The 228718-nt window shown below is 60.2% G+C and carries 207 protein-coding genes and 1 pseudogene (1 of these 208 cut by a window edge); 111 read left to right on the forward strand and 97 right to left on the reverse strand.

The features are described 5' to 3' along the window. Window positions 1-103 precede the first annotated feature (103 nt). Window positions 104-1324 (reverse strand): CaiB/BaiF CoA-transferase family protein, encoded by a 1221-nt coding sequence (locus BMH52_RS07630; RefSeq protein ID WP_014716358.1) that lies wholly within the window; start codon window positions 1322-1324, stop codon window positions 104-106. A 13-nt stretch (window positions 1325-1337) separates the two neighbouring features. Continuing rightward, window positions 1338-2519, reverse strand: coding sequence for an acyl-CoA dehydrogenase (locus BMH52_RS07635; protein WP_072435331.1), 1182 nt, complete (start codon window positions 2517-2519; stop codon window positions 1338-1340). Window positions 2520-2676: 157 nt separating this feature from the next. Between BMH52_RS07635 and BMH52_RS07640 the strand changes: the two genes are divergently transcribed. The 19 genes from BMH52_RS07640 to lptE all read left to right on the forward strand — a co-directional run bounded on the left by BMH52_RS07640 (window position 2677) and on the right by lptE (window position 23116). After that, window positions 2677-3576: a LysR family transcriptional regulator gene (locus BMH52_RS07640; protein ID WP_032903964.1), complete on the forward strand. Its 900-nt coding sequence runs from the start codon at window positions 2677-2679 to the stop codon at window positions 3574-3576. 452 nt (window positions 3577-4028) lie between these two features. Continuing rightward, window positions 4029-5150: a Re/Si-specific NAD(P)(+) transhydrogenase subunit alpha gene (locus tag BMH52_RS07645; RefSeq protein WP_003187419.1), complete on the forward strand. Its 1122-nt coding sequence runs from the start codon at window positions 4029-4031 to the stop codon at window positions 5148-5150. Between the two features lie 15 nt (window positions 5151-5165). Next, window positions 5166-5486 (forward strand): NAD(P) transhydrogenase subunit alpha, encoded by a 321-nt coding sequence (locus tag BMH52_RS07650; protein WP_003187417.1) that lies wholly within the window; start codon window positions 5166-5168, stop codon window positions 5484-5486. Next, window positions 5486-6922 (forward strand): NAD(P)(+) transhydrogenase (Re/Si-specific) subunit beta, encoded by a 1437-nt coding sequence (locus BMH52_RS07655; RefSeq protein ID WP_020301394.1) that lies wholly within the window; start codon window positions 5486-5488, stop codon window positions 6920-6922. The genes BMH52_RS07650 and BMH52_RS07655 overlap by 1 nt, the downstream gene beginning before the upstream one ends. Before the next feature lie 236 nt (window positions 6923-7158). Next, window positions 7159-8652, forward strand: coding sequence for an acetyl-CoA hydrolase/transferase family protein (locus BMH52_RS07660; protein WP_073843314.1), 1494 nt, complete (start codon window positions 7159-7161; stop codon window positions 8650-8652). Between the two features lie 318 nt (window positions 8653-8970). Beyond that, on the forward strand, window positions 8971-9186 hold the full coding sequence (locus BMH52_RS07665; protein WP_003187413.1) for a DUF1127 domain-containing protein: 216 nt from the start codon (window positions 8971-8973) through the stop codon (window positions 9184-9186). Window positions 9187-9517: 331 nt separating this feature from the next. Then, entirely contained in the window at window positions 9518-9838 is a 321-nt protein-coding gene (locus BMH52_RS07670; RefSeq protein WP_056790582.1) for a DUF2388 domain-containing protein, read from the forward strand. Window positions 9839-9944: 106 nt separating this feature from the next. Further along, entirely contained in the window at window positions 9945-10253 is a 309-nt protein-coding gene (locus BMH52_RS07675) for a DUF2388 domain-containing protein (protein ID WP_032894275.1), read from the forward strand. A 39-nt stretch (window positions 10254-10292) separates the two neighbouring features. After that, window positions 10293-10613 carry a DUF2388 domain-containing protein gene (locus BMH52_RS07680; protein ID WP_003187408.1) on the forward strand — a complete coding sequence of 107 codons (321 nt, stop codon included), beginning with the start codon at window positions 10293-10295 and terminating at the stop codon, window positions 10611-10613. Then, the gene (locus BMH52_RS07685) at window positions 10610-12571 is read left to right on the forward strand and encodes a DUF4105 domain-containing protein (protein ID WP_073843316.1); all 1962 of its coding nucleotides are present in this window, start codon (window positions 10610-10612) and stop codon (window positions 12569-12571) included. Before BMH52_RS07680 ends, BMH52_RS07685 begins: the two co-directional genes overlap by 4 nt. Before the next feature lie 379 nt (window positions 12572-12950). After that, window positions 12951-14258 carry a CitMHS family transporter gene (locus BMH52_RS07695; protein ID WP_073843320.1) on the forward strand — a complete coding sequence of 436 codons (1308 nt, stop codon included), beginning with the start codon at window positions 12951-12953 and terminating at the stop codon, window positions 14256-14258. 67 nt (window positions 14259-14325) lie between these two features. Continuing rightward, window positions 14326-15093, forward strand: a complete 768-nt coding sequence (locus BMH52_RS07700) for a TerC family protein (RefSeq protein ID WP_014716354.1) — start codon at window positions 14326-14328, stop codon at window positions 15091-15093. 272 nt (window positions 15094-15365) lie between these two features. Beyond that, window positions 15366-17024 carry a Na/Pi cotransporter family protein gene (locus BMH52_RS07705; protein ID WP_073843322.1) on the forward strand — a complete coding sequence of 553 codons (1659 nt, stop codon included), beginning with the start codon at window positions 15366-15368 and terminating at the stop codon, window positions 17022-17024. A 58-nt stretch (window positions 17025-17082) separates the two neighbouring features. After that, window positions 17083-18465 carry a pitrilysin family protein gene (locus tag BMH52_RS07710; RefSeq protein WP_073843324.1) on the forward strand — a complete coding sequence of 461 codons (1383 nt, stop codon included), beginning with the start codon at window positions 17083-17085 and terminating at the stop codon, window positions 18463-18465. A 68-nt stretch (window positions 18466-18533) separates the two neighbouring features. Further along, the gene (locus tag BMH52_RS07715; protein ID WP_020301398.1) at window positions 18534-19565 is read left to right on the forward strand and encodes a DUF5924 family protein; all 1032 of its coding nucleotides are present in this window, start codon (window positions 18534-18536) and stop codon (window positions 19563-19565) included. Window positions 19566-19619: 54 nt separating this feature from the next. Beyond that, the gene (locus tag BMH52_RS07720) at window positions 19620-20768 is read left to right on the forward strand and encodes an ABC transporter permease (protein ID WP_014716352.1); all 1149 of its coding nucleotides are present in this window, start codon (window positions 19620-19622) and stop codon (window positions 20766-20768) included. Beyond that, entirely contained in the window at window positions 20765-21568 is an 804-nt protein-coding gene (locus tag BMH52_RS07725) for an ABC transporter ATP-binding protein (protein WP_014716351.1), read from the forward strand. Before BMH52_RS07720 ends, BMH52_RS07725 begins: the two co-directional genes overlap by 4 nt. A gap of 1 nt (window position 21569) precedes the next feature. Beyond that, on the forward strand, window positions 21570-22508 hold the full coding sequence (locus tag BMH52_RS07730) for an MlaD family protein (protein WP_003187394.1): 939 nt from the start codon (window positions 21570-21572) through the stop codon (window positions 22506-22508). Next, window positions 22505-23116, forward strand: coding sequence for an LPS assembly lipoprotein LptE (gene lptE, locus BMH52_RS07735; protein ID WP_019816929.1), 612 nt, complete (start codon window positions 22505-22507; stop codon window positions 23114-23116). The genes BMH52_RS07730 and lptE overlap by 4 nt, the downstream gene beginning before the upstream one ends. 91 nt (window positions 23117-23207) lie before the next feature. Here the strand turns inward: lptE and BMH52_RS07740 are convergent, their stop codons facing one another. From BMH52_RS07740 to BMH52_RS07760, 5 genes are all read right to left on the reverse strand, one after another. After that, entirely contained in the window at window positions 23208-24437 is a 1230-nt protein-coding gene (locus tag BMH52_RS07740; RefSeq protein WP_019816928.1) for a nucleoside recognition domain-containing protein, read from the reverse strand. Window positions 24438-24534: 97 nt separating this feature from the next. Then, entirely contained in the window at window positions 24535-25866 is a 1332-nt protein-coding gene (gltP, locus tag BMH52_RS07745; RefSeq protein ID WP_003187390.1) for a glutamate/aspartate:proton symporter GltP, read from the reverse strand. Between the two features lie 712 nt (window positions 25867-26578). Then, a complete protein-coding gene (locus BMH52_RS07750) occupies window positions 26579-27046 on the reverse strand; it encodes an inhibitor of vertebrate lysozyme family protein (RefSeq protein WP_014716348.1) in 468 nt (155 codons plus the stop codon). A gap of 2 nt (window positions 27047-27048) precedes the next feature. Then, window positions 27049-27213: a DUF1328 domain-containing protein gene (locus BMH52_RS07755; protein WP_003187386.1), complete on the reverse strand. Its 165-nt coding sequence runs from the start codon at window positions 27211-27213 to the stop codon at window positions 27049-27051. A 77-nt stretch (window positions 27214-27290) separates the two neighbouring features. Further along, entirely contained in the window at window positions 27291-27575 is a 285-nt protein-coding gene (locus BMH52_RS07760) for a hypothetical protein (protein ID WP_014716347.1), read from the reverse strand. A 389-nt stretch (window positions 27576-27964) separates the two neighbouring features. Between BMH52_RS07760 and algB the strand changes: the two genes are divergently transcribed. Then, window positions 27965-29311: a sigma-54-dependent response regulator transcription factor AlgB gene (gene algB, locus BMH52_RS07765; RefSeq protein WP_014716346.1), complete on the forward strand. Its 1347-nt coding sequence runs from the start codon at window positions 27965-27967 to the stop codon at window positions 29309-29311. A gap of 10 nt (window positions 29312-29321) precedes the next feature. Next, window positions 29322-31109: a KinB sensor domain-containing domain gene (locus BMH52_RS07770; protein ID WP_020301401.1), complete on the forward strand. Its 1788-nt coding sequence runs from the start codon at window positions 29322-29324 to the stop codon at window positions 31107-31109. A gap of 113 nt (window positions 31110-31222) precedes the next feature. Here BMH52_RS07770 and BMH52_RS07775 read toward each other — a convergent pair whose 3' ends face one another. The 6 genes and pseudogenes from BMH52_RS07775 to BMH52_RS29530 form a co-directional block, all read right to left on the reverse strand. After that, window positions 31223-31999: an N-acetylmuramoyl-L-alanine amidase gene (locus tag BMH52_RS07775; RefSeq protein WP_014716344.1), complete on the reverse strand. Its 777-nt coding sequence runs from the start codon at window positions 31997-31999 to the stop codon at window positions 31223-31225. Between the two features lie 89 nt (window positions 32000-32088). After that, a complete protein-coding gene (locus BMH52_RS07780) occupies window positions 32089-34149 on the reverse strand; it encodes a GGDEF domain-containing protein (protein ID WP_032903957.1) in 2061 nt (686 codons plus the stop codon). Continuing rightward, window positions 34146-35024 carry an endonuclease/exonuclease/phosphatase family protein gene (locus tag BMH52_RS07785; protein WP_003187377.1) on the reverse strand — a complete coding sequence of 293 codons (879 nt, stop codon included), beginning with the start codon at window positions 35022-35024 and terminating at the stop codon, window positions 34146-34148. The genes BMH52_RS07780 and BMH52_RS07785 overlap by 4 nt, the downstream gene beginning before the upstream one ends. Window positions 35025-35034: 10 nt before the next feature. After that, window positions 35035-35670: a thiol:disulfide interchange protein DsbA gene (gene dsbA / locus BMH52_RS07790; protein ID WP_014716341.1), complete on the reverse strand. Its 636-nt coding sequence runs from the start codon at window positions 35668-35670 to the stop codon at window positions 35035-35037. Window positions 35671-35837: 167 nt separating this feature from the next. After that, complete coding sequence (locus tag BMH52_RS07795; protein ID WP_014716340.1) at window positions 35838-36464, reverse strand: cytochrome c4; 627 nt, start codon at window positions 36462-36464, stop codon at window positions 35838-35840. A 33-nt stretch (window positions 36465-36497) separates the two neighbouring features. Beyond that, a pseudogene (locus BMH52_RS29530) lies at window positions 36498-36705 on the reverse strand (cytochrome). A gap of 192 nt (window positions 36706-36897) precedes the next feature. On the opposite strand from BMH52_RS29530, the gene yihA reads away from it, so the two are divergent. Continuing rightward, window positions 36898-37539, forward strand: a complete 642-nt coding sequence (gene yihA / locus BMH52_RS07805; RefSeq protein WP_003187369.1) for a ribosome biogenesis GTP-binding protein YihA/YsxC — start codon at window positions 36898-36900, stop codon at window positions 37537-37539. A 271-nt stretch (window positions 37540-37810) separates the two neighbouring features. Here yihA and polA read toward each other — a convergent pair whose 3' ends face one another. Further along, window positions 37811-40606 carry a DNA polymerase I gene (gene polA, locus BMH52_RS07810; RefSeq protein ID WP_014716339.1) on the reverse strand — a complete coding sequence of 932 codons (2796 nt, stop codon included), beginning with the start codon at window positions 40604-40606 and terminating at the stop codon, window positions 37811-37813. A gap of 74 nt (window positions 40607-40680) precedes the next feature. Here polA and BMH52_RS07815 point away from each other — a divergent pair, with 74 nt between their 5' ends. After that, complete coding sequence (locus BMH52_RS07815; RefSeq protein ID WP_014716338.1) at window positions 40681-40971, forward strand: DUF2782 domain-containing protein; 291 nt, start codon at window positions 40681-40683, stop codon at window positions 40969-40971. 56 nt (window positions 40972-41027) lie between these two features. Continuing rightward, a complete protein-coding gene (locus BMH52_RS07820; RefSeq protein ID WP_014716337.1) occupies window positions 41028-41981 on the forward strand; it encodes a homoserine kinase in 954 nt (317 codons plus the stop codon). Window positions 41982-42088: 107 nt separating this feature from the next. Here the strand turns inward: BMH52_RS07820 and BMH52_RS07825 are convergent, their stop codons facing one another. Next, window positions 42089-43018 carry a zinc ABC transporter substrate-binding protein gene (locus BMH52_RS07825; protein WP_072435322.1) on the reverse strand — a complete coding sequence of 310 codons (930 nt, stop codon included), beginning with the start codon at window positions 43016-43018 and terminating at the stop codon, window positions 42089-42091. 58 nt (window positions 43019-43076) lie between these two features. On the opposite strand from BMH52_RS07825, the gene zur reads away from it, so the two are divergent. From zur to BMH52_RS07845, 4 genes are read left to right on the forward strand one after another with little or no spacing between them, the layout of a single operon-like run. Beyond that, window positions 43077-43559 carry a zinc uptake transcriptional repressor Zur gene (gene zur, locus BMH52_RS07830; protein ID WP_014716336.1) on the forward strand — a complete coding sequence of 161 codons (483 nt, stop codon included), beginning with the start codon at window positions 43077-43079 and terminating at the stop codon, window positions 43557-43559. After that, the gene (gene znuC / locus BMH52_RS07835; protein ID WP_003187361.1) at window positions 43559-44329 is read left to right on the forward strand and encodes a zinc ABC transporter ATP-binding protein ZnuC; all 771 of its coding nucleotides are present in this window, start codon (window positions 43559-43561) and stop codon (window positions 44327-44329) included. Before zur ends, znuC begins: the two co-directional genes overlap by 1 nt. Beyond that, window positions 44322-45110, forward strand: a complete 789-nt coding sequence (znuB, locus tag BMH52_RS07840) for a zinc ABC transporter permease subunit ZnuB (protein ID WP_014716335.1) — start codon at window positions 44322-44324, stop codon at window positions 45108-45110. Before znuC ends, znuB begins: the two co-directional genes overlap by 8 nt. Before the next feature lie 37 nt (window positions 45111-45147). Continuing rightward, window positions 45148-45867 carry a PA5502 family lipoprotein gene (locus BMH52_RS07845; protein WP_014716334.1) on the forward strand — a complete coding sequence of 240 codons (720 nt, stop codon included), beginning with the start codon at window positions 45148-45150 and terminating at the stop codon, window positions 45865-45867. An 86-nt stretch (window positions 45868-45953) separates the two neighbouring features. Here the strand turns inward: BMH52_RS07845 and katE are convergent, their stop codons facing one another. Then, entirely contained in the window at window positions 45954-48095 is a 2142-nt protein-coding gene (gene katE, locus BMH52_RS07850; protein ID WP_038448367.1) for a catalase HPII, read from the reverse strand. 265 nt (window positions 48096-48360) lie between these two features. On the opposite strand from katE, the gene BMH52_RS07855 reads away from it, so the two are divergent. From BMH52_RS07855 to BMH52_RS07865, 3 genes are read left to right on the forward strand one after another with little or no spacing between them, the layout of a single operon-like run. Further along, window positions 48361-49368, forward strand: coding sequence for a methionine ABC transporter ATP-binding protein (locus tag BMH52_RS07855; protein ID WP_014716332.1), 1008 nt, complete (start codon window positions 48361-48363; stop codon window positions 49366-49368). Then, on the forward strand, window positions 49368-50042 hold the full coding sequence (locus tag BMH52_RS07860) for a methionine ABC transporter permease (RefSeq protein ID WP_003187354.1): 675 nt from the start codon (window positions 49368-49370) through the stop codon (window positions 50040-50042). The genes BMH52_RS07855 and BMH52_RS07860 overlap by 1 nt, the downstream gene beginning before the upstream one ends. Window positions 50043-50093: 51 nt before the next feature. Further along, entirely contained in the window at window positions 50094-50864 is a 771-nt protein-coding gene (locus BMH52_RS07865) for a MetQ/NlpA family ABC transporter substrate-binding protein (RefSeq protein ID WP_073843326.1), read from the forward strand. A 129-nt stretch (window positions 50865-50993) separates the two neighbouring features. Here BMH52_RS07865 and BMH52_RS07870 read toward each other — a convergent pair whose 3' ends face one another. From BMH52_RS07870 to BMH52_RS07890, 5 genes are read right to left on the reverse strand one after another with little or no spacing between them, the layout of a single operon-like run. Then, window positions 50994-51629: an SCO family protein gene (locus BMH52_RS07870; protein WP_072435320.1), complete on the reverse strand. Its 636-nt coding sequence runs from the start codon at window positions 51627-51629 to the stop codon at window positions 50994-50996. Then, a complete protein-coding gene (gene cyoE, locus BMH52_RS07875) occupies window positions 51626-52525 on the reverse strand; it encodes a heme o synthase (RefSeq protein WP_072435319.1) in 900 nt (299 codons plus the stop codon). Before cyoE ends, BMH52_RS07870 begins: the two co-directional genes overlap by 4 nt. Further along, window positions 52513-53592, reverse strand: coding sequence for a heme A synthase (locus BMH52_RS07880; RefSeq protein WP_014716328.1), 1080 nt, complete (start codon window positions 53590-53592; stop codon window positions 52513-52515). The genes cyoE and BMH52_RS07880 overlap by 13 nt, the downstream gene beginning before the upstream one ends. 10 nt (window positions 53593-53602) lie before the next feature. Continuing rightward, window positions 53603-54187 (reverse strand): hypothetical protein, encoded by a 585-nt coding sequence (locus BMH52_RS07885; protein ID WP_014716327.1) that lies wholly within the window; start codon window positions 54185-54187, stop codon window positions 53603-53605. Further along, the gene (locus tag BMH52_RS07890) at window positions 54153-54917 is read right to left on the reverse strand and encodes an SURF1 family protein (protein ID WP_032872186.1); all 765 of its coding nucleotides are present in this window, start codon (window positions 54915-54917) and stop codon (window positions 54153-54155) included. Before BMH52_RS07890 ends, BMH52_RS07885 begins: the two co-directional genes overlap by 35 nt. A gap of 31 nt (window positions 54918-54948) precedes the next feature. Between BMH52_RS07890 and BMH52_RS07895 the strand changes: the two genes are divergently transcribed. Further along, window positions 54949-55152 carry a twin transmembrane helix small protein gene (locus tag BMH52_RS07895; protein ID WP_003187345.1) on the forward strand — a complete coding sequence of 68 codons (204 nt, stop codon included), beginning with the start codon at window positions 54949-54951 and terminating at the stop codon, window positions 55150-55152. Between the two features lie 6 nt (window positions 55153-55158). Here the strand turns inward: BMH52_RS07895 and BMH52_RS07900 are convergent, their stop codons facing one another. The 4 genes from BMH52_RS07900 to coxB form a co-directional block, all read right to left on the reverse strand. Next, the gene (locus BMH52_RS07900) at window positions 55159-56046 is read right to left on the reverse strand and encodes a cytochrome c oxidase subunit 3 (RefSeq protein WP_003187344.1); all 888 of its coding nucleotides are present in this window, start codon (window positions 56044-56046) and stop codon (window positions 55159-55161) included. Window positions 56047-56081: 35 nt separating this feature from the next. Continuing rightward, window positions 56082-56633 carry a cytochrome c oxidase assembly protein gene (locus tag BMH52_RS07905; RefSeq protein ID WP_003187340.1) on the reverse strand — a complete coding sequence of 184 codons (552 nt, stop codon included), beginning with the start codon at window positions 56631-56633 and terminating at the stop codon, window positions 56082-56084. A gap of 135 nt (window positions 56634-56768) precedes the next feature. After that, on the reverse strand, window positions 56769-58352 hold the full coding sequence (gene ctaD, locus BMH52_RS07910; protein WP_003187339.1) for a cytochrome c oxidase subunit I: 1584 nt from the start codon (window positions 58350-58352) through the stop codon (window positions 56769-56771). 58 nt (window positions 58353-58410) lie between these two features. After that, window positions 58411-59538 (reverse strand): cytochrome c oxidase subunit II, encoded by a 1128-nt coding sequence (coxB, locus tag BMH52_RS07915; protein WP_014716323.1) that lies wholly within the window; start codon window positions 59536-59538, stop codon window positions 58411-58413. Between the two features lie 369 nt (window positions 59539-59907). On the opposite strand from coxB, the gene BMH52_RS07920 reads away from it, so the two are divergent. Further along, the gene (locus BMH52_RS07920; protein ID WP_003187334.1) at window positions 59908-60555 is read left to right on the forward strand and encodes a hypothetical protein; all 648 of its coding nucleotides are present in this window, start codon (window positions 59908-59910) and stop codon (window positions 60553-60555) included. Window positions 60556-60622: 67 nt separating this feature from the next. On the opposite strand, the gene BMH52_RS07925 is transcribed toward BMH52_RS07920, so the two are convergent. The 6 genes from BMH52_RS07925 to BMH52_RS07950 all read right to left on the reverse strand — a co-directional run bounded on the left by BMH52_RS07925 (window position 60623) and on the right by BMH52_RS07950 (window position 68201). Beyond that, complete coding sequence (locus tag BMH52_RS07925) at window positions 60623-62164, reverse strand: SulP family inorganic anion transporter (RefSeq protein WP_014716321.1); 1542 nt, start codon at window positions 62162-62164, stop codon at window positions 60623-60625. 85 nt (window positions 62165-62249) lie between these two features. Beyond that, window positions 62250-62981 (reverse strand): carbonic anhydrase, encoded by a 732-nt coding sequence (locus tag BMH52_RS07930; protein ID WP_073843328.1) that lies wholly within the window; start codon window positions 62979-62981, stop codon window positions 62250-62252. A gap of 228 nt (window positions 62982-63209) precedes the next feature. Further along, window positions 63210-64268, reverse strand: coding sequence for a PA0069 family radical SAM protein (locus BMH52_RS07935; RefSeq protein WP_073843330.1), 1059 nt, complete (start codon window positions 64266-64268; stop codon window positions 63210-63212). 82 nt (window positions 64269-64350) lie between these two features. Continuing rightward, entirely contained in the window at window positions 64351-65649 is a 1299-nt protein-coding gene (locus BMH52_RS07940) for a cytochrome c (RefSeq protein ID WP_014716319.1), read from the reverse strand. A gap of 12 nt (window positions 65650-65661) precedes the next feature. Further along, window positions 65662-67446 carry a GMC family oxidoreductase gene (locus tag BMH52_RS07945; RefSeq protein ID WP_014716318.1) on the reverse strand — a complete coding sequence of 595 codons (1785 nt, stop codon included), beginning with the start codon at window positions 67444-67446 and terminating at the stop codon, window positions 65662-65664. Between the two features lie 2 nt (window positions 67447-67448). Continuing rightward, window positions 67449-68201 carry a gluconate 2-dehydrogenase subunit 3 family protein gene (locus BMH52_RS07950; RefSeq protein ID WP_003187325.1) on the reverse strand — a complete coding sequence of 251 codons (753 nt, stop codon included), beginning with the start codon at window positions 68199-68201 and terminating at the stop codon, window positions 67449-67451. Between the two features lie 275 nt (window positions 68202-68476). Between BMH52_RS07950 and BMH52_RS07955 the strand changes: the two genes are divergently transcribed. Then, a complete protein-coding gene (locus tag BMH52_RS07955; protein ID WP_073843332.1) occupies window positions 68477-69127 on the forward strand; it encodes a dual specificity protein phosphatase family protein in 651 nt (216 codons plus the stop codon). A 108-nt stretch (window positions 69128-69235) separates the two neighbouring features. Here the strand turns inward: BMH52_RS07955 and BMH52_RS07960 are convergent, their stop codons facing one another. Next, the gene (locus BMH52_RS07960; protein ID WP_020301415.1) at window positions 69236-69511 is read right to left on the reverse strand and encodes a YheV family putative zinc ribbon protein; all 276 of its coding nucleotides are present in this window, start codon (window positions 69509-69511) and stop codon (window positions 69236-69238) included. Next, window positions 69508-71559, reverse strand: coding sequence for an oligopeptidase A (prlC, locus tag BMH52_RS07965; RefSeq protein WP_014716314.1), 2052 nt, complete (start codon window positions 71557-71559; stop codon window positions 69508-69510). The genes BMH52_RS07960 and prlC overlap by 4 nt, the downstream gene beginning before the upstream one ends. A gap of 101 nt (window positions 71560-71660) precedes the next feature. Here prlC and BMH52_RS07970 point away from each other — a divergent pair, with 101 nt between their 5' ends. Both BMH52_RS07970 and BMH52_RS07975 read left to right on the forward strand, forming a co-directional pair. Next, a complete protein-coding gene (locus BMH52_RS07970) occupies window positions 71661-72203 on the forward strand; it encodes a gamma carbonic anhydrase family protein (protein WP_072435314.1) in 543 nt (180 codons plus the stop codon). After that, window positions 72200-72859, forward strand: coding sequence for an HAD family hydrolase (locus BMH52_RS07975; protein ID WP_073843334.1), 660 nt, complete (start codon window positions 72200-72202; stop codon window positions 72857-72859). The genes BMH52_RS07970 and BMH52_RS07975 overlap by 4 nt, the downstream gene beginning before the upstream one ends. A 95-nt stretch (window positions 72860-72954) precedes the next feature. On the opposite strand, the gene BMH52_RS07980 is transcribed toward BMH52_RS07975, so the two are convergent. After that, on the reverse strand, window positions 72955-73998 hold the full coding sequence (locus BMH52_RS07980; RefSeq protein ID WP_072435312.1) for an aminopeptidase: 1044 nt from the start codon (window positions 73996-73998) through the stop codon (window positions 72955-72957). Between the two features lie 110 nt (window positions 73999-74108). Here BMH52_RS07980 and BMH52_RS07985 point away from each other — a divergent pair, with 110 nt between their 5' ends. Next, a complete protein-coding gene (locus BMH52_RS07985) occupies window positions 74109-74531 on the forward strand; it encodes a hypothetical protein (protein ID WP_014716310.1) in 423 nt (140 codons plus the stop codon). 1 nt (window position 74532) lies between these two features. Here the strand turns inward: BMH52_RS07985 and BMH52_RS07990 are convergent, their stop codons facing one another. Both BMH52_RS07990 and BMH52_RS07995 read right to left on the reverse strand, forming a co-directional pair. After that, window positions 74533-74772: a DUF1161 domain-containing protein gene (locus BMH52_RS07990; protein ID WP_003187312.1), complete on the reverse strand. Its 240-nt coding sequence runs from the start codon at window positions 74770-74772 to the stop codon at window positions 74533-74535. A 212-nt stretch (window positions 74773-74984) separates the two neighbouring features. Beyond that, the gene (locus BMH52_RS07995) at window positions 74985-75416 is read right to left on the reverse strand and encodes an OsmC family protein (RefSeq protein ID WP_003187311.1); all 432 of its coding nucleotides are present in this window, start codon (window positions 75414-75416) and stop codon (window positions 74985-74987) included. A 218-nt stretch (window positions 75417-75634) separates the two neighbouring features. Here BMH52_RS07995 and BMH52_RS08000 point away from each other — a divergent pair, with 218 nt between their 5' ends. Next, entirely contained in the window at window positions 75635-76636 is a 1002-nt protein-coding gene (locus BMH52_RS08000; RefSeq protein ID WP_014716309.1) for an LLM class flavin-dependent oxidoreductase, read from the forward strand. A 57-nt stretch (window positions 76637-76693) separates the two neighbouring features. On the opposite strand, the gene BMH52_RS08005 is transcribed toward BMH52_RS08000, so the two are convergent. Both BMH52_RS08005 and BMH52_RS08010 read right to left on the reverse strand, forming a co-directional pair. After that, entirely contained in the window at window positions 76694-76921 is a 228-nt protein-coding gene (locus BMH52_RS08005) for a DUF1161 domain-containing protein (RefSeq protein ID WP_014716308.1), read from the reverse strand. A 116-nt stretch (window positions 76922-77037) separates the two neighbouring features. After that, window positions 77038-77253, reverse strand: a complete 216-nt coding sequence (locus tag BMH52_RS08010; RefSeq protein ID WP_005783406.1) for a dodecin — start codon at window positions 77251-77253, stop codon at window positions 77038-77040. A 157-nt stretch (window positions 77254-77410) separates the two neighbouring features. Here BMH52_RS08010 and BMH52_RS08015 point away from each other — a divergent pair, with 157 nt between their 5' ends. Then, window positions 77411-77737: a YqjD family protein gene (locus tag BMH52_RS08015; RefSeq protein WP_003187304.1), complete on the forward strand. Its 327-nt coding sequence runs from the start codon at window positions 77411-77413 to the stop codon at window positions 77735-77737. Window positions 77738-77745: 8 nt separating this feature from the next. Here the strand turns inward: BMH52_RS08015 and BMH52_RS08020 are convergent, their stop codons facing one another. Further along, window positions 77746-78642, reverse strand: a complete 897-nt coding sequence (locus BMH52_RS08020) for a LysR family transcriptional regulator (protein ID WP_073843336.1) — start codon at window positions 78640-78642, stop codon at window positions 77746-77748. Between the two features lie 108 nt (window positions 78643-78750). Here BMH52_RS08020 and trpB point away from each other — a divergent pair, with 108 nt between their 5' ends. From trpB to BMH52_RS08035, 3 genes are all read left to right on the forward strand, one after another. Next, window positions 78751-79977, forward strand: coding sequence for a tryptophan synthase subunit beta (trpB, locus tag BMH52_RS08025; protein ID WP_014716306.1), 1227 nt, complete (start codon window positions 78751-78753; stop codon window positions 79975-79977). Then, entirely contained in the window at window positions 79977-80786 is an 810-nt protein-coding gene (gene trpA, locus BMH52_RS08030) for a tryptophan synthase subunit alpha (RefSeq protein WP_014716305.1), read from the forward strand. The genes trpB and trpA overlap by 1 nt, the downstream gene beginning before the upstream one ends. A gap of 188 nt (window positions 80787-80974) precedes the next feature. Further along, the gene (locus tag BMH52_RS08035) at window positions 80975-82633 is read left to right on the forward strand and encodes a BBE domain-containing protein (protein WP_073843338.1); all 1659 of its coding nucleotides are present in this window, start codon (window positions 80975-80977) and stop codon (window positions 82631-82633) included. A gap of 33 nt (window positions 82634-82666) precedes the next feature. On the opposite strand, the gene BMH52_RS08040 is transcribed toward BMH52_RS08035, so the two are convergent. From BMH52_RS08040 to BMH52_RS08065, 6 genes are all read right to left on the reverse strand, one after another. After that, entirely contained in the window at window positions 82667-83971 is a 1305-nt protein-coding gene (locus BMH52_RS08040) for an MFS transporter (RefSeq protein ID WP_073843340.1), read from the reverse strand. A 161-nt stretch (window positions 83972-84132) separates the two neighbouring features. Beyond that, complete coding sequence (gene dgoD / locus BMH52_RS08045) at window positions 84133-85281, reverse strand: galactonate dehydratase (RefSeq protein ID WP_003187297.1); 1149 nt, start codon at window positions 85279-85281, stop codon at window positions 84133-84135. 48 nt (window positions 85282-85329) lie between these two features. Continuing rightward, window positions 85330-85950 carry a 2-dehydro-3-deoxy-6-phosphogalactonate aldolase gene (locus BMH52_RS08050; protein WP_072435309.1) on the reverse strand — a complete coding sequence of 207 codons (621 nt, stop codon included), beginning with the start codon at window positions 85948-85950 and terminating at the stop codon, window positions 85330-85332. 1 nt (window position 85951) lies between these two features. Next, window positions 85952-86911, reverse strand: a complete 960-nt coding sequence (locus BMH52_RS08055; protein WP_072435308.1) for a 2-dehydro-3-deoxygalactonokinase — start codon at window positions 86909-86911, stop codon at window positions 85952-85954. Between the two features lie 176 nt (window positions 86912-87087). Next, a complete protein-coding gene (locus BMH52_RS08060) occupies window positions 87088-87414 on the reverse strand; it encodes a DOPA 4,5-dioxygenase family protein (RefSeq protein ID WP_014716300.1) in 327 nt (108 codons plus the stop codon). A gap of 30 nt (window positions 87415-87444) precedes the next feature. Beyond that, window positions 87445-88395, reverse strand: coding sequence for a LysR family transcriptional regulator (locus BMH52_RS08065; protein ID WP_073843344.1), 951 nt, complete (start codon window positions 88393-88395; stop codon window positions 87445-87447). 103 nt (window positions 88396-88498) lie between these two features. On the opposite strand from BMH52_RS08065, the gene betC reads away from it, so the two are divergent. The 3 genes from betC (at window position 88499) to BMH52_RS08080 (ending at window position 92738) form a co-directional block, all read left to right on the forward strand. Next, window positions 88499-90013 (forward strand): choline-sulfatase, encoded by a 1515-nt coding sequence (betC, locus tag BMH52_RS08070; protein ID WP_019816917.1) that lies wholly within the window; start codon window positions 88499-88501, stop codon window positions 90011-90013. A gap of 18 nt (window positions 90014-90031) precedes the next feature. Further along, window positions 90032-90946 carry a choline ABC transporter substrate-binding protein gene (choX, locus tag BMH52_RS08075; protein ID WP_073843346.1) on the forward strand — a complete coding sequence of 305 codons (915 nt, stop codon included), beginning with the start codon at window positions 90032-90034 and terminating at the stop codon, window positions 90944-90946. Window positions 90947-91169: 223 nt separating this feature from the next. Next, complete coding sequence (locus BMH52_RS08080; RefSeq protein ID WP_073843348.1) at window positions 91170-92738, forward strand: SulP family inorganic anion transporter; 1569 nt, start codon at window positions 91170-91172, stop codon at window positions 92736-92738. 129 nt (window positions 92739-92867) lie between these two features. Here BMH52_RS08080 and aroE read toward each other — a convergent pair whose 3' ends face one another. Together aroE and hemF are read right to left on the reverse strand one after the other, a co-directional pair. Beyond that, complete coding sequence (aroE, locus tag BMH52_RS08085; protein ID WP_014716295.1) at window positions 92868-93686, reverse strand: shikimate dehydrogenase; 819 nt, start codon at window positions 93684-93686, stop codon at window positions 92868-92870. After that, window positions 93686-94618 carry an oxygen-dependent coproporphyrinogen oxidase gene (hemF, locus tag BMH52_RS08090; protein ID WP_014716294.1) on the reverse strand — a complete coding sequence of 311 codons (933 nt, stop codon included), beginning with the start codon at window positions 94616-94618 and terminating at the stop codon, window positions 93686-93688. The genes aroE and hemF overlap by 1 nt, the downstream gene beginning before the upstream one ends. 178 nt (window positions 94619-94796) lie before the next feature. Between hemF and BMH52_RS08095 the strand changes: the two genes are divergently transcribed. After that, complete coding sequence (locus BMH52_RS08095; RefSeq protein WP_073843350.1) at window positions 94797-95774, forward strand: quinone oxidoreductase; 978 nt, start codon at window positions 94797-94799, stop codon at window positions 95772-95774. Window positions 95775-95884: 110 nt separating this feature from the next. Here BMH52_RS08095 and BMH52_RS08100 read toward each other — a convergent pair whose 3' ends face one another. The 3 genes from BMH52_RS08100 to BMH52_RS08110 all read right to left on the reverse strand — a co-directional run bounded on the left by BMH52_RS08100 (window position 95885) and on the right by BMH52_RS08110 (window position 98459). After that, window positions 95885-96442 carry an L-threonylcarbamoyladenylate synthase gene (locus BMH52_RS08100; RefSeq protein ID WP_014716292.1) on the reverse strand — a complete coding sequence of 186 codons (558 nt, stop codon included), beginning with the start codon at window positions 96440-96442 and terminating at the stop codon, window positions 95885-95887. Between the two features lie 73 nt (window positions 96443-96515). After that, window positions 96516-97619, reverse strand: a complete 1104-nt coding sequence (gene dprA / locus BMH52_RS08105; protein ID WP_072435302.1) for a DNA-processing protein DprA — start codon at window positions 97617-97619, stop codon at window positions 96516-96518. 63 nt (window positions 97620-97682) lie between these two features. Continuing rightward, complete coding sequence (locus BMH52_RS08110) at window positions 97683-98459, reverse strand: hypothetical protein (protein WP_014716290.1); 777 nt, start codon at window positions 98457-98459, stop codon at window positions 97683-97685. Between the two features lie 135 nt (window positions 98460-98594). Here BMH52_RS08110 and def point away from each other — a divergent pair, with 135 nt between their 5' ends. The 5 genes from def (at window position 98595) to BMH52_RS08135 (ending at window position 103274) form a co-directional block, all read left to right on the forward strand. Beyond that, window positions 98595-99101, forward strand: coding sequence for a peptide deformylase (gene def / locus BMH52_RS08115; RefSeq protein ID WP_003187273.1), 507 nt, complete (start codon window positions 98595-98597; stop codon window positions 99099-99101). 69 nt (window positions 99102-99170) lie between these two features. Beyond that, window positions 99171-100124 carry a methionyl-tRNA formyltransferase gene (gene fmt, locus BMH52_RS08120; protein WP_014716289.1) on the forward strand — a complete coding sequence of 318 codons (954 nt, stop codon included), beginning with the start codon at window positions 99171-99173 and terminating at the stop codon, window positions 100122-100124. Beyond that, window positions 100121-101431 carry a 16S rRNA (cytosine(967)-C(5))-methyltransferase RsmB gene (gene rsmB / locus BMH52_RS08125; RefSeq protein WP_073843352.1) on the forward strand — a complete coding sequence of 437 codons (1311 nt, stop codon included), beginning with the start codon at window positions 100121-100123 and terminating at the stop codon, window positions 101429-101431. Before fmt ends, rsmB begins: the two co-directional genes overlap by 4 nt. Window positions 101432-101453: 22 nt before the next feature. After that, window positions 101454-102827, forward strand: coding sequence for a Trk system potassium transporter TrkA (gene trkA / locus BMH52_RS08130; protein ID WP_014716287.1), 1374 nt, complete (start codon window positions 101454-101456; stop codon window positions 102825-102827). A gap of 135 nt (window positions 102828-102962) precedes the next feature. After that, window positions 102963-103274, forward strand: a complete 312-nt coding sequence (locus tag BMH52_RS08135; protein ID WP_014716286.1) for a M48 family metallopeptidase — start codon at window positions 102963-102965, stop codon at window positions 103272-103274. A gap of 131 nt (window positions 103275-103405) precedes the next feature. On the opposite strand, the gene BMH52_RS08140 is transcribed toward BMH52_RS08135, so the two are convergent. Next, window positions 103406-104293: a lysophospholipid acyltransferase gene (locus BMH52_RS08140; RefSeq protein WP_014716285.1), complete on the reverse strand. Its 888-nt coding sequence runs from the start codon at window positions 104291-104293 to the stop codon at window positions 103406-103408. 40 nt (window positions 104294-104333) lie between these two features. Next, window positions 104334-104891 (reverse strand): DNA-3-methyladenine glycosylase I, encoded by a 558-nt coding sequence (locus BMH52_RS08145; protein WP_032901531.1) that lies wholly within the window; start codon window positions 104889-104891, stop codon window positions 104334-104336. Between the two features lie 81 nt (window positions 104892-104972). On the opposite strand from BMH52_RS08145, the gene glyQ reads away from it, so the two are divergent. The 4 genes from glyQ to BMH52_RS08165 all read left to right on the forward strand — a co-directional run bounded on the left by glyQ (window position 104973) and on the right by BMH52_RS08165 (window position 109369). Beyond that, window positions 104973-105926, forward strand: a complete 954-nt coding sequence (gene glyQ / locus BMH52_RS08150; protein WP_003187265.1) for a glycine--tRNA ligase subunit alpha — start codon at window positions 104973-104975, stop codon at window positions 105924-105926. After that, window positions 105923-107977 carry a glycine--tRNA ligase subunit beta gene (glyS, locus tag BMH52_RS08155; RefSeq protein ID WP_014716283.1) on the forward strand — a complete coding sequence of 685 codons (2055 nt, stop codon included), beginning with the start codon at window positions 105923-105925 and terminating at the stop codon, window positions 107975-107977. Before glyQ ends, glyS begins: the two co-directional genes overlap by 4 nt. Further along, entirely contained in the window at window positions 107977-108516 is a 540-nt protein-coding gene (gmhB, locus tag BMH52_RS08160) for a D-glycero-beta-D-manno-heptose 1,7-bisphosphate 7-phosphatase (protein WP_173877514.1), read from the forward strand. Before glyS ends, gmhB begins: the two co-directional genes overlap by 1 nt. A gap of 82 nt (window positions 108517-108598) precedes the next feature. Further along, a complete protein-coding gene (locus BMH52_RS08165) occupies window positions 108599-109369 on the forward strand; it encodes a 1-acyl-sn-glycerol-3-phosphate acyltransferase (protein WP_003187258.1) in 771 nt (256 codons plus the stop codon). Between the two features lie 181 nt (window positions 109370-109550). Here BMH52_RS08165 and BMH52_RS08170 read toward each other — a convergent pair whose 3' ends face one another. Further along, window positions 109551-111830 (reverse strand): CHASE2 domain-containing protein, encoded by a 2280-nt coding sequence (locus BMH52_RS08170; RefSeq protein ID WP_073843354.1) that lies wholly within the window; start codon window positions 111828-111830, stop codon window positions 109551-109553. Window positions 111831-112240: 410 nt separating this feature from the next. Here BMH52_RS08170 and BMH52_RS08175 point away from each other — a divergent pair, with 410 nt between their 5' ends. Next, window positions 112241-112963: a response regulator transcription factor gene (locus BMH52_RS08175; RefSeq protein ID WP_014716281.1), complete on the forward strand. Its 723-nt coding sequence runs from the start codon at window positions 112241-112243 to the stop codon at window positions 112961-112963. A gap of 105 nt (window positions 112964-113068) precedes the next feature. On the opposite strand, the gene gyrB is transcribed toward BMH52_RS08175, so the two are convergent. From gyrB to dnaA, 4 genes are read right to left on the reverse strand one after another with little or no spacing between them, the layout of a single operon-like run. Further along, window positions 113069-115486, reverse strand: coding sequence for a DNA topoisomerase (ATP-hydrolyzing) subunit B (gyrB, locus tag BMH52_RS08180; RefSeq protein WP_003187253.1), 2418 nt, complete (start codon window positions 115484-115486; stop codon window positions 113069-113071). Window positions 115487-115490: 4 nt separating this feature from the next. Next, on the reverse strand, window positions 115491-116594 hold the full coding sequence (gene recF / locus BMH52_RS08185; protein WP_003187251.1) for a DNA replication/repair protein RecF: 1104 nt from the start codon (window positions 116592-116594) through the stop codon (window positions 115491-115493). A 20-nt stretch (window positions 116595-116614) separates the two neighbouring features. Then, window positions 116615-117718 carry a DNA polymerase III subunit beta gene (gene dnaN, locus BMH52_RS08190; protein ID WP_003187250.1) on the reverse strand — a complete coding sequence of 368 codons (1104 nt, stop codon included), beginning with the start codon at window positions 117716-117718 and terminating at the stop codon, window positions 116615-116617. A gap of 38 nt (window positions 117719-117756) precedes the next feature. Beyond that, window positions 117757-119277: a chromosomal replication initiator protein DnaA gene (gene dnaA / locus BMH52_RS08195; protein WP_014716280.1), complete on the reverse strand. Its 1521-nt coding sequence runs from the start codon at window positions 119275-119277 to the stop codon at window positions 117757-117759. A 585-nt stretch (window positions 119278-119862) separates the two neighbouring features. Here dnaA and rpmH point away from each other — a divergent pair. The 5 genes from rpmH (at window position 119863) to mnmE (ending at window position 123791) form a co-directional block, all read left to right on the forward strand. Further along, on the forward strand, window positions 119863-119997 hold the full coding sequence (rpmH, locus tag BMH52_RS08200) for a 50S ribosomal protein L34 (RefSeq protein ID WP_003213577.1): 135 nt from the start codon (window positions 119863-119865) through the stop codon (window positions 119995-119997). A gap of 13 nt (window positions 119998-120010) precedes the next feature. Continuing rightward, complete coding sequence (rnpA, locus tag BMH52_RS08205; RefSeq protein ID WP_020302575.1) at window positions 120011-120418, forward strand: ribonuclease P protein component; 408 nt, start codon at window positions 120011-120013, stop codon at window positions 120416-120418. Then, window positions 120411-120656 carry a membrane protein insertion efficiency factor YidD gene (gene yidD, locus BMH52_RS08210; RefSeq protein ID WP_073843355.1) on the forward strand — a complete coding sequence of 82 codons (246 nt, stop codon included), beginning with the start codon at window positions 120411-120413 and terminating at the stop codon, window positions 120654-120656. Before rnpA ends, yidD begins: the two co-directional genes overlap by 8 nt. A 2-nt stretch (window positions 120657-120658) precedes the next feature. Next, a complete protein-coding gene (gene yidC / locus BMH52_RS08215; protein ID WP_014720596.1) occupies window positions 120659-122341 on the forward strand; it encodes a membrane protein insertase YidC in 1683 nt (560 codons plus the stop codon). A gap of 79 nt (window positions 122342-122420) precedes the next feature. Further along, window positions 122421-123791 (forward strand): tRNA uridine-5-carboxymethylaminomethyl(34) synthesis GTPase MnmE, encoded by a 1371-nt coding sequence (mnmE, locus tag BMH52_RS08220; RefSeq protein ID WP_014720595.1) that lies wholly within the window; start codon window positions 122421-122423, stop codon window positions 123789-123791. Between the two features lie 18 nt (window positions 123792-123809). Here the strand turns inward: mnmE and BMH52_RS08225 are convergent, their stop codons facing one another. The 3 genes from BMH52_RS08225 to BMH52_RS08235 all read right to left on the reverse strand — a co-directional run bounded on the left by BMH52_RS08225 (window position 123810) and on the right by BMH52_RS08235 (window position 127786). Further along, on the reverse strand, window positions 123810-126200 hold the full coding sequence (locus BMH52_RS08225; RefSeq protein ID WP_177345079.1) for a TonB-dependent siderophore receptor: 2391 nt from the start codon (window positions 126198-126200) through the stop codon (window positions 123810-123812). Between the two features lie 135 nt (window positions 126201-126335). Further along, window positions 126336-127280, reverse strand: coding sequence for a FecR domain-containing protein (locus BMH52_RS08230; protein WP_073843359.1), 945 nt, complete (start codon window positions 127278-127280; stop codon window positions 126336-126338). Then, window positions 127280-127786 (reverse strand): sigma-70 family RNA polymerase sigma factor, encoded by a 507-nt coding sequence (locus tag BMH52_RS08235; protein WP_072435293.1) that lies wholly within the window; start codon window positions 127784-127786, stop codon window positions 127280-127282. Before BMH52_RS08235 ends, BMH52_RS08230 begins: the two co-directional genes overlap by 1 nt. A gap of 541 nt (window positions 127787-128327) precedes the next feature. On the opposite strand from BMH52_RS08235, the gene mnmG reads away from it, so the two are divergent. The 17 genes from mnmG (at window position 128328) to BMH52_RS08320 (ending at window position 144586) form a co-directional block, all read left to right on the forward strand. Continuing rightward, complete coding sequence (gene mnmG / locus BMH52_RS08240; RefSeq protein ID WP_014720591.1) at window positions 128328-130220, forward strand: tRNA uridine-5-carboxymethylaminomethyl(34) synthesis enzyme MnmG; 1893 nt, start codon at window positions 128328-128330, stop codon at window positions 130218-130220. Then, on the forward strand, window positions 130217-130861 hold the full coding sequence (rsmG, locus tag BMH52_RS08245) for a 16S rRNA (guanine(527)-N(7))-methyltransferase RsmG (RefSeq protein WP_020302581.1): 645 nt from the start codon (window positions 130217-130219) through the stop codon (window positions 130859-130861). Before mnmG ends, rsmG begins: the two co-directional genes overlap by 4 nt. Before the next feature lie 18 nt (window positions 130862-130879). After that, window positions 130880-131677, forward strand: coding sequence for a ParA family protein (locus tag BMH52_RS08250; protein WP_003195891.1), 798 nt, complete (start codon window positions 130880-130882; stop codon window positions 131675-131677). 9 nt (window positions 131678-131686) lie between these two features. Next, on the forward strand, window positions 131687-132559 hold the full coding sequence (locus BMH52_RS08255) for a ParB/RepB/Spo0J family partition protein (RefSeq protein WP_003195890.1): 873 nt from the start codon (window positions 131687-131689) through the stop codon (window positions 132557-132559). A 148-nt stretch (window positions 132560-132707) separates the two neighbouring features. Then, window positions 132708-133115 (forward strand): F0F1 ATP synthase subunit I, encoded by a 408-nt coding sequence (locus BMH52_RS08260; RefSeq protein ID WP_010565865.1) that lies wholly within the window; start codon window positions 132708-132710, stop codon window positions 133113-133115. A 16-nt stretch (window positions 133116-133131) separates the two neighbouring features. Then, window positions 133132-134001: a F0F1 ATP synthase subunit A gene (gene atpB / locus BMH52_RS08265; protein ID WP_003195886.1), complete on the forward strand. Its 870-nt coding sequence runs from the start codon at window positions 133132-133134 to the stop codon at window positions 133999-134001. Between the two features lie 133 nt (window positions 134002-134134). Next, window positions 134135-134392 (forward strand): F0F1 ATP synthase subunit C, encoded by a 258-nt coding sequence (gene atpE, locus BMH52_RS08270; RefSeq protein WP_002555987.1) that lies wholly within the window; start codon window positions 134135-134137, stop codon window positions 134390-134392. A 55-nt stretch (window positions 134393-134447) separates the two neighbouring features. Next, window positions 134448-134918, forward strand: a complete 471-nt coding sequence (locus BMH52_RS08275) for a F0F1 ATP synthase subunit B (protein ID WP_003195835.1) — start codon at window positions 134448-134450, stop codon at window positions 134916-134918. 12 nt (window positions 134919-134930) lie between these two features. Beyond that, window positions 134931-135467 (forward strand): F0F1 ATP synthase subunit delta, encoded by a 537-nt coding sequence (locus BMH52_RS08280; protein ID WP_003195833.1) that lies wholly within the window; start codon window positions 134931-134933, stop codon window positions 135465-135467. A gap of 21 nt (window positions 135468-135488) precedes the next feature. Further along, on the forward strand, window positions 135489-137033 hold the full coding sequence (gene atpA / locus BMH52_RS08285; protein WP_003195831.1) for a F0F1 ATP synthase subunit alpha: 1545 nt from the start codon (window positions 135489-135491) through the stop codon (window positions 137031-137033). Between the two features lie 50 nt (window positions 137034-137083). After that, entirely contained in the window at window positions 137084-137944 is an 861-nt protein-coding gene (gene atpG / locus BMH52_RS08290) for a F0F1 ATP synthase subunit gamma (protein ID WP_005792602.1), read from the forward strand. A 27-nt stretch (window positions 137945-137971) separates the two neighbouring features. Then, window positions 137972-139348 carry a F0F1 ATP synthase subunit beta gene (gene atpD / locus BMH52_RS08295; protein WP_003195827.1) on the forward strand — a complete coding sequence of 459 codons (1377 nt, stop codon included), beginning with the start codon at window positions 137972-137974 and terminating at the stop codon, window positions 139346-139348. 44 nt (window positions 139349-139392) lie between these two features. Further along, a complete protein-coding gene (locus BMH52_RS08300) occupies window positions 139393-139809 on the forward strand; it encodes a F0F1 ATP synthase subunit epsilon (RefSeq protein WP_003195825.1) in 417 nt (138 codons plus the stop codon). Between the two features lie 122 nt (window positions 139810-139931). Beyond that, window positions 139932-141299, forward strand: a complete 1368-nt coding sequence (glmU, locus tag BMH52_RS08305; RefSeq protein WP_073843361.1) for a bifunctional UDP-N-acetylglucosamine diphosphorylase/glucosamine-1-phosphate N-acetyltransferase GlmU — start codon at window positions 139932-139934, stop codon at window positions 141297-141299. A gap of 226 nt (window positions 141300-141525) precedes the next feature. Further along, window positions 141526-142293, forward strand: a complete 768-nt coding sequence (locus BMH52_RS08310) for a DeoR/GlpR family DNA-binding transcription regulator (protein ID WP_014720586.1) — start codon at window positions 141526-141528, stop codon at window positions 142291-142293. Between the two features lie 10 nt (window positions 142294-142303). Beyond that, on the forward strand, window positions 142304-144136 hold the full coding sequence (gene glmS / locus BMH52_RS08315) for a glutamine--fructose-6-phosphate transaminase (isomerizing) (protein WP_014720585.1): 1833 nt from the start codon (window positions 142304-142306) through the stop codon (window positions 144134-144136). A gap of 84 nt (window positions 144137-144220) precedes the next feature. Beyond that, window positions 144221-144586 carry a hypothetical protein gene (locus tag BMH52_RS08320; protein ID WP_014720584.1) on the forward strand — a complete coding sequence of 122 codons (366 nt, stop codon included), beginning with the start codon at window positions 144221-144223 and terminating at the stop codon, window positions 144584-144586. A 167-nt stretch (window positions 144587-144753) separates the two neighbouring features. Here BMH52_RS08320 and BMH52_RS08325 read toward each other — a convergent pair whose 3' ends face one another. Genes BMH52_RS08325 through BMH52_RS08350 form a run of 6 tightly spaced genes read right to left on the reverse strand, consistent with a single transcriptional unit; the run spans window position 144754 to window position 150431 of the window. Then, window positions 144754-145686, reverse strand: coding sequence for a phosphatidate cytidylyltransferase (locus tag BMH52_RS08325; RefSeq protein WP_014720583.1), 933 nt, complete (start codon window positions 145684-145686; stop codon window positions 144754-144756). Between the two features lies 1 nt (window position 145687). Next, entirely contained in the window at window positions 145688-146308 is a 621-nt protein-coding gene (locus BMH52_RS08330) for a 1-acyl-sn-glycerol-3-phosphate acyltransferase (protein ID WP_032901856.1), read from the reverse strand. 9 nt (window positions 146309-146317) lie between these two features. Beyond that, window positions 146318-146761: a hypothetical protein gene (locus tag BMH52_RS08335; RefSeq protein ID WP_072435291.1), complete on the reverse strand. Its 444-nt coding sequence runs from the start codon at window positions 146759-146761 to the stop codon at window positions 146318-146320. Then, window positions 146751-148049: a phosphatase PAP2/dual specificity phosphatase family protein gene (locus BMH52_RS08340; protein WP_072435290.1), complete on the reverse strand. Its 1299-nt coding sequence runs from the start codon at window positions 148047-148049 to the stop codon at window positions 146751-146753. Before BMH52_RS08340 ends, BMH52_RS08335 begins: the two co-directional genes overlap by 11 nt. A gap of 2 nt (window positions 148050-148051) precedes the next feature. After that, a complete protein-coding gene (locus BMH52_RS08345; RefSeq protein ID WP_038452043.1) occupies window positions 148052-149800 on the reverse strand; it encodes a bifunctional alpha/beta hydrolase/class I SAM-dependent methyltransferase in 1749 nt (582 codons plus the stop codon). Between the two features lie 10 nt (window positions 149801-149810). Further along, a complete protein-coding gene (locus tag BMH52_RS08350; protein WP_073843363.1) occupies window positions 149811-150431 on the reverse strand; it encodes a CDP-alcohol phosphatidyltransferase family protein in 621 nt (206 codons plus the stop codon). A 311-nt stretch (window positions 150432-150742) separates the two neighbouring features. On the opposite strand from BMH52_RS08350, the gene hflK (BMH52_RS08355) reads away from it, so the two are divergent. The 8 genes from hflK (BMH52_RS08355) (at window position 150743) to cfaB (ending at window position 159925) form a co-directional block, all read left to right on the forward strand. Next, window positions 150743-152668 carry a protease modulator HflK gene (gene hflK / locus BMH52_RS08355; RefSeq protein WP_073843365.1) on the forward strand — a complete coding sequence of 642 codons (1926 nt, stop codon included), beginning with the start codon at window positions 150743-150745 and terminating at the stop codon, window positions 152666-152668. A gap of 9 nt (window positions 152669-152677) precedes the next feature. Beyond that, window positions 152678-153679, forward strand: a complete 1002-nt coding sequence (hflC, locus tag BMH52_RS08360) for a protease modulator HflC (RefSeq protein ID WP_177345081.1) — start codon at window positions 152678-152680, stop codon at window positions 153677-153679. Then, complete coding sequence (gene hflK / locus BMH52_RS08365; protein ID WP_003195796.1) at window positions 153676-154710, forward strand: protease modulator HflK; 1035 nt, start codon at window positions 153676-153678, stop codon at window positions 154708-154710. Before hflC ends, hflK (BMH52_RS08365) begins: the two co-directional genes overlap by 4 nt. Beyond that, window positions 154707-156593 (forward strand): cation-translocating P-type ATPase, encoded by a 1887-nt coding sequence (locus tag BMH52_RS08370; protein ID WP_032901860.1) that lies wholly within the window; start codon window positions 154707-154709, stop codon window positions 156591-156593. Before hflK (BMH52_RS08365) ends, BMH52_RS08370 begins: the two co-directional genes overlap by 4 nt. Before the next feature lie 116 nt (window positions 156594-156709). Next, on the forward strand, window positions 156710-156961 hold the full coding sequence (locus BMH52_RS08375; protein ID WP_020302041.1) for a hypothetical protein: 252 nt from the start codon (window positions 156710-156712) through the stop codon (window positions 156959-156961). Window positions 156962-157028: 67 nt separating this feature from the next. Continuing rightward, the gene (locus tag BMH52_RS08380) at window positions 157029-157874 is read left to right on the forward strand and encodes a DUF692 domain-containing protein (protein WP_014720573.1); all 846 of its coding nucleotides are present in this window, start codon (window positions 157029-157031) and stop codon (window positions 157872-157874) included. Beyond that, the gene (locus BMH52_RS08385) at window positions 157865-158653 is read left to right on the forward strand and encodes a DNA-binding domain-containing protein (RefSeq protein WP_014720572.1); all 789 of its coding nucleotides are present in this window, start codon (window positions 157865-157867) and stop codon (window positions 158651-158653) included. Before BMH52_RS08380 ends, BMH52_RS08385 begins: the two co-directional genes overlap by 10 nt. Before the next feature lie 87 nt (window positions 158654-158740). Beyond that, entirely contained in the window at window positions 158741-159925 is a 1185-nt protein-coding gene (gene cfaB / locus BMH52_RS08390; protein WP_014720571.1) for a C17 cyclopropane fatty acid synthase CfaB, read from the forward strand. Between the two features lie 131 nt (window positions 159926-160056). Here cfaB and cls read toward each other — a convergent pair whose 3' ends face one another. Next, window positions 160057-161496 carry a cardiolipin synthase gene (cls, locus tag BMH52_RS08395; RefSeq protein ID WP_014720570.1) on the reverse strand — a complete coding sequence of 480 codons (1440 nt, stop codon included), beginning with the start codon at window positions 161494-161496 and terminating at the stop codon, window positions 160057-160059. A 130-nt stretch (window positions 161497-161626) separates the two neighbouring features. On the opposite strand from cls, the gene BMH52_RS08400 reads away from it, so the two are divergent. Further along, a complete protein-coding gene (locus tag BMH52_RS08400; protein WP_014720569.1) occupies window positions 161627-162148 on the forward strand; it encodes a DUF3617 domain-containing protein in 522 nt (173 codons plus the stop codon). On the opposite strand, the gene BMH52_RS08405 is transcribed toward BMH52_RS08400, so the two are convergent. From BMH52_RS08405 to folE2, 6 genes are read right to left on the reverse strand one after another with little or no spacing between them, the layout of a single operon-like run. Next, complete coding sequence (locus tag BMH52_RS08405) at window positions 162145-163482, reverse strand: dihydroorotase (RefSeq protein ID WP_073843368.1); 1338 nt, start codon at window positions 163480-163482, stop codon at window positions 162145-162147. The two genes, BMH52_RS08400 and BMH52_RS08405, sit on opposite strands and share 4 nt — an antisense overlap. Window positions 163483-163485: 3 nt before the next feature. After that, entirely contained in the window at window positions 163486-164046 is a 561-nt protein-coding gene (locus tag BMH52_RS08410) for a DapH/DapD/GlmU-related protein (protein ID WP_005792581.1), read from the reverse strand. Continuing rightward, window positions 164043-164921: a metal ABC transporter substrate-binding protein gene (locus BMH52_RS08415; protein ID WP_014720566.1), complete on the reverse strand. Its 879-nt coding sequence runs from the start codon at window positions 164919-164921 to the stop codon at window positions 164043-164045. Before BMH52_RS08415 ends, BMH52_RS08410 begins: the two co-directional genes overlap by 4 nt. Before the next feature lie 9 nt (window positions 164922-164930). Further along, on the reverse strand, window positions 164931-165797 hold the full coding sequence (locus BMH52_RS08420) for a metal ABC transporter permease (protein ID WP_014720565.1): 867 nt from the start codon (window positions 165795-165797) through the stop codon (window positions 164931-164933). Continuing rightward, window positions 165798-166466: a metal ABC transporter ATP-binding protein gene (locus BMH52_RS08425; protein ID WP_019818162.1), complete on the reverse strand. Its 669-nt coding sequence runs from the start codon at window positions 166464-166466 to the stop codon at window positions 165798-165800. After that, window positions 166463-167353 (reverse strand): GTP cyclohydrolase FolE2, encoded by an 891-nt coding sequence (gene folE2, locus BMH52_RS08430; RefSeq protein WP_020302044.1) that lies wholly within the window; start codon window positions 167351-167353, stop codon window positions 166463-166465. Before folE2 ends, BMH52_RS08425 begins: the two co-directional genes overlap by 4 nt. Before the next feature lie 128 nt (window positions 167354-167481). Between folE2 and BMH52_RS08435 the strand changes: the two genes are divergently transcribed. Further along, window positions 167482-168693, forward strand: a complete 1212-nt coding sequence (locus BMH52_RS08435) for an N-acetylmuramoyl-L-alanine amidase (RefSeq protein WP_072435281.1) — start codon at window positions 167482-167484, stop codon at window positions 168691-168693. Here the strand turns inward: BMH52_RS08435 and BMH52_RS08440 are convergent. Beyond that, window positions 168690-169058 carry a hypothetical protein gene (locus BMH52_RS08440; RefSeq protein WP_019818159.1) on the reverse strand — a complete coding sequence of 123 codons (369 nt, stop codon included), beginning with the start codon at window positions 169056-169058 and terminating at the stop codon, window positions 168690-168692. The genes BMH52_RS08435 and BMH52_RS08440 overlap by 4 nt on opposite strands. Before the next feature lie 126 nt (window positions 169059-169184). Between BMH52_RS08440 and dksA the strand changes: the two genes are divergently transcribed. From dksA to BMH52_RS08460, 4 genes are read left to right on the forward strand one after another with little or no spacing between them, the layout of a single operon-like run. Then, entirely contained in the window at window positions 169185-169589 is a 405-nt protein-coding gene (dksA, locus tag BMH52_RS08445) for an RNA polymerase-binding protein DksA (RefSeq protein WP_073843370.1), read from the forward strand. 27 nt (window positions 169590-169616) lie between these two features. Further along, window positions 169617-170822: a zinc metallochaperone GTPase ZigA gene (gene zigA / locus BMH52_RS08450; RefSeq protein ID WP_072435280.1), complete on the forward strand. Its 1206-nt coding sequence runs from the start codon at window positions 169617-169619 to the stop codon at window positions 170820-170822. Continuing rightward, the gene (locus tag BMH52_RS08455; RefSeq protein WP_073843372.1) at window positions 170822-171466 is read left to right on the forward strand and encodes a DUF1826 domain-containing protein; all 645 of its coding nucleotides are present in this window, start codon (window positions 170822-170824) and stop codon (window positions 171464-171466) included. Before zigA ends, BMH52_RS08455 begins: the two co-directional genes overlap by 1 nt. Before the next feature lie 44 nt (window positions 171467-171510). After that, the gene (locus BMH52_RS08460; RefSeq protein ID WP_073843374.1) at window positions 171511-172473 is read left to right on the forward strand and encodes a GTP-binding protein; all 963 of its coding nucleotides are present in this window, start codon (window positions 171511-171513) and stop codon (window positions 172471-172473) included. Here the strand turns inward: BMH52_RS08460 and BMH52_RS08465 are convergent. Then, window positions 172467-172862 carry a DUF3301 domain-containing protein gene (locus BMH52_RS08465; protein WP_003195752.1) on the reverse strand — a complete coding sequence of 132 codons (396 nt, stop codon included), beginning with the start codon at window positions 172860-172862 and terminating at the stop codon, window positions 172467-172469. The two genes, BMH52_RS08460 and BMH52_RS08465, sit on opposite strands and share 7 nt — an antisense overlap. 117 nt (window positions 172863-172979) lie before the next feature. Between BMH52_RS08465 and pdxY the strand changes: the two genes are divergently transcribed. Continuing rightward, window positions 172980-173852, forward strand: a complete 873-nt coding sequence (pdxY, locus tag BMH52_RS08470; RefSeq protein ID WP_014720557.1) for a pyridoxal kinase PdxY — start codon at window positions 172980-172982, stop codon at window positions 173850-173852. A 133-nt stretch (window positions 173853-173985) separates the two neighbouring features. Here the strand turns inward: pdxY and BMH52_RS08475 are convergent, their stop codons facing one another. Continuing rightward, window positions 173986-174471, reverse strand: a complete 486-nt coding sequence (locus tag BMH52_RS08475; RefSeq protein WP_003195747.1) for an acyl-CoA thioesterase — start codon at window positions 174469-174471, stop codon at window positions 173986-173988. A 282-nt stretch (window positions 174472-174753) separates the two neighbouring features. On the opposite strand from BMH52_RS08475, the gene BMH52_RS08480 reads away from it, so the two are divergent. Continuing rightward, on the forward strand, window positions 174754-176514 hold the full coding sequence (locus BMH52_RS08480; RefSeq protein WP_073843376.1) for a cation:proton antiporter: 1761 nt from the start codon (window positions 174754-174756) through the stop codon (window positions 176512-176514). Window positions 176515-176583: 69 nt separating this feature from the next. On the opposite strand, the gene BMH52_RS08485 is transcribed toward BMH52_RS08480, so the two are convergent. From BMH52_RS08485 to uvrD, 3 genes are all read right to left on the reverse strand, one after another. Then, window positions 176584-176991, reverse strand: coding sequence for an SMI1/KNR4 family protein (locus tag BMH52_RS08485; RefSeq protein WP_014720555.1), 408 nt, complete (start codon window positions 176989-176991; stop codon window positions 176584-176586). Between the two features lie 135 nt (window positions 176992-177126). Then, window positions 177127-177993, reverse strand: coding sequence for a Tim44 domain-containing protein (locus BMH52_RS08490; protein ID WP_003195740.1), 867 nt, complete (start codon window positions 177991-177993; stop codon window positions 177127-177129). Window positions 177994-178210: 217 nt separating this feature from the next. Further along, the gene (uvrD, locus tag BMH52_RS08495; RefSeq protein ID WP_073843378.1) at window positions 178211-180394 is read right to left on the reverse strand and encodes a DNA helicase II; all 2184 of its coding nucleotides are present in this window, start codon (window positions 180392-180394) and stop codon (window positions 178211-178213) included. 278 nt (window positions 180395-180672) lie between these two features. Here uvrD and BMH52_RS08500 point away from each other — a divergent pair, with 278 nt between their 5' ends. The 3 genes from BMH52_RS08500 to BMH52_RS08510 all read left to right on the forward strand — a co-directional run bounded on the left by BMH52_RS08500 (window position 180673) and on the right by BMH52_RS08510 (window position 184978). After that, a complete protein-coding gene (locus BMH52_RS08500) occupies window positions 180673-183546 on the forward strand; it encodes a bifunctional diguanylate cyclase/phosphodiesterase (protein WP_073843380.1) in 2874 nt (957 codons plus the stop codon). A gap of 162 nt (window positions 183547-183708) precedes the next feature. Next, entirely contained in the window at window positions 183709-184575 is an 867-nt protein-coding gene (gene hexR, locus BMH52_RS08505) for a transcriptional regulator HexR (RefSeq protein WP_003177007.1), read from the forward strand. A gap of 205 nt (window positions 184576-184780) precedes the next feature. Then, window positions 184781-184978 (forward strand): PA3496 family putative envelope integrity protein, encoded by a 198-nt coding sequence (locus BMH52_RS08510; protein ID WP_020302818.1) that lies wholly within the window; start codon window positions 184781-184783, stop codon window positions 184976-184978. Here the strand turns inward: BMH52_RS08510 and BMH52_RS08515 are convergent. Next, entirely contained in the window at window positions 184908-185882 is a 975-nt protein-coding gene (locus BMH52_RS08515; protein ID WP_014720552.1) for a LysR family transcriptional regulator, read from the reverse strand. The two genes, BMH52_RS08510 and BMH52_RS08515, sit on opposite strands and share 71 nt — an antisense overlap. 196 nt (window positions 185883-186078) lie before the next feature. On the opposite strand from BMH52_RS08515, the gene BMH52_RS08520 reads away from it, so the two are divergent. Next, window positions 186079-187494, forward strand: a complete 1416-nt coding sequence (locus BMH52_RS08520; RefSeq protein WP_003195732.1) for an acetyl-CoA carboxylase biotin carboxylase subunit — start codon at window positions 186079-186081, stop codon at window positions 187492-187494. A gap of 11 nt (window positions 187495-187505) precedes the next feature. Next, window positions 187506-189314, forward strand: a complete 1809-nt coding sequence (oadA, locus tag BMH52_RS08525) for a sodium-extruding oxaloacetate decarboxylase subunit alpha (protein WP_003195730.1) — start codon at window positions 187506-187508, stop codon at window positions 189312-189314. A gap of 84 nt (window positions 189315-189398) precedes the next feature. Here the strand turns inward: oadA and BMH52_RS08530 are convergent, their stop codons facing one another. Beyond that, entirely contained in the window at window positions 189399-190700 is a 1302-nt protein-coding gene (locus BMH52_RS08530; RefSeq protein WP_073843382.1) for an autotransporter domain-containing protein, read from the reverse strand. 109 nt (window positions 190701-190809) lie between these two features. Further along, entirely contained in the window at window positions 190810-193776 is a 2967-nt protein-coding gene (locus tag BMH52_RS08535; RefSeq protein WP_073843385.1) for an autotransporter domain-containing protein, read from the reverse strand. Between the two features lie 223 nt (window positions 193777-193999). Here BMH52_RS08535 and BMH52_RS08540 point away from each other — a divergent pair, with 223 nt between their 5' ends. Further along, window positions 194000-195340 (forward strand): type II toxin-antitoxin system HipA family toxin, encoded by a 1341-nt coding sequence (locus tag BMH52_RS08540; protein WP_073843387.1) that lies wholly within the window; start codon window positions 194000-194002, stop codon window positions 195338-195340. Beyond that, on the forward strand, window positions 195337-195615 hold the full coding sequence (locus BMH52_RS08545) for a helix-turn-helix domain-containing protein (RefSeq protein WP_014720548.1): 279 nt from the start codon (window positions 195337-195339) through the stop codon (window positions 195613-195615). The genes BMH52_RS08540 and BMH52_RS08545 overlap by 4 nt, the downstream gene beginning before the upstream one ends. A gap of 3 nt (window positions 195616-195618) precedes the next feature. Here the strand turns inward: BMH52_RS08545 and BMH52_RS08550 are convergent, their stop codons facing one another. Further along, entirely contained in the window at window positions 195619-196389 is a 771-nt protein-coding gene (locus BMH52_RS08550; protein ID WP_014720547.1) for an amino acid ABC transporter permease, read from the reverse strand. Next, entirely contained in the window at window positions 196386-197207 is an 822-nt protein-coding gene (locus BMH52_RS08555; RefSeq protein ID WP_073843390.1) for an ABC transporter substrate-binding protein, read from the reverse strand. Before BMH52_RS08555 ends, BMH52_RS08550 begins: the two co-directional genes overlap by 4 nt. A gap of 114 nt (window positions 197208-197321) precedes the next feature. On the opposite strand from BMH52_RS08555, the gene BMH52_RS08560 reads away from it, so the two are divergent. After that, window positions 197322-198224, forward strand: coding sequence for a homocysteine S-methyltransferase family protein (locus tag BMH52_RS08560; RefSeq protein WP_014720545.1), 903 nt, complete (start codon window positions 197322-197324; stop codon window positions 198222-198224). 115 nt (window positions 198225-198339) lie between these two features. Here BMH52_RS08560 and BMH52_RS08565 read toward each other — a convergent pair whose 3' ends face one another. Genes BMH52_RS08565 through BMH52_RS08575 form a run of 3 tightly spaced genes read right to left on the reverse strand, consistent with a single transcriptional unit; the run spans window position 198340 to window position 200103 of the window. After that, window positions 198340-199011, reverse strand: coding sequence for a GNAT family N-acetyltransferase (locus BMH52_RS08565; RefSeq protein WP_073843392.1), 672 nt, complete (start codon window positions 199009-199011; stop codon window positions 198340-198342). A gap of 10 nt (window positions 199012-199021) precedes the next feature. Next, on the reverse strand, window positions 199022-199468 hold the full coding sequence (locus BMH52_RS08570; RefSeq protein WP_073843394.1) for a GNAT family N-acetyltransferase: 447 nt from the start codon (window positions 199466-199468) through the stop codon (window positions 199022-199024). Then, window positions 199465-200103: an FMN-binding negative transcriptional regulator gene (locus tag BMH52_RS08575; protein WP_019818148.1), complete on the reverse strand. Its 639-nt coding sequence runs from the start codon at window positions 200101-200103 to the stop codon at window positions 199465-199467. The genes BMH52_RS08570 and BMH52_RS08575 overlap by 4 nt, the downstream gene beginning before the upstream one ends. An 87-nt stretch (window positions 200104-200190) precedes the next feature. Here BMH52_RS08575 and BMH52_RS08580 point away from each other — a divergent pair, with 87 nt between their 5' ends. Beyond that, window positions 200191-201729, forward strand: a complete 1539-nt coding sequence (locus BMH52_RS08580; protein WP_019818147.1) for a PLP-dependent aminotransferase family protein — start codon at window positions 200191-200193, stop codon at window positions 201727-201729. A 4-nt stretch (window positions 201730-201733) separates the two neighbouring features. On the opposite strand, the gene BMH52_RS08585 is transcribed toward BMH52_RS08580, so the two are convergent. From BMH52_RS08585 to aspA, 8 genes are all read right to left on the reverse strand, one after another. Continuing rightward, window positions 201734-206356 (reverse strand): dermonecrotic toxin domain-containing protein, encoded by a 4623-nt coding sequence (locus BMH52_RS08585; RefSeq protein ID WP_073843396.1) that lies wholly within the window; start codon window positions 206354-206356, stop codon window positions 201734-201736. Between the two features lie 150 nt (window positions 206357-206506). Continuing rightward, complete coding sequence (locus tag BMH52_RS08590) at window positions 206507-211105, reverse strand: dermonecrotic toxin domain-containing protein (protein WP_072435266.1); 4599 nt, start codon at window positions 211103-211105, stop codon at window positions 206507-206509. A gap of 139 nt (window positions 211106-211244) precedes the next feature. Next, on the reverse strand, window positions 211245-212336 hold the full coding sequence (locus BMH52_RS08595; RefSeq protein WP_019818144.1) for a polyamine ABC transporter substrate-binding protein: 1092 nt from the start codon (window positions 212334-212336) through the stop codon (window positions 211245-211247). Further along, window positions 212333-213367, reverse strand: coding sequence for a histone deacetylase family protein (locus BMH52_RS08600; RefSeq protein WP_019818143.1), 1035 nt, complete (start codon window positions 213365-213367; stop codon window positions 212333-212335). Before BMH52_RS08600 ends, BMH52_RS08595 begins: the two co-directional genes overlap by 4 nt. A gap of 132 nt (window positions 213368-213499) precedes the next feature. Next, the gene (locus tag BMH52_RS08605) at window positions 213500-214492 is read right to left on the reverse strand and encodes an AraC family transcriptional regulator (RefSeq protein ID WP_073843399.1); all 993 of its coding nucleotides are present in this window, start codon (window positions 214490-214492) and stop codon (window positions 213500-213502) included. Window positions 214493-214542: 50 nt separating this feature from the next. Further along, complete coding sequence (locus BMH52_RS08610; protein WP_019818141.1) at window positions 214543-215520, reverse strand: asparaginase; 978 nt, start codon at window positions 215518-215520, stop codon at window positions 214543-214545. A gap of 76 nt (window positions 215521-215596) precedes the next feature. Continuing rightward, window positions 215597-217042 (reverse strand): sodium:alanine symporter family protein, encoded by a 1446-nt coding sequence (locus BMH52_RS08615; protein ID WP_073843401.1) that lies wholly within the window; start codon window positions 217040-217042, stop codon window positions 215597-215599. A 392-nt stretch (window positions 217043-217434) separates the two neighbouring features. Beyond that, on the reverse strand, window positions 217435-218859 hold the full coding sequence (aspA, locus tag BMH52_RS08620; protein WP_003195657.1) for an aspartate ammonia-lyase: 1425 nt from the start codon (window positions 218857-218859) through the stop codon (window positions 217435-217437). 181 nt (window positions 218860-219040) lie between these two features. On the opposite strand from aspA, the gene BMH52_RS08625 reads away from it, so the two are divergent. The 5 genes from BMH52_RS08625 to BMH52_RS08645 all read left to right on the forward strand — a co-directional run bounded on the left by BMH52_RS08625 (window position 219041) and on the right by BMH52_RS08645 (window position 222834). Beyond that, the gene (locus BMH52_RS08625; RefSeq protein WP_019818139.1) at window positions 219041-219949 is read left to right on the forward strand and encodes a LysR substrate-binding domain-containing protein; all 909 of its coding nucleotides are present in this window, start codon (window positions 219041-219043) and stop codon (window positions 219947-219949) included. 331 nt (window positions 219950-220280) lie between these two features. Continuing rightward, window positions 220281-220772, forward strand: coding sequence for a 5-(carboxyamino)imidazole ribonucleotide mutase (purE, locus tag BMH52_RS08630; RefSeq protein ID WP_003195648.1), 492 nt, complete (start codon window positions 220281-220283; stop codon window positions 220770-220772). A gap of 11 nt (window positions 220773-220783) precedes the next feature. Then, a complete protein-coding gene (locus tag BMH52_RS08635) occupies window positions 220784-221869 on the forward strand; it encodes a 5-(carboxyamino)imidazole ribonucleotide synthase (protein WP_020302828.1) in 1086 nt (361 codons plus the stop codon). A 105-nt stretch (window positions 221870-221974) separates the two neighbouring features. Beyond that, on the forward strand, window positions 221975-222220 hold the full coding sequence (locus BMH52_RS08640) for a GlsB/YeaQ/YmgE family stress response membrane protein (protein ID WP_005792540.1): 246 nt from the start codon (window positions 221975-221977) through the stop codon (window positions 222218-222220). Window positions 222221-222297: 77 nt separating this feature from the next. After that, complete coding sequence (locus BMH52_RS08645) at window positions 222298-222834, forward strand: DUF3299 domain-containing protein (RefSeq protein ID WP_014720519.1); 537 nt, start codon at window positions 222298-222300, stop codon at window positions 222832-222834. Between the two features lie 116 nt (window positions 222835-222950). Here the strand turns inward: BMH52_RS08645 and BMH52_RS08650 are convergent, their stop codons facing one another. Together BMH52_RS08650 and BMH52_RS08655 are read right to left on the reverse strand one after the other, a co-directional pair. Then, complete coding sequence (locus tag BMH52_RS08650) at window positions 222951-223850, reverse strand: D-hexose-6-phosphate mutarotase (protein ID WP_073843405.1); 900 nt, start codon at window positions 223848-223850, stop codon at window positions 222951-222953. A 58-nt stretch (window positions 223851-223908) separates the two neighbouring features. After that, window positions 223909-224313, reverse strand: coding sequence for an acyl-CoA thioesterase (locus BMH52_RS08655; protein ID WP_003176975.1), 405 nt, complete (start codon window positions 224311-224313; stop codon window positions 223909-223911). Window positions 224314-224719: 406 nt separating this feature from the next. Between BMH52_RS08655 and BMH52_RS08660 the strand changes: the two genes are divergently transcribed. The 3 genes from BMH52_RS08660 to BMH52_RS08670 form a co-directional block, all read left to right on the forward strand. Next, window positions 224720-226009 (forward strand): MFS transporter, encoded by a 1290-nt coding sequence (locus tag BMH52_RS08660; RefSeq protein ID WP_014720517.1) that lies wholly within the window; start codon window positions 224720-224722, stop codon window positions 226007-226009. 119 nt (window positions 226010-226128) lie between these two features. After that, window positions 226129-227115, forward strand: a complete 987-nt coding sequence (locus BMH52_RS08665) for a phosphate ABC transporter substrate-binding protein PstS (protein ID WP_003195633.1) — start codon at window positions 226129-226131, stop codon at window positions 227113-227115. A 485-nt stretch (window positions 227116-227600) separates the two neighbouring features. Beyond that, window positions 227601-228718, forward strand: partial view of an ABC transporter permease subunit gene (locus BMH52_RS08670; RefSeq protein ID WP_172832677.1) — the 5' portion only. Its footprint extends 916 nt past the window's final position; the window shows 1118 of its 2034 coding nt (coding positions 1-1118); its start codon is at window positions 227601-227603; its stop codon lies off the right edge, out of view.

Consider the following 228718-nt stretch of genomic DNA (forward strand, 5'->3'; position numbering starts at 1 on the left):
AGATATAATTCGCCGTCAACTCTTAATTTTGCTTTTCTATCAATAAGTTAGCTTCGGTTAAAAAACAGCCGGCATCCACTGCGCGTCTATATAGAAGGGAAGTTCAAATAACGCCCGCCTCCTTCAGTGCGGCCACATGAGCAGCTCCCAACCCCAAAACCCCCTGCAGCACCTCAAGCGTATGCTCCCCCAATAGAGGAGGCGCACTCCGGTACTCCACAGGCGTCTTGGATAAGCGTATCGGGCTCGCAACCTGGGGCACCGTCCCCGCCAATGCGTGAGGCAACTCAATCGCCAAACCCCGCGCCTGGACCTGAGGATCGGAGAACACCTGCGCCAGATCATTGATGGGCCCACACGGCACGCCCACTTGCTCCAGCTGCGACACCCACTCAGCGGTCGTCTTGAAGACCGTCGCCTGGCGAATCAAAGGAATCAGCTCCGCACGATTAGCTACCCGTGCGCGATTGGTGGCGAAACGCACGTCATCCGCCCATTGCGGTTGCCCAGCGACTTCAGCGAATTTACGGAACTGCCCGTCATTGCCTACGGTGAGGATGAAATCTCCATCGGCCGTAGGAAAATCCTGATAAGGCACGATATTAGGGTGAGCATTCCCCAGGCGCTTGGGCGGCGCCCCGGTTGTCAGGTAATTCATCGCCTGATTCGCCAGGCAAGCCACCTGCACATCCAGTAACGCCATATCGATATGCTGCCCACCACCATCGTGATCGCGATGAGCTAGCGCAGCCAGGATCGCGACGGTCGAATAAAGCCCGGTCAAGATGTCGGTCAAGGCTACGCCAACCTTTACCGGCCCGGCGCCTTCATCCCCTTCAGGCCGCCCGGTCAGGCTCATGAGCCCGCCCAGACCCTGGATCATGAAATCGTAGCCGGCACGCATCGCATAGGGGCCCGTCTGACCAAACCCCGTGATGGAACAGTAAATCAGCTCCGGGTTGACCTCTTTGAGGGATTCATAGTCCAGCCCATACGCTGCAAGGCCGCCCACCTTGAAGTTTTCGATCAGGATGTCCGACTTGGCGGCCAGATCACGCACCAGCTTCTGGCCTTCCGGCCGCGTAAAGTCGATGGTCACCGACTCTTTATTACGGTTGGCCGACAGGTAATACGCCGCCTCACTGGTATTTTCGCCATCCGCATCCTTAAGGAAGGGCGGCCCCCAAGCGCGCGTGTCATCGCCGCTGCTCGGCCTTTCGACCTTGATCACCTCAGCCCCAAGGTCTGCAAGAATCTGCCCGGACCAGGGGCCCGCGAGTACTCGCGACAAATCCAGCACTCGCAGATGCGAAAGCGCGCCCATGCCCATGCTCCTATTAATAGAACGCTTGAAGACCGGTTTGCGCGCGCCCCAGGATCAAGGCATGCACGTCATGGGTCCCTTCATAGGTGTTGACCACCTCAAGGTTGACCAAGTGGCGCGCCACTCCGAATTCGTCGGAGATACCGTTGCCGCCCAGCATGTCCCGGGCCATGCGCGCGATATCCAATGACTTGCCACACGAGTTACGCTTCATGATCGAAGTGATCTCAACCGCCGCCGTCCCCTCATCCTTCATCCGACCCAGGCGCAGGCAACCTTGCAGGGCCAAGGTAATCTCGGTCTGCATGTCTGCCAGCTTCTTCTGGATCAGCTGAGTGGCAGCCAGTGGGCGACCAAACTGCTGGCGGTCGAGTGTGTACTGGCGTGCGGTATGCCAGCAGAACTCAGCAGCCCCCAGCGCCCCCCAGGAAATCCCGTACCGTGCCGAGTTGAGGCAGGTAAACGGCCCTTTCAAACCCCGTACATCCGGGAAGATATTTTCTTCCGGCACAAATACGTTATCCATGACGATTTCACCGGTGATGGAGGCCCGCAGCCCCACCTTGCCGTGGATTGCCGGAGCACTCAGACCTTTCCAGCCTTTTTCCAGGACAAAGCCACGGATATCCCCAGCATCGTCTTTGCCCCACACCACAAACACATCCGCAATCGGACTGTTGGTGATCCACATCTTCGCGCCGGTCAGGCTGTAGCCGCCATCCACTTTGCGTGCACGAGTAATCATCGCACCTGGGTCGGAACCATGGTTGGGCTCGGTCAGCCCGAAGCAACCGACCCATTCACCAGAGGCCAGTTTGGGCAAGTACTTCTGTTTTTGCGCCTCGGTACCAAACTCATTGATCGGCACCATGACGAGGGAAGACTGCACACTCATCATCGAGCGATAGCCGGAGTCGACACGCTCCACCTCCCGAGCAATCAAACCGTAGCTGACATAGTTCAAGCCACTGCCACCGTACTGCTCAGGGATCATCGCCCCCAGCAAACCGGTCTCGCCCATCTCGCGGAAAATAGCAGGGTCTGTCTTTTCGTGGCGAAAGGCTTCGAGCACGCGGGGAGCCAGCTTGTCCTGAGCAAATTGCTCGGCGCTGTCACGCACCATGCGCTCTTCTTCGGTGAGCTGTTGATCCAGCAGCAGTGGATCGATCCAGTTGAAGCTTGCCTTGCCAGCCATGAATAAGTCCTCGCGGAAAAAATCAGAAGTCGTGGAACCAGACTAGGCGCGGTCAGCGCAGAGGGCAAACGAGGTTTTTGCATAGGCTTGTGCTAATTTCTCACTTCGTAACACTAAAAAAGCCCAGAAATGCGCTTTATCTGTGAGGGCAACGTACATGCGCAGGAAAATCCCCAGTACCACCGCGCTCATCAGCTTTGAGGCAGCAGCCCGGCACGAGAGCTTCACCAAGGCAGCCTTGGAGCTTTCCATCACCCAAGGCGCGATTTGCCGACAGATCGCCAGCCTGGAGGAGTTTTTGAGTGTCGAGCTGTTTCGCCGCTCACGCCGTGGGGTGAAGCTGACGGAGGCGGGGCTGTCTTATAGCCGCAGGGTTGCAACGCAACTGGACGCCGTAGAGCGCGACACCTTGTCGGTGATGGGCCAGCAGGGCGCCAATGTGATCGAACTGGCGGTGGTACCTACCTTCGGCACGCAGTGGCTGATCCCACGCCTGAAAGACTTTCAACATCAGCACCCGGAAGTCACGGTGAACCTGACGAACCGCACACGCCCCTTCCTGTTCGCCGATACTGAGTTCGATGCGGCGATCTACTTCGGGGATGCCGATTGGTCGGGTACGCAATCCCACAGGTTAATGGGCGAAAACCCGGTACCGGTATGCAGCCCGCGCTTACTCGGCGACCGCACGCACTTCACCCCTCAACAGATCGCCGAGCTGCCCCTGTTGCAGCAGACCACACGCCCCTACGCCTGGCGCCAATGGTTCAACGCCCAACACCTGAGCATCCCTCGCGACATGACAGGCCCTCGATACGAGCTATTCTCGATGCTGTCTCAAGCGGCCATGCATGACATGGGCATCGCACTGATTCCTCCCTTCCTCATACAGCGGGAGCTGAAGGAGCAACAACTGGTAATCGCGAGCACCGAAGCACTGACCAGCGAAAAGGCTTATTACCTGATGATTCCTGACAAAAAGGTCGAATCCGCCTCACTGCATGCATTCAGGGACTGGCTGCTCGACCAGTCAAGACGCTACAACCCATGTAAATAAAGGACAAATCGCAATTGCTGACTTTGTAGTCAGATAAATTAAGATCCTACAGATGTACGTATATGTCGCATTTAAACAGACTGTACTTGTCAGCCCAAAATAAGGCTAAAAGGCATGTATCTCATGGCTCGTAGCGACTCTTACCGGCCAATGCACGACTATTCACACTGGCAATGGAAAAACGGAGCGAAAACGCCTGAACACCTTTAAAGACCTGTATTTAAAGAGGTTATTTCAGCTTGTTGCGACAATCAGTCACAGGGTGACTTGTAGTTAATTTTTCGTCACCCGTCATAATCCCTTGATGGCCGTAAAGTTCGCCTGCAAAATGCCGCGCCCCGCTGTCATTTCAGCGGGATCGTGCTGATCGGCCGCCCCAGTTGCGCCACTCGCGGTGCACTGGCCTTTTTACAAAAAGATCAAAAGCAAAAAGATCATGCAGGAGATTTGACGTGCACATTGGTGTTCCTCTCGAAACCCAGACCGGTGAAACGCGGGTGGCTGCCACCCCGGAAACCATCAAGAAGCTGATCGGCCAGGGCCATAAGGTCACTGTACAAAGCGGCGCAGGCATCAATGCCAGCATCGTCGACAGTGCCTATGAAACGGCAGGCGCCACCATTGGCAGTGCCAACGACGCGTTTGGCGCCGAGCTGATTCTCAAAGTGGTTGCCCCAAGCGACAGCGAACTTGCGCTGATCAAAAGTGGCACCGTGTTGGTGGGCATGCTCAACCCGTTCAGCAACGAAACCATCGCCAAGCTCGCCGAGCGCGGCATCACCGCCTTCGCCCTGGAAGCCGCGCCGCGCACTTCACGCGCTCAAAGCCTTGATGTGCTGTCTTCGCAAGCCAACATCGCCGGTTACAAGGCCGTGTTGCTCGCCGCTCATCACTACCCGCGTTTCATGCCGATGCTGATGACTGCTGCCGGCACCGTAAAAGCCGCGCGCGTACTGATCCTCGGCGCCGGTGTGGCGGGCCTGCAAGCCATCGCCACGGCCAAGCGCCTGGGCGCGGTGATCGAAGCGTCCGACGTACGCCCGGCGGTTAAGGAGCAGATCGAATCCCTGGGTGCCAAGTTTGTCGACGTACCGTACGAAACCGATGAAGAGCGTGAATGCGCCGTCGGTGTCGGTGGCTACGCGCGCCCGATGCCCAGCAGTTGGATGCAACGCCAGGCCCTGGCCGTGCACGAACGCGCCAAACAGGCCGATATCGTTATCACCACTGCCCTCATCCCGGGCCGCAAGGCGCCGACCCTGCTCAGCGCCGATACCGTGGCGCAGATGAAACCCGGCTCGGTGGTCATCGACCTCGCTGCAGCCCAAGGTGGCAACTGCCCGCTGACCGTGGCCGACCAGGTCGTGGTGGAAAACGGCGTGATCATCTGCGGCCCGACCAACCTGGCGGGCGCTGTCGCCGCCGATGCGTCGGCCTTGTATGCGCGCAACCTGCTGGACTTCCTGAAGCTGGTTTTCACCAAGGAAGGGCAGTTTGAAATCAACCTCGAAGACGACATCGTCGCCGCGTGCCTGATGTGCCGCGACGGCCAAGTCATCCGCAAAAACGCCTAAGCAGGGATTCAGACGATGGAAGAGCTTATCTCCCCCGGTATCTACAACCTGATCATCTTTGTGCTGGCGATCTATGTCGGTTATCACGTGGTCTGGAACGTAACACCTGCATTGCACACGCCACTGATGGCCGTGACCAACGCCATTTCCGCGATTGTCATCGTCGGCGCCATGCTGGCTGCCGCGCTGACCGTCACCCCGTTGGGCAAGACTATGGGCACACTGGCCGTGGCCCTGGCGGCGGTAAATGTCTTCGGTGGCTTCCTGGTCACCCGCAGAATGCTTGAGATGTTCAAGAAGAAAGCCCCGAAAGTAAAAGAAGAGGCGCCCAAGTAATGAGCATGAATCTCGTGACGACGCTCTACCTGATCGCGTCGATCTGTTTCATCCAGGCCCTTAAAGGCCTCTCGCACCCGACCACTTCGCGGCGCGGCAACCTGTTCGGCATGCTCGGCATGGCGCTGGCGGTGCTCACCACCGTCGGCCTCATTTATAAGCTGGGGGCTGAACTGGCGACTGCCGGTATCGGCTACGTCATCGTTGGCCTACTGGTTGGCGGTACCGCCGGCTCGATCATGGCCAAGCGTGTTGAAATGACCAAGATGCCCGAGCTGGTCGCCTTCATGCACAGCATGATCGGCCTGGCAGCGGTGTTCATCGCCATTGCCGCCGTGGTCGAGCCGCAGTCCCTGGGTATCGTCAAGCACTTGGGCGATTCGATACCGACCGGTAACCGCCTGGAATTGTTCCTCGGTGCCGCTATCGGTGCAATCACCTTCTCCGGCTCGGTGATCGCATTCGGCAAGCTGTCGGGCAAGTACAAGTTCCGCCTGTTCCAGGGCGCACCGGTACAGTTCGGCGGCCAACACAAACTGAACCTGGTGCTCGGTCTCGCAACCCTGGGCCTGGGCCTGGCGTTCATGTTCACCGGCAATCTCAGCGCATTTGCACTGATGCTGGCCCTGGCCTTCGTGCTGGGTGTGCTGATCATCATCCCGATTGGCGGCGCCGACATGCCCGTGGTGGTGTCGATGCTCAATAGCTATTCCGGCTGGGCAGCGGCGGGCATCGGTTTCTCGCTGAACAACTCGATGCTGATCATCGCCGGTTCCCTGGTGGGCTCCAGCGGCGCGATCCTGTCGTACATCATGTGCAAGGCGATGAACCGCTCCTTCTTTAATGTGCTGTTGGGCGGTTTCGGCAACGCGCCGGATGCTGGCGCTGCGGCGGGCTCCAAAGAAGCACGCCCGGTGAAGTCCGGCTCCGCTGATGACGCCACCTTCCTGCTGACCAACGCCGACACCGTAATTATCGTCCCAGGCTACGGCCTTGCGGTCGCGCGGGCACAACACGCGCTCAAGGAGCTGACTGAGAAGCTGACCCACCACGGCGTCACCGTAAAGTACGCGATCCACCCGGTGGCGGGCCGTATGCCGGGGCACATGAACGTATTGCTGGCCGAGGCCGAAGTGCCTTACGACCAGGTGTTCGAGATGGAAGACATCAACTCCGAGTTCGGCCAGGCCGACGTGGTGCTGGTATTGGGCGCCAACGACGTGGTCAACCCGGCCGCCAAGAACGACCCGAACTCACCCATCGCCGGCATGCCGATTCTCGAGGCGTTCAAGGCCAAGACCATCATCGTCAACAAGCGCTCGATGGCCAGCGGCTACGCCGGCCTGGATAACGAGTTGTTCTACCTGGACAAGACCATGATGGTGTTCGGTGATGCCAAGAAGGTCATCGAAGACATGGTCAAGGCCGTCGAATAACACTGCGCCAGCGCAATACCTGAAACCCTGGCCTCACGTAGGCTGGGGTTTTTTTATGGTTCCCCCGCTCCGCGTGGGAACGCATCCAGGGATGCTCTGCGTCCCGCTTTGCACACACATGAAACCCGACCAAAGGCTCTAAATCGCGACCTGGCATTCGACCATGGTAGCGGGCCGAAACTTTTTGAAATCACTACACTGCCCACCTTGCTTTCCGTAGCCAGAGATAACAATTCATGTACCGTGATCGTATCCGCTTGCCTTCGTTGTTGAACAAGGTCATGAGCGCGGCAGACGCCGCTGCACTGATCGAGGACGGCATGACCGTCGGCATGAGCGGCTTCACCCGTGCCGGTGAAGCCAAGGCCGTCCCCCACGCCTTGGCCGAACGCGCCAAGACTTCGCCACTCAAAATCACACTGATGACCGGCGCCAGCCTGGGCAATGACCTGGACAAGCAGTTGACCGAAGCCGGCGTACTGTCACGACGCATGCCCTTTCAAGTCGACAGCACTCTGCGCAAGGCGATCAATGCCGGCGAGGTGATGTTTATCGACCAGCACCTGTCGGAAACCGTCGAGCAACTGCGCAACAATCAGCTCAAATTGCCCGACATCGCCGTGATCGAAGCCGTCGCGATCACCGAGCAGGGCCATATCGTGCCCACCACCTCCGTAGGCAACTCGGCCAGCTTCGCGATTTTTGCCAAACAGGTGATCGTCGAGATCAACCTGGCGCACAACCCGAACCTGGAGGGGTTGCACGACATCTACATCCCGACCTACCGGCCGACGCGCACGCCGATCCCGCTGGTGAAAGTCGACGACCGTATCGGCAGCACCGCGATTCCGATCCCGCCCGAGAAAATCGTCGCCATCGTCATCACCAACCAGGCGGACTCCGCCTCCACGGTAACGCCGCCTGACAGCGACACCCAAGGCATCGCCAATCACCTGATCAACTTCCTCAAGCAAGAAGTCGATGCCGGGCGCATGACCAACAAGCTCGGCCCGCTGCAAGCCGGCATCGGTAATATTGCCAACGCGGTGATGTGCGGATTGATCGAGTCGCCGTTCGAAGACCTGACCATGTACTCGGAAGTGTTGCAGGATTCGACCTTCGACCTGATCGACGCCGGCAAGCTGAGCTTTGCCTCCGGCAGTTCGATTACCTTGTCGGAGCGACGCAATGCCGATGTGTTCGGCAACCTGGAGCACTACAAGGACAAATTGGTGCTGCGCCCGCAGGAAATTTCCAACCACCCTGAAGTGGTACGGCGCCTGGGCATCATCGGTATCAATACCGCGCTGGAGTTCGATATCTACGGCAACGTCAACTCCACCCACGTCTGCGGCACGCGGATGATGAACGGCATCGGCGGCTCCGGGGATTTCGCCCGCAATGCGCACCTGGCGATCTTCGTCACCAAGTCCATTGCCAAGGGCGGCGCAATTTCCAGCGTGGTACCGATGGTCAGCCATGTGGACCACACCGAGCATGACGTGGACATTCTCGTCACCGAAGTAGGCCTTGCCGACCTGCGGGGCCTGGCGCCACGGGAGCGCGCTCGGGTGATCATCGATAACTGCGTGCACCCAGCCTACCGCGATGCCCTCGACACTTACTTCGATGCCGCCTGCGCCATCGGTGGGCATACGCCGCACATCTTGCGCGAAGCACTGAGTTGGCACATTAACCTGGAAGAAACCGGGCACATGCTCAAGGCTTGATGAATACAGATCCGGGCTGATGCAAATACAGTTTCATCAGCTCGGTGAACCCACCCGCACTTATGGAAAAAACTGTACTGCTGTACTGGTCATTTCCTACCGAAATATCCCACACACCAACTCAAAAATGCCTATTTCGCACCTTTTAAGTGCGCACAGGTACAGTTGCCCCAATTTCGTACCGTACAGCCTCGCTAAACAGTTAACTGGCCTCTCACAATACAGGTGAACTGTATCTAGAGAGTCTTGCCTCGGAGGAGGATCATTGGCATCAGTTAAACCACTACCTAATCCCGCCACAAGCGGAAGGATGTCATCATGGAACGTACACTCAGTTCCGAACTGTTCTTCGAAGAAAAAGCTGTAAACACCCAGGCTTCCCTGCCTTTGCGCGTTCTCGCCAACCTGATGTTGTGGCAGCGCCGCATCTCCAGCCGCCACCAGTTGGCTCGCCTGGATTCGCGTCTGCTGGCTGACGCCGGTATCAGCGAAGCTCAACGCTACGAAGAGCTGAGCAAGCCGTTCTGGCGCTAAGTGGCGCCCGCTGGCCCTGACCTGACGGGTCCACTGCCAGCACCCTGATTTGTCAAAGCAAAGCCCGCCCCGGGTAACCGGAGGCGGGCTTTGTTGTATCTGTGATAGCGCATTGGATTGGCTCGATTCAAGCCCACAGATACAGTTTTTAATTTTATAAAATATGACAGGTACAGTTTAATTACAGGCTTCCGAATAGCCCTGCACACGCCTAATATCGGTTCACCACGTGGCGAACCCTGTAGAGCGTGCGTCTGATGCTCGACAGTCCCAGTCCGTTTCATTGTGGCCGTTTCGCGCCACCTTATTATTCGTCTACAGGAGTTACCCCATGTCCCGTCTTCGCCTGCTGTGCACTGCCGCTGTGCTGACTCTGGCTGCCAATGCCAACGCGAGCAGCCTGATCATGACGACTGACTCGATCGTCGGCGCTCTGAAGGCAACCTCCGATGCCACGTCTGATGCCACCTCATCCCTGCGCGACAACAAGGTCGTACAAGCGGCCCGTGACGACGCCGCCAGCTTTGTCGCCAGCCAAGGCGCCATCCGTGGCGTGAAACTGGAAAGCGCCCTGGCCCAGATCCGCCAACAAGCGCCGCAATTGAATACCGCTACCGATGCGCAGCTGGCACAGGCCATCCTGGCTATCTGACCCACGGCAACCAGACGGGAGCGCCTGCCGCTCCCGGATGGCTCGGCGCTGGCTCTCGCCCGGCCGTTGCGCTAGCCTTGGCGCTCGCTTTCAGTTGTCGAGTCCCATGGCTTTTTCATACCGTTTATTGAGTGTTCCTGTACTGTTTTGCGCCTGCTGGTCACCCATGGCTTCAGCGTTGGATGTGTCCACCCAGAGCACGGTTGTCAGCGTGTATGCCACCAGCAAAGTGACCTCTGCGCCGTTCGACAATAAGTTGGTCCTGGCCGCTCGGGATGATGCTGCCGCTTTCATTGCCACTGACGGCCAATGGCGGGGCGCACGCCTGGAGTCCGCGCTGGACTATCTGCGCCGCACCCAGCCAAAACTTCATGCAAGCGACCTTGAACTGGCGCAAGCAATTCTCGTCCAATAATCATCGTTGTATTTCTATCTTTGTCATTGGAGTCACCCCATGCGTAGCCCGCTGATCGTCGCCGCCCTCGGCCTGCTGTTTTTGGCCGATGTCGCCCAGGCGCAAACCTTGAAGGCCACCAGCAACATCGTCGTGCGTGCCTCGGCGCGCACCATTGATTTCACCTCGGACACCACCACCTCCATCCGCGACTCCAAGATCGTGCGCGAAGCCCACGATGACGCCGCCAGTTTCGTCGCCACCAATGGCGAGATCCGTGGCGCCCAGCTGGAAGCCGCGTTCGATACCCTTCGCACCCGCGTGCCAGAAGCCCGTGATGCCAGCGACCAGACCCTCGCAGAAGCTATCCTCGCTCTGTGAGGCGCCTCAAAACCTGGCTCCTGGCCGGGGCCGTGCTGCTGTGCGCGAGTACGGCCCAGGCCGGCCTGCAACTGCGGCTCAAGACCGAAGGCTTGAGCCCGGCCGAACAGCAGGCCAGCCAGGCATTGCTGGATGAAGCGCTGCGCTCCTTGCCGCCGCGCTTTGTCGAGCAATTGGACCGACGTATTGATGTCGGCTGGACCGACAAGATGCCTGACAATGCCTACGGGCAGGCATCCCTGGTGTCCGAGTTGGACCTCAACCAGAACCTGCTCGCCAGCCTGACTGACGGCAGCGCCGCCACCCAGAAAACCAATCGCCCCCACGGTACGGTGCGCCGGGAAATGCTCGCCACCGTGCTGCATGAACTGACCCACATCTATGACCGTGCGCGCCTGTGGTCCCAGGACGAGCGCACGCTGATCCAGCGCTGCAGCCGTCAGAACAACATTACCGGCTTGATCGGCTTGCCCGACCAGTGCCGTGGCCAGAACGACCGCCGCTTTACCCTCAGTGACGACCCACGCCTGTTGGATCTTGCCGGCTGGCCACAATATGTGGGTCGGCGCGGAGAGCGTGAGCAGCACAACCATCAGGTAGTACGCAGCCCGGACATCTACGAAACCACCAGCCCGCTGGAGTTCGTGGCGGTCAACATGGAGTACTTCCTCCTGGACCCCAGCTATGCCTGTCGCCGCCCCGCGCTGTTCCGTTATTACAAGGATCACTTCGGCTGGGCCCCGCCTGAACAGGACACCTGCGCCAGTACCTATGCCTTCCTGAACGCGGGCAACGATTTCGCCAAGACGCCCCTGGGCCAGATCGATCCGGAGCGCGTGTATGAAATCGACTATCTGCTGGCCGAAGCCAACCAGAACCTGGTGAGCCGTTGGGGCCATAGCATGTTGCGCCTGGTGATTTGTGCGCCGGGCCGCCCGCGTGGCCCGGATTGCCGGCTGGACCTGGACCGGCATCTGGTGCTGTCCTACCGCGCCTTCGTCGGTGACGTCCAGCTGTCGAGCTGGGATGGCCTGGTGGGTAAATACCCGTCGCGGCTGTTCGTACTGCCGTTGGCCCAGGTCATTGATGAATACACCAAGACCGAACTGCGTGGCCTGGCGTCGGTGCCGCTGAAGCTCAGCCGTCAGGAAATCAACGACACCGTCGAACAGGCGGCGCAGATGCACTGGAGCTATGACGGCAACTACTTCTTCATCTCCAACAATTGTGCGGTCGAAAGCCTGAAACTGTTGCGCAGCGGTAGCGCCAACCCGCAATTGACCGGCCTGGACAACATCACCCCCAACGGTTTGCTGGAAGTGCTCAGCGCCCGCGGCCTGGCCGATACCAGCGTATTGAATGACAAGCGCGAGGCACTGCGGCTGGGGTATCACTTCGACTCGTTCCGCGAGCGCTACCAGGCCATGTTCGATGTGCTGCGCAAGCAACTGCCGATCAAGCAGACCCAGGTCGAAGACTGGTTGTCCCTGGATGCGCAAGCGCGTCGCCAATGGTTCAGCCAGGCCGACCTGCGCACCAGCGCCGCGCTGTTGCTGCTGGAGCAGGCCAGCTATCGCAAGCAACTGATGCTCGCCCAGGATGAGGTCAAACAACGCTACCTCAATGCCCGCGAGCTGAAATACGGCGGCATGGAGAAAGCCAACAACACGCTGCAGCAAATTCTCGCCAACAGCGGCTTCCTGAGTCGCCCGGCCGAGTTGCTGGACAGCGGGGGTTATGGCCTGCCGCAACCTTCGGAAGCCAAGCGCCTTGAATCAGAAAGCGCCGAACGCCAGAAACAGTTGCAGTCGTTGACCGGCGAGCTGGATAAGGAGGTGAGGGCGCTGCTCGATCCGTCCCGCGCCGCCGAGATCGCCGCGTGTGAAGCCAACCTCAAGCAGGTGGGTGAGCATTTGCGAGCCTTGCACAAAGCTGCCGGCGGCCTGGAGCTACCCTGATAGTCTGGCAGCGACTACTATCCAAATGTGGGAGCTGGCTTGCCTGCGATGGCGGTGTCACAGCCATAAGAGATGTTGGCTGATACACCGCCATCGCAGGCAAGCCAGCTCCCACATTTTGTTCTGCACCAACCTGAAGAATGATGCCTGCCCTTCATCAGCTGTTTTCTCAGCGAAAGCTGGCTGAAAGCTTCCCCGTCTAGGATCGCCCTCACTGCCGGCAACAGACCGGCTGTTAACAACAACAATGGTGATTCCCGATGTCCGCTCGTACCCGCCTGTTCGCTCCGACTCCACCCGTACGCCTCGTGCCTTTCGTTCTGCGCTGACCGCCACTCGGTTCGCCATTCCCTAGCCGCGCTACGCCTGGAGTATTCCTATGCTGACTTTCCTTGGCTTTGCCATGGTCATCACGTTCATGTACCTGATCATGACCAAGCGCCTGTCCGCGCTGATCGCCTTGATCATCGTGCCGATCCTGTTCGCGCTGTTCGGCGGTTTCGCACCGAAGATCGGCCCGATGATGCTCGAAGGCATCACCAAGCTTGCGCCGACCGGCGTGATGCTGATGTTCGCCATCCTCTATTTTGCCTTGATGATCGACTCCGGCCTGTTCGACCCGGCCGTGCGCAAGATCCTCAAGATGGTCAAGGGCGACCCGCTCAAGGTGTCGGTCGGCACCGCCGTGCTGGCCCTGGTGGTGTCCCTGGACGGTGACGGTGCCACCACCTACATGATCTGCGTCGCGGCCATGCTGCCGCTGTACCAGCGCATCGGCATGAGCCCAAGGATCATGGCCGGCCTGATCATTCTCGCCGGTGGCGTGATGAACATGACCCCCTGGGGCGGCCCGACGGCGCGCGCCGCCAGTGCGCTGCATGTAGACCCGTCGGACATCTTCGTACCGATGATCCCGGCCATGGCCGCCGGTGTTGTGGCGATCCTGGTGATTGCCTACATGTACGGCAAGCGCGAACGTGCGCGCCTGGGTGAATTGCACCTGCAGGGCGACGAGATCGACCACAGCGAAATCAGCGTGTCGCAATTCCCCGACGCCCGCCGTCCGAAATTGATCTGGTTCAACGGCGCCCTGACCCTGGCGTTGATGTGCACCCTGATTGCCGGCCTGTTGCCGCTGCCAGTGCTGTTCATGGTGGCGTTCAGTATCGCCATGATCGTCAACTACCCGTGCCTGCAGCAGCAGAAAGACCGCGTCGCGGCTCACGCCGGTAGCGTATTGGCGGTGGTGGGCTTGATCTTCGCCGCCGGTATCTTCACGGGCATCCTGTCGGGCACCGGCATGGTCGACGCCATGTCCAAGAGCCTGTTGGCGGTCATCCCCGAAGCCATGGGCCCTTACCTGGCGGTGATCACCGCGCTGGTGAGCATGCCGTTCACCTTCTTCATGTCCAACGATGCGTTCTACTACGGCGTACTGCCGGTACTGGCCGAAGCTGCCAGCCATTACGGCATCACCGCGGTGGAAATGGCGCGGGCGTCGATCGTCGGGCAGCCCGTGCATTTGCTCAGCCCACTGGTACCCTCGACGTACTTGCTGGTTGCCCTGGCGGGTATCGAATTCGGCGATCACCAGCGCTTCACGCTCAAGTGGGCAGTGCTGGTGTGCCTGTGCATAATGTTCGCCGCACTGCTGATGGGGATTTTTCCGCTGTTCAGCACTCTATAATCGTACCGACTCACTCACCGCGCGGCGCTACAGCTTGCGCGGTTAACACTTGCTCAAAGGAATACACATGGAATGGCTGACCAATCCGGAAATCTGGATTGCCTTCTTCACCCTGACGGCTCTCGAGATCGTCCTGGGCATCGATAACATCATCATGATTTCGATCCTGGTCAGCCGCATGCCCAAGCATATGCAGGCGCGCACCCGGATCTTCGGCCTGGCACTGGCCATGGTCACGCGCATCCTGTTGCTGCTGTCGATCACCTGGGTCATGCAACTGACCGCCGACCTGTTCGTCGTGTTTGGCCAAGGCATCTCCGGTCGTGACCTGATCCTGTTCTTCGGTGGCCTGTTCCTGCTGTGGAAAAGCTCCCAGGAGATGTACCACGCGCTGGAAGGTGAAGATGAAACCCACGACGAGCCCAAAGGCGCCGGTGGCAAGTTCATCTACACCATTATCCAGATCGCCATCATCGACATCGTGTTCTCCCTGGACTCGGTGATTACCGCCGTCGGCATGGTTTCCCACGTGCCTGTGATGGTTGCCGCCATCGTCGTTGCGGTATTGGTGATGATGCTGGCTGCCGGCACCATCAGCGAGTTCATCGACAAGCACCCGTCGCTGAAAATGCTGGCGCTGTCGTTCCTGCTGGTCGTGGGTACCGTACTGATCGCTGAATCCTTCGACGTACACGTGCCAAAAGGCTACGTCTACTTCGCCATGGCGTTCTCGCTGGCGGTGGAAGCGGTGAACATCAAGATGCGTACCGCCATCGCGAAAAAGAAGAAACAGCAGGACCCAGTGAAACTGCGCAAGGACATTCCGGGTCAGTAAATTTGACCCGCGAGTGATCGTTCCCACGCTTCGCGTGGGAATGCCCTCTCGGACGCTCCGCGTCCGCAAAGTGACGCAGAGCGTCACAGGATGCGTTCCCACGCCGAGCGTGGGGAACGATCTTCATGACAGTTTTGTTTCAATCCCAAGTTTAGCTATGCGATGCTGGCGCAGAGCCCATTCGCCAACTACAGCTTAGGTACAAGACGTAGAGCGGCACGCGGTAACTTTCCTTCGCTCCTGCTGGAGCGCACCCACACGGGGGGCCGAGCATGCTGACCTTGCTCAATCTGCTTTCCGCCGTGACCCTGCTTATCTGGGGCACGCATATCGTCCGAACCGGCATCCTGCGGGTCTACGGTTCCAATTTGCGCCAAGTCATCGGGCAGAACATGTCCAAGCGCTGGCTGGCATTTGTCGCCGGTATCCTGGTGACGGCCATGGTGCAAAGCAGTAACGCCACCGCGATGCTGGTGACTTCGTTCGTCGGCCAAGGGCTGATGAGCCTCACGCCGGCCTTGGCCACCATGCTTGGCGCCGACGTCGGTACGGCCTTGATGGCGCGGGTGCTGACGTTCGATTTGTCCTGGCTGTCGCCGCTGCTGATCTTCCTCGGGGTGATTTTCTTCCTGTCGCGCAAGCAGACGCGGGCAGGACAGTTAGGCCGGGTGGGGATCGGCCTGGGCCTGATCATCCTCGCGCTGCAATTGATCGTCGAAGCCGCCGGGCCCATTACCCATGCCCAGGGCGTGAAAGTCATCTTCGCTTCGCTGACCGGCGATATCTTGCTGGACGCCCTGGTGGGCGCGCTGTTCGCCATGATTTCCTACTCCAGCCTCGCTGCGGTGCTGCTCACGGCCACCCTGGCCGGTGCCGGCGTGATCGGCTTGCACGTGGCCATCGGCCTGGTAATCGGCGCCAACATCGGCAGCGGTATACTGGCCTTTCTCAGCACCAGCATGCAAAACACTGCCGGTCGCCAAGTGGCCTTGGGCAGCCTGTTGTACAAATTGATCGGTCTGTTGCTGATCATTCCGGTGCTTGACCCGCTCGTGGGCTGGATGGACGGCCTGGACTACAGCGTTCAGGGCATGGTCATCACCTTTCACCTGCTCTACAACGTCAGCCGTTGCCTGATCCTGTTACCCACCATCGGGCCCATGGCACGCCTGTGCGAATGGCTGCTGCCGGAACGCCCCGAAACCAATGGCAAAGCCAAACCTCGCCATCTGGACCTGGCCTCGTTGAATACCCCAAGCCTGGCCCTGGCGAACGCTGCCCGCGAAACCCTGCGCCTGGGTGACTTGATCGACAATATGCTCACTTCGATGCAGGAAGTGCTGCGCGGCAACCAAACCGCCGTTACCCAAGAAATGCGCAGCCTGAGCGATGACGTCGAAGCGCTCTACAGCGCGATCAAACTCTACCTGGCGCAAATGCCCCGTGAAGACCTGAGTGAACAGGACAACCGCCGCTGGGCCGAGATCATCGAGCTGTCGATCAACTTGAAATTGGCGGGTGACCTGATCGAACGCATGCTGCGTAAGGTCCAGCAACAGAAGACCTCGCAGCGCCGGCAATTTTCCGAAGTGGGCCTGGAGGAACTCAGCGGCCTGCACAGCCAGTTGATCGCCAACCTGCGCCTGGGCCTGTCGGTGTTTCTCAGCGGCGACCCGGAAAGCGCCCGCCAATTACTGCGAGAAAAGCGCCGCTTCCGCGCCCAGGAACGCCGCCTGGCCCACGCCCATGTCAGCCGCTTGCAGCGCAAGATCGTGCAGAGCCTGGAAACCAGCTCCCTGCATCTGGAACTGATTGCCGACATGAAACGCTTGAACTCGTTGTTTTGCAGCAGTGCTTATGTAGTGTTGGAAACGTCCGACACTGGCGCGCTCTCCGCCGAAAGTATTGCCGACATCACCCATTCACCCTGAACGTACGCCCGCGAGCGAAGTCAGTTAACAATGGACCTCATTCGCCAGGAAGCTTGTTATGCGTCGCCTGTTACTCGCCTGCCTGCTCTTGGGCTCGGTACACACCTTTGCCTTTGACCGCCTGCAAGTCGAGGGCTACACCTTGCCCAACGGCCTGCAACTGCTGCTCAAACCGGGTACCGAGCGTGGGCACGTGGCTATTCGCCTGGTGGTTGGGGTGGGCCTGGACGACTTCGGTTGCGAAGAAAAAGAACTGCCGCACTTGTTCGAGCACTTGCTGTTCAGCGGCATCGATGGCGGCGGCGAAGGCGACCTCGAAGACCGCATGCAAGCCCTGGGCGGCGAGTGGAACGCCTACACCAGCAACGCCGACACTACCTTCGTGATCGAGGCGCCCGCGCAGAACCAACGCAAAGTACTGGACTTGCTGCTGGCAATCCTCACGCGCACGCAACTGACCGACGCTCATATCAACGCCGCCAAACAGGTGGTGGAGCGCGAAGACGGCGGCCATTATTCACACTTGCAACGCCTGCTGGATCGCCAAGACCTCGGTCACAGCGCCAGTAACCAATTGGCCGTGGAGTTGGGCCTCAAGTGCGCCGAACGCGCCGAGGTCAGCCACCTCACCCGCGACTCGTTGGAGAAGCTGCGCAAAGCATGGTACGCGCCGAACAACATGACCCTGATCGTCGTCGGCGATCTCGACAAACTGCTGCCCGCCTACCTGGAACGCACCTATGGTCAACTCGACCCAGTGGAGCCGAGCGAACATCGCCCCCTCCCGGAAATCCAGCATACCGCCGCCAGCCACCGCGACCTGATCCGCGGCTGGGTGGGCGATGGCGCCAAGCTGCACTGGCTGTTCCCAGAGCCTGTGCTGGACGACCAGCATGATGAAACCTACAACCTGCTCAAGGACTACCTCGACTGGGCGCTGTACCGGCAACTGCGCCTCAAGCACGGTTTGTCCTACGGCCCGTGGGTAGAACGCGAAGTGCTCGGCGGCGTTGGGTTCCTCAGCCTGAATGCCGACCTTGAGCGAGAAAACCTCGCTGAAGCCGAGCAGGTCTTGCAAGACCTCAAGGCCCAACTGCTCAAGGATGGCCTCGACCCAACAGTATTCACACGCCTGCAACAAGCCGCCATTGCCCGCCAAGCCTGGGCAGTGCAGGGCAACAGCGCGTTGGCCGACTATTACTGGAGTGCGGCCGGCGACTACTCCAATGGACGTTTCAGCGACCCGGTCAAACGCATCAAGGCCGTGAGCCTGGCGCAAACCAACCAGGCCATGCGCGAAGCGTTCCAGCAGCCGGGCTACTGGCGCATCGAAAAACCGCTGTTGAGTTATGACGCCTTGACCTGGATCGGTGCGGGCGTACTGGGCCTGATCATCCTTGGTTTGATCGGCCTGAGGCTTTATCGCAAACCTGTTGAGTAATGAGGCACAGAATATCGGGCCAAGGCGTTATTCTGTCTGAGATTTTTCCCACAACCAGTGAACCGCCCATGCCGAACTTGCCGCCCCTCATCCAGCGCGTTATAGAACTGATCAAGCGCTACCCAGGGGTGATTGCACTCGGCGGTTTCATCTCGGGGGTGGGCAGCTTCATCCTGGTAGACCGCCAGCAGGGCATGGCCAGCTGGATCGCGGTGATCATGCTGGTGAGCTGGTTGTGGCTGATGCTGGAGAACAGCTTTACGCAACTGTTCACCAAAGTCTTCAATCGCGAGATCCCTGAACCGCTGCTGCGCTACGCCACCCAGATGATCCACCAGGAAAGTCTGTTTTTCGTCCTGCCCTTCTTTTTCGTCACCACCGCCTGGAACAGCGGCCAATCGTTGTTCACTGGCCTGCTCGGCGCAGCGGCGCTGGTGTCGATCATCGACCCGCTGTATTACAAATGGCTGGCGCCCAAACGCTCGCTATTCCTGGCCCTGCACACCCTGACCCTATTCGCCGCGTTGCTGACCGCGCTGCCGATCATCATGCACCTGACCACCGCCCAGAGTTACAAACTGGCGTTGGGCGTGGCCATGGTCCTGTCGATCCCGAGCCTGGCCGTCAGCCTGCCGCTGCGTAGCCTCAAGGGCTGGGCGATGCTGCTGGGGGTAACGGCCGCCATCGGCTGCGCCGGCTGGTTCCTGCGCAGCTGGGTACCGCCCGCCACCCTGTGGATGACCGAAGTCGCCATCAGCACCCAACTGCAAGACCGCACGCCGGGCGACGACCTCAAGCAAGTCACCTCCGCCCAATTGCGCAGCGGTGGGCTGTATGCGTACACCGCCATCAACGCACCACGCGGGCTGGATGAGCGGATTTACCATGTGTGGAAATTCAACGGCCAGGAAGTCGACCGCATTGCCCTGGACATCCATGGTGGGCGCAAGGAAGGCTATCGCGCCTGGACCCACAAGCAGAACTTCCCCGGTGACGCCGTAGGGCGCTGGCAGGTGCAGGTGCTCACCGAAGACGGGCAAGTCATCGGCGTTCTGCGCTTCAAGGTGATAGACACAGCACAAGCGGACAACCCAAAGTAAGCCGGATCGTGCTATTACGTAGCAATTGTGGATAGCCAAACAAGCTCGGAGCTTATGACCACTCGCACGACGGCCGGCGCGGCCCATCTAGATACGTCCAGCACCCCGCCTTCGCTACGGATTACCGGCGACTGGACGCTGGCCCACTACGCCGACCTGAAGAAGCTGTCGGCCGCACTCGACGGCCAATACGACGCCGGCGCCCGCATTGACCTCAACGGCCTCGGCGCGCTGGATACCGCCGGCGCCTCGCTGCTGGTAGAGCTGCTGGGCCCTGCACGCATCGAACACTCTGCCGAACAGACCGATTGCACCCTGGCAGCCGCCGACCGTGCACTGCTCAAGACCGTCTACCGCTCCCTGAATGACTTTTGCGTACCGATCAAAGAGCCGGAAGAGGCCGCCGGCATTCAAGTGTTGGCTCGCATCGGCCGTGCAGTAGACACGGTCTGGCAAGACGCAATGAAGCTGTTGGGCTTTATCGGCCTGATCCTCGAAACCTTCGCCCGCGGCATTTGGCGGCCCAAACGCTGGCGCCTGACGCCCATGGTCGCCCACATCGAACAGACCGGCCTGGATGCGGCGCCTATCGTCGCTCTGCTGACCTTTCTGGTCGGCGCCGTCGTGGCCTTCCTCGGCGCCACTGTGCTCAAGAGCTTCGGCGCGACGATCTTTACCGTGGACCTGGTGGCCTTCTCCTTCCTGCGCGAATTCGGCGTGTTGCTTACCGCAATCCTCATCGCCGGCCGTACCGCCAGTGCGTTCACCGCGCAAATCGGTTCAATGAAGGCCAACGAAGAAATCGACGCCATCCGCACATTGGGCCTGGACCCTATGGAGCTGTTGGTATTGCCCCGCGTGTTGGCGCTGCTGGTGGCGTTGCCGATGCTGACCTTCCTGGCGATGCTCTCGGGGATCGTCGGCGGTGGTGTGGTGTGTGCGGTGGCCCTGGATATTTCGCCAGCGATGTTTCTTTCGCTGCTGCAATCGGACATTGGCGTGCAGCACTTTCTGGTGGGCATGGTGAAGGCGCCGATCTTTGCGTTTTTGATCGCGGCCATTGGTTGCCTGGAAGGTTTTAAAGTCAGCGGCAGTGCCGAGTCGGTCGGCGCGCACACCACGTCCAGCGTGGTGCAATCGATCTTTGTGGTGATCGTGCTGGATGCGGTCGCGGCGATGTTCTTCATGGAGATGGGCTGGTGAGTCGTCTACACCGTGCGCCCACTGAGGCGGTGATTGAAGTACGTGGCCTGTGCAACCGTTTCGGCAGCCAAAGCGTGCATGAGAACCTCGACCTGGATTTGTACAAGGGCGAGATCCTGGCGGTGGTGGGGGGCTCTGGCAGCGGTAAATCCGTGTTGTTGCGCAGCATCGTTGGCCTGCGGCGCCCCAGCGAGGGCGAAGTGCGGGTGTTCGGCAAAAACCTGCCGAGCCTGCCTGAACATGAACGCTCACTGGTAGAACGCCGCTTTGGCGTACTGTTCCAGAAGGGCGCGCTGTTTTCCTCGCTGACGGTGACCGAGAACGTGGCTCTGCCATTGATCGAGCACGCCGGCCTCAGCCGCGCCGATGCCGAGCACCTGGCGGCGGTCAAGCTGGCCCTGGCGGGGTTGCCGCTGTCGGCGGCCGACAAATACCCGGCCTCGTTATCCGGCGGCATGATCAAGCGCGCAGCACTGGCCCGCGCACTGGCCTTGGACCCGGACATCCTGTTCCTGGACGAACCCACCGCCGGTCTCGACCCGATTGGCGCGGCGCAGTTCGACCAACTGATCCTCACCCTGCGCGATGCGCTGGGCTTGAGTGTGTTCCTGGTCACCCACGACCTCGACACGCTGTACACCATCACCGACCGTGTGGCGGTGCTGGCGCAGAAGAAAGTGCTGGTGGCCGACGCCATCGATGTCGTTTCGGAAACGGACGACGCCTGGATTCACGAATATTTCCACGGCCCCCGGGGCCGCGCGGCATTGGATGCCGCTCAATCGCTCAACGAGGTATGACATGGAAACCCGAGCCCATCATGTGATGATCGGACTGTTCAGCGTAATTGTGGTGGTCGGCGCGATGCTGTTTGGCCTGTGGCTGGCCAAGTCCAGCGTCGATACCGCCTTCCAGGATTACGAAGTGATCTTCAACGAAGCGGTCAGCGGCCTGTCCCAGGGCAGTGCGGTGCAGTACAGCGGCATCAAGGTGGGCGACGTGATCAGCCTGCGCCTGGACCCCAAAGACCCACGCCGCGTCCTGGCGCGCATCCGCCTGGCCGGGCAAACGCCAATCAAGGAAGACACCCAGGCCAAACTGGCCCTGACCGGTATCACCGGCACCTCGATCATCCAGCTCAGTGGCGGCACCCCGCAGAGCCCGGAGCTCAAGGGCAAGGACGGCAACCTGCCGGAAATCATCGCATCGCCATCGCCTATCGCACGCCTGCTCAATAACAGCAACGACCTGATGACCAGCGTCAACCTGCTGCTGCACAACGCCAACCACCTGTTCTCGCGGGAAAACGTCGAACGCCTGAGCAACACCCTGGACAACCTGCAACAAACCACCGGCGCCATTGCCGAGCAACGCGGCGACATCAAGGTGGTGATGCAGCAATTGATGCAAGTGAGCAAACAGGCGGGCGCGGCGCTGGAGCAAACCACCGTGCTGATGCGCAGCGCCAATGGTTTGCTCAGTGAACAAGGTAAGCAAGCCTTCGGCAGCGCCGAGCAGGCGATGAAATCCCTGGAGCAAAGCACCGCCACCATCAATACCTTGCTGACCAATAACCAGGACTCGGTGAACAGCGGCATGCAGGGCCTCAACGAACTGGCGCCAGCCGTGCGCGAGTTGCGTGAAACCCTCGGCTCGCTGCGCGCCATCTCCCGCCGTCTGGAAGCCAACCCCAGCGGTTACCTGCTGGGCAGCGACAAGAACAAGGAGTTCACGCCATGAAGCGTGCGTATCACATGATCGTCCCCATGGCCCTGGCACTGGTCAGCGCGTGCTCGATCCTACCCAAGCCGGACCCTTCAGACGTGTACCGCCTGGCGTCCACCCAGCCGGCCAGCCAAGGCACGCCGGTGAGTTGGTCGCTGCGCGTGACCAAGCCGCAGACCAGCGAGTTTCTCGACAGCCCGCGCATCGCCGTGGTGCCAGATGGCAACTTGATCAGCAACTACGCGAACTCGCGCTGGAGCGACCCGGCGCCGGTGCTGCTGCGTAATCGCCTGCTGGATGGCTTCCAGCGCGACGGGCGCGTGACATTGTTGAGCACTGACGAGACCAACCTGCAAGCCGACTATGAACTGGGCGGGCAGTTGCAGGCGTTTCAGAGCGAGTATCGGGGCAAGACGGTGGAGGTGGTGATTCGCCTCGACGCGCGATTGGTGCGTGGGCGTGATCAAAGGATTATCGCCAGCCGTCGGTTTGAAGTGAGGCAGCCGGTGAGTGACACCCAGGTGCCAGCGGTGGTGGCTGCTTTTGGCCAGGCTGGGGATCAGTTGAATAAGCAGGTGGTGGATTGGGTGGTGAGTCAGGGCAATACAGCACTGAAACCTTGAGGACCTCATCGCAGGCAAGCCAGCTCCCACAGTCTGATTTGTGAACACAGTCAAAGTGGGAGCTGGCTTGCCTGCGATAGCGATTGTAGCCTTAACCAAAAAACCAGTAGCACACCGAAACAGCCGCGACCACACCAGCAAACTCCGCGAACAACGCACACCCCACCGCATGCCGAGCCCGCTGGATCCCCACCGAACCAAAGTACACCGCCAACACATAGAAAGTGGTTTCCGTACTGCCCTGAATCGTCGCCGCCACCAAGGCCGGGAAGCTGTCCACACCCTGGGTCTGCATGGTCTCGATCAGCATCGCCCGCGCCGCGCTGCCGGAGAACGGCTTGACCATCGCGGTCGGCAGCGCGTCGACAAAGCGCGTATCCAGGCCCGTCCAGGCCACCACATGGCGAATCCCTTCCAGGCCGAACTCCAAGGCGCCCGAGGCACGCAACACGCCAACCGCACACAGCATCGCCACCAGATAGGGCAACAGGTTCTTGGCCACGTCGAAGCCTTCCTTGGCGCCTTCGACAAAGGCCTCGTACACCTTGACCTTGCGCAACGCGCCGATCACCAGGAACAGCATGATCAAGCCAAACAGCGTGAGGTTGCCCAGGATCGACGACAAACCGGCCAGCGCTGTGGCAGACAGGGTCGCCAGCAGCGCCATGAAGCCGCCCAGTACCAGCGCGCCGGGGATCAGATAGGCCAGCACCACCGGGTCCCACAAACGCAGGCGCTGCATCACCGCCACCGACAGCAGGCCCACCAGCGTCGAGGCGCTGGTGGCCAGCAGGATCGGCAGGAACACCAGCGTCGGGTCCGCAGCGCCTTGCTGGGCGCGGTACATGAAGATGGTCACCGGCAACAGCGTCAGCGAGGACGCGTTGAGCACCAGGAACAGGATCTGAGCGTTGGTCGCCGTATTGGGGATGGGGTTGAGCTCTTGCAGCGCCTTCATGGCTTTCAGGCCGATGGGCGTGGCGGCGTTGTCCAGGCCCAGGCCGTTGGCGGCAAAGTTGAGGGTGATCAAACCGATCGCGGGGTGCCCGGCGGGCACTTCGGGCATCAGGCGGCGAAACAGCGGGCCGAGGGCCTTGGCCAGCCAATCGACGATCCCGGCTTTTTCGGCGATCCGCAGAAAGCCCAGCCATAACGTCAGGGTACCGAACAGCAGCACCATGACTTCCACCGATAATTTGGCCATGGCGAAAATGCTTTCGACCATCGCCGCGAAGATCCCGGCGTTACCGCCCACCAGCCATTGCGCCAGCGCTGACACCATTGCCACGACAAAGAAGCCAAGCCACAGGCCATTGAGCATCAGATAAATCCCCCGAAAGATGGGGCGAATGATAACGGGGCTGGCAGAAACGACAAACCCCGGAATTCTCCGGGGTTTGTTTTCGATCAATCTGCAATCAGCTACGGGTGGCTTGTGCCGTAGGCAGGGCTTCCTTGCTGCGCCAGTGCGGCAAGGAATTCCAATAGCGCTCGCCCTTGGCGTCGTCGTACATGCCTTCCCAACGGGAGATAACCAGTACGGCCAAGGCGTTGCCGATCACGTTCAGGGCGGTACGCGCCATGTCCATCACACGGTCGACACCGGCGATAAACGCCAAGCCTTCCAGTGGGATGCCCACGCTGCCCAGCGTCGCCAGCAACACCACGAAGGACACGCCCGGCACGCCGGCGATGCCTTTGGAGGTCACCATCAGGGTCAGTACCAACATCAATTGCTGGCCGATCGACAGGTCGATGCCATACAGCTGGGCAATGAAGATTGCTGCGATGCTCTGGTACAGGGTCGAACCGTCGAGGTTGAACGAATAACCGGTCGGCACCACGAAGCTGCAGATCGCTTTCGGCGCGCCGTAGGCTTCCATCTTTTCGATCACACGCGGCAGCACGGTTTCGGAGCTGGCGGTGGAGTAAGCCAATACCAACTCATCTTTGAAGATGCGGATCAGCTTGAGGATCGAGAAGCCGAACAGGCGGGCGATCAAACCCAGGACCGCGAAGGCGAAGAACAGGATCGCGACGTAAACCAGGATCACCAGCTTGGCCAGCGGCAGCAGCGAGGCGAAGCCGAAGTTGGCGACCGTCACCGCGATCAGCGCGAATACACCGATAGGGGCGTACTTCATGATCATGTGGGTGACTTTGAACATACTCTCGGACACGCCCTGGAACATGGTCACCAGCGGCTCGCGCAGCTCAGGCTTGAGGCTCGACAGCCCCAGGCCGAACAGCACCGAGAAGAAGATGATCGGCAGCATCTCGCCACGGGCAACAGCGGCGAAGATGTTCGAGGGGATCAGGTTGAGGATGGTTTCGATGAACGCATGTTCATGCTGCACTTCGGCGGCAGTCGCCTGGTACTTGGAGATATCCACGGTACCCAGGGTACTCATGTCGATGCCAGCGCCTGGGTGGAACAGGTTGGCGAGCAACAGGCCCACCACGATGGCGATGGTGGTGACGATTTCGAAGTAGAGGATGGTTTTGACGCCGATACGACCGAGCTTTTTCGCGTCGCCTACACCGGCGATACCGACGATCAGCGAAGAAATCACAATCGGGATCACGATCATCTTGATCAGGCGGATAAAGATATCGCCCGCCGGCTGCAACACATTGCTGATCCACCAGGCCTTTTCAGCACTGAAATGGTTGAGTACTGCACCGATTGCAATGCCCAGTACCAAACCGATGAGGATCTGCCAGGCGAGGCTTAGCTTTGCCTTCTTCATGTCATTACCCTTGCTTCAAGTGGACTTACGGCAAATGCGCCAGCTGCAACGCTCGAAAGCGAAAAAGTGTGTGCATCTGCCTCCATGGAAGGTCACCGCAGCGTGGCCGAAATGGCTTACTGGCAGGCGAAAAAAGGCGCAACTATTCCCATGCAAGGGAGCGACGTCTAATGCCGTAAACGCCTACCCCATGCCGAATCGGCATGGCTTTTTTTGAAATAATTTGTCCAAACGGTCAGTTCGTATCTGCCATTCCGGCGGGTGAATATGCCGTTGAGCGGCTAAATCAGGCTCGCGCAGAGATACTGGACGACTCGGATTGATTGGCAGAAATGTCTGAGAAATCCATCACCTAGCGCCAGAAAGATCCTATAGCGCCGATGAAAAATTCTCGATAGATGGTCACACCGACATACCCGGTAATGGTTGGCCAGAGGCAAAAAGCAAAACGGCGGCTATGAGCGGCATGAAACGCGGGGATGAGAGTCGTAAGCCCGCCGCAAGTTCAGCAAGCTTGAGGTCTTGTGAACTTGCGTCGCAGCTTTTCGCCTGACCCGGCCCTTGCGCAGGTACTCCCTGTACCCGTAGGTCACGCCGATCCTGATCGATCAGAGCAACCCGGCCCCCTGGTCATGCATCACTCAAGGAGCGATGCAAACAGAAAGAAGCACAAGGGCTTCCTTCTATGGACGCCAGCTCCGTCAGACGGAACCTAGTACCAATTCGGGTCTTTCTTGAGCTGCTCCATCAGCAGCTTTTGCATACCCTCGTCCGGCTTACCGAGAAAACGGTAATCGGCGTGCCGTGTCGGCGACTTGTCCGCTGGCAAACCAGCCGGGACTTCCACCAACATGGCGTAGGCATCTTCCTTGTCGAGGCTGAAGGCGACGATCAAGCGCTTGTTCAGGCAGGTGTCTGCGGTTTCGCAGAGCGGCCCGACCAAATACTTGTCGCCATCTTCCTCAACGGCATTCATTTGCTCGGCCGTGCCCGACAGGTTCATCACCCATTCGGGCAGGCGTTCCTCTTTCTTCACCACGTCTTGCCAGGTTTCACGGTACTGCGGATCCGCGCTGAGCAATTCGTTAGCCCGGGATTGACCGTCATTGGCGGCCAAGGCAAGGCCACTGCCGCCCAACAGCAGGGCAGCAGCAAGGGCTTTAAAAGGCAGGCTGACCATATTCAACCTCGGCCTTTGCGACCAAAGAAGAACGAAGCGATAAACATCACCAGGAAGACCACAAACAGGATCTTGGCGATGCCGGTGGCGGTGCCCGCGATACCACCGAAGCCCAGGACTGCGGCCACAATGGCGATGATCAGAAATGTGATTGCCCAACTCAACATGGTGATTCTCCTTATGCTTCTATAGGGGTAACAGCGGTGATGCCGTGCAGTCGCTCAACATGAGCGACGTTTTTTGCCTAGAACACCCAACGGTCATGGGCCGGCAGTTCGTCCAGAGTGGAACCCTGATCTACCAGGCTCAATTGCGGGGCAGTCACATCGGCGCTGGCGCTGCCAATGGAACGGAAATGGGTCTGGGTCATGACGGGACGTTCAAATTGCGGGGCTGGCTGCGCACGCTCCTGCCAATGCTGCAACTGCTGGCCGGCAATCAACGTGACCATCAACGCCAGGCTGGCGAACAGGCCCTGCTGCAAGCGCAGCGGCGATACACGCAATTGGCTGAAGCTTTGGCGAGTCATACAGCATTACTCCCGCATTCTGATTATTCGTTCATGACGCTCTTGGGGGAGATATTGCAGAGTGCATGCCAGCTTTATTGCAAAATAAAACCTAATAAAATCAATAAGTTATACTTGATCGATGGAATCATCGCCTAGCATCCTGCACGATGCCTCGGTATAGGCCGTGCGAAATGCACGATGCCCAGTAGACGGAACCAGACACTTGGCGCACACATCGAAGGGTCGAAGAGCAATAAGCCCTGAAAATGTCCGCAAACCACGTCTGTAGGAAGGCGCACAGATAGCTGCACGAAGAAGCCTTTTATGAATCAGAATAAACCATGCAACTTGCCCGATTATTCCGGGACTAAACACCATCACATTTATAGTTAAGGAGTGCGGGACAGATGGATTCAGCCAAGGAACTTCAAGGCCGCATTCTTTTAGTGGATGACGAATCCGCGATCCTGCGCACCTTCCGCTATTGCCTGGAAGATGAGGGCTACACCGTCGCCACCGCGAACAGCGCCGCACAGGCCGATGCCCTGATGCAGCGTCAGGTGTTCGACCTGTGCTTCCTCGACCTGCGGCTGGGCGAGGACAATGGCCTGGACGTGCTGGCCCAGATGCGCGTGCAGGCTCCGTGGATGCGCGTGGTGATTGTGACCGCCCATTCGGCTGTGGATACCGCCGTGGACGCCATCCAGGCTGGCGCCGCCGACTACCTGGTCAAACCTTGCAGCCCAGACCAATTGCGCCTGGCTACCGCCAAGCAACTGGAAGTGCGTCAGCTCTCAGCGCGGTTGGAAGCACTGGAAGGCGAAGTGCGCCAGCCCAAAGACGGCCTCGACTCCCATAGTCCGGCCATGATGGTGGTGTTGGAAACCGCGCGGCAGGTGGCCGGAACGGACGCCAACATCTTGATCCTCGGCGAGTCCGGCACCGGTAAAGGTGAGTTGGCCCGGGCGATACACGGCTGGAGCAAACGCTCGAAGAAGTCCTGCGTGACCATCAACTGCCCCTCACTGACCGCCGAACTAATGGAAAGCGAACTGTTCGGCCACAGCCGCGGCGCGTTCACCGGCGCCAGTGAAAGCACCTTGGGCCGAGTGAATCAGGCGGACGGCGGCACGCTGTTTCTCGACGAGATCGGCGATTTCCCCCTCACGTTGCAACCCAAGTTGCTGCGGTTTATCCAGGACAAAGAGTATGAGCGCGTGGGCGACCCGGTCACTCGCCGCGCCGACGTGCGCATCCTCGCAGCCACCAACCTGAACCTGGAAGACATGGTGCGCGATGGCCGGTTCCGTGAAGACTTGCTCTACCGCCTGAATGTCATCACCTTGCACTTGCCGCCGCTGCGCGAACGCAGTGAAGACATCCTGACCCTGGCTGACCGCTTCCTTGCCCGCTTCGTCAAGGAATACGCACGCCCGGCACGCGGCTTCAGTGATAATGCCCGCGAAGCGCTACTCAACTATCGCTGGCCCGGCAACATCCGCGAACTGCGTAACGTGGTGGAACGCGCCAGCATCATCTGCCCTCAGGAAAAGGTGGAGATCAGCCACCTGGGGATGGCCGAGCAACCGGCCAACAATGCACCGCGTATCGGAGCGGCTTTGAGCCTGGACGAGCTGGAAAAAGCTCATATCGGCGCCGTACTTGCGACCAGCGACACGCTGGACCAAGCGGCCCGCACACTCGGCATCGATGCGTCGACGCTGTACCGCAAACGCAAGCAGTACAACCTTTGAACAGGACTTTATGAAGCTCGCGATGAAACTGCGCACCCGGTTATTCCTGAGCATCTCAGCGTTGATTACCGTGGCTTTGCTGGGGTTGATCCTGGGCTTGGTCAGCGTCATGCAAATGGCCAAGACCCAGGAATCGTTGATCCGCAGTAATTTCATCACCCTGGACCTGGGGCTCAAGTTGCGTCAGAGCCTGGGCGACCAGTTGATCATGATGCTGGAGAAGCGTCCCGACCCAGACGCCCTGCAAGCCTCAAAGCAGCATTATTTCGATCTTTTGGACCAGGGCATCGCCCATGAACAGGCCGACGGCAAAAACCATGGTTTCAGCCAGGCACGCTCGGATTACCAGAATCTGCTCAATGCGTTTGACCAATCCCAACAGGCATCACCGCCTGCGGGCAGCAAGGAAAAGCTCACCGAAACCTTCAACATACTGCGCAACGGCTTGATTGCCGAACACAAGCGGGCGCTGGAAAATATCAGTACCAGTGAGCATAAATCCCGTGAGCGCGCGTTGTTGATAGCGGGCCTGCTCGGGCTGGTGGGGCTCGCGGTGCTGATCATCGGTTTCGTCACGGCCCATGGCATCGCCCGGCGTTTCGGTGGTCCCATCGAGGCCCTGGCCAAGGCCGCCGACAAGATCGGGCAGGGCGACTTTGAAGTCACGCTGCCGATCTCCTCCGCAGCGGAAATGAACCTGCTGACCCGCCGTTTCGGCATCATGGCCGAAGCGTTGCGCCAACATCAGGCCACTAACATCGATGAGCTGCTGGCCGGCCAGCAGCGCCTGCAAGCGGTGCTCGACAGTATCGATGACGGCCTGTTGATGATTGATCGCCAAGGCTGCCTGGAGCACCTCAACCCTGTGGCGCAGCGCCAATTGGGCTGGGATGAGGAGCGGCTGGGTCAAGGGCTTGGCGAAGCCATGGGTCGCGCGGAAATGGATGAACAGCTGCAACTGGTGCTACGCGGCGGCAACCTGGAGCGGGCCCCGGATGATCTGGAGGTGGAAGTCGAGGGTGAGTTACGCCTGCTGACCTACAGCCTGACCCCGGTTAGCCATACACAGGGGCACATTCTCGGGGCCGTGATGGTGCTGCATGATGTGACAGAACAGCGCGCCTTCGAACGGGTGCGCAGCGAGTTCGTGTTGCGCGCCTCCCATGAGCTGCGCACCCCGGTTACCGGCATGCACATGGCCTTCGGGTTGTTCCGTGAGCGGGCCAAGTTCCCACCGGACTCCCGCGAGGCGGACCTGCTGGATACGGTCAATGAAGAGATGCAGCGCCTGATGCAGTTGATCAATGACCTGCTCAACTTCTCGCGTTACCAGAACGGCCTGCAAAAACTCACCTTGGGCACGTGCGATGTCACCGACTTGCTGGAGCACGCACGGGCCCGATTTGCTGAGCCTGCGAACGCCCAGCACATTGAGTTGCTGGTAGAAGCTCAACCTGAATTGCCACGGCTGTATGCCGACCAAGTGCAACTGGAGCGGGTGCTCGACAACCTGCTGGGTAATGCCCTGCGCCACACCGCCGAAGGCGGGCAGATTCGTCTGCAGGCACGACGGCATGGTGAGCGGGTGATTATCAGCGTCGAGGATAACGGCGAAGGCATTGCCTACGGCCAGCAAGGGCGGATCTTCGAGCCCTTTGTGCAGGTGGGCCGCAAGAAAGGCGGTGCGGGCCTGGGTTTGGCACTGTGCAAGGAAATCGTGCAATTGCACGGCGGCCGCATGGGTGTGTACTCGCGGCCGGGGCAGGGTACGCAGTTCTATATGGCATTACCCCTGTAGGAGCGAGCTTGCTCGCGAAAAACGTCAACGATAACGCTGTGCTGTCAGGCAGCCCGCGTCGTCTATGCGTTCTTCGCGAGCAAGCTCGCTCCTACATTATTATTTTTACACCATCAGCGGTGATTCAAGGCCCGCAGGATCGCGGCGCTTTCAGCATCCGGGGTGCCATCAAACAATGACGGGCGAAAGCGCATCTGGAACGCAGCGATGACATGCCGCGTGGCCACATCCAGCTCGCCAGTCTGCGGCGTCTGGTAGCCCAGGCGCGCCAGCTCTTCCTGGAACCAGGTAATGCTTGGTAACTGCGCGGCGTACTGCACCTGGAACCGGGCCACTGCCTGGGCATCCGGCCACACGGCCAGACCTTCTGCCGCCAAGCGTTTCCAAGGGAACAACGGGCCTGGGTCCAGCTTGCGCAGTGGGGCGATGTCGCTGTGCCCGATGATGTTCTTGGGGTCGATGCCATTGCGCTTGCTGATGTCCTTGAGCAGCACGATCAGCGACTGCACCTGCGCTTCGGAATACGGGTACCACACACGCCCCGTCGGGGTATCGCTGAACCCTGGGTTGACGATCTCGATACCGATGGAGCTGGAATTGAGCCAGGTGCGCCCCATCCACTCGCTTTCCCCCGCGTGCCAGGCGCGCTGGCTTTCATCCACCAGCTTGTAGATGGTGCCGGAGGCGTCGTCGCCGATCAGGTAATGACTGCTGACCTGGCCATGGGTCAACAGCGCCAGGGAACGTTCAAGGTTGGTCGAGGTGTAATGCACCACAACGAACTGCACGCGGTTGTCGTGGTTAACCGAAGGATGGCTGGTGTTCAGGCGCGGGCCACTGGCGCAGCCGGCGAGCAGAAGAAACGCTAAAGCGATATACAAGGATTTCATGGCGAGAGGCATTACACTGAAAGACGATAATGCAACAGTGTAACGTACGGCTCACGGCCAAGCGGTCAAATTACAAAATGGAACATCTTTTATGCCGCCTGCACCTGATTACGTCCCGCAGCTTTTGCCCTGTAGAGCGCTTCATCGGCACGCTTGAGCGCCAGGTCACTGCGCTCGCCGGGTTGAAACTGCGCCACGCCCATGGACACCGTGATCGTTACCGGCTCACCCTTGAAGTGGAACGGGCACGCTGCAATAGCCTCACGCAATACTTCACCTACGGCCAAGGCATCCGCCAAGGCCGAGTCGGGCATTAGCAGCACAAACTCTTCACCCCCGAAACGCGCGATGAAGTCCGTCGGCCGCAGGCGCTTGCTCAGCACATTGGCGATGATCTTCAAGACTTTGTCCCCTGCCAGGTGACCGTAGCCGTCGTTGATGCGTTTGAAGTGGTCCAGGTCGAGCATGGCCAGCGACAGGCTGTTACCCCGCTGATGCCAGGCGTTGACTTCGTAATCGAGGCGTTCGCTCCACGCCGCACGGTTGGGCAACCCTGTGAGCGGATCGAGCAAGGCCTTCTGGCGTTGTACCTCCAGGTGCTCGCGGTAGCCCTGGGCCTCCTGCTCCATATGGGCCACGCGTTCAGCCAGACCTTTGAGGCGTGCGGCCACTTCCTGTTCGCGCAGGTCACGCTGTTGCTGGTGTTCATCCATGGTGCCGAGCAAGCCTTCAAGATGGCTTTCGAGCACCTGCTTGAGGCTGTCCAGGTCGGCAGCGTCCTGCACGCTGCTTTGCAGGCCGTCGACCTGCTCGCGAATCTGCGTGTCCAACTCCCGCGCGGCCAGGCTGCTGTCGGCGTGGCCCTCGCTGGCGACCTGCAGATGACCCTGGAATGCCTCGAGACGCTCGTTGAGCTGCTTGAGATAAGCCTCGAACTCATGCTGGCCACTGTCGGTGACCGCCAGCATCAGCACGGCCAGGTCATCCAGGATCGGGAGCAGTTCGTACCAATTCAAACCATGGGCGAGACGTTCACGCATCGCCTCGGCCTGGGGCTGGTGACGTTCAGGCAGGGAAAGGTCTTCCAGCAGGCCGAGCAAAGTGCCTTCAATGTGCTTGGCCACCGAACTATAGGACGGTTCAGGCGAATCAGGCAGGGCGTAGGTGCCGTCCGGTTGCAGTTCGTCGGGCTCGGGACCTTCCAGCACAGGGGGCAGCGACAGGCTGCCGATGGTGGTTTCATCCGGCGTTTCGACTGGAACCGGCGGCGGTTCGATAAAGGCGGCGAGTGCGCTTTCTTGAGCAGGCTCCGCAACCGGAGGCGCCTGCACGTCGGGTTCAGATAATTGCGCAGGCGCCGCAATCGACGGCAGCTCTGGAGCGTCGAATAACGGCGTGTCGCTGGCGACCTCTTGCCCTCCGGCCGCTGCAACAGGCGCAGGCTTCAAGGCCACGGGCGTAGGTGACAGCGGTGCAAAGGCACGCAAGGCTTGGGTCAATTCTTCCGATTGCGCAGGTTCTTCCGGTTCGGGCGCGGGTGTGGGCGCTGCAGGCTTTGGCGGTGCCAATTGCGCTGCCGGCAGTGGCTCCGCGTCAACCGGGAGCGCTTCACCGGCGGCCTCTTTACTACCGAACAGGCGTTGCAACAGACCCGGGCCTGGGCGTGCGGGTTCGCCTTCAGGCTCCAGATTATTCAGCGCCTGCCCCTGCAGGCTGCTCAGCTCACTGAGCAGCAGCGGTATCTCCCGCGCTTGCGCCACGCGACCATCGAGTTGCTTGGCGAAGGTTTTCAGCGGACGAGCCACCTCGCGGGGCAGCGGCAGCTTTTGCAACTGGGTGACCAAGGCGGTGAGCGCGGCGCTGATCTGGTCGACGCGGGTTTCGCGGCGCTGCTCCGAATCCAGCACGGCCTTTTCCAGGCGTGGCAGTAAAGCGGCGAGGGCAGCATCCATGTCGTCCGTGCGCACGACATCGCGCATTTCCTTCATGCATTGGTCGACAGCTCGGTCGGTGCCTTCGGCGGCCAGCGTGCTGCGCACCAGCCCGCGGCGCAGCAAATCGAGGCGGGCAGCCCAGCGGCGTTCGAGTTTGTCTTGTTGCTCGATGCTCTGGAGGTATTTCTCTTTCCAGCGCTGGGCGTCGTCGCTCATGCAAGGGGTCCGCGAGGGCCTGGGCTCAACGCGGGTAATGCATCAGCCGTGAGCGAACCCGGCAGACGAATCTCTACCGCGACCGGCAGGTGATCGGAAATGGGCTGCGCCAGCACTTGCACACTTTCCAGTGTGAGGCTTGGGCTGAGCAGGATATGGTCAAGACAGCGCTGCGGGCGCCAGCTGGGAAACGTGGCTTCGACTTGCGGCGCCAATAACCCAAGGTCGCGCAGCGGAGAATTCTGCAGCAGGTCGTTGGCATGGGTGTTCATGTCACCCATGAGCACCTGGTGCTTGTAGTTACCAATCAATTCACGCACATAGGCCAGTTGCAGGTTGCGCGTACGCCCCCCTAGGGCCAGGTGCATCATCACCACCACCAAGGCTTCCGGGCCTTCGCCAAAACGCACAAGGATCGCCCCGCGCCCTTTGGGGCCTGGCAAGGGGTGATCTTCAATAGCCGTGGGTTTGAGGCGGCTGAGTACGCCATTGCTGTGCTGCGCCAGGCGCCCCAGGTTGCGGTTGAGTTGCTGATACCAGTACGGGAAGGCGCCCAGCTGAGCCAGGTGTTCCACCTGGTTGATATAGCCGGAGCGCAGGCTGCCGCCGTCGGCTTCCTGCAGCGCGACCAAGTCGAAGTCGCTGAGCAGGTCGCCGATTTTCTGCAGGTTACCGGTACGCCCCTTGTGGGGCAGCAGGTGCTGCCAGCCACGCGTGAGGTAATGCCGATACTTCTCGGTACTGTTGCCCACCTGGATATTGAAACTGAGCAGGCGCAAGCGGCTATCTGCCGGCAGGCCTGTGGACTCCAGGTGATGCTCGTTGACCTGCGGTTCATGCAGGCCAACGACACGCTCGGTACCCCAGCGGCGCATGGCGAGCCCCTTACTTGGCAGCGCGTTCTTTGGCAATCAGTTGGTCAGCAACGTTGAGGGTCGCTTCAGGACCACCGGTGCTGCCCAGGTCGAAACGGTATTTGCCGTTGACGATCAGCGTGGGAACGCCTTGCACGCCGTACTTCTGCGCGAGTTCCTTGGCCTGTTTGATCTGGCCCTGGATAGCGAAAGAGTTGAAGGTCGCCAGGAACTTGTCCTTGTCGACACCTTGAGTAGCAACGAAGTCAGCCATTTCGTCCGGTTTGGTCAGGCGCTTGCCCTGTTTCTGGATCGCTTCGAAGACGGCGTTGTGGACCTTGTGCTCAACACCCATGGCTTCCAGGGTCAGGAACAGTTGGCCGTGGGCGTCCCATGGGCCACCGAACATGGCGGGAATGCGACGGAAGTTAACGTCCTTGGGCAGCTTTTCAGCCCATGGGTTGATAGTCGGCTCGAACGCGTAGCAATGCGGGCAACCGTACCAGAACAGCTCCACCACCTCGATCTTGCCGGGTACCGCAACCGGAACCGGATTAGACAGCTCAACATAGGTTTTACCGGCTTCAAGCGGCACATCGGCAGCTTGTGCGGTCATGCCGAAGAGGCTGGCAGTGACGAGAGCGGCGCTGAGGATCAGATTACGCATGCTTTACTCCTGGACAAATAAAGTCGCCTCACGCGACCTTTGTTGTGACAGGTCTACGCGGACATGAGTTCGTTAGTGTAACGGCAGCGGCCACAAAAAAGGGCGGCCTAAGCCACCCTTTTTATGCTTGCATCGCGGGATTAATCGAGCGTTAACGCCCAGCCCCGTCAGTGCAGGCCCTGGATATAACTGGAGAGGGCTGCGATGTCTTCGTCGCTCAGCTTGCGAGCGATGGTGCGCATAGTCATGGCGTCCCCATCGTTGGCCCGGCCGGCTTCTTCTTTGCGAAAGTCGGTCAACTGCTTGGCGATGTAGGTGGCGTGCTGGCCGCTCAGGTGCGGGAAGCCTGCGGCAGCGTTGCCTGCGCCATTGGGCGAGTGGCAACCGGTGCAGGCAGGCAAGCCTTTTTCCAGGTTACCGCCACGGAACAACTGCTCTCCGCGGGCGACCAGTTTAGGATCGGCAGCTCCCACGCTGCCCTTCTGGCTGGCAAAATACGCCGCGAGGTCCGCCAGGTCCTGATCGTTGAGATTGGTCAGCAGGCCGGTCATTTCCAGCACCGTGCGCTTGCCGTCCTTGATGTCGTGCATCTGCTTGCTCAGGTAACGTTCACCCTGGCCGGCCAGTTTGGGGAAGTTCGGCGCCGGGCTGTTACCATCCGGCCCGTGGCAGGCACCACACACGGCGGCCTTCGCTTGACCGGCAGTGGCATCACCTTTGACGGGGCCCTCTGCAGCGACGGCAGCGCCTGTGATGCCCAAGGTCAACAGCAGACTCACGATCAGTTTGTTCATCAGCTAATCCAACTACGGCTAAGGGTTTAAGAGTTATCTACCGGGTTTACTCACCATCAAATCAATGACGGCCTGGTAATCCTCAGTACTGCAGTCCATGCACAAACCACGCGGCGGCATTGCCTTGAAACCCTGGGTCACGCACTGCGTCAGCCTGACCATGCAAACTCGGTTGATCCTGTGTAGCCTGAGCGCCGTAAAGCGGAATCAGGGCAGCAGAAGCGAGCAACCGTCGGTCCATACATCGACCTATTCAGGGTTTGAGAGCGTTTTGCGTTCTAATGCGCAATAAAGGTCTTTCGCTCCCGTGAACCTCATCCTTCGCTGGGACAAAGCACACACAAAATCTGCGGCATTATATACTGGCGCTACTGAAACGGAAACGACACCGCTTGCCGCACCCTTTCTCGGCACCGCCCACATCGGAAATCTCATGCAACTCAAGAACCCCATCCTCGGCCTGTGCCAACAGTCCACCTTCATGCTCAGCGCCGCCAAAGTGGACCAATGCCCCGATGACGAGGGCTTTGAAGTCGCCTTTGCCGGCCGTTCCAACGCCGGTAAATCCAGCGCACTGAACACCCTGACTCACGCCAGCCTGGCGCGCACCTCGAAAACCCCGGGCCGCACGCAACTACTCAATTTCTTCAAGCTAGACGATGATCGGCGTCTGGTCGACCTGCCGGGCTACGGTTATGCAAAAGTACCTATCCCGCTGAAGCTGCACTGGCAGCGTCACCTTGAGGCTTACCTGGGTGGTCGCGAGAGTTTGAAGGGTTTGATTCTGATGATGGATATCCGTCATCCAATGACCGACTTCGACTTGCTGATGCTCGACTGGGCTGTCGCCAGCGGCATGCCGATGCACATTTTGCTGACCAAGGCCGACAAGCTCACCTACGGCGCAGCCAAGAACACCCTGCTCAAAGTTCAGTCCGAAATCCGTAAGGGCTGGGGCGATACCATTACGATTCAACTGTTCTCCGCCCCCAAGCGCATGGGCCTGGAAGAAGCCTACACCGTACTGGCCGGCTGGATGGAGTTGGCGGACAAGGGCGCAGAAATCGCCGAATAACTTTTCTGCGGGCAAAAAAAACCCCGGACTTCTTTTGGGGAGGGGAAGTTCGGGGTTCAAGTTCCGGACCGCTAGGGCGGGGTCCGGAATTATCTGCCAACACTTAACACAACATAGGAGCATTGAAGGGCTTCACCACCCATTCAGTAACTCTGAGTGGCAGTTCACAGGTTAAGTTCCGACAGGCTCAAAAAACTATTGGAAATAACTGACCCCCGTTTGCGCTCTAAACCGCTTCGCCACCACTCGCGATGATGGCAAAGCCGCAGAATCAGTGCGCCTCGTCCCAGTTATCGCCTACGCCTACGTCCACCACCAAAGGCACGTCCAACTGCGCCGCCGCGCTCATATGCTCGCGAATCTTCTCGCTGACCTGCGCGACCAAGTCTTCACGCACCTCCAGCACCAATTCGTCGTGCACTTGAAGGATAACCTTGGCATCCAGGCCCGACTCGGTCAGCCAGTTATCCACCTGCACCATGGCTTTCTTGATGATGTCCGCCGCCGTGCCCTGCATCGGCGCGTTGATCGCTGTGCGCTCGGCCGCCGCGCGCTCCTGGGGCTTGTTGGAGTTGATATCCGGCAAGTACAGCCGTCGTCCGAAGAAGGTTTCGACATACCCCTGATCCGCCGCCTGGGCGCGGGTGCGCTCCATGTATTCGCGCACCCCTGGGTAGCGGGCGAAGTACACATCGATGTAAGCCTTGGCGGTCTTGGTATCGACGCCGATGTCCTTACCCAGCTTCTGGGCGCCCATGCCGTAAATCAGGCCGAAGTTGATCGCCTTGGCGCTGCGGCGCTGGTTGGACGTGACCTCATTCAACTCGACCTTGAACACTTCGGCCGCCGTGGCCGTATGCACGTCCAGGTCATTGCGGAAGGCGTTCATCAAGCCTTCGTCCTTGGACAAATGCGCCATGATCCGCAGCTCGATCTGCGAATAGTCCGCCGCTAGTAGCTTGTAACCCTTGGGCGCGACAAACGCCTGGCGAATGCGCCGCCCCTCGGCGGTGCGCACCGGGATGTTCTGCAGGTTCGGATCGCTGGAGGACAAGCGCCCGGTCGCCGCGACGGCCTGATGGTAGGACGTATGAATACGCCCGGTACGCGGGTTGATCTGTTCCGGCAGGCGGTCGGTATAGGTACTTTTGAGCTTGCTCATGCTGCGGTACTGCATCAGTACCTTGGGCAGCGGGAAATCATCCTCGGCCAGTTTGGCCAGTACTTCCTCAGCCGTGGATGCCTGGCCCTTGCCGGTTTTCTTCAGCACCGGCATGCCGAGCTTCTCGTACAGGATCGCCCCGAGCTGCTTGGGCGAACCCAGGTTGAATTCTTCACCGGCGATCTCGTACGCCTGGCGCTCCAGCTCGACCATCTTGTTACCCAACTCGATGCTCTGGATGCCGAGCAGGTCCTTGTCTACCAGTGCGCCCTGGCGCTCGATGCGTGCCAGCACCGGCACCAGCGGGATCTCGATGTCCGTCAGCACACTGGCCAGGGTCGGGATCGCGGCCAGTTGCGCGTACAAGTGCTGATGCAGGCGCAAGGTCACGTCGGCATCTTCGGCCGCGTAGGGGCCGGCTTGCTCAAGGGCGATCTGGTCGAACGTGAGTTGCTTTGCACCTTTGCCGGCGATGTCTTGGAAGCTGACCGTGTCGTGGTCCAGGTACTTCTTCGCCAGACTGTCCATATCGTGCCGCGTCGCGGTGGAATTGAGCACGTAGGATTCAAGCATGGTGTCGAAGGCGATGCCGCGCACGGTAATGCCCTGGGCAGGGTCGCCGCCAATGGCGCAGTTGGCCAGGATGTTCATATCGAACTTGGCGTGCTGGCCCACCTTGAGTTTGGTCGGGTCTTCCAGCAGCGGTTTCAGGGCCAGCAGCACGGTGTCGCGGTCCAATTGATCCGGCGCGCCGATATAGGAATGGGTCAGCGGGATGTAGGCGGCTTCATGGGGCTGCACAGCAAACGAGACCCCGACCAATTGCGCCTGCTGGGCGTCGATGCCGGTGGTTTCGGTGTCGAAAGCAAACAACGGCGCATCGTGGAGTTTTTTCAGCCACACGTCGAAGGTGGCCTGGTCCAGAATGGTGGTGTAAACGGCCTCTACCGGTACCGATATAACAGCCTCGACCGGCATTTCGGCGGCAGGCGCAACTTCGCTCGCCGATTTGAGCTCGACACGCTTGGCATCGCGCTGGATCTCGTCGTACCAGCTTTTGAACTCAAGCAGCGTGTACAGCTCCAGCAGCTTTTCGCGATCCGGTTCGATCAGGTGCAAATCATCCAACCCGATATCCAGCGGCACATCGATCTTGATCGTCGCCAACTGATAAGACAGGAATGCCATCTCCTTATGCTCTTCCAGCTTGGCCGGCAGGGTCTTGGCCCCACGGATGGGCAGGGTCGGCACAATATCCAGCTGCTCATAAAGCTCTTTGAGGCCGCCATTGACCCCTACCAGCAAGCCAGAGGCGGTCTTGGGGCCAATGCCCGGGACGCCGGGAATGTTGTCGGACGAATCCCCCATCAACGCCAGATAGTCGATGATCTGCTCCGGAGCGACACCGAATTTCTCCTTAACGCCCTCGATGTCCATCGAGCTACCGGTCATGGTGTTGACCAAGGTAATGTGGCCGTCCACCAACTGCGCCATGTCTTTGTCACCGGTCGAGATCACTACCGGGCGGCTGGCGGCCGCGCTGCTGCGGGCCAGAGTGCCGATCACGTCATCGGCCTCAACGCCCTCGACGCACAGCAACGGGAAGCCAAGAGCGATCACGCTTTGATGCAGCGGCTCGATCTGCAGGCGCATGTCATCGGGCATGCTCGGGCGGTTGGCTTTGTATTCGGCGTACATCTCATCGCGAAACGTCCCACCCTTGGCGTCGAAAACCACGGCAAATGGGCTGTCCGGGTACTGCTTGCGCAGGCTTTTGAGCATGTTCAACACGCCCTTGACCGCACCGGTGGGCAGGCCTTTGGAGGTGGTCAGCGGTGGCAGCGCGTGGAAGGCGCGGTACAGATAAGAAGAACCGTCCACCAGGACGAGGGGCGCTTGGCTCATGAGCAGGATCAACCTTTTCGGCGGGTCAGGCGCTAGAATAGCCGGACCAATGAAAACAAAGGGACAAGGTTATCATGCGTACATTCAATCGCCTGCTGTTGACCGGTTTGATTGCACTCGCTCCGATGGCTGCCACGGCGGCAGACAGTGCCCCTGGAGGTGATCCGGAAGTTACCATTCGCACGGAAGGCGACAAAACCATCCAGGAATACCGCCAAAACGGCTTTCTGTACGCAATCAAAGTCACCCCGAAGGGCGCACCACCGTACTTTCTGGTACGTGCGGACGGCACCGACGCGAACTTCATCCGCTCTGACCAGCCGGATATGCTGATCCCGTCATGGAAGATCTTCGAATGGAAATGATTTCTTAATTTTAACCGGCGCTGCCCACCGCAGCGCCCGTAACGGCAGTTTTAACCATGTCTGTGTTCACCCCCCTGGCTCGGCCCGAGCTGGAAACCTTTCTCGCCCCTTACGGGCTCGGCCGCCTGCTTGATTTCCAAGGGATTGCCGCCGGCAGCGAAAACACCAATTTCTTTATCAGCCTGGAACAGGGTGAATTCGTCCTGACCCTGGTTGAGCGTGGCCCGGTGGCAGAAATGCCGTTCTTCATCGAACTGCTTGACGTGCTCCACGACGCCGATCTGCCTGTGCCGTACGCCCTGCGTACCACCGACGGTATCGCTTTGCGCGAACTCAAGGGCAAACCGGCCTTGCTGCAACCGCGCCTGGCGGGCAAGCACATCAAGGAGGCCAATGCGCAGCATTGCGCCCAGGTTGGCGAACTGCTCGGCCACCTGCACTTGGCCACCCAGGGCGAAAAGGTACTTGAACGCAAGACCGACCGCGGCCTGGCGTGGATGCTCAGCGAGGGCGCGCAGCTTATTTCGCACCTCAACGAGGCCCAGCAACGCCTGTTGCGCGATGCGCTGGCCGAGATCGACGCTCACAAGGCTGACATCCTCGGCCTGCCACGAGCGAATGTGCACGCCGATCTGTTTCGCGATAACGCGATGTTTGAAGGCACGCACCTGACGGGCCTGATCGACTTCTACAACGCCTGTTCGGGGCCGATGCTCTACGACGTGGCAATCGCCTTGAATGACTGGTGCTCGGATGCCGATGGCGTGATTGACGGTCACCGTGCCCGGGCGCTGCTGGGCGCTTACGCGGGGCTACGAGCGTTTACCGCGAAGGAAGCCGAGCTATGGCCGACCATGCTGCGCGTGGCGTGCGTACGGTTCTGGCTGTCCCGGCTGATCGCGGCCGAGTCATTTGCCGGGCAGGATGTGTTGATTCACGACCCGGCTGAGTTCGAGCATCGCCTGGCGCAGCGTCAGCAGGTCACGCTCCACCTACCGTTCGCGCTTTAAAAGACCGACTCGGTCAATGTGGGAGCTGGCTTGCCTGCGATAGCGGTATCGACTGACACACCGCTATCGCGGGCAAGCCCGCTCCCACAGGGGTTTTGTATTGCCTGTCAGAGCGACTCCAGGCAACCGGCCAGATCATTGCCGAGTTTTTCCAGCACCTGCTCATAACCCTGCGCGGTAGCCGGCGTATAGCCACCCAACGCATCCAATTCCGCCAACTTCACCGGCAACCCGGCCACCAGGGTTTCGGCCAAGCGAGGTCGCAACGGCGGCTCGCTGAACACGCAAGTCTTGCCCACGTCCTGCAAACGCGCGCGCATCGCCGCTACGTGCTGCGCGCCCGGCTGCACTTCGGCGGCCACGCTGAACACGCCAGCATGCTTCAAACCGTACGCCTCTTCGAAGTAATCAAAGGCTTCGTGGAACACGAAATAAGGTTTGCCATCAACGCCCGCCAAACGCTGCTTCAGGCGCTCATCCAGCGCGTTCAGGCGTTCTTCGAAGGCCTTCGCATTGCTCTGATAACGCTCGGCATTGGCTGGGTCGGCAGCGCTCAGATCGGCCGCCATCCGAGCGGCGATCACACGTGCATTGACCGTGGACAGCCACAGGTGCGCATCCACACTGCCTGGGCGGTGATCATGGTCATGTTCGTCGGCTTCATCGGCATGTGAATGGCTATCTTCGCCGAAGATGCGCAGTTTCATGCCTGGCAGGTCCTGCACGGCCACCGTTGGCGCCGTACGGCCTTTGAGCACACGCGGCAAAAACGTTTCCATGTCCGGCCCGATCCAGTACAGCAGGTCCACCGACTGCACACGCCGTACGTCGGATGGGCGTAAAGCGAAGTTGTGCGGCGACGCCCCCGGCGGCAGCAATACCTCTGGAACAGCCACGCCGTCCTGCACGGCAGCGGCAATCAGTTGCAACGGCTTGATGCTCGTCAGTACCTTGACCTCGGCCTGAGCGGCACCCGCAACGAACAAACTGGTGACAAATACGACAAAAACGGGAAAAAGTCGGGACACGATGACCACTCGATGGCGTAGGAACGGGTAACATAATAACGTCTCTATCAAATATCTGTCGCCGCTCATGCCTAAAACACCGCTTGCCAGCCGTCCCCACGACCACTCTCACTGCGTGCACACCGCATTGTCAGAGGCCGACACCCTGTGCGCAAAGAAAGGCTTGCGCCTGACTGCCTTGCGTCGCCGGGTGCTGGAGCTGGTGTGGCAGAGCCACAAGCCTTTGGGCGCGTACGACATTCTGGGCGTCCTCAGCGAGCAGGACGGCCGCCGCGCCGCGCCGCCCACCGTTTACCGTGCGTTGGATTTCCTGCTGGAAAACGGCCTGGTGCACCGTATCGCCTCGCTTAACGCCTTCGTCGGTTGCAACCACCCGGAGCACGCGCATCAGGGCCAGTTCTTGATCTGCCGCGAGTGCCACGCCGCCATTGAGCTTGAACAAAAAAGCATCAGCGACGCCATTATCAAAAGCTCTGCCGACGTCGGCTTCAAGGTCGAAGGGCAAACGGTCGAAGTGGTCGGCCTGTGCGCAGGCTGCCAGGGGGTTTGATGAGCAATGCGTTAATCCGCCTGGAGCAGGTCGGGGTCACGTTCGCCGGGCAAAACGTGCTGGAGAACATCGCACTGAGCGTGGAACCGGGGCAAATCGTCACCTTGATCGGCCCCAACGGCGCTGGCAAGACCACCTTGGTGCGCGCCGTACTCGGGCTGCTCAAGCCCCACAGCGGCACGGTTTGGCGCAAGCCCAAGCTGCGCGTGGGCTATATGCCGCAAAAGCTGCATGTGGACCCGACATTGCCGCTCTCCGTATTGCGCTTCCTGCGCCTGGTGCCTGGCGTAGACCGCGCCCGCGCCCAGGCTGCGCTTAAGGAAGTCGGCGCCGAACACGTCATCGACAACCCGGTGCAAAGCATCTCCGGTGGCGAAATGCAGCGCGTGCTGCTGGCCCGCGCCCTGCTGCGCGAGCCCGAGCTGCTGGTACTCGATGAACCCGTGCAAGGTGTCGATGTCGCCGGCCAGGCCGAGCTGTACAGCCTGATCACCCGCCTGCGCGACCGCCATGGTTGCGGCGTACTGATGGTCTCCCACGACTTGCACCTGGTCATGAGCACCACCGACCAAGTGGTCTGCCTCAACCGCCACGTGTGCTGCTCCGGCCACCCGGAACAGGTCAGTGGCGACCCGGCGTTCGTGGAGCTGTTCGGCAAGAACGCCCAGAGCCTGGCGATCTACCATCACCACCATGACCACGCCCATGACCTGCATGGCGCCGTCGTCGATACCCCCCACGTTCATGGAGATAGCTGCAAGCATGGCTGATTTTCTGCTCTACGCCCTGCTGGCAGGCTTGGCTTTGGCACTGGTGGCGGGCCCATTGGGCTCGTTCGTGGTGTGGCGACGCATGGCCTATTTCGGCGACACCTTATCCCATGCTGCCTTGCTGGGCGTGGCCATGGGCTTTCTGCTGGATGTAAGCCCGGCCATCGCCGTGACCGTCGGCTGCCTGCTGCTAGCCGTGCTGCTGGTGACCCTGCAGCAACGCCAGCCACTGGCCTCCGACACACTGCTGGGCATCCTTGCGCCCAGTACCTTGTCTCTGGGCCTGGTGGTGCTGAGCTTCATGCATGAAGTGCGCATCGACCTGATGGCCTACCTGTTCGGCGACCTGCTGGCGATCAGCCCGACCGACCTGGCCTGGATCCTCGGCGGCAGCGCTGCGGTGCTGGCGTTGCTGGTGGCCCTGTGGCGCCCGTTGCTGGCGATCACCGTGCATGAAGAACTGGCCAAGGTAGAAGGCTTGCCCGTCGCAGGCCTGCGTATGGCCTTGATGCTACTCATCGCCGTGGTGATTGCTGTCGCGATGAAGATTGTCGGCGTATTGTTGATCACGTCGCTGCTGATCATTCCAGCCGCCGCCGCCCAGCGCCACGCTCGCTCTCCGGAGCAGATGGCGATTGGCGCCAGCCTCCTGGGGATGCTTGCAGTGTGTGGTGGCCTGGCGCTGTCCTGGTTCAAGGACACACCGGCCGGGCCGTCGATTGTGGTTACGGCGGCCGCCCTGTTTCTGCTGAGTTTTGTCCTGCCCCGTCGAGGGGTGTAGACTTGCTCGCTTTTTGCGCAAATAGAGAGTCGCAGGAATGAAGCCGTTCACCTCCCGTTATCTGCTCCTTGCCGCATTTTCACTGCTGCTGGGCGCCTGCCAAAGTACGCCGCCCGCTGCCCCCCAGGCTCCGGATCCGCGGGCTGCGGCCATCGCGCAGCTGGAACAAAACCTGGCCAGCAGCGAATTGGCCACCGCCGAAGACCAGCTGGCTGCATTGCAGGCCCAATCGCCCAATGACCCGGCACTTGAGGCCTACCAGCGTCAATTGGCCGAAGCCTACCTGCAACGCAGCCAGATCGTGCTGCAAAAAGGCGACGTCAACGCTGCCGCCACGGCCCTGAGCCGCGCCCGCGCTTTGATGCCCAAGGCCCCTGCGCTGACCGGTGGCGTCAACAGCGCCATCAGCCATGCGCGCAAAGCCGAATTGGACCAGGCAGAAGCTGCGTTGAAAGCCGCTGAGGCCAAGCCTGCCGCCAAGGTCATCGACCCGGCAGCGCCGAGCACCACCGTGGCGCTGAACCTTGCGGATGTTGAAGACATGCGCCATCAGTTGGACGCCATCGCCACCGATGTGGTGAATTACCAGTGCGACGTCAGCATCCAGGTGCCACGCACCCAGGATTACCCGTGGCTGGCCACGTTACTGACCAAGCGGGTCAAGCGGATTGATTCGGGGTATGACCTGAAGATTCACCGGCAAATCCTGAAACATATTCCGGCGCAGGTTGTGCTGATTCCGCGCAAGGCGGACTAAAAGCATCGCAGGCAAGCCAGCTCCCACATTTGAACAGTGTGAGAGCTGGCTTGCCTACGATGACGATCTAACAAACAACCGATAAGTTAAGCCGGAATCGCCTTGGATTTCGGCTCACGCTCCCACACTCGATGCTGGGCAATGGCCGCAAAGAAGGCCTTGAACGCCTTGGCATCCGCGCCCACGATCAACCCCGCATCCTCCTCCAGTTTCAGCAGGTCCAGCAACGGCTTCACATCGCTGGCTACCGCAATCGCCTTCAGGTGTTTGTAGGCTTCCAGTACGTAATGCAACGCCACGCCATCACCGCTCAGCGCCTTCACGGACTCTTTGCCACCCGGGATAAACACTGCGTCGAAGGCAATGGACGGCATGCCTTCCATCGAGGCGTCGACCGGCAGCGTCTTGCCCTGCGCGGTGGTTACCGGCGCCGAAGTAGGCCCCAGCAACTTGGCATGGGCGCCTTCAGCTTCAAGCGCGGCTTTTAACGCGTCAATGGCCGCACCATCAACGCCGTTGGCTGCCAGAATCGCCACTTTGCGCGTTTTGATATCGCCCGACAGCAAATTCACCTGGCTCAAGGCTGGCGATTCTTTCAACGACGTTTCACGGGCAGGCACGGTGCCCTTGGTCGGCGCCGGCAAGCCGAGGTTTTGCGCAACGCGCTTGGCCAGCTCCAGGTCGATATTGGCCAGGATCTCGTTGACCTGGCGCGCACGGATGAACTCGCGCTCCACCTTGCCCAGCTCAAAACTGTAGGCCGCGATAATGTGCTCTTTCTCGTGGTGGCTCATGCTGTTGTAGAACAGCGTCGCCTGGGAGAAATGGTCACCGAAGGATTCGCTGCGCTCACGTACTTTGTTGGCATCGACGCGCTCGTAGTAGGACTCAAAGCCACCATCGGTAGGACCAGCAGGGGTTTCTTTCGGCCAACCACCATCAATAGAGTTTGGCTCGTAGGACGCACGACCCTTATCAATCACGGTGCGATGCTGAGCGTCGCGCTGGCCGTTATGGAAAGGCACGACAGGCCGGTTGATTGGAATCTCATGAAAGTTCGGCCCGCCCAGTCGGCTGATCTGGGTATCGGTGTAGGAAAACAGACGGCCCTGCAGCAATGGGTCGTTGGTGAAGTCGATGCCCGGCACGATGTGGCCCGGGCAGAACGCAACCTGCTCGACTTCAGCGAAGAAGTTGTCCGGGTTACGGTTGAGCACCATTTTGCCCAGCGGCGTGATCGGTACCAGTTCTTCTGGAATGATCTTGGTCGGGTCGAGCAAGTCGAAATCAAACGTGTGCTCGTCTTCTTCGGCCACGATCTGTACGCCCAGCTCCCACTCGGGGTAATCGCCGCTTTCAATCGCTTCCCACAGGTCACGACGGTGGTAGTCCGTATCTTTACCGGCCAGCTTTTGCGCCTCATCCCATACCAGCGAGCAGGTGCCGACTTTTGGACGCCAGTGGAACTTCACGAAGCTGGACTTACCTTCGGTATTGATCAAACGGAAGGTGTGTACCCCAAAGCCCTGCATGGCGCGCAGGCTTTTTGGAATGGCGCGGTCGGACATGGCCCAGATCACCATGTGCGCGGATTCCGGTTGCAGCGAAACAAAGTCCCAGAACGTATCGTGGGCCGAACCGCCGGTAGGAATCTCGTTATGAGGCTCGGGTTTCACCGCGTGGACGAAGTCAGGAAATTTGATCGCATCCTGGATGAAGAACACCGGCATGTTGTTGCCCACCAGGTCGAAGTTGCCTTCGTCGGTGAAGAACTTCACGGCAAAACCGCGAACGTCACGCACGGTGTCGCCGGAGCCACGCGGGCCCTGCACCGTGGAAAAACGCGCGAACACCGGGGTTTTATGCTCAGGCGTGCGCAGGAAACCTGCCTTGGTCAGCGCCGAATGGTCGCCGTAACTCTGGAAATAGCCATGGGCCCCCGTACCACGGGCATGCACGATGCGCTCAGGGATGCGTTCATGGTCGAAGTGCGTGATCTTTTCACGCATGATGAAGTCTTCCAGCAGCGACGGGCCGCGAGCGCCGACTTTCAGGCTGTTCTGGTTATCGGAAATTTTCACGCCCTGGTTGGTGCGCAGGGCCTGGCCGGTTGCATCGGAACGGAATTCTTCCAACGCCTGCAGCTTGGCGTTGGTGTTGCCACGGTCCAGGGTATCAGTGCCCGCGAGTTCACTCTTCGGCGGGGTGGCTGGCTTCTTGGTACTCATCAGTCAAAACTCCTTATTCAAAGTGGCCAGAGCGGTCCCCGGCTCGTTTGAGCAAAACCCCAGGCACGGCACCTGGGAAATCGAGTTGCTTAAGTAGTGACTGACGCGGTTTTGCACCGTTCCTTTTTTATGACCTTTGATCGCGTTATTGCCAAATGACTGGATGAATACGAAATAAATGCTAAGAAACGCTATACGGACAGGCTAAAATGCGCGCCCGGCTAACCGCTGATCCCTTTTCAATGCGCCCCACAAGGTTCGCTACGTGATCGAGTTTCAAAACGTCCATAAAACCTACCGCGTCGCCGGTAAGGATATCCCCGCCCTGCACCCCACCAGCCTGCGCGTCGCCAACGGCCAGGTGTTCGGCCTGATTGGCCACTCGGGTGCGGGTAAAAGCACACTGCTGCGCCTGATCAACCGCCTGGAAGAACCCAGCGGCGGGCAGATCACGGTCGACGGTGAAGAAGTCACCGCCCTGGATGCCAACGGCCTGCGCCGCTTCCGTCAGCAGGTCGGGATGATCTTCCAGCACTTCAACTTGCTGGCGTCCAAGACCGTGGCCGACAACGTCGCGCTGCCGCTGACGCTCGCCGGTGAACTGTCGCGCAAGGAAATCGACCAACGTGTGGCTGAGCTGCTCGCCCGCGTCGGCTTGTCGGACCACGCCAAGAAGTACCCGGCGCAGTTGTCCGGCGGCCAGAAACAGCGCGTCGGCATCGCCCGAGCCCTGGCGACCAAGCCAAAAATCCTGCTTTGTGACGAAGCCACCAGCGCCCTCGACCCGCAAACCACGGCGTCGGTCCTGCAACTGCTGGCCGAGATCAACCGCGAGTTGAACCTGACCATCGTGTTGATCACCCATGAAATGGACGTGATCCGCCGCGTATGCGACCAGGTCGCCGTCATGGACGCCGGGGTGATCGTCGAGCAAGGCTCGGTGGCCGACGTGTTCCTGCACCCCAAGCACCCGACCACCAAGCGCTTCGTACAAGAAGCCGAACAGGTGGACGAAGGCGAGCAGCGCGACGACTTTGCCCATGTGCCAGGCCGTATCGTGCGCCTGACGTTCCAAGGGGACGCGACCTACGCGCCACTGTTGGGTACCGTCGCACGGGAAACCGGTGTGGACTACAGCATTCTTGCCGGTCGTATCGACCGCATCAAAGACATCCCTTACGGGCAACTGACCCTCGCCGTCACCGGCGGTGACATGGAAGCTGCGTTTGCACGCTTCACCGCCGCAGACGTTCACATGGAGGTGCTGCGCTGATGGACGTGTTCCTGAGTTTCTTCGCCAATATCGACTGGTCTGAAATCTGGCTCGCCACCGGCGACACTATGACCATGCTGTTCGGCTCGCTGTTCTTCACCGTGCTGCTGGGCCTGCCTCTGGGCGTGCTGTTGTTCCTGACCAGCCCGCGCCAGCTGTTCGAACAAAAAGGCCTGTACGCGCTGTTGTCGCTGATCGTGAATATCTTGCGCTCGCTGCCGTTCATCATTCTGTTGATCGTGATGATTCCGTTCACGGTACTGATCACCGGCACGTCGCTGGGTGTTGCCGGTGCGATCCCACCGTTGGTCGTCGGCGCTACGCCATTCTTTGCGCGCCTGGTGGAAACCGCACTGCGCGAAGTGGACCGTGGCATCATCGAAGCCACCCAGGCCATGGGCGCCACCACCCGCCAGATCATCACCAATGCCCTATTGCCCGAGGCCCGCCCTGGCATCTTCGCGGCGATTACGGTGACGGCTATTACACTGGTTTCCTACACCGCGATGGCTGGCGTGGTCGGTGCTGGCGGCCTGGGCGACCTGGCAATCCGTTTTGGCTACCAGCGCTTCCAGACCGATGTGATGGTGGTCACTGTGGTGATGCTGTTGATTCTGGTGCAAATTCTGCAAACCGTCGGCGACCGGCTGGTGGTGCACTTTTCTCGTAAATAACGGCCATTGCCGGCGCGCAGCCGGCAGATGCCCGAACAAGGAGCTTGCTGGATGAAAAAACTACTGGTTGCCTTCGCCGCCGTGGCTGCGTTTTCCGCCCACGCCGAGACCATTACGGTCGCTGCTTCGCCGGTGCCTCACGCCGAAATCCTCGAATTCGTGAAGCCTGCCCTGGCCAAAGAAGGCGTGGACCTGAACGTCAAAGTCTTCACCGACTACGTGCAGCCGAACGTACAGGTGGCTGAAAAGCGCCTGGATGCCAACTTCTTCCAGCACCAGCCGTACCTGGATGAATTCAACAAGGCCAAAGGCACTCACCTGGTGAGCGTCGGCGCCGTGCACCTGGAACCCCTGGGCGCTTACTCCAGCAAGTACAAGAAGCTCGAAGACCTGCCAAGCGGCGCCAACGTGGTGATCCCGAACGACGCCACCAACGGCGGCCGTGCGCTGTTGCTGCTGGCCAAGAACGGCCTGATCACCCTGAAGGACCCGACCAACATCCTGTCGACCATCAAGGACATCACCGGCAACGATAAAAACCTGAAATTCCGTGAACTGGAAGCCGCTACCTTGCCGCGCGTGCTGACCCAGGTCGATCTGGCGCTGATCAACACCAACTACGCCCTGGAAGCCAAGCTGGACCCATCCAAGGATGCCCTGGTGATCGAAGGCAACGACTCGCCTTACGTGAACATCCTGGTGACCCGCGAAGACAACAAGGATGCAGACGCGGTGAAGAAGCTGGTTGCAGCCTTGCACACGCCTGAAGTGAAGAAATTCATCGAAGAGAAGTACAAAGGCGCGATCAAGCCAGCGTTCTGATCTCTCCTGATCTGATCGTTCCCACGCTCTGCGTGGGAACGCCTCTTGTGACGCTCTGGGTCACGCTTGGGGACGCAGAGCGCCCCTAACTGCATTCCCACGCTCAGCGTTGGAACGATCATCAGGTGCTCACTTGCGCTGTAGCAACCCCGGCAACTGCGCCACCAGCTTCTGGTTGTTCAACGGCGCACGAATAAACCCACGCTGGGTACCATCCGGGCCGATCAGTGCGAGGTTACCGCTGTGGTCGACGGTGTAGTTCGGCTTGTTGGTATCCGCCGGAATGAAGGGAATGCTCACCGCATTCGAAACCTTCTGTACATCCTCCACATTCGCGCCAGTCAGGCCTTGGAACTGTGGGTCGAAGTAACCCAGGTACTGCTTGAGCTGCGCCGGGGTATCGCGGTTCGGATCGACGCTCACCAGGATCACCTGCAACTTATCCACAGCCTCTTTGGGCAGTTCGCTCTTGATCTGGCGAAGCTGGGCGAGGGTGGTCGGGCAGATATCCGGGCAGAAGGTGTAACCGAAAAACAGCAGGCTCCACTTGTCCTTCAACTCATTGACCACCACCGGCTGACCTTCCTGGTCAGTCATGGTCACCGCTGGCAACTGGCGGCTTTGCGGCAGCAGAATGATGCCGGCGTCGATCAGCGCAGTGGGGTCGCCCTGGCCTTTGCCCGAGAGCACTTTGTTGACGGTCAGGCCCATGATCAACGCCACCAGGGCCACGAGGATGAAGACGGTTTTTTGAGTTCGAGTCATAGGTTCAACAATAAGTAGTGGTCTACGAGCAGGGCGATAAACAGCAGCAGCAAGTACCAGATAGAGTACTTGAACGTGTTGATCGCCGCGTGCGGCTGGCTGCCACGGTACAACACCCAGGCCCATTGCAGAAAGCGCGCCCCCAATACCAGCGCAAAGCCCAAGTAGAGCAGCCCGCTCATGTGGATAACGTAGGGCATCAGGCTTACCGCCAGCAGGGCGAAGGTGTACAGCAGGATATGCACCTTGGTGTAGTGCTCGCCATGGGTGACCGGCAGCATCGGGATGTCGGCCTTGGCGTATTCCTCTTTGCGGTGAATAGCCAGGGCCCAGAAGTGTGGCGGAGTCCAGGCGAAGATGATCAGCACCAGCAGCAAGGGTTCGGCACTCACATGCCCAGTGACAGCCACCCAACCCAGCAGCGGTGGCGCCGCACCGGCCAGACCGCCGATGACAATATTCTGCGGCGTCGCTCGCTTGAGAAAGCCGGTGTAGATCACCGCATAACCCAGCAGCGAAGCCAAGGTCAGCCAGGCCGCCAGCGGGTTGGTAAACGCCAATAGCAGAGCCAATCCTGCAATCGCCAGGAACAACGCAAACGCTAACGCCGCCATCGGCGAGACACGCCCCTCAGCCATCGGCCGCTTGTGCGTGCGCGCCATCACGGCATCAATCCGTCGATCCACTACATGATTGACCGCCGCCGCGCCGCCGGCACACAGGGCAATGCCGAGGTTGCCGAACACCAGCACTGTCCAGGGCACACCGGCGCGGGTGGCAAGGAACATGCCCACCAGCGAAGTGATCAGCATCAGCACCACCACTTTGGGCTTGGTCAGCTCCAAATAGTCACGCCAGATCGCCCGGTCGCGACGTGCGCCGATCACGGTCGCCATGGCAGTTCTCCTTTAAGGGTGATCAGACCTGACACCTGCTTGCGCGGGATAAAACGCCAGCCAAACAGGCGCGGGTGTCGCACCCGAACCAGGCTGGTGCGCGCGTGATAATTGACCAGCACCAGCGTCATCAACAACGTTGCCCCGCCAGCGTTGTGCGCGACCGCCACCGGCAGCGGCAGGCCGAACGCCACATTGCTCACCCCCAGGCAGATCTGCGCGGCCAGGGCGATCAACAACAAGCCGGCCAGGCGCGTCATCCCCACTGCCCGCAGTTGCCAGGCCAAACCGAGCAGCACCAGCGTGACCAGCACGGCGCCGATGCGATGCGTCAGGTGGATGGCGGTGCGCGCTTCGCTGTCGAGCTGGCCCCCCAGGTAATTGGGGCCGATGTGCTGGGTCAGGTGAAAACCATTGGCGAAGTCCGCTGCCGGCCACCATTGGCCGTGGCAGGTGGGCAAATCGACACAGGCCACCGCGGCGTAGTTGGAACTGACCCAGCCGCCCAGGGCGATCTGCCCGATCACCAGCACCAGGCCCGCCGTCGCCCAATATTGTAGGCGCTTGGGCACGACCAGCGCCGGTAGTACGCCGGACAGCCGCAGGGTCAGCAGAAACAGCAGGCTCAAGGTCGCAAAGCCGCCCAAAAGATGCCCTGTGACCACTTGCGGCCAGAGCTTCAAGGTCACGGTCCACATGCCAAACGCCGCTTGGGCGAACACCACCGTCAGCAGGAACAGCGGCAGCTTCACCGGCTGGCCCGGATCGCGTCGATGACGCCACGAACGCGCCGCCAGCAGCGCGATCAACAGGCCCAGGCTGCCCGCGAAGTAGCGATGGGTCATCTCGGCCCAGCCTTTGTCGGCCTCCACCGGCGTGTCGGGAAAGTGCAACTCGGCATGAGCCAGTTGGGCTTCGCTTTGCGGCACGCTGATAAAGCCATAGCAGCCCGGCCAGTCCGGACAGCCGAGGCCGGCGTGGGTCAGGCGGGTATAAGCACCGAGCAGCACGACAAACAACGCCAGTAACGTGGCAAACAGCGCGAGGCGAAATCCAGGCTTGGCCATGAGGGTGCCCTTATCCGATGTTCGACAGTTTCAGCAGCAGGCGCAGATCGTTGAGCAAGTCCTTGCCCTTGACCTTGGCGTCGTAGCGCAGCACCAGATTGCCGTGGGGGTCGACGATCCACAATTGCGCATCGCCAGGCGCGGCAGCGTTCCTGGTAAAGGTCGACACATCCAGCGGGTAGCGCTGCAGCTGTGGATATTCGGCTTTGAGCTTGGCCTCGTATTCGCCGCTCAACGGTTGCGCACCCGCCAGGGCATGGCTGGCACGGGATGCATCACGGCCAAGGCTGATCTGCAGCTGACGCGCCAGGTAGACCAGTTGCTGGCAATTGGCAGCACAGGCGGTGGGGGCGGTGACCAGCAGTTGCCAGCGCTGTTCATCGGCCTGCACGCCGATGTCGGCGCGGGTCTGGCCGTTGCCAATCAGTTCGCCGTGATAGCTGCGGCTGTCCGGCACCCAGAACTGCAATTTGTACATGAAGGTGGCCAGCACCATCGGGCCGATCACCATCATCAGGATCAAAATCAGCTGCCAGCGCCCCTTGCGCCGATCAGGCGTGTCAGATGTGCTGGGTGGATTCATGACCGCTCCCATGGGGCTTCTCCTTTTTGTTATGCCATCCGAGGTAGAGGTAAAGCGCCAGCAACGCCATGGCCATGGCGAACCATTGCACAGCGTAGGCCAGGTGTTTTTCCGGGCCCATGGCGACCACAGGCCAGCTGGTTTCGTAGGTACCGGGGCCCGCTTCGGCACGCAGCTCATAGGCAAAGCCACTGCGCCCCAGTTCGCCCCACAGGGCGGCAGGGTGCAGCGCGGTCAGCAGGCGCGGCCATTGCGTGCTGGCCGGGTCGGCATGCAGTTGGAAGGTCTCGCCGGGGGCGACGTACACCCAGGCGTCGAGGTTCAGCGTCTGTTCAGGGGTTGTAAAGGCGGGCGCGATACGCCGGTCCGGCCAGGGCAGCCAGCCGCGATTGAGCAACAGCCACAGGCCGCTGGCCTGGTCATGAAAGGGTTGCAGCAACTCGACACCGGCCTTGCCGTCACGCATGCGGTTATCCAGCAATACGCTGTGTGCACCATCCAGTTGCCCGCGAAGGTGAACGCGACGGAAGGCTGGATCAGCCATGTCATTGAGCTGAGCACTGCTGACCGGCTCGGCGGCGCGGCGCTCGGCATAACGGTCTACCAACAGTTGCTTTTCGTGCCCGCGGGACAATTGCCAAAACCCCAGGCCCACCATCAACGGCAGCAACACCAGTACCACCAGCGTCGGCGCGATGCCCGGGCGAAAGCGTTGCATGGCACTGGCTATACTCGATCTCATCGCCCCTCCCCAATTAGCCCGGAGCCAGACCATGCTCAAAGCCGCCATTGCCCTGATGCTGATCGCGACCGTCGTGAGCCTGTTCAGTGGCTTGTTCTTCTTGGTCAAGGACGAGGGCAACTCCAACCGCCTCGTCACTGCCTTGACCGTGCGTGTCACCCTGGCCGTGATCACCGTGGGCTTGATCGCCTGGGGCTTTTTCAGCGGCCAATTGGTCTCTCATGCGCCGTGGTAAGCCGCGTCAGAGCACATAGACAAAGAAAAACAGCCCGATCCACACCACGTCCACAAAGTGCCAATACCAACTGGCCGCCTCAAAACCGAACTGGTGCTCGGCATTGAAATGCCCGCGCAGGATACGCATCAGCATCACAAACAGAATGATGGTGCCGATGGTCACGTGGGCGCCGTGAAAGCCCGTGAGCATGAAGAACGTCGCGCCGTACACCCCCGAACCCAAGGTAAGGCCCAACTCTTTGTAGGCGTGGATGTATTCCTCGGCCTGGAACCCGAGAAAGGCCAAGCCCAGCAGCACGGTGATCGCCAGCCAGAGTTTCAGCGCACCACGATGGCCTTTGCGCAGGGCATGGTGGGCAATGGTGATGGTTACGCTGGAACTCACCAGCAGGATGGTGTTCACCAATGGCAGGCCCCAGGGGCTGATGGTGCCTTTGGGCGCAGGGTAGAGCTTGGGGTCGGGGTTGTTCAGCAGGGGCCAGGCAAACTCAAAGTTCGGCCACAGCATGTGCGCAATGCCCTTGGGCCCCTCGCCCGCCAACCAAGGCCCGGCCCAGACACGCACGTAGAACAGCGCACCAAAAAAGGCGATGAAGAACATCACCTCCGAAAAGATGAACCAGGTCATGCCCCAGCGGAACGAGCGGTCCATCTGCGCGCTGTACAGCCCGGCGCGACTTTCCTTGATCACCGCGCCAAACCAGCCAAACAGCATATAGGCCAGCAACAAACCGCCGACGAAAAAGATCCACGGCCCGTGGGATTCGGGCCGCGCGGCCTTCAAGTCGTTGAACCACACGGCCAGGCCATACACGGTGACCAGCAGGCCAATCGTGGCAATTATTGGCCATTTGCTTTGCGCTGGTACGTAGTACGTATCATGAGTCGACATGTATTCGCTCTCCTGATTGAGGGGGCAAACAGTAGCTAGCCCCCGGTCCTGACGGCCACGGGCGGCTGGCGCGCAGTGATATCGAACAGCGTGTACGCCAGGGTCAAATGCTTCACATCCTTGGGCATCGCGCGGTCGACGATGAAACGTACGGGCATCTCAATGCGCTCACCGGGCTGCAACACTTGCTGGGTGAAGCAGAAGCATTCGGTCTTGTGGAAGTACATCGCCGCTTCGGCCGGGGAAATGCTGGGTATCGCCTGGGCTGTCATCGGCTTATCGGTGGGGTTGTAGGCCACGAACAGCATCTCGTTGACTGCACCGGGGTTGACCACAATCTCATCGGCCTTGGAGTGGAATTCCCAGACCATGTCGATGGCGTTGGTGGACAGAAACTGCACCCGCACCTGGCGCGAGGGGTCAACCATTTGCTCACCCTCGTACTGCCCGGCGGTCTTGCCGTTGATGCCGAACGCCTTGCACATCACGTCGTAGATCGGCACCAGGGCGAAGCCAAAGGCGAACATCGCCAGCACCAGGATCAGCAGGCGGGTGACCAGGCGCTTGAGCGGGACGGAGTCAGCCATGGCGCCCACCTGGCTTTGGACTTTCTGTGGGAGCTGGCTTGCCTGCGATGAGGGCCTGGGGGTTGGTAGATTCAGCGCCTGACCTACCGCCATCGCGGGCAAGCCCGCTCCCACAGGGGGAGTATAGGGAGGGCTTCATTTGACCTCCGGCGGCGTGGTGAAGGTGTGATACGGCGCGGGTGAGGGCACGCTCCATTCCAGGCCCTCGGCGCCATCCCACGGCTTGGCCGGCGCAGGCGGGCCGCCACGGATGCACTTGATGACAATGAACAGGAAGAAGATCTGCGTGGCGCCAAACATGAAGGCACCAATGGACGAGACCATATTGAAGTCAGCGAACTGCAGGTTGTAGTCCGGCACTCGGCGCGGCATACCGGCCAGCCCCACAAAGTGCATGGGGAAGAACGCCATGTTCATGCCCACGAAAGACAACCAGAAGTGCAGCTTGCCCAAGGTTTCGTCGTACATATGGCCGGTCCATTTCGGCAGCCAGTAGTAGGCAGAAGCGAAGATCCCGAAGATCGCGCCGGGCACCAGTACGTAATGGAAATGCGCCACCACAAAGTAGGTGTCGTGGTACTGGAAGTCCGCCGGCGCAATCGCCAGCATCAGCCCGGAGAAGCCGCCGATGGTGAACAGGATCACAAAGGCCACCGCAAACAACATCGGCGTCTCGAACGTCAGTGAGCCTTGCCACATGGTGCTGACCCAGTTGAACACCTTTACGCCCGTGGGCACGGCAATCAGCAGGGTGGCGTACATGAAGAACAGCTCACCCACCAGCGGAATGCCCACCACGAACATGTGGTGCGCCCACACGATGAACGACAGGAACGCGATGCTCGCGGTGGCGTAGACCATCGAGGTGTAACCGAACAGCGGCTTGCGCGAGAAGGTAGGGATGATCGAGCTGACGGCGCCAAAGGCCGGCAGGATCATGATGTACACCTCGGGATGCCCGAAGAACCAGAACACGTGCTGGAACAGCACCGGATCACCACCACCGGCCGCACTGAAGAAGCTGGTGCCAAAGTGAATGTCCATCAGCATCATGGTCACGCAGCCCGCCAATACCGGCATCACCGCGATCAGCAGGAATGCGGTGATCAGCCAGGTCCACACGAACAGCGGCATTTTCATCAGGGTCATGCCCGGCGCACGCAGGTTGAGGATGGTGGCGACCACGTTGATCGCGCCCATGATCGAACTGATGCCCATCAGGTGGATGGCAAAGATAAAGAACGTCACGCTTTCCGGCGCATAAGTGGTAGAGAGCGGGGCGTAGAAGGTCCAGCCGAAATTCGGCCCGCCGCCGGGCGTGAACAAGGTGGACACCAGCAACAGGAACGCCGCCGGCAACAGCCAGAAGCTGAAATTGTTCATGCGCGGCAGGGCCATGTCCGGCGCGCCGATCATCAACGGGATCATCCAGTTGGCCAGGCCAACAAACGCCGGCATCACCGCGCCGAATACCATGATCAACCCGTGCATGGTGGTCATCTGGTTGAAGAACGCCGGCTGCACGATCTGAAGGCCCGGCTGGAACAACTCGGCGCGGATCACCATGGCGAACGAGCCGCCGAGCAGGAACATGGTGAAGGCGAACCACAGGTACATGGTGCCGATGTCTTTGTGGTTGGTGGTCAGCACCCAGCGCATCAAGCCTTTGGCGGGGCCGTGGGCGTGGTCGGCATGACCGTGGTCGATCACAGTGCTCATGGCCGTTCTCCTGCAAGCGAGTGAGCGGGACGATTCAGGGCATTGGCAATGAAAGTCGTCATTTGCTTTGGGCCTGTTTCAGAGCCAGCACGTCTTTGGGCGTGACCATGTCGCCTTTGTTATTGCCCCAGGCGTTACGCTCATAGGTCACCACAGCGGCGATATCCACTTCAGAGAGCTGCTTGCCGAAGGCTGCCATCGCGGTGCCGGGCTTGCCGTGATACACGATGCTCAGATGGTCTTTGGCCGGCCCGGTGGCGATTTTCGAGCCCTTGAGCGCTGGGAACATCGGTGGCAAGCCTTGGCCCTCGGCCTGGTGACAGGCCACGCAAGTGGTGTGATAGACCTTGTCGCCACGTGCCACCAGTTCGTCCAGTGTCCATTCCTTGGAGGTCAACTCCTTGAGCTTGGCGGCCTCCTCCTTACGCTCGCCCAGCCAGGTGTCGTAGTCAGCCTTGGACTTGACCTCCACCACGATGGGCATGAAGCCATGGTCCTTGCCACACAGTTCGGCGCACTGGCCACGGTAGATGCCGGGCTTCTCGACGCGGGTCCAGGCCTCGTTGACGAAGCCGGGGATGGCGTCGCGCTTGACCGCAAAGGCCGGCACCCACCAGGAATGGATCACATCGGCGGCGGTCACTAGAAAGCGCACCTTGGCGCCCACCGGCAATACCAGCGGCTGGTCGACTTCCAACAGGTAGTGCTCACCCTTGGTGGCCTGGTTATGGATCTGCTCGGCGGGGGTGGCCAGGTTGCTGAAGAACTCCACATCCTGACCCAGGTATTTGTAGTGCCACTTCCACTGATAGCCGGTGACCTGGATATCGATATCCGACTCACTGCTGTCGTAGATGTTGATCAGGGTCTTGGTGGCCGGAATAGCCATGGCCACCAGGATCAGCAAGGGCACCACGGTCCAGAGGATTTCCACGGTGGTGCTTTCGTGAAACTTGGCCGCTACCTGGCCCGTGGACCGACGGTGCAGGATCATCGACCAGAACATCGCGCCAAACACGACGATGCCGATCACCACACAGATCCAGAAAATGGTCATGTGCAGGTCAAACACAGCGTGGCTGACTTCAGTAGCCCCTGGCGCCATATTCGTAGTCCAGGCGGCGTGCGCCTGGCCGAATACCGACCACAACAGGAGGCCCATCCAAACGTGTGGATGTCGCGTCATTGCGGGTTCCCCTTTATGTTTCTTGTTATCCCGCCGGTTTGCACCTGCGGCGAAGGGAGCGGCTTCCATACTGCTTACAACCGCCAAGCCTTGCCTGCGTCATGCAGTTGGGCGTCATCAGCTAATTGCGTACAAAATCGAGTATAGACAGCCGTAGCAACCCCGCAATGTGTGGGGGCAAATGAATAGAAACAGACAGACGGAGCCCGTAAAATAGGCAGCGGAATCGTTTATCCGACGAACGATGGCATTTCGATATAACCCCTGCCTATAACCATGAAATAATTATGACAAATGCGTCTTAGGCGCTCGTATAAACGAACTACCTTATCTTCTCCCTTTTCCTACGCCTGCTTCACTGGAGCCCTCATGAACACCGCCGCATTGCGCGAGCAGATTTCCCGTGCCCATCAACACGAAGCCAGCACCGGCCAGCTCGTCAGCCAGCTGAAAAAACAAGTGCCGCACCTGCATTCGTCCATCGCCCTGGCTGACGGTGATCGCAACATGGTCATGACCCGTTTTGTGACCGCTTACATCGACCTGGTTCCTGATTTGCTCGACGCCGCCAATGACGTGGCCCGTGAGGCCGGGATTGAAAGCCAGATCAAACCGGTACTGAAAATCGCTGAACATTTCTTCCTGCAGCCGCCAGCGATTCTGGCCGGCCACGACGGCCTTGATGGCCTGCTGGATGAGGCCTACCTGGCGCATCGCCTGGTCGAAGAAGTAAACGATCTGTATATCAAGCATTTTGGCCAGCCGTTGATTCCAGCGGATACCACCGTGGCCAACGTGATCGCCCATCAACTGATCGGTGAAGACTTCGCCAATCAATTGGATGAAGCCGTGCACCTGGCGGTGGATGAGATGCTTAACGAGGAAAGCTTTGCGCTGGAGTCGGTCGAGGCCTATCGCGAACAGCTCAAGAGCCCGCAGACCGAAGCGTCCTGGAAGCGCTGGCCATGCCTGTCGCGCCAGCTTGGGGTTGAGCTGTCGCTGGATCAGCCTGCGTAGACTTCAGATCCGATAGGGATCCAATGTGGGAGCCGGGCAAGCCCGGCTCCCACAGTTTTTTGAGGGGTCAGGCAGGCGCTGAGCCGATCCCCACTGTCGTTCGCACCCGACCTTCCAGCCGACGCTTCAACCCACGCGCCTCGATCACCAACGTCGAGCCCTTGGCCGCGTTGGCCCGGCCCCATTCTTCCAGCAACTCCAGGCAAGAGTGGTCGATGTAACTCAAGTTGCTCAACGGCACATGCAGGGTGGTCCCCGCAGGCACCGCCGACAAAACCTGAGTCAACGCCGGCACCTTCAGAAAGGTCGCCGCCCCCGTCAAACGCAGCTCCATCTCACCTTCCTGGGGCAGGTCGATCAGGCTGACTTTCAGGCGCGAGGCCTTGAAGGCCAACTTGAGCAATGTGAGCCCGAAGCCCACCAGCACGCCGGTCAGCAAATCGGTAAAGATGATTGCAAGCGCGGTGGCCGCATAGGTGAACATCGGCATCCGCCCATAGCGCCCCAGCGCCTTGAACGCCTTGACGTCTACCAGCTTGATCCCGGTGTATACCAGCACACCCGCCAGGCTCGCGACCGGAATGCTCTGCAGCACGCTCGACAGCAAAAGCACGAAACCCAGCAACCACAGGCCATGGAACATCGCCGACAGACGCGTGGTAGCACCAGCCTGGACGTTAGCCGAGCTGCGTACGATCACGCCGGTCATTGGCAATGCACCCACCAGGCCGCAGAGCATGTTGCCCACGCCTTGGGCCGACAATTCCTTGTCGAAATCTGAACGTTGACCACTGTGCATGCGGTCCACCGCTGCGGCAGACAGCAGGGTTTCGGCACTGGCAATAAACGCCACGGCGAATGCCGCGATCAAAAGCTGTGGATCTGCCAGGTTCAGCAGGTCGCTGGGGCGCAGCCAGTCGATAGCGTCCGCCAGGTTTTCCGGGACTTCCACTCGCTTGACCTGCAACGCCAGCACTAGGCTGGCGACAGTGGCCAGGCCCACGCCAAGCAACGCGCCAGGCACAAACCGCAGTTGTTGCGGGCGGAATTTGTCCCACAGGTACATCACCAACATCGTCGACAGGCCGAGTACGCCAGCCTGCCAGCCGAGGCCGCCGCCGAAGGTAGGAATCGCTTCAGCCAGCGCTGCCGGGAAGCCTGCGAGGTTATCCAGCCCTGACGGCTTGGGCGCGCCGTCGAGCATCACATGGATCTGCGACAGCACGATCAACACGCCAATACCGGCCAACATGCCGTAGACCACCGCCGGCGCGGTGACGCGAAACCAGCAGCCCAGGCGTAAACGCCCGGCCACCAATTGCAGGAAGCCGGCCAGCAACAGGATCGGCCCCAGCATCAGCATGCCGTGCTGGCGCACCAGTTCGAACACCAGTACCGCCAGACCCGCCGCCGGGCCGCTGACTTGCAGCGGCGAGCCGGCCAGCCAGCCCACCACCAAGCCGCCGATGATGCCAGTGATCAGGCCTTTGGCCGGCGGCATGCCGGACGCAATCGCGATGCCCATGCACAGTGGCAAGGCGACCAGAAAAACAACCACCGAGGCGAGCAGCTCCCGTGGCAATACAGCTTTCAATTGAGCAGCACGCATGATGACTCTCCCGAGGCATTCGCCGGGCGCGGTAAAGCCTGGCTGCATCCATGGCAGCCACCGCATTACCCGGCAGGGAAGTGTTTTAGAAGCGCGCTTTAGGCGTCGCTGAAGGGATCGGCTCGGTGCCGTTCAGCGGTCGGAACGCCGCTTTTTCCGCATCGTAGGCCCGGATTTCGCTGGTCTCGATGTTGTAGATCCAACCATGGATAAACAAATGACCATTGGCCATGCGCGAAGCCACGGAAGGGTGGGTGCGCAAATGTTGCAGTTGGGCGATAACGTTTTCTTCGGTCAGCACCGCCATGCTCTCGCCTTCGTTGGCGCAGTCGCAGTTGTCATGGACCATTGTCTTGGCGACCTCGGCGTGACGCAACCAGGCCTTGACCGTTGGCATCTTCTCCAGGCTGTCGGGGTTGAGCACCGCACGCATGGCGCCGCAGTCCGAATGCCCGCACACGATGATGTGCTGTACGCCAAGGGCGAGCACCGCGTACTCGATGGCCGTGGAAACACCACCGTTCATCTGGCCGTAAGGCGGCACCACGTTACCGACGTTACGGGTCACGAACAGGTCGCCTGGGGAGCTTTGGGTAATCAGCTCGGGCACGATGCGCGAGTCGGCGCAGGTGATGAACATCGCCCGTGGGCTCTGGGCGGTGGCGAGTTTCTTGAAGAGTTCTTCCTGCTGGGGGAAGACGTCGTGATGGAAATGCAAAAAGCCGTCAACGATATGCTGCAGCGCTGCATCGGCGGATTCCGCCACCTGAGGGGCTGAAGCCGACGCAGCCAACGGCTGTTTATCCTTGTCACTCATGATTCATCCTCTTGATCAATGCAGGGGAGGGTTCAGGTCAGTTCGACGCCATGGCGGTGAAATAGTTGTAAAACAAGCACCGGCCAGGCCGCCGACTCATCAGTCACTCGCTGAACAAGGTAACCGTCGAAACTTAACTCAAACTGAATGAACCGCTCTAGAACGCGGGTTTCAGTGATGTCAAAACGCGACTATTCCTACAGCAAAGGTGCACGTCTCTCCATCAGTCTACAACAAAGTCATCTGCCTGCCCGGTGGGCAAAACACCGTGCAATCGAGGTTGAACCCTTCCCGCCGATTCAGCCCCAGGCGCTTGATTGCCTTGCTGAAACGCTGCGCCAGCAAATCGGCAAACGGCCCCTCACCACGCATGCGCACGCCAAACCGGCTGTCATACACCTCACCCCCGCGCACCTGGCGCACCAGGCTCATCACATGGGCCGCACGCTGGGGGTAATGGGCCGCCAACCACTCCTCGAATAACGGCGCCACCTCCAACGGCAGGCGCAGCATCATATACGCCGCGCTTTGTGCGCCGGCCGCGTGAGCTTCGGTAAGCAGGCTCTCCAGCTCGCTGTCGTTGATCATCGGGATCATTGGCGAGCACAGCACGCCCACCGGGATACCCGCGTCGCGCATTACCCGAATCGCCCGCAGCCGTGCCTTGGGCGCTGCGGTGCGCGGTTCCAAGATGCGCTTGAGCTCATCGTCCAGGCTGGTGAGGCTGATCATCACCGCCACCAGGCGCTGGCGGGCCAACTCGGTCAGCAGGTCGAGGTCGCGCAGGATCAGCGAGCCCTTGGTGATGATCGTCACTGGGTGGCGGTAGCGCAGCAGGACTTGAAGGGTTTGCCGGGTGATCCGGTATTCGCGCTCGATTGGCTGGTACGGATCGGTATTGGAGCCCAGGTTGATCGGCGCACACACGTAGCCCGGCTTCGACAACTGCTGTTCCAGCACATCGGCCGCGTTGCTCTTGGCAATCAATCTGGTTTCAAAGTCCAGCCCGGGCGACATGTCCCAATAGGCGTGGCTTGGCCGTGCATAGCAGTAGATGCAACCATGTTCACAACCGCGATACGGATTGATGGACCGATCAAACGGCAAGTCCGGGGAGGTGTTGCGGGTGATGATGGTCTTGGCCGTTTCGATACGCACTTCGGTGCCTTGGGTCGGCGGCACTTCCTGGTACCAACCGTCGTCCTCGGCCACGCTGACGGTGGGTGCAAAGCGATTGTGCAGGTTAGTGGCCGTACCCCGGCCACGGGGCGGCAGCGCAGTAGACATGAAAACGCCTCGATACTGTTTTTATATACAGTATCGAGGCGCGAAGCTTCTGACCAGTGCCGTTGGGCGGCCAGCGAACTTATCAGTGCTTTTGCGTCACCTGCCCCAGGTCATCGCCCGAGGTGGTGTGCAGATCGTTTTTGCGCAGATCCGCCACATCGCTCGCCTTGACCGGTGCGCCCTGGTTGCCCCAACTGCCACGGATAAAACTGACCACATCCGCCACTTCCTGGTCCGACAGACGCCAGGCAAACGCCGGCATGGTGAAGGTTGACGGCGCCGCATGGGTGGCCGGCAAGGTGCCGCCGTTCAACACAATGTTGATCAACGACGTGGCATCTGCCGTCTGCAGCACCGGGTTGCCCGCCAGCGCCGGGAATACCCGCGTATAGCCATGGCCGTCGGTACGGTGGCAGGCCGCGCAGTTGTCGATATACACCGACGCACCCGGCTTGCTGTCGTCCCCCTTCCACAACGCTTGCGCTACCTGCTTGTCGTACTGGTGCGGCTGATCCTTGGGATCGACCGCCGGCAGGCTCTTGAGGTAACGGGCGATGGCGGTCAGGTCATCTTCCGACATGTACTGCATGCTGTGCACGACCACATCACTCATGCCGCCGAATACCGCGCTGCGGTCGCTGCGACCGGTCTTGAGGAACTGCACCAACTGCTCCTCGCTCCAGCTGCCGAGACCGTCCTTGTGGTCGCCGCGCAGGCTTTTGGCAATCCAGCCTTCCAACGGCGCACTGCCAGAGAGGAAGGCGCTGCCGTCCGTGGCACTCAGGGCTTTTTCCTGCATGGTCAGGGCACGCGGCGTATGGCAGGCGCCGCAATGTCCGAGACCTTCCACCAGGTAGGCACCGCGATCGATCACCGGGTCGGCAGCGGCTTGCGGCTGATGCGCCTCGACTGCCGGGGCAAACATCCAGCGCCAGGCCGCCAACGGCCAACGCATGCTCAGGGGCCAGGGAATATCGCTGTCCTTGTTTTCCTGGGCGACCGGTTCGACCCCCTTCATGAAGTACGCATACAACGCTTGCATATCGCTGTCGCTGACGCGCGCGTAAGACGGGTAGGGCATCGCCGGGTAAAGCGTACTACCGTTCTTGGCGACGCCATGGCGCACGGCCTTGTCGAAATCCTCGAAGCTGTAGTCGCCCAGGCCGGTCTTGTCCGGGGTGATGTTGGTGGAATAGATCACGCCAATCGGTGTTTCCATCGGCAGGCCGCCAGCGAAGGGCTTGCCACCCTTGGCGGTATGGCAGGCAACACAGTCGCCGGCGCGCGCCAGGTATTCACCCTGTTTGATCAGATCGGTTTCGGCAGCGCTGATCGAGCAGCTGCTGAACAGCGCCAGGGAGGCAATAACGAATGCTTTCATGGTCATCGCTCCTTATGCCTGAACCAGTGGGCCGGGGTTTTTGAGGTACTGCTCGCGAATCGCGCGAGCCGACCAATAGGTCAACGCTGCCACCAGGCCGGTAGGGTTGTAGCCCAAGCCTTGTGGGAAAGCGGAAGCACCAGGGACGAAGACGTTGTGCACATCCCAGCTCTGCAAGTAGCGGTTCAACGCACTGGTTTTCGGGTCGGTACCCATGATCGCGCCACCGTTGAGGTGGGTGGTCTGGTAGGAGGCGGTATTGAAATGCTCACCGACCTTTTTACCCAGCACGGCGATGGCCTTGGGGTTCATGGCCTGGGCCACTTTGCCCATTTTTTCCATCATGAAGCGGTTCATCTTGATGTCGTTTTCTTGCCAGTCGAAGGTCATGCGCAGCAGCGGCAGGCCGTAGGCATCGCGGTAAACCGGGTCCAGATCCAGGTAGTTGCTCCGGTAGGACTGATGGGCACCGTGGGAATCCATTGAGACTTGATGGGTGTAGTAATCGGCGGTGGCGCGCTTCCAGGCACTGCCCCACGCCGGCGTGCCCGGCGGGTTGGACGTACCGGCAATCGGCCGGCTGCCCGCCTGGTTGACCCACATCGGCGACCCCCCCACAAAGCCATGGGGGCCATGGTCAAAGTTGTCGGCGTTGAAGTCGTCGATGGCCACGCCATTGCCGCCCGCGCCGATAAAGTTGTTGGTGTGGGTGTCCTTGTCGAAGAACGCCTTGATGGTGCCCATGTTCTGGTAGGCGAAGTTGCGGCCTACCACACCCTCGTTGGTAATCGGGTCGTAGGGCTTGCCGATGCCCGACAGCAGCATCAGGCGCACGTTATGGAACTGGAATGCGCCAAGAATCACCAGGTCGGCCGGTTGTTCACATTCGCGGCCCTGGGCGTCGATGTAGGTCACGCCGGTGGCTTTCTTCTTGGTGCTGTCGAGGTTGACCTTGAGCACGTGGGAATTGGGCCGCAGCTCGAAGTTGGGCACCTGGCGCAAGGCCGGCAGGATGTTCACGTTTGGCGATGCTTTGGAATACATGTAGCACACGTAGCCACTGCAAAAACCGCAGAAGTTGCACGGGCCCATCTGCGCACCGTAGGGGTTGGTGTACGGCCCCGACGTGTTGGCCGAAGGCAGGTTGTAAGGTTTGTAACCTACGTCGGTCGCCGCTTTCTGAAACAGCTGGGCGGAGACGGTATTTTTCTGCGCCGCAAGCGGAAACGGGTTGGATCGATCCGGCGCGTAGGGGTTGCCGCCACGGCCTTCGCCGACCAGTTGGCCCTTGACCGTCCAGGCTTGCCCGGAGGTGCCAAAGACTTTTTCCGCATAATCGAAAAACGGCTCCAGCTCTTCATAGCTGACGCCGAAGTCCTGGATGGTCATGTCCTTGGGAATGAAGTTCTTCCCGTAGCGCTCTTCGTAATGGCTGCGCATGCGCAGCTCAATTGGATCAACGCGAAAATGCACGCCCGACCAGTGCAGCCCCGCACCACCAACGCCATTACCCGGCAAGAACGCGCCCAACTGACGATTGGGCAGGGCGACGTCATTCACGCTGTGGCGAATGGTCACCGTTTCTTTGGAGATGTCCTGGAACAGCTTCTTACGCACGCTGTAGGTCAATTCGTCGATGACCTGGGGATAGTTGCCGTCTGGATAAGTGTCCTGCATCGGGCCGCGCTCCAGCGCTACCACGTTGAGGCCCGCTTCTGTCAGCTCTTTGGCCATGATCGCGCCCGTCCAGCCGAAGCCCACAATCACTGCATCCACTTTCTTCATGATGGTCGCCACGTTTACGCCCTCTCGCCGCGAATGGAAACAGCCGGGAAGGGGTATTGCTCGTTGCGTTCCACCCAATCCATGAAATCGGCGCGGGCGCCGGGGAAGCCGATCATGGTCCAGCCGACCATGCCTTTATTACCGCCGTGGATAGGGTCGCAGAAGAAGCCTTCCTTGGTGTTTTGCAGCAAAAGGTTGAAGAACATCTTGGGCGGCACCGCGTCGAAGTGCGCCGCCACTTCGCTGCCGCCAGCCTCCAGACGCCTAAGCATATCGTCTCGGGTAGCGCTGTCTTGCGCAGCAAAAGCTTTACCGTTGAACGCTTTCGACCAGGCATCCGTCGCAGCAATACCCAGGCGATAGATCTCCTTGGGCACCAATTTGCTCTGCCAGCCCATCTCCGGCGCCGCATCGGCGTTGAACGGGCCTTGCATGAACCACAGGGCGCCACTGGCGTAAGGGGTGTTCATCTGGCGGTCGATGTATTCCGGCGCGCCAGCCTCCAAGGCACCGGGTCCCTGGGCGTCAGCGGGAATCAAGCGCTCGACGGCGGCGTTGATAAACGCCCATTCCTCGGCCGTGAAATAGCTTGGCTCGTAGGCTTTGTCGCTGACCGCGGGTTTGGCCGGCTCGGCCTGGGCCGGTTCCGGAGTGGCCATCAACATCGAACCGCCAAGGCCGGTGCTGGCAACCGTGACCACCGGGATCAAGGTCAAGGATTTGCGTAAAAAGTCACGCCGGGGGTTGTCTTGATCTTGATCAGACATGGGTACACCTCATCATGTGGTCACGGGTTTATCCGCCGCTTCTGGGAGCAGCGTGAAGGCTTTGCCGCTAATTGGATCCAAGCAGACACAGCACAATGGCAAACATTAGTTACAAATGATAGCAGGCTAAGAATTCAGAGGCGTCAATTCGGCGACAAAAACACCGGATCAGATAGCAAGTATCACGATTCTTTGACGCGAACCTCACGCCTTATTGACCCGCCGTGAGTGAGTCTGTGGCCCATCAACCACTTCCTCGCTCGGTCACAACGTTCATGTTCAACACACGCATACTGCTCGCTCTCGGCCTGGCGCTCATGAGCCTGCTCAACACCGTACAAGCCGATGAGGCTGCGTCGATCCGCTCGCCGGAATGGGCCCAGCCGGTGGGTAACCAATACAACCTGCATCAAATGACACCCACGCTCTATCGCAGTGCATTGCCGGACGAGCGTGCGCTGCCGCTGTTGCACACGCTCAAGATCGCTACGGTCATCAACTTCCTGCCGGAATCTGATGCGCAGTGGCTCCAATCATCTGATATCAAACAGGTGCAGTTGAGTTATCGCACCAACCACGTCGACGATGCCGACGTGCTGGCGGCGATCAGGGCGATTCAGGCAGCAGAGGCCGATGGCCCGGTGTTGATGCATTGCAAGCACGGCGCCGACCGCACCGGCCTGATGGCAGCGATGTATCGGGTGGTGGTTCAAGGGTGGAGCAAGGAGGACGCGCTGAACGAAATGACCTTGGGCGGCTTTGGCAGCAGCAATGGTTTCAAGGACGGCGTTCGCTACATGATAAAAGCTGATGTCGACAAGTTGCGTACAGCTTTAGCAAATGGGGATTGCAGCACCAGCGCGTTTGCGTTGTGCTCAATGAAAGACTGGATCACCACAACGGGCCAGGCAGAGAAACAACTGTAGGAGCGAGCTTGCTCGCGAAAAACTCAACAGCGCCGCGCTTATCCAGGATAGCGCGCGTTATCGTTAACGTTTTTCGCGAGCAAGCTCGCTCCTACAGGGGGTGCGGTTTTAGTCTTTTTTCAGCTTCGGGTTCGGGAAGAACTGCACTGCCTGCACTTTAGGATCCGCCGGCGCTTTCAACGCGGTGGTATTGACCCTAGTGCCCAACTCCTTGGGCACCGACAGGCCTTGATCATTCAGCGTATCGGTATACCCGCAGGCCACGCATTCGCGGTGCGGCACGCTGTCTTCGGTCCACATCTTCAACTTGTCCGGCTCGCTGCACGCCGGGCAGACCGCCCCGGCGATAAATTGCTTTTTGGTGATCACAGGCCCTTCACTCATGCTGCTGCGTCCTCACTCAGGCCGCTGTGGCGCAAGAGTGCGTCAATCGACGGCGCGCGTCCGCGGAAGTCGACGAACAGCACCATCGGCGCCTGGGAACCGCCACGCGCCAGGATGGCTTCACGGAAGGCACGCCCGGTCTGGGCGTTGAGCACGCCGTCTTCCTCAAACTTGGAGAACGCATCCGCCGACAGCACTTCGGCCCACTTGTAGCTGTAGTAGCCCGCCGCATAACCGCCGGCGAAAATGTGAGCGAAGCTGTTGGGGAAGCGGTTGTAGGCCGGTGGGCGCATGACCGAGACTTCATCGCGCACGCCTTCAAGCACCTGGGCCACACTGCGACCATCGCCATGGGTGGCGTGCAGTTCAAAGTCGAACAGTGAGAACTCCAGCTGACGCACCATCATCAGGCCGGACTGGAAATTTTTCGCCGCGAGCATTTTCTCCAGCAAGTCCTGGGGCAGGGGCTCGCCGGTTTCGTAGTGGCCGGAGATCAGCGCCAGGCCTTCAGGCTCCCAGCACCAGTTCTCCATGAATTGGCTCGGCAGTTCCACCGCGTCCCACGCCACACCGTTGATACCGGATACGCCGGCATGTTCCACGCGGGTGAGCAGGTGATGCAGGCCATGGCCGAATTCGTGGAACAGGGTGGTGACTTCATCGTGGGTCAGCAGGGCAGGCTTGCCGCTGTCGGCCGGAGTGAAGTTGCACACCAGGTTGGCGACGGGGCTTTGCAGCACGCCATCAACGGTACGGCGGCGGTCACGGGCGCCATCCATCCAGGCACCGCCACGCTTGTTGGCGCGGGCGTACAGGTCGAAGAAGAAACGTCCGACGTGCTCGCCGTTCTCCTTGATCTCGAACAAGCGCACATCCGGGTGCCAGGTGTCGAAGCCTTTAAGCTCGGCGATCTCGATGCCGTACAGGCGCTGCACAATGGCAAACAGGCCGCCCAGCACTTTGTCGATGGGGAAGTAGGCGCGTAGCGCTTCCTGGGACACGCTGTAGCGCTGCTCACGCAGTTTTTCGCCGTAGAAACCGCTGTCCCAGCTTTGCAGATCGGCGCAGCCTTGCTCGGCGGCATAGGCCTTGAGTTGCTGCAGGTCCTGGGCGGCAAACGGCTTGCTGCGCTTGGCCAGGTCACGCAGGAAGCTGAGCACCTGGTCGCTGGATTCGGCCATCTTGGTGGCCAGGCTCAACTCGGAGAACGACGCATAACCCAACAATTGGGCCAGTTCCTGACGCAGGTCGAGGATCTGTTCCATCACCGGGCCGTTATCGTTCTGACCGGCATTCGGGCCTTGGTCCGAGGCACGGGTGCAGTAGGCGGCGTACACCTCTTCACGCAGGGCACGGTCCTGGGCGTAGGTCATGACGGCGTAGTAGCTGGGGAATTCCAAGGTGATCAGCCAGCCGTCGAGGCCCTTGGCCTGAGCGGCGGCGGCCATTTGCGCCTTGGCCGAATCGGTCAGGCCGGCGAGGGTGGCTTCATCGGTGACGTGTTTGGTCCAGGCCTGGGTGGCGTCCAGCAACTGGTTGGAGAATTTGCTGCCCAGCTCGGACAGCTTGCTCTGTACCTCGGCGTAGCGTTTTTGCTGCTCCGGCGGCAAGTCGATACCCGACAGGCGGAAGTCACGCAGGGAGTGCTCCAGAATGGTTTTTTGTGCCACATCGAAACCGGCAGCTTCCGGGCTGTTGGCCAGGGCTTCGAAGGCCTGGAACAGCTCACGGTTCTGGCCCATTTCGGTGGAGTAAGCGCTCAAGGCCGGCAGGCACGCCTCGTAGGCTTCGCGCAGTTCGGCGCTGTTGCACACGGCATTGAGATGGCTGACCGGGCTCCAGGCCGCGCCGAGGCGATCATTGAGTTCATCCATGGCCAGGACCAGGCCGGCCCACGTCGGATTTTTACCCTGGCTTTGCAGGATCTCTGCGATTGCCACGCGGTTGTCGGCGAGGATCTGTTCGATGGCCGGCTGGACGTGCTCGGCACGGATCGCCGAGAACGGCGGCAGGTCGTAGGACTGCAAAAGAGGGTTGTTCGCGCTCACGGTTGGCACCTTGGCTGAAGAAACATGTAGAACAAAGATGGGGCCATCTTAATTACAATCAACACCCACCGCAGCTATCAGCACAACAGAGAGAGGCTATCGTGACCCTTCGCACCTATCAGAACCACACGCCGACCCTCGGCGCCGGGGCGTTTGTCGATATTTCGGCGGTGGTGATCGGCGATGTCGAAATCGGCACTGACAGCTCGGTTTGGCCGCTGACAGTGATTCGCGGCGACATGCACCGCATCCGCATCGGTGCGCGCACCAGCGTGCAAGACGGCTGCGTGCTGCACATCACCCATGCCGGGCCGTTCAATCCGCAGGGTTTCCCGTTGCTGATCGGCGACGATGTGACCATCGCCCATAAGGTCATGCTGCATGGCTGCACCGTAGGTAGCCGCGTCCTGATCGGCATGGGCAGCATCGTGATGGATGGCGCCGTGGTTGAAGACGACGTGATCATCGGTGCCGGCAGCCTGGTGCCGCCAGGCAAGAAACTCGACAGCGGTTTTTTGTATGTGGGCAGCCCGGTTAAGCAGGTTCGCGCATTGACTGACAAAGAGCGCGCCTTTTTCACCTACAGCGCGGCGAACTACGTGAAGCTCAAAGACCTGCACCTGGCCGAAGGATTCGATCAATGACCCTGCATCACCCCACCGTCCTGTTCGACCTGGACGGCACCCTCACCGACCCGCGCGAGGGCATTACCCGTTCGATCCAGTACGCCCTGGCCAAACTGGGCATTGATGAGCCCGACCTGACCAAGCTCGAACACTTCATCGGCCCGCCCTTGTTGCAGGCGTTCATGCAGTTTTACGCCTTCGACGAGGCCAAGGCATGGGAGGCGGTGAATTTCTACCGCGAGCGCTTCAAGGTTACCGGACTGTATGAAAACCGCGTGTTCGACGGGGTCATGCCGTTGTTGGAAGAGTTGAACAGCCAAGGGCGCCAGCTGTACATCGCCACCTCCAAACCGTGGGAATTTGCCCGCGAGATTGCGCGGCATTTCGACTTTGCCAAGCACTTCAAGGTGATCTACGGCAGCGAGTTGGACGGCACGCGTACCAACAAGGTGGAATTGATCGCGCATTTGATGCGTGAGGAACAACTGGACCCGGCCACCACCTTGATGATCGGTGATCGCAAGCATGACCTGATCGGGGCACGCAGTAATGGGCTGGATTCGGTCGCCGTGGGGTATGGGTTTGGTAGTTTTGAAGAGCTGAATGCCGAGGCGCCGACCTGGCATTTCGAGACGTTGGACCAGATGCATCAGGCGTTTTTGCAGCGTCCTTGAGACCGCTTTCGCAGGCAAGCCAGCTCCCACAGTTGACCGCATTCTCATGTTGAAAATCGGTCAACTGTGGGAGCTGGCTTGCCTGCGATAAGGCCCTAACGGCCAACCCTCTCCAACTGCCTCAACGCCGCCTTACGCTGCTCCACCGGCAGCTCACCCAACTTCTCCACCGCCGCATAAAACCTCACCCAATCCCCGCCTTCCCGCGCAAACAACGCCGCAAACGCCGGCACCCATTGGTCATACAACCCAAACGGCAAAAGCCGCGCGTTATTCATCGGCTGGTTGATCCAGGCGTCATAACGCTTGTCACCACCCCATTGGCTATCGCGCAGGCGCCGGTATTCGCTGCGCAACTGCTCGAATTGCGCCGCTTTGGCCCGGCGCATGGCGTCCGCCGCCAACGGCTGCGCGTACAACGCCTCCAGACGTTTGCGGGTATCGAGAATCAGCCGGATAAATTGATCGCGTTGCTTCAACGCCGCATCGCCGACAGGCGCCAGGCCCCGCGCCGCACGCCATTGTCGGGTGCCTTCCTGCTCGACAAAACTGGCATAGGACTCGTTGAACTCGGTGTCGTCTTTCACGTAGAAGCGCTGGTGGGCCAGCTCATGGAAGATCAGCGTGGCGAGGCGCTCATCGCCCCAGCTCATCATCGAACTCATGATCGGGTCGTTGAACCAGCCCAGGGTGGAATAGGCCTCCACGCCACCAATCGACACATCCATGCCCTGCTGCCGCAACAGCGCCGCCTCGCCCCGCGCAGCGCCTTGGTTGTAGTAGCCGCGATAGGCGACGCAACCGGCGATGGGAAAGCAATGGTTCTGTGGTGACAGAGAAAATTCCTGCGTGGCAAAGACATTCCAGACCACATAGGGCCGGCCGATATCGGCATACAGCCGATAACTTTGGTTGTCAGGCAGATGCAGCTGTTCACTGGCAAAGGTTCGGGCTCTCTGCGATTGAGCCAGATGCTCGCGCAGCACTGGCGGGCGAGCAGGGTCGGCGATGACCTCGGCAACCGGCTCCCGGGCCCGCAACAGCTGCCACTGGCCACTCGCCAACTGGCTGTAATAACTGACACTGGAGCAGCCGCTGAGCAGCACAACCATCAGCCCTGGAAGAAAACGCCTGATCATGCCCTGACTGCTCCTGGATGATGGGTTCGCCAGACTATCGCGCTTGCAGGGGATTTTTCCACGGCATGGCGTGTTTATACTCAAGCCTCTCTTCGTGTTGAGTACCTGCCATGCGCCAGCTTGTGCTTCCCCTCGCCGCTGTGTTCCTCAGCGCTTGCGCCTATACCCCCATCCCCCCTGTGGACCCGCAGCAGGCCTGGGTGGATTTCACCACGCCGACACCGGGTTCCAAGTTGGTGATGGCTCAGCGCCTGGACGGGAAAAACCTCGACGACGGGCGCTTTTTTCAAATGCCTCCCGGCCCTCACGAGCTGATGGTGCGCTTTGACTTTGAAGTGCCCGCCGGCGGCGGCCTGGGTGGCCTCAGCCAGATGATGTATCGCACCTGCTTCATGACGCTGCAGTACGACCACTTTCAGGCCGGCCAGCACTATGTGCTGGAAGGGCGATCACTGGCGTTCACGCCCAACATCCGGCTGTACGACTCAACCCGCCAGCTATTGGCCGAAGAGCGCAGCGTGAACTGCATCTAAGTCAGTCGTTGTTCTTTTGATAGATGATGCGCTTGGTGCCGTTTTCGCATGAGCCGACAATCATGGCTTCGTCATGGTTCTTGGCTTCTTCGGCGGTGATGATTTCCAGGGTGTAGGACGGAATCGCCTTGGCCTGGATCTTCACTTCGATTTCTTTCCTGAGCTCTTCACAATCTTTTGGCGCGGCCACGGCCGAAGTGGCCAATACACCGCAGATGATTGCCAAGGCAAAACGTTTCATGTGTGGAGCTCCCTGAATGCGCTGCGCACGAGTGTGCGCCTAGGCTGCATGGGCTATTCGACCACATTTTGCAAACACGAGTTCTAATTTAACGCAGCACCAAAAATGTGAGAGCGGGCTTGCTCGCGAATACGCAGTATCAGGCACCGAAGATATCGGCTGATCCACCGCATTCGCGAGCAAGCCCGCTCCCACACAAGATGACTGCTGTGTCAGTTGACCAGCGTGGCATCCAAGGTGATGGTTGCATTCAGCACCTTGGACACCGGGCACCCTTCCTTGGCCTTTTTGCTCAGTTCATCGAACTGCGCCTGGCTCGCGCCTGGAATTTTGGCCTTCAGGATCAGATGCACTGCTGTAATCGCAAAGCCGCCCTCGACCTGGTCCAGGGTCACTTCGGCCTGGGTGTCGATACTGTCAGCCTTGAGCCCGGCGTCGCCAAGAATCATGGAAAACGCCATGGAGAAACAGCCGGCGTGAGCCGCGCCGATCAATTCTTCAGGGTTGGTACCCTTGCCGCCCTCGAAGCGGGCCTTGAAGCCGTAGGGCGCTTCGCGCAGCACGCCGGTTTCGGTGGAAATGGAGCCCAGGCCAGTCTTCAGGTCACCTTCCCAATGCGCGGATGCCTTTTTAACGATACTCATAGCTTTCTCCTCGAACGGTGGTTTTGCGTCGGTAAGGGTTCTGAGGATAGACGCCGCGGCAAAGTTCACTTGTAAGAAAAACCTAGTGATTAAGTAGGAAATTTGGCGGTTACTATTGAATCTCGGGTATATGCCCTCATTGCATAGGGTATGCACATGCAGCGGCAGGTTTTGGCTCGTTTAAAAAAGCCTGTGCGCCCAATTGGAGAAGCAGGCTTATGAAATCGCTGTCCGACGTAAAATTCTCGACCCTTGACCTCGTGCCCGTGCGCGCCGACGGCAACCCGGCGCAGTCCCTGCGTAATTCCCTGGACCTGGCCCAGCATGTGGAGAAGTTCGGCTACCACCGTTTCTGGGTAGCCGAGCACCACAATATGGACGGTATCGCCAGTTCGGCTACCTCGGTACTGCTCGGTTACCTGGCAGGCGGCACCTCGACCATTCGCGTGGGTTCCGGCGGGGTGATGCTGCCTAACCACGCGCCACTGGTGATCGCCGAGCAGTTCGGCACCCTGGAAAGCCTCTACCCTGGCCGTATCGACCTGGGCCTGGGGCGCGCCCCCGGTTCCGACCAGATGACCGCCCGCGCCCTACGCCGTGAGCGCTCCGGCAGTGCCGATGACTTCCCCGAAGATGTGGCCGAGCTGATGGCCTACTTGGGCCCGCGTACGCCCGACCAACGGGTTATCGCGGTACCGGGCACCGGCACCAATGTGCCAGTGTGGCTGCTGGGTTCAAGCCTGTTCAGCGCGCAATTGGCCGGTGAGCGTGGCTTGCCTTACGCCTTCGCCTCCCATTTCGCGCCGCGCCTGATGCACGAAGCAATTCGCGTGTACCGCAATCACTTCAAGCCTTCGGCGGTGCTGGACAAGCCCTACGTGATGCTCGGCATTCCGCTGGTGGCCGCGGACACCGATGAGCAGGCCGATTACCTGGCCACCTCGGTGTACCAGCGTATTCTCGCGTTGATGCGCGGCCAGAGCCTGGTGCAGCGCCCTCCAGTAAAAACCATGGACGGCCTGTGGTTGCCTCACGAAAAAGACGCGGTGGGCAGCTTCCTCGGCCTGGCCATGGTGGGCAGCCCGGCGAAGATTCGCGGCAAGCTGGAGGTGTTGATCGAGCAGACCGGCGCTGATGAGCTGATTTTTACCAGTGACCTGTATGAGCACGCCGACCGGATTCATTCCTACGAGCTGCTCGCACAAGTGATGAAGGGCTGAAATCCAAGCGAAAAAAACCGACGCACTTGCGTCGGTTTTTATGTCCACAACACGAGATTAACCGCGCTTGTAGGCAATTTCCTTGGTGCCACCTTCGCAGGTGCCAACTACTGTGTGGTCACTTGGCGTAGCACCTTTGTCCACCACTTCCAGCGAATACCCCGAAGCACCCTTGGCGTCGATTTTCGCTGCGATTTCGCTTTTCAACTCTTCACAAGGCTTGCCCGCCGCCATAGCGGTACCCGCAATGCTCAACAACCCTACCGCTAACAGAAACTTCTTCATCCGTTACTTTCCTTGCGCTGATCAAAAAGAGCGTGCCGACGCTCATCGCGTCGGCACCCGTTGTTTGTAGCGCAGGTTATGGCAATCGGCCAGCGGGCAAAGTTCAACTCTGCCGATCAACTACTGGCAATGCGGAATCCCACTTTGAGCGTGACCTGGAAGTGTGCAGCCTTGCCATCCTTGATGTGACCACGGGTTTCGGTCACCTCAAACCATTCCAGATGCTTGATGCTCTTGTTGGCTTCGGCCAGGGCATTGTTGATCGCGTCTTCGATGCTGGTGGTGGAAGAGCCTACCAGTTCGACTTTCTTGTATGTGTGATGATCACTCATGGCGTTTCTCCTTTAGGTCGTCAATCAAGACTAGCAGCGAATGTGCGTACTGCTTCAGGCGACCGTTGGGAGGCGAAAGTTCAGAATTACTGCACTTTCTGAAACCGGCGCAGTCGGTATCTACACACGCCACTCAATCACTTCAGGAGATGTCCACATGGCCAACACTTCTTTACGCAAAGCGTCGCTGGAAAGCATGGAAGCCGAGATTTCGAGCCTGCTCAAATCTCTGGAGAGCCTCAAGGACGACGCGTCCGATGAGTCGCGCAAAACGCTGAAGGCCTTGAAGAGCAATGCCGAGAACGCGCTCAAGCACTCTCGCCATCTGATCAGCGACGCCTACGAAGAAAGCAAAGTCAAAATCCGCGAAACCAGCGCTGCCACCCGTGACTACGCACAAGAGCACCCATGGACGACCGCTGGCGTCGCCGTGGGCGCGCTGGGCCTGCTGGCGGCTTACCTGCTGTGCAAGCGCGGTGACTGATTGACCGGTTACACCGGTTGACGCAACAGCTCAGCCTTGAGCCATTGCGCCAACTGCCCGGCGCGCCCGTCTGCGGCGCGCTTGGGTAGCCACAACGCCAGGTGCGCCGGGGTTTCACTGAACCCCCACGGCGCCACCAGGCGACCCGCTCGCAGGTCCTCTGCCACCAGCGGTTCTGGCGCAATTGCCACTCCCAAGCCGGCAACCGCCGCTTCCAGTAAATAATACAAATGCTCAAACCCCTGGCCGAGCTTCAGCGCACCGGGTTCGATGCCGTGTTGCCGTGCCCAACTGGGCCAGGCTTGCGGCCTTGACGTGGTGTGAAGCAAGGGTTGCTCCAGCAGTTCCGACGCTGGGGCCTGACACAGGTGTTCAAAACCGGCGAAGCGGGGGCTCAAGACCGGGCCGATACGCTCGCTGGCCAATTCATACACTTGCATGTCCGCCGGCCAAGGCGGCTCAGCGAATACCAGCAGGGCATCCAGCCCCGGACGGCGCGGGTCCAGATCGCCTTCGCCCGCCGACAGGTGCAGGCGTAAATCCGGCAAGTCGGCATTCAACCGCCCCAGCCGAGGGATAAACCAACGCGCCAGCAAGCTGCCTGAACAGCCAAGAACGAAGGGCGCATCAGCGCCGCGTTGGGTGAGTTCGGCGCACACGTCGCGCAACCGCTCAAAAGCCTCGCTGCTGGCATCTCGTAGCCTGACGCCAGCATCTGTGAGTTTAAGGCCGCGTCCATCCTTGACGAACAGGCTCACGCCCAAATGCTCCTCCAGTACTTTCAACTGCCGGCTGACAGCACCGTGGGTCACGTGCAATAGCTGCGCAGCCTGGCTGACGCTGTTAAGGCGAGCAGTGGCTTCAAAAGCGCGCAGGGCATTAAGGGGCGGGAGATTACGACTCATCTGTGAGTTTTCCTGACAGGTTACGGCGATCTTATCGGTTTTCAGGCCAGGGCGTCACGAGTAGAGTGACCGTCATTGCCTTTAAACACATTTTTCCTGGAGCGTCCCATGACTCAGTCCCAGACCGATCTACGCAACGGCCCCGACGCCAACGGCCTGTTTGGTGCGTTCGGCGGCCGCTACGTCGCTGAAACCCTGATGCCGTTGATTCTCGACCTGGCCCGTGAATACGAAGCGGCGAAGGTAGATCCGGCGTTTAACGAAGAATTGGCCTACTTTCAGCGCGATTATGTCGGACGCCCAAGCCCGCTGTACTTTGCCGAACGCCTCACCGAGTTCTGCGGCGGCGCCAAGATCTACCTCAAGCGCGAAGAGCTCAACCACACCGGCGCGCACAAGATCAACAACTGCATCGGCCAGATCCTGCTGGCCCGGCGCATGGGCAAGAAACGCATCATCGCCGAGACCGGCGCCGGCATGCACGGCGTGGCCACCGCAACTGTGGCGGCGCGCTTTGGCCTGCAATGCGTGATCTACATGGGCACCACCGACATCGAGCGCCAGCAGGCCAACGTGTTTCGCATGAAGCTGCTGGGCGCCGAGGTCATCCCCGTGGTCGCCGGCACCGGCACCCTCAAAGACGCCATGAACGAAGCCCTGCGCGACTGGGTCACCAACGTCGACAGCACCTTCTACCTGATCGGCACCGTGGCCGGCCCACACCCATACCCGGCGATGGTGCGCGACTTCCAGGCCGTGATCGGCAAGGAAACCCGCACCCAGCTGCAAGCCCAGGAAGGCCGCCTGCCGGACAGCCTGGTGGCGTGCATCGGCGGCGGTTCCAACGCCATGGGCCTGTTCCACCCGTTCCTGGATGACACCAGCGTCGAGATCATCGGCGTTGAAGCCGCAGGCCATGGCATCGAAACCGGCAAGCACGCCGCCAGCCTCAACGGCGGCGTCCCGGGCGTGCTGCACGGCAATCGCACCTTCCTGCTGCAGGACGACGACGGCCAGATCATCGACGCCCACTCGATTTCCGCAGGCCTGGACTACCCCGGCATCGGCCCGGAACACGCCTGGTTGCATGACATTGGCCGCGTCCAATACACGTCGGTAACGGACGACGAAGCCCTGGAAGCCTTCCACAAATGCTGCCGCCTGGAAGGGATCATTCCTGCCCTGGAAAGCGCCCACGCCCTGGCTGAAGTATTCAAGCGCGCGCCAAACTTGCCCAAGGATCATCTGATGGTGGTCAATCTCTCGGGCCGTGGCGACAAAGACATGCAGACCGTGATGCACCATATGGAACAGTCCAAGCAGGAGAAACACTGATGAGCCGCCTGCAAACGCGCTTTGCGCAACTTAAAGAACAAAACCGCGCCGCCCTGGTGACCTTCGTCACCGCTGGCGACCCCGGCTATGACACCTCGCTGGCGATCCTCAAGGGCTTGCCGGCCGCTGGCGCCGACGTGATCGAACTGGGCATGCCCTTCACCGACCCGATGGCCGACGGCCCGGCCATTCAACTGGCCAATATCCGCGCGCTGGCCGCCAAACAGAACCTGTTGAAAACCCTGCAGATGGTTCGCGAGTTCCGCCAGGACAACAACGACACGCCGCTGGTGTTGATGGGCTATTTCAACCCGATCCATAAATATGGCGTGTCGCAGTTCATTGCCGATGCCAAGGCAGCTGGCGTCGACGGCCTGATCGTGGTGGACATGCCCCCCGAGCACAACGGCGAGCTGTGCGACCCGGCCCAGGCCGCAGGCATCGACTTTATCCGCCTGACCACGCCGACCACCGATGATGTGCGCCTGCCTACTGTGCTCAACGGCAGCTCCGGGTTTGTGTATTACGTGTCGGTCGCCGGTGTCACCGGGGCGGGCGCCGCCACTCTGGAACACGTCGAAGAAGCCGTGACCCGCCTGCGCCGTCATACCGACCTGCCGATCAGCATCGGCTTTGGTATCCGCACACCGGACCAGGCAGCGGCCATCGCACGCCTGGCAGACGGGGTGGTAGTGGGTTCGGCGCTGATCGATCACATCGCCACGGCCAAGAACGACCAGCAAGCCATTGATGGCGTACTGACCCTGTGCGCGGCGCTGTCGGAAGGTGTTCGCAACGCACGCAAGTAAACTGCACGGCGCAACGACCCAGCTCATACGCTAGGCTTCAAAGGAGGTGGGCATGTCGCCCACCTCCTTTTTTATCGCACTTCGTGCCCTTTGCCGTCTAACCACCTTCGCAAGTCCTGCAGTCCTTGCCCCTCGGTCGTTAAGTTAGCCGCATCAGAAGTCATTCTTGTCTCTTTAAGGAGTACATCATGGCATTTGATCTCGTCACGGTTTCAGACCGTCGTCACTCAGCCCTACAAAAAGGCTTCAACCTGCGCTGGCCCTTGGGAAACGTGCAGGGCCAGTCGTCGGCCAAGGGCGCCAATCTGATTTACCTGTGCCGCAGCCCGCAAGACATCATGGACGCCGCCGCCCAGGCATTGGCCCTGCCCAATGGGCGCATCACCGTACGCAGCGGCGGTCATTGCTACGAAGGGTTTGTCGCCAACAAGATGCCCGACAGCCCGCATGAGGTGCTGTCGATCCTGGATATCAGCGCGCTGAACCGAGTGGTCTACGATGCCAGCGGGCAAATCGGCTCAGAGCTGAGCCCGACGCAGCCCTTTCGCTACCGCTTTCGCCTAGAGGCCGGCAGCCAGGTCTGGGACAGCTATAGCGCGTTGTACAAGCAGGCCAACAAGACCCTGCCCGGCGGCTCATGTTACTCAGTGGGCCTGGGCGGGCACATTTGTGGTGGCGGCTACGGGCTGCTGTCGCGCAAGTATGGACTGGTGTGTGACTGGCTCAGTGGGGTCGATATCCTGGTGCCTGACAGCCAAGGCAAAGGGCTCGAACCGCGCCATGTCAGCCGGGACAGCACCCAACAGGACGAATTGGACCTGTTCGCCGCGTGCTGCGGTGCGGGGGGTGGGCAATTTGGCATTATCACCAGCTATTACTTCAAGGACCTGCCACCGGCCCCCAAAGAAGTACTGTGGCTGGTGTTGGAATGGGATTGGTCAGTACTGACCCAGGATGCACTAAACAATCTGCTGGTGGCTTACCAGCTATGGTTCGCCAGTCATCAGAACAACCGGGACACCTGGGGCCTGGCGACCAAACTGGAAATGCGCCACGAGCACACAGGTAATATCACCTTGGGCATCCATTATGTGGACAAGGATGGTGAGCTGAACGACCGTGCGCCCTTCGATGATTTTGTCGACAAGATGCTCACGGCCATCGGCTTACCTGCCACCGAGTCGCTGGTGCCGTTTCATGTGGTCCATTTGCCGCCTGGCACAGCCGGCGGGCGCCCCGTCGACTCAGTGTCATCTGCCCAGACTGCGGCCCGGCGCCTGGATTGGCTGGCGTGCCAGCAAACATTGAATGGTTCGGGAGACAATCAGCGTGGGCGCTATAAATCGGCCTATCAGAAAGGTGAGTTCAGCCCTCTCGTACTAGGGGCCATCTGGCGGACCTTGACCTGGCCAGACCCTGACAACCACCTGACACAAAGCCTGATCCAGATTCAGTCCTTCGGCGGCCAGATCAACGCCGTCAGTGCGCCCGTACTCAAGGAGTCGTCGGCCGCCCAGCGTTCGTCCTTCCTCAAGTGGCAACCCCAATGTTATTGGCACGGCGACAGCGCCGCCGCGGACCAAGCCCATGCTGACTGGATCCGAGGGCTGTACTTCAACGCGTTTGCCGATGCTCAAGGTGTACCGCTCAACAACGCGTTCGAAGGCTGCTACATCAATTACCCCGACCTCGACATGACTTACAAAGGGGGTAACCCGGCCAACGGCAAAAACCCCCAGTGGTACAAAATCTTCTTTCCCGACCTGATGATCGAAAGCCGCTTGCGCCGTACCAAACAGCGCTGGGATCCGCACAATGTATTTCGCAACGAGATGTCGGTGCCGTAGAACGAAAAAAGGGCGACCCGAAGGTCGCCCTCTTTACAGTTCTATCCGCTCTACTTTGCCGACCAGCAATATGTAGGAAAGCGCGCCGAGCAGCGCCAAGACCGCAATGTAGGTAATGGCCGGCGCAAATGACGAGCCACTGGCCAGAAAGCCAATCACGATAGGTGTGGCAATCGCCGACAGGTTGCCAATGAAGTTGAACACCCCGCCGGTCAACCCCAGCAGACGGGCAGGCGCCAAGGTCGACACCAACGACCAGGTGATCGACGCCAGGCCATTGCCGAAAAACGCCACCGCCAGAAACGCGATGACCCATGCCGTCGAGTCCACATAGTTGGCCCCGATGATCGCCGTGGAAATCAGCAGCCCGCTGATGATCGGCAACTTGCGCGCAAAGCCCACCGACGTCCCACGCCGAATCAGCCAATCGGAAAACACCCCCGAACACAGCACGCCCACAAACGCGGCCAGGAACGGCAAAGAGGCCAGCAAGCCAGACTGGATAAAGTCCATGCCGCGATATTTCACCAGGTACGTCGGGAACCAGGTCAGGAAGAACCACAGCGTGGAGTTCAGGCAAAACTGGCCCAGGTAGATGCCCCACAGCTTGCGTTTACTCAGCACGATGCCGAGGTCGGTCCAACTGAAGGGTGCCTTGACGGTTTTAGCCTGCATGTCCACCAGCCCGCCACCGTCGCGGATCAGTTGGATTTCGGCTTCGTTGGCGCCTTTGAAATCCTTGGGCTCGCGATACACCGCATACCAGATCGCGGCCCACAGGATGCCGACGCCACCGGTTACCACAAACACCATGTGCCAGCCGTACTGGTGCTGCAGCCACGCCAACACCGGGGTGAGGAACGCCAGGCCGACGAATTGCCCGGAGGTATAGACGCCGATAGCCGTGGCACGCTCGCGCTCGGGAAACCAGGTGGTGACCACACGGCTGTTGATGGGATAGGCCGGTGCCTCCACCGCGCCCACGGCCATGCGCAGCACAAACAGCGCGATAAAGCTGGCGGCGAAACCGAGCATCACGGTGGCAATCGACCACAGCAGCAGGGCTGCCGTGTAGAGAATGCGCGGCGGCACTCGATCTACCAGCCAGCCACCCGGGATTTGCATGGCCGCGTACGTCCAGCCGAAGGCAGAGAAAATCAGCCCGACTTGCACCGGGTCGATCCCCAGCTCGCTGGTCAGCGCGGGCGCGGCAATCGACAGATTGCTGCGGTCGAGGTAGTTGATGACCACGGTGATGAACAGCAGCACCATGATGAAAAAGCGCTTTCTGCTAGGCGTGACTAAGGGAGCCTGCCCGGTGGGGGATTCAGGGTGCATGGGGGTGCCTCTTTTTATATTTGTTGAGGAAGGAACGCGCTCAATGTGGGAGCTGGCTTGCCTGCGATGGCGGCATGAATGGCACCGCTGCGGTGACTGGCCCACCGCCATCGCAGGCAAGCCAGCTCCCACATTTTTAGCGCGTTTCAATCAAGTGGAAATCACCACTCGGCAAAACTGCCATCGGCATGGCGCCAGATCGGATTGCGCCAGCGATGGCCGATGGCCGCGCGCTCAACCACATACTCCTCGTTGATCTCAATGCCCAACCCCGGGCCGTTGGGGATCTTCACAAAGCCCTGGTCATAGTCGAATACGCCCGGGTCTCGCACGTAGTCGAGCAGATCATTGCTTTCGTTGTAGTGAATACCCAGGCTCTGCTCCTGGATAAACGCGTTGTAGCAAACCGCATCCAGTTGCAGGCATGCCGCCAAGGCAATCGGGCCCAGCGGGCAGTGCAGGGCCAGGGCCACGTCGTAGGCTTCGGCCATGTTGGCGATCTTGCGGGTTTCGGTAATCCCACCGGCGTGGGAGGCGTCCGGCTGAATGATGTCGACGTAGCCTTCGCTGAGCACCCGCTTGAAATCCCAGCGCGAGAACAGGCGCTCGCCCAGGGCGATCGGCGTACTGGTCAGCGGCGCCAGTTCTTTCAGCGCTTCGTAGTTTTCGCTCAGCACCGGCTCTTCAATGAACATCAGTTTGTATGGGTCGAGCTCTTTCATCAGCACCTTGGCCATCGGCTTGTGCACGCGGCCATGGAAGTCGACGCCGATACCCACGTTAGGGCCGACCGCATCGCGCACGGCAGCGACGTTGGCCAGGGCCAGGTCGACTTTTTCGAAGCTGTCGACGAACTGCAATTCTTCGGTGCCGTTCATTTTTACCGCCGTGAAGCCACGCGCTACGGCCTCTTTGGCAGCACGGGCGGTGTCGGCGGGGCGGTCACCGCCGATCCATGAGTACACGCGAATCTTGTCACGCACCTGGCCGCCCAGCAGATCGCTGACCGACACACCGAGGGCTTTGCCCTTGATGTCCCACAACGCTTGGTCGATACCGGCGAGGGCGCTCATGTGCACCGCGCCGCCTCGGTAGAAGCCGCCGCGATAGAGCACGGTCCAGATATCTTCGATATTGCGTGGGTCTTTGCCGATCAGGTAGTCGGACAGTTCTTCGACGGCGGCGGCCACCGTGTGAGCGCGGCCCTCGACCACCGGCTCGCCCCAGCCGGTCACACCCTGGTCGGTTTCGACCTTGAGGAAGCACCAGCGCGGCGGAACGATAAAGGTCGTCAGTTTGGTGATTTTCATCTCTTGTCTCTCTTATAGATGCAGCGCCTGTGGGCGCGGAATATGCTCTCAGCCGAGGGCTTTCCAGGCGGCGACATAAGCCTGGGCACGGCTCGCAACCTGATCCACTGTCATGCCCGGCTTGAACAGCCCGGAACCCAATCCGAAGCCCTTGGCGCCGGCGTCGGTAAACACCTGCATGTTGTCCGGGGTGATGCCGCCCACCGGCAGCAGCAATGTGCCCGCCGGCAATACCGCCAGCCATGCCTTGATCACTGAAGGGCCCATCTGCTCGGCCGGGAACAGCTTCAACACATCGGCGCCTTCGGCCAGTGCGGCAAAGGCTTCGGTAGGCGTGGCTACCCCAGGCGACAAGTACAGGCCCGCCGCTTTAGCGGCACGCAGCACCTTGGCATCGCTGTGGGGCATGACGATCACCTCGCCTCCGGCGGCCTTGACCTGTTCGACCTGCTCAGGCGTCAACACCGTGCCGGCACCGATCAGGCAATCGGCGGGCAAGCTGTCGCGCAGGATGCGGATGCTGGTGTAAGGGTCTGGCGAGTTGAGCGGCACTTCGATCACGCGAAACCCCGCGTCGTACAGCACCTGGCCGACCGCCTGGGCTTCGTCGGGGCGTAGGCCGCGCAGGATGGCGATCAAACCGTTTTGTGAGAGTGCTTGCTTGAGCATGTCAGGCCTCCAGTACAGGTCGAATGAGCCCGGCGGCTTGCGCCAGTTGCCACAGGCCACGCTCAGTGGCTTCTTGCGCCAGGCTGACGTGGGCAAATCCGCAAAGGGCGAGGGCGCGTTGATAGCGGGCGCAAAGTGCAGCAGCGCCGACCAGGATGATCGGCTGATGTTTGGCCGAATCTGGCAAGCCGGCGAGCTCATGGCCGATGAGCAGGCCAGACAGGTAATCGGGTTGCTGGTCGGGCGCCAGCTGCGCGGTGAGCCCAAGGGTACGGGCACTGAACAGGGTCGAAAGCACGCCACGCTGACCATCGTTGGACAGCGCCACGCGCACGCCTCGATCAAACGCCTCGGCCTGGAACTGCTCGCTCGCCTGTTGGGTACGCCCCAGGATGCTGTGCTTGCTCAACACCGCAAACACTTCGCCAGTCATGAAGGTATCGAAATGGGTAATGCGGCCTTCCACCACCTCGACCCATTTGGAATGGCTGCCGGGCAGGCCGATCAACACCTGGGGCCCTAGCCCTTGCAGTACGCCGAGCACTTGGGTTTCTTCGCCACGCATGACATTAGGCAGACCCACTTGCTCGATCACCCCCGGCACGATATGCACCTGCACCCCGCGCAGGCTGCGTATGCCATGCAACGCCTGGCCGAGACTGGCGACATCCACGGGCGTGCTGCGATAGGCCGCCTCGCTCCAACCCTGTGCGCTGCCGACCATGCCGCAAGCGATCACCGGCAGCTCGGGCTGGGCATCAAGCCAATCGCCGCAGGCGCTATCGAACGCCAGTTCAAAGCCGTCAGTGCACAGCGCACCGGCTATTTCCCGGGGCTCTGTGGGCAAATGCATGATGCCCCAGGCTTGCGAGCGCTGTTCCAGCACAACCCCCGCGGGGCCGAGTTTGTAAGCACGAAGGGAGCTGGTCCCCCAATCGAGCGCGATCAATTGCGCCTGCATCGCTTCACCTGAAATGAGTGGGTGCTGAAAAAAGCAGATGAGCGAATATAAACCTAGGGCGCGGAATATCTCAATATATAAATATCAATCCCATATAATGAGACAAGACAAGATTAATCCTACAACTCATCCTGTTTTTACTTAGGGAAAGACGCAGGATTATCGGGTAGGAAAGGCTAAAAAATAGACAGGTCCAGTTCGCGCATCGCACCCATCCAGATGGCGTAATCGGTGTGGTCCTTGAGGTCGTCACCGGTTTCAGGGTGCAGGAACACCACCAGACCATTGCGATGCAGCGCCAGCCACGGCAACACCACGCCGATATATTCCGGCTCGAACGCCAACTGGCAACTCCAATCCGGGTGCGGGCCCACGGGCCGCTCGTGCACGCGGCCCATGCGCAGCGGGAACAACTTGGCGGCGTCTTCACAGAGCGTGCGCGCCTGCTCAATCGTGCTGGCGTCGAAGTAGATATGGGCGTGGTAGCCCTTGATACGTTGCATGACAGACTCCGGTTCCACTGTGCGCCGATCCTAGACCGCAATCGACGGCAGGGCCAGCCCGGTCAACGAGTGCGCACTGTTGGCCTGTTCCGCCACCAGCCACTCGACAAAGCGGTCCACCAACTGTCCGCGGCGTTTGCGCTGGGGCTGCACCACGTAATAGCCCAAGCGCGACGTCACCGTGTGGCTGATCGGCCGGCACAGCCAATTCTGCTCCAGCAGGTTATCCACCAGGTGGCGCCAGCCGATGGCGACGCCCTGGCCGGCAATCGCGGCCTGGATCAGCAAGGTGTAGTTGTCAAAGCGCAATTGCCGAGGGGTCGGCGCAGCCGTGATACCCAGTTCGCGGAACACGCCGTTCCAGTCGAACCACTGGCTGTTGTTTTCCTGACGCAGGTGCAGCAACGGGCAGTCTTGCAAGGCCTGCACCGTCAGGGGCGCGACCTGCTCCTTGAGCCACTGTGGGCTGCACACCGGGAACACTTCCTCATTGAACAACCACAGGCTCTCGCCCTGCTTGAAACGGCCATCGCCGAACAGCACCGCCACATCAATATCGCTGCGCAGGGTGGCGTGGTTGCGCTCACTGGTGACCAGGCTGACATCCACCTGCGGGTTGGCCTGGTGAAAGCGATGCAAGCGCGGCATCAGCCAATAGGCGGCGAAGGCAAAGTCGGTGGCGACTTGCAGCACTTCATGCTGGCTTTGTTGAGTGATGGCGCCGAGCCCCTGGTTGATATTCTGCAGGCCGCCCTGCACATGCTCGAACAGCAGGGCACCGGCGTCGGTCAGTTCGATGCCGCGGTAAATGCGATCAAACAGGCGGATCGCCAGTTGCTCTTCAAGGCGTTTGATTTGCTGGCTGACCGCCGGTTGGGTGGTACCCAGCTCCATCGCGGCCGCGGTGAAACTGCGATGACGCGCCGCCGCCTCAAAGGCGCGCAGCAAATCGAGAGAGAGGTCACCCAGCGCTTCATACATAAGCTCAACTTATCCTAGTCATTGCTGCGTATGGGCTTTACCCCATAACTTATGGACCGCATGCTCATTGGCATAAACACTGCCTATGGAATGCCGAGAAACCATGAAGCGCAAGAACATTCTTTTTATCATGGCCGATCAGATGGCCGCGCCGATGCTGCCGTTCTACGGGCCTTCCCCGATCAAGCTGCCCAACCTCAGCCGCCTGGCGGCACAAGGCGTGGTGTTCGACGCCGCCTATTGCAACAGCCCGTTGTGCGCACCGTCGCGCTTCACCTTGGTCAGCGGCCAGTTGCCGAGCAAGATCGGCGCCTACGACAACGCCGCCGATTTCCCCGCCGACGTGCCGACCTATGCCCACTACTTGCGCCGCCTGGGCTACCGCACCGCACTGTCGGGCAAGATGCACTTCTGCGGCCCCGACCAGTTGCACGGCTATGAGGAACGCCTGACCAGCGACATCTATCCCGCCGACTACGGCTGGGCGGTGAACTGGGATGAGCCAGACGTACGCCCTACCTGGTATCACAACATGTCCTCGGTGCTGCAAGCCGGTCCGTGTGTACGCACCAACCAGCTGGATTTCGACGAAGAGGTGGTGTTCAAGGCCCAGCAATATCTGTTCGACCACATCCGCGAGCCGGGCGACCAGCCGTTCTGCCTGACCGTGTCGATGACTCATCCCCACGACCCTTACACCATTCCCAAGCCGTTCTGGGACCTCTACGCCGACACCGAGATCCCAATGCCCGCGACGCCGCCCCAGGCCGATCTCGACCCGCATTCCCAGCGGCTGCTCAAGGTTTATGACTTGTGGGACAAACCGCTGCCTGTGGATAAGATCCGCGACGCCCGCCGCGCCTACTTCGGTGCCTGCAGCTACATCGACAGCAACGTCGGCAAGCTGCTGCAGACCCTGGAAGACACCGGCCTGGCCGACGACACCCTGATCATTTTCTCTGGCGACCACGGCGACATGCTTGGCGAGCGCGGCCTCTGGTACAAAATGCACTGGTTTGAAATGGCCGCCCGCGTGCCACTGCTGATCAGTGCGCCGGGGCAGTTCGCCGCTGGCCGCGTCACCCAGGCCGTGTCGACCGCCGACCTGTTGCCGACCCTGGTGGAATTGGCCGGAGGCGAACTGGATCCGCACTTGCCGCTGGACGGCCGCTCGCTGGTCGCGCACTTGCAGGGGCAGGGCGGGCATGACGAAGTGTTTGGCGAATACATGGCCGAAGGCACCGTCAGCCCATTGATGATGATTCGCCGGGGCGCCTACAAATTCATCTACAGCGAGGACGATCCTTGCCTATTGTTCGATGTGCACAACGACCCGAGCGAGCAGGAAAACCTCAGCCAGTCAGCTGAACATCGGCCATTGTTCGAGGCGTTCTTGCGTGAAGCGCGGGCTAAATGGGATATCCCGGCGATCCATCAACAGGTGCTCGCCAGCCAACGCCGTCGCCGCCTGGTGTTTGAAGCGCTGACCCAAGGCAAGCTCAAGAGCTGGGATCACCAGCCACTGGTAGACGCCAGTCAGCAGTACATGCGCAACCATATCGACCTTGATGACCTGGAGCGCAAAGCACGTTTTCCACAACCCTGCCAAAACCAATAAGTAGACAGAGGGAAGGCCATGCAAAAGTTGACCGTGGTACTGAGTTTGGTGGTGCTCAGCAGCGCCCAGGTGTACGCAGACACGCGCTGCGAAACGGTAAAGATGGCCGACCCAGGCTGGAGCGATATTGCCGCCACCAACGCTATCACCAGTTTCCTGCTGACGGGCATGGGCTATCAACCCAAGGTCGACACCCTGGCGGTGCCGATTACCTTCGGCGGGCTCAAGGACGGCCAGGTGGATGTCTTCCTCGGCAACTGGATGCCGGCGCAGCAAGGCTTCTACGACAAGTTCGTGGCCAACGGCGATGTGGTGCAACTGGCGAAGAACCTGGAGGGCACCGAGTTCACCCTCGCCGTGCCGGACTATGTGTGGGACGCCGGGGTGCATGACTTTGCCGACCTGAATAAATTTGCCGACAAGTTCGACAAGAAAATCTACGGCATTGGCTCCGGCGCGCCAGCCAATATCTCGCTGCAGGAGATCATCAAGAAGAATGATTTCGACCTTGGGCAGTGGAAGCTGATCGAGTCAAGCGAACAGGCGATGCTCGCAGAGGTCTCGCGAGCGGTGAAGAAACAGCGTTTTATCACCTTTCTCGGCTGGACCCCGCACCCGATGAACGTGCAACTGAAAATGCGCTACCTCAAGGGCGGCGAGCAGTACTTTGGTGCCACCGGCAGCGTCTATACCTTGACTCGCAAGGGTTACGCACAAGCGTGCCCCAATGTCGGCAAACTGCTGACCAACCTGAGTTTTACCCAGGCCATGGAGAACAGCATCATGGCTGACGTGGCGAACAACAAGGTCAGCAATGCGCAGGCGGCGAAGACGTGGATCAAGGCCAACCCGGCGGTCCTGGACCAGTGGCTGGAGGGGGTGAAAACCCTGGACGGCCAGGAGGCGTTGCCAGCGGTAAAAGCCAAACTCTGACGTTAAAATCGGACGCAGAGCGTCCCGAGCAGCATTCCCACGCAGAGCGTGGGAACGATCAACTCTGACGCTTGCCGCTGACCCCTGTGGGAGCTGGCTTGCCTGCGATAGCATCACCCCGGTATGCCTCTCACACCGAGGCGCCAGCATCGCAGGCAAGCCAGCTCCCACAGGTACCCATGCATATTGATACTCTTGCCAAAACCCTTTATCCGAGCCTGCGATGCCCCGGCCCAACCGCCATACACTCTTGCCTTTCCTGCGCTGGCTGCCGCGCCAAACCCGCGCCAGCGTCGGCCGGGACGCGATCGTCGGCCTCAGCGGCGCTGTGCTTGCGCTGCCGCAGTCGATTGCCTACGCACTGATCGCCGGTCTCCCACCCGAATATGGGCTCTACGCAGCCATCATCCCAGTATTGATCGCCTGCCTGTGGGGCTCGTCCTGGCACCTGATCTGCGGGCCCACGGCCGCCATCTCCATCGTGCTTTACGCCAGCATCAGCCCACTGGCCGTGCCAGGCTCCCAGGACTACATCACCCTCATCCTGTTGCTGACCTTCCTCGCCGGGGTATTCCAATGGTTGCTCGGCCTGCTGCGCTTCGGCGCGTTGGTGAACTTTGTCTCCCATTCGGTGGTGCTGGGTTTCACCCTGGGTGCCGCCGTAGTGATCGCCTTGGGGCAATTGCCCAACCTGCTCGGCTTGGATTTACCGAGCCAGGCCACGGCTATCAATGGCCTGCTGGCGCTGATCGACCATCGTGGCGAGTGGGACCACGCGTCCCTGGCCCTGGGGCTGGGTACATTGCTGGCAGGTATGCTGCTCAAGTACCTCGTGCCACGTTGGCCGACATTGTTGATCGCCTTGGTGTTGGGCAGCCTGGCGGCATGGCTGTTGCCGGCGATGTTCGGGCATGTGGCACGGGTCAGTTCGTTTATTGGCAAACTGCCGCCGTTCAGCCCGTTGCCGATGGATCTGGATCTGGTACTACGCCTGCTGCCCAGTGCCGTGGCGGTGGGAATGCTGGGGTTGGTGACCAGCCTGTCGATTGCCCGTTCGCTGTCCGCCCGCTCGCAACAACTGCTCGACGCCAACCAGGAAGTACGCGCCCAGGGTTTATCCAACATCGTGGGCGGATTTTTTTCCGGATACCTGTCAGCCGGATCGTTCACCCGCTCGGGCCTCAGTTATGAGGCGGGTGCCTGTTCGCCATTGGCGGGGGTTTTTTCGGCTCTGTGGGTGGCGTTATTCGCGTTATTTGGCGCAGCGTTGATTGCGCATATTCCGATCCCGAGCATGGCGGCGAGCATCCTGCTGATCTGCTGGGGCCTGGTGGACCACCGCGGCATTCGTGCGCTGTTCCGGGTCAGCCGCGCCGAATTTGTGGTGATGAGCCTGACCTGTGTCGCCACCTTGTTGCTGGAGCTGCAAACGGCGATCTATGCCGGGGTACTGGCGTCGCTGTTTTTCTACCTCAAACGCACCTCGCAGCCACGGGTGCAACACTGGCGCGACGGTGAAGCGGATGTGTTGCGGGTGGGCGGCTCGATCTTTTTTGGCGCCAGCCATTACCTGCAAGTGCGCCTGCAACGTCTGCAGGGTGAGCGGGTGGTGATCGAGGCGCAGCAGATCAACTTTATCGACTATTCCGGGGTGGAGATGCTGCACCAGGAGGCGCGGCGGTTGGCGGGGTTGGGCCGTAGCTTGACGTTGCGTGGGGCCAGGCCGCAGGTGGTTGAGGAGCTGAAAAAGCTCGACGGGCCCGATAACTGCCCCATCGACTTTGAAAACTGAACGCGATCAAAACTGTGGGAGCTGGCTTGCCTGCGATAGCGGTGGGTCAGCCAGCACATGGGTAACTGACCTATTGCTATCGCAGGCAAGCCAGCTCCCACATTAAGTGTGCCACATCAGCGTGTGGAATCAGGCCAATTGCCGGCGCAGTTCGGCCAGTACGGGGCCCGAATCCGGACGCACGCCGCGCCACAGCAAGAAGGCTTCCGCCGCTTGCTCCACCAGCATGCCCAGGCCATCCATCGCCACCGCCGCGCCTTGCTCGCTCGCCCAGCGGCAGAATGCGGTGGGTTCCTTGGCGTACATCATGTCGTAGCAGAAGGTCTTGCCCGGCTCGATCAGGCTGCCGGCAATCGGCGGTACATCGCCTGACAGGCTGGCCGACGTGGCATTGATGATCACATCCACCGGCTCACGCAACCAGTCGAAACCACTGGCAGACACCGGGCCCAGGTCATCGAACAGCTCAGCCAGCCGCTCGGCCTTTTCCACGGTGCGGTTGGCAATGATCAACGACGAGGGTTGCTGCGCCAGCAACGGCTCCAGCGCACCGCGTACCGCACCACCGGCGCCCAACAACAGGATGCGTTTGCCTTGCAGGCTCAGCCCGGCATTGACCGTCAAGTCGCGCACCAGGCCCGCGCCGTCGGTGTTGTCGCCCAACAACGTGCCGTCAGCCAGTTTGCTCAAGGTGTTCACGGCGCCGGCGCGCTGGGCACGTTCGGTCAGGGTATTGGCCAAGCGATAGGCCTCTTCCTTGAACGGCACCGTCACGTTGGCGCCACGGCCCTGTTGGAAAAACTCACGGGCACAGGCGGTGAAGTCCTCCAACGGCGCGAGCATCGTGCTGTAGTCCAGTTGCTCGCCGGTCTGGGCGGCGAACAGACGATGAATCAGCGGCGACTTGCTATGGCCGATGGGGTTGCCGAACACCACATAACGGTCCATCACACCGCCGCCTTGGGCGCGGCAACGCCGAGCCAGTCACGGTCTTGCAGGAAGTAGTCGGTGAGGCGCGCCTCTTCGCTGCCGGCTTCGGCCTTCCAGTCGTAGCTCCAGCGTACCTGAGGTGGCAGCGACATCAGGATCGACTCCGTACGCCCGCCCGATTGCAGGCCGAACAGGGTGCCACGGTCATAGACCAGGTTGAACTCAACGTAGCGGCCCCGGCGGAACTCCTGGAACTGGCGTTGTTGCTCGGTGTACGCCATGGCCTTGCGACGCTGCACAATCGGCAGATAGGCATCGATGTAGGCATCGCCGATGGCGCGGATGAAGGCGAAGCAGGTGTCAAAGCCCCACTCGTTCAAGTCATCGAAGAACAGCCCACCGATGCCACGGGGCTCGTTGCGGTGCTTGATGTGGAAGTAGGTGTCACACCAGGCCTTGTAGCGGGAGTACACGTCCGGGCCAAACGGTGCACAGGCCTGCTCGGCCACGCGGTGCCAGTGAATGCAGTCTTCTTCATTGCCGTAATACGGGGTGAGATCGAAGCCACCACCGAACCACCACACCGGTTCTTCACCTTCTTTTTCAGCGATGAAAAACCGCACATTGGCGTGGGAAGTCGGTACATGAGGGTTATGCGGATGGATCACCAGCGACACACCCAGGGCCTCAAACCCACGGCCCGCCAGTTCAGGGCGATGGGCACTGGCAGACGGTGGCAGACCGCTGCCGAACACGTGGGAAAAGTTGACACCGCCTTTTTCGATCACCGAACCGTTTTCCATCACACGGGTACGACCGCCACCGCCGGCTGGCCGGGTCCAGGCGTCTTCGATAAAGCGAGTGTCCGTCTCGAAGGTTTCCAGGGCGCTGCAAATGCGGTCTTGCAGGTCAAGCAGGTAGGCTTTAACGGCCTCGGTGCGGGTAGTCATGGCATCACCTTGAATCGGGCAAAGCTACGCGAGGCCCATGGGGCGTCGGCGGCAAATGGGCGCACAGGATACCACTGCGCCTACATGCCACTGCACTTAGGTGCACAGCAGTTGACGAGGATCAAGCTTAGGAGTCCGATAGGGGGCTACGCAGATTCGAACCCAAGGAGAAGTGCAGATGGCCAAACGTATCCAGTTCAGCGCCCATGGCGGCCCCGAAGTACTTGAATATGTGGACTACACGCCAGCGGAGCCTGGCCCACAGCAGGTTCGGGTGCGCAACGAGGCCATCGGCCTGAACTTCATCGACACCTATTTCCGCAGTGGTCTCTACGCGCCGCCCGCCCTGCCATCGGGCCTGGGTGCGGAAGGCGCTGGCGTGGTGGACGCGGTGGGCAGTGAAGTCAGCCAATTCAAAGTTGGCGACCGCGTGGCCTACGGCAGCGGTCCGCTGGGTGCCTACAGCGAGCTGCATGTGTTGCCTGCCGCCAACCTGGTGCACCTGCCGGATGAGATCAGCTTCGAACAGGCCGCCGGTGCCATGCTCAAAGGCCTGACCGTGCAATACCTGTTGCGCCAGACCTATGAGCTCAAAGGCGGTGAAACCATTTTGTTCCACGCCGCCGCCGGTGGCGTGGGTTCCCTGGCCTGCCAATGGGCCAAGGCCCTGGGCGTGAAGTTGATCGGTACGGTCAGCTCCCCGGAAAAGGCCGCTTTGGCCAAATCGCTGGGCGCCTGGGAAACCATCGACTACAGCAAGGAAGATGTCGCACAACGCGTACTGGAATTGACTGACGGCGAGAAGTGCCCGGTGGTATATGACGGCGTCGGCAAAGACACCTGGCTGACCTCGCTCGACAGCGTGTCGCCACGGGGCTTGTTGGTGAGCTTCGGCAATGCGTCGGGTGCAGTGGATGGGGTGAACCTGGGAATTCTGTCGGCGAAAGGATCGCTGTACGTGACCCGGCCTACTTTGGCGACCTACGCGAACAACCCGGCGAACTTGCAGGCGATGGCGGACGATCTGTTTTCGATGATCAAAAGTGGCAAGGTGCGCATTGATATCAACCAGCGCTACTCGCTGGCAGAGGCGGCCAAAGCGCAGACGGAGTTGTCGGGGCGGCGCACGACTGGATCGACCATCCTGCTGCCTTAAGATCGTACCCACGCTCTGCGTGGGAATGCATACCGTGACGCTCTGCGTCACAAGCGGACGCAGAGCGTCCAATGCGGCGTTCCCACGCAGAGCGTGGGAACGAGCTGCACCTAGGAGGGGCGCACCACATCACCCGTCACCAGGTCCCGAATCAGGCTCGGGTTCTTGCGCCCACCCAAGGCGCCGCCCAACACCAGGTCCACTTGCCCGCGAAAATACTGCTCCACGCGAATCCGCGTGCGGGCTGCCGGACGGCCCTGTGGGTTGGCCGAGGTGGAAATCAACGGGCCGACCTCGGCGCACAAATCTCTCACCAACGGATGATCACTGACCCGCAGCGCTACGGTGTCATGCACACCCGTGACCCATTCGGGCAGCAAGTCTTGATGGGGCACCAGCCACGTATTCGGCCCTGGCCAGGTGCTGGCCATGCGTTCGATCCATGTGTCCGGGAAATCTTCAAACAGAAAGTCGAACTGACGAATATTGTCCGCCACCAGGATCAGGCCTTTGTCGACCGAGCGGTTCTTGATCGCCAGCAGCCGATCCACTGCTTCTTCGTTCCACGGGTCGCAGCCCAGGCCCCAGACCGCTTCGGTCGGATAGGCGATCACCGCGCCTGCGCGAATTTCCCGTGCGGCTTCCAGCACACGCCACCTGTTGACCATTGTTTACTCTCCGGACTAAAGCTCTGGGCAGTTTACCGATCTTCGTTACAAAACCTAGCGCCAAAAACGTCCACTACAAAAGCGGACACCGCGCCAGCCAGCGCCCGCTTTCGCAAATCACCTGGCCCTCCAACTCCAGCTCTGTCAGGGTGGCCAGTACTTGGGACAACGGCCGACCGCTGGCAATCGCCAAGGCTTCGCTGCTATGCGGTGCCGCGTGCAGCAGCGCCACCAACGGATGGATCACGGGCACCGGCGCAGCATGGGACAACCGCTGCCAACCGCGCAGGCTTTCAAGAATGTGCTCGATGGTTTCCACAAGCACCGCGCCATCACGGATCAGTTGATGACAGCCCTTGGCGGCGGGGTGGTGGATGGAACCCGGAATCGCGTACACCTCGCGCCCTTGCTCCGCCGCCAGGCGTGCGGTGATCAGCGAGCCGCTGGACATACTGGCCTCCACCACCAGCACGCCTAACGACAACCCGCTGATAATCCGGTTGCGCCGTGGGAAATTACCGGCCTGGGGCGCGGTATCCAGCGGAAACTCGGAAACCACGGCGCTGCCTTGGGCGATCATCGCCGCAGCAAGCTTGCGATGGCGCTGTGGATAAAAATTTTCCAGGCCAGTGCCAAGTACGCCGATGGTATGGCCGCCCACGTCCAATGCCGCCTGGTGCGCCGCGCCGTCAATGCCCACCGCCAGCCCACTGGTGATGACAAAACCGGCGCTCGCCAGGCTGCGGGAAAAGGCCGCTGCCGTGTCCATGCCTGGGCGAGAGGCACGCCGGCTTCCGACCATGGCCAACTGTGGTTTTTCCAGAATACCGGGGTCGCCCGCCACGAATAACAACGGCGGCGCATCGTCGATCTGCGCGAGCAACGCCGGGTACTCTGGTTGGTCCCACATCAGCAAATGCTGGGCCGGGCGCGCCAGCCAGGCTAACGCCTCACTGGCACCGTCACGGACTTTGGGGCTACGTCGGGCCTCGGCACTGATGGCGGGCAAACCGAGGGAACGCCAGGCGCTGGCGGGAGCACTCAGAGCCTTGGAAGCGCAACCAAAGGCTTCGATCAACACGTGAAAACGCTTGGGCCCCAGTTCTGGCAGCCTGTGCAAGCGTAGCCGGGCTTCCAGCTCTGCCGGGGAAATATCGCTACTGTTTATCGGATTCATATGATCATCCTTGACCGGAACAAGCTGTGGATAACTCTGTTGGTAACTTATTTAGCAGGCTATTTATTGCGCTTGTTGAGCCGTCTCGAAACGGTCTTGCACGGCCAACGACCTTGAAGCACTGAGCACCAGGGCATAGCTGAGCTTTTCGTAGGTGCGAAACACCAGCAGGGTGCCCGCTCGCTCATCCGGGAGCGGCGTGGGCGTACCGGTGAGGGCGTCTCGCACGGTGGCGCCAGCCTTGATCACCGTCAGCAGTTGGCCTTCCATCAGGCCATCGCGGCGGCCCTTGTTCAGGGTCACAGCATCGAGCACGCCAATCTGCGTGACGCCCTTGGGGATGTCGATGATGTGCCCTGTAATCAAGGGTGCGGGTTTGCAGGGTTCCAGGCTGGCCAAAGCAACGGGAGGCTCGGCGCGCAACAAACGGTCACCCGGGCGAATTTCCTGGGTCACCCGTTGCACTGCCAAGGTGGTGAGGCTGTCGGCAAGCACAAAGCGCGCAGTGCCGATGTCGTCGGCATTGATGCCGAGTAATTCCTGGGTAACGGGGTCGGTGTAGGCCTTGCCCCGCCGAAAGATCCCGTAGCTGGGCTGGGCCGGGTCCAGATGCCCGCGCGCATGCACACGCTCGTCGTTGGCACCCAGCACGCGCCCGCCTTGAGCCGCAATAATATAAGGCGCGTTGTCCAGGTCGTGGGGGGAGTCAAAAATACGGTTGTGCAGTAAAAAATGCTGAATGGCCTGTTGCGCGGCCTGATCCAGACGCTCAGTGGGTTGCACAATCAATGCCGTGGCGAACGGGGCCCACAGCAGCAAGACGAGTAGCGATTTCCTCATGGGGTGAATCTCCTTTATTATGTGCGTTCGCGTGAAATGCCATAGCCTTCGCGGCTTCCGAGCGTTTCACACCGGCCGTATGGGTCCTTCCCACCGCCGATTTGTCTCTTCCTCACATGTGCAGCAATTACGCTTATGGCTATTTTGAACATCCTCGAATTTCCCGACTCGCGCCTGCGCACGATCGCCAAGCCGGTGGCCGTAGTGGACGACAAGGTTCGTCAGTTGGTCGATGACATGTTTGAAACAATGTATGAAGCCCCGGGCATCGGCCTCGCCGCTACCCAGGTCAACGTGCATCTGCGTGTCGTGGTCATGGACCTGTCGGAAGATCGCAGCGAACCTCGGGTGTACATCAACCCTGAGTTCGAACCGCTGACCGAAGAGATGGGCGAATACCAGGAAGGCTGCCTGTCGGTGCCGGAGTTCTACGAGAACGTTGAACGCCCGCTGCGCGTGAAGATCAAGGCGCTGGACCGTGACGGCAAGCCGTTTGAGCTGATTGCCGAAGGTCTGTTGGCGGTGTGCATCCAGCATGAATGCGACCACCTCAACGGCAAGCTGTTTGTCGATTACCTGTCCACGCTCAAGCGGGACAGGATCAAGAAAAAGCTGGAAAAAAAGCATCGCCAGCAAGCCTGATGCCCTTCTTCCAAAGGCTTGCTGCGGCAAGCCTTTTTCTTTTGTGACTGTTTTTAACCGAGAACTCCCATGACCGAGCCATTGCGCATTGTTTTTGCCGGCACTCCTGAATTTGCCGCCGAACACCTCAAGGCGCTGCTTGCCAGCCCTTATGACATCGTCGCGGTGTACACCCAGCCGGATCGCCCGGCCGGTCGCGGGCAAAAACTGATGCCGAGCCCAGTCAAGCAATTAGCACTGGAGCACAACATTCCGGTGCTGCAACCGCCGACCCTGCGTAACGCCGACGCCCAGGCCGAACTGGCCGCGCTGAAGCCGGACCTGCTGGTGGTGGTGGCTTACGGTTTGATCCTGCCTCAGGCTGTGCTGGATATACCGCGCCTGGGTTGCATCAACAGTCATGCTTCACTGCTGCCCCGCTGGCGCGGTGCGGCGCCGATTCAACGTGCCGTTGAAGCAGGCGACAGCGAGAGCGGCGTGACCGTGATGCGCATGGAAGCCGGCCTGGATACCGGGCCGATGCTGCTCAAAGTCACCACACCGATCACCGCCCAAGACACCGGCGGCAGCCTGCACGACCGCCTCGCTGAACTGGGGCCGCCCGCCGTGATCCAGGCCATCGCCGGCCTGGCTGCCGGCACACTGGAAGGCGAGGTACAGGACGACAGCCTGGCCACCTACGCGCACAAATTGAACAAAGACGAAGCACGCATCGACTGGAGCCGCCCAGCCGTGGAGCTTGAGCGCCTGGTACGTGCCTTCAACCCGTGGCCGATCTGCCACAGCACCCTGAACGGCGAGGCTTTGAAAGTGTTGGCCGCGACCCTGGCCGATGGTGCAGGCGCTCCCGGCGAGATCATCGGCGCCAGCAAAGACGGCCTGTTGGTGGCTTGCGGTGAACAGGCGCTGTGCCTGACGCGTCTGCAATTGCCCGGCGGCAAGGCGCTGAACTTCAGTGATTTGTTCAACAGTCGTCGTGAGAAATTCGCCCTGGGCACCACGCTTGGAGTGGTCACTCAATGAACCCACGTCTGGCCGCCGCCAAGGCTCTCGCCGCCGTGCTCAACGGCAAGGCTTCGCTGAACAGTTCATTGCCCACGCAGTTGGATAAGGTTGAAGACCGCGACCGGGGGTTTACGCAGGACCTGGCCTTTGGCACCGCCCGTTGGCAGCCACGGTTGTCTGCGTTGGCCGCCAAGCTGCTGCAAAAACCGTTCAAAACGGCGGACGCGGATGTCGAGGCGCTGTTGCTGGTGGGTCTCTACCAGTTGCTCTACACCCGCGTGCCCGCCCACGCCGCCATTGGTGAAACCGTCGGCTGCGCCGACAAGCTGAAAAAACCCTGGGCCAAGGCCCTGCTCAATGCCGTGCTGCGCCGCGCCCAGCGTGAAAGCGAAACGCTGTTGGCCGAGCTGGAACATGATCCGGTGGTGCGCACCGCCCACCCGCGCTGGCTGCAAAAATCCCTGAAGGCCTTTTGGCCCGAGCAATGGGAGGCTATCTGCGCGGCCAACAACGCGCACCCGCCGATGATCCTGCGGGTCAACCGTCGCCACCACAGCCGGGATGCATACCTGCAATTACTCGCCGACGCGGCCATCAACGCCACCCCGTGCGTGTACAGCACGGACGGTATCGTGCTGGAAGCCGCCGCCGATGTGCGCAGCCTGCCGGGCTTTGCCGAAGGCTGGATCAGCGTGCAGGACGAGGCCGCGCAATTGGCTGCCGATCTGCTCGATTTGGCCCCCGGCCAGCGCGTACTCGACGCCTGCTGCGCGCCAGGCGGTAAGACGTGTCACATCCTTGAGGTTGAAAAAGACCTGGCCGGTGTGGTGGCTGTGGACCTTGAGGCCAAGCGCCTGGTGCGCGTGCGGGAAAACCTTGCACGCCTGGGCCTCAGCGCCGACCTGATCGCCGCCGACGGCCGCGACACCGCGACGTGGTGGGACGGCAAGCCATTCCAGCGCATCCTGCTGGACGCTCCTTGCTCCGCCACCGGTGTGATCCGTCGGCACCCGGACATCAAGCTGACCCGCCAGCCCGACGACATCGCCGCCCTGGCGGTGTTGCAAGGCGAACTGCTCGACGCGCTGTGGCCAACCCTGGAAGTGGGCGGCATCCTGCTTTACGCCACCTGCTCCACGCTGCCCACCGAAAATACCGAGGTCATCCAAGCCTTCCTCGCCCGCACCAGCGGCGCGCGCGAACTGGACCTCGCCACCAGCGCCGGCATCAAGCAGCCCCACGGCCGCCAACTGCTCGCGCAGGAAGGCGGGCACGATGGCTTCTACTACGCCAAACTGATCAAGATTGCCGCCGCGCGCGGCTGAATGGTTTTAAGGGAGTGACCGGATGAAAATCATCATCCTTGGAGCAGGGCAGGTGGGTGGCACGCTGGCCGAACATTTGGCCGGTGAAGCCAACGACATCACCGTGGTCGACACCGATGCCGAGCGCTTGCGCAACCTGGGCGACCGCCTGGACATTCGTACGGTGCAAGGCCGCGCGTCGTTTCCGACGGTGCTGCGCCAGGCCGGTGCCGACGATGCCGACATGCTGGTGGCTGTGACCAACAGCGACGAGACCAACATGGTCGCCTGCCAGGTCGCCCACACCCTGTTCCACACCCCGACCAAGATCGCTCGGGTGCGCGAAGCGGCTTACCTGACCCGCGCCGGGCTGTTCGACAACGACGCCATCCCGGTAGACGTCCTGATCAGCCCGGAACAGGTGGTGACCCACTACATCAAGCGCCTGATCGAAATTCCAGGTGCGCTACAGGTTATCGACTTCGCTGAAGGCAAAGCGCAACTGGTAGCCGTGAAGGCCTATTACGGCGGGCCGCTGGTTGGCCAGCAATTGCGCCAGCTGCGTGAGCACATGCCGAATGTGGAAACCCGCGTCGCCGCGATTTTCCGCCGTGACCGGCCGATCCTGCCCCAGGGCGATACGGTGATCGAGGCTGACGACGAAGTATTTTTCATCGCCGCCAAGGCGAACATTCGTGCGGTCATGAGCGAAATGCGCAGGCTCGACGAAAGCTACAAACGCATCGTCATCGCCGGCGGTGGGCAGATTGGCGAGCGTTTGGCAGAAGCCATCGAAAGCCGCTACCAGGTGAAGATCATCGAGATGAGCCCGACGCGGTGCCGGCATTTGTCCGACACCCTCGACAGCACTGTTGTACTGCAAGGCAGCGCCTCGGACCGTGACCTGCTGATGGAAGAAAACATCGCCGACGCCGATATCTTCCTGGCCCTGACCAACGATGATGAAGCCAATATCATGTCGTCCTTGCTGGCCAAGCGGCTGGGGGCGAAGAAGGTGATGACCATCATCAATAACCCGGCCTATGTCGACCTGATCCAGGGCGGCGATATCGACATTGCCATCAGCCCGCAGTTGGCGACCATTGGCACCTTGCTCGCCCACGTACGGCGTGGCGACATTGTCAGCGTGCACTCGTTGCGCCGTGGCGCAGCGGAAGCCATCGAGGCGATTGCCCACGGTGACTCCAAGTCCAGCAAAGTGATTGGCAAGGCGATCCGCGATATCGGCCTGCCGCCCGGTACCACCATTGGCGCGATCATTCGCGATGAAGAAGTGATCATTGCCCACGACGACACGGTGATCGCCACCGGAGACCACGTGATTTTGTTCCTTGTGGACAAGAAACATATCCGCGATGTGGAGAAGCTGTTCCACGTGGGGCTGAGTTTTTTCTGATTAAAAAATTGAGTGAGCCTGCCGCCGCCATCGCGGGCAAGCCCGCTCCCACATGTGATCGCGTTCCAAGTGTGGGAGCGGGCTTGGCCGCGATGACGATATCGAAACCGCTATGTAGCTAAAGGATGCACCGCCATGCTCGAATCCCTGGAAAAAATGCTCGCCAAGGGTGTGGATAATTCATTGCTGCGCTTTGGCCTGGGCAAGGGTTATCTGGACCTGAAGGACAACGCAACGGCGGCCGAGCATTTGCAGCGATGCGTCGAGTTCGATCCGAAGTATTCGGCGGCGTGGAAGTTGTTGGGCAAGGCGCGGCTGGGATTGGAAGATCGCGCGGCAGCACACCTGGCATGGGAGAAGGGCATCGAAGCCGCCCAGGCCCATGGCGACAAACAGGCCGAAAAAGAAATGACGGTGTTCCTGAAGAAACTTGATCGCCAAACCTGAGGTGATCACCTGTGGGAGCTGGCTTGCCTGCGATAGCATCACCTCGGTATATCAGGCACTCCGAGGTGATGCTATCGCAGGCAAGCCAGCTCCCACATTTGATCTCCATTGGGCTGGAGGTCAGCGGTGTATCAATACCACCGCGCCTCACCCGGCGGGCGTTTCTTGAAGCGCTTCATGCTCCACATGTACTGGCTTGGGTAAGCGCCTACATAGCGCTCAACTACCTTGCTCATCGCCGCACAGGACGTCGCGGTGTCGGTGCTGTACATGTCCTCCGGCGCCGCTTCCAGGATCACCTTGTAGCCCGAGCCGTCCGGCAGGCGCAGGGCGTGCAGGAATACGCCAACGGCCTTGTGGCCCGCGAGCATGTTCGGCACGAACTTGCTGGTAAGCGCCTGGGTGGCAAAAAACGGTACGAAGATCCCGGCGGACTCAGCCGGCTCCGGGTCGGCAGGAATGCCCACCTGGCCGCCTTTGCGCACTTCCTTGATCACGCTGAGAATGCCTTCCTTGGTGGAAGCCGCCACGCGGTTGCCCAGCTGCACGCGTTGTTTGCGCAGCAGTTCGTCCACCGCCTTGAGCTTGGGCGGGCGATAGAAAATGATCGGTTTGCACTGGCTGCAATAGAAGTGGTTCAACACTTCCCAGTTGCCCAGGTGGCTGGTGATGCCCACCACGCCTTTGCCAGAAGCCAGGGCCTCGTGCAGCACTTCCAAGCCCTCGACTTCGCGGACCAGGTCGATGGAGCGCTGCGCCGGCCAGATCCACGCGCAGGCGCTTTCGGTGAGGGACTTGCCGATGTCCATCAGGCTGCGGCCCACCAGGCGCTCGCGTTCTGCAGGGTCCATGTCCGGGAAGCATTTGGAGAGGTTGATCCGCACGGTATCGCGGGAACGGTTGGGGGTTTTCCACATGATCCAGCCGATCCCCGTGCCGACGGCTTGTACGGCGCGCCAGGGCAGCAGGGCAAACAACCGAAGAGCGCCTACCAGCAAGGCGCCTTTAAACTTTTCCACAGGTCACTCCTGATCGTGTGTGGTGCGCAAAGCCGGCATTCTAACCGGCGTTGGCCAAGTCCGCGTAACGGTCGCAGTCCTGGGTGTGGTCCATGACCATGCCCGAGGCCTGCATGAAGGCGTAGCAGATGGTCGGCCCCACGAAGGTGAAGCCGGCCTTTTTCAAGGCTTTGCTCATGGCTTGGGCTTCGGGCGTGATCGCCGGGACGTCGCTGCGATCCTTGAAGTGATTGACCTTGGGTTTGCCGCCGACAAACGACCACAGCAACCCCACGGGATCTTCCAGCGCCAGCCAGGCCGCGGCGTTGCGCCGGGTAGCGTTGAGCTTCAAGCGATTGCGCACGATGCCCGGGTCCTGCATCAGCACCTCGATTTCGTCATCGCTCAATTGCGCCAGACGCTGCGCGTCAAAGCCGAACAACACCTTTCGATAATGCTCGCGTTTGCGTAAAACGGTGATCCAGGACAGGCCTGCCTGGAACCCTTCGAGCAAAAGCAACTCGAACAAACCCTGCGCATCGCGCAGCGGCGTTCCCCACTCTTGATCGTGATAAGCCATGTACAGCGGATCTTCAGAACACCAAAAGCAGCGTGGCATAAGGCTCCAGGGAGTGGTGGCGGGGCCGAATCGGGTATACTCCCGCTCTTTAAATCGCAGCCCAAGTAACAGGTGAATTTCGTGAGCCAGCCTACGCCAGCCGTGCGTACCTTCCAAGACTTGATCCTCGCCCTCCAGCAATACTGGGCCGAGCAAGGTTGTGTGGTACTTCAGCCCTACGATATGGAAGTAGGCGCCGGCACTTTCCACACCGCTACATTCCTGCGGGCCATCGGCCCGGAAACCTGGAACGCCGCTTATGTGCAGCCCAGTCGCCGCCCGACTGACGGCCGCTACGGCGAAAACCCGAACCGTCTGCAGCACTACTACCAGTTCCAGGTGGTATTGAAGCCCAACCCGGACAACTTCCAGGAGCTGTACCTGGGCTCGCTGAAACATGTCGGCCTGGACCCACTGGTGCACGACATTCGTTTCGTCGAAGACAACTGGGAGTCGCCAACCCTGGGCGCCTGGGGCCTGGGCTGGGAAGTCTGGCTCAATGGCATGGAAGTGACGCAGTTCACTTACTTCCAGCAAGCCGGCGGCATCGAGTGCTACCCGGTCACCGGCGAAATCACCTATGGCCTTGAGCGCCTGGCCATGTACCTGCAAGGCGTGGACTCGGTCTACGACCTGGTATGGGCTGACGGCCCGTTCGGCAAGGTGACTTACGGCGATGTGTTCCACCAGAACGAGGTGGAGCAGTCCACCTACAACTTCGAACACGCCAACGTCGACAAACTGTTCGAACTGTTCGACTTCTATGAAAGCGAAGCCAAGCGCCTGATCGAACTCGACCAGCCGCTGCCGTTGCCAAGCTATGAAATGGTGTTGAAGGCCTCCCATACCTTCAACCTGCTGGACGCCCGCCGTGCCATTTCGGTTACTGCGCGCCAGCAATACATCCTGCGTGTGCGCACGCTGGCGCGTTCCGTCGCCCAAGCCTACCTGCTGGCTCGCGCCAAGCTGGGCTTCCCGATGGCAACCCCGGATTTGCGTGATGAAGTGTTGGCTAAGCTGGAGGCTGCACAATGAGTGCTCAAGATTTCCTGGTTGAACTGGGCACCGAAGAGCTGCCACCCAAGGCCCTCAATACCCTGGCCGATGCATTCCTGGCCGGTATCGAAAAAGGCCTGCAGACCGCTGGCCTGAAGTTTCAAGCCAAGAAGGTCTACGCCGCGCCGCGCCGCCTGGCTGTGCTGCTGACCGCGCTGGAAACCCAGCAGCCGGATCGCAGCATCAACCTGGACGGCCCACCGCGCCAGGCGGCTTTCGACGCCGAAGGCAACCCGACCCAGGCGGCCCTTGGCTTTGCCAAGAAGTGTGGCGTGGAGCTGAGCGAGATCGACCAGAGCGGCCCGAAACTGCGTTTCAGCCAGGTCATCACCGGCAAGCCAACCGCCAGCCTGTTGCCGACCATCGTTGAAGATTCCCTGAACGACCTGCCTATCCCCAAGCGCATGCGCTGGGGTGCGCGCAAGGAAGAGTTCGTGCGCCCAACCCAATGGCTGGTGATGCTGCTCGGTGACCAGGTCATCGATTGCACCATCCTCGCCCAGAAGGCCGGTCGTGACTCCCGTGGTCACCGCTTCCATCATCCAGAAAGCGTGCGCATCACTTCGCCGGCCAACTACCTCAACGACCTGCGCGCTGCTTACGTGCTGGCCGACGCCAATGAGCGTCGCGAGCTGATCAGCAAGCGCACCGAAGAGCTGGCCCGTCTGCAGGAAGGCACCGCCATCGTGCCGCCAAGCCTGCTCGACGAAGTGACCGCCCTGGTGGAATGGCCGGTGCCGCTGGTGTGCTCGTTCGAAGAGCGTTTCCTCGACGTGCCGCAAGAAGCCTTGATCACCACCATGCAGGACAACCAGAAGTACTTCTGCCTGCTGGACGTGGACGGTAAGTTGTTGCCGCGTTTTATCACCGTGGCCAACATCGAAAGCAAAGACCCACAGCAGATCATCGCCGGTAACGAAAAAGTCGTGCGCCCGCGCCTGACCGACGCCGAGTTCTTCTTCAAGCAAGACAAGAAGCAGAAGCTGGAAGACTTCAACCTGCGCCTGCAAAACGTGGTGTTCCAGGAAAAACTCGGCAGCGTCTACGACAAGGCCGTGCGTGTTTCCAAGCTGGCGGCCTACATTGCGCCCCGTATTGGCGGCGATGCCGCGTGGGCAGCGCGTGCTGGCTTGCTGTCCAAGTGCGACCTGGCCACCGAGATGGTCGGCGAGTTCCCAGAGATGCAAGGCGTGGCCGGTTACTACTACGCCCTCAACGACGGCGAGCCGGATGATGTCGCCCTGGCCCTGAACGAGCAGTACATGCCGCGCGGTGCCGGTGCAGAACTGCCGAGCACCCTGACCGGTGCGGCCGTGGCCATTGCCGACAAGCTGGACACCCTCGTGGGTATCTTCGGTATCGGCATGCTGCCCACCGGCAGCAAAGACCCGTATGCCCTGCGCCGTGCGGCCTTGGGCGTGCTGCGTATCCTGATCGACAAAAAGCTGGACCTCGACCTGACCCAGGCCGTGGTATTTGCCGTCGGCCAGTTCGGCACCAAGGTCAAGCAAGCCGGCCTGGCCGAGCAAGTGCTGGAGTTTGTGTTCGATCGCCTGCGTGCGCGTTATGAAGACGAAGGAGTGGACGTTTCCGTCTACCTGTCGGTACGTGCCCTGCAACCGGGCTCGGCACTGGACTTCGACCAGCGTGTACAAGCCGTGCAAGCGTTCCGCAAGCTGCCGGAAGCCGATGCCCTGGCCGCCGTGAACAAGCGCGTGTCGAACCTGTTGAGCAAGGCCGACAACCTCGGCACTGCCGAAGTCGACCCGGGCCTGTTTGCCGATGCCAAGGAGTTCTCGCTGAACTCAGCCATCGCCAAGGCCGAGAACGCCGTGAAGCCGCTGATCGCTGAGCGTAACTACGCTGAAGCGTTGGCGCGCCTGGCGTCCTTGCGTGAGCCGGTGGATGCGTTCTTCGAAGCGGTGATGATCAATGCCGATGATGCTGGCGTGCGCAAAAACCGCTACGCCATGCTGGCGCGCCTGCGTGGCTTGTTCATCAATATCGCCGACATCTCCGTACTGGGCTGATCATGTTGAAACTGCTGATTCTCGATCGGGACGGGGTGATCAACTACGACTCCGACGCTTACATCAAGTCGGTGGAGGAGTGGATCCCGCTGCCCGGTTCGATCGAGGCCATCGCGCAGTTGAGCAAAGCCGGCTGGACGGTGGCCATCGCCACCAACCAGTCCGGCATCGCCCGCGGTTACTACGACATCGCGACCCTGGAGGCCATGCACGCGCGTTTGCGCGCGTTAGTGGCCGAGCAGGGCGGCGAGGTGGGGCTGGTGGTCTACTGCCCCCACGGGCCGGACGAAGGCTGCGATTGCCGCAAGCCCAAGCCTGGCATGTTGAAAATTATTGCAGAACATTACAAGGTGCCCTTGGCTGGGATATGGTTCGTCGGGGACAGCCTCGGTGACCTGGAGGCGGCCAAAGCCGTCGACTCTCAGCCAGTTTTGGTTAAAACCGGAAAAGGCGAAAAGACCCAGGCTAAAAACCTGCCGGTAGGCACCTTGATTTTTGACGATCTGGCGGCCGTTGCCGCAGAACTTATCAACAACTAGCCGCCCTCGACTTCCTGACCAAGGACTGTTCGGGAGTGCGCTTTTAGCAGGCGGGCCGTGTCCCGCAACGGTAAATGCCGCCATGTCGATCTTGCAGGCCATCAGAACCTTTTTCTTTTACCTGCTGCTGGGCACCAGTTCGTTTCTCTGGTGCACCCTGAGCTTTTTTATTGCACCGTTCCTTCCCTTCAAGGCGCGCTATCGCTTTATCAACGTCTACTGGTGCCGCTGCGCGTTGTGGCTGAGCAAGGTGTTCCTGAATATTCGTTTCGAGGTCAAGGGCGCTGAAAACGTTCCTGATCAACCGTGCGTGATTCTCTCGAACCATCAGAGCACCTGGGAGACGTTCTTCCTCTCGGCGTATTTCTCGCCGTTGAGCCAGGTGCTCAAGCGCGAGCTTCTGTATGTGCCATTCTTCGGCTGGGCCATGGCCATGTTGCGTCCGATCGCCATCGACCGGGACAACCCCAAGGCTGCGCTCAAGCATGTCGCGAAGAAGGGCGATGAGTTGCTCAAGGACGGCGTCTGGGTGCTGATCTTTCCCGAGGGCACGCGGGTGCCCTACGGCACCGTGGGTAAGTTCTCACGGGGTGGTACCGCCCTGGCGGTCAACGCCAACCTGCCTGTGCTGCCAATTGCGCATAACGCCGGCAAGTTCTGGCCCAAGACTGGCTGGGCTAAACGCCCAGGCACTATCACCGTAGTGATCGGCGAACCGATGTACGCAGAAGGCGAAGGACCACGTGCCATCGCCGCCCTGAACGACCGCGCTGCGGCGTGGAATGAGGCGCAGCAACGGGCCATGGGCTCCCTGCCTCCGGAACCTGTGGTGGTGGAGACGCCGGCCGTTTGAGCATCTGTGGATAACCTGTGTACGCTTTGTTGGCGAATTGGCTTTTTTGCTTCATAACAAGCTGATTTACTTACATATTTCTGAAGCTCATAAAATTCAGAAAAACGTGCATAAGTTTTTTCTTCATAAAAAAACCGGTCCTTGTGACCGGTTTTTTATGCACAGCAGAAAAGCCGCTTTTTCAGTCCTCCAATAACGGCAGCAGTAGGATAAACGTCGAGCCCTTGCCCAGCTCACTTTCACACACGATGCGCCCACCGTGCCGCTCCAACACTGCTTTAACCATGGTCAGCCCCAGTCCAAGCCCCTCACTGCCTTGAGCCGAATCGAAACGTCGGTATTGGTTAAACAACTCCGGCAGATCCTCAGGCGCAATCCCCGGTCCCTGGTCGCTTATCCTGCATTCCAACCAACCTTGCGCACTGCCATGCCTCAACCTGACGGTGGTACCGGATGGGGAGTATTTGATCGCGTTCTCCAGCACATTGAACAACGCCCGGGTGAGCAGCGATTGGTCGGCGTAGACCATGGCCTCGTCCGCCTCATCCAGGTCGTGAACCAAATGGATGCCCTTCAACTGCGCAATCACCGCCACTTGATCAAAGGCGTCCATCACCAGCATGGCAAACAGGGTGGGCTGGAACTGGTAACCGTCCGCTTCAGCCTTGGCCAATTGCACAAAGGATTCGGTCAGGCTCAAGGCCCGCCGCACCTGCTGTTCGATCTGGGTAAACACCGGGGACTCCCCGTTGTGCACGTCCAACAGGGCAAGGATCGCTGAGTGCGGTGCACGCAGGTCGTGGGAAAGGAAACGCAGCATCGTCTCGCGGTGCTGCTGGGCTTCACGCTCCTTGCTCAGGTCCGTGAGGCTCAACAACCAGCCGAGGGCGAAATCCCCTTCGGCAGGCAGCAAAGGGGCCAGTTCCATGCGCAAACTGCGTTGGTGGATATCGCGAAACTCGACCAGTTCCAGCGCCGACAGGGCAGGGCGTACACCATTGTGCAGCGGGGGATAGCCTAGATCGGCGAGCTGTTCGACGAGGTTTTCGCCGACCAGGTCATTGCCGAATACTTCACGGGCCACGCGGTTGGCCAACAGGATGCTGCCCTGAGGGTCGGTGATCAGCGTTGCTACCGGCAGGCACTCCAGCCCGTCAGCCATAAAGCGCCGCGTATCGCGTGTACGACTGACGGCTTGTTCAAGGGCAAAGATCCGCCCTTGCAGCACATCGCCCTTACTGGCGGGCGCGCGACGACGTTCCGGAAGCACCTTGGGTTCGTTATCCAGACGTGCCAGTTCCCAGCCAAAGTAGGCGAGAATTACGCTCAGACGTCGCCAATTCCAGATCAGGTAACTCAGCAACAAACCGATCAGGCATGCTGCGGGGCTCCACCAGTGGCCCAGGCGCAATAAGCCCCATGAGCCCAGCAAAGCCACGGCCATGCACGCCAAGGTCATCCACAGGGCGTAACGGGGGCGCACAAGCAGAAGGCCCAGCAGCAGGGCCACCAGGGACGTTGCCAGCAACGCCGCGAACCAGCCGGGCAGATCGACGATGCTGCGACCCTGCAATAAACCATTCAGTACTTCAGCCTGGATCTCAACCCCCGCAGTGGTGCCCACGGTGGAAGAGAGCGGCGTCACGAAACGATCGGCCATGCCATAGGCTGAGGCGCCGATCAGAACCAGGCGACCCCGCAGCGACTCGGGAGCTACCTCGCCGCGTAGTACGCTGACGTAGGACAGACTGGGAAAATGGTCTGGTTCCGAAGTGAACGGCACACGAATCTCATGTTCCTGATGCCAGTGCCCTCCAGTAGGCTCTTGTGGCAGGCCCGGCATCGTCTCGGCATGCTCGCTCATGGCGAACGCCAGCCACGCCAACTGAGGAAGCGTGCTCCCCGGCGGGCCTTCACGTAGATACACGCTGCGCACCACACCGTCGTTGTCCGCTTCGACGTTGATGTGACCGACACCCTTGGCGCACTTGAGCAGTGGCGACAACGGCGCTATGGGAGCCTTGGGGCTGACGCTGCTGTCTCCGGCGATGGGCAGCAATACATTGCCGGCTTTGCATACGGCATCGGCCAGGCGCTGCTCGTCATGACTGTGGTCGGTCTCACTGAAGATCACATCCAACAAAATGCCCGCCGGCTGTGCGGCGTTCACGCGTTCAATCAGCTCGGCATGTACGCTGCGCGGCCAAGGCCATGGGCCAAGTGCTTCCAGGCTGGGTGCGTCGATGGTCACCAGGACGATGCGTGGATCTACCGGCAAGGGCGTGAGGCGGCGCAGGCTGTCATAGAGCGGATTATTGAGCGCTAAGCCAGCGCTCAAGGATAAGTAGGCCGTAAAGGGCAGGAGTACCAAACCGATCAACAGCCATTCACGAACCAACCCATGGAACAAAAGCTGGGCCTGGGTAGGTTGGCGTTTCTCGGTTTTGCGCCAGAGCTTCACAGGGCTAGCGCCATGAGGGGGCCAAGGCATTGATGGTCGTTAAGTAAAGATGTCATAAGCCCAGGATCCCTCTCCATGGGGTTGCGATGAAGTGCATGCAGTGTTCTGAAACCAGTGAAGCTTATTTCGGTCTCATTGGAGGACTTCCCACGACCGCGCAATGAACGATACCGCACATTGGAGCGGGCATAACGCCCCGGCGAGGCGATCACACCGACGCTTTTACGGAACGACAGGAGCCGGTATCTTCTTTGAGGATCGTAGTGGATTGAGTTTACGGCGCTTTCAGCGTATCGAGAGATCCAGGCACTGTAGAATCCGTCCATAATTATTCAGATTCATAGGCCGGCATTTGTACAGCATGTGCCCCCCATTCAAGCTCTCGTATTTTTGTAGGAAGGACCCCGCCCATGCGTGTCGCAATACTGGATGACGAACCCGCAGAGTTGCGACGGGTGGAACAGACACTGCGACAGATTCCCGGTCCGGCTGAACAGCCCTGGTCCCTGCATTTTTTTGAACGTGGCGAAGACCTGCTACGCCAGCTACGTCGGGAAACCTTTGACCTGCTGATCCTCGACTGGCAACTGCCGGATATCTCCGGGATCGCGTTATTGCGCTGGACCCGCGAGCACATGGAGTCGCCTCCCGCCGTTATCATGCTCACCAGTCGCGATGCCGAAAGCGATATCGTGACGGCGTTGAACAGCGGGGCGGACGACTATGTCAGCAAGCCGTTTCGGCCCAACGAACTCAAAGCCCGAGTCAGCGCCGTGCTGCGGCGCCACGGTTTGCAAAAGTCGGCTACCCAGGAAGTACAGAGCTTTAACGATCTGACGTTCGACGATGCCGAACTGACCGTCACCCGAGCGGGCAAGCCCATTAACCTGACAGAACGGGAATACCGTTTGGCAAGTTGTCTATTTGCCAACCTGGCCCGGCCGTTGTCTCGCGAGTATCTCTATGAGCGGTTCTGGAGCCACGAAGAAATGGTGTCGTCGCGGCCGTTGGACACGCATATCTACCGCCTGCGCAACAAGCTAGGGCTGACCGCGGATCGCGGTTGGCAGCTGTTGACGATCTATGGGTACGGGTATCGGTTGGAGAGTGTGACACCCGCTGTGGAAAGTTAAATAGCCTGATGTTCCACGTGGAGCATTTAAAAAATGCGCGACTACGAACCAACAAAAAAGGCCAACGCTAAGCGTTGGCCTTTTGTTTTTAGCAGATGTTCCTGATCAGAAGTCCAGGTTAGACACCGCCAAGGCATTGCTCTCGATGAAGTCACGACGAGGCTCGACCGCATCACCCATCAGGGTGTTGAAGATCTGGTCGGCGCCAATGGCGTCTTCGATGGTCACGCGCAGCATGCGACGTTGAGCAGGGTCCATGGTGGTTTCCCACAGCTGATCCGGGTTCATCTCGCCCAGACCTTTATAGCGCTGGATGGTATGACGCTTGGTGCTTTCCGCCATCAACCAGTCCAAGGCTTCCTTGAACTCCTTGACCTGCTTCTTGCGTTCGCCACGCTGAATGTAAGCACCGTCGTCCAGCAGGGTGCTCAATTGCGCGCCGAGGGTAACCACGGTCTTGTAGTCGTTGCTACCGAAGAAGTCGCGGTTGAAGGTGACGTAATTGGACAGGCCGTGGGAGATCAGTTCGACCTCTGGCAGCCATACGTTACGTTCACGGTCCTCACGCAGGCTGGCTTTGTACACCAGACCAGACTTCTCCACAGTACGCAGGCGCACTTCGTATTGGGCCAGCCAATCCTGCATGGCGGCGTGATCGCCCAACTGCTCCAGGCTCACGGCCGGCAGGTAGATGAAGTGCTCGGTCAGCTCCTGAGGGTACAGGCGCGACAAACGCTTGAGTGTCTTCATGACCATGCGGAAGTCGTTGACCAGTCGCTCCAGCGACTCACCGGAGATACCCGGCGCTTCGTCATTCAAGTGCAGGCTGGCATCTTCCAGGGCCGACTGCGTCATGTACTCTTCCATGGCGTCGTCGTCTTTGATGTATTGCTCTTGCTTGCCCTTTTTCACTTTGTACAACGGCGGCTGGGCGATGTAGATGTAGCCACGCTCGATCAGCTCCGGCAACTGACGGAAGAAGAAGGTCAGCAGCAGGGTGCGGATGTGCGAACCGTCGACGTCAGCATCGGTCATGATGATGATGTTGTGGTAACGCAGCTTGTCGATGTTGTACTCATCGCGGCCAATACCGCAGCCCAACGCCGTGATCAAGGTGCCGACTTCCTGGGAGGAAATCATCTTGTCGAAGCGGGCCTTCTCAACGTTGAGGATCTTACCCTTCAACGGCAGGATGGCCTGGGTGCGACGGTTACGACCCTGCTTGGCGGAACCGCCAGCAGAGTCACCTTCCACCAGGTACAGTTCGGAGAGGGCAGGGTCCTTCTCCTGGCAGTCAGCCAGTTTGCCTGGCAGGCCGGCGATATCCAGCGCGCCTTTGCGGCGGGTCATTTCACGGGCCTTCCGCGCGGCTTCACGGGCGCGTGCAGCGTCGATCATCTTGCCGACAACCAGCTTGGCTTCGTTCGGGTTTTCCAACAGGAAGTCGGAGAAGTACTTACCCATTTCCTGTTCAACCGCAGTCTTCACTTCGGAAGACACCAGCTTGTCTTTGGTCTGGGAGCTGAACTTCGGATCCGGTACCTTGACCGAGATGATCGCCGTCAGGCCTTCACGGGCATCGTCACCGGTGGTGGCGACTTTATGTTTCTTCGCCAAGCCTTCCGCTTCGATGTAGGTGTTCAGGTTACGCGTCAGCGCAGAACGGAAACCCACCAGGTGAGTACCGCCATCGCGTTGTGGAATGTTGTTGGTGAAGCACAACAGGTTCTCGTTGAAGCTGTCGTTCCACTGCAGGGCGATTTCCACGCCGATGCCATCTTCACGCTGGATGTTGAAGTGGAACACTTGGTTGACCGCGGTCTTGTTGGTGTTCAGGTATTCAACGAACGCTCGCAGGCCACCTTCATACTTGAACAGCTCTTCCTTGCCGCTGCGCTCATCCTTGAGGACGATGCCGACACCGGAGTTAAGGAAAGACAGTTCGCGAATCCGCTTGGCCAGGATGTCCCAGCTGAAGTGGATGTTTTTGAAGGTTTCTTCCGATGGCTTGAAGTGGATCTGGGTACCGGTGGTTTCACTGTCACCGACAATTTTCATCGGCTCCTGTGGTACGCCGTGGACGTAGGTCTGCTCCCAAATCTTGCCGCTACGGCGGACAGTGAGGATCAGTTCTTCGGACAGGGCGTTCACTACCGACACACCTACACCGTGTAAACCACCGGATACTTTATAGGAGTTGTCGTCGAACTTACCGCCAGCGTGGAGCACGGTCATGATGACCTCTGCCGCCGAAACGCCTTCTTCTTTGTGCACGTCTACCGGGATGCCACGACCGTTGTCACGCACGGTGATGGATTCATCCGGGTGGATGATAATGCTGATGTCGTCGCAGTGACCGGCCAGAGCTTCGTCGATGGAGTTATCGACCACCTCGAACACCATGTGGTGCAGACCGCTACCATCATCGGTGTCGCCAATGTACATACCGGGACGTTTGCGTACGGCATCCAAACCTTTCAGCACTTTAATGCTGGTCGAGTCGTACGTGTTTTCTTCGCTCATGCCTTCACTCCCGATGGTCGTGGGTCTGGGTGATACGGCCTTGTTCCACGTGGAACAAAGCGACTGGCGTTTCCGTCTGCCAGCCTTCCCTCAATAATTCGTGGTCTACACAGGTGATAAACACCTGGCAGCGTAAGTCTTCCAACAAGCGGCATAGCGAGCGGCGGTGCTGCTCGTCGAGCTCTGACGGCAAGTCATCCACCAAATAAATGCACTGACCGCGTCGAGCCTGGCTAACCAGATGGCCCTGCGCGATACGCAACGCACAGACCACCAACTTTTGCTGGCCGCGGGACAAGATGTCCGCAGCATTGTGTGCACCTAATCTAAGGCGCAAATCAGCGCGCTGGGGGCCGGCCTGGGTGTGTCCGATTTGCTGATCCCGTTGCAAGGACGTTGCGAGCACTGCACTCAGCTCACGTTCTTTGTCCCAACCCCGGTAATAACTCAGCGTCAAGCCCTCGAGGTCCAACAACTCGCTCAAGGTCTGCTCAAAGACTGGTTTCAAGGCTTTGATATAGGCGCGGCGGTATTCATCTATTTCGTCGCTGGCCAGGCACAGTTCACGGTCCCAGGCTGCTTGCGAAGCGGCGTCAAGTGTACCATGCCGCAGCCATGAGTTCCGCTGCCGCAGGGCCTTCTGCAGGCGCTGCCAAGTGGCCATGAAGCGTGGTTCCACGTGGAACACGCCCCAGTCGAGGAATTGCCGACGGATTTTCGGGGCACCTTCCAGCAATCGAAAGCTGTCGGGGTTGATCAGTTGCAACGGCAGGATCTCTGCCAGTTGAGCTGCGCTGCGCGCATTTTGCCCGTCGATTCGGATCTGAAATTCCCCACCACGATCACGCGATATCCCCAGGCTGCTATGACCGCCCTCAGCCAGTTCCACTTGGCCAAATACGGTACAGGCCAATTGTTCGTACTGAATCACGGGTAACAAACGGGCACTGCGGAAGGAACGCGCAAGCCCCAGCAGATGGATGGCTTCCAGCACACTGGTTTTGCCACTGCCGTTGGCGCCATGGAGGATATTGATGCGGGGGGAAGGGGAGAAGGTCACCGGGTGCAGATTGCGCACCGCGGTGACCGAGACGCGACTGAGGGACATCTAGCTTCTGCTGAGCATGATTACAGGCGCATCGGCATGACAACGTAAGCCGAGTCGTCGTTGTCGGATTCTTGTACCAGGGCGCTGCTGTTGGAGTCCGACAGGATCAGACGAACCTGTTCGGTTGTCATAACACCCAGCACGTCCAACAGGTAGCTTACGTTAAAGCCGATTTCCAGCGATGCGCCGTTGTAGTCGACACCCACTTCTTCTTCCGCCTCTTCCTGTTCCGGGTTGTTGGCCTGGATTTTCAGTTGGCCGTTGGCCAGCTGCAGGCGAATACCACGGTACTTTTCGTTGGACAGAATCGCAGTACGGCTAAAGGCTTCACGCAGAGCCTGACGATCACCGACCACCAGCTTGTCGCCACCTTTAGGCAACACACGCTCGTAGTCCGGGAACTTACCGTCTACCAACTTGGAGGTGAAGGTGAACTCACCGGTGGTCGCGCGAATGTGGTGCTGGCCCAACACGATGCTGACGTTGCCGTCCGGCTCGGTGAGCAAGCGCGCCAGTTCAAGGATACCTTTGCGTGGAACGATTACCTGGTGACGATCCGGCTGACCGATATCGGCACGCATCGAGCACATTGCCAGACGGTGACCGTCGGTGGCCACGGCGCGGATAATACCTTCCGAGACTTCCAGCAGCATACCGTTGAGGTAGTAACGCACGTCCTGCTGGGCCATTGCGAAGCTGGTGCGCTCGATCAAACGACGCAGCTTGCTTTGCTCCAGGCTGCACGTCAGCGAGCCAGGGCCTTCTTCTACGGTTGGAAAGTCATTGGCCGGCAAGGTCGACAGGGTGAAACGGCTACGGCCTGCCTTGACCACCAACTTCTGCTCATCCACCTTGATGTCGATCAGCGCATCGTTAGGCAGGCTTTTGCAGATATCCATCAGCTTGCGCGCCGGCACGGTGATCTCGCCGGGTTCGGCAGGCTCTTCGAGCTGGACACGACCCACCAGTTCGACTTCCAGGTCGGTACCGGTCAAGGACAACTGTTGCCCCTCGACCACCAGTAATACGTTGGAAAGCACCGGCAAGGTCTGTCGGCGCTCGACGACGCCTGCGACCAGTTGCAGGGGTTTCAACAGGGCTTCGCGTTGAATGGTGAAATGCATGGTCTAGTCCCTTGCCTTAATAAGCTGCGCTGGTGTCATCACGTAGTCAGTGTACGCAGCAGGTTCTTGTAGTCCTCGCGAATATCCGCGTCGGATTCCTTAAGTTCATTGATCTTGCGGCATGCGTGCAAGACCGTGGTGTGGTCGCGTCCGCCAAACACATCACCGATTTCCGGCAGGCTGTGGTTGGTCAACTCCTTGGAGAGGGCCATGGCAACCTGGCGTGGACGTGCCACCGAGCGCGAACGGCGCTTGGACAGCAGGTCGGAAATCTTGATCTTGTAGTACTCGGCCACGGTACGCTGGATGTTATCCACACTCACCAACTTGTCCTGCAAGGCCAACAAGTCTTTCAAGGACTCGCGAATCAGCTCGATGGTGATATCGCGACCCATGAAGTGCGAGTGGGCGATGACCCGCTTGAGCGCGCCTTCCAGCTCACGCACGTTGGAACGGATGCGTTGGGCGATGAAGAACGCAGCATCGTGAGGCAGATCGACTTTAGCCTGGTCGGCCTTCTTCATCAGGATCGCAACGCGGGTTTCCAGCTCCGGTGGCTCGACGGCAACCGTCAGGCCCCAGCCGAAACGAGACTTCAGACGTTCTTCCAGGCCTTCGATTTCCTTCGGGTAACGGTCACTGGTCAAGATGACCTGCTGGCCACCTTCGAGCAGGGCGTTGAAGGTGTGGAAGAACTCCTCTTGGGAACGTTCCTTGCGGGCAAAGAACTGAATGTCATCGATCAACAAGGCATCAACGGAGCGGTAGAAACGCTTGAACTCGTTGATGGCGTTGAGCTGCAAGGCCTTGACCATGTCGGCCACGAAGCGCTCCGAATGCAGGTAAACCACCTTGGCATTCGGGTTCTTCTTTAATAGGTGGTTACCGACGGCGTGCATCAAGTGCGTCTTACCCAAGCCCACGCCGCCATAAAGGAAGAGCGGGTTGTAACCATGCTTGGGGTTATCGGCGACCTGCCAGGCGGCCGCTCGGGCCAGCTGGTTGGACTTGCCTTCGACAAAGTTCTCGAAGGTAAACGTGCGGTTCAGGTAACTGGTGTGCTTGAGCGCGCCTTCTACCTGCACAGTACGTTGCTCGGAGCGCACGGGCGCCTGTTGAGAGCTGGCACCGGCCATCGGGTCGAAGCTGTCGCGGGACGGCTCTTCATTCTCTGGCGCATTATTTTTGCGCGACGACGGCTTGGACGGCGCAGCTGCCGGTGCAGGTGCTGCGGCGACAGGCGCCACTGCAGCTTGGGCTTGCGACGCGGCGGCGGCCAATGGCGCATTCGGCGCGGCGCGAGGAGCTGAGCTGCGCTTGCTGCCTATTAATAAGGAGAGAGCAGGCGCCAGGCCGTTGCCATGTTCGTCGAGCAATTCGAGAACGCGGCCCAGGTACTTCTCGTTGACCCAGTCGAGGACAAAACGATTGGGCGCATAGACACGCAACTCGTCGCCTTCGGCTTCGACCTGTAGCGGACGGATCCAGGTGTTGAATTGCTGGGCAGGCAGCTCATCGCGCAAAAGCTCCACGCACTGCTGCCAAAGTTCCACTGACACGGATATCCCCTAAGTTGAAAGCCGGTGAGGCAAAAACAGCCGCCATTGTAGCGGCCAGCCGTCCACTTATCCACATGTAGGTTGTTCACAGGCCACCCAAAATCAATGCCTTAACCGCAAAAAATGCGACCAGTGGTCTGTGCATAAGCTCTGTGGATAAACCCACCTAAGCTCGTTGTACAAGTGGGGTCGAAAGTCTGTGGGTAACCGGCCTGTGGATAAGTAGCTGTTCCACACACAGCTTATCCGATAGCGCAGCACAGGCAGAGCACCGCTTCTCCCCCGTGTTGTCATTCTCTGTACAACACGTGGAACAAGGGCTCAAGGCAGTTATCCACAGATAATCGCGTCCCTAGCTTTTATAAGCTTTACAGAAAAGCTTTAAATAACTTCCTTCTTTATTTTTATATCTATCGCATGGCAGATGGAAGTCAGACGGGGAGAAGGGCGCCAGGACCCCGTCGACATCTAATTAAAGGAAAAGCTGGTTGGAAATTGACCTAGAGGCTTGCTTTCTCTAGAATCGCCGGTCTCTTAAAACGGGGGCCATTCCGGCCCGTTGTGGACGAACCAGGTAACAACGCCATGAAACGTACTTTCCAACCAAGCACCATCAAACGCGCCCGTACTCACGGCTTCCGTGCTCGCATGGCTACCAAGAACGGCCGTGCTGTCCTGTCGCGTCGCCGCGCCAAAGGTCGTGCGCGTCTGGCAGTTTGATAATCCGGTACTGGTGGTGAGTCAGGACTTCAGTCGGGAAAAGCGTCTGCTAACCCCCCGGCATTTCAAGGCAGTCTTTGACTCCCCCACCGGCAAGGTTCCGGGGAAAAATCTCCTGCTCCTTGCGCGTAACAACGATCTTGATCACCCCCGTCTCGGGTTGGTGATCGGCAAGAAGAGCGTAAAGCTCTCCGTTGAGCGCAATCGCCTCAAGCGTCTGATGCGCGAATCGTTTCGCCTCCACCAGGACACTCTGGTTGGTTGGGATATTGTTATCGTCGCGCGCAAAGGCTTGGGTGATGTAGAAAACCCCGAATTGATTCAGCATTTCGGCAAGCTCTGGAAACGTTTGGCGCGTACCCACAAGCCAGCACCAGCAGTCAGCACCGAAACTGTAGGGGTAGACAGCCTTGATGCGTAAACTGGCAATCGTTCCGATCCAGTTTTATCGCTATGCCATTAGTCCTCTGATGGCCAGCCACTGTCGTTTCTACCCCAGTTGTTCCTGCTACGCGTTAGAGGCCATAGAAAATCATGGTCCTCTGCGCGGTGGCTGGCTGACCTTTCGTCGTTTAGGTCGCTGTCATCCGTGGAATCCCGGTGGTTATGACCCGGTTCCACCTATCCCTACCTCCCGTTCTTCTTCGATGGCCGAGTAATCATGGATATTAAACGCACAATCCTGATCGTCGCCCTGGCAATCGTGTCCTATGTCATGGTCCTTAAATGGAACCAGGACTACGGTCAGGCTGCCCTGCCGACTCAGAATGTTGCTACCAATCAGGCTGCGCCGGCTATTCCGGACACCCCGCTGGGTAACAATGCGTCCGCGAGTGCCGATGTTCCCAGCGCGAATGGCGAGACAAGTGCCCCGTTAGAAACGCCAGTGGTCACCAACAAAGACCTCATCCACGTAAAAACGGATGTGCTCGACCTGGCTATCGACCCACAAGGTGGTGATATCGCACAGCTGAAGCTGCCGCTTTATCCACGTCGCCAAGACCATCCGGATGTGCCGTTCCAACTGTTCGATAACGGCGGTGAACGTACCTATCTGGCGCAAAGCGGCCTGACCGGCACCAATGGTCCGGATGCACGTGCTACCGGTCGTCCGGTTTATTCGACCGAGCAGAAGACTTATCAACTGGCAGACGGCCAGAACCAGTTGAACGTCGACCTGAAATTCAGCCTCGACGGTGTCAACTACATCAAGCGTTTCAGCTTTACCCGCGGTTTGTACGATTTGAAGGTCACTTACCTGATCGACAACACCAGCGACAAAGCCTGGAGCGGCAACCTGTTTGCCCAGCTCAAGCGTGACGCCAGCTCCGATCCGTCTTCCAGCACCGCCACCGGTACCGCCACTTACCTGGGCGCCGCCCTGTGGACAAGTAACGAGCCGTACAAAAAAGTGTCGATGAAAGATATCGACAAGGGCTCGCTGAAAGAAACCGTCCAAGGTGGCTGGGTAGCGTGGCTGCAGCACTATTTCGTGACCGCCTGGATTCCTAACAAGGGTGACGCGAACCTCGTTCAGACCCGCAAGGACAGCCAGGGCAACTACATCATTGGTTTCACTGGCCCGGCGTTGACCGTCGCTCCAGGTGCCAAGGCTGAAACCAGCGCTACCCTGTACGCCGGCCCTAAAAGCCAGGCGGTACTGAAAGAGTTGTCCCCAGGCCTGGAATTGACTGTGGACTACGGCTTCCTGTGGTTCATTGCCCAGCCGATCTTCTGGCTGTTGCAGCATATCCACAGCATCGTCGGTAACTGGGGCTGGTCGATCATCTTCCTGACCATGCTGATCAAAGGGCTTTTCTTCCCTCTGTCGGCAGCCAGCTACAAGTCGATGGCGCGTATGCGCGCCGTGGCCCCGAAACTGGCCGCGCTGAAAGAACAACATGGTGATGACCGGCAGAAAATGTCGCAGGCCATGATGGAGCTGTACAAGAAAGAGAAGATCAACCCGCTGGGTGGATGCTTGCCGATTCTGGTACAGATGCCGGTGTTCCTGTCGCTTTACTGGGTATTGCTGGAAAGCGTTGAAATGCGCCAGGCGCCGTTCATGCTGTGGATAACTGACCTGTCGATCAAAGACCCGTTCTTTATCCTGCCGATCATCATGGGCGCGACCATGTTTATCCAGCAGCGTCTGAACCCAACCCCGCCGGATCCGATGCAGGCCAAGGTAATGAAAATGATGCCAATCATCTTCACCTTCTTCTTCCTGTGGTTCCCTGCTGGCTTGGTACTGTACTGGGTGGTCAACAACGTGTTGTCGATCTCTCAACAGTGGTACATCACACGTAAAATCGAAGCGGCTACCAAAAAAGCCGAGGCGTAATTTACTCTGTGGATAACCACTCAAGACGCCCCCTAGTGGGGCGTTTTGCTTTCCGTTACTTTTGTTCTGGAACCTGCTGATGAGCGCTCCTCGTGAAACCATCGCTGCTGTCGCTACCGCTCAAGGTCGGGGCGGTGTCGGCATCGTTCGAATTTCCGGGCCATTGGCGGGCGTGGCAGCCAAGGCTATCAGCGGCCGGGAGCTGAAACCCCGTTATGCCCATTACGGCCAGTTCCTGGATGCCGACCACAGCGTATTGGACGAGGGGCTGGCCATCTATTTTCCAGGGCCAAACTCGTTCACCGGTGAAGATGTCCTTGAACTACAAGGGCACGGTGGTCCTGTGGTGTTGGACATGCTGCTGCAGCGCTGCTTGCAATTGGGTTGCCGCCTGGCCAGACCCGGGGAATTCAGCGAACGCGCATTCTTGAACGATAAGCTCGACCTGGCCCAGGCCGAAGCTATCGCTGATTTGATCGAAGCCAGTTCTGCACAGGCTGCACGTAACGCGTTGCGCTCATTGCAGGGGGCTTTTTCCCTGCGTGTGCATAATTTGACCGAGCAGTTGATCAGTCTGCGCATCTACGTCGAAGCCGCGATTGATTTTCCGGAAGAAGAAATCGACTTTCTGGCGGATGGCCATGTATTGGCGATGCTGGACAAAGTCCGCGATGAGTTATCCACAGTGCTGCGTGAAGCCGGGCAGGGCGCCTTACTGCGCGATGGTATGACGGTGGTAATTGCCGGCCGGCCCAATGCCGGCAAATCCAGCCTGCTCAATGCTCTTGCAGGGCGCGAGGCGGCCATCGTCACCGAGATCGCCGGCACTACACGGGATATCTTGCGCGAGCATATCCACATCGACGGTATGCCGCTGCACGTGGTCGACACCGCTGGTCTGCGCGACACCGACGACCAGGTGGAAAAAATCGGCGTGGAACGTGCGCTCAAGGCGATCAGCGAAGCCGATCGTGTGTTGCTGGTGGTGGATGCCACTGCACCGGAAGCTGTGGATCCTTTTGCCTTGTGGCCCGAATTCCTTGAACAACGGCCAGACCCGGCCAAAGTCACCTTGATCCGTAACAAGGCCGACCTTACGGGTGAAGCCATCGCCCTGGAAACCAGTGAAGATGGCCACGTCACGATCAGCTTGAGCGCGAAATCGGCCGGTGAGGGTCTGGAATTGCTGCGCGAACACCTTAAAGCCTGCATGGGCTACGAACAGACGTCGGAAAGCAGCTTCAGTGCGCGGCGCAGGCACCTGGAAGCGCTGCGTCATGCCAGCGCGGCCCTGGAGCACGGGCGGGCCCAGCTGACCTTGGCGGGGGCTGGGGAGCTGCTGGCTGAAGATCTGCGTCAGGCGCAGCAGCTGTTGGGTGAAATCACCGGCGCTTTCAGCTCGGATGATTTGCTGGGGCGGATTTTCTCCAGCTTTTGCATTGGCAAGTAACCGAGTTATCCACACCGTCTACCAGTTGTAAGACACCGTACCGAGCAAGGTACGGCTGTCGCCCCAATAGCAACGCCCCGCATCGTTGCAACCGGATACATATTCCTTGTCGAACAGGTTCTTGGCGTTCAGGTCCACCGACCAGTGTGGGTTGATCTGATAACCCAGTGCCGCATCCACCAAGGTGACGCTTCCTGCGTCCAGCTTCCCGTAGAGCGTAGGCGGGGTGTAGGAAAAGGTACTGTCGAAATAGCGCACCCCGCCGCCCACGGAGAAACCCTTGAGTTGGCCGTCGAGAAAGCGATATTTGCCCCACACCGAAGCCTGGTTACGCGGCACGCCCGTCATCTGACGGCCTTCTACCAGCGATGTGGCCGAATCCTTGGTTATCCGAGCGTCAGTGTAGGTATAGGCTGCCGTCACGTTGAAGTTGGAGCTGATGTTACTGTTGACCTCGACTTCCACGCCCTTGGCGCGACTTTCACCGACTTGGCGATAGCTGTTGGTGGTGGCATCAAGGTAGGTATCGTCCTGCTTGCGCAGGTCATACACCGACACGGTCATCGCCGTATCCCAGCCGATCGGTTCGTACTTAACGCCCACTTCGTATTGGCTGCTGGTGATCGGTTTCAACGGCGAGCCGGCGTTGGAGATCTGCTGCACGGGGACAAACGCGGTGGAATAGCTGACATACGGCGTAAGGCCGTTGTCGAACTGGTACATCACCCCGCCCTGGTAAGTGAATTTACGATCCTGTGAGTTGATATTACTCGATGGCTTGACCTTGTCTCGGTAATCGCTGTCGACCCAGTCCTGGCGGCCGCCGAGCAGAAAGAGCCAATGGTCGTATTTGCTTTGGATCTGTGCATAAACCCCTTTCATCTGCTGTTCAAGCAAAGTGTTTTGCACTGCCAGGGGAGTGAGCGGGTCGCGCAGGTACACTGGGTTATACACATCGATGGTGCCGGCGAAACCCGCATCCCAGTCTTGATTGAACGAGGTTCGGTCATAGCTGGCGCCCAATAGCACTGTGTTTTCCACACTGCCCAACTGGAACTTGCCTTCGAGCTGGTTATCCAGGGAATAGACCATCGACTTGTTGTAGCGGTCGTAGGCGTTCATGTTCAGCCGGGTGCCGAAGCCACCGTTATTCAATGAGCCAGGCCAGGTTTCGTGCCGGTTGATACGTGACTGCATATAGCGCGAGTTCTGACGGAACTGCCAGTCATCATTGAAGCTGTGGCTGAACTCATAGCCGGTGCTCCACGCTTCGCGTTCAAAGGTGTTCCAGTCCGGGTTGCCCAGCAAGGTGTGTTTGGACAGCTTGCCGTTGGGATTTGTAAGCAGGGTACCGGCGGCGGGTAGGCCGAGTTCCAGGTTGGTATGGTCTTTCTGATAGTTGGCCAGCAGCGTCAGGGTGTTGTAGTCGTCGAAGTTCAGGGTCAAGGATGGCGCGATATACAGACGATCGTCCGGAACGTGATCGGTCTGCGTGTCGGATTTACGCCCCAGCATCACCACCCGACCCAGGATAGTGTCACTGTCGTTGAGCGGGCCCGAGATATCCACACCCAACTGGCGTCGATTATTCGAACCATAACTCACCTGCACCTCGCCTTGCGGGGTTGCAGTCGGGTGTTTACTCACCAGATTAACCAAGCCACCGGGTGCGTTTTCACCGTAGAGCAGGGAAGAAGGACCGCGGAAAATCTCGACCCGTTCCAGGCCGTAGGGTTCGCTGGTGGTGTCGTATCGATTGCCTTGAACTCGCAGGCCATCTCGCAGCAGGCCGTAGCCGTAATCCGTGGCGTTGAAACCGCGTATGAAAAACAGATCGCCTGCCAAGCCGTCGCCCGCCGCGAACGGTGGGGCGAAGATTCCCGGTACGTAGCCCAGCACTTCTGTCAGGGTCTGGGACTTCTGGTCCTTGATACGCTGGCCAGTGACAACGGACACCGAACGCGGGGTCTCGGACAGCGGTGTGCTGGTCTTCGTGCCGATCCGGCTGTTCTGAGCCTTGTAGCCTACATCCCCGGCGATCTCTTGATTGAAGCCGCCCTGTTGATAAGCGCTCACGGTGGTAGGGGCCAAGGTCAATTGGCCAGCAGGTGCCGCCTGTAATACATAGCTGCCGGGAGCCTGTGCGACCGCCTGCAGGTCCGAGTTCTGCAACAGTAGCGCAAAGCCCTGGTCCACCGAATAGTCACCTTGCAGCCCTGGCGTATTCAAACGCGCCGTTTGCTGTGGCGAGAAGGACAGAATCACATTGGCCTTGGCGGCAAACTGGCTCAAGGCCTTGTCCAGCGGGCCTGCGGCAATGGCAAAGTGTTGCGTTGCGCTGGCGGCCATGACGGTGGTGGATAACAACACACCGGTCGTAGCGGTGATGAACTGCAGACCGTACGTCATGCCATGGCAGGAAAGTCGTTTGCGGAGCGGGGTGGGAAGGCGCATAGGTGAGTAAGCCCTGAAGGTAGCGTCGTGATTACCTGTAGGGCCGCACCAGGTCAAAAAAAGATAACCCCTCTGTGGATTATTTTTCGATTAGCCGATCCGGGTGACCGACACCCAATAGCGCGTAAAGTATTTCACTTGAATCGGCAGGCTCGCTTGCAGGTTAGCGAGGACGGCATCGGTTGAGTCCAGACGGAATGTCCCGGAAACGCGTAGGCCCGCAGAGGCTGGGTCGCAGTGCAATACGCCCGGCCGATAGCGCGCCAACTCATCGATAACTTCTCCTAGCCGAGCATCGAGCACGATCAGTTGGCCATCGACCCAGGCGGCCTGTACACCGCCATATCGCTGGGCAGGGCGCACATTGTGCCGATCAAACTCTGCGCTCTCACCCGCGCCAATAGTGCGGCGAAGTTCGGGTTGGTCGCCGGGGGATATCTCAACCCTTTCTTCCAAGACGCCCACCCGCGTGGCGTCCGGCAGTTGGCGCACAGTAAACCGAGTGCCCAGCGCCTGGACCCGGCCTTGGCGAGTTTCTACATAAAACGGTACGTGCCCACCCCGCGTGCCGGTGTGGATAAGTACTTCACCCTCGCGCAGACGGATCAAACGTTGGTGCCCGTCAAAGGCCACATCGATAGCGGTATGAGTATTGAGATTGATCTGCGTGCCATCCGCCAACTCGATGCGCCGCCTCTGGCCCACCGACGTGCGGTAATCAGCCCATGCGTTACCCAACGACGTATGTTGCTGGACGTTCCAGCCCAGGTAGCCACTGCCGCCAAGCACCAGCATCCACTTGAGTACCTGGCGCCGCTGTTGCGTGGTGGATAACGCGCGGCGTGTGAGATCAGGGGGCAGGCCACCGAGGCTGCGTTGCAACTGCTCCATCTGGTCCCAAGCCGCCTGGTGGGACGGGTCATGATTAAGCCACTGCTGCCACGCTTGATGTTGTGCGGGCGTCGGTGATTGCAACTGGAATTGCACATACCAACTGGCAGCGACCTCGAACGTCTTGCGGTCAGGGCTGACCATTACCGGCTGGCCATGATCAGGGAGCACTCGGTGAGGGCACGGATCATGTGTTTCTTCACCGTGGTCAGCGATACCTGCAGTAGATCGGCGATCTGTTGATAAGTCAGCCCTTCAATCTGTGCCAGCATGAAAATTCGCCGTGCACGCTCACCCAGCCCAGACAGCGCTTTATCCACAGCCACCAGGGTTTCGATGATGATTGCCTTGTCTTCCTCACTGATAGCCGTGGCTTCAGGACGCTCTGCCAGGGTCTGCCTGTAGGCCTGCTCGATGGCATGCCGGCGATACCGATCAATCACCAGGCCCCTGGCGATGGTGGCCAGATAGTCCCGTGGTTCGAGGATCTGCGCCGCATGTCGTCCACCGAGCATGCGCACGAACGTGTCGTGGGCCACATCGGCTGCATCGCTGGCGTTATGCAATTTTCCCTTGAGCCATCCGCGCAACCACGAATGGTGCTGTTCATAGATGTGCTGGACCGCTGCGGTATGTGAGGAGGGAGGCATAGGCGCGACAAGGCAGGTTAATGATAATCGCTATTATTAACTGGCCCAGTGTTTTCCCACAATAGATCTGTTTTTGTCCCACCCGGGATTAATTCCCAGCTTTGCCGTGGACGAAATCGGCCGTTTCTGTGGATTAAGCCCTGTGAATAACCGCTCCTGTGCCCAGTTGATAACAGGGCGTGAAACCTGCGTAAAAACCCATCTGTGGATAACCGGTCGTTTAATCCACAGGCTTAAAGCACTTATCCAAGGGCCTCATTGGCAGATGACCACAACGTTTTGAATCGCTGTACACATTGAAAATAAAGGCCTGTAGAGATCTATCCACAGAAATGTTGCCCAGTATAAATAAACATAAAAACAAAGATTTAATAAATTTCTCTCTTTTAATTTCTATTGTCTGTGATTCATCCACAGCTGGTTAAATTTTGTGCAAAGGGTTCTTTAGGAAGCCCTAAGTCCCTATACTTGCCCGCAAAGCTCTAAAACCCTTTCAACAAACAATTCCTGATTACCTACATAAGCAGGCACGAGGTGCGTGGTGGATTTCCCTTCCCGTTTTGAAGTGATCGTCATCGGCGGCGGTCATGCCGGTACCGAGGCAGCACTGGCGTCAGCACGCATGGGTGTAAAAACCCTGTTGCTGACGCATAACGTGGAAACCCTCGGTGCCATGAGTTGCAACCCCGCAATTGGCGGGATTGGCAAAAGCCATCTGGTCAAGGAAATCGATGCCCTTGGCGGGGTAATGGCGATGGCCACCGACAAGGGTGGTATTCAATTTCGCGTGCTCAACAGCCGTAAAGGCCCGGCCGTACGTGCTACCCGGGCTCAGGCCGACCGCATCCTGTACAAGGCTGCGGTACGCGAAACGCTAGAAAACCAGCCGAACCTGTGGATATTTCAGCAGGCCGCCGATGACTTGATCGTCGAGCAGGACCAGGTACGTGGTGTTGTTACGCAAATGGGTCTGCGTTTTCATGCAGATTCGGTCGTACTGACCACGGGCACGTTCCTGGGCGGACTTATCCACATCGGTATGCAAAATTATTCCGGTGGCCGTGCCGGTGACCCGCCGTCGATTGCTCTGGCAAAACGTCTGCGTGAACTACCGCTGCGCGTCGGCCGCTTGAAAACCGGGACCCCGCCACGCATTGATGGGCGTTCTGTGGATTTCTCGATGATGACCGAGCAAGCCGGCGACACGCCGATCCCGGTCATGTCGTTCATGGGTTCCAAAGAACAGCACCCGAAACAGGTCAGCTGCTGGATTACCCACACCAACGCCCGTACCCACGAAATCATTGCCGCGAACCTTGATCGTTCGCCGATGTATTCCGGGGTGATCGAAGGCATTGGCCCGCGGTATTGCCCGTCGATCGAAGACAAGATCCACCGCTTTGCCGACAAGGAAAGCCACCAGGTCTTTATCGAACCCGAAGGCCTGACCACCCACGAGCTGTACCCCAACGGAATTTCCACTTCGCTGCCGTTCGATGTGCAAATCCAGATCGTGCAGTCGATTCGCGGTATGGAAAACGCGCACATCGTGCGTCCGGGCTACGCCATCGAGTACGACTACTTCGACCCGCGCGACCTGAAATACAGCCTGGAAACCAAAGTGATCGGTGGCCTGTTCTTCGCCGGCCAAATCAACGGCACCACCGGTTATGAAGAAGCCGGGGCCCAAGGTTTGCTGGCCGGGACCAACGCAGCATTGCGTGCACAGGGCAAAGACAGCTGGTGCCCGCGTCGCGATGAAGCCTACATCGGCGTATTGGTCGACGACCTGATTACCCTGGGTACCCAGGAACCGTACCGGATGTTCACATCTCGGGCGGAATACCGTCTGATCCTGCGCGAAGACAACGCCGACCTGCGCTTGACCGAAAAAGGTCGCGAGCTGGGCCTGGTCGATGACGCCCGCTGGGCGGCCTTCTGCAAAAAACGCGAAAGCATTGCGCTCGAAGAACAGCGTCTGAAAAGTACCTGGGTTCGCCCGGGCACGGAGCAGGGCGACGCCATCGCAGAAAAATTCGGCACGCCGTTGACCCATGAGTACAACTTGCTCAACCTGCTTTCCCGTCCGGAAATCGACTACGCTGGTTTGGTCGAAGTGACAGGCCAGGGCGCTGAAGACCCACAAGTTGCTGAACAGGTGGAGATCAAGACCAAGTACGCCGGTTACATTGATCGCCAGCAGGACGAAATTGCTCGCCTGCGCGCCAGTGAAGACACCAAGCTGCCTGTGGATATCGACTACACCGGGATTTCCGGGTTGTCGAAAGAAATCCAAAGCAAGTTGGGGATAACTCGTCCGGAAACCCTCGGGCAGGCTTCACGTATTCCTGGCGTCACCCCGGCAGCCATCTCGCTGTTGATGATTCATTTGAAAAAACGCGGCGCGGGCCGTCAGTTGGAGCAAAGCGCTTGAGTTCGTTGGTCACCTCGCAACACGCCGAAGAGTTATCCACAGGGGCGCGCCAGTTGGGCGTTGCGCTGACCGAAGCCCAGCATGAGCTACTGCTGGGCTACCTGGCCCTGTTGATCAAATGGAACAAGGCTTACAACCTGACCGCAGTGCGTGATCCGGACGAAATGGTCTCGCGCCATCTGCTCGATAGTCTTAGTGTTATGCCATTCATCGAAAATGGTCGCTGGCTGGATGTCGGCAGCGGCGGCGGAATGCCCGGTATTCCGCTGGCGATTCTGTTTCCCGAGTCGCAAGTGACCTGCCTGGACAGCAACGGCAAGAAAACCCGCTTCCTGACCCAGGTCAAACTCGAACTCAAGCTGGACAACCTGCAAGTTATCCACAGCCGCGTCGAAGCCTTCACGCCTGAACAGCCCTTCAACGGAATTGTTTCCCGGGCGTTCAGCAGCATGGAGAACTTCAGCAACTGGACCCGCCACCTTGGCGATCGCGACACGCGCTGGCTGGCAATGAAGGGCGTCCATCCAAGCGACGAGCTGTTAGCATTGCCGGCAGACTTCCACCTCGATAGCGAACACGCCTTGGCCGTACCTGGTTGCCAAGGCCAACGCCATCTGCTGATACTGCGCCGCACGGCATGATTGGGAACACAAGCAAGAATGGCTAAGGTATTCGCGATAGCGAACCAGAAAGGTGGCGTGGGTAAAACCACCACCTGTATCAACCTCGCAGCATCCCTGGTCGCGACCAAGCGTCGGGTGCTGTTGATCGATCTCGATCCACAGGGCAACGCCACCATGGGTAGCGGTGTGGATAAACACGGCCTGGAAAACTCGGTCTACGATTTGCTGATTGGCGAATGCGACCTGGCCCAGGCCATGCATTATTCCGAGCACGGCGGTTACCAACTGCTGCCGGCCAATCGCGATCTGACCGCGGCGGAAGTGGTGCTGCTGGAAATGCAGATGAAAGAAAGCCGTCTGCGCAGCGCCTTGGCGCCCATTCGCGACAACTACGATTACATCTTGATCGACTGCCCACCGTCGCTGTCGATGCTCACGCTTAACGCGCTGGTGGCCGCCGATGGGGTAATTATCCCCATGCAGTGCGAGTACTACGCGTTGGAAGGCCTGAGCGACCTTGTGGATAACATCAAGCGCATTGCCGAGTTGCTCAACCCGAAACTGCAGATCGAAGGCTTGTTGCGGACCATGTTCGACCCGCGCCTGAGCCTGATGAACGATGTGTCGGCGCAGCTCAAGGAACACTTCGGTGACCAGCTGTACGACACCGTGATTCCACGCAACATCCGTCTGGCCGAAGCGCCAAGCTATGGCATGCCGGCGCTGGCGTACGACAAATCCTCGCGTGGCGCCATCGCCTACCTGGCATTGGCTGGCGAGATGGTTCGCCGCCAACGCCGTAATTCACGCACCGCTGCAGCCCAGCCAACTTAAGGAATCCCCATGGCCGTCAAGAAACGAGGTCTCGGACGTGGACTGGATGCACTGTTGAGTGGTCCGACCGTCACATCGCTTGAAGAACAAGCGGTGCAGGCCGACGAACGCGAGCTGCAGCACTTGCCGCTGGACCTGATCCAGCGCGGCAAATACCAGCCACGTCGGGACATGGACCCCCAGGCCCTGGAAGAACTGTCCAACTCGATCAAGGCTCAGGGCGTGATGCAGCCCATCGTGGTGCGCCCCATTGGCGGTGGCCGCTTTGAGATTATCGCCGGGGAGCGCCGCTGGCGTGCCAGCCAGCAGGCCGGCAAGGAGACTATCCCGGCGATGGTGCGCGACGTGCCGGATGAAACCGCGATCGCCATGGCACTGATCGAGAATATTCAGCGTGAAGACCTCAACCCGATCGAAGAAGCGATTGCGTTGCAGCGTTTGCAGCAGGAATTCCAGCTCACCCAGCAACAAGTGGCCGAGGCAGTGGGCAAGTCCCGCGTCACCGTGTCCAACTTGTTGCGTTTGATCGCGCTGCCGGAAGTGATCAAGACCATGTTGTCCCACGGCGACCTGGAAATGGGCCATGCCCGTGCGTTGCTCGGTTTGCCGGAAAATCAACAGGTTGAAGGGGCGCGACACGTTGTCGCACGAGGCCTGACCGTACGTCAGACTGAAGCGCTGGTGCGCCAATGGCTCAGCGGCAAACCTGCACCGGTGGAAACCGCCAAACCTGATCCGGATATCGCGCGACTCGAGCAGCGCCTGGCCGAGCGCCTGGGCTCTGCGGTGCAAATTCGTCACGGCAAGAAGGGCAAAGGGCAATTGGTCATCGGATATAACTCCCTTGACGAGCTTCAAGGCGTCCTTGCCCACATCCGCTGAAACATTTGCTTATGTAGCGCGTGATCGGAAATCACTACCCGACAGTTGAATAGGGGCTGAACCGCCCCTATACTCTGCGCGCATTTTGTCGGCACAAATTATGCCAAGTTATTGATTTCCGGCAGCCGACCATTGAGGAGCAAGAGTGATGGAAACCCGCACGCCAAACACGTTGCCGTTCCATCGCTTGGCTGTTTTTCCGGTTCTACTGGCTCAATTTGTCATTTTGCTGATCGCCGCATTGGCGCTCTGGTATTGGCATGGAGTCGTAGCCGGGTATTCAGGACTCTGCGGAGGCCTGATAGCCTTGCTGCCCAATATGTATTTTGCTCACAGGGCCTTTCGGTTTTCCGGCGCCCGAGCAGCCCAGGCTATCGTCCGGTCTTTTTATGCCGGCGAAGCAGGGAAACTGATTTTGACGGCAGTGCTGTTTGCACTGACCTTTGCAGGTGTGAAGCCATTGGCGCCGCTGGCTGTATTCGGCGTCTTCGTGTTGACCCAACTGGTCAGCTGGTTCGCTCCCCTGCTAATGAAAACAAGACTTTCGAAACCTTAGGGCGTTTGAGGCAACCATGGCAGAAACAACCGCTTCGGGCTATATCCAGCACCACTTGCAGAACCTGACCTTCGGTCAGCTTCCTAATGGCGGCTGGGGCTTTGCCCACACCGCAGCAGAAGCCAAAGAAATGGGTTTCTGGGCTTTCCACCTGGATACTCTGGGTTGGTCGGTCGCATTGGGTCTGATCTTCGTTCTGATTTTCCGCATGGCGGCAAAGAAGGCGACTTCGGGTCAGCCAGGTGCTTTGCAGAACTTCGTTGAAGTATTGGTCGAATTCGTCGATGGCAGCGTGAAAGACAGCTTCCATGGCCGTAGCCCGGTGATTGCACCGCTGGCACTGACCATCTTCGTCTGGGTGTTCCTGATGAACGCCGTCGACCTGATCCCGGTGGACTGGATTCCTCAGTTGGCCATGGCGATCTCCGGCGACCCGCACATTCCATTCCGCGCCGTATCCACCACTGACCCGAACGCCACACTGGGCATGGCTCTGTCGGTATTCGCGCTGATCATTTTCTACAGCATCAAGGTCAAGGGCATCGGCGGCTTCATCGGCGAATTGACCCTGCACCCGTTCGGCAGCAAGAACATCTTCGTTCAAGCCCTGCTGATCCCGGTGAACTTCCTGCTGGAATTCGTCACCCTGATCGCCAAGCCGATTTCCCTGGCTCTGCGACTGTTCGGCAACATGTATGCCGGCGAGTTGGTGTTCATTCTGATCGCTGTGATGTTCGGCAGCGGCCTGCTCTGGCTTAGCGGCCTGGGCGTAGTTCTGCAGTGGGCGTGGGCTGTGTTCCACATCCTGATCATTACCCTGCAGGCCTTCATCTTCATGATGCTGACCATCGTCTACCTGTCGATGGCGCACGAAGAGAACCATTAAGACCAGTCTCGACTAGTCTGATGTCCTTCCCGGTCAAACGGGAAGGTGGCCCAACAGGGCTATGAAACGATTTGTTTTACCGCTTTAAAATCTAAAAAACCTAAACCATACGACGTAAAAGTCGGGAGGAAAGATGGAAACTGTAGTTGGTCTAACCGCTATCGCTGTTGCACTGTTGATCGGCCTGGGCGCCCTGGGTACTGCCATTGGTTTCGGCCTGCTGGGCGGCAAATTCCTGGAAGGCGCAGCGCGTCAGCCAGAAATGGTCCCAATGCTGCAAGTTAAAATGTTCATCGTCGCCGGCCTGCTCGACGCCGTGACCATGATCGGCGTTGGTATCGCACTGTTCTTCACCTTCGCGAACCCCTTCGTTGGTCAACTCGCTGGCTAATCACTCGATTTTCGAGTGATTGGGGTGATGGACAACGAATGAGCGAGGTGTTGGCGTGAACATTAATGCAACCCTGATTGGCCAATCCGTTGCGTTCTTCATTTTTGTAGTGTTTTGCATGAAGTTCGTGTGGCCTCCGGTCATCGCGGCTTTGCACGAACGTCAGAAGAAGATCGCGGATGGTTTGGACGCTGCCAGCCGTGCAGCTCGCGACCTGGAGTTGGCCCACGAGAAAGTGGGTCAGCAACTGCGCGAAGCTAAAGCACAGGCAGCCGAGATCATTGAGCAAGCCAAGAAACGCGGTAACCAGATCGTCGAAGAGGCTGTTGAAAAAGCCCGCGTCGAAGCTGACCGTGTGAAGGCTTCGGCTCATGCCGAGATCGAACAGGAACTGAACGGTGTCAAAGACGCGCTGCGTGCCCAACTGGGTGCTCTGGCCGTTGGCGGTGCCGAGAAGATCCTCGGTGCCACAATCGATCAAAACGCGCACGCGGAGCTGGTTAACAAACTGGCTGCTGAAATTTAAGCGAGGGCGATCATGGCAGAACTGACCACGTTGGCCCGACCTTACGCTAAGGCAGCCTTCGAGCACGCCCAGGCCCACCAGCAACTGGCCTCTTGGTCAGCCATGCTCGGCCTGGCTGCAGCAGTGTCGCAAGACGACACCATGCAGCGCGTGCTCAAGGCCCCGCGCCTGACGAGCGCAGACAAGGCCGCCACTTTTATTGAAGTGTGCGGCGACAAGTTTGATGTGAAGGTGCAGAACTTCATCCACGTCATTGCCGAAAACGACCGTCTCCCGCTATTGCCGGAGATCGCCGCTCTGTTCGACCTGTACAAGGCCGAAGCAGAGAAATCGGTAGACGTTGAAGTGACCAGTGCTTTCGCATTGAACCAAGAACAGCAAGACAAACTCGCCAAGGTTCTCAGTGCACGACTCAATCGGGAAGTGCGCCTGCAAGCTTCGGAGGACGCATCGCTTATTGGTGGTGTTGTTATCCGTGCCGGCGACCTGGTTATCGATGGCTCGATTCGCGGCAAAATCGCGAAACTTGCCGAAGCATTGAAATCTTGAGTTTGAAGGGGCAGCAGAGCAATGCAGCAACTCAATCCTTCCGAAATAAGTGAAATTATCAAGGGCCGCATCGACAAGCTCGATGTGACCTCCCAAGCCCGTAACGAAGGCACTGTCGTCAGCGTATCTGACGGCATCGTGCGGATTCACGGTCTGGCCGACGTCATGTACGGCGAGATGATCGAGTTTCCGGGCGGCGTCTACGGTATGGCCCTCAACCTGGAGCAAGACTCCGTAGGTGCCGTTGTATTGGGCGCGTACACCAGTCTGGCTGAAGGCATGAGCGCCAAGTGCACAGGCCGCATCCTGGAAGTTCCGGTTGGTAAGGAACTGCTGGGTCGCGTAGTCGACGCACTGGGTAACCCTGTTGACGGTAAAGGTCCACTGGGCAACACCGAGACCGACGCGGTCGAGAAAGTTGCTCCAGGCGTGATCTGGCGTAAGTCGGTAGACCAGCCTGTACAGACTGGCTACAAGGCTGTCGATGCCATGATCCCGGTCGGCCGTGGCCAGCGTGAGCTGATCATCGGTGACCGTCAGATCGGTAAAACCGCTCTGGCGATCGACGCGATCATCAACCAGAAAGACAGCGGCATTTTCTGCGTCTACGTAGCCATCGGTCAGAAGCAATCGACCATCGCCAACGTAGTTCGCAAGCTGGAAGAAAACGGCGCCCTGGCCAACACGATCATCGTGGCTGCCAGTGCTTCGGAATCTCCTGCGCTGCAATTCCTGGCACCGTACTCCGGTTGCACCATGGGTGAATTCTTCCGCGACCGCGGTGAAGACGCGCTGATCGTTTATGACGATCTGTCCAAGCAAGCAGTGGCTTATCGCCAGATTTCCCTGCTGCTGCGCCGTCCACCAGGCCGTGAAGCTTACCCAGGCGACGTGTTCTATCTCCACTCCCGTCTGCTGGAGCGCGCATCCCGCGTTTCCGAAGAGTACGTAGAGAAGTTCACCAACGGCGCAGTGACCGGCAAAACCGGTTCCCTGACCGCACTGCCGATCATCGAAACCCAGGCTGGCGACGTTTCCGCGTTCGTTCCGACCAACGTGATTTCCATCACCGACGGTCAGATCTTCCTGGAATCGGCCATGTTCAACTCGGGCATCCGCCCTGCAGTGAACGCCGGTGTTTCGGTATCTCGTGTGGGTGGTGCCGCTCAGACCAAGATCATCAAGAAGCTCTCCGGTGGTATCCGTACCGCTCTGGCTCAGTACCGTGAACTGGCGGCATTCGCCCAGTTCGCTTCTGACCTGGACGAAGCGACCCGTAAGCAACTTGAGCATGGTCAGCGCGTTACCGAGCTGATGAAGCAGAAGCAATACGCCCCAATGTCGATCGCTGACATGGCGTTGTCGCTGTATGCCGCTGAGCGTGGGTTCCTGACCGACGTTGAAATCGCCAAGGTCGGCAGCTTTGAACAAGCGCTGATTGCTTACTTCAACCGCGATCACGCCGAATTGATGGCGAAGATCAACGTGAAGGGTGACTTCAATGACGATATCGACGCTGGCATGAAAGCCGGTATCGAGAAGTTCAAGGCCACCCAAACCTGGTAAGCCGCAGCGGGAGCCGCAAGGCTTCCGCTTGCTAACCTGATAGGTGTTACATGGCAGGCGCAAAAGAGATTCGCAGTAAGATTGCGAGCATCAAAAGCACGCAAAAAATTACCAGCGCCATGGAAAAAGTGGCGGTCAGCAAAATGCGCAAGGCACAAATGCGCATGGCTGCTAGCCGTCCTTATGCGGAGCGTATCCGCCAGGTAATTGGGCATCTGGCCAACGCCAACCCGGAATACCGCCACCCGTTCATGATCGAGCGCGCCGTCAAGCGTGCAGGTTATGTGGTAGTGAGCAGTGACCGTGGTTTGTGCGGTGGTCTGAATACCAACCTGTTCAAGGCCCTGGTCAAGGACATGGCGGTAAACCGCGAAAACGGCGTCGAGATCGATCTGTGTGTTGTTGGTAGCAAGGGTGCGGCCTTTTTCCGCAACTTCGGCGGTAACGTCGTTGCAGCTATCAGCCACCTGGGTGAAGAGCCGTCGATCAATGATTTGATCGGCAGTGTGAAGGTGATGCTGGATGCGTACCTGGAAGGCCGGATTGACCGCCTGTCCGTGGTATCCAACAAGTTCATCAACACCATGACCCAGCAGCCAACCGTGGAGCAATTGATTCCACTGGTGGCAACCCCGGATCAGGAACTCAAGCACCACTGGGACTACCTCTACGAACCAGACGCCAAAGAGCTGCTTGACGGCTTGATGGTGCGCTACGTGGAGTCGCAGGTGTACCAGGCGGTGGTCGAGAACAACGCAGCTGAACAAGCGGCGCGGATGATCGCGATGAAAAACGCTACCGATAACGCCGGTGATCTGATCAGCGATTTGCAGCTGATCTACAACAAGGCGCGTCAGGCTGCGATCACCCAAGAGATCTCGGAAATCGTCGGCGGCGCTGCCGCGGTTTAACGGTTCAAATATTCAGAGGATCCAGCTATGAGTAGCGGACGTATCGTTCAAATCATCGGCGCCGTTATCGACGTGGAATTTCCACGCGACAGCGTACCGAGCATCTACAACGCGCTGAAAGTACAAGGCGCGGAAACTACCCTGGAAGTTCAGCAGCAGCTGGGCGACGGCGTAGTTCGTACCATTGCGATGGGTTCCACCGAAGGCTTGAAGCGCGGTCTGGACGTTGTCGACACTGGCGCTGCCATCTCCGTACCGGTCGGTAAAGCGACCCTGGGCCGGATCATGGACGTACTGGGCAACCCGATCGACGAAGCTGGCCCGATTGCCACCGAAGAGCGCTGGGGCATTCACCGCGCAGCACCTTCGTTCGCAGAACAAGCGGGCGGCAACGACCTGCTGGAAACCGGCATCAAGGTTATCGACCTGGTTTGCCCGTTCGCCAAAGGCGGTAAAGTCGGTCTGTTCGGTGGTGCCGGTGTAGGCAAGACCGTAAACATGATGGAACTGATCCGTAACATCGCCATCGAGCACAGCGGTTATTCCGTGTTCGCAGGTGTGGGTGAGCGTACTCGTGAGGGTAACGACTTCTACCACGAGATGAAGGACTCCAACGTTCTGGACAAAGTGGCACTGGTTTACGGTCAGATGAACGAGCCGCCGGGAAACCGTCTGCGCGTAGCCCTGACTGGCCTGACCATGGCCGAGAAATTCCGTGACGAAGGTAACGACGTTCTGCTGTTCGTCGACAACATCTACCGTTACACCCTGGCCGGTACTGAAGTATCCGCACTGCTGGGCCGTATGCCTTCTGCAGTAGGTTACCAGCCGACCCTGGCTGAAGAGATGGGCGTTCTGCAAGAACGTATCACTTCGACCAAGGAAGGTTCGATCACTTCGATCCAAGCGGTATACGTACCTGCGGATGACTTGACCGACCCGTCGCCAGCTACCACCTTCGCCCACTTGGACGCCACCGTCGTTCTGTCCCGTGACATCGCTTCCCTGGGTATCTACCCAGCGGTCGATCCACTGGACTCGACTTCGCGCCAGCTGGACCCGAACGTGATCGGCCAGGAGCACTACGACACCGCTCGCGGCGTTCAGTACGTGCTGCAGCGTTACAAAGAACTGAAGGACATCATTGCGATCCTGGGTATGGACGAGCTGTCGGAAGCCGACAAGCAGTTGGTAAACCGTGCTCGTAAGATCCAGCGTTTCTTGTCGCAGCCGTTCTTCGTGGCTGAAGTCTTCACCGGTGCTTCGGGTAAATACGTTTCCCTGAAAGACACCATTGCTGGCTTCAAAGGCATCCTCAACGGTGACTACGACCACCTGCCAGAACAAGCGTTCTACATGGTCGGCGGCATCGAAGAAGCGATCGAGAAAGCCAAGAAACTGTAATCCTGGCGCCCGGAAACGGGCGCTCATCAGGTTGAGGCAATCAGATGGCTATGACAGTCCATTGCGATATCGTCAGCGCGGAAGGGGAAATTTTCTCCGGTCTGGTCGAGTTTGTAACAGCGCACGGCGACTTGGGTGATCTTGGTATCGCCATGGGTCACGCCCCGCTGATCACAAGCTTGAAGCCAGGTCCGATCACTCTGACCAAGCAAGGCGGGGAACGTGAGGTGTTTTACATCTCCGGTGGTTTCCTCGAGGTTCAGCCGAACATGGTCAAGGTACTTGCCGACACCGTGCAACGTGCTGGCGACCTAGATGAAGCCTCCGCTCAGGAAGCCGTCAAGGCTGCCGAGAAGGCGCTGAACGAAAAAGGCGCAGACTTCGACTACAGCGCTGCTGCAGTCCGTCTGGCCGAGGCCGCAGCCCAGCTGCGTACTCTCCAGCAGATCCGCAAGAAGTAAGCGGCCACGCCGTTTTGCTTGATGCGTGATTGATTAAAAAGGGTAGCCTCGGCTACCCTTTTTCTTTTTTGCAAAACACTTCTTTGGTCTGAACCCGGACCGCCCAGGATTGGTAGCCATTCATGTCTCTTGAAATCGTCATTCTCGCCGCAGGCCAGGGCACTCGTATGCGTTCGGCCCTGCCCAAGGTGCTGCACCCGGTCGCGGGCAATTCCATGCTGGGTCATGTTATCCACAGCGCCCGGCAACTGGACCCACAACGTATTCATGTGGTGATTGGCCACGGTGCCGATGTGGTCCGTGAGCGTCTGGCCGCGGCCGACCTGAATTTCGTATTGCAAGACAAGCAACTGGGCACCGGCCACGCGACCGCGCAGGCTGTGCCTTTCATCACCGCGGACACGGTATTGATCCTCTACGGCGATGTACCGCTGATTGAAGTGGAAACCTTACAACGCCTGCTCAAGCACGTGGTGCCTGGCCAGATGGGCCTGCTGACCGTGGAGCTGGACGACCCTACGGGCTACGGCCGCATTGTGCGCAACGCCGACGGCAAGGTGGCTGCCATCGTTGAACACAAAGATGCCAGCGAAGCCCAGCGCGCGATTACTGAAGGCAACACCGGCATTCTCGCGGTGCCTGCCAACAAGCTCGCCGATTGGATGAGCCGCCTGTCCAACAACAACGCCCAGGGCGAGTATTACCTCACCGACGTCATCGAGATGGCCGTCAGCGATGGCCTGCTGGTCGCCACCGAGCAGCCCCACCATCCGATGGAAGTGCAGGGCGCCAACGACCGCAAACAACTGGCAGAGCTGGAACGTCACTATCAACTGCGCGAAGGCCTGCGCCTGATGGCCCAGGGTGTGACCCTGCGAGACCCGGCGCGTTTCGATGTACGTGGCGAAGTCACGGTGGGCCGCGACATCCTGATCGATATCAATGTGATCCTCGAAGGCCGCGTGATCATTGAAGACGGTGTGGTGATCGGCCCGAACTGCGTGATCAAGGACAGCACCTTGCGCAAAGGCGTGGTGGTCAAGGCCAACAGCCATATCGACGGTGCGGTGATGGGCGAGGGCAGCGATGCCGGGCCGTTTGCGCGCTTGCGTCCGGGTAGCGAGATGGGGGCCAAAGCCCATGTGGGGAACTTTGTCGAACTGAAAAACGCTCACCTGGGCGAAGGCGCCAAAGTCGGCCACCTGACTTACCTGGGCGATGCCGTCATCGGCGCCCGCACCAACATCGGCGCCGGCACCATCACCTGCAACTATGACGGTGCCAACAAGTACCAGACCACCATTGGTGAAGACGTGTTCATCGGCTCCAATAACTCGCTGGTTGCTCCGGTGACCATCGGCGATGGTTCCAACACCGCAGCGGGCTCAACCATCAACCAGGATGTGGATAAGTCCCAACTGGCTGTTGCCCGGGCTCGCCAACGCAACATCGACGGCTGGAAACGCCCGGTCAAAATCAAGAAGACCTGAGTTATCCACAACTCCATAGGTTGATACGCCCTCCTGTGGGAGCTGGCTTGCCTGCGATAGCGGTCTGACATTAAGCAGGGATGTCGCCTGACAAACCGCTATCGCAGGCAAGCCAGCTCCCACAATTGATTTGTGACTTAAAAATATTGCATGCCCCGCTTGACGATCTTTCACCAATAGGTTTTGATTGCCTTCGTTATCTTTCGAAACGAAACTTATCACTACCATGTCGAAACGAAACACCCCCCAACGACGCCACAATATCCTGACCTTGCTCAACGAACAGGGCGAAGTCAGCGTGGACGAATTGGCCAAACATTTCGAAACTTCGGAAGTGACCATCCGCAAGGACCTTGCTGCCCTCGAAAGTAACGGCTTGCTCCTGCGTCGCTACGGCGGTGCAATCACTATGCCCCAAGAGCTGGTGGGTGACGCTGCCCAGCCCATCTCGGTCTACAAGCGCGCCATCGCCCGTGCGGCCGTGAAGCGTTTGCGTGAACATGCGCGCATCATCATCGACAGCGGCAGCACCACCGCCGCGATGATCCCCGAACTGGGCCATCAGCCGGGCCTGGTGGTGATGACCAACTCCCTGAACGTGGCCCGCGCCTTGAGCGAACTGGAACACGAACCGGTGCTGTTGATGACCGGGGGCACCTGGGACCCGCATTCGGATTCGTTCCAGGGCCAGGTCGCCGAGCAGGTCCTGCGTTCTTACGACTTTGACCAGCTGTTCATCGGTGCCGATGGCATCGATTTACAGCGCGGCACCACCACCTTCAACGAACTGCTGGGCTTGAGCCGCGTCATGGCCGAGGTCGCCCGTGAAGTGGTGGTGATGGTCGAATCCGACAAGATCGGCCGCAAGATTCCCAACCTGGAACTGCCCTGGAGCAGCGTCCATACCCTTATTACCGATGATCGCCTGCCGCTCGAGGCCCGCGACCAGATCCAAGCCCGCGGCATTACGCTGATATGCGCGGCAATCATCTAGGAGAAGCACCATGTGTGGAATTGTTGGCGCAGTCGCCGAACGTAACGTTACTGCCATCCTGATCGAAGGCCTCAAGCGCCTCGAATACCGCGGCTACGATAGCGCCGGTGTGGCCGTCTTCACTAACGCCGGCAAGCTGGAGCGTATGCGCCGCCCGGGCAAGGTCAGCGAGTTGGACCAGGCCCTGGCCGGTGAGCCGCTGGTAGGTCGCTTAGGGATCGCCCACACCCGTTGGGCCACCCACGGTGCTCCGTGCGAGCGTAACGCTCACCCGCACTTCTCGGGCGACCTGGCGGTGGTGCACAACGGCATCATCGAAAACCATGAAGTGCTGCGTGAACAACTCAAGGGCCTGGGCTACGTCTTCACCTCGGACACTGACACCGAAGTGATCGCCCACCTGCTCAACCACAAGCTCAAGGACCACAGCGACCTGACCACCGCCCTCAAGGCCACGGTCAAAGAGCTGCACGGCGCCTACGGCCTGGCCGTGATCAGCGCGAGCCAGCCTGACCGCGTCGTGGCCGCCCGCAGCGGTAGCCCATTGGTAATTGGCCTGGGCCTGGGTGAGAACTTCCTTGCGTCCGACCAACTGGCCCTGCGCCAAGTGACCGACCGCTTCATGTACCTGGAAGAAGGCGACATTGCCGACATCCGCCGTGAAAGCGTGCAGATCTGGGACGTGAACGGTCAGTCCGTGGAACGTGAAGCCGTGCAATACCGCGACGGTGCCGAAGCCGCCGACAAGGGCGAGTTCCGCCACTTCATGCTCAAGGAAATCCACGAGCAGCCGTCAGTGGTACAGCGCACCCTGGAAGGTCGCCTGAGCCAGAACCAAGTGTTGGTGAACGCTTTCGGCCCGCAAGCCGCTGAACTGTTCGCCAAAGTGCGCAATGTGCAGATCGTCGCCTGCGGCACCAGCTACCACGCCGGTATGGTGGCGCGTTACTGGTTGGAAGAACTGGCCGGCATCCCATGCCAGGTCGAAGTCGCCAGCGAGTTCCGCTATCGCAAGGTGGTGGTGCAGCCCGACACCCTGTTCGTGACCATTTCCCAGTCCGGCGAAACCGCCGACACCCTGGCCGCCCTGCGCAACGCCAAGGAACTGGGCTTCCTCGGCAGCCTGGCGATCTGCAACGTCAGCATCAGCTCCCTGGTGCGTGAATCCGACCTGACCCTGCTGACACAGGCCGGTCGTGAAATCGGTGTCGCCTCCACCAAGGCTTTCACCACCCAACTGGTGGGCCTGTTGCTGCTGACCCTGTCACTGGGCCAAGTACGCGGCACCCTCGCCGACGGTGTCGAAGCCACTCTGGTGGAAGAACTGCGCCGCCTGCCGACCCGCCTGGGCGAAGCCTTGGCCATGGACGGCACCGTGGAAAAAGTCGCCGAGCTGTTCGCCGACAAGAACCACACCCTGTTCCTCGGCCGTGGTGCGCAGTACCCGGTTGCGATGGAAGGCTCGCTGAAACTCAAGGAAATCTCGTACATCCACGCCGAAGCCTACCCGGCCGGCGAGCTGAAGCACGGCCCGTTGGCCCTGGTGGATGACGACATGCCAGTGGTCACCGTGGCGCCGAACAACGAACTGCTGGAGAAGCTCAAGTCCAACCTGCAGGAAGTACGCGCCCGTGGCGGCCAACTGATCGTCTTCGCTGACGAGAAGGCCGGAATGACCAACGGTGAAGGCACCCACGTCATCAACATGCCGCACATCCACGACACCCTGTCGCCGATCCTCTACACCATCCCGCTGCAGTTGCTGTCGTACTACGTCGCCGTGCTCAAGGGCACCGACGTTGACCAGCCGCGCAACTTGGCGAAGTCGGTGACGGTGGAGTAAGCCTTACTGGTGTACCCAAAAGGGGCTGTTTTCAACAGCCCCTTTTTTGTGTTTTGAATTCGCTCAATTCAAGGATGCGTATTGATGCAAAACCCTCCTGCTACCGTCCACGCACGTTTGCACAATCGCCGGTTCGTGGTCGCCAACAACGCCCAAGGGTTGTCCGGTACCGGCACCGTGTTTCATTACGAAGTCGAAGGCGGGGTGATTTCGAGCACTTACCAAGGTGGCCGAATTCGCCTGGGAACGCAGGTCGGGCGGGTGACCGGCCCAGATACTATCGAGCTGCTTTATCAGTGCGTCACCCTGGACGGGGAGCTGCTCGCAGGGTGGTCACGAGGCACGGTAGGTGTTGATCACGCCGGGCGCACTACCCTGAGTTTCGTTTGGGGCTGGCTATCGGGTGCGACCGGAGGCGGAGAGTCTAGCTATATCGAGATCACTGGCTAGAGGTATTGAAAGCACCATAAAACCTACAGGTAGGCGCATATCCCCTGTGGGAGCTGGCTTGCCTGCGAGGGCTGCGTGTCAGTCGCTGCATCTGTTACTGCACCACCGCCTTCGCAGGCAAGCCAGCTCCCACATTTGATCTCCATCGGGTTTGAGAAAGGGGTGGTTCAGGTCCACCAGTAGCGCACGAGATGAAAGAAGATCGGCGCCGCAAAGCACACCGAATCCAGCCGATCCAGCATCCCGCCGTGCCCTTCGATCATGTGGCCCCAGTCTTTCACCCCGCGGTCACGCTTGATCGCCGACATCACAATCCCTCCCGCAAACCCCAGCAGGTTGATCAGCAGCGCGATCAGGAATGATTGCCAGGGATTGAACGGTGTGGTCCACCACAGCGCTGCGCCGATCAGCGACGACAACAGGATCCCGCCGACAAAACCTTCCACGGTTTTCGACGGCGACAGGTTGGGCGCGATCTTGTGTTTGCCGAACAGCTTGCCGCACACGTACTGCAGCACGTCCGACAGTTGCACCACGATCACCAGATAGGCGATCAGCAGCAGGTTACGGCCTTCGTAACCCGGTATGTCCAATGTCAGCAGCGCCGGGACGAAAGACACGCAGAACACGGCGATCATCAACCCCCATTGCACCTTCGATGCCCGTTCCAGAAAGTGCGTACTGTCGCCGCCCAGGGAGGCGAGGATCGGCAGCAGCAGGAACACGTACACCGGGATGAAGATCGAGAACAGTCCATACCAGTCGGCGTAGATCAGCAGGTATTGCAGCGGCAGGGCGAGGTAGAACGCGGCCACGAGGGCCGGGTAGTCGCTGCGCCGGGTGGGCGTGAGGGTGAGAAATTCGCGCAGGGCGTAGAACGACACCGCGTAGAACAGCAGGATCACCGCGCCGGTGCCGAGCCAGAAGGCGATGCCGATGACCACCACCATCACCCACCAGGCGTTGATGCGGGCGTTGAGGTTGTCGATAACTGCGTTGGGGCTGCCACGGGTGCGCAGCTTGAGGATCAGGCCGATCAGCGAGGCGATGACCAGGATCGCGCCGATGCCGCCAAATAACATCAGGGTTTGGCTATCCATCTCAGGAATGCTCCGGGGCAAGGGCGAGCAGGGCGTCGCGAGTGCGGGCGAGGAAGGCGGCTTTGTCTTCGCCTTCTTCCAATTGCAGGGGGGCACCGAAGCTGGTGGTGCATAACAACGGCAATGGCAATACGCGACCCTTGGGCATGACCCGGTTCAAGTTGGCTATCCACACAGGGACCAATTCGGCCTGTGGGTAACTCTTTGCCAAGTGGTACAAGCCGCTTTTGAACGGCAGCAAGCCATCCTCCAGATTGCGCGTGCCTTCGGGAAAGATGATCAACGAATCGCCGCCTTCCAGGGCCGCGAGCATGGGCATCAGTGGGTTATCCACAGGCTCTTTGCGCTCGCGGTCGATCAGCACGCCATTGAATACGCGGTTGATGATGTAGCGGCGCAACGCGCTCTTGTTCCAGTAATCGCTGCCGGCCACCGGGCGTGTGAACTTGCGCAGGTTCTGCGGCAGTGACGCCCACACCAGCACGAAGTCACCGTGGCTGCTGTGGTTGGCGAAATAGATGCGCTGCACCGGCACTGGCGCGCACCCCAGCCACAGGCTGCGAGCGCCGGTGACGGTGCGGGCCATGGAGGTAATCAGCGTGGCGACCACGGGTTCGAACATGAGGATTCCTTATCCGGCAAAAGGCAGCCAAGGGCTGGCAAGGATGACGCCCAGGGTCAGCAGCGCTTGCGCGCCCAGTAGCCAGGCTTGTTTACGCAACAGTTTGAGAGCGCCGCGCCGGCGTTCGCTCCATGGCCGACCGGCTCGCTTGGGCAATTGCAGGCCAAGGGTTTGCAAGGATTGGTCAAGGTCTGGCGTGCGGGTAACGTCGCGGGCCAGCAAGGCGAACAGATCGGCGTCAAAGGCCACCCGTAGCGCCCAGTATTTTTCCAGCAGGCCCAGCACGATCATCCACAGGGCCAGCAGCAGGCAGGTCGTCGAAATACTGGCCAACAACAGTTGGGCAAGGCCGAACAGTACGCCGAGCAACGTCAGGCCTGTGGATAACTGATCCAGGGAACGGCCACGACGTAGCAGGCTGGCGACTACCTGGAGTTCCATATCAGCGGGCATAATGCAAACCCTCCAACGCTTTACGGTGTGCGGGGTGCAGGACCACAGTGGCCCGTGCTGTACGAATAATAGCCAGTGCTTGGTCAACCGTTGCGGCGCGCCCGGTGGTCAGCAGCCAGGCGGCGACGGCAGTGGCGCTACGGGAATAACCGAGGGCGCAGCACACCAGCAAGGGGCCACTCGTTCGCAGACGTTCAATGGCGTGCGCGGCCTTCAGGCATTCGTCGGCTGTCGGGGTGATCAGGTCCAGTACCGGCACGCAGGCATAAGCACGGCCCTGTGGATTAATCGGCAGTTCGGCACACAGATCGACAATGGCTTTGAACGGGCCTTGCTCAGAGGTTGTAGGAACACGCCCCAGCCAGACGTTATCCACAATCAGATCCGGCTGTGGATGTTTGCGTGTCCACAGCCGCGAATTGGTCCACGCCCCTGCCAAGTAAGGCGCATACAGCCAGCGAGCGGCAGGCGTCAGGCGGCCATTTGTACGTTTTTGAAAGCCCGGCGCGCCGATCACCAGGTAGTTGGCGCTGATCAAGCCGAGGGAAACCGCTGGCCACAGCAACCACAGCCAGCCGCCGCGAAGTACCAAACCCAGCGTCAGCAGTACTATCGCACCCAGCCCATAGCGAACAGCCAGGCGCCAGCGTTGGGTATCGCGCGTTAACCGGGCACTCAACAATGGGCTCGGGTGTTCCACCGGCCATAACCACACGCACAACCACCCCGCGAGGGCGCCTGTGGGTAAGTCGATAAAGTGATGTTGATAAGTAGTCAGCACCGAGATGCCGATCAGCGCAAACCAGCCATGCACCACCCAGCGCCAAATCCCCTGGGTGTGCCGCTGATACATGACCCACAGGATCACCAGCAGCGCGATATGCAGTGAAGGCGCCTGGTTGAACGGTTTGTCGAAACCGGCCAGCACGGCGAACAGCCAGCCGAACACACCGTCCAGTTCCGGCCGCTCAAACGTGAAGCGCAGAGGCCAGAGCAGGAAGCAACTCACGGCAATCACCTGCGCACTCAGCAGGCGCAGTGCATGTTGTTTCAACTCATGCCGTGTATTGGGCAGCAGCAGGGAGAAGCCGTAAAGCAGGTCGATGGACCAGTAGGGCACGATGGTCCAGGCCCAGAACGGCATATGGCTTTCCCAGCCGAACACCAGCGTGCCGACGTCGCTGCGCTGGCTGGTGACCCAGGTGGCAAAGCCATAGGTGCTGAAAAACAGCGGCGCCAACAGCAGCAGCCAGAGCACCGCAGGTTTCAATAAACCGGGTTCGCGCATGTTCAGATCTTCTGTGCCAGGGACACGGTGAAAATGCCCCACTCATCCACGCGCTGGGTGATCTTGCGAAAGCCCGCCGCTTCGACGAGTTGGTCCATTTCCGCCTGGCTGCGCCGGCGCATCACCCAGGCCTGGCCCTGACGGTGGCTGGTGAGCGCACGGGCAATTAGCTCCAACTGCGGGTGCCACGGCTGCCCGGTGTAGACCAGGTAACCACCTGGCTCCACGGCTTCGGCCAAGCCCGCCAGCGAGCCGCCGACCATGGCGTTATCGGCGAACAATTCGTACAGGCCGGATACCACGGCCAGCGTCGGCTTAGGGGCCAGGGCAGCCAGGTCAGCGCGGTCGAACGCATCGCCTTTGACGAACTGGGCGATGTCCCCCAGGCCCTTCTCGCGAATCAGCGCGCCACCGTCGCGCACGTTGATGTCGCTGTAGTCGCGCAGCAGGATCGATTCCGGCAGCGGCGATACGCCTTGCAAGGCTTCCAGGATGTAGCGGCCGTGGCCGGCGGCGATGTCGACAATGCGCACTTCGCGTTGGTCATCACGCAGCTTGGCCATGGCCAGGCGCAGCAGTTCCTCGACATTAAGCTTGCGCTGGCGAATACCGCGCCAGCCGATGGAATTGAGGTAGTTGGTATCGATCATCCGCCCCAGCCCGCCCTTGCCGGTAGGCTTATTGCGATACACGTAGTCCAGGGTGCTGCCGGAATCGAAGCCGGTGTCGAAGCCCAGCTTCACCCCATCCGAAAGGTTCTTGCCCAGGCCCATGCTGGCGCGGGTCATGCGCCAGTACAGGTCGCGCAGGGAGTTGCGTGGCAGCGGCGCGGCGAGGGATTCGGATTCGGCGCACGTGGCGCCAAGTTTGTCGGCGTCCAGTAGAGAAGCGCGGTCCAGCGGGTGGGCGAAGTTCTGCAAGATAAAGCGCTTGGCGCTGGTCACAGCCACGGCGCGATCACGTTCGCCGAGGGTGTCGTGGAAAAAGCCGGGGAGGATATGCAGCTCTTTTTTCAGGCTGCCGAGGCGGTCGAAGAACTGCTGCTGGGGTTTGCGGTGCACCACAAAATCGGAGCCGGAGATAAGCAGCTGGGTCGGCACTTGGATCGCCTGGGCATCGGCTACAACCCGGTCGGCGGCTTCGTACAGGCCCAGCAGCACATTCACCGAGATGGCCTTGGTGATCAAGGGGTCGCTGTCGTAGGACGCCACCCGTTCCGGATCATGGCTGAGGAACTTGGCCTTGACGTAACTGTTGACGAAAAAGTTGCCGCGAAACTTGCGCATCAGTGCCAGGCCCGGGCGGGCGAGGGGCACATACAGCTTGACCTTGAAGGCTGGCGAGGCGAGCACCAGGGCGCGGATTTTTGGCGCGTAATCATGAACCCAGGTGGCCGCAATCACCGCGCCGACGCTTTGGGCGATGACGGCGATGTCTTCCTCTTCGATGCTGTAGGTGGCATTGATGTGATCACAGAACGTCTGCACGTCGCGGGCGCTGGTGGCAAAGCTGGGGCTGTCGCCGCGCTCGCCTGGGGATTGGCCGTGGCCACGGGCGTCCCAGGCGAAGAAGTCGAATTCAGGCAGGCCCAGTTCATCCACCAGGTGGGCAATACGCCCCGAATGCTCATGGCCGCGATGGAACAACAGGATCGCCTTGCGCGGCCCGGCGCCTGCCGTGGCCGGCCAGTGCCGGTAGAAAAGCTCGACGCCATCATGGGTACTGAAGGTGTGCTCTTGCTGTTCGCGCATCGCAAAATCCTTATGCAGAAGGGAGAGATTGTTGTTCTTTGAGGCCCTGACGCACCCGGTTGACCAAGGTATAGGCGAGCAGGGCGGCGACCAGCCACATCACCGCCTCCACCCAACCGGCGCCGAGCCAGCCCAGCGCCACGCCCGTGGCCAGCACCCCGAGTACGAACGCCCGATCACTCTTGCCCATGGGCCCGTCATAACGGCGCGACGCGCCCACCATCGGCCCCAGCACCCCGGCGTATTCGCTGAATACCGCCAGCAGCGTCACCAGCAGCACCGGTGCCAGGCTCACATCGGGGATCAATGCAAAGGGCAGGATCAGCGCGCTATCGGCGATCACGTCGCACAATTCATTGAGGTAAGCCCCGAGGCGTGACTGCTGGCCGAACTCCCGGGCGAGCATGCCATCGATGGCATTGAGCGCCATGCGCACAATCATCCACAGCGGGATCAGTGCAAACAGCCAGAGGTGTTGGGCAAAGCCCGCGATCAACAGCCCCACCAGCAGGGAAACAACCCCGGCCAGCACGGTGATCTGGTTGGCGGTGGTGCCGTTGTCATAAAGGCGCTGCACGAGAGGCCGCAGCAGGTTTTGAAAACGCGATTTGAGTTGGTAGATGGAAATCATGGGGGGTGGCGCTTCCTTGTCCGTGAACCCGCGAAAAACTGTTTTGGAGTGTGCCGACTAATCGCAGCCGACACCAGTGATGGCTCGTGTTTATAGGGGGTTAGTCACAATCAGAAGAACACCATGAGAACAAATGTGGGAGGGGGCTTGCCCCCGATTGCGGTGTACCAGTAACTAATCAGTCGGTTGACACACTGCTATCGGGGGCAAGCCCCCTCCCACGAGGGATTCAGGGTGAATTCAAAAGCGAACAAAAATTTCACGCTTCGTGTTATATCGTAACGAATTGTGTGCAAGTGGGCGTTGAGCAGATGCAAGTGGATCTAGAGGCTGACGGGGCTTCGGTTGAAGGCCTCGCGCGTTTTCAGCAGGGGCTGTTCCACGCCCGTCGATTGCGCCAGGCCGGTATAGGCCTGACAACCCTGGCTCTCAGTGGTTGGATATTGGCGCTGTTCGTAGCGTTGTTTGCCCCGCTGTCGATCTGGCCGGTGGTATTGATCAACTGCGCGTCGGCCTTGCTGCTGCTGGTGGCCGGTTTGCAGTCGGCCTGGTGGGTGGCCGATTGGCGTGCCCAGGTGCTGGAAGCGCCGAGCGGTGAAGCGGTCGAACAATCCATCGAGACCACACCCTGGCATAAGGGCCTGATCAACCGGTTCGGCAACGGCCTGTTGGCGCAGATTGGCGCACCGGTGCTGTGGTTGGGCGGCTGGTCGTTGCTGGCGCTGGTCAGCATCCTGCAGTTCTGGAACCTGGGGTTGCCCGCTGCTGCCATCGGGCAATCGGCAAGTATTGGCGCAGCGCTCGCTTTGGCCCTGGCGTTTGGCCTGCTGGTATTCGAACGCCGCCTGGCCCAGGAAACCGCTGCCCAATGGCCGGAAGCCTCACAGTTGGCGCAGTTGAGCCGGATGGCAATTATCTGTCTGGTGCTCAGCGCGATCTGCCTGCTGTTTGCCAATGCGGAGTCGGTCTGGCCGCTGCGCCTGGCGACACTCGTCGGCCTGTTGCCGGCGCTGGTGGCGCTGGAGTTCCTGCTCCGGGGCGTTCTCTCGCTGTTCAGCCCGCGCCAGCCGCGCCTCGAACCGCGCTTGATGGCGCAGAGTTTCATTGCCGGCCTGCTGCGTTGGCCGCCTCAGCCCTTGCTGGCGTTGCAACATGAATTGCACAACCGCTTTGGCATCGACCTGCGCCAGATCTGGGCCTTTACCTACATGCGCCGGGCGTTTTTCCCTGTGTTGCTGGTGGTGCTGGCGGTAGGTTGGGCGCTGACCGGTGTGCATGAAGTGCCCCTGCAAGGCCGTGGGATTTACGAGCGTTTTGGTAAACCGGTCGAGGTGTTCGGCCCCGGCCTGCATGCCGGTTTGCCGTGGCCGTTGGGCCGCGTGCTGAACGTGGAAAACGGCGTGGTGCATGAGCTGGCGACCAGCGTCAGTGACGCCGCCACACCGCAGCTGGCCGCCGCCGAAGGCCCGGCGCCATTGATCGCCAACCGCCTGTGGGACGCCAGCCATGTGAATGACAAATCCCAGGTTATTGCCAGCAGCAGCGGCGACAAGCAGGGCTTCCAGATCGTCAATATGGACGTGCGTTTTGTCTACCGCATCGGCCTCACCGATCAGGCCGCGCTTGCCGCCACCTACAACAGCGCGGATATCCCGACCCTGATCCGCAGCACCGCCAGCCGCATCCTGGTGCACGATTTTGCCTCGCGCACCCTGGATGAACTACTCGGGGAAGAGCGCACCAGCCTCGCGGACGAGATTGGTCGCAGCGTGCAAGCCGACCTGCAAACACTCGACAGCGGTGTGGAAATTCTCGCCACGGTAGTCGAGGCGATCCATCCGCCGGCCGGTGCCGCCAATGCTTATCACGGTGTACAGGCCGCGCAGATCGGCGCCCAGGCGCTGATCGCCCGTGAACGCGGTGCCGCCAGCGAACAGACCAACCAGGCGCTGCTTCAAGCCAGTACCGCCCGCGATCAGGCCCAGGCCAGTGCCCGCGAAGTGAATGCCGGCGCCCAAGCCGCGAACCTGCGCTTTGCCGCCGAACAAAAGGCCTACGCCGCTGCGGGCCAAGCCTTCGTGCTGGAACAGTACCTGGGCCAACTGAGCCAGGGCCTGGCCCAGGCCAAGCTGCTTATTCTGGATCATCGTTTGGGTGCCGACAGTGCGCCGACGATCGATCTGCGTTCTTTTACCTTGCCCGCCGACCCGTCGGCGCCGCGCAAAGCCGTTCAATAAGGAGTCTGTCTGTTGAGCGCTCATTCCCACGATCATGATCACGGTCATCACCACCATCACGGCCACCACCATCACCATCACGGCGATGAGCAGGCGGCCGGGCCTTTTCCCTGGCGTCGCATGGCGTGGGCGGTGTTGCTGGTGCTGTTTGCCATGGCAGCGGCAAGCCTGGTGCAAGTGCGTTCCGGTGAGGCCACGGTGATCACCCGCTTCGGCAACCCGGCGCGCGTGCTGCTGGAGCCGGGCCTGGGCTGGCGCTGGCCGGCACCGTTCGAAGCGGCGATCCCGGTGGACCTGCGTCTGCGCACCACCTCCAGCGGCCTGCAGGATGTGGGCACCCGCGATGGCTTGCGGATTATTGTGCAGGCCTATGTGGCGTGGCAGGTGCAGGGCGATGCCGACAACGTGCAGCGTTTTATGCGTGCGGTGCAGAATCAGCCGGATGAGGCGGCGCGGCAGATTCGTACCTTCGTCGGCTCGGCGTTGGAAACCACGGCGGCCAGTTTTGACCTGTCCAGCTTGATCAATACCGACGCCAGCCAAGTGCGCATCGCCGATTTTGAAGCGCAGTTGCGCCAGCAGATTGACCAACAATTACTCACCACCTACGGCGTGCGCGTGGCGCAGGTCGGTATCGAGCGTTTGACGTTGCCATCGGTGACCCTCACCGCCACGGTTGACCGCATGCGCGCTGAGCGTGAAACCATCGCCACCGAACGCACCGCCGTGGGTAAGCGCGAAGCGGCGCAGATCCGCTCCGCTGCCGAGCGAGATGCGCGCATCATGCAGGCCGATGCCACCGTGAAAGCCGCCGATATCGAAGCGCAGTCGCGGGTTGAAGCCGCGCAGATTTATGGCCGCGCCTACGCTGGCAATCCGCAGCTGTACAACCTGCTGCGTTCGCTGGATACCTTGGGCACAGTGGTCACGCCGGGGACCAAGATCATCCTGCGCACCGACGCTGCGCCGTTCCGCGCCCTGGTGGATGGGCCGAAGGACCTGCAGCCATGAGCGAGCCTGAAAGCCCGGACAGCCCGTGGATCCAGGCCGGGCGCCTGACGTTCCTGGCACTGTACGCGGTCACCGTATTGGCGGCGTTGGCCTGGGCCTTTTCCAATGTGCGCCAGATCGACCCGCAGAATCGCGCCGTGGTCTTGCACTTCGGCGCCCTTGATCGCATTCAGAACGCCGGGTTGTTGCTGGCCTGGCCGCAGCCTTTCGAACAAGTCGTCCTGCTGCCAGCGGCCGACCGGGTGATCGAACGCCGGGTGGAAAACCTGCTGCGTTCCGATGCGGCGTTGCAGGCGGATCGCGTGGCCAGTTTCGCCACGCCGTTGAGCGATGCCCTGGCCGGTTCCGGCTACCTGCTGACCGGTGATGCCGGGGTGGTTCAACTGGACGTGCGGGTGTTCTACAAGGTGACCGAGCCCTACGCCTTTGTGTTGCAGGGCGACCACGTGCTGCCTGCCCTGGACAGACTGGTGACACGCAGCGCCGTGGCCCTCACCGCTGCGCGGGATCTGGACACCATCCTGGTAGCCCGCCCGGAACTGATCGGCAGCGACAATGGCGCCGCCGAACGGCGTGAGCGGCTGCGCGGCGACCTGGTGCAAGGCATCAACAAACGCCTGGCGGAGTTGGCGGCCAGCGGCTTGGGGCTGGGTATCGAAGCCACCCGCGTCGATGTGCAATCGAGCCTGCCTGGGCCTGCGGTGAATGCATTTAACGCGGTACTGACCGCTAGCCAGCAGGCTGATAAAGCCGTGGCCAACGCCCGCACTGAAGCGGAAAAACTCACCCAGACCGCCAACCAGGAAGCTGATCGCCAGGTGCAAGTCGCCCATGCCCAGGCCAGTGAGCGCTTGGCCAATGCCCAGGCGCAGACCGCTACCGTTGCCAGCCTGGCCCAGGTCAAAGATCCCGGTTTGCTGTTGCGCCTGTACCGTGAACGCTTGCCGAAGATTCTCGGCCAGGCCGGTTCAGTGACCACTGTCGATCCCAAAGACGACTCCCGCTTGATCATCCAGGGAGCCGAACAATGAGCGCACCCATGCTGACCTCTGCCGAACAGCGCAGCGCTGCCCGGCAATTGACCTTGGCGATGCTCGCCCTGGGCTTGCTCGTGCTGGGCCTGGTGTGGCGCTGGCTCGCGCCGGACCAGAGCGGCGTCAGCCAGCTGCTGCTGGGCGTGGCTTCGCTGTTGGTGGCGGTGCCGGTGATGCGTTCAGCCTGGTACAGCCTGCGCTTTCCAAGCCTGCACGGCATCACCGATCAATTGATCGCCCTGGCCATGCTCGGCGCCTGGGCCACCGGTGATCTGCTCACCGCCGCGTTGCTGCCGATCATCATGATCTTCGGCCATGTGCTGGAAGAGCGCAGCGTGATTGGCTCCCAGGAAGCGATCCATGCCCTGGGCAAACTCACCCGCAGCCATGCACGCCTGGTGCAGGCGGACGGCAGCATCACCGAAGTGGATAACGGCACCTTGAACACCGGCGATATCGTCGAAGTGCGTGCCGGTGACCGCGTGCCGGCCGATGGCGTGGTGTTGTCCGGCCAAGCGAGCCTGGACACGGCGCCGATCACCGGCGAGTCGGTGCCGTTGGAAGCCAGCGTGGGCGTGCAGGTGTTTGGTGGGGCGATCAACCTCGATGGCCTGCTGCGCCTTGAGGTCACGCGTACCGGCAACGAATCGACGTTGGGCAAAGTCATTGCGCTGATGCAGAACGCCGAGCGGTCCAAGCCGCCGATCACCCGGCTGCTGGAGCGCTATGCCGGCAGCTACATGGTGCTGGTGTTGCTGCTGGCGGCCGTCACCTGGTTTGTCACCAATGACGCCCAGGCGATGCTCGCGGTGCTCGTGGCTGCGTGCCCCTGTGCCTTGGTGCTGTCGGCACCGGCCACGGCGATTGCCGGGATTGCCGTGGCGGCGCGCCATGGCATCCTGATTCGCAGCTCGGCGTTCCTCGAAGAACTGGCCGACCTGACATCACTGGTGGTCGACAAGACCGGCACCCTGACCTTTGGCACCCTGCGCTTGCAGTCCATCGAGACTACCGCGCCGGATCGCCAAAAGCTGCTGAACCTGGCGGCCAGCCTTGGTTCGGCAAGCAGTCATCCGGTCAGCCGAGCGTTGGCGGGGTTGGCGAGCCAGGAGCAGATGCGGGTGCTTAGCGACATCCGCGAGCGTCAGGGCCTGGGCGTGGTCGCCCAGACCGAGCAGGGCGAAGCGGCGCTGGGACGGCCGGAGTTGTTTGAACAGTTGGGCATCGTCACCACCGCCGTGCCCGCCCATGATGGCCCGATTGCCGGGCTGGCGTTGAACGGCGAGTTCCTCGCCTGGCTGCTGTTGGCCGACAGCGTCAAACCCGAAGCGCGCCAGGCCCTGCAAGAGCTGCGTGACTTGGGCCTGGGCCGCCAACTGCTGCTGACCGGCGACCGCCAAAGCGTGGCCGACAGCCTGGCGCTGGACGTGGGCATCAGTGATGTCGAAGCCCAAGCGCTGCCGGAAGACAAGCTCAACCGCGTGCTGGGCGAAATCAGCAGTGGCTTCAGGCCAATGGTGGTGGGCGATGGCATCAACGATTCCTTGGCGCTCAAGGCCGGCGTGGTCGGCGTGGCCATGGGCGCGGGCGGTGCCGACATCGCCCTGGCCTCGGCGGACGTGGTGCTGATCGGCAGCGACTTGCGCCGCTTGGGCACCTGTGTGCGCTTGAGTCGCCAGTGCCGGCAGACGTTGCAGGTCAATGTGATCATTGGCTTGGGCTGGACACTGGCCATCGTGGTGTTCGCCGCATTTGGCTGGCTGGGGGCGGCGGGCGCGATGATCGCGGCGGTGCTGCATAACCTCAGCACCTTGTTGGTATTGGGGAACGCCGGGCGTTTACTGCGCTTCCAGGAGCCGCTGTTGAAGCTCGACGAATAATTTCACAAATATTTGCACACGGCTGTAACGCCGACAGGGGGCCTCACTCTAGTGCTGTGTCGAGACTGAACAATCCGTTCAGATCGGCTCCACTACTGATCATGAGGAATACAACAATGAGCATTAAATCCGCTGCTGCTGGTGCCGCCCTCGCAATGGCCGCTGCTTCTCTGTTCGCGGGTGTGGCCACCCAGGTACAAGCGGCAGACGCCACCGTTCACTGCTACGGCGTGACCTCCTGCAAAGGCATGAACGACTGCAAAACCAAGGACCACGCGTGCAAGGGCCAGGGCGAGTGTAAAGGGATGGGCTTCAAGGCCATGACCAAATCGGCCTGCGACGCCGCTGGCGGTACAGTCGGCGAGTAACCGGCAAACGAGTGCAACCGCGGCGGCTGCCTGCCACCGCTGCGGACACTTTGCCCTGGAGTGAGTCATGTCCGCGTCCCTTCCAAGTCTGGGTTACGGCCTGGGTTTACGCAGTGAGTACTACCACCAGATCCTTGAACAGTCGCCGGCCGTGGATTGGTTCGAAGTGATCTCCGAGAACTACCTGGTGCAGGGCGGCAAGGCCTTGTACTACCTGGATGCGATAGCCGAGCGTTACCCCTTGGTGATGCACGGTGTGTCGTTGTCCATCGGCGGGCCACATGCCCTCGATATGGATTACCTGAATCACATCAAACAGCTCGCAGAGCGCATTCAGCCGGCATGGATCTCCGATCACCTGTGCTGGAGCCGTGGCAGCGCGCACCAGTTACATGATTTGTTACCCCTGCCTTACACCGAAGAAAGCCTTTACCACGTGGCCGGCCGTGTACGTCAGGTGCAGGACGTGTTGCAGCGACCGCTGGTACTGGAAAATGTCTCCAGCTACGTGCGTTCCAAGGCGGATGAATTCACCGAGTGGGAGTTCCTCAACGCCTTGGCCCACCTGAGCGGATGCCAGTTGCTGCTGGACGTCAACAATGTCTACGTCAGCGCACGTAACCATGGTTTTGATGCCTGGACCTTCATTCGCAACCTGCCACCCGAAAGCATTCGCCAGCTGCATTTGGCAGGGCATATGGACTATGGCGACTATGTGGTCGATACCCATGACCATCCAGTGTGCGACCCGGTGTGGGCGCTGTATCAGCAGACTCTCGAACATCTGGGCCCCGTGTCGACGTTACTGGAACGCGATGACCATTTTCCACCCTTCGAAGAATTACTCACCGAGTTGAACAAAGCCCGTGAGTTGGGTGCCAGCGCCTTGGCCCGGAGAGCGTTATGCGCCTGATCGACTGGCAGTTGGCGTTTGAACAGCATCTATTATCCGAAGCGCCCCCGGCCAACAGTGGCTTTGCCGCCACCTTGCTGGGAGGGCCGACATTGGATGTAGACACCGGCCTGGCGATTTACCACAACGCTTACCTGTCGCGTCTGCAAGAGGTACTGCGCCATGATTTCGGTGCCATCTGGTATTGGCTGGGAGATGAGCAGTTTTGCTCGCTGACCGAGGCCTACATCCGCCGTTATCCCTCGGCCCATTACAGCGTGCGCTGGTTGGGCGAGCGCTTTGCGATGTTTATCGTTGAGCATCTGATGGCTGCGCACAGTGCGCCTTTGGCTGAGTTGGCACGTCTGGAGTGGGCGTTCACCTTGGCGTTTGACGCCGCCGAAGGGGAGCCGCTGACCTTGAATGACATGGCGCACCTGGCGCCTGAAGACTGGCCCACCTTGCAGGTTGCGCTGGCGCCTTCGGTGCAGCAGCTGCTTTGCCGTTTCAACACGGTGGCGATCTGGCGAGCCAGCAAGGATGAGTCGGATTTCCCCGGCAGCCAGGCGCTGGAACCGGCGCAGATCTGCCTGGTGTGGCGCAACCAGAACCGCTGCCACTACCGCAGCCTGGAAGCCGCTGAAGCCTGTGCGCTGTCGGGCATGGTGACCATGGGCTGGAATTTTTCAGAACTGTGTACTGAGCTGACGGTCACTTATTCAGAGGGGGCGTCGCTGCAAGCGGCCACTTGGCTGAAACAGTGGGTCCAGGAAGGTTTGCTCGAGCGCCGAGCGCCATAGAAGGGGAGCTATTCATTCGATAGCTTCCTACTTTGTTTGGCATGGTCTACCCTCACAGCAGACGTCTGAAACAAGGGGGGACTACTCATGCTCGCGCAACTTCCACCGGCCTTACAGAATCTTCAGCTACCGCTGCGTCTTCGACTCTGGGACGGCCATGAATTCAACTTGGGCCCTGAGCCCAGTGTCACCATCGTGGTCAAGGACCCCACGGTTGTATCCAGGCTGACCCATCCAACACTCGACTCACTGGGCGAAGCCTTCGTCGAGGGCAAGCTGGAGCTGGAAGGCTCCATCACCGAAGTGATCAGGGTATGTGACGAGTTGAGTCACGCTTTGGTCGATGACGACGAGGAGAGTCGTCCGGTGCGCTCGATTCACGATAAGGCCACCGACGCGGCGGCCATTTCCTACCATTACGACCTGTCCAACGAGTTCTACCAGCTATGGCTGGACCAGGACATGGCCTACTCCTGCGGTTATTTCGAAACCGGCAGCGAGTCGATCGATCAGGCCCAACAAGACAAATTCCGCCACCTGTGCCGCAAGTTGCGGCTGCAGCCGGGTGAGTATCTGCTCGATGTGGGCTGCGGCTGGGGCGGGCTGGCGCGTTATGCCGCACGTGAGTTCGGGGTCAAGGTGTTCGGCATCACCTTGAGCAAGGAACAACTGGCGCTGGCCAAGGAGCGGGTGAAAGCCGAAGGCCTGGAAGACCAGGTCGACCTGCAATTACTCGACTACCGCGACCTGCCCCAGGACGGCCGTTTCGACAAAGTCGTAAGCGTGGGCATGTTCGAACACGTCGGCCACGCCAACCTGGCGCAATACTGCCGGACCCTGTTCGGCGCAGTGCGTGAAGGCGGCCTGGTGATGAACCATGGCATCACCGCCAAGCACACCGACGGCCGCCCCGTAGGCCGTGGAGCCGGTGAGTTTATCGAGCGCTACGTGTTCCCTAATGGTGAACTGCCGCACCTGGCCATGATGACCGCCGAGATCAGCGAAGCAGGGCTGGAAGTGGTCGATGTCGAAAGCCTGCGTATGCATTACGCCCGCACATTGGACCATTGGAGCGAACGCCTGGAAGACAACCTGGAAGCAGCGGCGAAAATGGTGCCAGAGCAGGCGCTACGCATCTGGCGGCTGTACCTGGCCGGTTGCGCTTATGCATTTGCCCGTGGCTGGATCAACCTGCACCAGATACTGGCAGTGAAACCCCATGCTGATGGCGGGCATGAACTGCCGTGGACGCGGGAAGATCTCTACCGCTGACCACCAGGCACTGAAGCTCAAAACTGTGGGAGCTGGCTTGCCTGCGATAGCGTTGTATCAGGACCGGATGAGTCGACTGACACACCGCTATCGCAGGCAAGCCAGCTCCCACATTGGTTTTGTATTGGCGGTTAGAGGATGGGTGAGATCAGGCGTGCAATGCGCATCCCCAGTTGTTGCAGGCGACGGGTCTCGCGGCTTTCTTCCTGGCTGACTTCATGGGCCAGGGCAAAGTCATCCAGCAACATTTGTTCAACCTGGCTGGCGAAGGCTTCATCCACCGTCAGCAGCATCACTTCAAAATTCAGCCGGAACGAACGGTTGTCCATGTTGGCGCTGCCAATGGCGCTGATTTCGCTGTCTACCAACACCACCTTCTGATGCAAAAAGCCCGGTGTGTAGCGAAACACTCGCACGCCTGCTCGCACCGCTTCGTTGGCGTACAGGCTGGATGCGGCATATACGATGCGGTGGTCGGGCCGTGACGGCAGCAGCAGGCGCACATCGACTCCGCGCAATACCGCCAGGCGCAGGGCGGCAAACACCGCCTCGTCGGGGATGAAATAGGGGCTGGTGATCCACACCCGCTTGGTCGCGGCATGGATGGCCTCGACGAAAAACAGCGAGCAGGTTTCATAAGGGTCCGCTGGCCCACTGGCAAGCAACTGGCAGAGCACGCCGTCTTCCGGGTAGGCGTCCGGCAGGATCAGCGGCGGCAGTTCCCGTGCGGCCCAGAACCAGTCCTCGGCAAACGACTCCTGCAGGCATGCCACCACTGGGCCTGCGACCTGCACATGGGTATCGCGCCATGGCGCCAGCGGCGGTTTTTTACCCAGGTATTCATCGCCTACGTTATGCCCGCCGACAAAACCGGTGATGCCGTCCACCACGACGATCTTGCGATGGTTACGGAAGTTGACCTGGAAGCGATTGAGCCAGCCACTGCGGGTGGCGAATGCCTTGACCTGCACGCCAGCGTCACGCAGCGCTTGCACATAACGATGGGGCAGGGCGTGACTGCCGATGCGGTCGTACAGCACATAAATGGCCACGCCCTGAGCGGCTTTTTCCCTCAACAGGGCCTGCAATTGACGGCCCAGTTCGTCATCGTGAATGATGAAAAACTGGAACAGCACGGCGGTCTTTGCGTTACGGATAGCCTCGAAGATCGCGCCGAACGTGGCATCGCCATTGATCAACAGGCGCACTTCGTTGTTGGCCAGGCACGGCATGCGGCCCAGCTTGGGCATGGCGCGCAAGGAGGCATAGGCGCTGGAATTGCGCGCCGCGAGCGCTTCCTCCACCCAGGGGCGCCAGTTCAATTCGGTGATGGCCGTGTGCATTTCCTGGTTGGCCTGGCGACGGGCCTGGATGTACGCGTCGAAGGTGCTGCGGCCAAAAATCAGGTAGGGGATCAGCGTCAGGTAGGGCATGAACATCAGTGACAACGCCCAGGCAATCGAGCCTTGTGCGGTGCGCACGGTCAGTACTGCGTGGATCGCGGCGAGCGTTCCAAGAAAGTGCAGCGTGGCAATGACATAGGCGAGCAGGTGCGGGCCAAAGAAATCCATGAACGACGTAACTCCAGGCAGTCCAGTGCGTAACAGACCATGAACGGCTGTGAATGTCGCTATTTTATTTGCCATGCAACACTGGCTGCTTTGCGACGTCTAACGCCCACAATTACCCAGGAGTTACCCGATGAATGCTCGTCTGCTTGGTTTGGCCATGGTTGTTGGTTTGTCGCTGCCTGTGGCGGCACAGGCGCAGATGCTGGCGCCGGGCTTGTGGGAATTGACCACCAGCAATATGAAAGTCGATAACCAGGACCTGCCGGACTTGTCGCTGATCCTCGGTCAACTCAAGCAACAGATGACCCCTGAACAGCGCGCCATGCTCGAAAAACAAGGCATCAACATGGCCGGTAAAGGCGTACAGGTGTGCCTGACCCCGGCTCAGGTGGCCTCCGATTCGATCCCCTTGACCGACCCTCAATCGGGCTGCAAACAGGAAGTCACCGACAAGAGCGGCAACCAGTGGAAGTTCCGCTTCAGTTGCCCGAAAGCCCAGGGCACTGGGGTGGCAACGTTTCAGAGCCAGAAAGAATTCACCACCAGCGTCAACGGTACCTTCAATGCCACCGGGATCCAGCAGAAGGGTAGCCTGGACAGCCACGCTCAGTGGCTGGGCAACGATTGCGGTTCGGTCAAACCCCGCGCCTAACGCCCAAACTGCAGGGGCAAGCCCTGGCAACTGTTGACCACCTGGCCGTTTTGCCAGGCCAGGTGGCCGCTGACCAGTGTGGTACTCACGCTGTGGCGAAAGCTGCGTTCTGCAAAGGGTGTCCAGCCGCAGCGGGCGAGAATAGGCTGGCTGTTGACCGGCTTGCCGGCAGGCTCCGGTTTGATCAGTACCAGGTCGGCCCAGTAGCCTTCGCGCACGTAGCCGCGATCAGCGATGGCAAACAGGTCGGCCACGCGGTGGCTGGTCTTGGCTACCAGAGTGGTCAAGGGCAAATGCCCGTCGGCCACCAACTCCAGTAACGCCGGCAGGGCATGCTGCACCAGAGGCAAGCCCGAGGGCGCTTGCCGATAGCCCAACTGTTTTTGTGCCCAGGTATGCGGCGCATGGTCGGTGCCAATCACATCCAGACGATCACTCAATAATGCCAGGCGCAGCGCGTCGCGGTCGGCGCGGGTCTTGATCGCCGGGTTGCATTTGATCTGGTGGCCGAGGTGGTGGTAATCGCGGTCATCGAACAGCAGGTGGTGCAGGCAGACCTCGGCGGTGATGTGCTTGTCGGCCAGGGGCTTGTCTTCGAACAACGCCAGTTCCCGCGCGGTGGTCAGGTGCAACACATGCAGGCGCGTGCCATGGCGTTTGGCCAATTCCACGGCAAACGATGACGAGCGATAACAGGCCTCGGCATCGCGGATCAGCGGGTGGGCGACTGCGGGAATATGCTCGCCGAAGCGTTCGCGCAGGCGTTGCTCGTTGGCCAGGATGCTGGGCGTGTGTTCGCAGTGAGCGAGCAGGATGGTCGGCACCTCGGCAAACAGGCGCTCCAGAACGCGTGGGTCGTCCACCAGCATATTGCCGGTGGATGCGCCCATGAACACTTTGACTCCAGCCACTTCACGAGGAGCGAGGGCCGCGACGATGTCGAGGTTGTCGTTGCTCACGCCGAAATGAAAGCCGTAGTTGGCCACTGAATGCAGTGCGGCACGGCGCTTTTTATCGGCAAGGGCTTCCAGGTTCAGGGTGGCCGGTTGGGTGTTGGGCATGTCCATGAAGCTGGTGATACCACCGGCCACCGCCGCGCGGGATTCGCTGTAGAAGCTGCCTTTTTCCGGCGCGCCGGGTTCGCGAAAATGCACCTGGTCGTCGATCATCCCTGGCAGTAGCCACTGGCCGTTGGCATCGATTTCCACCGGTTCGTTATCGCCTTGAATGCTGGCGGCAATCTTCTCGATACGACCATTGGCGATCAGTACGTCGGCGTCGAATACCTGGCCCTCGTTGACCAGGCGGGCGTTGCGGATCAGCAGGCGGCTCATGGTTCAGAACTCGTTTTGCAGGGCTTTGTAGCCGCGCACCAGGTCGACGTTAGTGCGTGCCACGTCTTCGGAAAACTCCGAGGCGCTGACACTCACCGGTGGGAATTGGGACAAGTCGGTGTTGGGGCCGATACGCGTGGTGGAGGGCACGTAGAAAGCGGCGGGCAGGTCGCGGCCGTCGACCACCGAGTTGTGGCGCACCACGCACCCATCGCCGACGGCGCAATTGAACAGCACACTGTTGAAGCCAATAAACACGCGGTCGCCCACCGTGCAGGGGCCGTGGACGATGGAACGGTGGGCGATGGAGGTGAATTCGCCGATGGTCACTGCTGCGCCGGATTTGGAGTGGATGACCACGCCGTCCTGGATGTTGGAGTTGGCGCCGATGGTGATCGGGTCCATGGCGCCGCTGGCATCCACTTCGTCGGCGCGGATCACGGCGTAAGGGCCGACGAACACGTTCTCGCCGATGATGACTTTGCCGCAGATGATCGCGGTCTTGTCGACGTAGGCCGATTCGGCAATCACCGGCAGGTCGCCGGAAGGATTTTTGCGGATCATGGCTGGCTCAGTGCGGCGCACAGGGTGTTGAGGTTGTATTCGAACAGCCCGATAAAGGTGCTGGCCGGGCCTTCTGCGGCGAGGGCGTCGGAGTACAGCGTGCCGCCGATCTGTGCGCCGCTTTCGTCAGCGATCTGCTTGAGCAGGCGCGAGTCTTTGATGTTTTCCATGAACACGGCTTTGACCTTGTCCTTGCGAATCTGGGTGATCAGTGCGGCAACTTCAGCGGCCGAAGGGTCACGTTCAGTGGACAAGCCCTGGGGCGCGAGGAACTGGATGCCATAGGCCTGGCCCAGGTAGCCGAAGGCGTCATGGGAGGTGACGATGCGGCGGTTACCCGGTGGCAGGGCGCCGAACTTGGCCTTGGCCTCGTCCAGCAGGCTATGGATTTGTTTGAGGTAGGCCTGGCTGTTGCGCAGGTAGGCGGTCTTGTTGGCGGGGTCGGCGGCCACCAGGGCCTTGGTGATGTTGCTCACATAGATCTCGGCGTTGGCCAGGTTGTGCCAGGCGTGCGGGTCGGGAATGGTTTCGCCATCCTCGTCCATGGTGTGGGAAATCACGCCTTTGCTGGCGGTGACCACCGTTGCCTTGGTTTCGGTGCTGGTAACCAGGCGGTCCAGCCACGGCTCGAAACCCAGGCCGTTCTTGATGATGACCTTGGCCTTGAGCAATGCCTTGGCGTCATCCGGCGTGGGTTCATAGGTATGGGCGTCGGCGTCCGGGCCGACCATGTTGCTGATCTGGATATGCTCGCCACCGATCTGGTGGGTGATGTCATTGAGAATACTGAAGCTGGTGACTACTTGGAGTTTGTCGGCGGCGTGGGCCATCGAAAGCGGCAGCAGCAGACTGAACAGCACGAGTAGAGCGCGCATCGGAACACCTCATTGGGATGTGAGCAAAGGCGGGCGGCGCAACAAACCGTGCACCGGACCGAACACCACGGACAACAAATACCCAGCGCCCGCCACCAGCACGATGGCCGGGCCGCTGGGCAGTGAGTAGTAGAACGACAGCAGCAGACCCAACCACACCGACAGGCAGCCCAGCAGTGCCGATACCGCGATCAGTACTGGCAGGCGTCGACTCCAGAAGCGTGAGGCGATGGCCGGCAACATCATCAAGCCAACCACCATCAACGCGCCGATGGCCTGGAAACCGATCACCAGGTTCAGCACCACCAGGGTCAGGAACACGCCATGGGCGAGGGGGCCGAGGCGGCTGACGGTTTGCAGGAACAGCGGGTCGAGGGTGTCCAGCAACAGCGGTCTGTAGATCAGCGCCATGGCGATCAGGCTGAAACCCGAGACCCAGAGCATGCCGGTCAGGGTGGTTTGATCCACGGCCAGGGCGGAGCCGAACAGCAGGTGCAGCAGGTCCAGGCGCTTGCCGGCAAGGCCCAGGATCAGCACCCCGGCGGCCAAAGAGATGGGGTAGATGGCGGCGAGGCTGGCGTCTTCGCGCAACCCGGTGCGGCGGGTGATCCACGCGGCCAGGCCGGCCATGCTCAGGCCTGCACCCAGGCCACCGAGGGTCAGCGCGGGCAGGCTCAGGCCGGCGAACCAGAAACCCAGGGCGGCACCGGGCAGGATGCCGTGGGCCACCGCATCACCGATCAGGCTCATGCGCCGCAGGATCAGAAACACTCCTAGCGGCGCGGTGCTGCAAGCCAGTACCAAACCGCCGAGGAGTGCGCGGCGCATAAAGACGAACTCATGAAACGGCATCCATAAGTGGGCAGTGAAGTGCATTCAGGCCACCTGCATCTGCGGTTGCGGGCGGATCAGCTCTTTGCTGGGGCCGAATACGCAGCCGGTGTTTTTGATCTGCAGTACGTGCTGGGTGTGGTGACGCACGGAGGCCAGGTCATGGCAGACGATCACCAGGGTGCGGCCTTCGTTGTGCCAGGCGTGGATGTGTTTCCAGCACAGCGCCTGGCCATCCTCGTCGAGAGCTGCGTGAGGTTCGTCGAGCAGCAGGACGGGTGCGTCGGCCAGGCTCATGCGTGCCAGCAGGGCGCGCTGCAATTCGCCGCCGGACAATGCCATCAACGGTCGGTGTTCCAAGCCAGTCAGGCACCAGTCTTCGAGTACCGCTTGCAGGCGTTGGCTGCGTTGTTGCGCGGTGTGTTGGATGCCCCAGAAACCGGCAGCGACCAGCTCTTGCAGGCTGATGGGGAACTGGCGGTCCAAGTGTTGCTGCTGGGGCAAGAAGGCCAGGCCGCCACGGCGTGGAACATCCACAATGACCTTTCCCGCCAGCGGTTTTTGCAGGCCGGCAATAACCTTGAGCAGGCTGCTTTTGCCTGTGCCATTGGCGCCGATGATGCCGGTGAGGCTGCCTTTTTCCAGGGTCAAATCCAGTGCCGGGGTGAGCGGTTGCCCGGGGGCACCCCAGCGCAAAGAGTTACAGGTGATCATGCAAAGTCTCTCGTCCAGCGGCTTTCAGCCACGGCATCGTGCGCGTGCAGGCTTTCGGCGTGGATCACTTTGAGGTGGAAGGCTTTGATGGCATCCGAGCGTTTCAAGGCGAGGTTCAGGCGGCGAGCGGCGTCTTCGCAGAACATCAGGTTCTGCCCGTTGGCCAGGGCGAAGGCTTGTTCGTCTGCGCGTTTCACCGCGGTTTGTACGGCGGTGCCGAGCGCGGCTTCGGCAGCGTTGATCAAGCCGACTATCGGCAGGTCAGTACCTTGCAACTGAACGTGCAACTGCGCGCTGCTGCGCTGGCTATGGGGTGTGGCGACGATGCCGTCGGCAGTGCCGAGCCAGGCCAGCACCGCTTCATGCTGTAACGGCGTATTGGCGAAATCATCCACAAATTGCTGCTGGATCAACTGCCTGGCGAGGGCGGCGGAGCAAGGGCAGGTTGAGGAATAAGTAACGTCAATTTTTAGTTCCACGTGGAACATCTGGTTTTCCAGGCGCGCTTCGATGCTCACGGGGTAGGTTTTCCAGCCGGCTAATGGGCTGACCAGGGCAGGGCGTTTAAGCAGCAGCTGGGTGTGGATGCGCAGGTAAGCGTTCTTAGATAAACCTTCATGTGTGTCGAGAAAACGCTGCAGTACATTACGCAGCAGTGCAGATGTCAGCGGCTGTTGATCGAGCATTTCCAGAGCCAGGTACAGGCGTGACATATGAATGCCACGGGCCGTGCCGTCGTCCAGGCTTACGCCCGCATCAGCGGTGGCGGTCAGGTGTTGACCGTCAATCAGGATTGGCAAGGCGATGCCGCGCATCCCCACCCAGTCGAGTGGCAAGGCTTGGCGTGAAGCCTGCGCGGCGATATCCGGCAGAGTCAGCGCATTCATAAGCAGGTCCATCGTTGGAAATAATTCGACATGTTATAGTATAACAATACGAGCCACGATGAATTTTCTGCACCTGCCTTTGTTCAGTCACGTCGAGTAGGGATGCTCCTTTATCTGCGGTATATGCCATGCACCGACGTCAGCTCCTCAACCTGCTGCTGGTCAGCCCCTTGTTTGCCTTGCCTTTGGGGGCTCACGCCACGCAGATTCGCAATGCACGCCTGTGGCGCTCAGACGACAAGCTGCGCCTGGTGTTCGACCTCAGCGGCCCGGTGCAATACAAGACCTTTTCCCTAACCTCACCCGACCGATTGATCATCGACTTGAGTGGCGCCGGGCTCAGCGGCGACTTTTCCCAATTGGCGTTGAAGAACAGTGGGATTACCTCGATCCGTTCCGGGCATTTCGGCCAGAGCGACACGCGCATCGTGCTGGACCTGGTCGAGCCCATGCAGCTCAACAGTTTCGTGTTGCCGCCGCAGGAGGGACAAGGCCATCGCCTGGTGCTGGACTTGACCAACGCGACCCGTGCGCCCCGTCAAATCGCCGCTGAGCCAGCACCCTTGGCGGCGCCGGTAGACAAGGCGCATCCCAAGCGCGACATCATCGTGGTGGTCGACCCCGGCCATGGCGGCAAAGACCCCGGCGCCATCGGCTCCAAGGGCCAGCGCGAAAAAGATGTGGTGCTGTCCATCGCCCAGTTACTGGCTAAACGCTTGAAACGCGAAAAGGGTTTTGACGTGAAACTGGTGCGCAACGACGACTTCTTCGTGCCGCTGCGCAAGCGCGTGGACATTGCCCGTCAGCACAAGGCCGATATGTTTATTTCGGTACATGCCGACGCCGCGCCACGGCTGACCGCGTCGGGCGCCTCGGTGTATGCGTTGTCTGAAGGCGGCGCCACCTCGGCCACAGCGCGTTTCATGGCCCAGCGCGAAAATGGCGCCGACTTGCTGGGCGCTACCACCTTGCTCAATCTGAAGGACAAGGACCCGATGCTGGCCGGAGTGATTCTCGACATGTCGATGAACGCGACCATCGCCTCCAGCCTGCAGTTGGGCAGCTCGGTATTGGGCAGCCTGCAAAACATCACCAGCCTGCATCAGAAACGGGTGGAGCAGGCTGGGTTCGCCGTGCTCAAGTCACCGGATGTCCCTTCGATCCTGGTGGAGACGGGATTCATTTCCAACCCTCGGGATGCCCAGCGGCTGGTGACGGCGCGCCATCAACAGGCGGTGGCGGATGGCCTTTTCGAAGGACTCAAGCGTTACTTCCAGAAGAACCCACCCATGAACAGCTACATGGCCTGGGTGCAGGCGCAGAAAAACAGCCAGGCCTAACAGCCGGTCATTCGGCTGCAGGTGAACTTGGCGCTGGCGCCCCCAGAGCTGGAAAACCGATTGATGGTGGTCCAGCCTACGCGCCGCGTGTAGCCAACCCACGCCTCGCCATCCGATGCCAACCCGGTAAAAAACGTCAGTTGCCCATAACGGCTGTTGGTCTGCGCCCAATAGCGTTTGCCGATCACTTCGAAACCGCGCAAGTAGGTGGTGCTGCCGACGGTTGCCACGCTATAGGCATTGCCCAACGGGTCTACACACGCCAGCAGGTTTGCGCTGCGTGTGCACTTGGCCAACAGGCTGGGTGCCTGGGCGCAGGCAGGCCCGGCGGCTGCCAATAGCAGGGCGCACAGCAGGTATCTCATCGGGTTTCTCAGCGTAAGAAGGTGACCCAGCATTGCGCCCTTCGTCGCGGCGAGCAAGAGGGATTGGCTTATTTGTATTGTTATACTATAACATAAAAGTACAGCCCGACCCGCGAACCCCTTCCCATGACCGAACACGATCTTTTGGCCCAACCAGCGGCCGACTACATGAATGAGGCCCAGCAGCGCTTCTTCCGCGAATTGTTGCTGGCTCAGCGTGATGACCTGCAAGCCCGTATCGATGCTGAGTTCCAGGCACTGCGCGAGCAGGAAACCAACAGCGACCTGGCGGATATCGGCAGTGCCGAAGAGCAACGCCAATGGCAATTGCGCCTGCTCGAGCGCGAAAAGAAGCTGTTGGACAAGATCGACGATGCCCTGGAATTGCTGGCCCGTGGCGAATACGGCTGGTGCCGTGAAACCGGCGAACCCATCGGCCTGCAACGCCTGCTGCTGCGCCCCACCGCCACCTTGTGTATCGAAGCCAAAGAACGTGAAGAGCTGCGCGAACGCGATAAACGGGCAGTTTGACCGGCCAACCTTGATGAGGAATACCTGATGCCCAATCGTCTCCCTGTGACCGTGTTGTCCGGCTTTCTCGGCGCCGGTAAAAGCACGTTGCTCAATTATGTCCTACGCAACCGCGACAACCTGCGGGTGGCGGTGATCGTCAACGACATGAGCGAAATCAACATCGACGGCAGCGAGGTACAGCGCGACGTCACGCTCAATCGTTCGGAAGAAAAACTGGTGGAGATGAGCAATGGCTGCATTTGCTGCACCTTGCGTGAAGACTTGCTTGAAGAGGTTGGAAAACTCGCCAAAGAAGGTCGTTTCGATTACCTGCTGATCGAATCCACCGGTATTTCCGAACCTTTGCCCGTGGCCGAAACCTTCACGTTTCGCGATGAAAACGAGCAAAGCCTGGCCGACATTGCACGCCTGGACACCATGGTCACTGTGGTCGACGGTATGAATTTCCTGCTCGACTACCAGGCTGCAGAAAGCCTGGCTTCACGGGGCGAAAGCCTCGGTGAGGAGGATGAACGTTCCATCACCGACCTGTTGATCGAACAGATCGAATTCGCCGACGTCATCCTGATCAGCAAGATCGACCTGATCAGCAGCCGCGAGCGCGAAGAACTGATGGCCATCCTCGAGCGCCTCAACGCCCAGGCGGAAATCATCCCGATGGTCATGGGCGAAGTGCCGCTGAACAAGATCCTCAACACTGGCCGTTTCGACTTCGAACGCGCCGCCCAGGCCCCGGGCTGGTTGCAGGAATTGCGCGGTGAGCATGTGCCGGAAACCGAAGAATACGGCATAGCGTCCACGGCTTACCGTGCGCGCCGGCCTTTCCATCCACAGCGGTTTTTCGACTTTATCGACCGCCCCTGGGTCAACGGCAAGCTGTTGCGCTCCAAGGGTTTCTTCTGGTTGGCGAGCAAACATCAGGATGCGGGCAGTTGGTCCCAGGCGGGCGGGCTGATGCGTCATGGGTTTGCCGGGCGTTGGTGGCGGTTTGTGCCGAAAAGCCAGTGGCCTCAGGACGAAGAAAGCGTGGCGGCGATCATGACTAACTGGCAGTTGAGCACGGGTGACTGCCGTCAGGAACTGGTGTTTATCGGGCAAAACATCGATTTTGTCCAGATGCGTACCGAGTTGGACGCCTGCTTGCTCAACGATGAAGAAATGGCCCTGGGCGTCGAAGGTTGGCGCCAGTTGCCCGACCCGTTTGGCCCTTGGTATGAGCAGGTCGCCTGATGCTGGCCCCGGTCATTCCCCTGCGCCCCGTCATCCGCCAGACACATGGGGAAACGCCGCTGGCGCTGTCCGATATCCTCAATGACGGCGTCAACCTGGCCATCTGGCAGCGCCAACTGCCCCTGCATATCGCTGAGTTTGGCGCTTTGCTGGTGGCGCTCAATGAACCGTTGGCCGAGTCTTTGGTGGTCGAGTTGGTTAGCGAAGACTGCGTGCCGAACTTGCAAGGTTTGGCGTCCAGTTGTCACGATCTTGAAGGCTATGATGGGTTTATCGCCGATGTGTCGTGGCTGGTCAGTGCATTCGCCTGTCTGCTGGGCGCCAAGCGCATCGGCGTGCGTTTACGGCTATTGGACAAGGCCATGTGCCCGCGCTTTCACGTCGATCACGTGCCGGTTCGGCTGATCACCACCTACGCCGGTATCGGCAGCCAATGGTTGCGTGAAGGCGTCATGGACCGGCGCACATTGAGCCAGGCGGATGCCGAGCCCACTGAGCGCATCGAGCAGATCCACTGCGGTGAAGTGGCGCTGCTCAAAGGCACCAAATGGCACGGCAATGAAGGGCACGGCCTGATCCATCGTTCGCCGGCGCTCAAGGCCGATGAGCGACGGTTGATCCTGACGCTGGATTGGCTGGCATAACCGCGTAGGATCAAACGCTCTAAACGGCCTGAACCATGCCTCTTATGCTGCAGAACATTCCTACCCATGTGATTGCCGGGCCCTTGGGCGCCGGCAAGACCAGCCTGATCAAGCACCTGCTTGCCCAGCGCCCGGCCAACGAGCGCTGGGCGGTGCTGATCAACGAGTTCGGCCAGATCGGCCTGGATGCAGCCTTACTCACCCGAGACGATGACGGTATCGCCCTGGGCGAGGTGGCAGGCGGCTGTTTGTGTTGTGTGAACGGCGCACCGTTCCAGGTAGGGCTGGGCCGCTTGTTGCGTAAGGCTAAGCCGGACCGGCTGTTTATTGAACCCTCAGGCCTGGGCCATCCGGCGCAATTGCTCAAGCAACTGCGGCAGGCGCCATGGCAAGACGTGCTGGCCGTGCAGCCTTGCGTGCTGGTACTCGATGCCCAGGCATTGGCGGCGGGCAGGCCGTTGCCCCAGGCACAGCAGGAGGCGTTGACCAGTGCCGGCCTGCTGGTGCTGAACAAGGACGAGACGCTGACTGCTACGCAACGTCAGGCGATCGAAGTGCAATTACCCGATTGCCCGCGCCATTGGACATGCCAGGCGCAATTGCCACTCGACCGGTTGCCCGGTTTGAAAGCACAGGCCCAAGTAGCTGTGGATAATTTCGACGTGCCTGAAGCGGTGGGGCAAATGCCGGCGATCTGGAGCGACCCTGGGCTGCCGATCTGTTTGAGCCAGAGCCAGGAGGGCGGCTGGAGCATTGGCTGGCGCTGGCACCCAAGCCAGCGATTCGATGTCAGCCGTCTGCATCAGTGGCTATCGAGTATCGACTGGCGCCGTGCCAAATTGGTTATCCACAGCGTTGACGGCTGGGTGTCCGCCAACGCTGTGGATGACAGCCCACTGCACTGGCAACCCAGCGCTTGGCGGCGCGATTCACGTGTTGAGTTGATCTTCAGCGCACCACAGGACGTGGCCGCATTGCAAAGCGCCCTGGCAGCCTGCCGTTACTGATGTTTCTTGCTGGCGTGGTCCTGGCGCCACTGGCTCAATTCGATGATCTCGGCGCTGGGCAGCGGCTCCTTGGTTTCGAACGGGTAGGGCGCCAGTTCGATCTGCGCGCTGTGGGCGCCGAATTGGGTGATGACCCCGGCATGCCGGGTTTCGCCGGTTACCGTAAACTCGAAATTATAGATGCGCGCCAGGCGTCGGCGGCCATTGGCATCCTTGACGAAACCGATGCGTTTGAGCGCCACGGCACCGTCAAGCAGCTCGATATCGAGCTTGGCGCAATGCTGCTTGACCCGCGCCAACGCCCGTTCACGCAAGCCGTGGTTGTGCCAAACCCAGGCGGCGCCGGTGGCCAGCAGCATCAAGACGAAGATGTTTCCCAGGGTCAGCATTCCATGAACTCCAACAAAGTGAGCGCAGCTTAACTGTGTCGCCGGTCTGTCGTACAGGCTGCGTTTAGTCGCATACTGCTCGGCCAGAAATTCAACGGTTTTACGGAAATCTCCCGCATGAAACGTACACCTCACCTGCTTGCGATCCAGTCTCATGTGGTCTTCGGCCACGCCGGAAACAGCGCCGCCGTGTTCCCCATGCAGCGGGTCGGGGTGAATGTCTGGCCGCTCAACACGGTGCAGTTTTCCAACCACACACAGTATGGACAGTGGGCGGGCGAAGTGTTGGCGCCGCTGCAAATTCCTGCGCTGGTGGAGGGTATTGCCGCGATTGGCGAGCTGGGCAACTGTGATGCGGTGCTGTCCGGATACCTGGGCAGTGCAGACCAGGGCCGTGCCATCCTCAGCGGTGTGGCACGCATCAAGGCGATCAACCCCAAGGCGCTGTACCTGTGCGACCCGGTGATGGGCCACCCGGAAAAGGGTTGCATCGTGCCGCAGGAGGTCAGCGATTTCCTCTTGGATGAGGCTGCCGCCATGGCGGACTTCCTGTGCCCCAACCAACTGGAGCTGGACAGTTTTGCCGGGCGCAAGCCGCAATCGCTGTTCGATTGCCTGGCGATGGCCAAGGCCTTGCTGGCGCGCGGGCCCAAGGCTGTGTTGGTCAAGCACCTGGATTACCCAGGCAAACTGCCAGAAGGGTTTGAAATGCTGTTGGTGACGGCCGACGGCAGTTGGCACTTGCGTCGGCCCCTGCTGGCGTTTCCGCGTCAGCCAGTGGGCGTGGGCGACCTGACGTCCGGGCTGTTCCTGGCGCGGGTACTGTTGGGGGATAGCCTGGTGGCCGCTTTTGAGTTCACCGCTGCGGCCGTGCATGAAGTGCTGCTGGAAACCCAGGCCTGCGCCAGTTATGAACTGGAACTGGTGCGGGCCCAGGACCGTATTGCCCACCCTCGTGTGCGCTTCGAAGCCACACCGATCAGCCTGTAAGCACACAAAACCCAATGTGGGAGCGGGCTTGCCCGCGATGGCGGAGTCTCAGTCAAAGCGATGTCGACTGAACCACTGCTATCGCGGGCAAGCCCGCTCCCACACGTTTTTGAGTTGATTCGCCGCTTGGAGTTTACGGCGCGTCGGCTTTGATTTCCCGGTAGCGCTTTTCCAGTTCCTGGCGAATCTGCCGACGTTGCTGAGCCTGCACAAAGCGGCGCTTGTCCTCGCTGTTCTGCGGCTGCAAGGGCGGTACGGCGGCAGGTTTGCGCTGGTCGTCCACGGCCACCATGGTGAAGAAGCAGCTGTTGGTATGGCGCACCGAGCGTTCGCGGATGTTCTCGGTCACCACCTTGATGCCCACTTCCATCGACGTATTGCCGGTGTAGTTGACTGACGCCAGGAAGGTCACCAGCTCACCGACATGAATCGGCTCGCGAAAAATCACCTGGTCCACCGACAGCGTGACCACATAACGACCGGCATAACGGCTGGCGCAGGCGTAGGCCACTTCGTCGAGGTACTTGAGCAGCGTGCCGCCGTGCACATTGCCAGAGAAGTTGGCCATGTCAGGGGTCATCAGTACCGTCATCGACAGCTGGGCGTTTCCGGGTTCCATAGCACACTCACGGGTTGTAGGCATTGGTTGAGGGGAGGCACCTCTGCGGGTACTCAAAGTCTTTGCAGCGCCATCCCTAACGGGACGCCGTCAGGCGGCTTGCCGTCACGCGCGCAGCGATCTGTTTCCATATATTGCACCGGCTTTCCAGCAGAAGTCGCGGTGTTACCCTTCAAAAGCCCTTCTCAGGGCTTTTCTTACGATCAAGGCAGACTTTTCCGACCCTTCAAAGGCGCGGCCGGAAGTGGGAAAAGCGCCGGCACCCTCAAGGAGCCCCTCGCCATGCACGCCATCAGCTTTATCCAGGACTTGGCCGTGATCATGCTGGTGGCAGGGGTGGTCACTATCCTGTTTCACCGCTTCAAGCAGCCGGTGGTGCTGGGCTACATCGTTGCCGGCTTCATTATCGGCCCCCACACCCCGCCGTTTGGCCTGATCCACGATGAAGACACGATCAAGACCCTGGCGGAGCTGGGGGTCATCTTCCTGATGTTCTGCCTGGGCCTGGAATTCAGCCTGCGCAAGCTATTCAAGGTAGGGGCCACGGCGTTTATCGCGGCGTTCCTGGAAATCGTGTTGATGATCTGGATCGGCTACGAGATCGGCCGCTGGTTCGACTGGAGCACTATGGACTCGCTGTTCCTCGGCGCGATCCTGGCAATCTCCTCGACCACCATTATCGTCAAGGCCCTCAACGACCTGAAGATGAAAGACCAGCGGTTCGCCCAGCTGATTTTCGGCGTGCTGATTGTGGAGGACATCCTGGGTATCGGCATCATTGCGTTGCTGTCGAGCATTGCCGTGAGTGGCACGGTCAGCTCCGGCGAGGTGTTCTCCACGGTCGGCAAGCTCTCGCTGTTCATGATTGTCGCCCTGGTGATTGGTATTTTGCTGGTGCCGCGCCTGCTGGCTTATGTGGCCAAGTTTGAAAGCAACGAGATGCTGCTGATCACTGTATTGGGGCTGTGCTTCGGTTTCTGCCTGTTGGTGGTGAAGTTGGAATACAGCATGGTGCTCGGAGCCTTTTTGATCGGCGCAATCATGGCTGAATCCCGCCAGTTGATTAAGATCGAGAGCCTGATCGAGCCCGTTCGCGACATGTTCAGCGCAATTTTCTTCGTGGCGATTGGCTTGATGATCGACCCGCAGATTCTGCTGCAATACGCCTGGCCCATTGCGGTGATCACCGTGGCCGTGGTGCTGGGCAAGATGCTGTCGTGCGGGCTGGGCGCGTTTATCGCCGGCAACGATGGTCGCACCTCGCTGCGGGTTGGTATGGGGCTGTCACAAATTGGCGAGTTTTCTTTCATCATCGCGGCGCTGGGGATGACCCTGCAGGTCACCAGCGACTTTCTGTATCCCGTGGCGGTGGCCGTTTCGGCGATCACCACACTGCTGACGCCCTACCTGATTCGCGGGGCCGACCAGCTATCATTGAAGATCGCCGCACTGATGCCCACGCGAATGAGCCGAGTGTTCGGCATGTATGGAGAATGGTTGCGCAGCATTCAGCCCCAGGGCGAGGGGGCGATGTTGGCCGCGATGATCCGCAAGATCATCCTGCAAGTCGGGGTAAACCTGGCATTGGTGATCGCAATCTTCTTTGCCGGCAGCTTTTTCGCAGGGCGCATCGGTGGGTATCTGGAAGGCTGGGTCAGCGATCAAAGCTGGCAGAAGGCGTTGATCTGGGGCGGGGCGCTGCTAGTGTCGTTGCCGTTTCTGATTGCGGCGTATCGCAAGCTCAAGGCGCTGTCGATGCTGCTGGCGGAGATGAGCGTGAAGCCAGAGATGGCCGGGCGTCATACCCAGCGTGTGCGAAGGGTGATTGCGGAGCTGATCCCCCTCTTGTCGCTGCTGGTGATCTTCCTGCTATTGGCAGCCTTGTCGGCCAGTATTCTGCCGACCAACAAGTTGCTGGTGTTGATTGCCGTGGTCACGGCGGCGGTGGCTGCAGTGCTCTGGCGCTGGTTTATCCGTGTGCATACGCGGATGCAGGTTGCGTTGCTGGAGACGCTGGACAACCACAAGGATACGGAACACTGACTGGCGTTGGCGGGGGCTGCTTTGCAGCCCAGCGGGAGCAAGCTCCCTCGCCACAAAAGCTATCAAGTATCAGCTTTCCAGCCAGACGTCCCGTGCCCAGTGCCACACCGATTCCCAGGTTTCTTCGGTGACCAATTCTTCTTCGGCGGACCACAACACCACGGTGCCGTCTTCTTCGACGCAGTAGTAGTCGTCGCCGTCCTGGCAGATAGGGATCAGGCTGCGATCAACACCGGCATCCCAGGCGTTGGCCGCAACGTCCGGCAGGTAAGTGTGGGACTGCGGGTCGGTGACGGTCACTGGCTCCAGGCTGCCATAGACTACGTCGCTGACGGTCAGCAAGAATTCACGGAAGACAAAGGGGATGTCGATGAACAGTTGTTCCTCGATTTCCACCAGCAGGTCTTCGTCAGGTAGCTCCAAAGGAACCGGGACCGGTTCGTTGGCTTCACGCAGTTGTTCGATGATTTCTTCCACGGCCGGGATCCTCTTGCTAGATGGCGCGGTTTATAGGGGCGTTTTATACAGTAGCTCGCTATAAGTGCAACCGTGAAATAGAAAACCCCGGACATGTCCGGGGTTTTTGTTACCGCTTGCTCAAACGCGCAGGTATTAGCCGTTCTGGCGGATACCGGCGACCAGCCATGGCTGGTCGTCGCCCTGGGCGCGTTCCATGTTCCAGCTTTCGCTGAACACTTCGCCCTGGTCGAAACGCGAGGACTTCGACACACCGCTGAAGGTCAGGGTGGCGATGGTCTTGTCGGCGCGATCATCCACGCCGTCGAGCTGTACGCGCAGGTCGTCGATGTAGGTCGACTGGAAGGCGTCACCGATCTCGGCACGTTCGCGCTTGAGGAACTCCAGCAGTTGCGGGGTCACGAACTCGGAGATCTTGTCCATTTCGTTGGCGTCCCAATGCTGTTGCAGGGACTGGAAGTGGCTGCGGGCCGCTTCGACGAAACGCTCTTCGTTGAACCAGGCCGGTGCGTTGATCACCGGACGGGCGGCAGGGGCTGCCGAACCACCGAAGATCGAACCCATGGCAGGCTTCTGTTCGAACGCTTCACGCTGCATCGGCGCGCCGGCTGGAGCGAGGTGCTCCTGCTGCTTGCGGCGACGGGCGGCGATAAAGCGGAAGACCAAAAAGGCGATGACGCCCATGATCAGGATGTCGAAGATCTGCATGCCCTGGAAGCCGTCGCCCATGAACATGGACGCGAGCAGGCCACCGGCGGCGATGCCGGCCAGTGGGCCCAGCCAGCGCGAAGCACCGCCGGCCTTGGCAGCAGCGCCAGCGGCACCGGCTGCGCCTGCAGTAGCCGCAGCACCGCCCGCACCGGCGGATGGAGCCATTTGGCTGGTCTGGTGAGTCGGTGCCGCGCCCGAGCTTTTGCCGCCACCGAAGCGTTTGGCGTTGGCGTCGAGGCTCATCGTCAGGCCGATGCACAACGCCATGGCGATGCTAAGAAAACGTTTCATATAGGGAATTCCCATTTGTGGATTGCACGCGCGCCATGTTGCACAGGTGTCGTGGCAGTGGCTAGCGGCATAATGTTTCGGGCTTTTGCGTAAGACCAAATCCGAAGGGTCTGTAGGACTAATTACAGATATTGGCCCGCACGCCTCTAAAACAAGGGAGGGCCAATAATCTTCATGTTACGCAGTGTTTCATGATGGTGGGCTTATTGTGGCCAGCTCAGACCGCTTCGAGCTTGGCGTAACCCATCATCAGCCACTTGCTGCCCTCGGCGAAGTTCACCTGCACCCGGGCCTGGGCGCCGGCGCCTTCGAAGTTGAGGATCACGCCTTCGCCGAAGATCGCATGCTTGACCTGCTGGCCCAGGCTGAACGGGGTTTCCGGTATTTCGGAACCGGCAAACATGCTGCTGGAGTTCTGTTGCTGGCCACCGCCGAACGGGCGGCTGACGCTGTTGGACAAGCGCACTTCCTGGATCAGCCCCTTGGGCACCTCACGTACGAAGCGCGACACCTTATTGTAGGTTTCGCTACCGTACAGGCGTCGGGTCTCGGCGTAGGTCATCACCAGGTTCTGCATCGCCCGGGTAATGCCCACGTAGGCCAGGCGGCGTTCTTCTTCAAGGCGGCCGGGTTCTTCCAGGCTCATCTTGTGAGGGAACAGGCCTTCCTCCATGCCCACCAGGAACACGTAAGGGAATTCCAGGCCTTTGGCGCTGTGCAAGGTCATCAGCTGGATGCTGTCTTCATGCTCGTCGGCCTGGGTATCGCCGGCTTCCAGCGAGGCGTGGCCCAGGAAGGCGGCGAGCGGCGTCAGCTCTTCGTCGTCCTCGGTGTTTTCGAACGCGCGGGCGGCGCTGACCAGTTCCTCAAGGTTTTCTACCCGGGCCTGGCCTTTCTCGCCTTTTTCCGCTTCGTGATAGGCGATCAGCCCGGACTGCTCGATCACGGTCTGAGTCATCAGGTGCAGTGGCATCTCTGCGCACTTGGCGGCCAGGTTCTCGATCAGCTCGACAAACACCCCCAACGCCCCGGCAGCACGGCCAGTCAGGCCTTTGTTGGCGATCAGCAAGCGCATGGCTTCCCACATCGACACATCGGCATGGCGCGCATGGTCGCGGATCGCTTCAACGGTTTTCTCGCCAATGCCACGCGCCGGGATATTGATCACCCGCTCCAACGCCGCATCGTTACCACGGCCCTCAAGCAAACGCAGGTAGGCCATGGCGTTCTTGATTTCGGCACGTTCGAAGAAGCGCTGGCCGCCGTAGATGCGGTAGGGGATGCGCTCGCGCAGCAACGCTTCTTCCAGCACCCGCGATTGGGCGTTGGAACGGTACAGAATCGCGATATCGCTACGGGCCAGGCCGGTTTTCAGTGCGCTTTCGATGGTTTCCACCACATAGCGCGCTTCATCGTGCTCATTGAACGCCGCGTACAGGTTGATCGCTTCGCCTTCCCCGCCGTCGGTCCACAACTCTTTGCCCAGGCGCCCGGTGTTGTTGGCGATCAAGGCGTTGGCCGCCTTGAGGATCCCGGCGGTGGAGCGGTAATTCTGCTCCAGGCGGATGGTCACCGCGTCCGGGAAGTCTTCGGAATACTGGTAGATGTTCTCGATTTTCGCGCCGCGCCAGCCGTAGATCGACTGGTCGTCATCGCCCACCACCATCAGGCTGTCGCCGCCCTTGGCCAGCAGGCGCAACCAGGCGTACTGCACGGCGTTGGTGTCCTGGAACTCGTCCACCAGGATATGGCGGAAGCGTTTCTGGTAATGGGCCAGCAAACCGGGGTTGTCGCGCCACAGGTCGAGGGCACGCAGCAGCAGTTCGGAGAAGTCGATGACGCCGGCGCGCACGCAGGCCGCTTCATAGGCCTCATAAATGCTGCGCATGGTGGCCAGGAACAGGTCGCCGCTGGCCTGGATATGTTGCGGGCGCAGGCCCTCGTCTTTCTGGCCGTTGATAAACCACTGCGCCTGACGCGCCGGCCAGCGTTGTTCGTCCAGGCCCAGTTCGCGGATCACGCGCTTGACCAGGCGTTGCTGGTCGTCGCTGTCGAGAATCTGGAAGGTCTGGCTCAGCCCCGCTTCCTGCCAATGCGCCCGCAACAGGCGGTGCGCCAGGCCGTGGAAAGTGCCCACCCACATGCCGGCCGGGCTGATGCTCATCAACTGCTCGATGCGATGACGCATCTCGGCAGCGGCCTTGTTGGTGAAGGTCACCGACAGGATGGAATGCGGGGACGCGTTTTCGACCTGGATCAACCAGGCGATACGGTGCACCAGCACTCGGGTTTTACCGGAGCCAGCACCGGCCAGGACCAACTGACGGCCAACGGGGGCCGCTACGGCCTGGCGTTGGGCATCGTTGAGGGAGTTCAGCAAAAGAGAGAGATCATCGCGCATCGACGCATTCTATGGGCCTTGGGGGGCCTGGGCAAATCCCAATGCCGGATGGTCGATGCAAAACACCTGCAGGCTAGCGACGCGGCGAACATTCTGACGGGGGTGATGACCGGTTGGTCATCGGCCGCAACCCGTGCCGTGTCTTGCTCAAGCGGTCTGGGCCAAAGGTTTGCGGCCGATCGCAGCGGGTTTTTTATGACTTGTAGCAGTTTGGCCCAGGCGCTTGCTTGTGTATGCTCCGTCGACGTTTCGGGCTCACCATTATAAGAACACCGCCTATGACCCTTAGCACCGACCTGTTTGGCCCCTCGCCGGCCCCAGCACAGGTCATCCGTAAACACTATGCAACCCAAATCGCGGTTGAGCGCACGCGCCTGCTCTATCAGGGCTCGTTGCTGCCGACGCTGCTGATGCTGGTCAACGGGCTGGTCTGCGCCTGGTTGCTGTGGAACCCCAATCAATACCTGCTGGACAGCGTCTGGCTGCTCTGGCTGCTGGCCCTGGTGGCGATGCGCGTGATTCAAGTAGCGGCCTTTGACTCGGCCATGCCTAGCCGGCAGGCCCAGCCCGTGTGGCGCCGTATGTTCATGCTCGGCTCGGCGGTCAGCGGCCTGACCCTCTCGGTTGCGGCCATTGCCCTGGTGCCCACGGACAGCTTCATGCATCAGGCCTGGGTGTTTGGCCTGATCGGCGCCGCCACCTTGTCGGCCAGCGTTGCCTATGCCGTGAGCTTTTGGGCCTACCTGTCGTTTGCCTTGCCGTGCCTGGTGCCGGCCATCGTCTACCTGTTCTGGAATGGCACACCGCAGCAACAAGGCTGGGGCGTGCTCGGGCTGATCCTGCTGGCGTCCCTGAGCCTGGTGGCGTGGCAGGTCAACCGCCTGATCCAGCGCGGGTTGTTGCGCCGTTTCCAGAACCAGGCCCTGATCGAGCATTTACAGCAGGCGCAGCAACGCAGTGAGCAGTTGAACCAAGACCTGGTGCGCGAAGTCGAGCAGCGCCGCGAGGTGGAGCAGAACTTGCGTGAAGCCCAAGTCGGCTTGCAAGACCGTGTGGCGCAACGCAGCCAGCAATTGGATGCTGCCAGCCTCGCCTTGAGTAAAAGCGAAGCGCGCCTGGCCATGGCCCTGCAAGCCAGTGAACTGGGCCTGTGGGACTGGAACCTGCAAACCGACGAGGTCCACCACACGCAACTCAAGGAGTTGTTTGGCCTGGAGCCCGAATACGTCACGGCGATGCTCAGCCACCTCAAACCGCGCCTGCACCCCGACGATCTGCCACTGCTCAAGCACGCGCTGGTAGAGCATCTCAAGGGTCGCAGCGAGGACTATCAGGTGGAATACCGGATACGTCATGGCGATGGGCATTGGGTGTGGATCGAAGACCGCGGGCGCGCCGTGGAGCGCACGCCCAGTGGCCGCGTCATCCGTATGCTGGGCACGCGTCGCGATATCAGTGCCAGCAAGGCCGTAGAAGAGCAGCAACGCCTGGCTTCGACGGTGTTCGAGGCGGCCAGCGAAGGCATTGTGATCCTCGACCCGAACTACGCGCTGATCGCCGTGAACCAGGCGTTCAGCCGCGTCACCGGCTTTGACATCGACGACATGCTTGGCCGCAACGTCGTGGAACTGCCCTGCAGTCGCGATGCGCGGCGCCACTTCCCGCTGATCCGCCAGGCATTGCTCAGCCACGGCACCTGGCAGGGCGAATTGGTGGAGACGCGCAAGAACGGCGAACTGTACCCGCAGTGGCTACAACTGAACGTGGTGCGCGATGTGCGGGGTAACGTCAGTCATATCGTAGGCTTCTTCGCCGATCTGTCCGCCCGGCGCGAGTCGGAGGAGCGCATGCGCTACCTCACACACTATGACGAGTTGACGGGCCTGGCCAACCGTTCGCTGTTTCGCGAACGGCTGCGCGAGGCTCACCAGCGCGTGCGCCAAGGCGGTCGCAGCCTTGCGCTGCTGCATATCAACCTCGACCGCTTCAAATTGCTCAATGACAGCCTGGGCCATGAAGTGGCCGACCAACTGCTGCAGAAAATGGCGCGGCGCTTGATCAACGCGCTGCCGGAGGCCGACACCATTGCGCGCCTGTCCGGTGATGAATTCGCCGTGTTGTTTGACGCCTATGGCAACCTATCGAGCCTGGCGCGGGTGGCGACCCGGCTGCTGGCGAAATTGCGCGTGCCGGTGAATGTGGAGGGGCATGAACTGGTGGTCAGCGCCTCGATGGGCGTCAGCCTGTTGCCGGATAACGCACGGGAAATTTCTGCACTGGTCAGCCAGGCGAATATGGCGATGCAGCACGCCAAGCATTTGGGCGGGAATAATTTCCAGTTCTTCACCGACAGCCTGCAAGCCAGCACCCTGGAGCGTTTGCAGCTGGAAAACCACCTGCGCAAAGCCATCGACGAGCGTCAGCTCACGGTGTTTTACCAACCCAAGCTGTGCCTGGCCACGGGCAAGCTGAAGGCTGCCGAGGCGTTGGTCCGCTGGGAGCATCCGCAATGGGGCATGGTGCCGCCGAGCGACTTTATCGGTTTGGCGGAAGAAACCGGCTTGATCGTGCCGTTGGGCGAATTTGTGCTGCGCCAGGCCTGCTGGCAGGCCTGCGAATGGCAGCGTCAGGGGCTGGCGCCGATTCGTGTGTCGGTCAACTTGTCGGTGCATCAGCTGCGCCAGGGCAAGCTGGTCAGCCTGGTACGCCAAGTGCTGGAAGAAACCGCACTGGACCCGCAATACCTGGAGCTGGAACTGACCGAAAGCCAGTTGCTCGACAGCGTTGAACACATCATCGCCACCTTCCAGCAACTGCGTGACCTGGGGGTGAAGCTGGCCATCGACGACTTTGGCACCGGTTACTCATCCCTCAGCTACCTCAAACGTATCCCGGTGGACTACGTAAAGATCGACCAGGCCTTTATTCGCGGGCTTGGTCAGGGACGCGAAGATGCGGCGATCACCCGTGCGATCATCGCCATGGCTCACGGGTTGGCGCTCAAGGTAGTGGCCGAAGGCGTGGAGGATCAGCAGCAGCTGGATTTCCTGCGCGGCGAGCAGTGTGACGAGGTACAGGGTTACCTGATCAGCCCGCCCATGCGGGCCGAGGGGCTGGCAGATTTGTTACGTAAAAATGCAGATTTTTCTTAGCGCAGCGTAGGCCGCCTTTATGGCTACATAGCGCCTGCCCGCTGAATCAGGGGGGAGTAGGGCGATTTAGTGATGCATCACACGGGCAAAACGACAATTCTTGTAGTATAACTACAAGCTTGCTACATCCCTGGCGCCTGCCAATAACAAGAGTCCTGCCCTTTGAACCTGTTGCAACATATCGCCCAGTCGCGCCACCTGTTACGCAAATCGGAACTCAAGGTTGCCGATCATGTGCTGCTTGACCCTGCGGCCGTGATGCACAGTTCCATGGCCGACCTGGCCCACAGCGTGGGCATCAGTGAGCCGACCATCGTGCGCTTCTGTCGCGCCATTGGGTGCTCCGGGTTTCAGGATCTGAAACTCAAGCTGGCGCAAAGCCTGGCTGCTGGTGCGAGCTTCGGCCAGTTTGCAATCCATGAAGACGACTCCGTCGCCGACTACAGCCTGAAAATCTTTGACACCACCTTGCACACCTTGATGGAAGTGCGCGAGAAGCTCGACCCGGTGGAGCTGCAAAAGGCCGTGACCGCGATGTCCCAGGCCCAGCGCGTCGAGTTCTACGGCTTCGGTGCGTCCGGCGCGGTGGCGGCCGATGCCCAGCACAAGTTCTTCCGCCTGCTGCTGACCGCCGCGGCCTACAGCGACCCGCACATGCAGGCGATGTCGGCGGTGACCTTGAAGCCCACAGACGTGGCCATCTGCATTTCCCAATCAGGTCGTTCCAAAGACCTGCTGATCACCGCCAACCTGGTGCGTGAAAGCGGCGCTTCGCTGATCACCCTGTGCCCAAGCCAGACGCCATTGGCGGAGCTCTCCACGGTGAATCTGGCGATCGACGTGCATGAAGACACCGAAATCTACACGCCGCTGACCTCGCGCATTGCCCACCTGGTGGTCATCGACGTGTTGGCGATGGGCGTGGCCATGGCCCGTGGCCCGAGCCTGGTCAACCACCTCAAGAGCGTGAAGCGCAGTTTGCGCAGCCTTCGCCTCTCGCCAAAATCCGTCAAAGCCCTCGACGACTGAGGGTCTGTGGGAGCTGGCTTGCCTGCGATAGCGGTCTGCCAGTTACCCTCTTCATTGCCTGATACACCGCCATCGCAGGCAAGCCAGCTCCCACATGGATTTGCGCCAGCTTCGCAAGATTCATCATCCTGTAACCCCCGCGCCGCCAAACCGTCATCCCCCGCGCCCATCCTGTACTCCCCGTACTCGCATTGGGAGACTCCAAATGACCCGGCCCTACGAAGACAGCAACAGCACCGTCAAGACCCGTCGTCAGCAGGAAGACCAGCGCCGCATGGCGTTCCGTCGCGCCATCGAAGATCGTTGCGAGGAGCGCCAGTTGCTCCAGAGCATCAGTGACTACCCGGAACTGCATTGGCAGGCACCCGTGGCTGCCCAGCGAAACGCTCAGCCAACGCGCTGATCTGCACCCGTTCGCTGCGAATAAAGCCCAGGAACGCATGGGCCACCGGTGACAGGCGTTTAGCCTTGGCCTGCACCAGGCACCAACTGCGGTACAGCGGCAGTTCTTCCACCGGCAGCTCCTTGAGCCCGCCGGTGGCCAGCTCCAGGTTCAAGGCGTGGCGCGTCAGCAGGGCCACGCCCAACCCTGCCGCCACACACTCACGCTGCGCCTCCGCCGAGGCCACTTCTACCGTTTGGGTGAAGTGCACGCGTTTTTCCTTGAAGTATTCTTCGCAGGCCAGCCGCGTGCCAGAGCCCGGTTCGCGGATGAGCAGGGTATAAGGCTCCAGGTCTTGCAGGCGCAGCGGCCCTTGCAGGCTCAAGGGATGATCCGGCAATGCCACGGCCACAATCGGATTGTTGAGAAACGGCAGGAACTCCAGGCCCATGTCCTGGGGCACCATGGACATGATCACCAGGTCATCACGGTTGTCCGAGAGCCGGCGGATTACCTGGGCACGGTTGACCACCGTGAGCTGCAATTGCACTTCCGGATGCTGGCGCTTGAAGGCGGCGAACAGGTGCGGCACGAAATACTTGGCGCTGGACTCCACCGCCAGTTTCAGTTGGCCTTGCAGTGAACCCTGCATGTCCGACAGCTGCATATCGAGGTTTTCCAGGCGCCCGAAAATATCGCGGCTGGCCCGTTGCAAGGCTTCGGCGGCCTCGGTCATGTAGAGTTTTTTGCCGACATAGTCGAACAGCGGCTGGCCGACCAGTTCTTCCAGCTGGCGAATTTGCAGGCTGACCGCCGGTTGGGTGAGTGACATTTCCTCGGCGGCACGGCTGTAGGAACGCAAATCACACACTTCATTGAAGATCTGCAATTGACGCAATGTCATACGCATCAATGACTTACGCATTTTATAAGCCCTTAGCTCTCCGGTCGTCCGGCCAACTATAAGTCTTTACTTATACACAACCCAATAATTATTGATTTTTGTTAATTCTCCTGTGCGCATAGTGTGTGTCTCGCGACTGTCATGAAACATTTGGTCACGCGCCGACCCGCCTCAAGCGGGTCGAAGAACGCAGCAATCGGCTCAAGGGAATTTCCAAGTGATAAAAAAGATCCTGATCGCCAACCGTGGTGAAATTGCCGTACGAATCGTGCGTGCCTGCGCCGAGATGGGCATTCGCTCGGTCGCGGTTTATTCGGACGCCGACCGCCACGCGTTGCACGTCAAGCGTGCCGACGAAGCCCACAGCATCGGTGCCGAGCCACTGGCCGGTTACCTGAACCCGCGCAAGCTGGTGAACCTGGCGGTGGAAACCGGCTGCGATGCGCTACACCCCGGCTACGGCTTCCTGTCGGAAAACGCCGAATTGGCAGATATCTGTGCCGAGCGCGGCATCAAGTTCATCGGCCCGTCGGCAGAAGTGATTCGCCGCATGGGCGACAAGACCGAAGCGCGCCGCAGCATGATCAAGGCCGGTGTGCCAGTCACGCCGGGCACCGAAGGCAACGTTGCCGACATCCATGAAGCCCTCACCGAAGGCGACCGTATCGGTTACCCGGTGATGCTCAAGGCCACCTCCGGTGGTGGCGGCCGTGGCATTCGTCGTTGCAACAGTCGCGAAGAACTCGAGCAAGCCTTCCCCCGCGTGATTTCCGAAGCCACCAAGGCCTTCGGTTCGGCGGAAGTGTTCCTGGAAAAATGCATCGTCAATCCCAAGCACATCGAGGCGCAGATCCTCGGTGACAGCTTTGGCAACGTGGTGCACCTGTTCGAGCGTGATTGCTCGATCCAGCGTCGCAACCAGAAGCTGATCGAAATTGCCCCCAGCCCACAGCTGACCCCCGAACAGCGCGCCTACATCGGCGACCTGTCGGTGCGCGCGGCCAAGGCTGTGGGCTACGAGAACGCCGGTACCGTGGAGTTCCTGCTCGCCGAGGGCGAGGTGTACTTCATGGAGATGAACACGCGGGTGCAGGTGGAACACACCATCACCGAAGAAATCACCGGCATCGATATCGTTCGCGAGCAAATCCGCATCGCCTCCGGCCTGCCGTTGTCGGTCAAGCAGGAAGACATCCAGCACCGGGGTTTCGCGTTGCAGTTTCGTATCAACGCCGAAGACCCGAAGAACAACTTCCTCCCAAGCTTCGGCAAGATCACCCGTTACTACGCCCCCGGCGGTCCCGGCGTGCGGACTGACACGGCGATCTACACCGGTTACACCATCCCGCCGTTCTACGACTCCATGTGCCTGAAACTGGTGGTGTGGGCGTTGACCTGGGAAGAAGCCATGGACCGCGGCCTGCGTGCCCTGGACGACATGCGCCTGCAAGGCGTGAAGACGACCGCCGCCTACTACCAGGAAATCTTGCGCAACCCGGAATTCCGTAGCGGCCAGTTCAATACAAGCTTTGTGGAAAGCCACCCTGAGCTGACCAACTACTCGATCAAGCGCAAACCCGAAGAGCTGGCCCTGGCCATCGCCGCCGCCATCGCCGCCCACGCAGGCCTGTGAGGAATATAACAATGAGCAAGAAGATCTTCGTAACCGACACCATCCTGCGCGACGCCCACCAATCGTTGCTGGCCACCCGCATGCGCACCGACGACATGCTGCCGATCTGCGACAAGCTCGACAAAGTCGGCTACTGGTCCCTGGAAGTCTGGGGCGGCGCAACCTTCGACGCCTGTGTGCGCTTCCTCAAGGAAGACCCGTGGGAGCGCCTGCGCCAACTGCGCGCCGCACTGCCTAACACGCGCCTTCAAATGCTGCTGCGCGGCCAGAACCTGTTGGGCTACCGCCATTACAGCGACGACGTGGTCAAGGCCTTCGTGGCCAAGGCGGCGGTCAACGGTATCGACGTGTTCCGCATTTTCGATGCGATGAACGATGTGCGTAACCTGCGCGTGGCCATTGAAGCGGTCAAGGCCGCTGGCAAACATGCACAAGGCACCATCGCCTACACCACCAGCCCAGTGCATACCGTGGAAGCGTTCGTGGCCCAGGCCAAGCAATTGGAAGCCATGGGCTGCGACTCCATCGCGATCAAGGACATGGCCGGCCTGCTCACGCCCTACGCCACTGGCGAACTGGTCAAGGCACTCAAAGCCGAGCAGAATCTGCCGATCTTCATCCACTCCCACGACACCGCCGGTCTGGCCGCGATGTGCCAACTCAAGGCCATCGAAAACGGTGCCGACCATATCGACACGGCCATCTCCAGCTTTGCCTGGGGCACCAGCCATCCGGGCACCGAGTCGATGGTAGCGGCCCTTAAAGGCAGCGAGTTCGACACCGGCCTCGACCTGGAACTGCTGCAAGAGATCGGCCTGTACTTCTACGCCGTGCGCAAGAAGTACCACCAGTTCGAGAGCGAATTCACCGCCGTCGACACCCGTGTGCAAGTCAACCAGGTGCCGGGCGGGATGATCTCCAACCTGGCCAACCAGCTCAAAGAGCAGGGCGCTCTTAACCGCATGAGTGAAGTGTTGGCCGAGATTCCACGAGTGCGTGAAGACCTTGGCTTCCCGCCGCTGGTAACGCCGACCTCGCAGATCGTCGGTACCCAGGCGTTCTTCAACGTGCTGGCCGGTGAGCGCTACAAGACCATCACCAACGAAGTGAAGCTCTATCTGCAAGGCGGTTACGGCAAGGCGCCGGGCACGGTGAACGAAAAACTGCGCCGCCAGGCCATCGGCAGCGAAGACGTGATCGACGTGCGCCCGGCGGATTTGCTCAAGCCGGAAATGACCAAGCTGCGCGGTGAAATCGGCGCATTGGCCAAGTCCGAAGAAGACGTGCTGACCTACGCCATGTTCCCGGACATCGGGCGCAAGTTCCTCGAAGAGCGCGACGCCGGCACCTTGGCTCCTGAAGTGCTGTTGCCGATCCCTGAAGCGGGCGGCGTGGCCCGTGCAGGCGGCGAAGGCGTACCGACCGAATTCGTTATCGACGTGCACGGCGAAAGCTACCGCGTGGATATCACCGGTGTCGGCGTGAAGGCCGAAGGCAAGCGTCACTTCTACCTGTCCATCGACGGCATGCCGGAAGAAGTGGTGTTCGAACCGCTCAACGAGTTTGTCAGCAGCGGCGGCAGCAAGCGCAAGCATGCCACCGAACCGGGCCATGTCAGCACGGCGATGCCGGGCAATATCGTCGATGTGCTGGTCAAGGTCGGCGACGTGGTCAAGGCCGGCCAGGCCGTGCTGATTACCGAAGCCATGAAGATGGAAACCGAAGTGCAGGCAGCGATTGCCGGCAAGGTGAGCGCTGTACATGTGGCCAAGGGCGACCGGGTGAATCCTGGCGAAATCCTGATTGAGATCGAAGGCTGATCACAGCCTTCGAGACTGACGTTTAATCCTCGGGGGGGCAGGTGCTCCCCTTTTTTTTCGCCTGAAATTCAGGCGTTCCCGGGCTTAGAAGCTCATTTTCCACTGGCCCATCAGGCCTTGTTCGTGGCCATGGTTGCCGGCTTGGCTGGTATAGGTCAGGCCGACGCTGTGTTGGGTGGACAAGGCAAGGTCCAGGCCTGCTTGCAAGTCAAAGCTATCGCGGTCCAGGGCGGTGCCAGTGATGGTGTAACCGTCGATCAGGCCTGGCGCATAGCGCGAGGTTTGGCGGACCTGGCTATTGACGTCGCCATACAGGTGCTTCCAGCTCGTACTTAGGTGAGGCGTGAGGCTCATGTTGTTGTCGAAGCGATACAGCGTTGCCAGGCGCAGGCCAAAGGTGCTGTTCAAGTTTCGCTGGGTTTGTGGGCCGACGTTCAATGCGGTTACGCCGCCGCTCTCTTTGAAACGGTCGCGCTGATAGCGTTGGTAGCCGAGGCCGACGAAGGGTTCGACAGTGGAATCACCGCTGCCCAATTGATAGCCGAGTTCGGAGAACAGTGTCTGGCTGCTGGCGTTGTATTTGCTTTTGAGCGAGTCGTGGTAATTGAGCAGGCTGACGCTGCGTTTGTTCTGCCCGGCATGGTTGCTGTAGATCGCCCCCAGGCGCAGGGCGAAGGGGCCGTCCTGGTGCACGGCGTAGCCGCCCAAGTGCCAGCTGTCCAGGTTGGCGGCATAACGCGGGGCATCGAAGTGGCTGGAGGTCTTGGCGCCCATGACACCCACCCGCCAGGCATGGTCGAGCGCCCAGTCGGCGCCCAGCAACAGGCCTTGGGTATCGTGCTTCAAGCCGGCGCTGCCGTGTTGTGCGTCTAGGCTGCCGCCGTTGCCCAGGCCTTGCACCCAGAAGTGGCCGTCGTCGTCAGTAGGCAGTGTGCGCAGGGTGGCGAGCAATTGGCGGCTCAGGTGCTGGGTGGTGGCCTGGGTTGCGGTGGCCAGGTTGGCGTTTTGGCTGGCGGCCAGTTGCTCAAGGGCTGCGCCGATCCCTCCGGGTTGCTTGCTCAATTGCTCAAGTGATTTTTGCAGCTCCTTGAGGTCTTCCGAGTCCAACTCGCCGGAGGCCACCAGTTGAATCACTGCCGGCTCCAGCACCTTGGCGACCTGCAGGCCGTTGTGCGAAGTGGCCTGCTGGGTGAGGAATCCGTCGAAGGGCGGTGGAATGGGCGGCGCTTCGAACTTGGGTATAAACGCCCCGCTATAGTCGGTGGCGTCGTAGGGATGGTTCTCATAGGGCTTGTATTCGATATCGCCTCGCGCGTGGGCGGGCTGAAAACTCGCGGCCACTGCCAGGCCGATGACGATTGCGATTCTTTGAAGTGTAAAGGGCATGAATTCCCAACCTCTGATGAATGAGGCCGGGAATTTAGGCGAGGTGCGGGGGGATAACTGTCAGGCTATCGACCACCGTTTTGCGGGAGTTGTCTCTAGTACGGTGCGATTAAAAACTCATCTGCCATTGGCCGGTCAGCGCATGGTTGCGGCTGTTGCTGCCCACTTCGCCGGTATAGCCCAGGCCCAGGCGATGACGGACGGATAAGCCTACGTCCAGGCCCGCTTCGAGCAACAGGCTGTCCCGATCCAGCGCACTGCCTTGCACATTGAAGACGGTGCCACCGGCCAGGAAAGCCTGGCGTGTGGTGCTGTCGACATCGCCATAGGTGTGCTTCCAGCCAACGCTGGCACGAGGTGTGAGGCTGACGCCGTTGTCCAGCTGGCTCAGGTGCGCCAGGCGAAGGCCGAAGGTGCTGCTGAAGTTGTCCTGGGTCTGGCCCTCGACATGCAACGCAGCGGCGCCGCCTTTTTCGTGATAGCCGTCGCGTTGGTAGCGCTGGTAGCCGAGGTTGGCGAACGGTTCTGCGCTCAAGCGGCCACTACCCATGGCGTAGCCCAGTTCAGCGAAAGCCTGCTGGCTGTTGGCGTCATAATCGCCCTTGGGGCGGTCGTTAAAACCGTTGAAGGCCACCGTGCGTTTACTGTCGCCCTGATGCCCGCTGTAGGCCGCACCCAGGCGCAAGGCCAGTGGGCCGCTCTGGCGCAGGGCATAGACGCCGGCGTGCCAGCTGTCGACGCTGCCGTCCACACCGGTGGTGTCCAGGTCGGTCTTGGAGTAACCGCCCAGCACACCCAGGCGCCAGTCACTATCCAGCGCCCAATCGGCGCCGAGCACTGTGCCTTTGGTGCGTTGGGTCAAGCCGTTACTGCCGTGCTCGCCATCGAGCTTGCCGTAGCTGCCGATGCCTTGCAGCCACAGGCGGCCGCGCGCGTTCGGGTCATTGAGGTTGCGCACCTCGGCGGGCACGCCGGTGGCGGCCAGTACCGGCGTATCTTGGTCATTGAGCCCCACCAGCAGTCCCGCACCGCCACCCACCTGGTGCATGGCGGCGAGCATGCTGTGGCCCACTTGCGCACTGGCATTGAGGGTGGCGCTGGTGAGGTTGGCGGTGCTACTGCCCGCCAGTTGCTCGATGGCTGCCCCGGCTGTGGCGCTGGTGGTATTGAGCAGGGCGTTGTACAGCGGGTTGTTCGTGCCCAGGCCTGCCAGGCTGTTGGCGGCGCTGGCGCCATTGCCGGTGCTGGCGAATTGGTTGAAGGCGATGTCGTTACGGGTGTATGTAAGGCCGACCTGAGTGGCGCTGTAATCCAGGGTTGGGGTCAGGAAGGCGTAGTCGCTGGTGACCTTGCCAAACGTGCCATTGATGCTGCCGGCTTGCAGCACGCTGTAATGGCTTTGCCAGGGGTAGGTGCCTTCGCCGGGGTTGACCGCCAGGGTCGCGCCATTGAGGTAAGCGGTGCCGCCGACCTTGATCGGCGCGCTGCTGCCGTCGGCGTTGACGCCATAGGCCAGGGTCGAGCCGCTGCCCATGCGCAAGTCGCGGTTGATGGTGGCGGTGCCCAACGCGGTGTTGGTCTGCAGGGTGCCGTTCACCACCAGGCTGCCCACCGAGCCGCCGCCGGCATACACACCGCCTGTGTCGACCGTCACGTTACCGGTAATCCCGCCTTGGTTGACCAGCTTGGCACCGCTGGAAATCTTGCCGCCGTCGCTGAAATCACCCTGGCCGGTCAACGTCCAGGTACCTTGCTTGACCTCCAGCCATTCAAGGTTGCGGCTGTCGCCAAAACTGCCCCCTGCGACGTCGTCCAGGGTCAGTCGGTCGTAACCACTGCCGCCGTCCACCGTGCCGATAAAGCGGCTGCCGTTGCGCAAGATCAGCTGGTCATCGCCGCCGCCCAAATCCAGGGCCAGGCCATTACTGCCGCTGATCGTGCCGCTGTTGATGACCGTGTCGGCGTAGTTGCCGACGAACTTCACGCCAAAGCCATCCAGGCCCTGAATCGTGCCGTGGTTCTCCAGGATGGTAGCCGCGAGCCCCGGCCCGTCGCTGCCGTCGTCCACCAGGATGGCATTGTTGGCACCCCTGACCAACGCGCCTTTGGCGTTGTAGAGAGAGCCACCGCCCAGGGCGATCCCTTCGCTGCCGTTGGCAAAGCCGTTCTTGTCGACACCCCCGGCGCCGACACCCTGGATGACGCCGTAGTTTTCGATATGGGCGATCTTGTCGATGTCCACGCCGTCACCGTCGCCATCCGGTTGCAGCCCGGAGAACGCGCCGGTGATGGTGCCGTGGTTGATCACAGTGCCGTCGCCATCGGAACCAAAGCCCGAGCCGTTGCGGCCGACCACCGTGCCGTAGTTGGTCAGCGTGGCGCCCTCGTCCGTGGTGATGCCATGGCGGCCACCGGAAATCAGGCCATAGTTGGTCACCGTCACGCCGCTGGCGGAGTCGATGTCCACGCCATCGAACTTGTCATCGCGAGAGAAGGTGTTGCCGGTGGAGATCTCACCGTAGTTAGTGATAGAGGCGTTGGCGCCAGTCTTCATGCCGTCGCTGGCCTCCCCGCGAATCAAGCCACCGGCACGGTTGATGATCGTGGTGGTGACGTTGCCGCTGCGCAGCGCATCCAGGTCCAGCCCTTGGCCGGTGGCCGAGCGAAGGGTGCCGCTGTTGTCGATCAGCACGCTGCCGCTGACAACGTTACTGTTGATGCGCAACGCATCATTGGCACCTTGAATCACCCCACCGGCAAGGTTGTAAATGCTGTACCTGCGCTCCCCGCTGACGCTCCCCGAACTGTCGATACCCCGACCGCCACTGGAGACCAGCTTGCCCGCGTTAGTCACCACCACCCCCGCACCGCGGGTGCCGTCCTTGAGCGTCACCGCCACCCCGGAGGTTGTAATGCTGCCAGGCGCCGACGTGGTCAACGTATCACTGCCACCCAGGGTTTGCCCCTGTGTCGTAGGCGTGTCGATCTGCAGGGTCTTGGCTGCGGCTGCTTCAATGAAACCGCCGCTGGCCAACAGGGTGATGGCGAGCGGGAGGCGTTGTGGACACGGGGGCATGCTGGGCGACCTTGTTATGGCAAGCGAGTCGACTGGTATAGCGCAAGGTCGTTGCAGAAATGTGTCGCAGTGATGACGGTCAAGTCGTATGCATTAAATTGCATATCTCCAGGTCTTTCCCCTCCATATCTGCATTTTAATGCATATATAAAGACACTCTGTGAGTGAGAAATGCACTATATTGCATGTGTTGCTCTCATCACTGCTTAGCAGGTGCACTAAATTGCAGAAAGACACCGCTTACTCTTTGACGCTGCAAATTTTCACCGCCGCGCACTGGCATGATGCTATGCGGCTTGAATTTCCTGAACCGCAACGGGGTTTTGTCGGGCCCTGCAGGTTTCATTACCGCCAGGATTATCTGGCCGATCACCTCGAAGAGATCCAGCAGCCTTTTTGCTACGCGGCCAGTGCCCGGTTCCCGCTGGATTGGGACGTTACGGTGCTCAAGTCAGCCCCCGCTTTTTTGCACGATATCGCGCCAGCCGGCGCGGCCAAGCGCTTTTTGATGCAGCGTCTTGGTCGTGAGAAACCCCAGGCCATCGATGACGACTTGTTCTTGCTGGGGCGCAGTACGCCGGCGCCGATTGGCAACATGCGGATCAAGGAGTCCATCCAAGCCCTGGACGGTGAAACCCCGATGGGGTTTGCACGACATGAGGTCGTCAGTCGCGATAGCCGTTTCCTGGAATATGCCTATGAACAAGGTGCTGCCATCGGCGGTGCTACCGGAGCAGGGGGCGAGGCACCGAAATTGTTGATGACCCAAGGCGTAGATGGCTTGCTGTATCCAGACGCGATCCTGAATGACGCTGACGTCGCTCAGCACTGGTTCATCAAGTTCGCGCGCAACCAGGCTACGCAGACTGATCAAGATATCCTGCGAAGTGAGTACCACTATTACCGGGCGCTTGAGTCTCTTGGCATCGAAACGGTCGCCACCCAAGGGCTGGCGCTGGAAGAGGCGACAAAACCCAGCCTGTGGATGCATCGTTTTGATCGCAGGCTGGGTGAGGGCGGTGTTGAACGGCTGGCCGTCGAGTCGATCTATTCCTTGGCCGGTGTGACCACCCCTGGCAGCTACATGGATCATCTGGAGGTGGTGAGGCTGTTGGTCGATCAATGGCGAGCAGTGGGACAAGAGGACCACGTCGCAGATCTGGTCGCAGAGTACCTGCGCCGGGATTTGCTGAATAAAGTGCTGGGTAATTCGGATAACCACGGCCGCAATACATCGATCATCCGCGAGCCCAAGGCGCTGCGCCTGGCCCCCATTTATGATTTGGCACCCATGGTAATGGACGCTGAAGCCGTCACTCGAACCACCAAATGGCCCAAACCCTTGGAAATCGCCGGGGATATCAATTGGCGAGCGGTATGCGAGGCTCTGGCCGACCTCGTCGACCCCGAGCAAAGCTTTGAACGCCTGCGACAAACAGCCGAGCACCTGCGTGCATTACCGGATCTTCTGGTGGCCAGTGGCGTGCCCGCTGTGACCTTGAATCACCCAAGCATCCCATTAGGGAAACTGGACCTGCGTCTCAGGCAGTGGGGGTTGAGATGACGATTAGCATGGATGCTCGTGCGTTGTTGATCGACAGCGTCGAACAAGGCTTGGCCGGTGGCTCGCTTGAGCTGGGCTCCGCCGTACGCCGCCTGCGCATCGAAGTGACCGGCCTGCACCAAAGCCAGTTCGCCAGAATGTGCAAAATTTCGGTGCGTACCCTGGTGCATATCGAACATGGGGATGGCAACCCAACCCTGAAATCGCTGAATGCCGTGTTTCGGCCCTTCGGTTTGCAGATGGGCGTGGTCAAGGTGCGGCGCAACAGGCCCTGACCGTCAACCGCGCCGCACGTAGCCCTTGCCGAAATGCCGCTCCATCCGCGCCTGGATCAATTCCAGCCCCAGGGACATCACCCAATAAATGATCGCCGCCGTCGTGAGCATCTCGATATAGCGGTAGCTTGAGCGGCCATAGGACTGCGCCAGAAACATCACTTCCCACACGCCCATCACCGAGATCAGGGAGGAGTCCTTGAGCATCGAGATGAACTGGTTGGTGGCCGGCGGGATGATGGTGCGCATGGCCTGGGGCAGGGTCACGTGCCAGAAGATCGCCCTGTCGCGCATGCCCAGGGCCAGCGCGGCCTCGCGTTGGCCGTGGGGCACGCCGAGGATGCCGGCGCGGAAAATCTCGCTCAGGTAGGCGCCGTAATTCAGTGACAACGCGATGATCCCGGCGACGATGGCGCCTGGCACCAGCCCCAATTGCGGCAGGCCCAGGTAGATCAACAGGATCTGGATCAGCAGCGGCGTGCCGCGAAAGAACGAGGCGTAGAAACTGGCGATGCCGAACGCCACGGCACTTTTGGACAGGCGCCCCAACGCGGTGATAAAGCCCAGCACCGACGACGCGACAATGGCGCACAGGCACAAGAACAGCGTCAGCGCCGCGCCTTGCAGGAAGCCGTTGGGCGCAAGGTGCAGGCCGACCAGGTTGGGCAGCTTGTCGAGGATGATCGAGAACTTCAGATCAAAGCTCAGGAAGAAACTCGCAAACAGCGCGAACAGCGCCGCCCAGGTCAGGTAAAGCCGTAGGCGAAAACTCATCGGCTGATATCGGCGCCGATCCATTTTTGCGACAGCGCGCTCAAGGTTCCGTCCTGCTTGAGCTGGGCGAAGACCTCACGCACTTTGCTGTCCCACTGTGGGTCGCCTTTCTCGATGGCCACCGAATTGGGCTCCGAGTACAGCGGCACACCGGCGAGCTTGAAGCGCTTGTCCTGGCTCAGGCGCGGCTGCGCGGTGACCAGGTTGGTGAGGATCGCATCCAGGCGCACGCCAGCGCCCAGGCCCAGATCCTGGAACGCCACGTTGTCGGTGTCGTACGGGGCGATCTGCACCTCCTCGAACGGGTACTGCAACTGCGTGTCTTCGGCGCCTTCGATCACCAGGTTCTTGTTCAGGTAGCTTTCGTAGCTAGAGGCGCTAGTGAGGCCGACTTTCTTGCCGCTCAGGTCCTTGGCTTCGTGGATGCGGTCGTCCTTGGCATTGACCACAATCACGGCGGGCGAGGCGTAGTACTCCACCGGGAAGTCGAACACCTCGGCGCGTGCCTTGCTCGGGGTCATGGAGCAGATGCAGATGTCGTAGCGTCCGCTCCAGCGGCCGGCGGCGATCACGTCCCAGGACGGAGTTTCCAGGCGCAACTTCACGCCCAGTTTTTGCGCCACGGCCTTGGCCACGTCCACGTCGAAACCGTCGAGCTGGTTCTGGTCATTGAGAAATGAAAACGGCGGATAGCTTTCCATCAGCACGCCGACCAGTTCTTTTTTCTGCTCGACACGATCCAGCGTGGCACCGCCAAAGGCTTGGGTTGAAGCAGCCAACATCGTCAGGCCCAGGGCCAACAGCGGTCTGAATTTCAAAATCGAACACCTGAATAAAAAAGAGGTTGTTATTAACCGAACGGTACGCATTAAATAGTTATAAGAACGACTCTCATAGTGAGTTATTTTCATAAGCATATGAGTAAAAAGCATATGGGCGCAGTAAGCACAGTAATTCTCGATGGTGGCATGGGCCGTGAACTGCAACGCCGTGGCGCGCCGTTCCGTCAGCCGGAATGGTCGGCACTGGCCTTGAGCGAAGCGCCGCAAGCGGTGGAGGCGGTGCACGCGGCCTACATCGACAGCGGCGCCAATGTGATCACCAGCAACAGTTACGCGGTGGTGCCGTTCCATATCGGCGAAGCGCGGTTCGCCCAAGAAGGGCAGGCGCTCGCCGCCCTGGCCGGTGAGTTGGCGCGACGGGCGGTGCAGGCCTCCGGTAAAGCCGTGCAGGTAGCCGGCTCACTGCCGCCGCTGTTTGGCTCTTATCGCCCAGATCTGTTCCAGGCCGAGCGCGTCAGTGAGTTGCTGACCCCCTTGGTGAACGGCCTGGCCCCGCATGTCGATCTGTGGCTGGCGGAAACCCAGAGCTCAATCGCTGAAGCACGGGCGATCCATGCCGGGTTGCCTAAGGATGGCAAGCCGTTCTGGCTGTCGTTTACCTTGAAAGACGAAGACACCGACGAGGTGCCGCGCCTGCGCTCCGGCGAACCGGTGGCGGACGCAGCCGAGGCGGCGGCGCAACTGGGCGTGCAGGTATTGCTGTTCAACTGCAGCCAGCCGGAAGTGATCGGCGCGGCGATTGACGCTGCCCGCCAGACCTTCGACCGTTTGGGTGTAGCGATTCAGATCGGCGCCTACGCCAACGCTTTCCCGCCGCAACCCAAGGAAGCCACGGCCAACGATGGCCTGGACCCGTTGCGCGACGACCTCGACCCACCCGGCTACTTGCAATGGGCGGCCGATTGGCAAGCGCGCGGCGCTAGCCATCTGGGTGGATGCTGCGGCATCGGACCGGAGCATATTGCGGTGCTGGCGCAGCGCCTGACCGACTGATTCACCGCTAGTCAAACCTGTGGGAGCTGGCTTGCCTGCGATGGCATCAACTGGTTTTGCCTGATACACCGAGGTGTCTGTATCGCAGGCAAGCCAGCTCCCACACATGTGAGCCTTAACCCCGACACTCTGCGAGTGTCTTCAACTGGCCCGAGTCACTCTGGTTCGCCTCCGACAACCACGCCTCAAACCCGGCACCGACCTTCGGCCATTCCGAATCCAGGATCGAATACCACGCGGTATCCCGGTTCCTGCCCTTGACCACCGTGTGCTGGCGGAATACGCCTTCAAAACTGAAGCCCAGGCGCTCGGCCGCGTACTTGGAGCGAGCGTTGGCGTTGTTGCACTTCCATTCCAGGCGACGATTGCCCTGCTCGAAGGCGTACTTGGCCAACAGGTAGACCGCCTCGGTGCTTTTGGGCGAGCGTTGCATCGACGCACCGAAGGTGACGTGTCCGATCTCGATGCGGCCTTGTTCGGGCACGATCGACATCAGGCTGAGGATGCCCTGGACCTGGCCGCTGGCGCGGTCGATCACGCTGAAAAAATACGGGTCGTCATGGGCCGCGTGATTATTCAGCCAGGCATCGAATGCGCTGCGTTCAGGGAAGGGGCCGTAGGGCAAATAGTCCCATAGCTTGGGATCGGCGCCGGGGCCTTGCAGGGCGTTGAACAGGTCATCGCCATGGCGCGCCGGGTCGAGTTTTTCCAGGCGGATAAAGCGCCCTTCAAGCAGTTGAACCGTGGGGGCCGGGACGCCTTTCCAATCAGCCAGGGAATTGATCATGCTGTGCTCCTTAAAGACCTTTGCGAAATTGGATGAGGCCTGGGCGTTCGGCGATGCGCTCGTAGAGTTGGATCGCGGTGGCGTTGGTCTCGTGGGTCAACCAGTGCACTTTGCAGCAGCCATCGGCCTTGGCGATGGCGTAGACGAATTCGATCAGCTTGCGACCTACGCCCGTGCCACGTTGGGTCGGGTCCACCAGCAAATCCTGCAGGTAGCAGGAGTTCTCGATGCTCCAGTTGGAGCGATGGTAGATGAAGTTGACCATGCCCACCGCCTTGCCGTCCTGCCAGGCCAGTGCTGAATGGGTCGGCTCGCGGGGGTCGATCAGGCGTTGCCAGGTGCTTTGGCTGACGGCGTCCGGCAGTTCGGTGTTGTAGAACGCCAAGTAGGCCTGCCATAGCGGCAGCCAGGCGGCTTGGTCGGCGGCTGTAACCTGGCGAATGTCGATCAAGCTCATTCTGAAACTCCTTGGGGAATAAAGCGGGCGAGGGTCTGGTCACGTACATCGGCACTGGCGGCCAGGCCGTCACGCACACCGGCCATGTCGGCGGCGCTGCGGTTCTGGCTGAGCTTGCGTTTGCCCACCAGGCGCTCGATCGGCAAGGCAAAGCCGACGATGGCCTTGAGCATGCCGTCAATGTAGTCCGCCGGTGCGTCGCTGACACGCCAGGGTTGGGCGCGGCCGCTTTCATGGCGGTCGGTGAGGGCGGTGACCACCTTGAGCAAGCGCTCGGCGTCGCTGAATACCGCAGGCGTGCCATAGGCGTGCACGGCGATGTAGTTCCAGGTCGGGACCACTTTGCCGTGCTCGGCCTTGGCGGGGTAAAACGCCGGGCTGATATAGGCGTCGGCACCGGCGAAGATCACCAGCGCTTCACCGCCATTTTGCAGCTCGCGCCATTGCGGGTTGGCTTTGGCCAAGTGACCGTACAGCGTGCCATTGGGCCCTTCATCGGGGTTGAGCAGCAAGGGCAAGTGGCTGGCTTGCAGGCCGTTTTCACCCACGGTTACCAACTGCGCCAGACGGGTGTGCTGGATCAGTTGCTGGATTTCGGGCAGGTCATCGAGAGCAAAGGCGCGGGGTGTGTACATGGAGATTTTCCTTGGCGAATGCCTGCATCCTAGGCAGGCTATTGGTTCGTTGTAAGAGCCATCTAACGCTATTTTTATAGGTCCAATATGCCGCCTGTCTCGCCACCGTTGTCCTTCAACCCCGCCGGTATCGAGCTGGACCGCCGCCAGGGCCTCACGCGCCAGCTGTATGAGGCCCTGCGCCAGCGGGTATTGGATGGGCGATTGGTCAGTGGTACGCGGCTGCCCGCTACCCGTGATCTGGCGGCGGCCTTGTCGATTTCCCGCAACAGCGTGGTGCGCGCCTACGATCAGCTGTACGCGGAGGGGTTTATCGAAAGCCGGGTCGGTGATGGCACCTATGTTGCCCAATTGCCGATGGCCGAAAAACTATCCACAAAAGTATCCACAGGGTTGTCAACAGGCTTATCCCCAGGTTTATCCACAAAATGGGCAAATTTGCCCGAGGATTTGGATGACGAAGTTATCCACAGCGCCGGTTTGGCGCGGGTAAAAGACCATCATCTGCCTCAGCCGCCGTTGGGGCCGCCTCGGGCATTTCGCGTGGGCGTCCCCGCTTTCGATCTGTTCCCATTTGAAGTATGGGCCAAGCTGAATGGGGCATTCTGGCGCAAACCCGACTTGGAACAGCTGTGCTATGGCGACCCGGCCGGTGACGGTCGCCTGCGCGGTTTGATCGCCGCCTACCTGCGCAGCTCGCGCGGCATGCAATGCACGGCTGAACAAATTGTGATCACCAGCGGTGCACAGCAGGCCATTAGCCTTTGTGCACAGTTGCTGGTGGAGCCTGGGGATGGCGTGGCGGTGGAAAACCCTGGCTATCGCGCGGCCGGCCATGCATTCGCTTTGGCCGGCGGGCGACTGCATGGCGTGCCGGTCGACGGCGAGGGCATGGATTGCCAGGTGCTCAGTACCCTCAATGATTGCCGCGTGGCGTATGTCACGCCTTCCCATCAGTACCCGCTGGGCGTGGTGATGAGCCTGGCTCGGCGCCTGGAATTGCTGGCCTGGGCCGAACGTTCAGGCGGTTGGATCGTGGAAGACGATTACGACGGCGAGTACCGCTACAGCGGCGCGCCGCTGTCACCGTTGGCCGCGCTGGATCGCAGTGGCCGCGTGCTGTATGTGGGCACCTTCGGCAAGGTGGCGTTCCCGGCGTTGCGCCTGGGTTATCTGGTGTTGCCACCGGGCCTGGTGCAAGCCTTCACCCGGCGCCGCGCCGTGGACGTGCGTCACTCCGAAGTCAGCACCCAGGCGGTGATGGCCGAGTTCATGGCGGCGGGGCACTTCCAGCGCCACATTCGTCGGATGCGTCGCGCCGCGCTCAGCCGGCGCAATGCGTTGTTGGCCGGATGGCCCACCGGGTTGCCCGGGGTCGGCGCGTTGCCAAATGCCGCGGCGGGTTTGCACATCACGGTGCGGGTGGACAGCCTGGCCCGGGAGCAGGCGTTGCTCGCTCAGGCCCGTGCAGTGGATGTCGAGATCAATGGTTTGAGCAGCTATTGGCTGGCTGGCACACGCCCGCCACCTGACCAGCATGCTGGCCTGGTGATGGGGTTTGCCGCCGTGCCGGAGGCGGCCATTGCGCAGGCGCTGGCGCGTTTGCGTCAAGCGTGGAAGGCGTAGCCGATCAGTTCTTGAAGAACAGCGACTTGGCCAGTTGCTCACCGATACTGCGGCGGTGGATTTCTATGATGTCCCAGTCACTGGGCCCGGTACGTTGGTGGGCGCCGCCGAGCCGATGTTGTTCGCGGGTCTTGAGATGATCCTTGGTGAAATTCTCCAATGCAGCGTTCTTGGTTTCATAGTGAAAGTGCGCGTACCACAGCGCCGTGCCATTCTCGTTATCGCGAATCTCGTACTCGTCCAGAAAGTCCTTTCTGGGCCCCTTGAGGGCACGCCGAGTGATGACCTTGACGATGGTGATCAGCCCCTGGCTGTGCAGCCAGTTCACCCGTTCCGCGGTTGGGGGCTGGCGCTTGATCATGTCGATGTAGGTTTCTTTGCCCTGCCGATAGAAACGTTGTGCCGCGTCTTTGAGATGACGATTGGTCACAGCAGCGGAGGTATGTTCGCTTTCTGTGAGATTGCGCTGGGTCAGCGCTTCTTCGATGTTCTTCGACGCGTCTTCCAGCGTCTTTGCATAGTCATCGAACATATCTTGAATGTCTTGCGGAGCATGCCAGGGCTTTGTTGAGAAACCCTTGTATTTGCGAATTTCGGCGTGTTCGCCCTCCAATAGCGTTTGCCCAGCGTTGATGCTGGTGTCCAGGTCCACCGAAACAGGCACGGGTGGGTGCAGCGCAGTTTTGTGCCGTGTGACCCACACCCCTGGCGACTTTTCATGGAATGTGGCGATCACCTTGCCGGTCATGCCGGCCCTGACGTCTACCAGGGAACTGTCGGTTTCACGCGGTTCACCCATTACCAAGCCGTGATGGCGTGTTTTGATTACTTTGCGCCGCGGGCGGGGCTCGGTCTTCGAGCTGCCGGGCTTGGGCTCCAGGGCTTTCTTCGTTCGCAGCAATTGCGCCAGGTCGTGCACGGCCCTTTGGCTGAACTCGCCAATCTGTTGGCGGAAACTTTCCAGGCGGCTTTTGTGCAAGTGTTGTGGGTAATCGGCGTGAAGATCGAGCAGGCGCTGGTCGGCACTGGAAAATTGCTCTACCAGGCTGTTGAGTACATCGATGCGCTCATCCAGCGATGCGCCATTACCGCGTTCCACAATCTCATTGAAACTCTCGACGTTCAGTTCGGCGCTATCGACGATCTGGCCCATCCGCTCGCGCAGCGTGGCGGGGATCTGGCGTTGCTCTTCATCGATACACAAGTAGCGGCCCAGGATGATCTCCAGGGATTTGAGTTCAGTGAGGGTCAGCTGTGGCAACTCCCCGATGGTTTTACGAATGACGGCTGCACCCTCATCTCCCAATGCTCTGAGATCGTTGAAACGGTCGTTGATGAACTGCAGGCGCTTGATGATTGCCTGGTTCAGGGTGGACAGGTCTTGGGCGCTGCGAGCCTGGTTTTTATAGTCGATGTCCACCTCGGCGTCGAGGATTGGGGACGACGACTTCAGGGCCTCCCTATAACTCACCACTTGTTGCTCCAAAGCGATCTGAGTCAGTTGCAATTGCTGTTTCAGGTAACCGCTCATAGTGCTCTGGTAGGTGGGCACCGTGTCGATGATGCTCAAGGACTTCAGTTGGCTGATCGCTTCGTCATACGCCGCCAGCCGGCTGTCGACTTTACCGATGAACGTTGTACGTCGCAGGTCCGTGGACGGGCCTGGGGCAGCGTCCAGCGCAGGCTTTGCCTCAAGCACGTCCAGCTGTTGGCGGGCGGCGACCGCGTCGAAGGCGTTGAGTTGAGTCATAAGTGCCGCAATGCGCGCCGGCTGATCGATCTTGACCGCACGCCGCCGGTTTCGAAGACCGCCGCCGCGTAGCCGCAAACGGACATCGATAAACCATTGCCCCGCGAGGTTGCCGATCAGCGGTGGGCCGGTACGCGAAGGTTCCTTCGGGTCGATGATGACGACGCTGTCGTTGTCATCCACCGTGACCTCGAACCAACGCTCGCTGACCGGTGCGTACCACTTATCTGCAAGCGGATAGAGATTGAGATGGTGACCGGGGTTTTTATTTTGTTCACCGAGTTTTTCGGGCTTGGCGACCTTGAAGCTGTCGAGCGTCTTGGCCAGTCCGAGGCGGCTGTGACTGAGGGCTCCGCGAGTGTGCACGGGGCCTTGATGCTTGGCTGAAAGTTGGCTGTCGGAAATAGTGGCCTGTTGGACTGAAGTAAATGTCTTCTCGGTAACGGACGGCCTGCCTACCGTTTCAATCGTCGTTTTCGTGGGTTCAGTGCCGACCCTGGGGGAAGCGGATCGCTTGGACGCTCGAGGGTGGCGCAGGGCGATGTGCAGCGTTAGGGCCATGCCGAGGTTGAGGAAGACATCCACCAACGCTGTCCAGGAGGCGGGCTGGTCACTCTTGTTCACGGCCTCCTCAGCGGCCTGCAGGTCGTCCATGATTTGCCAGACCCAAGCGGCGATGCCAAGGGTGCGGCCCAGGAAGGGCAGGGCGGCGTTGAAAATTTGCCAGCCGGCCTGTCGAAAGGTCGCCCAGCGTTTCTGTACGTTGGACACCGACTGGCGTGTCGCCAACTCGACCATGGCATTGGCGTTGGCCTTGAACAGCGTGGCAAAAATGTCATTGCCCATTTCTTCATCGCTCAACGTCACCGGGCCACTCATGTACAGCACGGTGAGCGGTTCGACCAGTGCGCGCACCACGGTCCAGGGCGAAGGAAGGGTGTCGGGGAAAACGTATTGGGCGTAGTTGAATCTTTGCGGTTCAGGTAGCCAGGCCAACACCGACTCGCGCAAGGAGCGCTCATGTTTGATGGCATAGAGCAGGTTTTGCCGCGACGCAAATTGCATCAGGGCTGGCTCCAGCAATGGCCGATAGAGTACGCAGGGACCGTTGCCGGAATGCTTCGGACCAATCACGAACATATTGGTGACCACGTCTTGCTCAGGCCCGGGGCGCAGGCTGGGCACGAAGGCCAGGCGGCGGATGACAATGGGGTGCCCGTCGACACGGCGCGTATGTTCATCGGGATGCATGACGGCGGCGACGTAGCGATAACCCAGCTCATCGAAGCCGCCCTGGCTGCGGATTTTCATCTGCAGGGCCAGCAACGGCAGTTGAATCTGCAGGTGGCGGATGTAGAGCTGTTGGCGGTGACTCGATTGGGTGGGGTCATCGAGCAGTTGCTGTTTGACCAGCGCGGGGTAGCGCTGACCAATGTCGATGTCCTCGATCACGTCTTTCAGGTAGCTGTAGGTCAGCCATGCGGGGGCGTCACCGCCCCTGCCATTGTAGTGCACTGTCACGTTGCCGGTGGGCAGGCCGGTGAGGTTTTCCAAGGCCAGGTCGATCAGGCTGCGTCGTGTGGTGTCCACGGCTCCGGGGACGATAAACGTGCCCCACAGCACTGGGCTCTCGATAACGATTTCGATGTTATCCAGGTCCAGGCGCGCCCCCGCTTGGGGGGAGCGGATAAGGTTTTGCAGCTGTGTCCGGGCGTAGTCACGAATGGCTGGAATGCCGTCCTGAAACGTTTCGCCGTGATAATGGCTGTGCAGTTGGGCCAGGTTGATCATATAGCGGCCGTAGGCGGCGATATCGGAGTCCGTTGCCGAAGCCAGCCAGTCTGGAAGTTGTCGGTGAATATCGCGGATATTCGACAGCTGGTGATCGCTCATTTCTTCGATACTGGGCACGATGCGGGCAACCGTGGTCGCGGGCACCTTTGCTTCGGCCAGGTTACCCAGGCCGGATTCGCCATAACTGCCTATGGCGTAGATTTGCAACGAGATCAGATTGCAGGCCAGCGTATCGAAGAAGTTGCCGTCGGGTTCATACAAGCGCCATTGCAAGGTGGCGTCGCTGGCGGGCGCACTCATTCGCGCAGGCAGCGCGGCACCCAATTGTGCCAGTGACTCGAACGTTTCATACCCGCTCACCAACGAGTGCGTCAGGATCATCGGGCGATTGGCGTGCTCGCCCACCAATACGGTGATATCCAGGAAGCTGGCATGGGTGGACCGGCCGGCTTCAAGAATGTCCACGTCGACCAGGTACGCGTGGGTCTTGTAAGGGTCTTTCAGCGAGCGTCTGGCCAGGTCGGGTTCCTGGAAAAATGCACGTGCCATCGCGCTTTCGTGCTCACTCAGGCCTTGCTCTTCGGTGATGTTCCACACCTTCCTCAGTGTGCTGGATAAGGATTGCCAGCGTGGACCGGTGGTGCCATTGGACGCGTTCCAGAAGTCCAGTTGCTGTTCCTGGAACGCAGTGAACAGCAGGTCGGATAGCTCGTTGATCAGGCGTGCGATGGCATCGATTTTCACTGCCAGATGCACAGGAATCAGAGCGTACGGCTGCAAGGTGAGGAAATGTTGGCCGTCGATATAGGTCACTCTCTCGCTGGACAGTGCCTGGCGGGCCAGCACTGAGGTGAGCGATTCGACAGTGGCCGGCGCACGCACGACGTCGTTGCCGACCACCACCCATTGAGGGCTGACGACCATGGCCAGGTCGGGTTCGATATCCAGCGTGGGATATAGCGCCTTGATGGCTGAGCGCAATGCCGTTGCGGCCACTTCGCGGATAGTGGGGCCACTGGTTAACTGGGTCAGCAGTTCATAGGTAGTAGGTGGACGGTGATTGTTGACAGTGTCATTGGGCATGCGCAGCTCCTTTGCATTCAATGGCCCGTACGGGCTTTAAGGAACGCGCAAGGTAGCGAGCGACGTTACCGCAGGGGTGGTAGATACGTCGCGCTGCGGCTGGCTGCGGTCATGAGTCGAGGGCGCGAACGCCCCCGCCTCAGGGGGGAGTCATTTCACCGTGAAAAACAACCGCCGGGCCTGGTCTAGATTGATTTCACTGAGATACACCGCGGTTTTCTGCTTCTCGCCAAGGCCGTTGAGGGTGTCGGACTCCGCGCCACGGGCGTGCTCCTGCGGGGTTTTCAGGCGCGCGCGCAGGAATGCCTTGGCGGGCACCCAGTCGGTTGAGTAATGAAAGTGGGCATACCACAGCACGCTATGGTCTTCGCGGTTGTGGATGGTGTACTCGTCCAGATAGTCCTTCTCCGGGCCTTTGAGCCGACGCCGCGTGACGGTTTTCTTGATGACGACCTCTTGGTTTTTCAGCAGCCATTCCAGGGCATGCACGGTGGGTGGATGCTTTTTGAACAACAACGACTTGTAGCGTGAAGCCTCCTTGTAGAGGGCTTGGGCCGCCTCGTTGAGCTTTCTGTCCACAAGCGCAGCCGAGTCCTTGTGGCTCTCGGTTGCGTTGCCTTGGGTGAGGGCCTCTTTAATATTCGAAGACGCCTGTTCCAGCACCAATGCGTGCTGGTGAAACAACGTTTCTATGCCGATGGCCGTGCGCTCCGGCTTGGCCGCTTGTTCGGCGGTCCGCTGCTTGAAAGTCTCCAGTGCGTCCAACAGGTCCTGTGCCTGTTTGATGCGGGTGGCAACGTCCACGACAACACTGGGTTGTGTTTCGGCGGGCGTTACGCGCTGCACCCAGACGCCTGCGGGCTTTTCGTGGAAGGTCGCCATGATGTCCTGAGTCAGTGGAGATCTGATATCTACCAGACCGGTTTCCTCGCCTGTTGCTGACAGGCGTGGGTCACCGACCAGCACACCGTTGTAACGCGTATAAATGACTTTTTTCCTGGCTTTAGGCGGGGTCGGCGGCGGAGTTGGCCGGTTTCTGATGGCGTCCCGGTCACTGTGCAGCAGCTCCAGGTGGCCAACGGTTTCGTTGTAGAAGCTGCGGATTTTTTCACGCAGGCGCGTAAGGGGGGTGGTCAGTGCAACGTTGGTAAATTCCGCTGGAAAGTCCTGCAAGCGTTCATCGAGGACATTGAACTGTTCGACCAGGCTGCCCACGGTTTCGATGCGTTCGTCCAGACGCGACTCGCTGCGTTCGAACAGGGTTTCACGCAAGGTCTGAATCGACAGATTGGCGCTGTCGACAATACGGTCGATGGCGTTCCAGGCATCCGGAGCCGTGGTCATGCTGTTTTCGTCCACGCACAGATTGCGCGCCAGGGTCACTTGCAGGAACCTGAGGTCGCGGGCTGTGTAAATCGGCAAGCTTTTGCGGTGTTGGCAGATAGCCTTGAAGCCGGATCGCCCCATCGTTCTAAGCTGAGCGAACCGCGACTCTGTGTAGTTCAGGCGTTCGATCATGTCCTGGCTCATCTCGGTCAAGGTTTGGGCGTCCTCGATATGACGCTCGTCGGGATGGCTGGCCTGGCGCTCAATCTGGTCCAGCACGGTTTTAAGCTTCGGCGTGAACGCGACTTGAGCTTCGCGTATACCGGTTTGCGTCAGGTCCAACTGGGCGCCGACGTAGCGCACGACTTGCTCTTGATAATTGGCAGTCGGGGCAAACACATTCAAGACCTTGAGTTGTTGCAGCGCCGTTTCGTAGTTATTTCGCTGGGCCTCGAGCTTTTGCAGGTAGATCTCACGGCGGGCATCGGCCGAAGTGCTGGCCTCGGTATCCTCCATCTCAGCGCGGGCTGCCTGTATCTCCAATTGCGTGGCGCTCTTGTTTCGCTCAAATTCTGACAATCGCCGCTGGGCTTCCACTGCCTTGACGTCCGCTTCGGATTTGGACCTTTGCTGTTGTTTTTTCGGGCCGCCGCCGCGCAGACGCAAACGCGTGTCGATGAACCATTGGCCCTGGGCGTTGTGAATCAACGTCGGGCCCGTGCGCTCCGGTTGTTTGGGGTCGATGATGACCACTGTTTCATCGTCATCGGTGTTCACCTCAAACCAGCGCTCCCCCACGGGGGCGTAGTAGCGCTGTGCATGCCGGAATAGGTGCTGGTGCTGGCCTGCCGCGCTTTCAGCGGGGCCCAGGCCGTCGGGCTTATTGATTTTGAAGCTGTCGAGCAGGGTGGCAAGTTCGCCAGGGGCGCGCTTGACTGCGCCACTGATGTGCAAGTGAGGTGAGTGTTTGGACGCCAACGCCTGGGTCAGGGACGGCTGTTGTTTGACGGTGACGTCCGTGGCGCTTGTCGGCTGCGGCAGGGTTGGCTGGGCCTTGCGTGGGTAGCCTGGACGGTGGCTGCGGCTGGCGACATGCAGGGTGATGGCCATGCCAAGGTTGAGCAGGACATCGGTGAGCGCCGACCACTCGGCTTGCTGCTCACCGTGCTCCTGGGCCTCGATAAAGTTCTGCAGTTGATCGACCACCTGCCAGATCCACACCGCCGTGCCCACGGTACGACCGAGAAAAGGCAGCACGGCGTTGAATATCAGCCAGCCGGCTTGCTTGAACGTGGCCCAACGGTTTTCGGCATTGGAAACCGATTGCCGATCCGACAGTTCGATCAAGGCATTGGCGTTGGCTTTGAACAGAGTGGAAAATCGGTCGCCGTTAAGCACTTGTTCACCCAGCGCCATGGGGCCGCTCATGGTCCATAGTTTGTCAGGCTCGATCAGGTAATCGGCCACCTGCCAAGGCGTAGGCAGTGCGCCGGGGAATACGTAATTGGCGTAGTCGTTACGCACCGCATCCGGTAGCCAGGCAAGTACCGACTCGCGCAGGGTGCTCGATTGCGAAATCCCATAGATCAGATTGGCCGGGGTTGGGAACTGCATCAGGGGTGGTGTGAACATCGGTCGATACAACAGGCATGGGCCGGCCGTCAGGTCCTCGGGGCCGATCACGTACATGTTGGCAACGGTGTCCAATGTCGCTTCCGCGCGCCGCAGGGGCCGAAACGCCAATGGCCTGAGCACAATGGTTTGCCCGTCAACCTGGCGGTCAGTGGCCTCGTCTTGTAACACCGCCGCCACATAGCGGTAGCCTCGCTCGTCAATGCCTTCTTGCTGGCGAATCTTGGCTTGCAAGGCCTGCATAGGCAGTTGGATACGCAGGTGCTGGCTATAGAGGGTTTTACGGCGTAATGACTCCTGCGGGTCGTCCAGCAGTTTTTGTTTGATCAACGCGGGATAGGCACTGCCGATATCGGCATCGGTGACCAAGTCTACAAAATAGCCTGAGGTCATCCATCCAGGCAGGCTGAACCCCTTATCGATCTCGACAGATCGATTGCCGGTCGGCAGCGCAATCAGGTTTTGCAAGGCCAGTTCTACCACGCTCAAAGAGGTGGTTTCGAACTGACCCGGCACCACGAAGGTGCCCCAGATGACCGGGCTTTTCACCGTCAGGCGGATTTTATCCAAGGGAACGTTGGCGCTGGCAGGATGATCCTTGATCATTTGCGCCTTGATCACCTTCAACGCGTAAGCCTCGATGGAGGGAACGTCGTCGAGGTAAGAGCGGCCGGCGTTCTGGTTGTGCAGGGCGGCGAGGTCCTTCAAGTGCCGGGCAAAGAAGTTCTGGTCGGCGACGGACGCCTTCGTCAGCCAGTCGGGCAACTGGTTCTGATACCAGGCAAGCCCTGGGCCCTTTTCAGGGGCAAGCGGGGCGATGGCTGGCGGCGTGCCGAGGACGACATCGGCGTTATGGGTCTGGCGCAGGTCCGAGAAGTCGATTGCACCCACGGCCTCGACCAGCACGGACACCATTGCGCAGGCCTGATGATCAAAAAAGTCGCCATCAGGCTCGAACAGCCGCCAATGAATTTCCTGGTTCGAAGCAGAGGCTGGCAGGTGCAACGACAATGAATTGCCCAGGTGCTCCAGCGAAGGAAATTTTTCATAGCCCTTGAGCAGTGAATACATGAGGATCGAACGCTGCCCTTCATGTTCGCCGAGCAGTACCGCGATCACCACTTCATTCTGGTGCGTCACGTGGTCAGCGTCGACGCGGTCGATATCGATCAGGCAGGCCTTGAGGTTGTAAGGGTCTTTGCCCTTCCTGTCGGCTTTATCGGGGTGGGTGAACAGGGTGCGCGCCATGGCGCACTCGGTGGCGCTCCAGTCGTCTGCGGTCTCGACATTCCAGACTGCCCGCAACATGCTCGACAACTCGTGCCAATGCGGGCCGCTGCCGTTGGTTTGATTCCAGTAGGCGACCAACTGTTGCTGGAAGGCCCGCAGCATGACAGGAGCCAGCAGGTTGAGGGTTTTGGCGATTTCACAGATACGCACGGGCAAGTGAACCGTCGGCTCGACGATCGGTTGCTGGGTGAGAAAGTGTTCGCCCTCGATGTACAGGGTCGGCACTGACAGAACTGCCTGTTGAGCGAGGATGTCGCTGAGTGCCTGATATTCCGTGGGCCCCGCGACAATCTCGTCGTCAATCAGTCGCCAGGTCGGCGTGCCGACCATGGCGATGTCCGGGTTGATATCCAGCGTCGGGTACTGTTCCCGAAGTGACTGGCGCAACAGAGCCGATGCGGTCTCCCTGAATGAAGGGCCGACATAGAGTTGGGTGAACAGCGCTGAGCGCTCATCCAGCCGTTTGGCGTTCGTGTGGTTATTTGCAGCGGGTGAGGTCATAGAGTGGCTTCCCTGTCTGACCGGTTGATGGAGATAGCCCGAGGTATAGGTTCGGAATTTCCATGCTAGGGCTCGGCCAGACAGGTAGGCGGTGCTTACATAGGCCTGCTGTTAAATGCACGTACGCCAGTACAGCGCTTCACCTCCCGGACTTAATCTTGGTCCAGGCCCTTGTCCTGGCGCGTTCGGCTTTGCTGTCCAGGGGTTTGAGGGTGTAGAGCGTGGTCATGGCCGTGTCGGTCGGGTACAGGTTGGGGTTGTTGCGTATGGCCGGGTCGACCCGCTCGGTAGCGTCCTTGTTCGGGTTGGGATAACCGACAAAATCGCTGACCGGTGCGATGACGTCGGGTTGCAACAAATAGTTGATGAAGGTGTAGGCGTCGCCCGGATTTTTAGCGCCCTTGGGAATGGCGAGCATGTCGAACCAGATCGGCGCGCCTTCCTTGGGCAAGCGCATGTCCACGGTCACGCCATTCTTGGCTTCCTTGGCGCGGTTGGCGGCTTGGGAAAAACTGCCGGAGTAGCCCACCGCCACGCAGATATCGCCATTGGCGATGTCCGCCATGTATTTGGAAGAGTGAAAGTAGGTGATGTACGGGCGGATCTTCATCAACAGCGCTTCGGCCTTGTCGTAGTCCTTGGGGTTGCTGCTGTTGGGGTCCAGGCCCAGGTGCTGCAACGCCAGGGGCAGGATCTCCGAGGGCGAGTCCAGCAGCGCGACGCCGCATTGCTTGAGCTTGCTGATGTTCTCTTCTTTGAAGATCAGGTCCCAGCTGTCCACGGGGGCGTTGTCGCCCAGGGCCGCCTTGACCTTGGCTGGGTTGAAGCCGATCAGGATGGTGCCGTACATGTAGGGCACGGCGTATTGATTGCCGGGGTCGTTGGCCTCGATCAGCTTCATCAGTTTGGGGTCAAGATGGTTCCAGTTCGGCAACTGGCTGCGGTCCAGGGGCTGGAACACACCGGCTTCGATCTGCTTGGCCAGAAACACGTTGGAGGGTACCACCACGTCATAGCCGGAGTTGCCGGTGAGCAGTTTGGCTTCCAGGGCTTCGTTGGTGTCGAAGATGTCGTACACCAGCTTGATCGACGGGTGCTGGGCCTTGAAGTCTTCCAGCGCCTTGGGCGTGATGTAGTCGAACCAGTTGTAGACCTTCAGGGTTTTTTCTTCGGCCTGGGCTGCGCCGCTGACAACCACGGCGCACAGGGCGAGCGACTTGAGTATGTTCATTGGGCTGCTTCCTCGAAACCTTCCAGCACGTTGACGGCGTTGATGCCGATTTCCTCCACCGCGTAGCCGCCTTCCATCACGAACAGCGTGGGCTTGCCCAGGCGGGCAATGCGCGCGCCCATGGCCAGGTAGTCCGGGCTGTCGAGCTTGAACTGCGAGATAGGGTCGTCCTTGAACGTGTCCACGCCCAGGGACACCACGATGATATCGGCGGCGTAGCGCTCGATCTCGGCGCAGGCCTGTTCCAGCGCCGCGCTCCAGGCCTGCCAGCCGGACCCGGCCGGCAACGGATAGTTGAAGTTGAAACCAACGCCGGCGCCCTCGCCATGCTCATCGGCGTAGCCAAGGAAGAACGGAAATTCTGCCTCCGGATGGCCGTGGATCGAAGTGAACAGCACGTCGCTGCGCGCGTAAAAAATCGACTGCGTGCCGTTACCGTGGTGGTAGTCCACGTCGAGGATCGCGACCTTTTTGCAGCCTTGATCAAGGAATGCCTGGGCCGCGATGGCCGCGTTGTTGAGGTAGCAATAACCGCCCATCACATCGCTGGCGGCGTGATGCCCCGGCGGGCGGCAAAGGGCGAAGGCACTGTGGGCGCCTTGCGCGATGGCGGCCTGCGCGGTAAGGGCCACTTGCGCCGCGCTGTAGGCCGCTTGCCAGGTGCCGGCGGTGATCGGCGCGCCACCATCGAAACTGTAATAGCCCAATTGGCCGTGCAGGCTGGTGGGAAGCACACGGCGCAACGTACGAGCGGGCCAGGTGTAGGGCAACAGGTCGCCGTCCTGGCCGTACTCGGTCCAGCGTTGCCAGGCGCCTTTGAAGAAGTCGAGATAGTCGCGGCTGTGAATACGTTGCAGCGGCGCCAGGCCGAAGTCCTGAGGGGCCTGCACGGGGCCCAGTTCACGGTCCTTGACCCGTTGCAGCACGTGATCGGCACGCGAGGGCATTTCGAAGCAGGGCATCAGTTGCCCGTCCATCAGTTCACAGCGGCCATGGTGCAGGTGGTGATCGTCCGAGTAGATCGTCAGCATTTGTTGTTCTCCGCAGGCTGTATTCGTGAGTGCAGTCTTGCGGCGCACGCGCTTTATGAGAACGACAGGAGCGGCCAAAAGGAGATAAATATGGCCAAAGTGTGTGTCCGCAATTCGCCCCTTATTGGCGCGTCATGCTCGAAATTGGCTCGGCGTGACGCCGCTCCAGCGCACGAACGCATGCCTGAAGCTCGCCGTTTCGCTGAACCCCAGCGTCTCGGCAATCCGGTGGATCGGCCACAGGTCGTTGGCCAACAACTGTTTGGCGCGTTCGAAGCGCAGCTCATCGAGCAGTTCCTGATAGCTGCAACCCAGGTTGTGCAGGTGCCGGCGCAGGGTGCGCGCCGAACAGTTAATCTGCTGGGCCAGGCCATCGAGCCCAGGTGCGGCGTGCAATTGTGCAGCCAGCAACTGGCGGATTCGCCCCAGCCAGGCCTCGCGCCCGGTGAATTCGGTGTTCTGTTTGCGACAACGTTCGACCATGGCCTGGTGGGTGACCGCGTCGGCCAGGGGCAAAGGTTGGGCGAGCCAGCGTTTATCAAAGGCGAACGCGTTGGCGATCGCCTGAAACTGGAGCGGGCAGTCGAAGCTCTCGGCGTAGCGGGCCTGATAATCCGGCGCCTCGTGCTCGAACCGAGCGCCCAACAACGGCAGGGGATGGCCGAGCAGGTCGTCGCAAATGACCTTCAGTGATCCCAGGCACAGCTCGACATTGAAGGCAGTCAGTGCCGGGTTTTCGCGGTAGTCGCCGGCCGTGAACCAGATGCGTTCGCCGTCTTCGTCCAGGCTCAGTTCAAAGAGTGTTCCCAACAGCGCCGGATACCGCAGGGCCAGGCGCAAAGCGTCACCGAAAGTGGCACTGGTGAGCAGGGCATAGCCCAGTAGGCCGTACGAGGAAACATGCATACGCCGCCCAACGATCAAGCCGATATCACGCTGATGGGCCACGGCATTGGCGCACACTTGCATCTCCTGATGTGTGGCGATACGCGTGTCGGCGCGGCTCAAATCCGCCGCACAGATGCCGCTGCCGGCCAGCAATGCTTCATGGGGCAAGCCTTCGGCCTCGAAGGTACGCAGCACCAGGGACACGGCATTGAGGGTGGTGAGGTGGGAATGCAGCATGGGAACTTCCAGCCAGGGGATGGCTGGAAGTGGAGCAAGTTACATGCCGGTCAGCTCAGCTCGCCGCACAGGTCCAATTCCACCAGGCGGCGGATTTCTTCGCTGTCCAGCCCCGCGCCGATCAAGGCGTTGAGCTTGCCGAAGGCTGCTTCTCGGGTCATGCCGCCGCCGGACAGTACACCCACGCTGCGCAGGCGGCTGCCGGCTTCGTAGACATCCAGTTCCACGCCGCCTTCATGGCATTGGGTGATTGCAACCACTACCACCTCTTGATCCTGCGCACGTTGCAGGCTGGCGAGGAAGGCCGGATTTTCACTTGGCCCGGTGCCGCTGCCGAAGCATTCGAGTACCAATGCCTGGATGCCGCTGTCGATCAATGCATCCAGTTGCGCGGCAGCAATGCCCGGAACGAGCGGCAGGACGCCAACGTTGGCCGGGGCCTTGTCGTTGCGGTAGGCCAGCGCGGCGGGAAGCCTGTCTGCCAGGGCGACACCGCCGTTGCGCTGCAGTGCGGCAAACGGGTTGCGCCCAAAACTGCGAATCTTCGCGCAGCGAGTCGGCGCCATCAGCGCGCCGTGGAAGTACAGGTGCACACCCGGCTTCAGGCCTTCGCCCAAGGCCGTCAACGCACCGCTGACGTTTTCCCAGGCATCGCTGTCGGGCACACCGGCCGGCAGCATCGAACCGGTGAACACCACCGGCGCCGGGAGGCCCAGCAGCTGGAAGCTCATGGCCGCTGCGCTGTAGGCCAGGGTGTCGGTGCCGTGCAGGATCAGTACGGCATCGCAGCCGGCGTCTACCGCCTCGACCACGGCGCTGCGCAGGCGTTGCCAGTAGGCGGGGTTCATGTTGGCGCTGTCGATCAGTGGTGACATTTCCCGGAAGCGCCACGCGGGCAGGTCTGCGTCGGCAAACTGTTCTCGCATACGCACTTCAAAACCAGACGCGGGCGCCAGGCCATTGGCGCTGGCCTGCATGCCGATGGTGCCGCCGGTGTAGAGCACCATGACGTTGTTAGCTGATTGCATCGAAAATCTCCTGAACGAAAAACGCCGCCGGGCCCAGAGCATGCCCAAGGCCGGGCGGCGTGTCATCTAGCCGTGATTAACGTTGCGCTTGAGCGCTCAGTTCAGCTGCCGGAGCCGCCTCGGTTTTCACCGGGTTGGCTGGCCATGCCTTGCGGTCCAGGTCCAGGTCGGGGAACTGGCTGGAGTCGAACACCGGGGTCTTGATGCCCGCTGCGCGCTGGTTGTCGTAGTCATTGAGGATGCGCATGGCAATCTTGAACAGGAACGCCAGGGCAAACAGGTTGACGAACGCGAGCATGGTCATGGTGATGTCGGCGAAGGCGAACACGGTGCTCAGGTTCTCGATCGAGCCCCAGAAAATCAGCACCAGCACCAAGGCGCGATAGCCCATCAGCACCTTGCGGTTATTGCCGACCAGAAAGCGCAGGTTGCTCTCGCCCAGGTAGTAGTTGTACATGATCGAGGTGAACACGAACAACGCCAGGGCCACCGAGATGAACATGCGGCCCCAGTCACCCACCACCGCCGCCAGGGAGTTCTGGGTCAGGGCAATGCCGTCGCCTTCAAAGCCTGGGGTGTAGAAACCCGACAGCAGGATCAGCAACGCAGTACAGGTGCAGATCACGAAGGTGTCGAGGAACACGCTGAACGCTTGCACCACGCCTTGGGCGATAGGGTGTTCTACCGACGCCACTGCCGCCACGTTAGGCGCACTGCCCAAGCCTGCTTCGTTGGCGAACACGCCGCGTTTTACACCCATGATGATCGCGCTGCCCACCAGGCCACCGAAGGCTTGGTCGAGGCCGAACGCGCTCTTGACGATGGTCGCGAGCATGGCCGGTACGTGGTCGAATTGCAGCACGATCACGTACAGGGTCACGGCGATGTACACCAGAGTCTTGACCGGTACCAGCAGGTCGGCAATCGAGGCAATACGCTTGATCCCGCCAATGAACACCAGGCCCAGCAACACCGCCAGCGCCAGGCCGGTGTAGGTGGTGTCGAGGCCAAACGCGTTATTCAACGAGTGTGTTACAGCGTGGGCTTGCAGGCCATTGAAGGCAAAGCCGAAGGTCACCAGCAGCAGGAACGCCATGGCCATCCCCAGCCAGCGTTTCTGCAGGCCGTGCTGGATGTAATACGCCGGGCCGCCACGGTAGGTGCCTTCAGCGTCGGTGCGCTTGTACAACTGGCCGAGGGAGCACTCGATAAAGCTCGAAGACATGCCCACCAGCGCGGTGACCCACATCCAGAACACGGCACCCGGGCCACCCAACGTCACGGCAATGCCGACTCCGGCGATGTTACCGGCACCCACTCGGCCGGCCAGGCTGAGCATCAGCGCCTGGAACGAGCTGAGTTGGCCGGCGCTGCTCTTGAGGCTGTCTTTAAACACCGAGAACATGTGGAAAAAGTGACGCAACTGCACGAAACGCGAGCGGATCGTGAAATAACCGCCGAGCCCGACTATGAGCACGATCAGTACTTTCCCTGAGAGGAAGTCGTTGATGACTTCGAGCATGGAGTGTTCCTCGCTGATTTTTCTAATGGCAAACGCAGGACGGTCCGACGCATCGCTCGGCACCAGGCAGTGCACGACGCTCGATCCCCATCCTTTTGCGGGTGTTGTTATTCATGCGCTTTCGCGTGGTTCCCGGGCCTCGTTACCGACAGCCGCAGACGCGAAGAGGGGCGGCACTATACCTAGGCGAGCGTGATCCGTCTGCACGGGGCGATTAAAGGTTTCAGCGCGGTCGCGCAAGGCGAGGAAGGTTTGCGGTGCGATATTAGATTTTTTATGGGCGTCATGGAGCAACCTCAAGGCAAAAAAAAGGGCCTGAAGAACGAGCCTTCAGGCCCTCAAAAGGTGAGAGGTGTCTAGTCCCTCAACCTGGTGAGCGGTGCAACAAACGCTTAGGCCTTCAGCGGGACCAAACGTGGGGCAATCATGTTTTCCGGGCGCAGGATGTCGTCGAGCATGGCGTCGTCGAGCAAGCCTTCTTCACGCACCAGTTCCAGCACGCCGCGCCCGCTTTCCAGAGCGATACGCGCAATGCGGGTGGCGTTTTCATAGCCGATGTACGGGTTCAGCGCGGTAACCAGGCCGATGGAATGCTCCACCAGTTCGCGGCAGCGCGCTTCGTTGGCGGTGATGCCGACGATGCAGTGCTCGCGCAGCATGTCCATGGCGCGTTGCAGCAGGCGGATCGAGTCGAAGATCTTGAAGGCGATCAGCGGCTCCATCACGTTCAACTGCAGTTGGCCGCCTTCGGCTGCCATGGTCAGGGCCAGGTCGTTACCGATGACCTGGAACGCTACCTGGTTGACCGCTTCCGGGATTACCGGGTTGACCTTGCCGGGCATGATCGAGCTGCCTGGCTGGCGAGCCGGCAGGTTGATCTCGTTGATGCCGGTGCGTGGGCCGCTGGACAGCAGGCGCAGGTCGTTGCAGATCTTCGACAGCTTCACGGCAGTACGCTTGAGCATGCCGGAGAACAGTACAAAGGCGCCCATGTCGGAGGTGGCTTCGATCAAGTCGGCCGCCGGTACCAGCGGCTGGCCGCTGATGGTGGCCAGGCGTTGTACGGCCAGGGCCTGGTAGCGTGGGTCGGCGTTTATGCCGGTACCGATGGCGGTGCCGCCCAGGTTCACTTCGGTCAGCAGCTCCGGTGCCAGGGTTTTCAGGCGGGCCAGGTCTTCACCCAAAGTAGTGGCGAAGGCGCGGAATTCCTGGCCGAGGGTCATCGGCACGGCGTCTTGCAACTGGGTGCGGCCCATTTTCAGCACATGGCTGAACTCGGCGCCTTTGGCGGCGAACGCCTGGATCAGGCTGTCGAGGCTGGCCAGCAGCGCGTCATGGCCCAACAGCAGACCCAGGCGGATCGCGGTCGGGTAGGCGTCGTTGGTCGACTGCGCCATGTTCACGTCGTTGTTGGGGTGCAGGTACTGGTATTCGCCTTTCTGGTGACCCATGGCCTCCAGCGCGATGTTGGCGATGACTTCGTTGGCATTCATGTTGGTTGAAGTGCCGGCGCCGCCTTGAATCATGTCCACCACGAACTCTTCGTGGAAATCGCCGCGGATCAGACGCGCACAGGCTTCGCTGATGGCAGCGTGCTTGGCTTCGCTGAGCTGGCCCAACTCGCGGTTGGCGTCAGCGGCCGCTTGCTTGACCATTGCCAGACCGACCACCAATTTCGGGTAATGCGAAATCGGAACGCCCGAGAGGCGGAAGTTATTCACCGCTCGCAGGGTCTGGATGCCGTAATACGCTTGAGCCGGTACTTCGAGTACGCCAAGCAGGTCTTTTTCGGTACGGAATGATGCAGCAGAGGACATGACGGAAATCATCTCAATATGGACCCGGAGCTGGCCGGAACGCTGCGAATGCTAGGCTTGTAGAACTTTTTGGGCCAATGCTGTTAAACACTGGCCTATGCACAAACGGCATAATGTGGATGTGACCCGGTTATCTTGGCGGGCGTGTGTGCCAAAATGGTGCATTCCGTGGGAGGCAGTGATGAACCTTGAGAGCAAGTGGTTGGAAGACTTCAGCGCCCTGGCGGCGACGCGTAGTTTTTCCCAGGCGGCTGAGCGGCGCTTTGTCACCCAGCCGGCGTTCAGTCGGCGTATCCGCAGCCTGGAAGCCGCGTTGGGGCTGACGTTGGTCAACCGTTCACGCACGCCGGTGGAACTGACAGCGGCCGGGCAGTTGTTCCTGGTGACGGCGCGCACCGTGGTCGAACAGCTCGGTGAAGTACTGCGCCATTTGCATCACCTGGAAGGCGGGCAGGGCGAAGTGATGCAAGTGGCGGCCGCCCACTCCCTGGCCTTGGGGTTCTTCCCGCGCTGGATCGCGCAGTTGCGCAACGAGGGCTTGAATATCGCCACGCGGCTGGTGGCCACCAACGTCGGCGACGCCGTGCACGCCCTGCGCGAAGGCGGTTGCGACTTGATGCTGGCGTTCTACGACCCGGACGCGGCGATGCAAATGGACGCCGAAATTTTCCCGTCGCTGCACCTGGGCAACACCGAAATGCTCCCGGTGTGCGCCGCCGATGCCGAGGGCAAGCCGCTGTTCGACCTGGAGGGCGAGGGCAGCGTGCCGCTGCTGGCCTACAGCGCCGGCGCGTTCCTTGGCCGCTCGGTGAATTTGCTGCTGCGCCAGAGGGCTCTGCGCTTTACCACCATCTATGAAACCGCCATGGCCGACAGCCTCAAGAGCATGGCGCTCGAAGGCTTGGGAATCGCCTGGGTACCGCAGTTGAGCGTACGTGCAGAGTTGGCGCGCGGCGAACTGGTGGTGTGCGGCGGGCCGCAATGGCATGTGCCACTGGAGATTCGCTTGTATCGCTGCGCGTTGGTGCGCAAGGCGAATGTGCGGTTGTTGTGGAGGAAGCTTGAAGGTGGGGCGGCGCAAAGCGCTTGAGCCCAGCGCAGAACACATGTGGGAGCTGGCTTGCCTGCGATAGCGGTGTGTCAGCCAACCTATTTTGCGCTGATCCACTGCTATCGCAGGCAAGCCAGCTCCCACAGGATTTCGTGGTGTTTTCGCTGACTCTTAAGTCAATAAAACCGCCACTTTGCGCCGCTAGACAGATGGTCATCCCAGGGGCTGTTTATCTGGATTATTACGGTATACTGCGCGGCCTTCGGCCGGTCCAACCGGCCTTAATTCGTACACCAAGCCACGCCGGTCTCCCGCGTGGCTTGTTGTTTTTTGACGCGCCTGCGGGCGCCCAGAGAGAAGAGGCACGACGATGAGTGCATTGGTTGGCGTGATCATGGGCTCCAAGTCCGATTGGTCCACCCTTAGCCACACCGCCGATATGCTGGAAAAACTCGGCATTCCGTACGAAGTGAAGGTGGTCTCCGCCCACCGCACCCCGGATTTGTTGTTCCAGTATGCCGATGAAGCAGAATCCCGTGGCATCGAGGTGATCATCGCCGGTGCCGGCGGCGCCGCGCACTTGCCTGGCATGTGCGCGGCCAAGACTCACCTGCCCGTGCTTGGCGTGCCGGTGCAGTCGTCGATGCTCTCGGGCGTGGATTCGCTGTTGTCCATCGTGCAGATGCCGGCTGGCATTCCGGTGGCAACCCTGGCAATCGGCAAGGCCGGCGCGATCAACGCAGCCTTGCTGTCCGCCAGCATCCTGGGCGCCAAGCACCCGCAGTTTCATGCGGTGCTGAAAAAATTCCGTGCTGAGCAGACAGACAGCGTGCTGGACAATCCAGACCCACGCATCGCCTGAGGTTGTTATTGATGAAAATCGGTGTAATCGGTGGGGGCCAACTGGGCCGCATGCTGGCTTTGGCGGGTACGCCGCTGGGGATGAACTTCGCTTTCCTGGACCCGGCGCCGGACGCCTGCGCTGCGGCCCTGGGTGAACACCTGCGCGCTGACTACAGCGACCCGGACCACCTGCGCCAACTGGCCGATGAAGTCGACCTGGTGACCTTCGAATTCGAAAGCGTCCCGGCCGAAACCGTGGCCTTCCTGTCGCAGTTCGTGCCGGTGTACCCGAGCGCCGAAGCCTTGCGTATCGCTCGCGACCGCTGGTTCGAAAAGAGCATGTTCAAGGACCTGGGCATTCCGACGCCGGCCTTCGCCGACATCCAGTCCCAGGCGGACCTGGACGCCGCGGTCGCCAGCATCGGCCTGCCGGCGGTGTTGAAAACCCGCACCCTGGGTTACGACGGCAAGGGTCAGAAAGTCCTGCGTACCGCGGCCGATGTGGTCGGCACTTTTGCCGAGCTGGGCAGCGTTGCCTGCCTGCTGGAAGGCTTCGTGCCGTTCACTGGCGAAGTCTCGCTGATTGCCGTACGCGCCCGTGATGGCGAAACCCGCTTTTACCCGTTGGTGCACAACACTCACGTCAACGGCATCCTGAAAGTGTCGGTAGCCAGCACTGACCACCCGCTGCAGGCCCTGGCCGAAGACTATTCCAGCCGTGTGCTCAAGCAGCTGGATTATGTCGGCGTGATGGCGTTCGAGTTCTTTGAAGTCGACGGTGGCCTCAAGGCCAATGAAATCGCCCCGCGCGTTCACAACTCCGGACACTGGACCACTGAAGGCGCCGAGTGCAGCCAGTTCGAAAACCACCTGCGGGCGGTGGCGGGCTTGCCGTTGGGCTCCACGGCCAAGGTCGGCGAGAGCGCCATGCTCAACTTCATCGGCTCTGTACCGCCGGTGGAGCGTGTGATGGCGATCGACGATTGCCACGTGCACCACTACGGCAAGGCCTTCAAGGCCGGGCGCAAGGTCGGCCACGCCAACCTGCGCTGCAAGGATCGTGCGACGTTGCAAGCGCAGATTCTCAAGGTTGAAGCGCTGATCGCCGAACAATAAGCCTGGCCACGGCGGGAACCATTGGGGTTCTGCGTCTCTCTGATTGCAGGATGCCAAAGCCTGACTAGGCTTTGGCATGACTCATACCAATCAGAGGGAAATGCCATGGGTATCATCGGAACCATCTTTATCGGCTTGATCGTCGGCCTCCTGGCGCGCTTCCTCAAGCCTGGCGACGACAGCATGGGCTGGATCATGACCATCCTGCTGGGTATCGCCGGTTCCCTGGCCGCGACCTACGGCGGTCAGGCCCTGGGGATCTACCAGGCAGGCCAGGGCGCAGGTTTCATCGGCGCGCTGGTGGGTGCCATCGTGTTGCTGGTGATCTACGGCCTGATCAAAAAGAAGTAATCAGCCGACAAAGTCCTCTGCGCTGCGCAGGCGCAGAGGGCTAGAATGCTCGGCACTTGTATTTGCCGAGCCTCTCCATGCGCCGTCTTCTGTTAACGCTTCTTCTGCTGGGCTCTGGCCTGGCGCACGCTGGCGAACTGCCGGAAACCGACTGGCTGGACCTGATGCCGCTGTCGGATCAGAAAGCTCTCGAAGCCATGCCCGAGATCGACCATAACTCTCCCGAAGCTCAAGGCACGTTCACCGAAAAGGGTGGCTTGAAGCAGAGCAAGGGCCTGCCTGCGGTGATGTATTCCACCAAGACCGTCGCAGCCATGAACGGCAAGAATATCCGCATTGGCGGCTATCCGGTGCCGCTTGAAACGGACGCCAAGGGCCGCAGCACATTGTTCTTCCTGGTGCCTTACCCGGGCGCCTGCATACACGTGCCGCCACCGCCGCCTAATCAACTGGTGCTGGTGCGCTATCCCAAGGGGCTGAAGCTGGATGATATCTACACGCCGCTGTGGGTCACGGGCACGTTGAAGGTGGAGAAGGTCAATAACGACTTGGCGGATGCCGCGTATGCGCTGGAGGCCGGGAAGGTTCGGGTGGTGCAGGAGTCTGATCTCTAAAGCCCAAAGCATAACCCCTGTGGGAGCTGGCTTGCCTGCGATAGCAGCGCCTCGGTGTTCCTGACACATCGAGTTGTCTGCATCGCAGGCAAGCCAGCTCCCACATTGGGTTGGGTTTACAAGGCCAGGGCCGTGATGCTCACGCCCAAGGTGTGGCTTTCCCCGGGCGCCAGGTTCACCACATCGTCCAGCACGTTGGCCGTCTCGATGCACAACATACCCTGCCAGCCGTCATCGGCCATATCGTCGAAAGCCTTGGCGCGTTCGGTCCAGGGGTTCCAGACCACGGTGGATTTCGAGCCTTCGCTGGTGAGCTGGATACGGCGCTGCCAATCGCTATCGACGATATTCAGCTGTGCCGGCGTATTCAGGTAAATGCGGTCTGTTTCGGCGCTGAAGTGCAGCAGCCCGGCTTGTTGTTTCTCGGCCCACCCGTCGGCGGTATCGATGTAAGCCACGCCATCCAGGCCCTCGACCTGAACCTTGCGCACATCGCTCACGGCGAAGTAGGTGTGCAATGCCTGGCTGAGGGTCACGATGTCGGCGCCGCGGTTGTGGCTGGTCAGGCGGATGTGCAGTTGGTCATCCAACAGCAGGCTCAGCGTCAGGTCTACCTGATGGGGCCAGCCTGGAAAGCCGCCAGCCGGCACCGGCAATACCAGGTCCACTCGCAGCGTCTGGCCGTCGAGTTCGGTGGTGGCCAATTCCCAGCGGGCGGTGCGCACAAAACCGTGGGCGCCGGCAGGCTGATTACTCTGGCGCATGGCTTTGACACTTTGCGGGTTGCGGTCGAACACCCCGAACCACGGCCAGCACACCGGTACGCCAGTACGAATGCCTTTGCCCTGCTTGAACACGGCCTCAGGGTTCGGCCAGATCAGCGGCTGTTCGCCCTCGCGCTGGTAACTGAAGATATGCGCACCCTGGTGGGCCACCATCAACTCGGCGCCGTTGTGGCGGATGCGCCAGCAGTCCAGCTCGTCGATTTTTACCGTCTCAACGTGGGGCGTAGGCATGACAAAGCTCTCTTAGTGGCAGGCAATGGGGCAATTGACCGTTAAAACCCGGCGAGGTTTAACGCGCCCGTGACGGTACCGAGCGCGTGCGGCCGCTGCCATCGATGGCGACGAACACAAATACGGCTTCGGTCACCTTGCGCCATTCGCTGGACAACGGATCGTCGCTCCACACTTCGACCATCATCTGGATCGAGCTGCGGCCGATTTCCAGGGCCTGGGTATAGAAGGAAAGCTGCGCGCCCACGGCTACCGGCACCAGGAACGCCATGCGATCAATGGCCACGGTGGCCACGCGCCCACCGGCGACCTTGCTGGCCATTGCCGTGCCGGCCAGGTCCATCTGCGCGACCAGCCAGCCGCCGAAGATATCGCCAAAACCGTTGGTTTCACGCGGAAGCGCGGTGATTTGCAGGGCGAGATCGCCTTGCGGGATAGGATCTTCTTGTTCGAGTTCGATCATGCCGAGGGTGCCTCTGACCCGTGACGCTTCATGGGTATTTCAAGTGGATAGCCGTCTTCTCAGAAAAACGTTTCAGCACCAACATACACCGCTCGATGCGTTTCTCGTAAGGCGAACTAAAGGGAAACTCTGCCAAATCGGCTGGATGGTACCCAACAGCGTTTTGGCACAGCAGCCCCTCAAGACAGCGGGTCTGGCGCTTGCACCGGCGAGTATATCGAGACCCTGGCGCCACGACGACCTTCCGACGCTCATTTGGTCGGTAAATAGACGCTGTATTGGGGCTTTTGCGCGCAACTGTGCTCCTGGCGCTGTGCTTTTTCAGGCGATTTGCTATCTTGCCAAACCCGCCGCAAGTCACGGGCGTGCAGTCCTTTACGATGATTACTATAAGAGAAGCCTCGCCATGTCCTCCGTGCCTGCAAGCAGTGCGCAACCCTCGCGCCCGCTGACCCGCAACGACTACAAAACCCTGTCGCTGTCTGCCTTGGGCGGGGCGCTGGAGTTCTACGACTTCATCATCTTTGTGTTTTTCGCCACCGTGGTCGGGAAACTGTTCTTCCCCGTCGACATGCCCGAATGGCTGCGCATGATGCAGACCTTCGGCATCTTCGCCGCCGGCTACCTGGCCCGCCCCTTGGGCGGCATCATCATGGCGCACTTTGGTGACCTGCTGGGCCGCAAGAAAATGTTCACCCTGAGCATCTTCATGATGGCCGTGCCCACCCTGATCATGGGCTTGCTTCCGACCTACGCGCAGATCGGCCTGTGGGCGCCGGTCCTGTTGCTGCTGATGCGCATCATCCAGGGCGCTGCGATTGGCGGCGAAGTACCGGGCGCCTGGGTGTTCGTCTCCGAGCACGTGCCGCCGCGCCACATCGGCTATGCCTGCGGCACCCTGACCAGCGGCCTCACCGCCGGTATTCTGCTGGGCTCGTTGGTGGCTACCGCCATCAATAGCGCCTATACACCGGAACAGGTCTCTGATTACGCCTGGCGGATTCCTTTCCTGCTCGGCGGCGTATTCGGCCTGCTGTCGGTGTACCTGCGTCGTTGGCTGCATGAAACCCCGATCTTCGCCGAGATGCAGCAACGCAAGAGCCTGGCCGCTGAACTGCCCTTGCGCGCCGTATTGCGCGATCACCGTGGCGCCATTGTGCTGTCGATGCTGTTGACCTGGCTGCTGTCGGCCGGCGTGGTGGTAGTCATCCTGATGACCCCGACCGTGCTGCAAACCATCTACCACTTCAGCCCTACGGTTGCGCTGCAAGCCAATAGTCTGGCGATCGTGACCCTGAGCCTGGGTTGCATCGCCGCAGGTGCGCTGGCCGACCGTTTTGGTGCCGGTCGCGTGCTGGTCACCGGTTGCGCACTGCTGCTGGCGACCTCCTGGACGCTGTATCACAGCCTGATGGCGCATCCCGACTGGCTGTTCCCCTTGTATGCCCTGACCGGCCTGTTTGTCGGCACCATCGGCGTAGTGCCCTACGTGATGGTCAAAGCCTTCCCGCCGGTGGTGCGCTTCAGCGGCCTGTCGTTCTCCTACAACGTTGCTTATGCCGTGTTCGGCGGGTTGACGCCCTTGGCGGTGTCGCTGCTGATGAAGGAGAGCCCGATGGGCCCGGCTTATTATGTAGCCGTGCTGTGCGTGATGGGGATGCTGGTGGGCGGGTATCTGTGGAAACGCGGTCGCTGAAGCGGGCACACTCAGATAGTGGCCTTTCATCTAATTGTCATATTTCAGACATAGAGTGTTCACACGGCCTGCCGATACTTGGCCCCGATCCAATTATCCCTATCTGCTAGGAGCAAGGCATGAAACTGAAACGTTTGATGGCGGCAATGACGTTTGTCGCTGCTGGCGTTGCGACCGCCAACGCGGTGGCCGCTGGTGTTGATCCGGCAATCCCGGCTTACGTCAAGACCACTGGTGTGTCGGGCAACCTGTCCAGCGTCGGTTCCGATACCCTGGCTAACCTGATGACCCTGTGGGCCGAGGGTTACAAAAAGGAATACCCGAACGTCAACATCCAGATTCAAGCTGCCGGCTCCGCTACTGCGCCACCTGCGCTGACTGAAGGCACCTCCAACCTGGGCCCGATGAGCCGCAAGATGAAGGACACGGAACTGGCGGCCTTCGAGCAGAAGTACGGCTACAAGCCAACGGCAATCCCGGTTGCCGTGGATGCCCTGGCGGTATTTGTGCACAAGGACAACCCGATCCAGCACCTGACCATGGAACAGGTCGATGCGATCTTCTCGTCGACGCGTCTGTGCGGCGCCAAAGCCGATGTGAAAACCTGGGGTGACCTGGGCGTGACCGGCGACCTGGCCAACAAGCCAGTGCAACTGTTCGGGCGTAACTCGGTATCCGGCACCTACGGCTACTTCAAGGAAGAAGCCCTGTGCAAAGGTGACTACAAGCCAAACGTGAACGAACAACCGGGCTCGGCTTCGGTCGTGCAGTCGATCAGCTCCTCGCTGAACGGCATCGGTTACTCGGGTATCGGCTACAAGACCGCCAGCGTGAAGACCGTGCCACTGGCCAAGAAAGGCAGCACTGACTACATCGAAGACTCTGAAGAAAACGCCCTGAACGGCAAGTATCCGCTGTCGCGTTTCCTCTACGTGTATGTCAACAAAGCCCCGAACAAGCCACTGGCGCCGCTGGAAGCTGAGTTCGTGAAACTGGTGCTGTCCAAGCAGGGCCAGGAAGTGGTGGTCAAAGACGGCTACATCCCGCTGCCAGCCAAAGTCGCCGCCAAGGCCCTGGCTGACCTGGGTCTGAAAGAAGGCAACTAAGCCTGCGATACCCGGTGTAATACCGGGCCCCTGTGGGAGCGGGCTTGCTCGCGAAGGCGTCGTGTCAGTCGCCCGATGTGTTGAATGACACACCGCTTTCGCGAGCAAGCCCGCTCCCACACAAGCCCGGTTACATCCCTAATTTTTATCCGCTGCCAGCCCTGCTTCGCGGCGGATTTGTTGCGTCACTGCACTGTCATCTTTCTGTCATACAGGATCGCTAGGGTGTGCGCATGAATGATCTGGCCAATTCCACCATGACGACGACTTCCCCTCCCAAGCGCATTGATTTCAATACGCCTGAGCTGCAACGCAAGCGCCGAATCCGCGCGCTCAAGGATCGCTTCACCCGTTGGTATGTGCTGGTCGGCGGCCTCGCCGTGCTGGCCGCCATTACCCTGATCTTCTTCTTCCTCGCCTATGTGGTTGCGCCGTTGTTCCAAGGCGCCTCGTTGACCAAGGAAGACGCGTTGACGCCCGCTTGGATGCAGGACGCCGGCAAGCCGTTGATGATCTCCCTCGAAGAACAGAACCAGGTCGCCATGCGGGTTTCCGACAAGGGCCAGGCGCTGTTCTTTGCCGTGGACACCGGTGCCGAGCTCAAGCGTGTCGACCTGCCGATTCCGGCCGGTACCAGTGTTGCTTCCATTGGTGAAGATCAGCCGGGCAGCCCGCTGGTGATTCTCGGCTTGTCCAATGGCCAGTCTTTAGTGTTCCGCCACACCTATAAGGTGTCGTACCCCGACGGCAAGAAAACCATCACCCCAGCGATCGAGTACCCCTACGGCGAAACGCCGATCGTGCTGGATGACGCCGGTCGCCCGCTGGAGCACGTCGCGCTCAACGCCACCGACACCTCCCTGGTGGTGGCAGGTTCCGCCGGTTCGCACTTGAACGTGCTGACCCTGAGCCGCGAAGAAAACATGATGACCGGTGAGGTCACCAGCGAGCAGAAGCGTGTCGAGCTGCCGCAGATGACCGAGCCGGTGAAGGCGATCTTCATCGACCCACGCCAGCAGTGGCTGTACGTGATCAACGGCCGTGCCCTGGCCGACGTGTTCAGCCTGCGCGACAAGAGCCTCAACGGGCGCTACAAGCTGCTGGAAGACGCCGACACGGAAATCACCGCCAGCACCCAGTTGGTCGGCGGCATCTCGCTGATCCTGGGTAACTCCAAAGGCGGCCTGGCCCAGTGGTTCATGGCCCGTGACCCGGATGGCGAGCAACGCCTGAAGCAGATCCGCACCTTCCAGATGGGCACTGCACCCATCGTCGAAATCAGCGCTGAAGAGCGCCGCAAAGGCTTCACCGCCCTGGATGCTGCTGGCCAGTTCGGCGTGTTCCACAGCACCGCTCATCGCACCTTGCTGGTGGACCCGGTGGTCGACGGTCAGGGTCTGTTCGGCATGTCGCCACGGGCCAACCGTGTGATCGTCGAGGCGGGTGGCAAGCTGCAACCGTTGTTGCTCGACAACCCGCACCCGGAAGTGTCGTGGAGCGCGTTGTGGAGCAAGGTCTGGTACGAGAACTACGACGAGCCTAAATACGTCTGGCAATCCACGGCCGCCAACACCGATTTTGAACCCAAGATGAGCCTGGCCCC

Origin of the sequence: Pseudomonas sp. BTN1, from assembly GCF_001907715.1 — a bacterium.
Lineage (GTDB): Bacteria > Pseudomonadota > Gammaproteobacteria > Pseudomonadales > Pseudomonadaceae > Aquipseudomonas > Aquipseudomonas paracarnis.

What these genes read in the sequence shown, in the direction of transcription:
- cls (WP_014720570.1), bottom strand. Translation starts at nt 161,496, where the DNA reads ATGGATTTCTTTGGCCCGCACCTGCTCGCCTATGTCATTGCCACGCTG.
- uvrD (WP_073843378.1), bottom strand. Translation starts at nt 180,394, where the DNA reads ATGCGCGATGATCTCTCTCTTTTGCTGAACTCCCTCAACGATGCCCAA.
- BMH52_RS07990 (WP_003187312.1), bottom strand. Translation starts at nt 74,772, where the DNA reads ATGAAACGTTTTGCCTTGGCAATCATCTGCGGTGTATTGGCCACTTCG.
- BMH52_RS07720 (WP_014716352.1), top strand. Translation starts at nt 19,620, where the DNA reads ATGACCACTCGCACGACGGCCGGCGCGGCCCATCTAGATACGTCCAGC.
- BMH52_RS08065 (WP_073843344.1), bottom strand. Translation starts at nt 88,395, where the DNA reads ATGTATGAAGCGCTGGGTGACCTCTCTCTCGATTTGCTGCGCGCCTTT.
- BMH52_RS08500 (WP_073843380.1), top strand. Translation starts at nt 180,673, where the DNA reads ATGACCCTTAGCACCGACCTGTTTGGCCCCTCGCCGGCCCCAGCACAG.
- BMH52_RS07785 (WP_003187377.1), bottom strand. Translation starts at nt 35,024, where the DNA reads ATGCGCCGCTGGGGTACCGAGCGTGTCGTTGGCCTGCATGAACCGCAG.
- BMH52_RS08435 (WP_072435281.1), top strand. Translation starts at nt 167,482, where the DNA reads ATGCACCGACGTCAGCTCCTCAACCTGCTGCTGGTCAGCCCCTTGTTT.
- BMH52_RS08615 (WP_073843401.1), bottom strand. Translation starts at nt 217,042, where the DNA reads ATGCTCGAAGTCATCAACGACTTCCTCTCAGGGAAAGTACTGATCGTG.
- zigA (WP_072435280.1), top strand. Translation starts at nt 169,617, where the DNA reads ATGCCCAATCGTCTCCCTGTGACCGTGTTGTCCGGCTTTCTCGGCGCC.
- BMH52_RS08580 (WP_019818147.1), top strand. Translation starts at nt 200,191, where the DNA reads ATGCCGCCTGTCTCGCCACCGTTGTCCTTCAACCCCGCCGGTATCGAG.
- BMH52_RS08135 (WP_014716286.1), top strand. Translation starts at nt 102,963, where the DNA reads ATGCTCGAATCCCTGGAAAAAATGCTCGCCAAGGGTGTGGATAATTCA.
- BMH52_RS07975 (WP_073843334.1), top strand. Translation starts at nt 72,200, where the DNA reads ATGACCCTGCATCACCCCACCGTCCTGTTCGACCTGGACGGCACCCTC.
- BMH52_RS08300 (WP_003195825.1), top strand. Translation starts at nt 139,393, where the DNA reads ATGGCTATGACAGTCCATTGCGATATCGTCAGCGCGGAAGGGGAAATT.
- BMH52_RS08080 (WP_073843348.1), top strand. Translation starts at nt 91,170, where the DNA reads ATGCCCCGGCCCAACCGCCATACACTCTTGCCTTTCCTGCGCTGGCTG.
- cfaB (WP_014720571.1), top strand. Translation starts at nt 158,741, where the DNA reads ATGCTCGCGCAACTTCCACCGGCCTTACAGAATCTTCAGCTACCGCTG.
- BMH52_RS07795 (WP_014716340.1), bottom strand. Translation starts at nt 36,464, where the DNA reads ATGAACAAACTGATCGTGAGTCTGCTGTTGACCTTGGGCATCACAGGC.
- BMH52_RS08420 (WP_014720565.1), bottom strand. Translation starts at nt 165,797, where the DNA reads ATGCACTTCACTGCCCACTTATGGATGCCGTTTCATGAGTTCGTCTTT.
- BMH52_RS08400 (WP_014720569.1), top strand. Translation starts at nt 161,627, where the DNA reads ATGAATGCTCGTCTGCTTGGTTTGGCCATGGTTGTTGGTTTGTCGCTG.
- gyrB (WP_003187253.1), bottom strand. Translation starts at nt 115,486, where the DNA reads ATGAGCGAAGAAAACACGTACGACTCGACCAGCATTAAAGTGCTGAAA.
- BMH52_RS07870 (WP_072435320.1), bottom strand. Translation starts at nt 51,629, where the DNA reads ATGACTCGAACTCAAAAAACCGTCTTCATCCTCGTGGCCCTGGTGGCG.
- BMH52_RS08100 (WP_014716292.1), bottom strand. Translation starts at nt 96,442, where the DNA reads ATGGTCAACAGGTGGCGTGTGCTGGAAGCCGCACGGGAAATTCGCGCA.
- BMH52_RS07635 (WP_072435331.1), bottom strand. Translation starts at nt 2,519, where the DNA reads ATGGCTGGCAAGGCAAGCTTCAACTGGATCGATCCACTGCTGCTGGAT.
- BMH52_RS08440 (WP_019818159.1), bottom strand. Translation starts at nt 169,058, where the DNA reads ATGAGATACCTGCTGTGCGCCCTGCTATTGGCAGCCGCCGGGCCTGCC.
- dsbA (WP_014716341.1), bottom strand. Translation starts at nt 35,670, where the DNA reads ATGCGTAATCTGATCCTCAGCGCCGCTCTCGTCACTGCCAGCCTCTTC.
- BMH52_RS08465 (WP_003195752.1), bottom strand. Translation starts at nt 172,862, where the DNA reads ATGCTGACCCTGGGAAACATCTTCGTCTTGATGCTGCTGGCCACCGGC.
- BMH52_RS08570 (WP_073843394.1), bottom strand. Translation starts at nt 199,468, where the DNA reads ATGAGCTTGATCGACATTCGCCAGGTTACAGCCGCCGACCAAGCCGCC.
- BMH52_RS08595 (WP_019818144.1), bottom strand. Translation starts at nt 212,336, where the DNA reads ATGAACATACTCAAGTCGCTCGCCCTGTGCGCCGTGGTTGTCAGCGGC.
- BMH52_RS07905 (WP_003187340.1), bottom strand. Translation starts at nt 56,633, where the DNA reads ATGGCTGACTCCGTCCCGCTCAAGCGCCTGGTCACCCGCCTGCTGATC.
- atpB (WP_003195886.1), top strand. Translation starts at nt 133,132, where the DNA reads ATGGCAGAAACAACCGCTTCGGGCTATATCCAGCACCACTTGCAGAAC.
- atpD (WP_003195827.1), top strand. Translation starts at nt 137,972, where the DNA reads ATGAGTAGCGGACGTATCGTTCAAATCATCGGCGCCGTTATCGACGTG.
- BMH52_RS08325 (WP_014720583.1), bottom strand. Translation starts at nt 145,686, where the DNA reads ATGGATAGCCAAACCCTGATGTTATTTGGCGGCATCGGCGCGATCCTG.
- atpA (WP_003195831.1), top strand. Translation starts at nt 135,489, where the DNA reads ATGCAGCAACTCAATCCTTCCGAAATAAGTGAAATTATCAAGGGCCGC.
- BMH52_RS08165 (WP_003187258.1), top strand. Translation starts at nt 108,599, where the DNA reads ATGTCGATCTTGCAGGCCATCAGAACCTTTTTCTTTTACCTGCTGCTG.
- BMH52_RS07760 (WP_014716347.1), bottom strand. Translation starts at nt 27,575, where the DNA reads ATGACTCGCCAAAGCTTCAGCCAATTGCGTGTATCGCCGCTGCGCTTG.
- yidD (WP_073843355.1), top strand. Translation starts at nt 120,411, where the DNA reads ATGCGTAAACTGGCAATCGTTCCGATCCAGTTTTATCGCTATGCCATT.
- BMH52_RS07955 (WP_073843332.1), top strand. Translation starts at nt 68,477, where the DNA reads ATGTTCAACACACGCATACTGCTCGCTCTCGGCCTGGCGCTCATGAGC.
- glmU (WP_073843361.1), top strand. Translation starts at nt 139,932, where the DNA reads ATGTCTCTTGAAATCGTCATTCTCGCCGCAGGCCAGGGCACTCGTATG.
- BMH52_RS07985 (WP_014716310.1), top strand. Translation starts at nt 74,109, where the DNA reads ATGCGCCAGCTTGTGCTTCCCCTCGCCGCTGTGTTCCTCAGCGCTTGC.
- BMH52_RS07630 (WP_014716358.1), bottom strand. Translation starts at nt 1,324, where the DNA reads ATGGGCGCGCTTTCGCATCTGCGAGTGCTGGATTTGTCGCGAGTACTC.
- BMH52_RS07670 (WP_056790582.1), top strand. Translation starts at nt 9,518, where the DNA reads ATGTCCCGTCTTCGCCTGCTGTGCACTGCCGCTGTGCTGACTCTGGCT.
- BMH52_RS08575 (WP_019818148.1), bottom strand. Translation starts at nt 200,103, where the DNA reads ATGTACACACCCCGCGCCTTTGCTCTCGATGACCTGCCCGAAATCCAG.
- BMH52_RS07750 (WP_014716348.1), bottom strand. Translation starts at nt 27,046, where the DNA reads ATGGTCAGCCTGCCTTTTAAAGCCCTTGCTGCTGCCCTGCTGTTGGGC.
- BMH52_RS08480 (WP_073843376.1), top strand. Translation starts at nt 174,754, where the DNA reads ATGCACGCCATCAGCTTTATCCAGGACTTGGCCGTGATCATGCTGGTG.
- BMH52_RS08380 (WP_014720573.1), top strand. Translation starts at nt 157,029, where the DNA reads ATGTCCGCGTCCCTTCCAAGTCTGGGTTACGGCCTGGGTTTACGCAGT.
- BMH52_RS07770 (WP_020301401.1), top strand. Translation starts at nt 29,322, where the DNA reads ATGAAGCTCGCGATGAAACTGCGCACCCGGTTATTCCTGAGCATCTCA.
- dgoD (WP_003187297.1), bottom strand. Translation starts at nt 85,281, where the DNA reads ATGAAAATCACCAAACTGACGACCTTTATCGTTCCGCCGCGCTGGTGC.
- glyS (WP_014716283.1), top strand. Translation starts at nt 105,923, where the DNA reads ATGAGTGCTCAAGATTTCCTGGTTGAACTGGGCACCGAAGAGCTGCCA.
- BMH52_RS08280 (WP_003195833.1), top strand. Translation starts at nt 134,931, where the DNA reads ATGGCAGAACTGACCACGTTGGCCCGACCTTACGCTAAGGCAGCCTTC.
- BMH52_RS07675 (WP_032894275.1), top strand. Translation starts at nt 9,945, where the DNA reads ATGGCTTTTTCATACCGTTTATTGAGTGTTCCTGTACTGTTTTGCGCC.
- BMH52_RS08175 (WP_014716281.1), top strand. Translation starts at nt 112,241, where the DNA reads ATGCGTGTCGCAATACTGGATGACGAACCCGCAGAGTTGCGACGGGTG.
- folE2 (WP_020302044.1), bottom strand. Translation starts at nt 167,353, where the DNA reads ATGAATGCGCTGACTCTGCCGGATATCGCCGCGCAGGCTTCACGCCAA.
- BMH52_RS08035 (WP_073843338.1), top strand. Translation starts at nt 80,975, where the DNA reads ATGGCATTTGATCTCGTCACGGTTTCAGACCGTCGTCACTCAGCCCTA.
- aroE (WP_014716295.1), bottom strand. Translation starts at nt 93,686, where the DNA reads ATGGACCGTTATGTGGTGTTCGGCAACCCCATCGGCCATAGCAAGTCG.
- dksA (WP_073843370.1), top strand. Translation starts at nt 169,185, where the DNA reads ATGACCGAACACGATCTTTTGGCCCAACCAGCGGCCGACTACATGAAT.
- BMH52_RS08610 (WP_019818141.1), bottom strand. Translation starts at nt 215,520, where the DNA reads ATGCAATCAGCTAACAACGTCATGGTGCTCTACACCGGCGGCACCATC.
- trpA (WP_014716305.1), top strand. Translation starts at nt 79,977, where the DNA reads ATGAGCCGCCTGCAAACGCGCTTTGCGCAACTTAAAGAACAAAACCGC.
- BMH52_RS08340 (WP_072435290.1), bottom strand. Translation starts at nt 148,049, where the DNA reads ATGCGCGAACCCGGTTTATTGAAACCTGCGGTGCTCTGGCTGCTGCTG.
- BMH52_RS08650 (WP_073843405.1), bottom strand. Translation starts at nt 223,850, where the DNA reads ATGCCTACGCCCCACGTTGAGACGGTAAAAATCGACGAGCTGGACTGC.
- BMH52_RS08095 (WP_073843350.1), top strand. Translation starts at nt 94,797, where the DNA reads ATGGCCAAACGTATCCAGTTCAGCGCCCATGGCGGCCCCGAAGTACTT.
- rpmH (WP_003213577.1), top strand. Translation starts at nt 119,863, where the DNA reads ATGAAACGTACTTTCCAACCAAGCACCATCAAACGCGCCCGTACTCAC.
- dnaN (WP_003187250.1), bottom strand. Translation starts at nt 117,718, where the DNA reads ATGCATTTCACCATTCAACGCGAAGCCCTGTTGAAACCCCTGCAACTG.
- BMH52_RS08665 (WP_003195633.1), top strand. Translation starts at nt 226,129, where the DNA reads ATGAAACTGAAACGTTTGATGGCGGCAATGACGTTTGTCGCTGCTGGC.
- BMH52_RS07935 (WP_073843330.1), bottom strand. Translation starts at nt 64,268, where the DNA reads ATGTCTACTGCGCTGCCGCCCCGTGGCCGGGGTACGGCCACTAACCTG.
- BMH52_RS08455 (WP_073843372.1), top strand. Translation starts at nt 170,822, where the DNA reads ATGCTGGCCCCGGTCATTCCCCTGCGCCCCGTCATCCGCCAGACACAT.
- BMH52_RS07680 (WP_003187408.1), top strand. Translation starts at nt 10,293, where the DNA reads ATGCGTAGCCCGCTGATCGTCGCCGCCCTCGGCCTGCTGTTTTTGGCC.
- BMH52_RS08385 (WP_014720572.1), top strand. Translation starts at nt 157,865, where the DNA reads ATGCGCCTGATCGACTGGCAGTTGGCGTTTGAACAGCATCTATTATCC.
- hflK (WP_003195796.1), top strand. Translation starts at nt 153,676, where the DNA reads ATGAGCGAGCCTGAAAGCCCGGACAGCCCGTGGATCCAGGCCGGGCGC.
- BMH52_RS08655 (WP_003176975.1), bottom strand. Translation starts at nt 224,313, where the DNA reads ATGATCGAACTCGAACAAGAAGATCCTATCCCGCAAGGCGATCTCGCC.
- algB (WP_014716346.1), top strand. Translation starts at nt 27,965, where the DNA reads ATGGATTCAGCCAAGGAACTTCAAGGCCGCATTCTTTTAGTGGATGAC.
- BMH52_RS08320 (WP_014720584.1), top strand. Translation starts at nt 144,221, where the DNA reads ATGCAAAACCCTCCTGCTACCGTCCACGCACGTTTGCACAATCGCCGG.
- BMH52_RS07665 (WP_003187413.1), top strand. Translation starts at nt 8,971, where the DNA reads ATGGAACGTACACTCAGTTCCGAACTGTTCTTCGAAGAAAAAGCTGTA.
- BMH52_RS07655 (WP_020301394.1), top strand. Translation starts at nt 5,486, where the DNA reads ATGAGCATGAATCTCGTGACGACGCTCTACCTGATCGCGTCGATCTGT.
- BMH52_RS07740 (WP_019816928.1), bottom strand. Translation starts at nt 24,437, where the DNA reads ATGCTCAATGGCCTGTGGCTTGGCTTCTTTGTCGTGGCAATGGTGTCA.
- pdxY (WP_014720557.1), top strand. Translation starts at nt 172,980, where the DNA reads ATGAAACGTACACCTCACCTGCTTGCGATCCAGTCTCATGTGGTCTTC.
- trpB (WP_014716306.1), top strand. Translation starts at nt 78,751, where the DNA reads ATGACTCAGTCCCAGACCGATCTACGCAACGGCCCCGACGCCAACGGC.
- dprA (WP_072435302.1), bottom strand. Translation starts at nt 97,619, where the DNA reads ATGAATCCGATAAACAGTAGCGATATTTCCCCGGCAGAGCTGGAAGCC.
- BMH52_RS08250 (WP_003195891.1), top strand. Translation starts at nt 130,880, where the DNA reads ATGGCTAAGGTATTCGCGATAGCGAACCAGAAAGGTGGCGTGGGTAAA.
- ctaD (WP_003187339.1), bottom strand. Translation starts at nt 58,352, where the DNA reads ATGAGCACTGTGATCGACCACGGTCATGCCGACCACGCCCACGGCCCC.
- BMH52_RS07660 (WP_073843314.1), top strand. Translation starts at nt 7,159, where the DNA reads ATGTACCGTGATCGTATCCGCTTGCCTTCGTTGTTGAACAAGGTCATG.
- BMH52_RS08490 (WP_003195740.1), bottom strand. Translation starts at nt 177,993, where the DNA reads ATGAAACGTTTTCTTAGCATCGCCATGGCGTTGTGCATCGGCCTGACG.
- trkA (WP_014716287.1), top strand. Translation starts at nt 101,454, where the DNA reads ATGAAAATCATCATCCTTGGAGCAGGGCAGGTGGGTGGCACGCTGGCC.
- BMH52_RS07995 (WP_003187311.1), bottom strand. Translation starts at nt 75,416, where the DNA reads ATGAGTATCGTTAAAAAGGCATCCGCGCATTGGGAAGGTGACCTGAAG.
- BMH52_RS08640 (WP_005792540.1), top strand. Translation starts at nt 221,975, where the DNA reads ATGGGTATCATCGGAACCATCTTTATCGGCTTGATCGTCGGCCTCCTG.
- BMH52_RS07730 (WP_003187394.1), top strand. Translation starts at nt 21,570, where the DNA reads ATGGAAACCCGAGCCCATCATGTGATGATCGGACTGTTCAGCGTAATT.
- BMH52_RS08260 (WP_010565865.1), top strand. Translation starts at nt 132,708, where the DNA reads ATGGAAACCCGCACGCCAAACACGTTGCCGTTCCATCGCTTGGCTGTT.
- gltP (WP_003187390.1), bottom strand. Translation starts at nt 25,866, where the DNA reads ATGAAGAAGGCAAAGCTAAGCCTCGCCTGGCAGATCCTCATCGGTTTG.
- glmS (WP_014720585.1), top strand. Translation starts at nt 142,304, where the DNA reads ATGTGTGGAATTGTTGGCGCAGTCGCCGAACGTAACGTTACTGCCATC.
- BMH52_RS08050 (WP_072435309.1), bottom strand. Translation starts at nt 85,950, where the DNA reads ATGCTCAAGCAAGCACTCTCACAAAACGGTTTGATCGCCATCCTGCGC.
- BMH52_RS07925 (WP_014716321.1), bottom strand. Translation starts at nt 62,164, where the DNA reads ATGCGTGCTGCTCAATTGAAAGCTGTATTGCCACGGGAGCTGCTCGCC.
- BMH52_RS08350 (WP_073843363.1), bottom strand. Translation starts at nt 150,431, where the DNA reads ATGATTTCCATCTACCAACTCAAATCGCGTTTTCAAAACCTGCTGCGG.
- mnmE (WP_014720595.1), top strand. Translation starts at nt 122,421, where the DNA reads ATGAGCGCTCCTCGTGAAACCATCGCTGCTGTCGCTACCGCTCAAGGT.
- BMH52_RS07710 (WP_073843324.1), top strand. Translation starts at nt 17,083, where the DNA reads ATGCGTCGCCTGTTACTCGCCTGCCTGCTCTTGGGCTCGGTACACACC.
- BMH52_RS08405 (WP_073843368.1), bottom strand. Translation starts at nt 163,482, where the DNA reads ATGAGCCGCCTGCTGATCCGCAACGCCCGCCTGGTCAACGAGGGCCAG.
- katE (WP_038448367.1), bottom strand. Translation starts at nt 48,095, where the DNA reads ATGAGTACCAAGAAGCCAGCCACCCCGCCGAAGAGTGAACTCGCGGGC.
- BMH52_RS08590 (WP_072435266.1), bottom strand. Translation starts at nt 211,105, where the DNA reads ATGACCTCACCCGCTGCAAATAACCACACGAACGCCAAACGGCTGGAT.
- BMH52_RS08625 (WP_019818139.1), top strand. Translation starts at nt 219,041, where the DNA reads ATGAACCTTGAGAGCAAGTGGTTGGAAGACTTCAGCGCCCTGGCGGCG.
- BMH52_RS08230 (WP_073843359.1), bottom strand. Translation starts at nt 127,280, where the DNA reads ATGGTCAGCCCTGACCGCAAGACGTTCGAGGTCGCTGCCAGTTGGTAT.
- polA (WP_014716339.1), bottom strand. Translation starts at nt 40,606, where the DNA reads ATGAGCCAAGCGCCCCTCGTCCTGGTGGACGGTTCTTCTTATCTGTAC.
- coxB (WP_014716323.1), bottom strand. Translation starts at nt 59,538, where the DNA reads ATGACGCGACATCCACACGTTTGGATGGGCCTCCTGTTGTGGTCGGTA.
- BMH52_RS08370 (WP_032901860.1), top strand. Translation starts at nt 154,707, where the DNA reads ATGAGCGCACCCATGCTGACCTCTGCCGAACAGCGCAGCGCTGCCCGG.
- BMH52_RS07695 (WP_073843320.1), top strand. Translation starts at nt 12,951, where the DNA reads ATGCTGACTTTCCTTGGCTTTGCCATGGTCATCACGTTCATGTACCTG.
- BMH52_RS07845 (WP_014716334.1), top strand. Translation starts at nt 45,148, where the DNA reads ATGAAGCCGTTCACCTCCCGTTATCTGCTCCTTGCCGCATTTTCACTG.
- BMH52_RS07880 (WP_014716328.1), bottom strand. Translation starts at nt 53,592, where the DNA reads ATGGCCAAGCCTGGATTTCGCCTCGCGCTGTTTGCCACGTTACTGGCG.
- BMH52_RS07940 (WP_014716319.1), bottom strand. Translation starts at nt 65,649, where the DNA reads ATGAAAGCATTCGTTATTGCCTCCCTGGCGCTGTTCAGCAGCTGCTCG.
- BMH52_RS07865 (WP_073843326.1), top strand. Translation starts at nt 50,094, where the DNA reads ATGAAAAAACTACTGGTTGCCTTCGCCGCCGTGGCTGCGTTTTCCGCC.
- BMH52_RS08110 (WP_014716290.1), bottom strand. Translation starts at nt 98,459, where the DNA reads ATGAGGAAATCGCTACTCGTCTTGCTGCTGTGGGCCCCGTTCGCCACG.
- znuB (WP_014716335.1), top strand. Translation starts at nt 44,322, where the DNA reads ATGGCTGATTTTCTGCTCTACGCCCTGCTGGCAGGCTTGGCTTTGGCA.
- BMH52_RS08020 (WP_073843336.1), bottom strand. Translation starts at nt 78,642, where the DNA reads ATGAGTCGTAATCTCCCGCCCCTTAATGCCCTGCGCGCTTTTGAAGCC.
- BMH52_RS07900 (WP_003187344.1), bottom strand. Translation starts at nt 56,046, where the DNA reads ATGTCGACTCATGATACGTACTACGTACCAGCGCAAAGCAAATGGCCA.
- BMH52_RS07700 (WP_014716354.1), top strand. Translation starts at nt 14,326, where the DNA reads ATGGAATGGCTGACCAATCCGGAAATCTGGATTGCCTTCTTCACCCTG.
- BMH52_RS07890 (WP_032872186.1), bottom strand. Translation starts at nt 54,917, where the DNA reads ATGAGATCGAGTATAGCCAGTGCCATGCAACGCTTTCGCCCGGGCATC.
- BMH52_RS08535 (WP_073843385.1), bottom strand. Translation starts at nt 193,776, where the DNA reads ATGCCCCCGTGTCCACAACGCCTCCCGCTCGCCATCACCCTGTTGGCC.
- hemF (WP_014716294.1), bottom strand. Translation starts at nt 94,618, where the DNA reads ATGACTACCCGCACCGAGGCCGTTAAAGCCTACCTGCTTGACCTGCAA.
- atpG (WP_005792602.1), top strand. Translation starts at nt 137,084, where the DNA reads ATGGCAGGCGCAAAAGAGATTCGCAGTAAGATTGCGAGCATCAAAAGC.
- znuC (WP_003187361.1), top strand. Translation starts at nt 43,559, where the DNA reads ATGAGCAATGCGTTAATCCGCCTGGAGCAGGTCGGGGTCACGTTCGCC.
- BMH52_RS07640 (WP_032903964.1), top strand. Translation starts at nt 2,677, where the DNA reads ATGCGCAGGAAAATCCCCAGTACCACCGCGCTCATCAGCTTTGAGGCA.
- BMH52_RS08145 (WP_032901531.1), bottom strand. Translation starts at nt 104,891, where the DNA reads ATGCCACGCTGCTTTTGGTGTTCTGAAGATCCGCTGTACATGGCTTAT.
- BMH52_RS07755 (WP_003187386.1), bottom strand. Translation starts at nt 27,213, where the DNA reads ATGTTGAGTTGGGCAATCACATTTCTGATCATCGCCATTGTGGCCGCA.
- yidC (WP_014720596.1), top strand. Translation starts at nt 120,659, where the DNA reads ATGGATATTAAACGCACAATCCTGATCGTCGCCCTGGCAATCGTGTCC.
- BMH52_RS07815 (WP_014716338.1), top strand. Translation starts at nt 40,681, where the DNA reads ATGCGTACATTCAATCGCCTGCTGTTGACCGGTTTGATTGCACTCGCT.
- BMH52_RS08560 (WP_014720545.1), top strand. Translation starts at nt 197,322, where the DNA reads ATGGGCGCAGTAAGCACAGTAATTCTCGATGGTGGCATGGGCCGTGAA.
- BMH52_RS07895 (WP_003187345.1), top strand. Translation starts at nt 54,949, where the DNA reads ATGCTCAAAGCCGCCATTGCCCTGATGCTGATCGCGACCGTCGTGAGC.
- BMH52_RS07920 (WP_003187334.1), top strand. Translation starts at nt 59,908, where the DNA reads ATGAACACCGCCGCATTGCGCGAGCAGATTTCCCGTGCCCATCAACAC.
- BMH52_RS08335 (WP_072435291.1), bottom strand. Translation starts at nt 146,761, where the DNA reads ATGCCCGCTGATATGGAACTCCAGGTAGTCGCCAGCCTGCTACGTCGT.
- BMH52_RS08060 (WP_014716300.1), bottom strand. Translation starts at nt 87,414, where the DNA reads ATGCAACGTATCAAGGGCTACCACGCCCATATCTACTTCGACGCCAGC.
- def (WP_003187273.1), top strand. Translation starts at nt 98,595, where the DNA reads ATGGCTATTTTGAACATCCTCGAATTTCCCGACTCGCGCCTGCGCACG.
- BMH52_RS07650 (WP_003187417.1), top strand. Translation starts at nt 5,166, where the DNA reads ATGGAAGAGCTTATCTCCCCCGGTATCTACAACCTGATCATCTTTGTG.
- BMH52_RS08010 (WP_005783406.1), bottom strand. Translation starts at nt 77,253, where the DNA reads ATGAGTGATCATCACACATACAAGAAAGTCGAACTGGTAGGCTCTTCC.
- BMH52_RS08425 (WP_019818162.1), bottom strand. Translation starts at nt 166,466, where the DNA reads ATGATCACCTGTAACTCTTTGCGCTGGGGTGCCCCCGGGCAACCGCTC.
- BMH52_RS08015 (WP_003187304.1), top strand. Translation starts at nt 77,411, where the DNA reads ATGGCCAACACTTCTTTACGCAAAGCGTCGCTGGAAAGCATGGAAGCC.
- zur (WP_014716336.1), top strand. Translation starts at nt 43,077, where the DNA reads ATGCCTAAAACACCGCTTGCCAGCCGTCCCCACGACCACTCTCACTGC.
- BMH52_RS08645 (WP_014720519.1), top strand. Translation starts at nt 222,298, where the DNA reads ATGCGCCGTCTTCTGTTAACGCTTCTTCTGCTGGGCTCTGGCCTGGCG.
- BMH52_RS08530 (WP_073843382.1), bottom strand. Translation starts at nt 190,700, where the DNA reads ATGCCCTTTACACTTCAAAGAATCGCAATCGTCATCGGCCTGGCAGTG.
- BMH52_RS08660 (WP_014720517.1), top strand. Translation starts at nt 224,720, where the DNA reads ATGTCCTCCGTGCCTGCAAGCAGTGCGCAACCCTCGCGCCCGCTGACC.
- BMH52_RS08415 (WP_014720566.1), bottom strand. Translation starts at nt 164,921, where the DNA reads ATGCGCGCTCTACTCGTGCTGTTCAGTCTGCTGCTGCCGCTTTCGATG.
- BMH52_RS08565 (WP_073843392.1), bottom strand. Translation starts at nt 199,011, where the DNA reads ATGATCAATTCCCTGGCTGATTGGAAAGGCGTCCCGGCCCCCACGGTT.
- BMH52_RS08475 (WP_003195747.1), bottom strand. Translation starts at nt 174,471, where the DNA reads ATGGAACCCGGAAACGCCCAGCTGTCGATGACGGTACTGATGACCCCT.
- BMH52_RS07715 (WP_020301398.1), top strand. Translation starts at nt 18,534, where the DNA reads ATGCCGAACTTGCCGCCCCTCATCCAGCGCGTTATAGAACTGATCAAG.
- BMH52_RS08545 (WP_014720548.1), top strand. Translation starts at nt 195,337, where the DNA reads ATGACGATTAGCATGGATGCTCGTGCGTTGTTGATCGACAGCGTCGAA.
- aspA (WP_003195657.1), bottom strand. Translation starts at nt 218,859, where the DNA reads ATGTCCTCTGCTGCATCATTCCGTACCGAAAAAGACCTGCTTGGCGTA.
- BMH52_RS08510 (WP_020302818.1), top strand. Translation starts at nt 184,781, where the DNA reads ATGACCCGGCCCTACGAAGACAGCAACAGCACCGTCAAGACCCGTCGT.
- BMH52_RS08225 (WP_177345079.1), bottom strand. Translation starts at nt 126,200, where the DNA reads ATGACGTACGGTCTGCAGTTCATCACCGCTACGACCGGTGTGTTGTTA.
- BMH52_RS07930 (WP_073843328.1), bottom strand. Translation starts at nt 62,981, where the DNA reads ATGAGTGACAAGGATAAACAGCCGTTGGCTGCGTCGGCTTCAGCCCCT.
- BMH52_RS08310 (WP_014720586.1), top strand. Translation starts at nt 141,526, where the DNA reads ATGTCGAAACGAAACACCCCCCAACGACGCCACAATATCCTGACCTTG.
- betC (WP_019816917.1), top strand. Translation starts at nt 88,499, where the DNA reads ATGAAGCGCAAGAACATTCTTTTTATCATGGCCGATCAGATGGCCGCG.
- BMH52_RS07775 (WP_014716344.1), bottom strand. Translation starts at nt 31,999, where the DNA reads ATGAAATCCTTGTATATCGCTTTAGCGTTTCTTCTGCTCGCCGGCTGC.
- BMH52_RS08460 (WP_073843374.1), top strand. Translation starts at nt 171,511, where the DNA reads ATGCTGCAGAACATTCCTACCCATGTGATTGCCGGGCCCTTGGGCGCC.
- BMH52_RS08330 (WP_032901856.1), bottom strand. Translation starts at nt 146,308, where the DNA reads ATGTTCGAACCCGTGGTCGCCACGCTGATTACCTCCATGGCCCGCACC.
- cyoE (WP_072435319.1), bottom strand. Translation starts at nt 52,525, where the DNA reads ATGGCGACCGTGATCGGCGCACGTCGCGACCGGGCGATCTGGCGTGAC.
- BMH52_RS08235 (WP_072435293.1), bottom strand. Translation starts at nt 127,786, where the DNA reads ATGCCTCCCTCCTCACATACCGCAGCGGTCCAGCACATCTATGAACAG.
- choX (WP_073843346.1), top strand. Translation starts at nt 90,032, where the DNA reads ATGCAAAAGTTGACCGTGGTACTGAGTTTGGTGGTGCTCAGCAGCGCC.
- lptE (WP_019816929.1), top strand. Translation starts at nt 22,505, where the DNA reads ATGAAGCGTGCGTATCACATGATCGTCCCCATGGCCCTGGCACTGGTC.
- BMH52_RS08375 (WP_020302041.1), top strand. Translation starts at nt 156,710, where the DNA reads ATGAGCATTAAATCCGCTGCTGCTGGTGCCGCCCTCGCAATGGCCGCT.
- BMH52_RS07820 (WP_014716337.1), top strand. Translation starts at nt 41,028, where the DNA reads ATGTCTGTGTTCACCCCCCTGGCTCGGCCCGAGCTGGAAACCTTTCTC.
- BMH52_RS08000 (WP_014716309.1), top strand. Translation starts at nt 75,635, where the DNA reads ATGAAATCGCTGTCCGACGTAAAATTCTCGACCCTTGACCTCGTGCCC.
- BMH52_RS08600 (WP_019818143.1), bottom strand. Translation starts at nt 213,367, where the DNA reads ATGCTGACGATCTACTCGGACGATCACCACCTGCACCATGGCCGCTGT.
- oadA (WP_003195730.1), top strand. Translation starts at nt 187,506, where the DNA reads ATGAGCAAGAAGATCTTCGTAACCGACACCATCCTGCGCGACGCCCAC.
- BMH52_RS07885 (WP_014716327.1), bottom strand. Translation starts at nt 54,187, where the DNA reads ATGGGAGCGGTCATGAATCCACCCAGCACATCTGACACGCCTGATCGG.
- BMH52_RS08255 (WP_003195890.1), top strand. Translation starts at nt 131,687, where the DNA reads ATGGCCGTCAAGAAACGAGGTCTCGGACGTGGACTGGATGCACTGTTG.
- BMH52_RS08585 (WP_073843396.1), bottom strand. Translation starts at nt 206,356, where the DNA reads ATGCCCAATGACACTGTCAACAATCACCGTCCACCTACTACCTATGAA.
- BMH52_RS08635 (WP_020302828.1), top strand. Translation starts at nt 220,784, where the DNA reads ATGAAAATCGGTGTAATCGGTGGGGGCCAACTGGGCCGCATGCTGGCT.
- BMH52_RS07705 (WP_073843322.1), top strand. Translation starts at nt 15,366, where the DNA reads ATGCTGACCTTGCTCAATCTGCTTTCCGCCGTGACCCTGCTTATCTGG.
- purE (WP_003195648.1), top strand. Translation starts at nt 220,281, where the DNA reads ATGAGTGCATTGGTTGGCGTGATCATGGGCTCCAAGTCCGATTGGTCC.
- fmt (WP_014716289.1), top strand. Translation starts at nt 99,171, where the DNA reads ATGACCGAGCCATTGCGCATTGTTTTTGCCGGCACTCCTGAATTTGCC.
- atpE (WP_002555987.1), top strand. Translation starts at nt 134,135, where the DNA reads ATGGAAACTGTAGTTGGTCTAACCGCTATCGCTGTTGCACTGTTGATC.
- recF (WP_003187251.1), bottom strand. Translation starts at nt 116,594, where the DNA reads ATGTCCCTCAGTCGCGTCTCGGTCACCGCGGTGCGCAATCTGCACCCG.
- BMH52_RS07960 (WP_020301415.1), bottom strand. Translation starts at nt 69,511, where the DNA reads ATGAGTGAAGGGCCTGTGATCACCAAAAAGCAATTTATCGCCGGGGCG.
- yihA (WP_003187369.1), top strand. Translation starts at nt 36,898, where the DNA reads ATGCAACTCAAGAACCCCATCCTCGGCCTGTGCCAACAGTCCACCTTC.
- BMH52_RS07980 (WP_072435312.1), bottom strand. Translation starts at nt 73,998, where the DNA reads ATGATCAGGCGTTTTCTTCCAGGGCTGATGGTTGTGCTGCTCAGCGGC.
- BMH52_RS08055 (WP_072435308.1), bottom strand. Translation starts at nt 86,911, where the DNA reads ATGCAGGCGCAATTGATCGCGCTCGATTGGGGGACCAGCTCCCTTCGT.
- hflK (WP_073843365.1), top strand. Translation starts at nt 150,743, where the DNA reads ATGCAAGTGGATCTAGAGGCTGACGGGGCTTCGGTTGAAGGCCTCGCG.
- BMH52_RS07860 (WP_003187354.1), top strand. Translation starts at nt 49,368, where the DNA reads ATGGACGTGTTCCTGAGTTTCTTCGCCAATATCGACTGGTCTGAAATC.
- BMH52_RS08040 (WP_073843340.1), bottom strand. Translation starts at nt 83,971, where the DNA reads ATGCACCCTGAATCCCCCACCGGGCAGGCTCCCTTAGTCACGCCTAGC.
- BMH52_RS08005 (WP_014716308.1), bottom strand. Translation starts at nt 76,921, where the DNA reads ATGAAGAAGTTTCTGTTAGCGGTAGGGTTGTTGAGCATTGCGGGTACC.
- BMH52_RS08410 (WP_005792581.1), bottom strand. Translation starts at nt 164,046, where the DNA reads ATGATCCGCAAAAATCCTTCCGGCGACCTGCCGGTGATTGCCGAATCG.
- BMH52_RS07950 (WP_003187325.1), bottom strand. Translation starts at nt 68,201, where the DNA reads ATGTCTGATCAAGATCAAGACAACCCCCGGCGTGACTTTTTACGCAAA.
- BMH52_RS08345 (WP_038452043.1), bottom strand. Translation starts at nt 149,800, where the DNA reads ATGCGCGAACAGCAAGAGCACACCTTCAGTACCCATGATGGCGTCGAG.
- BMH52_RS08550 (WP_014720547.1), bottom strand. Translation starts at nt 196,389, where the DNA reads ATGAGTTTTCGCCTACGGCTTTACCTGACCTGGGCGGCGCTGTTCGCG.
- rsmB (WP_073843352.1), top strand. Translation starts at nt 100,121, where the DNA reads ATGAACCCACGTCTGGCCGCCGCCAAGGCTCTCGCCGCCGTGCTCAAC.
- BMH52_RS08515 (WP_014720552.1), bottom strand. Translation starts at nt 185,882, where the DNA reads ATGCGTAAGTCATTGATGCGTATGACATTGCGTCAATTGCAGATCTTC.
- BMH52_RS07780 (WP_032903957.1), bottom strand. Translation starts at nt 34,149, where the DNA reads ATGAGCGACGACGCCCAGCGCTGGAAAGAGAAATACCTCCAGAGCATC.
- BMH52_RS08605 (WP_073843399.1), bottom strand. Translation starts at nt 214,492, where the DNA reads ATGCTGCATTCCCACCTCACCACCCTCAATGCCGTGTCCCTGGTGCTG.